Source organism: Maridesulfovibrio pacificus (SeqCode), assembly GCF_048612815.1.
Lineage (GTDB): Bacteria > Desulfobacterota > Desulfovibrionia > Desulfovibrionales > Desulfovibrionaceae > Maridesulfovibrio > Maridesulfovibrio pacificus.
The window spans coordinates 57,672-288,357 of record NZ_JBLZNE010000003.1 but is presented as its reverse complement, the minus strand read 5'-3'; the positions used below and the strand labels follow the sequence as shown (position 1 = coordinate 288,357).

Annotated in this window: 205 protein-coding genes (2 of these 205 only partly in view); 116 read left to right on the top strand and 89 right to left on the bottom strand. The window is 48.7% G+C overall.

The window, feature by feature from the left end; all coding sequences use genetic code 11:
- The 3 genes from ACNI23_RS20615 to ACNI23_RS20605 form a co-directional block, all read left to right on the top strand.
- Positions 1 to 541, top strand: partial view of an L-cysteine desulfidase family protein gene (locus ACNI23_RS20615; RefSeq protein ID WP_420250583.1) — the final stretch only. 779 nt of this gene lie to the left of the window's left edge; only the last 541 of its 1,320 coding nucleotides appear in the window; the start codon falls outside the window, past its left edge; it ends in the stop codon at positions 539 to 541.
- A 113-nt stretch (positions 542 to 654) separates the two neighbouring features.
- On the top strand, positions 655 to 1,725 hold the full coding sequence (locus ACNI23_RS20610; protein ID WP_420250582.1) for an OmpA family protein: 1,071 nt from the start codon (positions 655 to 657) through the stop codon (positions 1,723 to 1,725).
- Between the two features lie 69 nt (positions 1,726 to 1,794).
- Complete coding sequence (locus ACNI23_RS20605) at positions 1,795 to 2,214, top strand: hypothetical protein (protein WP_420250581.1); 420 nt, start codon at positions 1,795 to 1,797, stop codon at positions 2,212 to 2,214.
- Between the two features lie 227 nt (positions 2,215 to 2,441).
- Here the strand turns inward: ACNI23_RS20605 and ACNI23_RS20600 are convergent, their stop codons facing one another.
- The gene (locus ACNI23_RS20600) at positions 2,442 to 4,445 is read right to left on the bottom strand and encodes a methyl-accepting chemotaxis protein (RefSeq protein ID WP_420250580.1); all 2,004 of its coding nucleotides are present in this window, start codon (positions 4,443 to 4,445) and stop codon (positions 2,442 to 2,444) included.
- A gap of 10 nt (positions 4,446 to 4,455) precedes the next feature.
- Positions 4,456 to 4,935 (bottom strand): cytochrome c family protein, encoded by a 480-nt coding sequence (locus ACNI23_RS20595; RefSeq protein WP_420251094.1) that lies wholly within the window; start codon positions 4,933 to 4,935, stop codon positions 4,456 to 4,458.
- Positions 4,936 to 5,520: 585 nt separating this feature from the next.
- On the opposite strand from ACNI23_RS20595, the gene ACNI23_RS20590 reads away from it, so the two are divergent.
- The 8 genes from ACNI23_RS20590 to ACNI23_RS20555 all read left to right on the top strand — a co-directional run bounded on the left by ACNI23_RS20590 (position 5,521) and on the right by ACNI23_RS20555 (position 12,769).
- Positions 5,521 to 6,081 (top strand): 4Fe-4S dicluster domain-containing protein, encoded by a 561-nt coding sequence (locus tag ACNI23_RS20590; protein ID WP_015850487.1) that lies wholly within the window; start codon positions 5,521 to 5,523, stop codon positions 6,079 to 6,081.
- The gene (locus tag ACNI23_RS20585; protein WP_420251093.1) at positions 6,078 to 6,968 is read left to right on the top strand and encodes a CoB--CoM heterodisulfide reductase iron-sulfur subunit B family protein; all 891 of its coding nucleotides are present in this window, start codon (positions 6,078 to 6,080) and stop codon (positions 6,966 to 6,968) included. Before ACNI23_RS20590 ends, ACNI23_RS20585 begins: the two co-directional genes overlap by 4 nt.
- A gap of 28 nt (positions 6,969 to 6,996) precedes the next feature.
- Positions 6,997 to 8,955, top strand: coding sequence for a 4Fe-4S binding protein (locus tag ACNI23_RS20580; protein WP_420251092.1), 1,959 nt, complete (start codon positions 6,997 to 6,999; stop codon positions 8,953 to 8,955).
- Positions 8,943 to 9,407, top strand: a complete 465-nt coding sequence (locus ACNI23_RS20575; protein ID WP_015850484.1) for a hydrogenase iron-sulfur subunit — start codon at positions 8,943 to 8,945, stop codon at positions 9,405 to 9,407. The genes ACNI23_RS20580 and ACNI23_RS20575 overlap by 13 nt, the downstream gene beginning before the upstream one ends.
- A 30-nt stretch (positions 9,408 to 9,437) precedes the next feature.
- Positions 9,438 to 10,397, top strand: coding sequence for a 4Fe-4S dicluster domain-containing protein (locus tag ACNI23_RS20570; protein ID WP_420251091.1), 960 nt, complete (start codon positions 9,438 to 9,440; stop codon positions 10,395 to 10,397).
- A gap of 2 nt (positions 10,398 to 10,399) precedes the next feature.
- Positions 10,400 to 11,458: a 4Fe-4S dicluster domain-containing protein gene (locus ACNI23_RS20565; protein WP_420251090.1), complete on the top strand. Its 1,059-nt coding sequence runs from the start codon at positions 10,400 to 10,402 to the stop codon at positions 11,456 to 11,458.
- Positions 11,451 to 12,281, top strand: a complete 831-nt coding sequence (locus ACNI23_RS20560; RefSeq protein WP_420251089.1) for an FAD/NAD(P)-binding protein — start codon at positions 11,451 to 11,453, stop codon at positions 12,279 to 12,281. Before ACNI23_RS20565 ends, ACNI23_RS20560 begins: the two co-directional genes overlap by 8 nt.
- Positions 12,282 to 12,400: 119 nt before the next feature.
- Positions 12,401 to 12,769 carry a response regulator gene (locus tag ACNI23_RS20555; RefSeq protein ID WP_420251088.1) on the top strand — a complete coding sequence of 123 codons (369 nt, stop codon included), beginning with the start codon at positions 12,401 to 12,403 and terminating at the stop codon, positions 12,767 to 12,769.
- Here ACNI23_RS20555 and ACNI23_RS20550 read toward each other — a convergent pair.
- Positions 12,766 to 13,947, bottom strand: a complete 1,182-nt coding sequence (locus tag ACNI23_RS20550; RefSeq protein ID WP_420251087.1) for a BaiN/RdsA family NAD(P)/FAD-dependent oxidoreductase — start codon at positions 13,945 to 13,947, stop codon at positions 12,766 to 12,768. The genes ACNI23_RS20555 and ACNI23_RS20550 overlap by 4 nt on opposite strands.
- Before the next feature lie 288 nt (positions 13,948 to 14,235).
- Entirely contained in the window at positions 14,236 to 15,651 is a 1,416-nt protein-coding gene (locus ACNI23_RS20545; RefSeq protein ID WP_420251085.1) for a mannose-1-phosphate guanylyltransferase/mannose-6-phosphate isomerase, read from the bottom strand.
- Between the two features lie 325 nt (positions 15,652 to 15,976).
- Between ACNI23_RS20545 and ychF the strand changes: the two genes are divergently transcribed.
- A complete protein-coding gene (gene ychF, locus ACNI23_RS20540) occupies positions 15,977 to 17,077 on the top strand; it encodes a redox-regulated ATPase YchF (protein WP_420251084.1) in 1,101 nt (366 codons plus the stop codon).
- A gap of 99 nt (positions 17,078 to 17,176) precedes the next feature.
- On the opposite strand, the gene ACNI23_RS20535 is transcribed toward ychF, so the two are convergent.
- Positions 17,177 to 18,100 (bottom strand): DMT family transporter, encoded by a 924-nt coding sequence (locus tag ACNI23_RS20535; RefSeq protein WP_420251083.1) that lies wholly within the window; start codon positions 18,098 to 18,100, stop codon positions 17,177 to 17,179.
- Between the two features lie 156 nt (positions 18,101 to 18,256).
- Between ACNI23_RS20535 and ACNI23_RS20530 the strand changes: the two genes are divergently transcribed.
- Positions 18,257 to 19,384: a hypothetical protein gene (locus ACNI23_RS20530; RefSeq protein WP_420251081.1), complete on the top strand. Its 1,128-nt coding sequence runs from the start codon at positions 18,257 to 18,259 to the stop codon at positions 19,382 to 19,384.
- Positions 19,385 to 19,556: 172 nt separating this feature from the next.
- On the opposite strand, the gene ACNI23_RS20525 is transcribed toward ACNI23_RS20530, so the two are convergent.
- A complete protein-coding gene (locus ACNI23_RS20525) occupies positions 19,557 to 19,988 on the bottom strand; it encodes a PACE efflux transporter (RefSeq protein WP_420251080.1) in 432 nt (143 codons plus the stop codon).
- Between the two features lie 267 nt (positions 19,989 to 20,255).
- Between ACNI23_RS20525 and ACNI23_RS20520 the strand changes: the two genes are divergently transcribed.
- From ACNI23_RS20520 to ACNI23_RS20415, 22 genes are all read left to right on the top strand, one after another.
- On the top strand, positions 20,256 to 21,431 hold the full coding sequence (locus ACNI23_RS20520; RefSeq protein ID WP_420251079.1) for a CDP-glycerol glycerophosphotransferase family protein: 1,176 nt from the start codon (positions 20,256 to 20,258) through the stop codon (positions 21,429 to 21,431).
- Between the two features lie 19 nt (positions 21,432 to 21,450).
- Positions 21,451 to 22,137: a phosphocholine cytidylyltransferase family protein gene (locus tag ACNI23_RS20515; RefSeq protein WP_420251078.1), complete on the top strand. Its 687-nt coding sequence runs from the start codon at positions 21,451 to 21,453 to the stop codon at positions 22,135 to 22,137.
- A gap of 14 nt (positions 22,138 to 22,151) precedes the next feature.
- On the top strand, positions 22,152 to 22,838 hold the full coding sequence (gene pseF, locus ACNI23_RS20510; protein WP_420251077.1) for a pseudaminic acid cytidylyltransferase: 687 nt from the start codon (positions 22,152 to 22,154) through the stop codon (positions 22,836 to 22,838).
- Positions 22,828 to 23,829, top strand: a complete 1,002-nt coding sequence (locus tag ACNI23_RS20505) for a PseG/SpsG family protein (protein WP_420251076.1) — start codon at positions 22,828 to 22,830, stop codon at positions 23,827 to 23,829. The genes pseF and ACNI23_RS20505 overlap by 11 nt, the downstream gene beginning before the upstream one ends.
- Positions 23,830 to 23,848: 19 nt before the next feature.
- Complete coding sequence (locus ACNI23_RS20500) at positions 23,849 to 24,763, top strand: methyltransferase domain-containing protein (RefSeq protein WP_420251075.1); 915 nt, start codon at positions 23,849 to 23,851, stop codon at positions 24,761 to 24,763.
- A 6-nt stretch (positions 24,764 to 24,769) separates the two neighbouring features.
- A complete protein-coding gene (locus tag ACNI23_RS20495; RefSeq protein WP_420251074.1) occupies positions 24,770 to 25,519 on the top strand; it encodes an SDR family NAD(P)-dependent oxidoreductase in 750 nt (249 codons plus the stop codon).
- Positions 25,520 to 25,528: 9 nt separating this feature from the next.
- Entirely contained in the window at positions 25,529 to 26,359 is an 831-nt protein-coding gene (locus ACNI23_RS20490; protein WP_420251073.1) for a transketolase, read from the top strand.
- Complete coding sequence (locus tag ACNI23_RS20485; protein WP_420251072.1) at positions 26,359 to 27,288, top strand: transketolase family protein; 930 nt, start codon at positions 26,359 to 26,361, stop codon at positions 27,286 to 27,288. The genes ACNI23_RS20490 and ACNI23_RS20485 overlap by 1 nt, the downstream gene beginning before the upstream one ends.
- A 7-nt stretch (positions 27,289 to 27,295) precedes the next feature.
- The gene (locus ACNI23_RS20480) at positions 27,296 to 28,840 is read left to right on the top strand and encodes a TIGR04372 family glycosyltransferase (protein WP_420251071.1); all 1,545 of its coding nucleotides are present in this window, start codon (positions 27,296 to 27,298) and stop codon (positions 28,838 to 28,840) included.
- On the top strand, positions 28,840 to 30,045 hold the full coding sequence (locus ACNI23_RS20475) for a methyltransferase domain-containing protein (RefSeq protein ID WP_420251070.1): 1,206 nt from the start codon (positions 28,840 to 28,842) through the stop codon (positions 30,043 to 30,045). The genes ACNI23_RS20480 and ACNI23_RS20475 overlap by 1 nt, the downstream gene beginning before the upstream one ends.
- Positions 30,046 to 30,050: 5 nt before the next feature.
- On the top strand, positions 30,051 to 31,280 hold the full coding sequence (locus tag ACNI23_RS20470; RefSeq protein ID WP_420251069.1) for a phosphoribosylglycinamide synthetase: 1,230 nt from the start codon (positions 30,051 to 30,053) through the stop codon (positions 31,278 to 31,280).
- A 5-nt stretch (positions 31,281 to 31,285) separates the two neighbouring features.
- Positions 31,286 to 33,226 (top strand): glycoside hydrolase, encoded by a 1,941-nt coding sequence (locus tag ACNI23_RS20465; protein ID WP_420251068.1) that lies wholly within the window; start codon positions 31,286 to 31,288, stop codon positions 33,224 to 33,226.
- Position 33,227: 1 nt separating this feature from the next.
- Positions 33,228 to 34,244 carry a sialidase family protein gene (locus tag ACNI23_RS20460; RefSeq protein ID WP_420251067.1) on the top strand — a complete coding sequence of 339 codons (1,017 nt, stop codon included), beginning with the start codon at positions 33,228 to 33,230 and terminating at the stop codon, positions 34,242 to 34,244.
- Between the two features lie 94 nt (positions 34,245 to 34,338).
- Complete coding sequence (gene wecB, locus ACNI23_RS20455; protein WP_420251066.1) at positions 34,339 to 35,424, top strand: non-hydrolyzing UDP-N-acetylglucosamine 2-epimerase; 1,086 nt, start codon at positions 34,339 to 34,341, stop codon at positions 35,422 to 35,424.
- A 300-nt stretch (positions 35,425 to 35,724) separates the two neighbouring features.
- Positions 35,725 to 37,974, top strand: a complete 2,250-nt coding sequence (locus ACNI23_RS20450; RefSeq protein ID WP_420251065.1) for a glycosyltransferase — start codon at positions 35,725 to 35,727, stop codon at positions 37,972 to 37,974.
- A 22-nt stretch (positions 37,975 to 37,996) separates the two neighbouring features.
- Complete coding sequence (locus ACNI23_RS20445; protein WP_420251064.1) at positions 37,997 to 40,846, top strand: glycosyltransferase; 2,850 nt, start codon at positions 37,997 to 37,999, stop codon at positions 40,844 to 40,846.
- An 87-nt stretch (positions 40,847 to 40,933) separates the two neighbouring features.
- On the top strand, positions 40,934 to 43,327 hold the full coding sequence (locus ACNI23_RS20440) for a PEP/pyruvate-binding domain-containing protein (protein WP_420251063.1): 2,394 nt from the start codon (positions 40,934 to 40,936) through the stop codon (positions 43,325 to 43,327).
- Positions 43,328 to 43,330: 3 nt separating this feature from the next.
- On the top strand, positions 43,331 to 43,981 hold the full coding sequence (locus ACNI23_RS20435) for a gamma-glutamyl-gamma-aminobutyrate hydrolase family protein (protein ID WP_420251062.1): 651 nt from the start codon (positions 43,331 to 43,333) through the stop codon (positions 43,979 to 43,981).
- Entirely contained in the window at positions 43,981 to 44,748 is a 768-nt protein-coding gene (locus ACNI23_RS20430; RefSeq protein WP_420251061.1) for a phosphocholine cytidylyltransferase family protein, read from the top strand. The genes ACNI23_RS20435 and ACNI23_RS20430 overlap by 1 nt, the downstream gene beginning before the upstream one ends.
- Positions 44,749 to 44,757: 9 nt before the next feature.
- On the top strand, positions 44,758 to 45,510 hold the full coding sequence (locus tag ACNI23_RS20425) for a class I SAM-dependent methyltransferase (RefSeq protein ID WP_420251060.1): 753 nt from the start codon (positions 44,758 to 44,760) through the stop codon (positions 45,508 to 45,510).
- Between the two features lies 1 nt (position 45,511).
- Positions 45,512 to 46,033: an adenylyl-sulfate kinase gene (gene cysC, locus ACNI23_RS20420; RefSeq protein ID WP_420251059.1), complete on the top strand. Its 522-nt coding sequence runs from the start codon at positions 45,512 to 45,514 to the stop codon at positions 46,031 to 46,033.
- A gap of 14 nt (positions 46,034 to 46,047) precedes the next feature.
- Positions 46,048 to 47,382: a hypothetical protein gene (locus ACNI23_RS20415; RefSeq protein WP_420251058.1), complete on the top strand. Its 1,335-nt coding sequence runs from the start codon at positions 46,048 to 46,050 to the stop codon at positions 47,380 to 47,382.
- 34 nt (positions 47,383 to 47,416) lie between these two features.
- On the opposite strand, the gene ACNI23_RS20410 is transcribed toward ACNI23_RS20415, so the two are convergent.
- From ACNI23_RS20410 to ACNI23_RS20380, 7 genes are all read right to left on the bottom strand, one after another.
- Positions 47,417 to 48,730, bottom strand: a complete 1,314-nt coding sequence (locus ACNI23_RS20410) for a glycosyltransferase family protein (protein ID WP_420251057.1) — start codon at positions 48,728 to 48,730, stop codon at positions 47,417 to 47,419.
- Positions 48,731 to 48,868: 138 nt separating this feature from the next.
- Complete coding sequence (locus tag ACNI23_RS20405) at positions 48,869 to 49,831, bottom strand: methyltransferase domain-containing protein (RefSeq protein WP_420251056.1); 963 nt, start codon at positions 49,829 to 49,831, stop codon at positions 48,869 to 48,871.
- A gap of 289 nt (positions 49,832 to 50,120) precedes the next feature.
- Complete coding sequence (locus tag ACNI23_RS20400) at positions 50,121 to 50,903, bottom strand: TylF/MycF/NovP-related O-methyltransferase (protein WP_420251055.1); 783 nt, start codon at positions 50,901 to 50,903, stop codon at positions 50,121 to 50,123.
- A 90-nt stretch (positions 50,904 to 50,993) separates the two neighbouring features.
- On the bottom strand, positions 50,994 to 52,157 hold the full coding sequence (locus ACNI23_RS20395; protein WP_420251054.1) for a class I SAM-dependent methyltransferase: 1,164 nt from the start codon (positions 52,155 to 52,157) through the stop codon (positions 50,994 to 50,996).
- 24 nt (positions 52,158 to 52,181) lie between these two features.
- Positions 52,182 to 54,077 carry an asparagine synthase (glutamine-hydrolyzing) gene (gene asnB, locus ACNI23_RS20390; RefSeq protein ID WP_420251053.1) on the bottom strand — a complete coding sequence of 632 codons (1,896 nt, stop codon included), beginning with the start codon at positions 54,075 to 54,077 and terminating at the stop codon, positions 52,182 to 52,184.
- 9 nt (positions 54,078 to 54,086) lie between these two features.
- Positions 54,087 to 55,238 (bottom strand): glycosyltransferase, encoded by a 1,152-nt coding sequence (locus tag ACNI23_RS20385; protein ID WP_420251052.1) that lies wholly within the window; start codon positions 55,236 to 55,238, stop codon positions 54,087 to 54,089.
- Between the two features lie 49 nt (positions 55,239 to 55,287).
- Positions 55,288 to 56,448 carry a glycosyltransferase family 4 protein gene (locus tag ACNI23_RS20380; RefSeq protein WP_420251051.1) on the bottom strand — a complete coding sequence of 387 codons (1,161 nt, stop codon included), beginning with the start codon at positions 56,446 to 56,448 and terminating at the stop codon, positions 55,288 to 55,290.
- A gap of 398 nt (positions 56,449 to 56,846) precedes the next feature.
- On the opposite strand from ACNI23_RS20380, the gene ACNI23_RS20375 reads away from it, so the two are divergent.
- The 14 genes from ACNI23_RS20375 to ACNI23_RS20310 all read left to right on the top strand — a co-directional run bounded on the left by ACNI23_RS20375 (position 56,847) and on the right by ACNI23_RS20310 (position 69,295).
- Entirely contained in the window at positions 56,847 to 57,728 is an 882-nt protein-coding gene (locus ACNI23_RS20375) for an N-acetylneuraminate synthase family protein (RefSeq protein WP_420251050.1), read from the top strand.
- Entirely contained in the window at positions 57,729 to 59,258 is a 1,530-nt protein-coding gene (locus ACNI23_RS20370) for a PfkB family carbohydrate kinase (protein ID WP_420251049.1), read from the top strand.
- Position 59,259: 1 nt separating this feature from the next.
- Complete coding sequence (locus ACNI23_RS20365) at positions 59,260 to 60,210, top strand: GSU2086 family protein (RefSeq protein WP_420251048.1); 951 nt, start codon at positions 59,260 to 59,262, stop codon at positions 60,208 to 60,210.
- Between the two features lie 16 nt (positions 60,211 to 60,226).
- Positions 60,227 to 60,793 (top strand): SIS domain-containing protein, encoded by a 567-nt coding sequence (locus ACNI23_RS20360; RefSeq protein ID WP_420251047.1) that lies wholly within the window; start codon positions 60,227 to 60,229, stop codon positions 60,791 to 60,793.
- A gap of 8 nt (positions 60,794 to 60,801) precedes the next feature.
- Positions 60,802 to 61,872 (top strand): radical SAM protein, encoded by a 1,071-nt coding sequence (locus tag ACNI23_RS20355; protein WP_420251045.1) that lies wholly within the window; start codon positions 60,802 to 60,804, stop codon positions 61,870 to 61,872.
- A 110-nt stretch (positions 61,873 to 61,982) separates the two neighbouring features.
- A complete protein-coding gene (locus ACNI23_RS20350) occupies positions 61,983 to 62,609 on the top strand; it encodes an HAD family hydrolase (protein ID WP_420251044.1) in 627 nt (208 codons plus the stop codon).
- Positions 62,596 to 63,624 (top strand): phosphotransferase family protein, encoded by a 1,029-nt coding sequence (locus ACNI23_RS20345; protein WP_420251043.1) that lies wholly within the window; start codon positions 62,596 to 62,598, stop codon positions 63,622 to 63,624. The genes ACNI23_RS20350 and ACNI23_RS20345 overlap by 14 nt, the downstream gene beginning before the upstream one ends.
- A gap of 16 nt (positions 63,625 to 63,640) precedes the next feature.
- Complete coding sequence (locus ACNI23_RS20340) at positions 63,641 to 64,447, top strand: transketolase (protein ID WP_420251042.1); 807 nt, start codon at positions 63,641 to 63,643, stop codon at positions 64,445 to 64,447.
- Positions 64,440 to 65,360: a transketolase family protein gene (locus ACNI23_RS20335; RefSeq protein WP_420251041.1), complete on the top strand. Its 921-nt coding sequence runs from the start codon at positions 64,440 to 64,442 to the stop codon at positions 65,358 to 65,360. Before ACNI23_RS20340 ends, ACNI23_RS20335 begins: the two co-directional genes overlap by 8 nt.
- A 102-nt stretch (positions 65,361 to 65,462) precedes the next feature.
- Positions 65,463 to 66,080, top strand: coding sequence for a class I SAM-dependent methyltransferase (locus ACNI23_RS20330; RefSeq protein ID WP_420251040.1), 618 nt, complete (start codon positions 65,463 to 65,465; stop codon positions 66,078 to 66,080).
- 44 nt (positions 66,081 to 66,124) lie between these two features.
- Entirely contained in the window at positions 66,125 to 66,688 is a 564-nt protein-coding gene (locus tag ACNI23_RS20325) for a hypothetical protein (protein ID WP_420251039.1), read from the top strand.
- 11 nt (positions 66,689 to 66,699) lie between these two features.
- The gene (locus ACNI23_RS20320; RefSeq protein ID WP_420251038.1) at positions 66,700 to 67,359 is read left to right on the top strand and encodes a class I SAM-dependent methyltransferase; all 660 of its coding nucleotides are present in this window, start codon (positions 66,700 to 66,702) and stop codon (positions 67,357 to 67,359) included.
- Positions 67,360 to 67,371: 12 nt separating this feature from the next.
- Positions 67,372 to 68,439, top strand: coding sequence for a radical SAM protein (locus ACNI23_RS20315; protein WP_420251037.1), 1,068 nt, complete (start codon positions 67,372 to 67,374; stop codon positions 68,437 to 68,439).
- A 13-nt stretch (positions 68,440 to 68,452) separates the two neighbouring features.
- On the top strand, positions 68,453 to 69,295 hold the full coding sequence (locus ACNI23_RS20310) for an SDR family oxidoreductase (RefSeq protein ID WP_420251036.1): 843 nt from the start codon (positions 68,453 to 68,455) through the stop codon (positions 69,293 to 69,295).
- A gap of 74 nt (positions 69,296 to 69,369) precedes the next feature.
- On the opposite strand, the gene ACNI23_RS20305 is transcribed toward ACNI23_RS20310, so the two are convergent.
- The 3 genes from ACNI23_RS20305 to ACNI23_RS20295 form a co-directional block, all read right to left on the bottom strand.
- The gene (locus ACNI23_RS20305; RefSeq protein WP_420251035.1) at positions 69,370 to 69,525 is read right to left on the bottom strand and encodes a hypothetical protein; all 156 of its coding nucleotides are present in this window, start codon (positions 69,523 to 69,525) and stop codon (positions 69,370 to 69,372) included.
- On the bottom strand, positions 69,522 to 69,776 hold the full coding sequence (locus ACNI23_RS20300) for a hypothetical protein (RefSeq protein WP_420251034.1): 255 nt from the start codon (positions 69,774 to 69,776) through the stop codon (positions 69,522 to 69,524). The genes ACNI23_RS20305 and ACNI23_RS20300 overlap by 4 nt, the downstream gene beginning before the upstream one ends.
- A gap of 83 nt (positions 69,777 to 69,859) precedes the next feature.
- Positions 69,860 to 70,765, bottom strand: a complete 906-nt coding sequence (locus ACNI23_RS20295) for a LysR family transcriptional regulator (RefSeq protein WP_420251033.1) — start codon at positions 70,763 to 70,765, stop codon at positions 69,860 to 69,862.
- Between the two features lie 108 nt (positions 70,766 to 70,873).
- Between ACNI23_RS20295 and ACNI23_RS20290 the strand changes: the two genes are divergently transcribed.
- Both ACNI23_RS20290 and ACNI23_RS20285 read left to right on the top strand, forming a co-directional pair.
- Positions 70,874 to 71,866 carry an aldo/keto reductase gene (locus ACNI23_RS20290; protein ID WP_420251032.1) on the top strand — a complete coding sequence of 331 codons (993 nt, stop codon included), beginning with the start codon at positions 70,874 to 70,876 and terminating at the stop codon, positions 71,864 to 71,866.
- Between the two features lie 153 nt (positions 71,867 to 72,019).
- Positions 72,020 to 73,441 carry a two-component system sensor histidine kinase NtrB gene (locus ACNI23_RS20285; protein ID WP_420251031.1) on the top strand — a complete coding sequence of 474 codons (1,422 nt, stop codon included), beginning with the start codon at positions 72,020 to 72,022 and terminating at the stop codon, positions 73,439 to 73,441.
- A gap of 20 nt (positions 73,442 to 73,461) precedes the next feature.
- Here ACNI23_RS20285 and ACNI23_RS20280 read toward each other — a convergent pair whose 3' ends face one another.
- The 3 genes from ACNI23_RS20280 to ACNI23_RS20270 all read right to left on the bottom strand — a co-directional run bounded on the left by ACNI23_RS20280 (position 73,462) and on the right by ACNI23_RS20270 (position 78,328).
- Positions 73,462 to 73,824, bottom strand: coding sequence for a cupin domain-containing protein (locus tag ACNI23_RS20280; RefSeq protein WP_420251030.1), 363 nt, complete (start codon positions 73,822 to 73,824; stop codon positions 73,462 to 73,464).
- Between the two features lie 107 nt (positions 73,825 to 73,931).
- Entirely contained in the window at positions 73,932 to 77,171 is a 3,240-nt protein-coding gene (locus tag ACNI23_RS20275; protein WP_420251029.1) for an efflux RND transporter permease subunit, read from the bottom strand.
- Positions 77,171 to 78,328: an efflux RND transporter periplasmic adaptor subunit gene (locus tag ACNI23_RS20270; RefSeq protein ID WP_420251028.1), complete on the bottom strand. Its 1,158-nt coding sequence runs from the start codon at positions 78,326 to 78,328 to the stop codon at positions 77,171 to 77,173. Before ACNI23_RS20270 ends, ACNI23_RS20275 begins: the two co-directional genes overlap by 1 nt.
- A gap of 219 nt (positions 78,329 to 78,547) precedes the next feature.
- Between ACNI23_RS20270 and ACNI23_RS20265 the strand changes: the two genes are divergently transcribed.
- The 25 genes from ACNI23_RS20265 (at position 78,548) to ACNI23_RS20145 (ending at position 102,528) form a co-directional block, all read left to right on the top strand.
- Positions 78,548 to 80,494 carry a PAS domain-containing hybrid sensor histidine kinase/response regulator gene (locus tag ACNI23_RS20265; RefSeq protein ID WP_420251027.1) on the top strand — a complete coding sequence of 649 codons (1,947 nt, stop codon included), beginning with the start codon at positions 78,548 to 78,550 and terminating at the stop codon, positions 80,492 to 80,494.
- Positions 80,495 to 80,539: 45 nt separating this feature from the next.
- Complete coding sequence (locus tag ACNI23_RS20260; RefSeq protein ID WP_420251026.1) at positions 80,540 to 82,027, top strand: diguanylate cyclase; 1,488 nt, start codon at positions 80,540 to 80,542, stop codon at positions 82,025 to 82,027.
- 67 nt (positions 82,028 to 82,094) lie between these two features.
- Positions 82,095 to 82,268, top strand: coding sequence for a hypothetical protein (locus tag ACNI23_RS20255; protein ID WP_015850428.1), 174 nt, complete (start codon positions 82,095 to 82,097; stop codon positions 82,266 to 82,268).
- A gap of 71 nt (positions 82,269 to 82,339) precedes the next feature.
- Entirely contained in the window at positions 82,340 to 83,062 is a 723-nt protein-coding gene (gene fabG / locus ACNI23_RS20250) for a 3-oxoacyl-ACP reductase FabG (protein WP_420251025.1), read from the top strand.
- A gap of 139 nt (positions 83,063 to 83,201) precedes the next feature.
- Positions 83,202 to 84,416: a beta-ketoacyl-[acyl-carrier-protein] synthase family protein gene (locus ACNI23_RS20245; RefSeq protein WP_420251024.1), complete on the top strand. Its 1,215-nt coding sequence runs from the start codon at positions 83,202 to 83,204 to the stop codon at positions 84,414 to 84,416.
- Positions 84,416 to 85,912: a phytoene desaturase family protein gene (locus tag ACNI23_RS20240; RefSeq protein WP_420251023.1), complete on the top strand. Its 1,497-nt coding sequence runs from the start codon at positions 84,416 to 84,418 to the stop codon at positions 85,910 to 85,912. The genes ACNI23_RS20245 and ACNI23_RS20240 overlap by 1 nt, the downstream gene beginning before the upstream one ends.
- On the top strand, positions 85,894 to 87,120 hold the full coding sequence (locus ACNI23_RS20235) for a beta-ketoacyl-[acyl-carrier-protein] synthase family protein (RefSeq protein ID WP_420251022.1): 1,227 nt from the start codon (positions 85,894 to 85,896) through the stop codon (positions 87,118 to 87,120). The genes ACNI23_RS20240 and ACNI23_RS20235 overlap by 19 nt, the downstream gene beginning before the upstream one ends.
- Complete coding sequence (locus tag ACNI23_RS20230; RefSeq protein WP_420251021.1) at positions 87,120 to 87,374, top strand: acyl carrier protein; 255 nt, start codon at positions 87,120 to 87,122, stop codon at positions 87,372 to 87,374. Before ACNI23_RS20235 ends, ACNI23_RS20230 begins: the two co-directional genes overlap by 1 nt.
- A gap of 34 nt (positions 87,375 to 87,408) precedes the next feature.
- Positions 87,409 to 88,161, top strand: a complete 753-nt coding sequence (locus ACNI23_RS20225; protein WP_420251020.1) for a lysophospholipid acyltransferase family protein — start codon at positions 87,409 to 87,411, stop codon at positions 88,159 to 88,161.
- Positions 88,162 to 88,205: 44 nt separating this feature from the next.
- Complete coding sequence (locus tag ACNI23_RS20220; protein WP_420251019.1) at positions 88,206 to 88,604, top strand: hypothetical protein; 399 nt, start codon at positions 88,206 to 88,208, stop codon at positions 88,602 to 88,604.
- Positions 88,605 to 88,620: 16 nt separating this feature from the next.
- Positions 88,621 to 89,652 (top strand): radical SAM protein, encoded by a 1,032-nt coding sequence (locus tag ACNI23_RS20215; protein WP_420251018.1) that lies wholly within the window; start codon positions 88,621 to 88,623, stop codon positions 89,650 to 89,652.
- A 15-nt stretch (positions 89,653 to 89,667) separates the two neighbouring features.
- Positions 89,668 to 90,162 carry a hotdog family protein gene (locus ACNI23_RS20210; protein WP_420251017.1) on the top strand — a complete coding sequence of 165 codons (495 nt, stop codon included), beginning with the start codon at positions 89,668 to 89,670 and terminating at the stop codon, positions 90,160 to 90,162.
- Complete coding sequence (gene lolA2 / locus ACNI23_RS20205; RefSeq protein ID WP_420251016.1) at positions 90,150 to 90,782, top strand: flexirubin biosynthesis/transport protein LolA2; 633 nt, start codon at positions 90,150 to 90,152, stop codon at positions 90,780 to 90,782. The genes ACNI23_RS20210 and lolA2 overlap by 13 nt, the downstream gene beginning before the upstream one ends.
- Positions 90,783 to 90,784: 2 nt before the next feature.
- Positions 90,785 to 93,175 (top strand): MMPL family transporter, encoded by a 2,391-nt coding sequence (locus ACNI23_RS20200; RefSeq protein WP_420251015.1) that lies wholly within the window; start codon positions 90,785 to 90,787, stop codon positions 93,173 to 93,175.
- Positions 93,168 to 93,689 (top strand): hypothetical protein, encoded by a 522-nt coding sequence (locus ACNI23_RS20195; RefSeq protein ID WP_420251014.1) that lies wholly within the window; start codon positions 93,168 to 93,170, stop codon positions 93,687 to 93,689. The genes ACNI23_RS20200 and ACNI23_RS20195 overlap by 8 nt, the downstream gene beginning before the upstream one ends.
- A 4-nt stretch (positions 93,690 to 93,693) precedes the next feature.
- Positions 93,694 to 94,080 (top strand): 3-hydroxyacyl-ACP dehydratase FabZ family protein, encoded by a 387-nt coding sequence (locus ACNI23_RS20190; protein WP_420251013.1) that lies wholly within the window; start codon positions 93,694 to 93,696, stop codon positions 94,078 to 94,080.
- A complete protein-coding gene (locus ACNI23_RS20185; protein WP_420251012.1) occupies positions 94,080 to 94,559 on the top strand; it encodes an acyl-CoA thioesterase in 480 nt (159 codons plus the stop codon). Before ACNI23_RS20190 ends, ACNI23_RS20185 begins: the two co-directional genes overlap by 1 nt.
- Positions 94,560 to 94,566: 7 nt before the next feature.
- Positions 94,567 to 95,961, top strand: coding sequence for a lipid biosynthesis B12-binding/radical SAM protein (locus ACNI23_RS20180; RefSeq protein WP_420251011.1), 1,395 nt, complete (start codon positions 94,567 to 94,569; stop codon positions 95,959 to 95,961).
- On the top strand, positions 95,951 to 97,105 hold the full coding sequence (locus tag ACNI23_RS20175) for a DUF2062 domain-containing protein (RefSeq protein ID WP_420251010.1): 1,155 nt from the start codon (positions 95,951 to 95,953) through the stop codon (positions 97,103 to 97,105). Before ACNI23_RS20180 ends, ACNI23_RS20175 begins: the two co-directional genes overlap by 11 nt.
- Before the next feature lie 14 nt (positions 97,106 to 97,119).
- Positions 97,120 to 98,058, top strand: coding sequence for an LpxL/LpxP family acyltransferase (locus tag ACNI23_RS20170; protein WP_420251009.1), 939 nt, complete (start codon positions 97,120 to 97,122; stop codon positions 98,056 to 98,058).
- 22 nt (positions 98,059 to 98,080) lie between these two features.
- Positions 98,081 to 98,326: a phosphopantetheine-binding protein gene (locus ACNI23_RS20165; protein ID WP_420251008.1), complete on the top strand. Its 246-nt coding sequence runs from the start codon at positions 98,081 to 98,083 to the stop codon at positions 98,324 to 98,326.
- 3 nt (positions 98,327 to 98,329) lie between these two features.
- Positions 98,330 to 99,520, top strand: coding sequence for a beta-ketoacyl-[acyl-carrier-protein] synthase family protein (locus tag ACNI23_RS20160; protein ID WP_420251007.1), 1,191 nt, complete (start codon positions 98,330 to 98,332; stop codon positions 99,518 to 99,520).
- Positions 99,517 to 100,401 (top strand): beta-ketoacyl synthase chain length factor, encoded by an 885-nt coding sequence (locus ACNI23_RS20155; RefSeq protein WP_420251006.1) that lies wholly within the window; start codon positions 99,517 to 99,519, stop codon positions 100,399 to 100,401. Before ACNI23_RS20160 ends, ACNI23_RS20155 begins: the two co-directional genes overlap by 4 nt.
- Positions 100,402 to 100,403: 2 nt before the next feature.
- On the top strand, positions 100,404 to 101,564 hold the full coding sequence (locus tag ACNI23_RS20150; protein ID WP_420251005.1) for an AMP-binding enzyme: 1,161 nt from the start codon (positions 100,404 to 100,406) through the stop codon (positions 101,562 to 101,564).
- A 100-nt stretch (positions 101,565 to 101,664) separates the two neighbouring features.
- Entirely contained in the window at positions 101,665 to 102,528 is an 864-nt protein-coding gene (locus ACNI23_RS20145; protein WP_420251004.1) for a hypothetical protein, read from the top strand.
- 126 nt (positions 102,529 to 102,654) lie between these two features.
- Here the strand turns inward: ACNI23_RS20145 and nifA are convergent, their stop codons facing one another.
- From nifA to ACNI23_RS20100, 9 genes are all read right to left on the bottom strand, one after another.
- Positions 102,655 to 104,247 (bottom strand): nif-specific transcriptional activator NifA, encoded by a 1,593-nt coding sequence (nifA, locus tag ACNI23_RS20140; RefSeq protein ID WP_420251003.1) that lies wholly within the window; start codon positions 104,245 to 104,247, stop codon positions 102,655 to 102,657.
- 447 nt (positions 104,248 to 104,694) lie between these two features.
- A complete protein-coding gene (ade, locus tag ACNI23_RS20135) occupies positions 104,695 to 106,395 on the bottom strand; it encodes an adenine deaminase (RefSeq protein ID WP_420251002.1) in 1,701 nt (566 codons plus the stop codon).
- Between the two features lie 96 nt (positions 106,396 to 106,491).
- The gene (fliD, locus tag ACNI23_RS20130) at positions 106,492 to 108,225 is read right to left on the bottom strand and encodes a flagellar filament capping protein FliD (protein WP_420251001.1); all 1,734 of its coding nucleotides are present in this window, start codon (positions 108,223 to 108,225) and stop codon (positions 106,492 to 106,494) included.
- Between the two features lie 11 nt (positions 108,226 to 108,236).
- On the bottom strand, positions 108,237 to 109,727 hold the full coding sequence (flgL, locus tag ACNI23_RS20125) for a flagellar hook-associated protein FlgL (RefSeq protein ID WP_420251000.1): 1,491 nt from the start codon (positions 109,725 to 109,727) through the stop codon (positions 108,237 to 108,239).
- A 9-nt stretch (positions 109,728 to 109,736) separates the two neighbouring features.
- Positions 109,737 to 111,821, bottom strand: a complete 2,085-nt coding sequence (flgK, locus tag ACNI23_RS20120; RefSeq protein WP_420250999.1) for a flagellar hook-associated protein FlgK — start codon at positions 111,819 to 111,821, stop codon at positions 109,737 to 109,739.
- A gap of 225 nt (positions 111,822 to 112,046) precedes the next feature.
- Positions 112,047 to 113,636, bottom strand: coding sequence for a flagellar hook protein FlgE (locus ACNI23_RS20115; protein WP_420250998.1), 1,590 nt, complete (start codon positions 113,634 to 113,636; stop codon positions 112,047 to 112,049).
- A gap of 23 nt (positions 113,637 to 113,659) precedes the next feature.
- Positions 113,660 to 114,322 (bottom strand): flagellar hook assembly protein FlgD, encoded by a 663-nt coding sequence (locus ACNI23_RS20110; RefSeq protein ID WP_420250997.1) that lies wholly within the window; start codon positions 114,320 to 114,322, stop codon positions 113,660 to 113,662.
- A 193-nt stretch (positions 114,323 to 114,515) separates the two neighbouring features.
- Positions 114,516 to 114,830, bottom strand: coding sequence for an anti-sigma factor family protein (locus tag ACNI23_RS20105; protein ID WP_420250996.1), 315 nt, complete (start codon positions 114,828 to 114,830; stop codon positions 114,516 to 114,518).
- 94 nt (positions 114,831 to 114,924) lie between these two features.
- A complete protein-coding gene (locus ACNI23_RS20100; RefSeq protein ID WP_420250995.1) occupies positions 114,925 to 115,512 on the bottom strand; it encodes an RNA polymerase sigma factor in 588 nt (195 codons plus the stop codon).
- Positions 115,513 to 116,118: 606 nt separating this feature from the next.
- On the opposite strand from ACNI23_RS20100, the gene ACNI23_RS20095 reads away from it, so the two are divergent.
- The 10 genes from ACNI23_RS20095 (at position 116,119) to ACNI23_RS20050 (ending at position 126,691) form a co-directional block, all read left to right on the top strand.
- On the top strand, positions 116,119 to 117,168 hold the full coding sequence (locus tag ACNI23_RS20095; protein ID WP_420250994.1) for a UDP-glucose--hexose-1-phosphate uridylyltransferase: 1,050 nt from the start codon (positions 116,119 to 116,121) through the stop codon (positions 117,166 to 117,168).
- A 1-nt stretch (position 117,169) separates the two neighbouring features.
- Positions 117,170 to 118,498, top strand: coding sequence for a galactokinase (locus ACNI23_RS20090; protein ID WP_420250993.1), 1,329 nt, complete (start codon positions 117,170 to 117,172; stop codon positions 118,496 to 118,498).
- A 1-nt stretch (position 118,499) separates the two neighbouring features.
- Positions 118,500 to 119,522 (top strand): LacI family DNA-binding transcriptional regulator, encoded by a 1,023-nt coding sequence (locus ACNI23_RS20085; RefSeq protein WP_420250992.1) that lies wholly within the window; start codon positions 118,500 to 118,502, stop codon positions 119,520 to 119,522.
- Positions 119,522 to 120,541: an aldose epimerase family protein gene (locus tag ACNI23_RS20080; RefSeq protein ID WP_420250991.1), complete on the top strand. Its 1,020-nt coding sequence runs from the start codon at positions 119,522 to 119,524 to the stop codon at positions 120,539 to 120,541. Before ACNI23_RS20085 ends, ACNI23_RS20080 begins: the two co-directional genes overlap by 1 nt.
- 31 nt (positions 120,542 to 120,572) lie before the next feature.
- A complete protein-coding gene (locus ACNI23_RS20075; RefSeq protein ID WP_420250990.1) occupies positions 120,573 to 121,670 on the top strand; it encodes an ABC transporter ATP-binding protein in 1,098 nt (365 codons plus the stop codon).
- Positions 121,671 to 121,815: 145 nt separating this feature from the next.
- Positions 121,816 to 123,078 (top strand): ABC transporter substrate-binding protein, encoded by a 1,263-nt coding sequence (locus ACNI23_RS20070; RefSeq protein WP_420250989.1) that lies wholly within the window; start codon positions 121,816 to 121,818, stop codon positions 123,076 to 123,078.
- A 68-nt stretch (positions 123,079 to 123,146) separates the two neighbouring features.
- A complete protein-coding gene (locus ACNI23_RS20065; protein WP_420250988.1) occupies positions 123,147 to 124,265 on the top strand; it encodes a carbohydrate ABC transporter permease in 1,119 nt (372 codons plus the stop codon).
- A gap of 3 nt (positions 124,266 to 124,268) precedes the next feature.
- The gene (locus ACNI23_RS20060) at positions 124,269 to 125,108 is read left to right on the top strand and encodes a carbohydrate ABC transporter permease (protein WP_420250987.1); all 840 of its coding nucleotides are present in this window, start codon (positions 124,269 to 124,271) and stop codon (positions 125,106 to 125,108) included.
- A 3-nt stretch (positions 125,109 to 125,111) separates the two neighbouring features.
- Complete coding sequence (locus ACNI23_RS20055; protein WP_420250986.1) at positions 125,112 to 125,996, top strand: carbohydrate kinase family protein; 885 nt, start codon at positions 125,112 to 125,114, stop codon at positions 125,994 to 125,996.
- Positions 125,997 to 126,019: 23 nt separating this feature from the next.
- The gene (locus ACNI23_RS20050) at positions 126,020 to 126,691 is read left to right on the top strand and encodes a D-lyxose/D-mannose family sugar isomerase (protein ID WP_420250985.1); all 672 of its coding nucleotides are present in this window, start codon (positions 126,020 to 126,022) and stop codon (positions 126,689 to 126,691) included.
- A 66-nt stretch (positions 126,692 to 126,757) separates the two neighbouring features.
- On the opposite strand, the gene ACNI23_RS20045 is transcribed toward ACNI23_RS20050, so the two are convergent.
- From ACNI23_RS20045 to ACNI23_RS20030, 4 genes are all read right to left on the bottom strand, one after another.
- Positions 126,758 to 127,156 carry a response regulator gene (locus ACNI23_RS20045; protein ID WP_420250984.1) on the bottom strand — a complete coding sequence of 133 codons (399 nt, stop codon included), beginning with the start codon at positions 127,154 to 127,156 and terminating at the stop codon, positions 126,758 to 126,760.
- A gap of 90 nt (positions 127,157 to 127,246) precedes the next feature.
- A complete protein-coding gene (locus ACNI23_RS20040; protein ID WP_420250983.1) occupies positions 127,247 to 128,887 on the bottom strand; it encodes a GAF domain-containing protein in 1,641 nt (546 codons plus the stop codon).
- A gap of 1 nt (position 128,888) precedes the next feature.
- On the bottom strand, positions 128,889 to 130,115 hold the full coding sequence (locus ACNI23_RS20035; RefSeq protein WP_420250982.1) for an HDOD domain-containing protein: 1,227 nt from the start codon (positions 130,113 to 130,115) through the stop codon (positions 128,889 to 128,891).
- A gap of 163 nt (positions 130,116 to 130,278) precedes the next feature.
- Positions 130,279 to 130,941, bottom strand: coding sequence for an HAD family hydrolase (locus tag ACNI23_RS20030; protein ID WP_420250981.1), 663 nt, complete (start codon positions 130,939 to 130,941; stop codon positions 130,279 to 130,281).
- Between the two features lie 249 nt (positions 130,942 to 131,190).
- Between ACNI23_RS20030 and ACNI23_RS20025 the strand changes: the two genes are divergently transcribed.
- The 4 genes from ACNI23_RS20025 to ACNI23_RS20010 all read left to right on the top strand — a co-directional run bounded on the left by ACNI23_RS20025 (position 131,191) and on the right by ACNI23_RS20010 (position 133,775).
- Entirely contained in the window at positions 131,191 to 131,889 is a 699-nt protein-coding gene (locus ACNI23_RS20025) for a Crp/Fnr family transcriptional regulator (protein ID WP_420250980.1), read from the top strand.
- Positions 131,890 to 131,981: 92 nt separating this feature from the next.
- Positions 131,982 to 132,293 carry a DUF190 domain-containing protein gene (locus tag ACNI23_RS20020; protein WP_420250979.1) on the top strand — a complete coding sequence of 104 codons (312 nt, stop codon included), beginning with the start codon at positions 131,982 to 131,984 and terminating at the stop codon, positions 132,291 to 132,293.
- A 94-nt stretch (positions 132,294 to 132,387) separates the two neighbouring features.
- Positions 132,388 to 133,101 carry a DUF554 domain-containing protein gene (locus ACNI23_RS20015; RefSeq protein WP_420250978.1) on the top strand — a complete coding sequence of 238 codons (714 nt, stop codon included), beginning with the start codon at positions 132,388 to 132,390 and terminating at the stop codon, positions 133,099 to 133,101.
- Positions 133,102 to 133,130: 29 nt separating this feature from the next.
- Positions 133,131 to 133,775, top strand: coding sequence for a CatB-related O-acetyltransferase (locus ACNI23_RS20010; RefSeq protein ID WP_420250977.1), 645 nt, complete (start codon positions 133,131 to 133,133; stop codon positions 133,773 to 133,775).
- 99 nt (positions 133,776 to 133,874) lie between these two features.
- Here ACNI23_RS20010 and ACNI23_RS20005 read toward each other — a convergent pair whose 3' ends face one another.
- Together ACNI23_RS20005 and ACNI23_RS20000 are read right to left on the bottom strand one after the other, a co-directional pair.
- Complete coding sequence (locus ACNI23_RS20005; RefSeq protein ID WP_420250976.1) at positions 133,875 to 134,783, bottom strand: hypothetical protein; 909 nt, start codon at positions 134,781 to 134,783, stop codon at positions 133,875 to 133,877.
- A 98-nt stretch (positions 134,784 to 134,881) separates the two neighbouring features.
- A complete protein-coding gene (locus ACNI23_RS20000) occupies positions 134,882 to 136,096 on the bottom strand; it encodes a patatin-like phospholipase family protein (protein ID WP_420250975.1) in 1,215 nt (404 codons plus the stop codon).
- A 191-nt stretch (positions 136,097 to 136,287) separates the two neighbouring features.
- Here ACNI23_RS20000 and ACNI23_RS19995 point away from each other — a divergent pair, with 191 nt between their 5' ends.
- The 4 genes from ACNI23_RS19995 to larB all read left to right on the top strand — a co-directional run bounded on the left by ACNI23_RS19995 (position 136,288) and on the right by larB (position 140,468).
- On the top strand, positions 136,288 to 137,487 hold the full coding sequence (locus ACNI23_RS19995) for an aldo/keto reductase (RefSeq protein WP_420250974.1): 1,200 nt from the start codon (positions 136,288 to 136,290) through the stop codon (positions 137,485 to 137,487).
- A 70-nt stretch (positions 137,488 to 137,557) separates the two neighbouring features.
- Positions 137,558 to 138,826: a nickel pincer cofactor biosynthesis protein LarC gene (gene larC, locus ACNI23_RS19990; RefSeq protein ID WP_420250973.1), complete on the top strand. Its 1,269-nt coding sequence runs from the start codon at positions 137,558 to 137,560 to the stop codon at positions 138,824 to 138,826.
- Positions 138,826 to 139,623, top strand: a complete 798-nt coding sequence (gene larE / locus ACNI23_RS19985) for an ATP-dependent sacrificial sulfur transferase LarE (RefSeq protein ID WP_420250972.1) — start codon at positions 138,826 to 138,828, stop codon at positions 139,621 to 139,623. The genes larC and larE overlap by 1 nt, the downstream gene beginning before the upstream one ends.
- Positions 139,624 to 139,715: 92 nt before the next feature.
- Positions 139,716 to 140,468, top strand: a complete 753-nt coding sequence (larB, locus tag ACNI23_RS19980) for a nickel pincer cofactor biosynthesis protein LarB (RefSeq protein ID WP_420250971.1) — start codon at positions 139,716 to 139,718, stop codon at positions 140,466 to 140,468.
- Here larB and ACNI23_RS19975 read toward each other — a convergent pair.
- The 19 genes from ACNI23_RS19975 to ACNI23_RS20710 form a co-directional block, all read right to left on the bottom strand.
- Positions 140,455 to 140,883: a EutP/PduV family microcompartment system protein gene (locus ACNI23_RS19975; RefSeq protein WP_420250970.1), complete on the bottom strand. Its 429-nt coding sequence runs from the start codon at positions 140,881 to 140,883 to the stop codon at positions 140,455 to 140,457. The two genes, larB and ACNI23_RS19975, sit on opposite strands and share 14 nt — an antisense overlap.
- Before the next feature lie 14 nt (positions 140,884 to 140,897).
- Entirely contained in the window at positions 140,898 to 141,251 is a 354-nt protein-coding gene (locus ACNI23_RS19970; protein ID WP_420250969.1) for a BMC domain-containing protein, read from the bottom strand.
- Between the two features lie 89 nt (positions 141,252 to 141,340).
- The gene (locus tag ACNI23_RS19965; RefSeq protein WP_420250968.1) at positions 141,341 to 141,892 is read right to left on the bottom strand and encodes a BMC domain-containing protein; all 552 of its coding nucleotides are present in this window, start codon (positions 141,890 to 141,892) and stop codon (positions 141,341 to 141,343) included.
- A gap of 57 nt (positions 141,893 to 141,949) precedes the next feature.
- Entirely contained in the window at positions 141,950 to 143,275 is a 1,326-nt protein-coding gene (locus ACNI23_RS19960; protein ID WP_420250967.1) for a 4Fe-4S dicluster domain-containing protein, read from the bottom strand.
- Between the two features lie 78 nt (positions 143,276 to 143,353).
- Positions 143,354 to 144,463 carry a 1-propanol dehydrogenase PduQ gene (locus tag ACNI23_RS19955; RefSeq protein ID WP_420250966.1) on the bottom strand — a complete coding sequence of 370 codons (1,110 nt, stop codon included), beginning with the start codon at positions 144,461 to 144,463 and terminating at the stop codon, positions 143,354 to 143,356.
- 107 nt (positions 144,464 to 144,570) lie between these two features.
- Positions 144,571 to 144,858: a BMC domain-containing protein gene (locus tag ACNI23_RS19950; protein WP_320173289.1), complete on the bottom strand. Its 288-nt coding sequence runs from the start codon at positions 144,856 to 144,858 to the stop codon at positions 144,571 to 144,573.
- 28 nt (positions 144,859 to 144,886) lie between these two features.
- Positions 144,887 to 145,231, bottom strand: coding sequence for a hypothetical protein (locus ACNI23_RS19945; protein ID WP_015850364.1), 345 nt, complete (start codon positions 145,229 to 145,231; stop codon positions 144,887 to 144,889).
- Between the two features lie 2 nt (positions 145,232 to 145,233).
- Entirely contained in the window at positions 145,234 to 145,782 is a 549-nt protein-coding gene (locus tag ACNI23_RS19940) for a BMC domain-containing protein (protein ID WP_420250965.1), read from the bottom strand.
- 5 nt (positions 145,783 to 145,787) lie between these two features.
- On the bottom strand, positions 145,788 to 146,057 hold the full coding sequence (locus tag ACNI23_RS19935) for a EutN/CcmL family microcompartment protein (protein ID WP_420250964.1): 270 nt from the start codon (positions 146,055 to 146,057) through the stop codon (positions 145,788 to 145,790).
- Positions 146,058 to 146,067: 10 nt separating this feature from the next.
- On the bottom strand, positions 146,068 to 146,667 hold the full coding sequence (locus ACNI23_RS19930) for a hypothetical protein (protein ID WP_420250963.1): 600 nt from the start codon (positions 146,665 to 146,667) through the stop codon (positions 146,068 to 146,070).
- 116 nt (positions 146,668 to 146,783) lie between these two features.
- Positions 146,784 to 147,599 (bottom strand): ethanolamine utilization protein EutJ, encoded by an 816-nt coding sequence (gene eutJ, locus ACNI23_RS19925; RefSeq protein ID WP_420250962.1) that lies wholly within the window; start codon positions 147,597 to 147,599, stop codon positions 146,784 to 146,786.
- Between the two features lie 104 nt (positions 147,600 to 147,703).
- On the bottom strand, positions 147,704 to 148,369 hold the full coding sequence (locus ACNI23_RS19920) for a phosphate propanoyltransferase (protein ID WP_420250961.1): 666 nt from the start codon (positions 148,367 to 148,369) through the stop codon (positions 147,704 to 147,706).
- A 158-nt stretch (positions 148,370 to 148,527) separates the two neighbouring features.
- On the bottom strand, positions 148,528 to 148,812 hold the full coding sequence (gene eutM / locus ACNI23_RS19915; protein WP_015850358.1) for an ethanolamine utilization microcompartment protein EutM: 285 nt from the start codon (positions 148,810 to 148,812) through the stop codon (positions 148,528 to 148,530).
- A 104-nt stretch (positions 148,813 to 148,916) separates the two neighbouring features.
- Positions 148,917 to 150,362: an acetaldehyde dehydrogenase (acetylating) gene (locus tag ACNI23_RS19910; RefSeq protein ID WP_420250960.1), complete on the bottom strand. Its 1,446-nt coding sequence runs from the start codon at positions 150,360 to 150,362 to the stop codon at positions 148,917 to 148,919.
- Between the two features lie 4 nt (positions 150,363 to 150,366).
- Positions 150,367 to 151,032 carry a BMC domain-containing protein gene (locus tag ACNI23_RS19905; RefSeq protein ID WP_420250959.1) on the bottom strand — a complete coding sequence of 222 codons (666 nt, stop codon included), beginning with the start codon at positions 151,030 to 151,032 and terminating at the stop codon, positions 150,367 to 150,369.
- Between the two features lie 30 nt (positions 151,033 to 151,062).
- Positions 151,063 to 151,992 (bottom strand): choline TMA-lyase-activating enzyme, encoded by a 930-nt coding sequence (gene cutD, locus ACNI23_RS19900; RefSeq protein WP_420250958.1) that lies wholly within the window; start codon positions 151,990 to 151,992, stop codon positions 151,063 to 151,065.
- 67 nt (positions 151,993 to 152,059) lie between these two features.
- Positions 152,060 to 154,606, bottom strand: coding sequence for a choline trimethylamine-lyase (gene cutC, locus ACNI23_RS19895; protein ID WP_420250957.1), 2,547 nt, complete (start codon positions 154,604 to 154,606; stop codon positions 152,060 to 152,062).
- 30 nt (positions 154,607 to 154,636) lie between these two features.
- Positions 154,637 to 156,124, bottom strand: a complete 1,488-nt coding sequence (locus ACNI23_RS19890; protein WP_420250956.1) for an aldehyde dehydrogenase family protein — start codon at positions 156,122 to 156,124, stop codon at positions 154,637 to 154,639.
- Between the two features lie 62 nt (positions 156,125 to 156,186).
- Positions 156,187 to 156,801, bottom strand: coding sequence for a BMC-T shell protein (locus tag ACNI23_RS20710; protein ID WP_490722704.1), 615 nt, complete (start codon positions 156,799 to 156,801; stop codon positions 156,187 to 156,189).
- Between the two features lie 753 nt (positions 156,802 to 157,554).
- Between ACNI23_RS20710 and ACNI23_RS19875 the strand changes: the two genes are divergently transcribed.
- From ACNI23_RS19875 to ACNI23_RS19865, 3 genes are all read left to right on the top strand, one after another.
- The gene (locus tag ACNI23_RS19875) at positions 157,555 to 158,640 is read left to right on the top strand and encodes a hypothetical protein (RefSeq protein WP_420250955.1); all 1,086 of its coding nucleotides are present in this window, start codon (positions 157,555 to 157,557) and stop codon (positions 158,638 to 158,640) included.
- The gene (locus tag ACNI23_RS19870) at positions 158,640 to 158,903 is read left to right on the top strand and encodes a hypothetical protein (RefSeq protein ID WP_420250954.1); all 264 of its coding nucleotides are present in this window, start codon (positions 158,640 to 158,642) and stop codon (positions 158,901 to 158,903) included. The genes ACNI23_RS19875 and ACNI23_RS19870 overlap by 1 nt, the downstream gene beginning before the upstream one ends.
- A gap of 133 nt (positions 158,904 to 159,036) precedes the next feature.
- Positions 159,037 to 159,888, top strand: coding sequence for a choline utilization transcriptional activator (locus ACNI23_RS19865; RefSeq protein WP_420250953.1), 852 nt, complete (start codon positions 159,037 to 159,039; stop codon positions 159,886 to 159,888).
- A gap of 76 nt (positions 159,889 to 159,964) precedes the next feature.
- On the opposite strand, the gene ACNI23_RS19860 is transcribed toward ACNI23_RS19865, so the two are convergent.
- Complete coding sequence (locus tag ACNI23_RS19860) at positions 159,965 to 160,501, bottom strand: helix-turn-helix domain-containing protein (protein ID WP_420250952.1); 537 nt, start codon at positions 160,499 to 160,501, stop codon at positions 159,965 to 159,967.
- A gap of 116 nt (positions 160,502 to 160,617) precedes the next feature.
- On the opposite strand from ACNI23_RS19860, the gene ACNI23_RS19855 reads away from it, so the two are divergent.
- The gene (locus tag ACNI23_RS19855) at positions 160,618 to 161,103 is read left to right on the top strand and encodes a YbaK/EbsC family protein (protein ID WP_420250951.1); all 486 of its coding nucleotides are present in this window, start codon (positions 160,618 to 160,620) and stop codon (positions 161,101 to 161,103) included.
- A gap of 58 nt (positions 161,104 to 161,161) precedes the next feature.
- Here ACNI23_RS19855 and ACNI23_RS19850 read toward each other — a convergent pair whose 3' ends face one another.
- The 14 genes from ACNI23_RS19850 to ACNI23_RS19785 all read right to left on the bottom strand — a co-directional run bounded on the left by ACNI23_RS19850 (position 161,162) and on the right by ACNI23_RS19785 (position 180,114).
- A complete protein-coding gene (locus ACNI23_RS19850; protein ID WP_420250950.1) occupies positions 161,162 to 161,389 on the bottom strand; it encodes a hypothetical protein in 228 nt (75 codons plus the stop codon).
- A gap of 130 nt (positions 161,390 to 161,519) precedes the next feature.
- Complete coding sequence (locus tag ACNI23_RS19845) at positions 161,520 to 162,005, bottom strand: Fur family transcriptional regulator (protein WP_420250949.1); 486 nt, start codon at positions 162,003 to 162,005, stop codon at positions 161,520 to 161,522.
- 202 nt (positions 162,006 to 162,207) lie between these two features.
- On the bottom strand, positions 162,208 to 162,768 hold the full coding sequence (locus ACNI23_RS19840; protein ID WP_420250948.1) for a flavodoxin domain-containing protein: 561 nt from the start codon (positions 162,766 to 162,768) through the stop codon (positions 162,208 to 162,210).
- An 18-nt stretch (positions 162,769 to 162,786) separates the two neighbouring features.
- Positions 162,787 to 163,389: a class I SAM-dependent methyltransferase gene (locus tag ACNI23_RS19835; protein ID WP_420250947.1), complete on the bottom strand. Its 603-nt coding sequence runs from the start codon at positions 163,387 to 163,389 to the stop codon at positions 162,787 to 162,789.
- A 19-nt stretch (positions 163,390 to 163,408) separates the two neighbouring features.
- Positions 163,409 to 167,392: an acyl-CoA dehydratase activase gene (locus ACNI23_RS19830; RefSeq protein WP_420250946.1), complete on the bottom strand. Its 3,984-nt coding sequence runs from the start codon at positions 167,390 to 167,392 to the stop codon at positions 163,409 to 163,411.
- A 72-nt stretch (positions 167,393 to 167,464) separates the two neighbouring features.
- Entirely contained in the window at positions 167,465 to 167,956 is a 492-nt protein-coding gene (locus ACNI23_RS19825) for a MarR family winged helix-turn-helix transcriptional regulator (RefSeq protein WP_420250945.1), read from the bottom strand.
- 37 nt (positions 167,957 to 167,993) lie between these two features.
- On the bottom strand, positions 167,994 to 169,271 hold the full coding sequence (locus tag ACNI23_RS19820; RefSeq protein ID WP_420250944.1) for a hypothetical protein: 1,278 nt from the start codon (positions 169,269 to 169,271) through the stop codon (positions 167,994 to 167,996).
- Positions 169,272 to 169,294: 23 nt separating this feature from the next.
- Positions 169,295 to 170,116: an outer membrane lipoprotein-sorting protein gene (locus ACNI23_RS19815; protein ID WP_420250943.1), complete on the bottom strand. Its 822-nt coding sequence runs from the start codon at positions 170,114 to 170,116 to the stop codon at positions 169,295 to 169,297.
- Between the two features lie 116 nt (positions 170,117 to 170,232).
- Complete coding sequence (locus tag ACNI23_RS19810) at positions 170,233 to 172,917, bottom strand: efflux RND transporter permease subunit (protein ID WP_420250942.1); 2,685 nt, start codon at positions 172,915 to 172,917, stop codon at positions 170,233 to 170,235.
- Positions 172,918 to 173,153: 236 nt separating this feature from the next.
- Complete coding sequence (locus ACNI23_RS19805) at positions 173,154 to 174,419, bottom strand: MFS transporter (protein ID WP_420250941.1); 1,266 nt, start codon at positions 174,417 to 174,419, stop codon at positions 173,154 to 173,156.
- Between the two features lie 141 nt (positions 174,420 to 174,560).
- Positions 174,561 to 176,684: a TonB-dependent receptor gene (locus ACNI23_RS19800; RefSeq protein ID WP_420250940.1), complete on the bottom strand. Its 2,124-nt coding sequence runs from the start codon at positions 176,682 to 176,684 to the stop codon at positions 174,561 to 174,563.
- A 199-nt stretch (positions 176,685 to 176,883) separates the two neighbouring features.
- Positions 176,884 to 177,897 carry a helix-turn-helix transcriptional regulator gene (locus tag ACNI23_RS19795; protein ID WP_420250939.1) on the bottom strand — a complete coding sequence of 338 codons (1,014 nt, stop codon included), beginning with the start codon at positions 177,895 to 177,897 and terminating at the stop codon, positions 176,884 to 176,886.
- A 247-nt stretch (positions 177,898 to 178,144) separates the two neighbouring features.
- Positions 178,145 to 179,011: a hypothetical protein gene (locus tag ACNI23_RS19790; RefSeq protein ID WP_420250938.1), complete on the bottom strand. Its 867-nt coding sequence runs from the start codon at positions 179,009 to 179,011 to the stop codon at positions 178,145 to 178,147.
- The gene (locus ACNI23_RS19785; RefSeq protein ID WP_420250937.1) at positions 179,008 to 180,114 is read right to left on the bottom strand and encodes a LeuA family protein; all 1,107 of its coding nucleotides are present in this window, start codon (positions 180,112 to 180,114) and stop codon (positions 179,008 to 179,010) included. Before ACNI23_RS19785 ends, ACNI23_RS19790 begins: the two co-directional genes overlap by 4 nt.
- A gap of 325 nt (positions 180,115 to 180,439) precedes the next feature.
- On the opposite strand from ACNI23_RS19785, the gene nifH reads away from it, so the two are divergent.
- The 11 genes from nifH (at position 180,440) to ACNI23_RS19730 (ending at position 191,321) form a co-directional block, all read left to right on the top strand.
- The gene (gene nifH, locus ACNI23_RS19780) at positions 180,440 to 181,267 is read left to right on the top strand and encodes a nitrogenase iron protein (RefSeq protein ID WP_420250936.1); all 828 of its coding nucleotides are present in this window, start codon (positions 180,440 to 180,442) and stop codon (positions 181,265 to 181,267) included.
- A gap of 208 nt (positions 181,268 to 181,475) precedes the next feature.
- Complete coding sequence (locus ACNI23_RS19775) at positions 181,476 to 181,823, top strand: P-II family nitrogen regulator (protein WP_420251096.1); 348 nt, start codon at positions 181,476 to 181,478, stop codon at positions 181,821 to 181,823.
- Between the two features lies 1 nt (position 181,824).
- Positions 181,825 to 182,199, top strand: a complete 375-nt coding sequence (locus tag ACNI23_RS19770; RefSeq protein WP_420250935.1) for a P-II family nitrogen regulator — start codon at positions 181,825 to 181,827, stop codon at positions 182,197 to 182,199.
- 21 nt (positions 182,200 to 182,220) lie between these two features.
- The gene (nifD, locus tag ACNI23_RS19765; protein WP_420250934.1) at positions 182,221 to 183,855 is read left to right on the top strand and encodes a nitrogenase molybdenum-iron protein alpha chain; all 1,635 of its coding nucleotides are present in this window, start codon (positions 182,221 to 182,223) and stop codon (positions 183,853 to 183,855) included.
- 12 nt (positions 183,856 to 183,867) lie between these two features.
- Complete coding sequence (gene nifK, locus ACNI23_RS19760; protein WP_420250933.1) at positions 183,868 to 185,241, top strand: nitrogenase molybdenum-iron protein subunit beta; 1,374 nt, start codon at positions 183,868 to 183,870, stop codon at positions 185,239 to 185,241.
- A 57-nt stretch (positions 185,242 to 185,298) separates the two neighbouring features.
- Positions 185,299 to 186,429: a NifB/NifX family molybdenum-iron cluster-binding protein gene (locus ACNI23_RS19755; RefSeq protein ID WP_420250932.1), complete on the top strand. Its 1,131-nt coding sequence runs from the start codon at positions 185,299 to 185,301 to the stop codon at positions 186,427 to 186,429.
- 16 nt (positions 186,430 to 186,445) lie between these two features.
- The gene (locus tag ACNI23_RS19750) at positions 186,446 to 186,748 is read left to right on the top strand and encodes a (2Fe-2S) ferredoxin domain-containing protein (protein WP_420250931.1); all 303 of its coding nucleotides are present in this window, start codon (positions 186,446 to 186,448) and stop codon (positions 186,746 to 186,748) included.
- A 65-nt stretch (positions 186,749 to 186,813) separates the two neighbouring features.
- Positions 186,814 to 187,269: a GNAT family N-acetyltransferase gene (locus tag ACNI23_RS19745; protein ID WP_420250930.1), complete on the top strand. Its 456-nt coding sequence runs from the start codon at positions 186,814 to 186,816 to the stop codon at positions 187,267 to 187,269.
- A gap of 14 nt (positions 187,270 to 187,283) precedes the next feature.
- Positions 187,284 to 188,648: a nitrogenase iron-molybdenum cofactor biosynthesis protein NifE gene (gene nifE, locus ACNI23_RS19740; RefSeq protein ID WP_420250929.1), complete on the top strand. Its 1,365-nt coding sequence runs from the start codon at positions 187,284 to 187,286 to the stop codon at positions 188,646 to 188,648.
- Positions 188,649 to 188,650: 2 nt separating this feature from the next.
- A complete protein-coding gene (locus ACNI23_RS19735; RefSeq protein WP_420250928.1) occupies positions 188,651 to 190,009 on the top strand; it encodes a nitrogenase component 1 in 1,359 nt (452 codons plus the stop codon).
- 40 nt (positions 190,010 to 190,049) lie between these two features.
- Positions 190,050 to 191,321 (top strand): radical SAM protein, encoded by a 1,272-nt coding sequence (locus ACNI23_RS19730; protein ID WP_420250927.1) that lies wholly within the window; start codon positions 190,050 to 190,052, stop codon positions 191,319 to 191,321.
- A gap of 206 nt (positions 191,322 to 191,527) precedes the next feature.
- Here ACNI23_RS19730 and ACNI23_RS19725 read toward each other — a convergent pair whose 3' ends face one another.
- The 5 genes from ACNI23_RS19725 to tssJ all read right to left on the bottom strand — a co-directional run bounded on the left by ACNI23_RS19725 (position 191,528) and on the right by tssJ (position 198,599).
- Positions 191,528 to 192,247: a hypothetical protein gene (locus tag ACNI23_RS19725; protein ID WP_420250926.1), complete on the bottom strand. Its 720-nt coding sequence runs from the start codon at positions 192,245 to 192,247 to the stop codon at positions 191,528 to 191,530.
- A gap of 10 nt (positions 192,248 to 192,257) precedes the next feature.
- Complete coding sequence (locus tag ACNI23_RS19720; RefSeq protein ID WP_420250925.1) at positions 192,258 to 195,761, bottom strand: type VI secretion protein IcmF/TssM N-terminal domain-containing protein; 3,504 nt, start codon at positions 195,759 to 195,761, stop codon at positions 192,258 to 192,260.
- Between the two features lie 95 nt (positions 195,762 to 195,856).
- The gene (locus ACNI23_RS19715; RefSeq protein ID WP_420250924.1) at positions 195,857 to 196,582 is read right to left on the bottom strand and encodes a DotU family type IV/VI secretion system protein; all 726 of its coding nucleotides are present in this window, start codon (positions 196,580 to 196,582) and stop codon (positions 195,857 to 195,859) included.
- A gap of 61 nt (positions 196,583 to 196,643) precedes the next feature.
- The gene (gene tssK, locus ACNI23_RS19710; protein ID WP_420250923.1) at positions 196,644 to 198,023 is read right to left on the bottom strand and encodes a type VI secretion system baseplate subunit TssK; all 1,380 of its coding nucleotides are present in this window, start codon (positions 198,021 to 198,023) and stop codon (positions 196,644 to 196,646) included.
- A 3-nt stretch (positions 198,024 to 198,026) separates the two neighbouring features.
- Positions 198,027 to 198,599, bottom strand: coding sequence for a type VI secretion system lipoprotein TssJ (gene tssJ, locus ACNI23_RS19705; RefSeq protein WP_420250922.1), 573 nt, complete (start codon positions 198,597 to 198,599; stop codon positions 198,027 to 198,029).
- Positions 198,600 to 198,796: 197 nt separating this feature from the next.
- On the opposite strand from tssJ, the gene ACNI23_RS19700 reads away from it, so the two are divergent.
- Positions 198,797 to 200,251 carry a type VI secretion system contractile sheath domain-containing protein gene (locus tag ACNI23_RS19700; protein WP_420250921.1) on the top strand — a complete coding sequence of 485 codons (1,455 nt, stop codon included), beginning with the start codon at positions 198,797 to 198,799 and terminating at the stop codon, positions 200,249 to 200,251.
- A gap of 8 nt (positions 200,252 to 200,259) precedes the next feature.
- On the opposite strand, the gene ACNI23_RS19695 is transcribed toward ACNI23_RS19700, so the two are convergent.
- The 14 genes from ACNI23_RS19695 to tssA form a co-directional block, all read right to left on the bottom strand.
- A complete protein-coding gene (locus ACNI23_RS19695) occupies positions 200,260 to 201,033 on the bottom strand; it encodes a hypothetical protein (RefSeq protein ID WP_420250920.1) in 774 nt (257 codons plus the stop codon).
- A gap of 105 nt (positions 201,034 to 201,138) precedes the next feature.
- Positions 201,139 to 201,543, bottom strand: a complete 405-nt coding sequence (locus tag ACNI23_RS19690; RefSeq protein WP_420250919.1) for a DUF4150 domain-containing protein — start codon at positions 201,541 to 201,543, stop codon at positions 201,139 to 201,141.
- A gap of 17 nt (positions 201,544 to 201,560) precedes the next feature.
- Entirely contained in the window at positions 201,561 to 202,184 is a 624-nt protein-coding gene (locus tag ACNI23_RS19685) for a DUF3540 domain-containing protein (protein ID WP_420250918.1), read from the bottom strand.
- A gap of 110 nt (positions 202,185 to 202,294) precedes the next feature.
- On the bottom strand, positions 202,295 to 203,356 hold the full coding sequence (locus ACNI23_RS19680) for a pentapeptide repeat-containing protein (RefSeq protein ID WP_420250917.1): 1,062 nt from the start codon (positions 203,354 to 203,356) through the stop codon (positions 202,295 to 202,297).
- A complete protein-coding gene (locus ACNI23_RS19675) occupies positions 203,353 to 207,186 on the bottom strand; it encodes a DUF2169 family type VI secretion system accessory protein (RefSeq protein WP_420250916.1) in 3,834 nt (1,277 codons plus the stop codon). The genes ACNI23_RS19680 and ACNI23_RS19675 overlap by 4 nt, the downstream gene beginning before the upstream one ends.
- Before the next feature lie 12 nt (positions 207,187 to 207,198).
- Entirely contained in the window at positions 207,199 to 209,508 is a 2,310-nt protein-coding gene (locus tag ACNI23_RS19670) for a type VI secretion system Vgr family protein (protein ID WP_420250915.1), read from the bottom strand.
- Positions 209,509 to 209,529: 21 nt separating this feature from the next.
- The gene (gene tssH / locus ACNI23_RS19665) at positions 209,530 to 212,175 is read right to left on the bottom strand and encodes a type VI secretion system ATPase TssH (protein ID WP_420250914.1); all 2,646 of its coding nucleotides are present in this window, start codon (positions 212,173 to 212,175) and stop codon (positions 209,530 to 209,532) included.
- Positions 212,172 to 213,212 carry a type VI secretion system baseplate subunit TssG gene (gene tssG, locus ACNI23_RS19660; protein WP_420250913.1) on the bottom strand — a complete coding sequence of 347 codons (1,041 nt, stop codon included), beginning with the start codon at positions 213,210 to 213,212 and terminating at the stop codon, positions 212,172 to 212,174. Before tssG ends, tssH begins: the two co-directional genes overlap by 4 nt.
- Positions 213,176 to 214,906 (bottom strand): type VI secretion system baseplate subunit TssF, encoded by a 1,731-nt coding sequence (tssF, locus tag ACNI23_RS19655; RefSeq protein ID WP_420250912.1) that lies wholly within the window; start codon positions 214,904 to 214,906, stop codon positions 213,176 to 213,178. The genes tssG and tssF overlap by 37 nt, the downstream gene beginning before the upstream one ends.
- Before the next feature lie 113 nt (positions 214,907 to 215,019).
- A complete protein-coding gene (gene tssE, locus ACNI23_RS19650) occupies positions 215,020 to 215,439 on the bottom strand; it encodes a type VI secretion system baseplate subunit TssE (protein WP_012766014.1) in 420 nt (139 codons plus the stop codon).
- A 50-nt stretch (positions 215,440 to 215,489) separates the two neighbouring features.
- A complete protein-coding gene (locus ACNI23_RS19645; RefSeq protein ID WP_420250911.1) occupies positions 215,490 to 215,972 on the bottom strand; it encodes an Hcp family type VI secretion system effector in 483 nt (160 codons plus the stop codon).
- 96 nt (positions 215,973 to 216,068) lie between these two features.
- Positions 216,069 to 217,550, bottom strand: a complete 1,482-nt coding sequence (gene tssC / locus ACNI23_RS19640) for a type VI secretion system contractile sheath large subunit (RefSeq protein ID WP_420250910.1) — start codon at positions 217,548 to 217,550, stop codon at positions 216,069 to 216,071.
- A gap of 12 nt (positions 217,551 to 217,562) precedes the next feature.
- Entirely contained in the window at positions 217,563 to 218,045 is a 483-nt protein-coding gene (gene tssB / locus ACNI23_RS19635; RefSeq protein WP_420250909.1) for a type VI secretion system contractile sheath small subunit, read from the bottom strand.
- A 45-nt stretch (positions 218,046 to 218,090) separates the two neighbouring features.
- On the bottom strand, positions 218,091 to 219,635 hold the full coding sequence (gene tssA / locus ACNI23_RS19630) for a type VI secretion system protein TssA (RefSeq protein ID WP_420250908.1): 1,545 nt from the start codon (positions 219,633 to 219,635) through the stop codon (positions 218,091 to 218,093).
- 330 nt (positions 219,636 to 219,965) lie between these two features.
- Between tssA and ACNI23_RS19625 the strand changes: the two genes are divergently transcribed.
- Positions 219,966 to 221,717 carry a YeiH family protein gene (locus tag ACNI23_RS19625; RefSeq protein WP_420250907.1) on the top strand — a complete coding sequence of 584 codons (1,752 nt, stop codon included), beginning with the start codon at positions 219,966 to 219,968 and terminating at the stop codon, positions 221,715 to 221,717.
- A gap of 74 nt (positions 221,718 to 221,791) precedes the next feature.
- Entirely contained in the window at positions 221,792 to 222,049 is a 258-nt protein-coding gene (locus ACNI23_RS19620; RefSeq protein ID WP_420250906.1) for a hypothetical protein, read from the top strand.
- 16 nt (positions 222,050 to 222,065) lie between these two features.
- Here ACNI23_RS19620 and ACNI23_RS19615 read toward each other — a convergent pair whose 3' ends face one another.
- Positions 222,066 to 222,410 carry a hypothetical protein gene (locus ACNI23_RS19615; RefSeq protein ID WP_420250905.1) on the bottom strand — a complete coding sequence of 115 codons (345 nt, stop codon included), beginning with the start codon at positions 222,408 to 222,410 and terminating at the stop codon, positions 222,066 to 222,068.
- 140 nt (positions 222,411 to 222,550) lie between these two features.
- On the opposite strand from ACNI23_RS19615, the gene ACNI23_RS19610 reads away from it, so the two are divergent.
- Positions 222,551 to 224,986, top strand: a complete 2,436-nt coding sequence (locus tag ACNI23_RS19610) for a c-type heme family protein (RefSeq protein WP_420250904.1) — start codon at positions 222,551 to 222,553, stop codon at positions 224,984 to 224,986.
- Positions 224,986 to 226,389: a sigma-54-dependent transcriptional regulator gene (locus tag ACNI23_RS19605; RefSeq protein WP_420250903.1), complete on the top strand. Its 1,404-nt coding sequence runs from the start codon at positions 224,986 to 224,988 to the stop codon at positions 226,387 to 226,389. Before ACNI23_RS19610 ends, ACNI23_RS19605 begins: the two co-directional genes overlap by 1 nt.
- 29 nt (positions 226,390 to 226,418) lie before the next feature.
- Here ACNI23_RS19605 and ACNI23_RS19600 read toward each other — a convergent pair whose 3' ends face one another.
- The gene (locus tag ACNI23_RS19600) at positions 226,419 to 227,708 is read right to left on the bottom strand and encodes a glycosyltransferase family 4 protein (protein WP_420250902.1); all 1,290 of its coding nucleotides are present in this window, start codon (positions 227,706 to 227,708) and stop codon (positions 226,419 to 226,421) included.
- A 104-nt stretch (positions 227,709 to 227,812) separates the two neighbouring features.
- On the opposite strand from ACNI23_RS19600, the gene ACNI23_RS19595 reads away from it, so the two are divergent.
- The gene (locus ACNI23_RS19595; protein ID WP_420250901.1) at positions 227,813 to 228,619 is read left to right on the top strand and encodes a protein phosphatase 2C domain-containing protein; all 807 of its coding nucleotides are present in this window, start codon (positions 227,813 to 227,815) and stop codon (positions 228,617 to 228,619) included.
- A gap of 247 nt (positions 228,620 to 228,866) precedes the next feature.
- Positions 228,867 to 230,686, top strand: partial view of an EAL domain-containing protein gene (locus ACNI23_RS19590; RefSeq protein WP_420250900.1) — the 5' portion only. Its footprint extends 322 nt past the window's final position; the window shows 1,820 of its 2,142 coding nt (coding positions 1-1,820); its start codon is at positions 228,867 to 228,869; its stop codon lies off the right edge, out of view.

The following is a 230,686-nucleotide window of genomic DNA, read 5'->3' as shown; positions in this document are numbered from 1 at the left end:
CAAGCTTCCGGCAATGAGTTCAGGCGGATCCGGAAACCACGGCCTGACAGCAATCCTGCCCATTTATGCAGTGAGTGAATTCGTGGACTGCTCCGAAAAAACCATGCTGGAGGCCATCGCCCTCAGCCACCTTGTAACCGCGTACGTGAAAGCCCAGACAGGAAGGTTATCCGCTGTATGCGGATGCTCTGTCGCAGCCGGAGCCGGGGCCACAGCCGGGATCACCTATCTTATGGGTGGAACCCCGCCTCAAATGGCTGGAGCCATCACAAACCTTACCGAAGATCTTGCCGGAATCATCTGTGACGGGGCTAAATGCGGATGTGCATTAAAACTTGCAACTGCGGCAGGCACAGCTGTCCAAGCCGCCCTCTTTGCCATTCATGGAGTAAACGTACATTCAACGGACGGCATTATCGGCAGCTCCCCTGAACAGACCATGCAAAACATAGGCACCCTGAGCACACAGGGTATGATCGATACCGACAGGACCATTCTTAAAATCATGCTTGAAAAGCACTTCCTAGGCACAGAAAATTAAAAAGACCATAAAAATAACACAAAACTATTGATTAAGCCCTGCCAATACCTTAATTTTGGTAGAGTAATAAAACTAATTAAAACCGTTAACCAACATACCGGAGGACTTTCATAATGTTCAAAAGAAAAGTTTCATTAATCCTGACTGTTGCCTTAGCCGCTCTTCTGGCCTTCGGCTCCATGGCCTCAGCTGAATCCAGAATCGTTCTTAAACCCAAAGTTGATGCTTTCGCATACTTTGTTGATACTTCACCATCCATGTCCCAGACATATGATGCCACCGGCACTCCTAAAATTATCGCCGGAATCAACGCTCTGAAGAGACTCAACAATGTTGTTCCCGAACTGGGATACGACTCTGCTCTTTACGCGATGCCCGACTTTGCAACGTATTCCCCTAAGTCCATGTTCACCAGAGCAGCCATGGCTAAAGGAATCGCATCCGTTCCCAGCGACCTGCCTTTCTTCCAGTCCACCCCGATTGGAACAGGTTTTTCCGACCTTAACGGCGTTGTCAAAAACTGGGGCGGTAAATTCGCGGTGATTTTTGTTTCCGACGGTCTGACAAACTCCGGACGCAATCCTGTCCGTATCGTTTCCGATATGGCAAAGACATACGGTGACCGTTTCTGCCTGCACATCATCAGCGTAGCCGACACCGCACGCGGTAAGGCCAACCTGAAGCGTCTCGCAAGCCTCACTCCTTGCGGCGTTTATGTTGATGCCAGTGCACTCGCTGACAAAGCAGTTCTGGATAAATTCGCTCAGGATGTCTTCTACACTCAGGAAGAAGAACTGATCGTTGAAGTTGTTGAAGAAGTTGTAGTTCCGGTTGTTCCGGTTCAGGAAAAAATCGTTTTCCGTAATTTCAACTTTGGTTTCGACAAGTACCAGATCACTGATGAAATGGTTCCGGCACTGACTGAAGCTGCAACCATGCTTGAAGAATTCCCGAACCTTAAGGTTATGGTCGGCGGTCATACTGACTCCTCAGGTTCCGAAGCTTACAACCAGGGTCTCTCCGAGCGCAGAGCCAAGTCTGTGGCAGACTGGCTTGCAGCCAACGGCATTGCTCCTGAACGTCTGGAAGTTAAGGGATATGGCGAAATGAATCCTAAATACGACAATAAGACCAAAGAAGGACGCAAGCTTAACCGCCGCGTTGAAATCGACGTAGAAGACTAAAAGCCACATAAGCATTAAAAAGGGTGGAAAGATTTATCTTTCCGCCCTTTTCGCAATTTGGAGAACCCCATGAGACTTGCCAGTAAAATTTTAACATCTGTTTTTATCGTCATGCTGCTTTGCTCAGCTGCATATGGCTCCCACTCCGGAACCAAGGAAGAACTGGATACCTTTACAAATTTCGCCATAGGCTGGGTTGTCAAGCTGAACAAAAGCCACATCAAAGGCTTCAGTCGTATGGAAGTTCTACTCCAAAAAGACGGGACCTACCTCGCCAGATACCACGCGATTTCACCCGATACCATTACCTGCAAAGTAAAAAAGACCAGCAAAAAAAGTAAAGGAATGGTCGGACTGCTCAAGTACATGGAGACAATCTACGAAAGCACCGGCAAGACCCCGCAGGAAGCACGCGCAAGCAAATTCAAACCCGTAAAAAATATTCGCATAACAGAGATTTTCAGCAACTCAGGTAAGGGCTGGCGTTAAGTATTAAGCATCATTTTCACACTGAAAATAGCCTCATAACAAACGATACGAATGTCTTTATTCTGTAGTGCAGCGCAAGACTGTCAATGAGTTGCGAACTTGTATAGTCCAGCATATCCCTGAAAGTCATCCTTTCAGGGGGTTCATTTTCCTTATGTGCCCATCATAAAAGAAGTCCCCTCTCGCTACCTGCGGGAGGGGACTTTTAATTACTTTAACGGTTAATGCTACTTGAATCTTTCCACCAACTGACTCAGCTTCTGAGCCATTTCCGCTACTTCCTGAATGTTGGAGTTTGCATTCTGGATACCGTCGGACAGAGACTGTGAAAGGCCGTTGATCTCAGTAACGCTGTTGTTAATTTCATCACTGGTCGCAGTCTGCTGCTCTGCTGCGGTGGCAATAGCCCGGACCATGTCGGCAATGGTCTCACTCTCGTTGACGATCTGGCTGAGTACGCCTCCAGCTCCTTCCGCCATCTGCACGGTATTCTCAACCCTGCCGCGCACTCCGCTCATCTCGGAGACTACCTTGTCGGTAGACTGCTGAATGAGTGTGATTGCGCTCTCAACCTCATTGGTTGCGCCCATGGTTTTCTCTGCGAGCTTACGGACTTCGTCAGCTACAACAGCGAATCCACGTCCGGCTTCACCGGCTCGAGCCGCCTCAATGGCTGCGTTCAGAGCCAACAGGTTGGTCTGGTCGGCAATATCATTAATAACAGACATTACTTCGCCGATATTGATGGCCCGCTCCGAAAGGTCGGCGAGCATGTCGGAGAGTTTATCCGTGGTTTCTGTTACAATATGAATCTCGGACACTGTGTTGCTGACAACCTTTCCACCGTCGCGGGCAACTGAGTTGGCCCTGTCGGAGGCTTCAGCGGTTTCCCCGGTATTCTGTGCAACTTCAAGAACTGTAGCGTTCATTTCTTCCATTGCGGTTGCAACCTGTCCGGTCTGCATCGCAGTAGTATCGACACCTGCAGTCAGTTCATTCATCTGATGAGAAAGCTCAGTGGTGTAGGAAAGCAAAGCCTTGGAGACTTCGGTAACCTCATTGGCTACTTCAAGCAAAGATTCCTGCTGCTGCTCAATATGCTTACGACTGGCTTCCTCTTCGGTAAGGTCGACCATTACCGCGATTGCACCAACTGTCTCTTCTTCAGCATTAAGAAGCGGGCAGACCTGATAGCGCAACGGGAATTCAACACCGTCTTCACGGTTGAATCTCAGCAGGCCTTCAGGGCAATCACTGGAAGAGATAGCCTCTTGAGTCAGAGATTTTCCATCAACCCTGAAAAAATCACCGACATCCATTCCTATAAGGGCATCTTCAGGTTTGTTGAGGATGTCGCGCATCGGTCCGTTAACGAAATCAATTTTGCTGTCACCGTCAGTTACGATCATGGGCACGGTTATACCGTTAAGTACACCGCGGTTGTAAACCAGCTGGTCTTTAATCTGACGGGCCATTTCACCAAGATGATCTCCAAGCGAGCCAAGTTCGTCACTGCTGTTCACTGCAAACTGTGCGTCAAGATTACCCTTGGCAAAATCACTTGTAGCACCGGAGATAATCTGAATACGATTCACAATTGATCTACGCATGAAGAACAGAAGAGCGGCAAGCAGAGCGACAAAGCCTCCGAATGAAAGCGCGGCCCCTTTGAATTGGGACTCATGAAATGTTGCAAATTGAGGTGAAACATCCTGCACCATCACCAAGGTTCCGAGTACAGGCTGTTTCCTGCCGTGACAGTGATAGCAGGCCTTCTCATTCTCGATGGTTTCAACCTCAACAAAAACCTCTTTACCGCCTATTTCTGAAAGGAGGCCGCTCTTGAGGGTTTTCTTAAGGCTTTGCCCGACAAGATTATTAATATCCTTGTCGCGAATTACATCTTTAATGTCGGAACGTATGTCCCCTGTGCTAGTAGAATAGGTGACATTTCCCTTGAAGTTGGTCAGGTAAATGGCAACATCGGAATATTTCTTTGAAACGGTAGCAAACTTTTCAGTTGTACCCCTGTTATCACCCTTGGCCATGGGCTCGCGGATGGCCAGCTGCAGCATATCCGCAGTTTTGTATGCATTCCTTTCAATCTCTTCCATCATGGTAGTGCGCTGCCAGAAAGAGTTTGCCAGAAACAGAACAATAAAAGTCGTAGCAGTGAGCAATGAGGTCAGCACCATGACCTTGTTACCCAGGGAAGTCTTAATAAATTTCATAACGACCTCCCTAATGAGCTCCGCCGAAAATCAGCGGCTTGTAATTGAAGTTGTTAACCCGTTCTGCATTGTGGCAGACTTCACACTCCTCGATGGTCATCTTCCTCTTGATAAGATCAGGATCGCCGTCTTCAACATGAAGAGACCCAGGACCGTGACAAACCTCGCATCCTGCATCTGCAAGATGGGGAGTTTGCTCAAAAGAAACGAACCCGCCGGGTTTCCCATACCCGGTAGCATGACAGGTAAAGCAATCATTAAGCTCGTCAGCATCAAGATCTGAAGCCATGATCTTCACGCTTTTACTGGAATGAGCCTTTTTGGAAAATTTCTTATAGTTATTGTATTCTACCTCATGACACTCTTCGCATGCCTCAGACCCAACATAAGTTGCTGAATCCGTAATCCCATATTCGGCCAACGAACAGCTGAAAACTGTAATTACCGCCAGAATCACCCCAATCCTTACGGCAAAACCTCTTTCTACCATAATAACCCCGTTGTCTTGATAGTCTGCATCCTTCAAAACCCAACCTCAGACACCACTTCCGTAAATACTGAGACCTAATTACCCAAAAAAATATGGCAAATCATATATATGTACACTGATTTAACTATCTTGTTTTTATATGGAAGTGAAGTGGAATTTAACATTAAAGTAACTCTTTGTAGTAAAAATGAAACAATATATTAGGTAACTACCCACATTATAAACACTCTCAAGATACCGCTTCATCAAAACAGGATGGCATTACCAAAACGCAGCTCTTCATTTAAGTCTATTTTTTACTACAAGCAGTTTGTGCTGCATAAAAAGAGTATTCACTAACACTTTAGGGTGCTCTTCAAGCACAGGCGAAGATCGTTCAATTATTCACCATCTAAAATCCATAAGCAGCTCTGTGCAAAAGAAACCATCGTGAAACACGTTATTATCGCTTGCAGAATTCATAGTTCTTCTGGCAGAATACCTCCTCTTAAGAATCCATACTCTGTCAATAATCTTTAAGCCAATCTACGGAAACTAAAGGTCTGCTCCACCGGACTTTTTAAGCGGAAAGGCGGCTACTCATTTATGGGAATAGTAAATATTACTAAGACTTACGATGCCGATTTTGTGAAACAGGTAGAAAAGGAAAGCGGACAGAATGTCTCCCTTTGCTACCAGTGCGGTAACTGTACCGCCGGATGTCCGTACACATTCGCGTACGACATCCCAGTAAGCAGAATCATGCGTATGGTTCAGGCAGGGCAGAAAGAAACCGTGCTCAAGTGCAAGTCACTCTGGCTTTGCGCGACCTGTGAATCCTGCACCACAAGGTGCCCTAACAACATCGACGTGGCTCACATCATGGATGTGCTGCGCCACATGGCCCGCAGGGAAGGATATGCTCCGGTACCCACGGTCAAAAAATTCTGGGACAGCTTCCTCGATTCCGTTGAAAACAACGGACGAGTGTTCGAAATCGGCCTGCTCGCGGCTTATGTAGCCAAGACAGGACGCTTCTGGACTGACATTGATCTGGGACCGAAAGTGCTGCCCAAGGGCAAGATGCATTTCAAGCCCCACGAGATTCAGGGCAAGGATGAAATCAAGAAAATCTTCAAAAGATTCCAAGAGGAGTCCCACAAATGAGTGATTCCTTAACATATGCCTACTATCCCGGATGTTCCGGCGCAGGAACATCCATGGAATACGACATGTCCACCCGGGCTGTTTGTGAAAAGCTGGGAATCCGGCTCACCGACATCCCCGATTGGAGCTGCTGCGGTTCCACCCCGGCTCACACCGTGGACCATACCCTTTCCAGCGCACTCTCCGCCCGCAACTTGCAGCTGGTTGAGAAAATGGATCTGGATACCGCAATTACCCCCTGCCCCAGTTGCCTGACCAACCTCAAGACCGCAGAACATCGCATGCAAAAAGATGAAATGCGCGAAAAGGTCAACAAACTGCTGGACAATCCCTACAACGGCGGTGTCTCCACCAAATCCGTGCTCCAGATTCTCGTTGAAGACCTCGGTCTCGATGCACTTAAAAAGAGCACCATCAAACCGCTCAAGGGACTCAAAGTTGCAGCATACTACGGCTGCATCATGAACCGTCCCCCGGAAGTGATGAACTTCGATGACCCAGAGCACCCTATGGCCATGGACAATATCATGAAAGCTATGGGCGCCACTGTTCTGCCCTTTCCTTTAAAGGTAGAATGCTGCGGTGCCTCCTTCGGTATCCCCCGCAAGGATGTGGTCATGAACCTGTCCGGAAAGCTGCTTGATGTGGCAGACGATCTCGGTGTTGACGCACTGGTCACCGCCTGCCCCCTGTGCCAGATGAACCTTGACCTGCGCCAGTCTCAGGTCAACTCTGCAACAGGTGCCAAGCACAACCTGCCCATCTTCTACTACACCCAGCTCATGGGCCTCGCCCTCGGCATGAGTGAAAAAGAACTGGGAATGGACAAGCTCTGCGTGAGCCCCCGTAAAGCTATCAATGCCATCGGCAAAGAAGAAGAGAAATAGCGGAAACCCTGCTAAGGAGAAGACTTAAATGAAAATTGGAGTTTTTGTCTGCCATTGCGGGACTAACATCGAAGGTACCGTGGATACCGCTGCCGTTGCGGCAGCCGCACGGGAATTCCCCGGTGTTGTTTTCGCAACCGATACAATGTACGCCTGCTCCGAACCCGGACAGGACGAGATCATAGAAGCAATCAAGGAACACAAACTCGACGGAGTGGTAGTAGCATCCTGTACACCCAGAATGCACGAACCCACCTTCCGCAAAACCCTCGAAAGAGCCGGCCTTAACCGCTACCTCTTCGAGATGGCCAACATCAGGGAACACGTTTCCTGGATCGGTCGCGACCGCGAAGCCAACACCAACAAGTCAGTTGACCTTGTTCGTATGGCTGCGGCGAAACTGCTCAACAACAAACCTCTCCATGCCAAGTACTTTGACATGAACAAAAAGGTTATGATTGTGGGCGGCGGTGTTGCCGGTATTCAGGCAGCTCTTGACTGCGCTGACGGCGGCCTCGAAGTTATCCTTGTTGAAAAAACATCCTCCATCGGCGGTAAGATGGCAAAACTGGATAAGACTTTCCCCACAGTGGACTGCTCCAGTTGTATCCTCGGACCCCGCATGGTTGACGTTGCCCAGCATCCCAACATCACTCTCTACGCTTGCGCTGAGATTGAAGAAGTAAACGGTTATGTGGGTAACTTCTCCGTTAAAGTAAAAAGAAAAGCCACCTATGTTGACTGGGAGAAATGTACCGGTTGCGGTATATGCATGGAAAAATGCCCCAGCAAGAAGGCTGACAACCCCTTTGACGAAGAACTGGGTAAAACCACTGCGATCAACATCCCCTTTCCTCAGGCAATCCCCAAGAAAGCGGTTATTGATCCCAACTTCTGCATCAAAATCAAACGCGATAAATGCGGCGTCTGTGCCAAGGTCTGCCCCTCTGAAGCCATCGTTTACGATCAGGTCGATGAGTTTGTAGTCGAAGAAGTAGGCGCAGTTATTGCGGCTACCGGTTTCGATCTCGTAGACTGGACTGTATACGGCGAATACGGCGGAGGTCAGTACCCCGACGTAATCACCTCCCTGCAGTACGAGCGCATGCTCTCCGCTTCCGGCCCCACCGAGGGACACATCAAACGTCCTTCCGATGGCAAGGAACCCAAGAACGTGGTCTTCATCCAGTGTGTAGGCTCCCGTGATAAATCCATCGGGCGTCCCTACTGCTCCGGTTTCTGCTGCATGTACACCGCAAAGCAGGCCATCCTGACCAAAGACCACTGCCCGGATTCACAGTCCTACGTATTCTACATGGACATCCGCTCCCCGGGTAAGATGTTCGACGAATTCACCCGCAGAGCGCAGGAAGAATACGAAGCAAGGTACATCCGTGGCCGCGTGTCCATGGTCTACCCCAAAGGTGACAAGCTCGTTGTACGCGGTGCCGACACTCTCATGGGCGATCAGGTCGAAATTGACGCGGATCTCGTTGTCCTCGCTGTCGGTGCTGAATCCGCACACGGCGCATCCGACCTCGCTAAGAAGCTGCGCATCTCCTACGATGCATACGGTTTCTTCATGGAAGGCCACCCCAAACTCAAGCCTGTTGAAACCAACACTGCCGGTGTATTCCTCGCCGGTTCATGTCAGGGTCCCAAAGACATTCCTTCCTCTGTTGCACAGGGTAGTGCGGCAGCGGCAAAGGTTCTGGCCATGTTCGCCAAGGACCAGCTGGAAAGTGACCCCGCGGTTTCTGTAGTTGATATCAAACGCTGCATCGGTTGCGGCAAATGCATCAGCACCTGCCCCTTCGGAGCTATTAAAGAAATAGACTTCCGCGGACAGCCCAAAGCTGATGTGATTGAAACAATTTGTCAGGGCTGCGGTATCTGCACATCCACCTGTCCTCAGGGTGCAATCCAGCTCCAGCACTTCACTGACAATCAGATTCTTGCGGAGGTTAACGCAGTATGCCGGTTCTAGAAGGTAAAGAACTCAGAATCGTCGGTTTTCTCTGCAACTGGTGCTCCTACGGTGGAGCTGATACCGCCGGTGTAGGTAGATTCACCCAGCCGACTGACCTGAGAATCATCAAGGTCCCCTGTTCAGGCAGGATTGATCCTCTGTTTATTGTGAAGACACTCATGTCCGGAGCGGACGGAGTGCTCGTGTCCGGTTGTCACCCCAACGACTGCCACTACGCTGAAGGTAACTTCTATGCCCGCCGCAGGTTGGAAATGCTCAAAAGGTTCATCACCATGCTCGGAATCGAGCCTGAGCGTTTCGACTACACCTGGGTTTCTGCATCAGAAGGCCAGCGCTGGCAGGAAGTTGTGACCAAGTTCACCGAACAGATTCACAAACTCGGCCCGGCCCAAAAGATCGAGGGTCCCGAAGCCGAGGAGACACTCAAATTGATGGAAGCTTCCCTCTAGTCAGGGTTGTTCCACGCAAGGAGAAACAGAGTGAAAAATCTGGAAGATCTTAAAAAGCAAATTAAGGACGGACTGTCTGAGCTTGATGTGGTCATCGGGTGGACAGACAGCTTCGATCCTCTGCATGCCACTCCGCACTTCATGCGCAGTGAAGCAGATGTAGATAAATTAAAAGTGGACGCTCTCAGCGTTCACAACCTTGCCACCTACCTGCCCTCTCTGAAGGGTAAAAAGGTCGGTATCGTGGTTAAAGGCTGCGACAGCCGTTCTGTTGTTGAACTGCTGCAGGAAAACCTCATCAAGCGTGAAGACGTAACCATTTTCGGTTTCGGCTGCACCGGCGTTGTGGATCAGGTTAAAATCCGCCGCGCTGTTGGTGATGTAGGACAGGTTGAAGCCTGTGAAGTGAGCGAATCTGAAGTGAAACTCACCGTAGACGGCAAAGAGCACAAGCTGCCCTTGGCAGACATGCTCTCTGACAAATGCAAGACCTGCCGCTACCCCAACGCAGTTCTCTCTGACCAGTTTGTCGGTGAAGAGATCAAAGCTACCGCTTCCTTTGAAGACGGCTACAAAGATCTCGAAGAATTCGAAGCCAAGTCCACCGAAGAAAAATTCGCATTCTGGCTTGGTGAAATGGACCGCTGCATCCGCTGCTATGCCTGCCGTAACGCATGCCCCATGTGTGTCTGCCGCGACCATTGCGTAGCACAGTCCCGCGATCCGCACTGGCTGAGCCAGGAAGCCCACGTCCGCGACAAGTGGATGTTTCAGGTTATCCACGCTTACCACCTTACCGGTCGTTGCACCGAGTGCGGTGAGTGCCAGCGCGCCTGCCCGGTAGACATTCCCATCCTGCTCTTCAAGAAGAAGTTCAACAAGGAAATCAAGGAAGTCTTCGACTACGAAGCCGGTCTTGATCCTAAGGCAACTCCGCCGCTGCAGACCTTCAAAATTGAAGAACCGACCATCAAGGAGAAGGAGTGGTAGCCATGGCAAAATTCATCAAATCCGACAAAGTATCGGCATGGCTGGAAGAACTGGGCCAGAAGCACGAAGTACTTGCTCCCCGTAACGAGGGAGATGCTATTGTCTTCAAGCCCTACGACTCCAAGAAAGGTTTCAACATCGAGCGTGAAGCAACCGCCCCTCCGAAAAAGGCATGCTTCCCCCAGAGTGAAACCCTCGTGGAATTCAGCCACATCAAAGATCTTGAGAATCCCGATAAAGTGGCTCTTGATGTTAAGGAAACCATTCCTGATTCATCCTGGGTTGTTTTCGGCAGCCGTCCCTGTGACGCCCGCGGATTCACCATGTTCGACCGTGTTTATCTGAACGGCAAGCACGTGGACGTATATTACAAAGCCCGCAGGGAAAACACCTTCTTCATCACTCTCGCGTGTGAAAAAGGTGAAACCACCTGTTTCTGTAACTGGGTTGGTTCCGGCCCGTCCGATCCCACCGGATCCGACGTGCTTATGGTTCCCGTGGACGGCGGCTACTTCCTCGAAGCAGTCAGCGACCGCGGCGAAGCAATACTCTCCAGCTCCCTGCTGGAAGACGGCGGTTCCAAACAGGCCGATGCCGACAAGTTCCGCGCAGATGCCGACCAGTCCATGAGCGAAGCACAGGACCTTTCCAAAGCTCCCGCAAAGCTTCTCGAAGCTTTCGACGATATGGACTTCTGGGAAGCACAGTCCGCCAAATGCCTGAGCTGCGGTGCATGCACCTATCTCTGTCCCACCTGCTACTGCTTCAACATCACCGACGAATCCGACGGAGTCAAAGGTGAACGCATCAGAAGCTGGGACAACTGCATGTCCAACCAGTTCACCCTTGAGGCCAGCGGACACAACCCCCGCCCCACCAAGGCACATCGCCTTAAAAACAGAGTCGGCCACAAGTTCAGCTACTACCCAGACCTGCATGACGGAGTTATCTCCTGCTGCGGTTGCGGTCGCTGCATCAAGAGCTGCCCCGTTGGTGTGGACATCCGTGAAATCGTCCTGAACGCTATTGCATACGAAGCAAAGGAGAAGGCAAATGGCTAATAATCCTTATCTTCCTGCGATGGCCACCATTCAGGAGGTCATTCAGGAAACTCCCAATATTATGACCTTCCGGGTGACCTTTAACGATCCCGGTTACAAAGAAAAATTCACCTTTGAACCCGGTCAGGTAGGACAGCTGTCCGCCTTCGGTATCGGTGAATCCACTTTCGTAATCAACTCTTCCCCCACCCGCATGGACTACCTGCAATTCAGCGTCATGCGCACCGGGGAAGTAACCGATAAACTGCACTCCCTGAGCGCAGGCGACCAGATCGGCGTACGCGCACCTCTGGGCAACTACTTCCCTTACGAAGATATGAAAGGTAAAGATATCGTCTTCGTAGGTGGTGGTATCGGTATGGCCCCCCTGCGCACCCTGCTCTACTACATGCTGGATAACCGCAAGGACTACGGCAAGATCACCCTGCTCTACGGAGCAAGAACTCCCGTAGACATGGCTTACCAGTACGAGCTGCCCGAATGGCTGGAATGCGACGACCTCGACACCCATCTGACCATTGATGCGGAATACGAAGGCTGGGAGCACAACGTGGGTCTGATCCCCAACGTGCTTCTGGATATCGCACCGAAGCCGAAAAACGCAGTAGCTGTTACATGTGGTCCTCCGATCATGATCAAATTCACCGTGCAGGCACTCGCCAAGCTCGGTTTCAAGGATGATCAGATTGTAACCACCCTTGAAAAACGCATGAAATGCGGCGTTGGCATCTGTGGCCGTTGTAACATCGGCACCAGCTACGTATGTCAGGACGGTCCCGTCTACACATACGAACAGCTCAAAAAACTGCCCAACGAAATGTAATTATCCGGTCCGCACGGACTGTTAATTGCCTACAAAGAAACCCCGTTTTCCACTGGAAAACGGGGTTTTATTCTGACTTTACCTTTACAGCAAAGGTTCTTTCTTATTATTATGCAAACATGAAAATACTGCTTGTTGATGACGAAAAAATAAATGCTCTCTCCGCTTCACGGTTGCTTGAAAAAAAAGGCTACAAAGTAGTGGTAGCCTCCAACGGACAAGAAGCCCTTGACCGTCTGGACGAATCTGATTTCGACTGCATCCTTATGGATATTCAGATGCCCGAAATGGACGGCTATGAAGCCATAGAAAGAATCCGTGACGAATTTGTCTTCGGTGAAAAGTCAAAAACGCCCATCATAGCCATGACCGGGCATTGCTATTCCGATGCCTTCGAAGAATTCAGACGGGCCAAAATTGAGCACTACATCTGTAAGCCTTTTGATTTCACCAACCTGCTTGAGATTATCAAGAAAGCGACTAGTTAAACAAACTGTCCAGCCGCATAGCCCGAAGACCATGCCCATTGCAGGTTATAGCCGCCCAACCATCCAGTTACATCAAGCACTTCGCCGATGAAATAAAGCCCGGGGACTTTCTTGCTTTCCATTGTTTTGGATGAAATTTCAGCAGTATCAACGCCGCCAGCTGCGACCTCGGCCTTGGCAAAACCTTCAGTTCCCTGCGGCTTTACCACCCATGAATGAATGCGCTCTGCAAGGGCAAGCTGCCGTTTCTTGGTCAACTGGCTGACCGGAGTATCCTCGTCCTGTCCATCCAGCAACAGCCCGACCATCTTGCGGGTAAAATAGCGCGCCAGAAAATTATGCAGGGCAACATTCTCTCCCTTATGTGATTCAAATAATTCCGAAATATTATGAGCAGGCAGCAGATTGATGGTCAAGGCTGAACCGCGCCGCCAGTAGTTGGAAATCTGAAGCACCGCCGGACCGGAAATCCCCTTGTGCGTAAAAAGCATATCACCCGTAAAAGTGCGTTTCTCGCAGGTAATTTCCACAGGCAAAGCATTGCCGCTCAGCTCCTTGCAGAACTTCCCGTCCTGTCCACTGATGGTAAACGGAACCAAAGAAGGACGCGCTGGAATAGTCTTGAGCCCATATTGTTCGGCAAGCTTATAGCCGAAAGCTGAAGCGCCAACTTGAGGCCACGCCGGGGAACCCAGCGCCACAACCAGTGACTCAGCCTCAAATACCTGAGAACCGCTGCAAACCTTAAACGGTCCTTCACCGCTAACCTCTTCAATCTGACGATCCAGCAGAGTTTCCACACCAGCACGGTGGCATTTGGAAACCAACAATCCTGCGATCTGTCCAGCACCCTCAAGGGTAAAAAGCTGCCCGTCTTCGCGCTCTTCGTATTCAATCCCGGCCTCGGCAACAAAGGAAATAAAATCCCACTGGTTGTGCCGCGCCAAAGCGGATTTCACGAAATGGGGGTTCGCAGAAATATAGTTATCCGCCGCAACATCCATATTGGTGAAGTTACACTTGCCGCCCCCGGCTACACGGATCTTACGCCCAGCCTTACCGGAATGGTCCAGCACCAGAACCTTACGCCCGCGCGCAGCAGCATGCATGGCACAATAAAGCCCGGAAGCGCCCGCGCCGAGAATAATTACATCATATTTTGAAGAGGTATTGCTCATGAGGGAGGTTGTAGGCTGGTTTGGGGGTTGGGTAAAGGGGAAAAATTGCGGGATCTAGAATAAACAATCATTATGATTGTCGCATACAGAACGTTGTCCGAATCACCCTGGCTAAGAACAATGTTTCAAGGCTTTCATAGAAGAACTTCGCCAAGAAGAACAAGAAGCAAAAGCCAAGTAAGCTGAATCTGACGAAGCCGACAAAGGCACCAAAGAATAAAAAAAATAGGCGAAAAGCACCAGCTCTTCGCCTATTTACTTTTAAATAAAATTCAATCCCAAAAACACCTACACAGACCGCCCATAAACATCCTCAAACCTCTGAATATCATCCTCACCCAGATAACTACCGGTCTGGACCTCTATAAGCTCAAGATTAATTTTACCGGGATTTTCCAAGCGGTGCATGGTTCCCACTGGAATATAGGTGGACTGGTCTTCCTGTAATAAAACTTCTTTCTCACCGACTGTTACTTTCGCAGTACCCTTAACCACGACCCAATGCTCGGCGCGGTGATGGTGCATTTGCAGGGAAAGCACCCCTCCCGGTTTAACGACAATTCTTTTGACCTGAAACCTGTCCCCGCTGTCCACGGTTTCGTATGATCCCCATGGACGATAGACTTTGCGGTGATTCTCAGCTTCCGTACGGCCTTGTTTCTTAAGCTCAGCAACCAGTCCGGAAACCTCCTGTCCGTGATCCCGTCCGGCTACCAATACTGCGTCCGTTGTTTCAACCACAATCACATTATCCACACCGACCACACCGAGCAATCTGCCGGACGAATGCAGAAAACTATTGCCCACATTCTTTGCCAGCACATCACCTGTGATAACATTGCCAACGGCATCAGACTCGCGTTCGCTCATTAAGGAATCCCACGAACCGATATCAGACCAACCGCCGTCAAATGGAACAACGCTCAGGTTATCCACCTTTTCAATCACCGCATAATCTATTGATTTGGCAGGGCTGGACTTAAAGCTTTCCTCATCAAGACGCACGAAGTCCAGATCAGCGCGCGCTTTTGCAATGGCACTTTGACAAGCGGAATACATTTCAGGCTCAAGCTGTTCCAACTTTTCAAGAAAAACATCCGCTCTAAACATAAAGATTCCGGCATTCCAAAGATATTCATCGGATTTAATATAAGATTTAGCAGTCTTAAGATTCGGTTTTTCTACAAATGCCTGCACTGCTTGCGGGACCATGGTTTCAAATTCCCCAGCAGTGCGGATATACCCGTACCCTGTTTCCGGCCTGTCCGGGACAATGCCGAAAAGGACAATACCACCTGATTGGGCAGATTTTACCCCGGCAGCAATAACAGAATTAAATTTATCAAGATCATAAATAACGTGATCGGAAGGCATAACCAGCATTAGAGCATCCGGATATTTATTACGGACATGAAGAGCAGCTACAGCAATAGCCGGAGCCGAATTACGACCCTGCGGCTCCAGAAAGATAGCCTCCGGCTCAATTCCCGCTGTCCGCAACTCCTCAGCAACCATAAAACGGTAACTCTCATTGCAAACAACGATCGGAGCTTGAGCACGATCCAGATTGCAACCCCGTTCAACAGTATTACGCAGCAGGGAATGCTCCCCTACCAAGTTCAGAAGCTGCTTGGGATGATTTCTGCGCGAAAGAGGCCAGAGTCTGGTTCCACTGCCCCCGGAAAGGATAACTGGTACGATCATGCTTTTTCCTACTTACGCTAATATACTAGAATAAAGAAATATTTGCTTTCACAATGACTATAGAAATACACGCTTCAACAAAAGTGTGCAAACGCATAGCTTCATGGACAGAGTTCCAAGGCAAACTCAACACTTGCCCATACCCGCAAAGACGGGTATTGAGGGGCCGCAACACGTGATATTATCTTTATAGATAAAGAAAACGATTTTTCACCTTTCACGGCACAATATCCCGGATAAATTCATTTTTTCATGCAACCAGCGTTGCATGTGGGGGATATTTGCGGCGTGGAGAGGAATTTATATTTTTTTAGGAGAATTTATTATGGCTCTCAGTATCGGCATCGTGGGACTGCCCAACGTTGGTAAATCCACACTTTTCAACGCCCTGACCAAGGCACAGAACGCGGAAAGCGCGAACTACGCTTTCTGTACCATCGAACCCAACAAAGCTGTTGTGCCCGTCCCGGACGAACGCATCGACAAACTTGCCGAGCTGGTAAAACCCCAGCGCATACAGCAGTCCACTGTTGACTTCATCGACATCGCAGGTCTGGTTGAAGGAGCAAGCAAAGGTGAAGGTCTCGGTAACAAATTTCTCGGTAACATCCGCGAAACTCAGGCGATCCTCCACGTTGTGCGCTGCTTTGACAACGACGACGTCATCCACGTTGCCAACTCCGTTGATCCCCTGCGCGACATCGACGTAATCGAAACCGAGCTGATCCTCGCAGACGTTCAGGCTCTGGATACCCGCATCGAGGGCATGAAGAAAAAAATCAAGGGTGATAAGACCCTCGGTCCTAAAATTGCCGAAGCTGAAAAGCTGCTTGAGCACCTCAACGAAGGTAACCCCGTAAACACTTACGGAGACCTCGAGACAGACATTATGACCGAGATGCTCCGCGACCTGCGCCTGATCACCGCCAAGAACGTGATCTACTGCGCCAACGTAGATGAAGAAGGTCTCACTGAAGACAACGACTACGTTAAGAAAGTCAAAGCTCTTGCTGAAGAGCGCGGTGCTGAATTCGTAAAAATTTCCGCCAAGATGGAAGAAGAACTGGTTGGACTTGATGAAGAAGAATATAACGAATTCCTCGAATCCTACGGTGTAACCGAGTCCGGTCTGGCTAAGATCATCCGCACCGGTTTCCATACTCTGGGCATGATCAGCTACTTCACTGCCGGAGTTAAGGAAGTTCGCGCATGGACCATCCATGACGGCGACAAGGCCCCCCGCGCAGCCGCAGCCATCCACACCGACTTCGAACGCGGCTTTATCCGCGCGGAAGTTATCGGTTACGAAGACTACGTTAAGAACGGCTCCGAAGCAGCCTGCCGCGCAGCTGGCGTGCTCCGTTCAGAAGGTAAGGAATACATCGTTAAAGACGGCGATGTTATTCACTTCCTGTTTAATGTTTAGCTTGCCCCCGGCGGCTTAAACCTTATATTAGGCTTCGCCGCTTCGCGAGTTAAGACTTGCACACAATGAACCCCGCAATATTGATATTGCGGGGTTTTCTTATCTTTTCTTTAGAACAATCACACCGATCACTATCAGGAAACATCCTGCCCATTGCTCAAGCGTCATATATTCGCCGAGCACCGGGATGGCTACCAATGCGGTCAACATAGGTTCGGTGGTCAGCAAAATATTGACAACTGATGGAGATAAGTGGGTCAGGCTAGCGTTTATCAGGCTCCATCCGGTCATGGATGGGCCGATTGCCAGAGTTAAAATACAGGCCCAGCCCTTCCAGTCCACTCCGGGCATGAAGATATCAGCAGGAGTTGGAGCCGTACCGGGAATTATTCCCTGAACCGTAAGATTAAGAATCAGCATATACACCGCTGCGATTCCAAAAACATGCATAAGCACGCTTAAGGGATGTAGATTCCGCTCAGCGCATTCCCGGCCGAACAGGGCGTATGCGGAATAAAACACGCCGGAGAAAAGACCTGCGAGCATCCCCAGAGGCGTCAGCGTAAAATCAGAAAAGCCGTGCAGCCCGCAAACCATAGCGCAACCTAAAAGACAAAATACTATGGATGGAACAATCCTCAGAGTAGGTTTATCTCCACCAAGCCACCACTGCGCCAACACAGTCAACGGAACGGAAATGTATACAAGTACAGTTGAAACCCCGGCTCCGTTAAAATAAACCGACCAGCCCCATATTCCGTTCAAACCCGTCAGGACAGCTCCATAAAAAGCCAGCAGTCCTATATTCTCCCGCTCGAATCTCAAAATATGTGGCTTAAAAAGCTTCAATCCAGTCATCATAATAGTGCTGACAAACAGGTTACGCCAAAAGGTAACCACCAATATCGGCTGTCCGTAATCCACAACCATAATTTTAATAAAAATACCCACAAGTGAAATTAATGCCGACCCGGCAAGAACCTGTGCTATTCCAAGACTTGTGGTTGATTTCAGATTAATCATTTTTCAATCCTTCAAAATTATTCGCAGCACACAATGCATACGGTGCGGCACAATATTTCAACGGCAAAAAGATGCAAAGAGAAATTTGACGTAATCGGGGGCTGACGGATAGATACAATTATTGGAAACAATATAAATACAGCGAGGATCAAATATATGACTAAGGCCCTGCCGCGACTTATAACCGCACTGCTGCTTTTCCTGCTTGGCGGATTCATCCTGTTCATGCTCAACCAGATTGCAGGATTGGCCCAGCTTTGCGCTGTATATTTCCCAGCGTCACATGATTACGTGCTATTCGGCTTGACTGGTCTGTTCCTCACCGTCTGCTTAAGCCCTCTGGTGATCTACATATTCCGCCCCGGACCGCTGGTTATGCCCGCCGACCCCACCCCGGCGGAACAGCGGGAATTCATCCGCAAACTACGTAAAAGACTGAAGTCCAATAAATACATCCGCGAAGCTGCGCTGCCTCTGTCCACCACCGAAGACCTCGATATCGCCCTTGAGCATCTGGACCGTATATCTACGGGAAAAATGAAAACCGTGGCCTCGAGGATTTTCCTTTCCACGGCCATCTCCCAGAACGGGCAGCTCGATTCATTCATCGTACTCGGCACTCTGACCAAGCTTGTCTGGGATGTATCCAAAATTTACAACCAGCGCCCTTCTATGCGGGATATGGTTGCGGTCTACGCCAATGTTGCGGGCACGGCTTTTTTTGCCAGCGCAGTGGAAGAACTTGATATCCAAGCACAGATCGAAGCAATCATGTCCCCGGTACTGGCGGGGTCTGCATTGGGTATGATTCCCGGTGCCAGCGGGCTGACCTCAATCGTCACCGCATCCATTCTGGACGGCTCCACCAATGCTTTCCTTGCCCTGCGCGTGGGCATCATTACCCGTGGACATTTTAATTTTCATGCGGAGAAAAATTCTCCGGGCTACCGCCGTGCCGTCCTGCGCGAAGCAGCGGGCATGCTTCTTTCAATAGCTATGGGCTCCACTAAAACCATCACCACCGCTTATATTAAAACCTTCACCGGAGCAGCCGGAGAAAAGGCCGCAAGCGCCGCCAAAAAGGTTGTCGATTCGACTGACAAGGCATTTCAGGCCACCAGCAAGGCTGCAAAGTATTCGGCGCAACAGGTAGGCAAAGTAGCCCGCTTCGCCACATTCAAAAGTGACAAGCAGAAAGAACCTGAGCCAGAACCGGAAACGGTGAAAGAGAAGGCCGGGAAAAAATTAGGTAGGGTTAAGGGCTTATTCAAACGAAAGAAGTAATGCCTCCAGCGGCCTAAACCCTTTAATTGACTTCACCGCTTAGCGGATTGATTTTCCAAAACAAAAACAACCGCAATATCTTTCGGGATATTGCGGTTGTTTTTTGAAAAAAATTTAACGAGCTAAGCGCGAAGCAAACTAAAAGTTTTCCCTTCCCCAGCCGCCGGAGGCACTACACGTTCTCGGCAGCCACCGGCATGGGAAATACAATGTCGTACACCCAGTTGTAGACAAAGGCGTAGATGAGAAAGAAAAGCGCGAACCCGATATCAGCGATCAGGGCATGCCAGAGAGTCAAGTCCAGCCACCATGCTACGAAAGGCACGGTGAGAGTCAGAAGGGAAAGTTCAAACAATACGGCATGCAACACACGCATCCATGTGGGGCGCACATTGACCGGACGGTTCAGGGCCACCAGCGCTTTATCAAAAAGCAGATTATAGAGATAGTTACAAACCATGGCAGTCATGGAAATAGCAAGACTCATGATACCAATCCGGCTCATGTCCTTATCCAGTATCCACGAAGCCAGCGGGGTACAGGTGCAAAGTCCGATAATTTCGAATAACAGGGTGTGCCTGATTCTGTCAGCAGTTGTTCTCATGAGAGAGAGGATATAGCTGAGCCGCTACTGATTCAAGATGATTATCCAAAAATATTTCCTTAAAAATCAGAATGATAATTAGATATAACAATAGTTACTTGCCTGAACGATAGATAAACACCCTGTTTCCCGGGGATCGATTTCCAGATATGTTCAAGCTTTGCATTGTTTTTGGCACCTAAATTGAATAAACTGTTCACAGGTGTCAGAAAACACACATTTTTTCCTCTTGAACTTAAACCGGATCAAAATGGACAGCGCGAAATCATGCAACAAGACGAACTGCAAAAGCTGCGGGAATTATCAGCATCGGTCCCCAAACAGAAAAATCTGGCCCTGTTCTTCGGGCGCGCAGGCGGATACTTTATTGATAACGTTAAATATTTCTTCATCCATTGCGTGCAGCACAGACCGGAACTGGAATGTTTTTTCCTGTCCTTTGACAAAAAAGAAGCGGACCTGCTGAAACGGCAGGGTCTGCCTGCTCTGTGGATCAATGACACCGAAACCCTCGCCCTGATGACCAAGGCTTCGCTGGTGATCAGTGATGATTTCAGCTGGAAAACACAGGAACAACTCTGGGCCATACTCTGTGAAGCAACATCCATACAGCTCTGGCACGGCATCCCGCTCAAGGCTATCGGTTTCCCGGAAATCCAGTCTTCAGTGAACATGAACCCGGAAAAGGCCGAACACCTTTCCTTTGCCTATTCCGGCTACAATGCGGTGCTCTCCACTTCACCATACTTCACTGAGACCGCTTTCGGACGCGCTTTCAAGGCCGGAGATTTTCTGGAATTCGGTTACCCGCGCAATGATGTTCTTCTGCGCCGTCCCGGTAAGTTCGATATGATCAATGCTGACCGCGAGCTTTATGCTGAGATGGTCAAGTTCCGCAAACAGGGCGGCAAGGTGGTCTTCTTCATGCCCACTTTCCGCGACCTCGGAGGCGGACCGTTTGAGGACGGAGCCATTGATCTAGGTAAGCTTTCGCAGTTCTGCCAGCAGAACAACATCCTTTTTGTATGCAAATTTCATCCGTACCTGAGCATCGGACAGGTGCAGATGCCGCCGAATATTGTGCTCATGAATCCCAAGAGCGACGCTTATCCGCTGCTCTCTCTTTGTGATGCACTGCTGACCGACTACTCTTCAATTTATTTCGACTTCCTGCTTCTGGACCGCCCCATGATCTTCTACCCTTACGATTTTGAAGATTATGTAACCAAGAACCGGGAACTCCTTTACGATTATGACGAGATGACCCCGGGCAGAAAAGTCAAAAACAAAGATGATCTCTATACCGCTTTCGAAGAGATCGTGATAAATAATATTGATGACTTTGCGGAAAAGCGGAAAAAACTGAAAGAACTTTCCTTCACCCACTGCGATGGGAAGGCCGCGCAGAGGCTGGGTGAACACATAATCGCCAACTATCTTTAACCCGCAAAGGGGGCAGATCATGAAAGCAATCATACTTGCAGCAGGAATCGGAAGCAGGCTGAGCAGACCTTTCCCAAAATCACTTTCTGTGCTTCCTTACGGGGAGACAATCCTCGGCCGCCAGATCCGGATCATGCGTGAACTGGGTGTGAAAGAAATTATCGTGGTTGTAGGTTTCAAAATGACCCTGATCATGGAACAGTTTCCGGAAGTTTTTTACAAGTACAACCCTGACTACTACATCACCAACACTTCCAAAAGCCTGCTCAAGGCGGTGGAAGAGCTTGATGATGATATACTCTGGACCAACGGCGATGTTGTATTTGAAAAGCCGGTTTTGCAAAAATTCCTCGATGAAGCAAAAGATGAAAGCCGCATCGCAGTTGACCGCAAATCCTGCGGCGAAGAAGAGATCAAATATTTACTCAACGACAAGGGATACATCACCGAAATATCCAAACAGGTGGTCAATGCCGAAGGTGAAGCTGTAGGCATCAACCTTGTGAAGCAAAAGGATCTGGCCCTTTATAAAGAAGCCCTGCGCCGCTGTGAGGATCAGGATTATTTTGAAAAAGGCCTCGAATTCATTATTGAGGAAGGCGTCAACCTCAAGCCCGTGGATGTATCAGACCACGCATGCGTCGAAGTGGACTTTGAAGAAGACTGGAAATTTGCGGAAAAGACCTTCCTCAGAGCAGACCAGTAAAGATTGGAAGATATATGCAGGTAGCAATTATCCCGGCTAGAGGCGGAAGCAAACGCATTCCAAAGAAATCCATCCGCCCTTTTCTGGGAAAACCACTTATAGCCTATACCATTGAAGCCGCCCGAAAGAGCGGCTTCTTTGATCATATTCTGGTCAGCACGGATAGCGAGGAATTCGCAGAAGTAGCCCGCGAATACGGAGCCGAAGTACCCTTCATGCGTCCGGCTGAACTGGCTGACGACTTCACCCCTACACAACCGGTCATTGATCATGCTGTAGACTGGGTCAAAGAGAACTGGGGAAAACCGGAACGGTACTGCCAATTCTTCGCCAATCCTTTTGTGACAGCGGAAAGCATTCGTGGTGGCTACGAGATGCTGCGTGAACACCGGGCCAATTGCGTACTCGGAGTTGCCGAATTCCCTTACCCCATCCTGCGTTCATTTAAAAAGAATGATCAGGGGGGTGTTGAATACGCCTTTCCTGAATATGCCCCCTGCCGCTCGCAGGATCTGCCTGTATTCTTCCATGACGCAGCCCAGTTCTATTGGATAGAACTGACTGACCTTCCGCAAGAGCGTAAGGAAGGACTCAGCCTGCCCTACTTCCTGCCCCGCTACATGGTAGTGGATATCGATACCGAAGAAGACTGGCACATTGCCGAACGGCTCTACCAGGCCTTCATGTGTGATGAAAAATAGCAGACCAATTCTCTTTCTCTGCGAAGCCGGACCGCAAACCGGATTCGGGCACGCAGGACGCTGCATGGCAATTGCGGCAGCTCTGCGCGAAAAGTTCGGACGCGATTCTGTTTTCGGATTACGGGGTGCCCTAGAAGCAGAAAACAGAATCAAGGCAGCCGGATTCAAAACCATTCCTGTCAACGACTTTGACCTCTGGGAATTCAGCAATGAAGGTGCCGTAGTCCTCGACCTGCGCATTAACCTTGCCCAGTCATTTTTCAATCGCGCAAAGACAACAGGCAAATTACTGGCATCAATCGATGATCCAACCCCCAACCGTTTGCATACTGACCTAGCTTTCTACCCGCCTGTTCCCCAATTCAATGAACTGAAATGGGAAGGATTTAATGGAAGCATCCATCGCGGCTGGGAATTCATCCCCCTGCGCAAGGAATTCCGGCTTCCCTATAAGCCACAGCCGATCCACTCTATCCCAAAAATCTTAATTACCATGGGCGGCAGCGATCCCCACGGACTGACCCTGAAAATATTGCAGGCCCTGAAATCCGTAGACGGAGAGTGGCAGGCCGAAGTTGTAATCGGCCCCATGTTCAATAATCTGGACAAAATCGACCAGATAACGGTAGAGCACGGAAAGAAAGTAAAATTGTTGCATGATATAAAGGACATGTCCTTACCCATGCAGCAAGCTGATGCTGCAATCGCATCTTTCGGCATGACAGCTTATGAGCTGGCGGCCTGCGGAGTCCCGCAGATGCTGCTTTGTTTAAGCGAAGACCATGCCCGCTCGGCATCGGCATTGCATGCCTCAGGAGCAGCGGTTTCACTGGGAAAATATGACCGCATATCTGACCGGAAACTGGCACTTGAACTGCAAAATTTCATTTCCGATCAGAATTCACTTGAGTCCATGGCTGCAAAAGCTGCCGGACTAGGGATCGGAAACGGTGCCATGAACATCGCATCCCGGATTATGAAAGCCATTTAAAAAAACTTGGAGCAAAGTTTTGAGTGACCGAAAATGCTGGATGGACCATAGCGGAATAGTACTGAACTCCGTTGACGGTTTCGATGTAATTCATTGCGAAAGTTGCGGCTTCAAGCACATCATCCCCATTCCTGATGAAGAAGAACTGGAACGCATCTACAAACATGAGTACCACGTCAAAGAAAAACCGCTCATGCTCCAACACCAGCTGGAAGATCAGGAATGGCATGATGCCACCAATGCGGCCCGTTTGAAAACCATTGAAAAACTGCTTGGACGTAAAGGGGCCATTCTGGACATCGGTTCCGGCAACGGTTTTTTCCTTAAGCAGGCTGTGGAACTCGGCTGGCAGGCCAAAGGCGTGGAACCTGCCGATAAGGCAGTGGATTACTGCAATTCCATAGGTCTTGATGTTCTCCACGGTGTTTTTGATCAGGAAAGTGCAGATTCCATCGGTAAATTTGATGCAGTCCACCTCTGGGAAGTTCTGGAACATCTGCCTGATCCGGCAGGTATGCTGAACCTCTGCAGACAGGTACTTAATCCTGGCGGCCTGATTATCGTTGGAGTTCCTAACGATTACAACAAGCTGCAGAAAATAGTGACCGAGAATATGGGCGAAGAACCATGGTGGGTGGCCCCTCCTCATCACATAAATTTCTTCAACCGCAGTTCTCTTGAAAATTTATTGCGACGGTTTAATTTTGAACCGCTGCATCATGAAATTTCTTTTCCACTGGAACTTTTCCTGCTCATGGGCAAGAACTACAGACGCAATCCTGATCTTGGCCGGGAATGCCATGCCATGCGTAAGGAGCTGGAACTCAACCTGACCCGCACGGGGAACCGGGATGTCTTGGATAAGTTCTACAAAAGTTTGGATGAAGCTGGATTTGGGCGCCATACTGTGGTTATGGCCGGTAAAAAGGACTAAATTTACATGCAAAGACTGAAAGATAAAATTGCGCTGGTAACCGGCGGAGGCCGCGGAATCGGCAAGGCTATCAGCCACAAGCTTGCAGCCGAAGGCGCGCAGGTAATCCTCACTTGGGTCAGTGACCGCGAAAGTGCAGAGCAGACCGCAACAGAAATTTCCAAAGAAGGCGGCAAAGCGCGCACCCTGCAACTTGAAGTCAGCGATGCCGATTCCGTAGACGCCGTTGTTGCCGACATCACTGCCAATGAAGGCATGCTTGATGTTCTGGTCAATAACGCCGGAATCAATGATCCGCAGGATTTCGACAAGATAACCACGGAAGAATGGGACCGCATCATGTCCGTTAATCTGAAAGGCCCCTTCCTTTGCACCCAGCGCTGCCTTGATTTGCTCAAAAAAAGCAAAGGCGCCAGCGTAATTAACATCGGTTCAGTCAGCGGTCAGTACGGCGGCCCGCGCACTGCCCATTACGCAGCCAGCAAAGCCGGACTCATTTCCATGACTCAGGTAGCCGCACGCTTTGGTGCCCAGTGGAACATCCGCTGTAATACCGTTGCCGCAGGGCTTGTGGTCTCGGATATGGCCGATGCAGGTCTGCAAAATCCGGCAGTGCAAAAGGCTGCCGAGAATGTGCTGTTAAAACGGTTTGCCGCCGCTTCTGAAGTAGCTGACAGCGTGGCTTACCTTGCTTCCGATGAAAGTTCCTACATCACCGCCCAGACCATCAACGTCAACGGCGGACTGTACTTCTAAGGAGAACAAATGACCCAATATCAGGAACTAGAAAATTTCGCCGCCGAGCTGCGCAAATCCATCATTACTATGAACTGCTATGCCGGATCAGGGCATCCGGGAGGTTCTCTTTCGTGCGTGGAAGTTGTCAGCTGGCTTTTTGCCAGAGAAATGAATTTCAGCCCTGAAAATATGACTGATCCCTGCCGGGACCGCTTCATTCTCTCCAAGGGCCATTCCTGTCTGACTCTTTACGCTGCACTGGCTGAAAAGGGTTTCTTCTCCAAGGAAGAATTCAAGAAACTGCGTCACGCCGATGGCATGCTGCAAGGACACCCGGACCGAATCAAAACACCGGGGGTTGAATTCAATTCCGGTTCTCTGGGGCAGGGATTTTCTTTTGCACTGGGCTGCGCTCTGGGAGCGAAACGGGCCAAACGTGAGAATCGCACCTATGTGCTGCTCGGAGACGGGGAACTTAACGAAGGCCAGATTTGGGAAGGCTGCATGTTCGCAGCCCATCATAAGCTGGACAACATCGTTGCCGTTGTGGACTACAATAAATTTCAGAGCGATGACCTCAACGAAAACATCACCGCCCTTGAACCGCTGAACGATAAATTCAAGGCGTTCGGATGGCAGGTAATTGAGGTTGACGGTCACGATTTCCGCGAGATTGAAAACGCCTTCTACCGCGCACGGACAACTGTCGGCAAACCGACCATGATTATCGCCCATACGGTCAAGGGCAAAGGAATTTCATACATGGAAAACGTTCCCAAATGGCACGGCAGCCTTTGCCCCACCGGAGAGGAACGTGAATGCGCCCTACGCGAATGCGGATGCGAGGAGCTGGAATAATGCAGAATATGCGAGACGAATTCGGCAAAGCCCTTGTGGAGCTTGCCACCATCCGTGATGATTTCGTGGTCCTTGATGCCGACGTTGCCGGAGGAACCGGAACCTACCATTTCCGCAAGGCCTATCCGGACCGTTTCATTCAATGCGGTATTGCGGAGCAGAACATGTTTTCCATGGCTGCTGGTCTGGCTGAATCCGGCATCATTCCCATTGTGACCTGCTATGCGGTCTTCGCTTCCATGCGCGCGCTGGAGCAGGCACGTAACTCAATCGCCTACCCTGACTTCAACGTAAAAATAGCCGCCAGCCATCTCGGCCTTGATGTCGGCCCGGACGGTGCTACCCATCAGGCACTTGAAGATATTTCCATCTACCGCGCTATCCCCAACATGACCGTGGTCTCCCCTGCCGATCCTGTTGAGCTTCGGGCAATACTGCCTCATCTGCTGGACAGCCACGGCCCGCTATACCTGCGCACCGGACGCAGCCCCCTGCCCGATGTATTTGATGCGAACACAAAATTTAAACCGGGCAAAGCCCAAGTGCTGGTGGAAGGCGAAGACTGCACCATCATGGCTGTAGGCGTTATGGTTCACCGGGCAATACAGGCAGCACAAAAGCTTTCCGAAGAAGGTATCTTCTGCCGCGTACTGAACATGAGCTGGCTCAAACCCATGGACGAAGAGGCAGTCACCAAAGCCGCTCATGAAACCGGAGCCATTGTAACCTGCGAGGACCACAACAAGTACGGCGGCCTTGGCGGAGCAGTTATGGAAATCGTCTGCGAAAACCATCCGGTACCGGTGGAACGGGTAGCAATTGATGATGTGTTCGGCAGTTCCGGTGAACCGGAAGATCTTGCCCGTGAATATGGGCTCATGCCCGAGGACATCGCGAACGCGGTACGCCGGGTCCTGAAACGGAAATAGGAACATAATGGCTGACCGAAAACGTCTGCTCATAATCGGCACTGCCCAGCAGTGCCATATCAGGGACTTCCTTAACAGCATGGACCGCAGCAAAACGGAGGTTCAGCTACTGCTTCCCGAGCGGGACAGGGATGCTTTTAATGGCGAAAAGACCTCTTTTTTCTCTGGAGCATTCCACGCCTTTTTCCCGCCGCTACTAAAAGCAATCCTCACCTTCAGACCGCATGAAGCCGTCATTGTCTGCGGTATGACATACGACCATGACAACGTGGTCCGCGCGGTTTCGTTTTACGCAAATTTCTACAATCTGCGCATTCAAACCTGCATCAGAAATGAACTATTCACGGCTGATCCGGCTTTAAAAAACGGACCGATCAAAGAAGTTAGTAAATGGGCTGGTCTCGGCGCACTTGCCCTGCTGATTAAAGCTGTCTCCATTTTCAAGCCTGTGCGGGTAGGCGAAATCTATTCTTCACGGCTAGGCCATTTGGCCCTTGATTGCGAACTCTACCTTTCTGAAAAAGAGCTGGGCCGCCATGACGGTTACCTTGACCTTTTCTCCTTCAAGGATGGGCAAGTTGCTAACCAGACACTTGGTAAGCTTTTCTCCCGCAAAATGCATATCAACAATAACTTCCGGTACCTGCTGGAAGCGGTAAATTTCTTCAACCTCACTGATAAACACAGCCTTAAACTGAACACACGGAAGATCTCTCTTGGCCGGGATTACGAATGCCTGATCCAGCAAACCGATACACATGTAAGTTTCACTTCAGCGGAAAAGGCACGAGGCAGACGGGAAATTGCCGCCCTCGGGCTTGATCCCGATCGTCCGCACGTCTGCCTGCTGGGCAGGGACTCCGCCTTCCTGCAAAAGACCATGCCCGAAAGTGACGGGGATATGCAGGAACCCCGCAACATGGACATTTCCACCTTGAAAGCAGGGGCAGAAGAACTGCTGCGGCTCGGCTTCAACGTAATCAGGATCGGCTCCATTGTGCAGGAGCCACTTAAAATAGAGCATCCCAATTTTGCGGATTATGCATGCAGCGGTAAGCAAAATGATTTCATGGACGTTTACCTGCCTGCGACCTGCTTTTTTTTCGTAGGAGCACAAAGCGGTCCCATGCATGTGGCAAACACCTTCCGTATACCATGCCTGCGTATCAATGTGGTCCGGCTGGAAGTAATTGAATACTGCTCGCCGGAAGACCTTGCCCTGTTCAAGCTAATCCGCTCAGAATCATCAGGACGATTTTTGAGCATTCCTGAAATAATCGACGCCGGAATCAGCAAATGGCCCATTGAAAACTTTGCAGATTCAGATTTTACGGTTATTGACAATACAGAAGACGAACTGCTGGAAGCTATTAAGGAAATGTACCTGCGGATGAAAGGTGAATGGGCTGCAACTGACGAGGACAAGAGGTTGCAAAGCCAATACCGATCATACCTTAAGGTTTCTGACTATAACCCATGGTATAAGACACCTATTAGTGCATATTTCTTAAAAAAACACGCGGACGAACTCTTTAAATCGAAGGACAGCTAATGGATACTCCGATTATTCTGGTACAGGCAGCATCAAGGGCCTGGAGCGGCGCACCAGACTGGTGCATGAACGATGTAGACGGACGCCCCGTAGTGGCCCTGACTGTTGAAAGCGCACTCAAAGAATTTCCCGCAGCGGATATTCGAATCATCGCACCTGAGTTTGACCGCGACGGCAGGCTGGATGAAATACCGGCCATGTTCCCGGAACATAAAATTTCTGTTTATTACGGGCAGGACGACAGCCCGCTGGAACGCATGATCGCAGCCCTTGAAGATGTTGAAGACCAAACAGCATTTATTAGGGTAGATGGTATTCACTTCGGCTGGCTGACCGGACACGCCCGGACCATGCTCGAACAGGCTGAAAAAGAAGGACTGGACTGCGTCAAAACCGAAGACGATTTCCCCATTCAACTCACCTCAGATATCTACAGACTGGGGGCACTAAAAAAAGCACACTCCATTCTTAAGGAACGACCCAACGGTGCACCGTATCGTGTCCATCCCAAATTCTTCATGTTCAATGAAGCTGAGGAATTCAGGTGTGCCCGCGTAGCCGGACCTGCCGTGAGCGAACAGTGGCTCAAAGAGTGCCGCGAAACCGCTGAACAGGTATATATAGCCGGGAACATGAATGTAGGTCAGTACAAACCTATCAGCTCCGGCGACCAGCTCAGCTTTCATTATGAACTGGCCCTTGAACACATCAGTCCCGAAGCGCAGGTTCTTGATTGTGCCTGCGGTCCCGGATACGGGGCAAGGATGCTGGCAACCAAGGCTGAAAAAGTTATTGCCGCCGACCTCGACATCGAAACAGTGCGTCTGGCTTCATCCGGAAAATATTTCGATAACATCACCTTCCAGACCGGAGATGTGACCTCGCTCAGCTTTGAAGACGGTTCCTTTGACGCAGTAACCAGCTTTGAAACAGTGGAGCACGTCAACCCCGCGCCTTTCTTCAAGGAAATGGAACGGGTGCTCAAACCGGGCGGCTTGCTGATCCTGAGTACTCCTCAGAACAGCCTCGGACATATTCCGGTGAATTCCCAGCATCTGCATGAATTTTCACTGCAGGAAATCAGCGGGCTTTGTTCCGAACATTTTGAAATCATGCAGACCACAGGCATAAAACAGGGACGCATTGTCTTCCCTGATGATCCTAAAGGGCAGAATACCTTCATGGTCTGCCGTAAACCGGCTTAGCAAAAATGCAAAAGACACTAATCGTGATCGGGGCTGGATTGGAATCCATTCCAGTACTGCAAAGAGCAAATGAAATGGGGCTGCATGTGGTGGCAGTTGATGCCAACCCGCAGGCTCCCGGATTCGCTCACGCCCATGAAGCGGTCATAGGTTGTGTCTACACCCCGGAAAGAACGGTTTCCGCCCTGACCGAATGGTCACGACAGGGCGGTAAACCGCAGGGGGTCATCTGTGCTGCGGTGGACGCACCGGGAACAGTAGCGGCAGTGGCGGATCATTTCGGGCTGACTGCGGTCAGCGCTGAAACAGCACGTCTGGCTACAGATAAAAAAGCCATGAAGGACCGCTTCTCGGAAATGGGCATCCCCATCCCGTGGTATCAGGAAATTTTCAGCGCCGATGAACTGGCGCAGCTTCTGGATGAACGGCGGGAAACACTGGTCATCAAGCCTGTAGACAGCCGGGGCGCACGCGGGGTGCTGCGTCTTGTTTACAGATCTCCTAATATGCCTGATCCTGCATGGGCCTTTGCATGCGCAAAAAATGAGTCTCCCTCAGGTCGGGTCATGGTGGAAAAGCACCTCGACGGCCCGCAGATCAGCACTGAGGGATTTGTGGTCAACGGGCAGACTTTCTGTCCCGGCTTCTCGGACCGCAACTATGAATTTCTGGACCGTTTCGCACCCAACATCATTGAAAACGGCGGTGACCTGCCCTCTTTTCTGGATCAGGATAAGCAGCGGGCGGTAAAAGAACTTTCCGGCAAGGCCGCTATTGCCCTCGGCATTGAAAATTCCATGTTCAAAGGTGACATGGTGGTGCATAATGGCAAGCCTTATGTAATTGAAATGGCTGCCCGTCTTTCCGGTGGCTACTTCTGCTCCCATGAAATTCCATGGAATACCGGGGTGGATTTCACTGGTACAGCCATTAGGCTGGCCCTTGGCGAAATCCCCGATCCCGAAGCTATGACCCCGTCCTTTCAAAAAGGTGTAGCGCAGCGTTACCTTTTCCCCAAGCCGGGTAAGGTAACAGCCATTGAAGGAGTGGAGAAAGCGCAGGCCATAGATGGAATAAGCATGGTTGAAATACGTACAGCTGTCGGCGAAACCATTGCACCTGCAACCAGCCATCCGGCCCGTGCCGGAGTAATCATGGCAAGAGCCGAAACCCGTGAGGCTGCTATAAAACAGGTAGAAGCGGCAGTCGCTGCCATTAAAATCATCACTACGTAGTTGATATGAAAATTTTTGCCATATTCCACCTCAACCTCATGTTCTCTTCCATTCCCGAAGAGAGCCGCCCGGAGGTCATCAAACGCTGCTATTGGCCGCTCTTGAAGCTGGCCGAAAAAGGCTATCCGCTGGGTATCGAGGCTTCGGGAATCACTCTTGAAATCATCCGTAATCTGGATCCACTGTGGATCAAAAATTTCAAAGCCCTGCTCCGTTCCGGCAAGGCCGAATTCATCGGCAGCGGCTACGGGCAGATCATCGGTCCTCTTGTTCCTCCAACATTGAACAGGGCCAACCTTGCACTGGGCTGGAAAACCGTTGAACAAATTCTGGAAACTATCCCCCGAATCGCGTTGATCAATGAACAGGCGTGGTCGGCAGGAATGGCAGACCATTATCTCGATGCCGGATACAAAGCGATATTCATGGATTACGACAACCCAGCCCGTTACGCAGACTGGGATGAGCATATCCAGCATTTCCCTCAGCGGGCCAAGGGAACCAACGGCGAATCCATCCCGGTAATCTGGAGCCGCTCTATGGTCTTCCAGAAATTACAGAGATTCGCTCACCGTGAATTGGAACTGGATGAATACCTCAGTTACGTGGAAGGTCTGGGAACCGGAGAGGGCTGGTTGCCCATCTATGGCAATGACGCGGAAATTTTCGATTTCCGCCCCCGCCGCTACAAAAATGAAGCCGTGCAGGAAGCGGAAAGCGAATGGAAACTGATTGAACAGGTATTTGAAACCCTGCGAGCACGCGGTCATGAATTCCAGCTTCCCAGCGCAGTGTTACACGGACTGGAACACAAATACGGCGGTAAGGAACTTGAGCTGAGCTGTGCCAGCCAACCCATTCCGGTCAAAAAACAAAGCAAATACAATATCACCCGCTGGGCCCTCAGCGGACGCGACGACTTCCAGCTAAACTCCCTTTGCCGTGCTGTCTGCCATAAGCTTGAAAAGGATTTCCCTCTCTGCGCTGAAAATGAAGAGAAGTGGCGGAAACTCTGTTTCTGCTGGTCCAGCGACCTGCGCACCCACATTACCGGAAAACGCTACAATGAATCCCTGACAAAACTGGAACAGCTGGCCTTTGAAACCAAGGCAGCAGTCCGCGAACCATATTTTCAAGTTTCCGGAACTCCGGCCCGCAATCATGGACGCATGCTCAACTTAAAAAGTGAGTTCGCAACCGTGACCCTGAATACCGCCAAAGGTCTGGCTGTACAGGAAGCATCATTTCGCTCTCACGAAAACACTCCCGCATTCGGGACGCTCGGACATGGCTACTTTGAAGAGATCGACCTTGGTGCGGATTTCTTTTCCGGTCATATCATTATGGAAGGTCCGGGAATTCCCAAAGATACTGATCTGATAAGGGTTACTCCGCTCATTGACAATAATGATGATTTCATCACCGCATCCTGCTCCATTGACCTTTATCAAGGCATGATCGACAAAGCTTTACGCATCCACAAGAATAAGGAACAGATAGATATCCTCTATCGCTTTGCGCTGGCTTGCAGACCTCCGGGATTCGCCCGTATCGGACATGTGACCCTGCTCACCGCAGACATGGACCCGAACAGACTTTTCTATTGCAGCAGCAACGGAGGGCGTGAAGAACACTTCCCCTTGAACGGTCAGACCTTTGACCACAGTGACAACATTTCATTTGCGGTATCAGCTTCGCAAGGACTGGGCATGACCGATTCAAAAGTCGTACTGGGCGGAGCTGAACGTGCCTTGGAAATCAGCCCCCTGTACCCGGAGCATGGTTTTATCGGCATGATCAAATGCAGGCAGGCCGCACCGTCTCCTTTTGTGCGAGTCTTTTTTTCCATGCAGGAAATGGATGAGACAAGTACACGGGGATGCGGACCGGACCCCAAATTTAATTTCAGCACCGGATTCAGCATAAAACCCCGGCCCGGAGAATAGGATGGTAAAAAGACGGCCCAAACTTTCAGTCTCAATTATCGACACCAAGAGAATCACCCCGGAGGAATGGGACGGTTATCAATCCTTCCCGACCATTACCGATGTTAACGGAGAACTGTTTGCAGGCTTCCGCAGAGCGGTAAACATCAGCGAAGACCTGCGCCAGAGAATGGATCACGGTATGGCCGGTGACATTTACACCACCCGGTCCAAAGATGGCGGCCAGACCTTTGATCGACCGCAACTAATTATCAGCCACGCGGAAAACCAGACAAACGAGCATGATGCCCTCGTTACTCATCTGGGTAATGACAAGGTGCTGCTCATTACACGCACCCATACTTCAGAACTGCGCCGCAACTATTTTTCCCTAAGTACGGATGGTGGTAGAACTTTTCCAAAGCGTCAGCCGCTGGACCTTCCCGGTGGTGAATGGGCCTCTTTCGGCCATTTCATCCCAACTCAGGATGATGAACACACATTTATCGGAACATTTTATAACGGACCGGGCTGCGGCACCTTCCGCTTAAGTCCCGAGACAGGGGAAGTATCCGAGCAGTCTTATATCTACAAATATTTTCCGGAATATCGGTTAAATGAGACATCCATTGCCCGTCTGCCTTCAGGCCGAATATTGGCCCTGATGCGTCAGGCCCCCTGTTCAGACGGACTATTCAAAGCCCATTCCGTTGATGACGGCAAGACATGGTCGCCCCCGGAGCCTATCGGTATTTACGGAGAAGCACCTTCCATCAAGCTATTACCGGATGGACGGGTACTGGCAATCTACCGGGGCATGATCCGCAAAAGCAAAAGATGCCGTGTAGCCCTGACCATGTCTGAAGACGAAGGCGAAACATGGAGCCACCCACAAACATTAGCATGGTACAAAGGCGGCAGATTCCACGGCGGTTACGGTGATCTGTCCGTTAACGAAAAAGGACAGGTCGTTGCCGTCTACTATATTTCGCGCAAGCATGAAGGGCCTGTTGTGGAACGGATGGTGCTGGAGGTATGATCTTTTGCTACTATCTCTTTAACTGTCGACAAAATGTTGTAGATACGGCTAATAAATTTCTTTTATAAACCTAACCATATAAAAAGGACTCAACATGAAAATATGTTCTTTAGTTGGGGCAAGACCACAGTTTATTAAGGAAGCTCTCATAAGTGCTGAAGTCACAAAGAATCAGGAATGGGAGCATATTGTTATCCATTCCGGGCAGCATTATGACTTTAAAATGTCCGATATCTTTTTCAATGAACTGAATATACCCAGTCCGGCTTACAACCTCGGAGTTGGCTCAGGATCACATGCAGAGATGACTGCAGCAGCTCTTACAGGAATAGAACAAGTCCTTATAAAAGAGAACCCTGCGGGATTAATTGTATATGGAGACACAAATACAACTCTTGCTGGAGCTCTTGCCGCCGCTAAATTAGATATACCTGTTGTTCATATTGAAGCAGGAATTAGGCAGCAACCTAAATCAATGCCGGAAGAAATTAATCGCGTACTGACTGACAAACTCTCCACAATACTGTGTTGTTGCTCAGACTTGTCTTTATCAAACCTGAAAAAGGAAAATATTGACGCAAACGCCTGCGTCACAGGCGACATTATGTATGATTTATTTATGCATATGTATCCAAAATTTACTCCGGAAAAACAATGTGCCGAGCACGGAATTCAGCCTCAAAAATTCATTGTGGCAACTATTCATCGCGATTTTAATACCGACGACGCAACTTCTCTAAAAGAGATACTCGAAGGTTTAAACGAACTTCGAAACAAAACAAATCTTGAAATCGTATTTCCCATCCATCCAAGAACTACAAAGAGAATACAAGAATTCGGACTAACACACCTTATCGACGACCTAAGAATACTCCCCCCTCTTGGGTACATAGAATTGATGTCTCTAGTTTGCGCTTCTTCATTTGTTATAACTGACAGCGGGGGCCTGCAAAAGGAAGCATATTATGCAAACCGACGTGCGGTCGTTATTATGCCCGACACAGGATGGCGTGAACTGGTAGAGTGCGGATGGAACCTTTTATCTCCTCCTAAACGCAATGAGATCGTATTGTATGGAGAAAAGGCCCTTAAAGACTGCCCTAAGCCCAATTCTTTATATGGGAATGGAGACGCAGCAAAACAGATTGTAAAAGCCATCAAAGATGGCCTTCCTGTGTAGACAAGTGAAACCGTCATCAACGATAGGCGGATTCATTTTTTCCAGTAATCATACGTGAACGTGCACTCTGGTATTGGCATACTATGTGCAAACACTACCCCCTAGGGCAAGTCTTTGACATAATGCTTTTTTTTGTGGCATTTTCTTTTATACATTAAAAAGCTTCAAAATACAGACATTATGTCTTAGGCGATTATTTTACAAAAACAAATTATGTATATACAGCAACTTAAAATTCATACTTTAACTGTTAGTATATATTCAAAGTAATCTTTTAGTCTTCAATACAGGGTATATCTTATGATTTACTGGGTCTCTCCTGAACAAATCAAAATGTGCACACATGTTGTTTTCAAGATTTACGAGCATACAAACTCAATCATCGATGGAGATTGGGACAAAGAAAAAAGCCCTTTTGAAGATGCTACTATGTTTTATTCTTCCTTCAAGCGCCGTTTAGCAGGAGATGAATGGAAAGACATTGAATATTATCATCACAATGCAAATTTAATATCACAGGGAGAGATAAGATGGGGCTGTTCTACTGCTGATGAATTTCTAAACAGGTGCAAAGGACTCGACAAAATTTACACCAATATTAAAGAGTTTGGTTTTTGCCAAACAGACATAAACGACTTTATATCTGTTGCTGTAGACAGGGATGGACAATTACTACTTTGCAATGGACGGCATCGTCTTACTTTTGCAAAGCTATTAAAGCTTGAAGCAATTCCTATTAAAATTATTGTTAGACACACAAAATGGGTTGAATTTTGTGAGCAAGTAAAAGGATACACTAATGTCCCTGGAAGGGGTGGAAAAATCTATGCTCCAATAGATCACCCTGAATTCACTCACTGGCCAATCCGCCACACAGGACGCTCATCTATCATCATCGACCACATGCTACCATCAGGCAAAACGGTATTAGATATCGGCACACATTGGGGGTATTTCCCTACTATTCTGGAAAGACTGGGTAAAAAGTGTGTAGGTGTCGAAAATCTTGGAGAACAGCTGTTCTTTCTTCACAAATTAAAAAAGGCAAATGATGCCGAGTTTGAAATTGTTTCCGATGACATATTTAACTACATCGGAGAAGGAAAAAAATTCGACACTGTCCTTGCTCTAGCTATTTTCCACCATTTTTTAAAAACAAAAGAACTTCATTCAAAGCTGGTAAACTTACTACGCTCACTAGAAATGAAAGAGATGTTCTTACTGACTCATTCTGAGAATGAACCCCAAATGAGACATGCATATGTTGACTATGCCCCGGAAGGTTTTGCTGAATTTATAACAAAACACTCCTGCCTTGACGCATATCATGAAATTGCAGATTTCAATGGACGTAAACTGTTCCATATCTTTCAATCCAAAAACGCAGACCTGTATCCACAACCTATAAATGATTTCAGAATCATATTTGTTGCTTTTGTAAATGCCACATATCCGCAAATCTTCAAAAAAGTAGACGGGCAAATACGTGGACTGAAAGCAAATCATCCCAATAGTCATTGTATTGTTTTAGGTACTGGTGACGATTCTGTCGACACATCTACTTATGATTTCGACTTCATCGATCTACGCAATTTCGAGAATGGATATGCTCAACGCGGTGTCATTGCCGCACAAATGCTAAAACGTCTCTCGCCTGATGTCATTTACATGCGTTATCCCCCAGCTGATGCTGGAATTGAATTCATCACTCGCAACTTCAAGAACATTTTATTTGAACACCAAACAATAGAGCTTGACGAATTAATTAAGACAAACCCCAATGCTTTCATAAATGAACTAGCATTTGGTACTACATGCATACAACGCGGCTTAGGAGGCGTCGGCGTCACGAGCGAAATCGTTAACTACGAACGCAGAAGAGCTTCGAAGTCCAAAAGCTATAGAGTTATGGGGAATGGGATTGATGAAAAAGCTCTCCCTTTGTCCAAACAACCAGAAAAAACAGGAAAAATACATGCGTTATGTGTTGCTCATTATAACCATTGGCATGGGTTGGACAGGCTCATTAAGGGGTGTGGAAACTCTCCTGAAATTGCGGAAAAATTCAGATTCCACGTTATAGGGGACGGTCCGGCCTTACATGAATACAAAACCCTTGTCGCCAAGCTAAATGTTGGAGACACATTCGTATTCCATGGAAGAAAAGATAAATCAGAAATAGATCCATATGCTGATTTATCCTGTTTTGCCGTGGGTTCATTAGCTTTTTTCCGCAATAACCTTAAACAGATAGCAGCTCTTAAGCATCGTGAATATGCATTACGAGGGCTCCCTATCATGTTTGCAGACGAAGACGTTGATTTTAATCGTAGCATGGAATTTTGCCACATCATAAGTCACGATGAGTCGCCTGTAGATATGCTCTCACTTCTCGATTTTGCTCAGAAATGCAGAAAAAACCCACTGCTCCGTCTACATATAAGAGAATACGCATTGAAAGAACTAAATTGGACTAAAAAGATGAAAACAGTTGTCGAAGTTGCTCGTAGGGCACTAGAACGAGACATATTCAACAAAAACCATCAATAAGCTCTAAAACCAAGTACTTATAATGCTAAACAAGACAACTCTCGGGGATGCAGTTTCAAAATACGCAGCCACCGGCAAGCGCCCTAAGAATCTCTACAAGGCTGTATTGGATTTCCTCAAAAACGAAGGGGAATCTGAAATACTGGCCTCGTGGGTGATGCAGTCCCAACTTGCTGAAGGTGAAATCATGCCTCCTGAGCAAGGGGCTCCTTTAGTTTCATTTGTTGTCCCCTGTTTCAACCATGCAGAATATCTACGAGAATGCATACTTAGCCTGCTGAAGCAGGATTTCAACTCTTTTGAAATTATCATAATCAATGACGGCAGCACCGATAATACAGACGAGGTTGCCACCCAGCTTGAAAATGATTTTCCGAAACATCGCATCCGGCATATCAATCAGGAAAACAGCGGACTGGTCAGATCAAGAAACAGAGGCTGTACTGTTGCCAAAGGCAAATACATACTGCCCATTGACGCGGATGACCTTATAGCACCCTCATTTCTTAGCAAAACGGTAAAGGTACTCGAATCACATCCTGAATTGGACTACGTAAGCAGTAAGGCCCTTTTTTTTGGGCATTCAAATTTAATCTGGCCAAAAAACGATCTTGTCCCGACCAATTTCTTTGCCACCAACCAGCAGACCTGCACTACTCTTTTCCGCAAATCAATGTGGAAAGAACTTGGCGGGTATGACGAAAGCATGACCCGTGGCTATGAGGATTGGGAATTATGGATTCGGGCCACTAAAAACGGTCACATCGGGATACAGATAGATGAACCGCTCTTTTTCTACCGTCGCAAAGCGGATTCCATGATCACTAATTCAAGGCAGAAAGACGCTGAGATCAAGGAACAAATAGTTCGGCTACATCCGGATATCTACGATGCTTCGCGACTTAAGAATTTTGAAAATGAAATGCACTGGTCTAACTGGATTCCACCTCAACTGGTCCGCGCAAACTTCGCTATCTCCACACCCAACAGAGCTGAACAGAACGCAAACAGAGAAATAGAAAAACAGCTCGAAAACCTGAAAAAGCACATTCTGGGTTTGATGGCCCAGATTGACCCCAGACAAAAATCTCACTTTCTGAAGCCCGATGCAGGAAGCGGAGTGCAGGACAAATTTGCATCACTCTATAAACAGATTTCTACAAGAGCGACAAAACTCAATGCCGCAGGACAAGCAGCGCAAGCTATCGATGTTGCGGCTATATTACTATCCCTTTACCCGCTGGAGAAGCATGCGGTCCTGCTCTTCATGGATGCGCTCATCAAAAATGAGGATTTCTCAATCTGCTACAGTGTTGGATCACTATACCTATCAATCTGGAATCTGGAATGCCATATCCTAGAACGCATGTCCCACAGTCTATGTGGTCAAGCAGATCTACCGGAAAACAAAGATAAAGCTCTCGGCTTTCTTGAAGGCGCTACCCTGCTGGCCCCTGACTACCACCTAGCCTGGATGAAAAAATTTGAATTCCAAATCACAGGAAAACTGTATCGAACGGCAGAACGAACCAGAAAACAAGCAGCTGAACTCGGCATTAAACTACCAGCTGTTCCGCTGCCGGACTCAACAAGAGCTGCGATTAATGTAAAACATATCTGGTATGTAACAAATGCCTTCGGCTACATTGGTGGAGGAGTTAACGGAGTTTCACAGGCTAAATTCATGACACTGGGCAGTCTTCTTGCTAACGACGACCTATGCAAAGTAACAATGATCACCCCGCTGACAATCGCCCTTCCTGCAGGAATTGCCGAATTTTCCCGCCAATATCATGTCCCGCGAGAAAGGGAAGATGCTTCATGGCCGGACTTTATTGCTGCGGTCAGAACAGAACCACAAAGCCATCTAGGTATAACCGATCAAAATGAATTTAACGGAAAATGGCTCCCTTGCCGCCTACCGGAAGGAAGACCGGACTTAATCGTCATCGAGGGCGTCAGAACCGAGCCTCACGAATTCCTGACCGGATTAGGCCTGAACGTAGACTGCCCGCGGTTATATATGCACCACAACTCTCCCTACCACTATTCCGGCGATATTACAGATGAAGGCTCCTTGTCGGTAATGCTGAAAGCATTGGAGCAATACACATACAATGTTAGCGTTTCTAAAACCGTAACAGATGAATGGAAAGCCTTACCCGAACAACGTGATAAGAAATGGTTCAGCATCGTCAACTGCATCAGGGAAGATGAGGCTGCCGAAGTCCGCTCCCGTTCTATTCGAGAGATACGACAGGAGCTTGGTGTACCGGAACAGGACTTCATGATTCTCTGCCTTGCCAGCGTACAGCGCCGTAAGGGGCAAGATATTCTCCTAAATCAACTGAACGATATTCTTGAAGAACTTCCCAACGCACGGGTAATATTCGTCGGCCCGGTACTGCCTGACCGCGGAGGAGTAGACATCGTGGAGATGAGCAAAAACCAGCCATATTCAGATCGGGTCCACTTTGTAGGAGCCAAGGAAAATGCCCTTGATTACATTTATGCCTGCGATCTCTTGGTATTGCCCTCACGAGAAGAAGCCCTGCCGCTTTCAATCATGGAAGCGATGGCCCTAGGAAGAACCTGTGTAGCTTCTGACGTCTACGGCATACCTGAAATGATTATTCACGGAGAAACAGGGCTAATGTTTTCGTTGGACAAACAAGAAGATCTGGCAAAACACATTATCCGATTAGGTAAAAAGAGTAAGGAACGTGAAGAAATGGCCGCAAAAGCGGAAATTCGTTACCGGGAAAACTTTTCACGGGAACGGCATGCTGAAAGATGGCGGGAAGTACTTATAAATATATTTGACACAGGCACGCCCAATCTTAACGATCATTCCAACGAATTAAAAAACTGATTTATTTTTTACTCATCATCTGTTGAGTAAAATATGCAAAACCTCAATGGCCTTTTTTTTGCATCCAAATGGCAGGAGGACAAAATAATGAACCTTGAATTCGGAACAAAAGCTGAGACGTTAGAGATTCTCAAGAAAGCTGGCTTTAATATTCCTGAATTATACTATTTCAGCATTGAAGAGTGGCAGGAGTGCAAAGAAACAGTTCTTAAACTTGTCCACCATAAATTTTCCAATCATAAAAATATAATTGTGCGAAGCAGTTCGCAAGACGAAGACGGTGGAGAAGCGTCTCTCGCCGGAGCTTATGAATCTATTCTAAATATAAATCCCAATTCCAGAGAAGAAGTGAAGAAAGCCATTGAAGATGTAACAGCTTCCTTTGACGGAAATTACAATGATCAAGTGCTCCTCCAGCCGATGATCAACAACATCACTGTCAGCGGCGTAATCATGACTAGATGCCTTGAAGACGGCTCACCTTATTATGTAATTAATTATGATGACGAATCAGGAAAAACAGATTCAATCACTGGCGGGACAGGCGTAAGCAAAACTATTTTCATATACAATGGTGTCAGCAGCCATGATTTTGATTCTTCACGAGTTCGCAAGATGATGGGACTTGTCCATGACTTGGAGATAGCTTTCCCAGGAAAACCATTAGACATAGAATTTGGACTCGATAGAAATGGAATCATACACCTGTTTCAGGTAAGGCAAATATGCACAAGCAACAGTTGGAGGGCTAATGCAGAGAAACTTGTTTCAGATAAAATTTCTTTCGTAGAAAGCTTTGTAAACAATTACATGAAACGTAGAAATGGTATTTGGGGCAAAAAGAACATTTTGGGTGTCATGCCTGACTGGAACCCCGCTGAGATCATTGGGGTAACACCGCGTCCTCTTGCTGCTTCGGTATATAGAGAGATTATTACCCGCAGAGTGTGGAGCAAATCGCGAGAGTTAATGGGTTACCGCAGGATGCCTCCTGAAGAACTTATGGTTCTTATTGCTGGCAGACCATACATTGACGTGCGTAACAGTTTCAACTCGTTCTTACCTGACGGCATAGACTCTGCGACAGGAGAAAAACTTATCAATGCGTGGATTGGGCACCTTGATAAGAATCCTCATTTACATGACAAAGTTGAATTTGAAATTGCATTTACCATATATACACCTGACTTTACTGAATCATTTAACAAAAGTTACCCGAACCTACTGACAGCTGAAGAGTTTACTACATATCGTGATTTACTAATCGGTTTGACCAATAAAAATATTTCCGTAGGCGATTCTTTAGACAAAGCCTATGAAGATATACTTGAACTTAAACGCAGACAAAAACTCTACGCGCCATTCAACAAAAACATGCAGAGCTTTGATGTCCTATCTACGGTCAAAACGCTCCTTGATGATTGCTGTGAATACGGCACACTACCCTTTTCTATGATTGCTCGACACGGATTTATAGCGGAAACGCTTCTGCGTGCAATAGTAAATAAAAATGGGCTCTCCCAGGGGAGAGTGGCTGAATTCAAAAGATCCATTGCAACAATTTCAGGACAAATGAGTCAAGACTACAGAAAAGTCTGTTGCAGCGAGAAAGAAGAAAAAGAATTTCTTGCAGAATATGGGCACTTACGCCCGGGGACATACGATATTCTGTCTCCCCGCTACGCTGACCGTAAGAATTTATTCACAGATTCAACAGCACAAATAAAGACCCAGACACATAATTTTAAGTTTGAGCTAACCCCTGAAGAAGAAAAAACAATCAATAAGCTGTTTGCAAATTCAGGAATAACAAGTCAAGATGCCAAGGGATTCCTAGAGTATGCAGCCAAGGCAATCTCCGGCAGAGAATATGCCAAATTCGTTTTCACCAAAAACCTGTCAGATGCTCTTGAAGGACTGGCTTTATGGGGAAGTTTAATCGGACTCAGCAGAGAAGAAGTTTCACTTCTTAAGCTACCTGACATTCTGGATTGCCTATACTCCCCCTTAGGACACAAGACAAAAGAGCACTTTTCATACTTGTATGAAAAGGGCAAAAAAGAATGTGATCTTTCGCGATCTTTCAAACTAAGTTATTTAATCCGCTCTGCAAGAGATGTATACATTGTTCCGCAGCATAGGTGTACCCCCAACTTTATTACTGACAAAAATATTGATGCTCGTATTGTCAAAGTAGATACACATTGCACGGAAAACATTAAACTTGAAGGAGCAATTGCTTGCATTGAAAGTGCTGACCCTGGCTACGACTGGATATTTACAAGAAATATTGCCGGCCTAATTACTAAGTATGGTGGAACCAACTCCCATATGGCAATCCGCTGTGCTGAATATGGTCTCCCAGCAGCTATAGGCTGTGGAGAAATGTTGTATAACAAAATATTGTCAACCAAAAGATGCATCCTAGATGCATGCCAAAAAACAATTACTCCTGACACTTCTGAGACAGGATTTCATTAACAGATGAACTCTAACCTAAGAATTGGAATTTCAATGCGAAACTCAGATGCTAGTGAGTACTATGAACCCAGAGATGGCATCGCAGCCTCATGGGGTGATTTCCTATCATCAGCACTTCCGGAAGCAGCATGGGTTGCGTTGCCCAATATCGGAAACAGTATAACAAAGACTCTTAAAGACTTTGCAATAAATGCACTGATTCTCTCCGGAGGAGAAAATTATGGCGAAAACCCAAAACGAGACAAAACTGAAATAGCTGCACTAGACTTTTGTATTAGCAAACAAATTCCTGTGATAGGTATATGCAGGGGGTTGCAAGTAATTCAAACCTATTTTGGTGGTCGAATTTTAAACTGTGACTCCAACAAGCATGTTGCAACCAGACACAATGTAAATATAGCTGAAAACATTTTTTTACCTACAGATGTTCACGAAGTGAATTCTTTCCATTCAAACGGAATCCATAAAGATTACTTGGCCGCGCAATTGACTCCTCTTGCACTAGATGATGAAGATCTAGTTGAAGCTGCATACTCTTTTGAACATAAATTAGCAGGGATTATGTGGCACCCAGAAAGGGAAAAGATCTTTAAGGACTTAGATTGTCGTATTTTCGATTTTTTTTTCGAAAACTGTCAATGCGGAGTTAGATAATGAAAGGGATAATTCTTGCTGCAGGGCGTGGTTCACGCATGAACCATATGACAAATGACCGTCCCAAATGCCTGCTAAATCTATCAGGCAAACCTCTTCTTGAATGGCAGTTGACTTCATTACGAGATGGAGGTGTAGATGATATTTTAGTAGTTAGCGGATATATGGCTGACAAGCTTGCAGGGGATTTCAAAACACTCTACAATCCTCGTTGGAATAAAAGCAATATGATTGAGACCCTTAGGCAAGCATCTTCATGGCTGGAAAATGAGCCTTGTATTGTTTCATACTCTGACATTGTTTACCACTCTGATCATGTTAAAAGCATATCCAAAAGTCCTGCTGTAATTGCTATTACTTTTGATACGTTATGGAAAGATCTTTGGGAACTAAGATTTACTAATCCATTAAGTGATGCGGAAACATTTATTCAGAAAGACGGATTTCTCAAGGAAATAGGTAATACCACAACAAACATATCCCTGATTCAGGGACAATATATGGGTTTAGTAAAATTTACTCCTGAAGGATGGCATATAGTCTCAGAACTACTTGAATCGCTTACACAAGACCAAATAGACAAACTTGATATGACAGCACTTTTCAATATAATGTTGAAAAAAGATATTGCGATAGAAACTATTCCCGTTAACGGCAGATGGTGTGAAGCTGATTCCATGAGTGATATTGACATTTATGAATCAACAATTTCTCAATCTGAAAAGACTAATACTCTCTGGCCTCATGACTGGAGAATTAAAGCTTAAGAGGGATCTATGAAAACTGAGTGGGACTACACAAAACTGGCAGATGCATACTTAAAACGCCCTGAATATTCTCCTGAGCTTTTAGATAAATTATTCGGAATTGCAGGAATAACTAAAGAAAGCAAAATCTGTGATATTGGAGCAGGCGTTGCGCATTTGACAATCCCCATGGCTCAAAAAGATTTCTTGGTTGATGCTGTTGAACCAAATGACGCGATGAGAGCCAACGGAATAAAAAGAACCGCCGACTTCTCTAACGTTTCATGGTTTGAAGGAACAGGAGAAAATACAGGTCGCCCTTCAAATGAGTATGATTTTGTAACCTTTGGATCCTCTTTCAACGTCTGTGATAGAACTCTCGCAATGAAAGAAGTTGCGCGCCTATTAAAAAGCAAAAAATGGTTTACCTGCATGTGGAACCACCGCCAGTTGGATGATCCAATCCAAAAAGAGATCGAAAACATTATCAAGAAAAACATCAATGATTACGGGTATGGTACCCGCCGCGAAAGCCAGACTGAAATAATAATGAACTCCGGTCTTTTCGAGAACATTAAAGAAGAGACAGGAACAATCATTCACACACAAAAAGTTGTTGATATTGTTGAAGCATGGCGTTCTCACGGAACTCTCCACAGGCAGGCAGAGGATAAATTTAATAGCATCATTAGAGATATCGAGAACTATTTAGATTCCTTAAACACCGAAAGCGTCCAAGTTCCATATCTGACCCGCGCTTGGATTGCCCAAAAAAAGGACTAAGATGCAAGGAAAAGTAATCTGGCTTACAGGACTTTCTGCATCCGGCAAAACGACCATTGCCAATGAAATACAAACGCAGCTTAAAAAACTCGGCTTGGTTTCGGTCGTACTAGACGGAGACCAAGTTCGTGAAGCTGTGGGGGACTATAACTGTGGGCATGACCCCGAAAGCAGAATACGCAATGCATATAGAATAAGTAGATTTGCCAATATGATCTCCAGGCAAGGAGTTATCGTCATTGTGGCAACGATGTCTCTTTTCCATGAGATACACAACTGGAATAGAAAGAACTTTATTGATTACTTCGAGATATTCGTCAAAGCAGATCTACATGTTCTAAAAAAACGTGACCCTAAAGGCTTATATAAACACTTAGAGTCTGGTGAAGCTCAAAATTTACCAGGTATGGATTTGATGCCTGAGTTTCCTAAAAAACCTGATCTAGAAATAATCAACAACCAGAAACTAGAGTCTATAGCGCCATTGGCAACTAAAACTATTTACAAAATATTTCAACAATAATTCAAAATCAAATCATGAATAAAAGAAAAATACTCAAGGATATAAATGAACTAAAAGAATTCTGTAAACAATCTTCTAAGCCAGTTGTCGGCCTGTTTCATCAGACATATCGACTCGAAGACATCTTCAGTTCTATAGCTTCTCGAATTGATAAGAAGAAACTTACCCCAATTTTCTTGGTTACCTGCGATGTCGCATCTAAAACAGAGTTCCTTCAAACGGAAGAGTTTGCAGATATACCTGCATATATATCCAACACAATCGACTTTTCGAGCATACACGACATAGCTGTTGCAATTGTCAGCGATAAAGTAGAAGCCAAGTTTTCTCATAAAAGCAAAGTAATTTCTATACCACACGTTTTTCTCCCCTTCCTGCACGATATTTCTCCTTATACTGCTCTCAATAGACTCCGGGCACTTATTGACCAACTCCCTCACTGTGACGCGTTTTTCTTAGGACAAGCCGAACTGGACAACATCTCTCCAGAAGCTCTTTCAGAAATAATAAGCAGCAGATACCCTGCAGCAGGATATAGACGAAACGGCAAGCTCACCATAATAAAAGGCGGATACTTAAAAGCGGACCTAGCTCGTGAGACAATTCAAAATTTTAACCTTACTAGAGACGCTGTCCTCATCTCGCCAGCAAGCTTCCTATATCAATATAGATATAGAGGTAAGGTCGTTAGCGAAAACGAAAAACTATCAAGATGGATAGACATGCTAACTATCGCTTTACGCTCACTGCCAAATGTTCCCATCATTTTTAGAACCTACCCGGGTGAAGCTGACAATGGGAAAATACTTGAGTTTATTAAGGCGTTTTCTAACGAAAAGAACGTTTATTTCGATACGAAAAACTCAACTTTAAATTCTTTTGCCAGGGCGCGAGTATACGTAACAGATATTTCATACGGTCGACTCTCATTTTCCCTAGCAACAGATCTTCCACATATTGCATATAAAAGCCCAAACAAAAGTTCTGTACTTGGATTTGTAGCTAACGACAAAGAACAATATGCTAAAACACTGCAACAATGCTATCACCACAGTGCCCTCTTGCAGAAAAAGACAATTCAATTACGTTCTTCAGTCCTCTATAATTGTGGCTCAAGCTATCAATATTTATTGGATTCGATTGAAGCTTTTGTAAATGATGAAAAAAGAGACTACTGGCTGGCTATTGATAAAAACTATGTGCAGGGAGACTGGAAGGACCCTGCTGTATGGAAAAAATGGTGGGAAGAAGGGCAAAAGATACCTAATAATATTTATCCAATACACCTTAGGAAATATTTAGCGGATAATTTTTCTCAAAATTTACCAGTCCCTCTGCCACTTGACTAACAAAACGGACGTATATTCCCTTTTGTTTTGATACCTAAAAATTTATTTTCCCATTAATTCTTGGATGAACATAAGCTTTATACCACTTCTCGTACTTAACAAAGCCATTATACTTGTTGAACAAATCTATTTTTTCTTGAGGTAGGCCAGAGGGGTCAAAATCTTTAGCAAAAAAAGACATCCAAAGTGTGCTCATTTTCGAATCTATACTTTCCGGATTTTCCAAATAGTCTAAAATTTTCTGACAAACTTTCTGGGGATGCATTTCCTGTACAAGTTCATATGATTTTTTACTAAGTTTTTGTCTTTTAGGATAATCTAAAATAATTTTAGCAAGCTCCTCTGCAACTGTTTCTGGAGTTACGTGTATAACATTATCAATTTGATCGACCCCGACCTTAAGACCTGTCGTTTCAAGCCATACCCTGTAATTTTCATCAGTTGCCTCAAGCCCGGCACCTGACATTGTATCTTTGAAATAGCTTTGGCATGTTTTCAAAAAAACTTTAGTTGTTTTTTCTACGACAACACAAGAAGCTGCCATTGCTTCCCAAGTCGATCGCCCTCCGATGGCAAGTGAATTGCAAAATATATCCGCCTGAGCATACTCCCTTGCCATTTCACTGTAAGGAACCCATTGGACAATTCGAGTTGAAAATTTTAGGCCAGCATTATTTAATATTTGAAATGCATTAAGCCAAAGATAAGTCCCTTTTGATTCAACATTAGAGGGGGCATGCAATAAAACAGGATTCTTTTTTTGCTCTTTCTTATACTTAAAAGGAGTTGAATCAAAAATATACGCTGCGGGCAGATATGAAGGCCTTAATCCCATGTCTGGACTGCCGATGACCATGTCTGCAACTTTTTCACAAGTCCGTAGATAGCGAATCTTGTGTACAAAAGTTGCTATATCACTTGGTAGGTGCTTTTTAACAAAATGATATCCCGTAAGCTTAGCTGCTTGCTCAGATACAAATGGGTCCTTAACTTCAGATCCACAAAATCGGATAATAATTTTTTTACCTAATTTTTTCAAAAAAAGTAAATCTGAAGCATCTGGTTTAAACGACCTCCAAAAAAATATGCAGACATCTGCTTCCAGTGCTTTTCCCCATGCTAAATTTAAATAATATTCCTCATACCTTTGCCGCAATTCTTTTGTTTTATTTTTGTTGTTTTTTAATTTCTGCTCCACGAGTTGAGGGATATTTAAATCAACATTTGTAGACTGTACCGTGTTGGTACTTGTTATAGCGGTAAAAACTTCATGACCTAGTTCTCTAAAACCAAGAGCATAATCATCCATTAAACTTGCTACATTAGCTAAACCCATAAAAATTTTCATATTTTACTCGCAATCGACTTTTTATTATTACGGCCACGAATAACTTAAAGATATGAGCCAAGTCGAGTTTGCTCAAACACATTCACATCAAAATGACTAAACTATTGATGACACTAACTTGGTGAGTTAACAGCGCCGTCACTTCTTTTGAGCAACTACAGTCATTATAAACCCATACCCTAAACTTTCAATCACGGTATCAAAATAGGGTGCGATCCACCTATCTACAGCAGCTAGAGAGGCAATCGCCTTTGAAGGACGCCCTTTAAGCTGTCCACAAAATTCATGTCTTCTGCCAGGCTCTCGGTGCTGAGCGACAATAGACTCCATACTCTCTCCCAACAAAAACTTAGCCCCAAAAACCAACATTCCCCTTTGACTCCCATCAAAAATGTCACCTTTAAACGACCAACTAATAGGCTTCATGTTATGCTGTTTTAACAATATCCCCAAACTCTTTTTAGTGAAGAAATTTAAATGACGAGGAACATCATCCTGCCTCATAAATCGACCAGGAACACTATTTAAATTGGTTACCAAAGAAATAAAAATACCACCTGGACGAATTAATGTTGCTATATCATCCATCAACTGCTGAAGGTTGTGAACATGCTCAAGAACTGCCCAAGATGTTACAACATCAAACTCTTCACCTGAATAAACATCAAGTAAGTTAGAACCTGTCTTAATACGCTCATCAGGCAATAAATTTGCCCCGCCCATCGGCTCATATCCATAAGCATCCCAACCTCTTTTATTTAAAAATCTGACAAACTCTCCGCCAGCACAGCCCACATCTAAAAGTCGTCCCGCACTTACATATTTATCGAACAATTTTAACTTCTTATAAGACCGCCTATTACCTTTGTCTTCTGCATTTTCTTTACTGTTAAGTCGATAAAAATCATCCGTATAAAAGCATTTAACTCCTTCTCTTGTAGGCCTAATGCGCAAATATCCAGCACGGCAACTTTTACACCTGACGACAGGAAACTGGTAATCACTAACCAAATGAGTATGATCCGGTCTTTTAAATAACAAATCAAAATTTGCACATCCACACACAGGGCAATCTATTTCTTCAACTTCAAACTTATTCATATTGACAACCACTTTATAACTCAGTGTTAAGTTGATTTTCTATTTATGCTACGCAATAATGATCAAGTACTATTTAGCCCAAAAACATAAAAAGCGTTTTGGTATAAAAAACCATAATGCTTTGCCCTAACATTTAAAGAGAACAATCTAGAAAACTTATATTATTAAGATTTATTGCAAAGAGGTAATCTGATCAACAATAGCGATAAAAATTATATAATCCATACCTTGAGTGTTACGAGCCTACATATCATTCTAACATTGCTTCTATGCATACATATTACATAAATTACTTCTTAATCAAAATACACCCACCAGATGCCGGATAAATAAGCCTTTCTGGTTTGTCTTGCATAAATTTGTTTACGGCCTCTGTACAACCTGGACATGTACCGAATCCATAGTCATCACAGATTATAATCGCTCCAGTCTCCATACGTGGGTAGAAGAAATTATAACTTTCCAAAGTTGGGTCGTGCAAATCAACATCTATATGCACAAAGCTAAAAGTCTTGTCTTTAACCTCAGAAAAGCGCTCAGGGATCCAACCCTTGTAAGTTTTATAATTGCCCGCAAAAGGCGTCAAGTTATCATTAAGTTCATCTTCCGTTGCCTTTAAGGCATGTTTCTTCCAATGAGTCCCGTCAAGCTCTCCCGGCTCGGACAGTCCTTCGAAAGAATCAAAAATATGATGCATCCGACCGCTTTTTGCTTCAACATTTTCTTGGCAAATCAAATAAGAAGACATCCCAATATAGGCCCCACATTCAACGGTGTCGCCTTGGACATCACGCGTCTGCTTCAGGAACTGATACAAATTCCAGCGCCTATCTGAATTCATACCTTGATCTTCGTTAAAAATTTCCAAATATTGCCGAAAGCTATTATCCTGCCACCAATCCAACTGAGGCCATTTGAAATTATAATCAGGGCAAAAGATCCTCCCACAAGCAAGCAACCACCGAAATCTATCAATCAGTTTTTCAGGAGGGTACGGCAAGTAATGCTTATGAACAGAATCGGGAAGTTCATTAAAAGCATTTCTAATTACTTCATAAATTGACTTATCCATTCCATCTCCAAGGATATTAATCCTACTATTTATACAACGAATTCAACGAACGACGTCAACTTGATCACTATGAATGCACATCTGACCTTGCTATCTATCAAAATAATAACTCAAGCTTTGTTCACTAATTTCGAAAGGTTTGTTGTAGAGAGTTGAAAAATAAACTTTGCCATCAACATATTTGTAGCGACCGTCACCCAACTCTGTAATAGAATCAAAGTTTGAATGACCGTAAGCGAGGGGACTGCCATCAACACAAAAGATCAGCGATTCATTATCAAACGCATTAAGCTCTCCGTCAACTCCATCCTTAAGCAAAACACTCCACATGTAACCAGATTCATGGTGAGCAGAATTATTTACCTGATGCACAATCCTATCTCGCAAAACACCATCCCAATAATTGCTCGCTAAACTAGGACGGAACACGTATTCAGTATTTCCTTCCCCTGTTCTAATCCGCATAAGATTAAGGCCATGCCCCTTATACAAATCAACACACTCTGACTCTTTCACAAATTCCATTGGCCATCCACCCAGCCAATCTTTAAGATCTGTCATGTAACTCATTCCACGCCTGATCTGCGGGTATTTTTTGACCCATTCTGCAAACTCCTTCAGCTTACAAAAAAAATCCCCCACAGAACTGGCCTGCCAACATTTACTGCTGCGCCACAACTGCTGCAGTTCCATTGTTTTCCTTCCCAAGAAACCAACTTGATTATAACGCTTCTTAATATCGAGCCATTTTTCAGGTGTAGGCCACCCTGCAAGAGATCCATCCAAATATCTTGTGTAGCTATAAAGAGCTATAGCCAGAACACCATTATCGCTTAATGGAATTTTAGCATTTCCCAATGCATCCCAGACCGCTCCTGTATGGTGTAATACTCCCCATGAGTAAACGATATCAAACTTGCCGAGATTCTCCATAAAACCCTTATCAAGAACTGACCCCTGCATAATAGTCCAATTTGAAGGCTTACCTATCATTTCATGGAGTTTCTTTGTTGTTCTGACAGAGTTTATGTCATAATCGAAACTTACAACCTGCTCTGCTCCTGCCTCAATCGCCGCAAGAGAATGAATTCCACTTCCACAACCGATATCTAAAAAAGTAAATTTACGCAGATCCGACACATGAAGCAGGCTAAGTAATTCACGCGAAGCAGTATCGACCCGTTCTTTTGAAAAAGAGCTGTCCACAAAATTTTCCCAGTTCTTCCCAAATCCAAAACGTAACTCGCCACTCATTTAATACCGCTCCATAGTTTCTTATTAAAAATATTCTTCAGCCCACAACTCAAGCATCAATAATGCCCATAATCCATACTGATGATTTGCCTTTCCTTGCAAATGTTCATTAACTAATACTTCGACAGTTTTCGCTTCCAACCACCCTCTGTTTTTGCATGAATCGGAAAGCAAGGTATCCTTCAGAAGATCACAAAGCCCACCTTTAAACCAGTCTCCTATAGGAACACCAAAACCCATTTTTCTCCGATAAACAATCTCCAGGGGAAGATATTTGGCTGCGACTTTTTTCAATAACCATTTTGCTTCAAAACCCTTACCGAAACTCCCGCCATTTGCTGTTGATGTCTTACGGACTCTCATCTCTGCAGGCAAAGAAAGAGCAAAATCAGCTACCTCATTATCAAGAAAAGGAGCTCGAACTTCCAAAGAATGGGCCATGGAGGCGATATCAACTTTAGTCATTAATGTAGATGCTAGATAGTAATCAATCTCAAAGAGCTGAATTTTATCAAGAAGATTAGCAGAACTGCTCTGCATAAAATGTTCAAGCATTAAGCTCAGAGTCAGTGATGGAATGGCAGCCTCTTTTAACCATTTACTGGCAAGATCTATTTTTCTCTGACCACAAAATCTCGCCCAATGAAAATGATACTTGGCAGTCCCGGCATCTATTAGACAGTCCCTAATCGAGTCATCATCACAATAAGAACTAAGTTCTTCCTTAAGTTCTTTTATAAGATCGGCCACATGTTGATTTTCATTCGTCTCGTTAAGAAAAAGAAAGGGATTTAAATACCTTTCATACCCTCCGAATAAATCATCGCCGCCATCTCCGGAAAGAGCCACTGTAACATGTTTTGCAGTCATTTCTGAAAGAAGCCAGGTAGGGACTGCTGACGAATCAGCATACGGTTCACCATAGTGGCGCACTAAAGATGGCAATAGATCAAGAATTCGTGAAGAAGCCTCCTCGTCGTGATGAATAGTACCGCAAAAAGTAGAAACCTCGCGAGCATAAGGACGCTCATCGTAAGTACGATCTCCAAACCCCATTGAAAAACTGCGCATATCACTATGATTCCGACAAGCGATCGCTGACACCAGCGAGCTGTCTACTCCCCCAGATAAGAATAAACCCAACGGGACGTCACTTTCAAGATGAGTACTAACAGCTCGATTCAATAAAAGATCCAACTCCTCAACGGCTTCACCCTCACTGCCTAAAAAACTATTTCTGAATGAAGGAGTCCAATATCTCCACTTTCTGACCCCAGAACGTCCAAACAATAAACATTCCCCTGGCCCAAGTTTATTAACCCCTTTGAAAGCACACATAGGAGCCGGAACAGACTGCACAGTGAGGTAGTGATATATTGCATTAGGATTTGGCTTTCTAACCAACGCCTCATCCTCAAGCAGCGCATTCAACTCTGAAGCAAATGCAAATCTACGATTTTTAGTATAGTAAAAAAAAGGTTTTTGACCAAATCGGTCACGAGCTACAAATAAAGTCTCAGCTTTCTTATCCCACACGGCAAAGGCAAACATCCCTGAAAGCTTGGAGACACATTCATTCCCGTAGATGGAATACAATTGCAGAAGAACTTCAGTGTCTGAGTCTGTTTTAAAGGTACACCCCCGAAATACCAAAAGCCTGCGCAAATCTTTGAAATTATATATCTCACCATTAAAAACAAGGACATATCGGCCATCTTCACTTTGCATCGGTTGGTTAGCCCCAGAAGAAAGGTCAATAACCGCTAGCCTTGAATGCCCCAATAATGCAGGCTCTTGAATCCACATATCATGAAAATCAGGGCCTCGGTGATGTAAAGCTGTGACCATTCTTTCCACTGACGCACGGTTGTCCCTAACACTTGAATTAGAATAATCAACTACCCCGCAAACACCGCACATAATACACCTTTATAAGAATAAACTTTCCCATTTTAACATAATATCATCACGATTAAATCGCCTGCAAACATCTTTGGCTGCCTTGCCCATACTCAACCGCAATACCTCGTCATCAAGCAACGTCTTGATTGACGAAAATAAAAAGTCTTCATCATCAGGAGAGACAAGAATTCCATCCACACCATTTCTAATGATCTCTGATGGACCAGCTAAACAGTTATAGCTAACAACAGGACACCCACAAGCCATGCTCTCTAAAAGAACATTAGGAAACCCTTCGAATTTAGACGTAAGCACAAAAAGATCAGCCAGACGCAGTATGTTCGCGAAGGATTTCAAAGCACCAAACATATGCAACCGATCACTTAGACCAGCAGATTTAACTCTTTCATGTAGCTCCTGCCTTAAACTTCCCCCTCCAATGATCAAGCCACGAAGTTCTGGATATTCAGGAGCCAGCAGACTAAAAACATCAATAAACCTATCAAACTGCTTTTCGGGTTCTAATCGGCCTGCTGTAACAATAAATCGAGAAAAACCGAACTCAAAAACCTTATCCCCACAACAATCGCCAATTTCAGCTAAACAAAATTCATCTGACACGGAATTAGGAATAACACCAAGTTTTGCTTTAGGAACAACTTTATCCCCCCACAAATCGCGAGCCAAATTCGTTTGTACGATGACCTTATGGGCTTGTTTGTATAATTCCAACCTCAACGACTCTTCCTTTTGTGGAAAAGGATTCATTGGCGGATAAGTTCTTTCAGAAACAACAACACTGTAGGGCAATCCTCGAACCGCTAGGATAGTACGCAAATTCATTCGGGCGAGAAAACTAATCAGCGGCAAGGGTCGGACTTTTGTTGAATTCAAACAATATTCAAAAGCCTTTCGTAAACATGCAATATTATAATTCTCTTCGAACCATTCTGTTTCAGACACGGTTGTGGAATGAAACTGATCCAACCCCAACCACTCAATACGAGAATCTAATTTATATGCCTGAACATCTTTACGGAAAGTAATAAGAAAAACCCTAACTCCTTGGGCAGCCCACCAATTAGCCATATTACTAATACAACGCTCAGCTCCGCCACCACAAAGTACTGGAATAACCAAAACAATCGATTCTAAGCTAGAATTAACAGGAACAGACATCAAAGCAACCTCAGAAGAGAATAAAGAGGGGAGACCTTTTTATAAAGAATCACTCTAAGAATTCCTGGCACGCATTTATGAAAGGCGAGTCCTCCTGCACGAAATGACTATTCTCTTCCAGAACAGCTTCAAGCAAATTAGTCCACATCCCCATAACTAAATCAGGGTTACATTTTTTCCTAATCTTCTTTGCCCCAGCCCCCATTTTCCTTGCTTCCTCAGGGTGACCGAGCATGTATTCTATCCCATCCAAAAGTGCTTTTGAATCCTCAAGCGGAGCCAAAAGACCATTATAACCAGACTCAATAAGGTAGCCAGGCCCAGAAGGACAATCAAAACTAACAACCGGAAGCCCTAGAGCCATTGACTCAACAAGAGCATTTGGGAAACCTTCAAATCTTGAGGGGAAAACAAAAAGAGATGACTTTTGAATTATTGCATGCGGATTCTTTATAAAACCAGGCATAAAAACTCTGTCGGCAATTCCCAATCTCTCAGCCTGCTCCTCCAAATCCTTCCTATTTTCTCCCTCACCTAAGATAACTAGAGAGTAATCGGGATATTTAGTAAACACCTTTGGCAGCAGATCTAAAAGTATATCAAAACCTTTTTGAGGATGAAGCCTTCCCATGCAGCACATGAACTTTTCAGGTAGCCAATCGGGAATACATTTTTCATCAGTACACAATGGTAAAACGGGGTTGTGAATGACATGCACCTTTCGCGCTGGAAGAAAATGTTCAGCCCACTCCTGTTTAACATTATGTGTCAAAACAGAAACAGCGTCGGCACAGGGATAACACATACGCATAAGCATTTTTTTAAACCGGCCATATCCTTGGGTCCGGGGATCTATTCTTTCAGCAATTACAACCTTAACCCCCATCCTTCGCGTAGACAAAATCACAGGTATATTAGTTCGGTCCATGAAACTAACAACCATCTCATGTCCTTCATTCTTAATAGCATTCCGCAACGATCTGATATGCCACGGAAAACCAAATTTGGAGAGGAAAGAGTCGGTAGGTTTAAGCCAAACACGTTTAACGCGAGAGTCTAGACTATAAGCATCCAAATCAGGATCAATTGAGGTTATGATCGTAACTGAAACCCCCTGCGCAACCCAGTGGTTTGCCATTGTGCTCATAACCCGCTCAGCTCCGCCCCCCATCAAAGAACGGATGATCATTGTTATTCCTTTTAAACGCATAGTGTCCCCTTACCAATTACAACTAAATTTTAAAGCCACAGGCTCTTTGCTTCCGCCTAGGCGCAATATGGTCATTCTTGAAATTTACCTTAAAAACTGTCTCTTAAACCCACACATTAACTATGCAAATACTATACCAAAAAAACATTAACGGGAACATTAGTTATACACTTAAATTGACTATAAAGAATATTTCCTGATAAAAAATCAATAAATATTTTAGGTTAAATAGGCAAACGGTCAAAAAAACGCTATAAACTCTTCCTATTCCGCCTAAATACAGTAACGAGCAAATTACCAAGGCACTCAATAAATACATACCATAAAAGATTTGAGTTACGAACCAAGAGAACACCGCTGTAAAATAACACTTTAAGAACAAAAAAAGAGCTTTAATAATGCCCTGCAACCCAAATTATTTCAACCCCCTCGTCATAGCCGAAGTCTCCAGCAATCACAGTTGCGAGATTAAACGTTGCTACGATTTCATTGATACAGCTGCACGAATCTGCTGTGGAGCTGTAAAATTACAATTATTCAAAATTAATGAACTTTTCGCGCCGGAAATTCTTGCCCAGAGCACCGAACATCGTGACCGGGAGCGCTGGGAACTACCTGAAAATTTTGTACCACTCATAGCAGATCGCTGCCGGGAGCAGGGGATTCTTTTTTCCTGCACTCCATTTTATCTTGATGCTGTCAATATTCTGACGCCGCATGTGGACTTCTTTAAAATAGCCTCTTATGAACTGCTCTGGACCGATCTGCTTGTAAAATGTGCGTCCAGCGGCAAGCCGGTAGTTCTTTCCACCGGAATGGCTGATATGAATGAGATAGGTGCAGCGGTACAAACATTACGCGAGGCAGGATGTATTGACCTGACCCTGCTGCACTGTGTATCCGGCTATCCCGCCCCTGTGGAACAGGCCAATCTTGCGGCCATGCAGACCATGAAAGATAAATTCAATTGCAAAATCGGTTGGTCTGACCATACAGTGAGCGAAGCCGTCATCCAGCGGGCAATCCATAAATATGATGCACAGATGATTGAGCTGCATCTTGATCTTGATGAAACCGGTGAAGAATACAAATTCGGACATTGCTGGCTACCGGGGCAGGTGGAAGAAATGATCAGAAGCATTCAAGATGGCTTTGCTGCCGACGGTGACGGGATTAAGAAACCAGTTGAAGCTGAATTGCCTGACCGTGAATGGCGGGCTGATCCGGAGGACGGACTTCGCCCTTTGAAATCAATAAGAAAAACATGGAAAGCTGATTAAATGGCCAGTGCGGACAGTAAAATCAAAAATATTTCTGAACTTGCGGAAATCGCGAAGGAACTGCGCGAGAACGGCAAACGGATCGTACTCTGCCACGGAGTCTTCGACCTGCTGCACATCGGGCACATCCGCTATTTCAATCAGGCCAAAGAACACGGGGATGTATTAATAGTTACCCTGACCCCGGACCATTATGTAGACAAAGGGCCGGATCGTCCGGCATTTACCGAAATCCTGCGCGCAGAAGCATTGGCCTCACTTGGGGAAACCGATTACGTAGCTATCAATGAATGGCCCACTGCCGAAGAGACTTTGCGTGCTATCCGCCCGCACGTTTACGCCAAGGGAGATGAATTCAAGGACATCGATAACGATCCGCTTGGCAAGATCGGTAAGGAAGCTGACGTGGTCCGTGAGATCGGGGCAGAACTGATCTTCACCTCAGACATCGTCTACAGCTCATCCAACCTGATCAACCGCTACCTTAACCGCAACAGCGAAGAGTTGGACGAATACCTGAAAATGTTCCGTAAGCGCTACCAACTGGACGAAGTACTGGAGCATCTGGAACGCATGCAGGACCTCAAGGTACTCATCATCGGCGACACCATCCTTGATGAATACCAAATCGCCTCTACGCTGGGTAAATCTTCCAAGGACCCTATCCTCGCCCTTAAATACCAATCCCACGAGCTCTATGCCGGGGGGGCGCTGGCTGTAGCCAATCATGTTGCCAACTTTGCAGGGGAAGTAACCCTGTTAACCATGCTCGGTGAAAAGGAACGCTACGAGGATTTCATCCGCGAAAAGCTGGACTCCAAAGTCAGTCCCCATTTTTTCACCCGACCCAAAGGTCCGACCACCCTTAAACGCAGGTTCATTGACAGCTATTCCCTGAACAAAGTCATGGAAATATACGTCATGGACGACAGTCCGCTGCCGGAACAGGTGGAACAGGAAATCTGCTCTGAGTTGGACAAGATCATTTCCGAATACGATCTCGTGCTGGCTGCGGACTTTGGACACGGCCTGATCAGTCCCGCTGTGGTGGACATGCTTGTAAAAAAATCCCCCTACCTAGCCGTAAACACACAGGCCAATGCCGGTAACCGCGGGTTCAATACCATAGGCAAATATTCGCAGATGGACTTTTTCTCACTTGCAGAACATGAACTGCGTTTAGAAACTCGCGACCAGATCAACGAACTGCGCCCCTTGCTCATTGAAACCGGAGACCGCTTGAAGACTAAAATATGTCTGGTTACTCAGGGTAGCAGAGGCTGTTCGCTTTACAACCCAGCCAGTGAATTTGTACGCATCCCCTCCTTCCAGTCCAATGTTGTCGACCGTGTTGGAGCCGGTGACGCTTTGTTTTCCATTGCAGCCATGTCCGCCTGTATGGGGTTACATGAAGAACTGGTAGGTTTCCTCGGAAATATTGCCGGATCACTGGCAGTACAGATCATGGGGAATGACCGGGCCATCGACAAGCAATCCATGCGTAAATACATAACCGCGACAATGAAATAAAATGAGCAGCAAATACCGCCAATTCGACCGCAGCAGGTTGACCGTGCGTCCTCTTGAAGAACGCAAAAGCCTGATCGATACAGGGATTATTAAAACGATTCAGCCGTGCACCGAAGTTCACCCATCCCTTGAGACTATAGCCAAAGAATTAACCATAGCGCGGGATAAAAACAGTGCCCGCGTGCTTATGATCGGGGCGCACGTGATCCGTTCCGGTGTCCAGCATTATCTTTTCGAACTCATGGAAAAAGGGCTGATCAGCTGCATTGCGGTCAATGGAGCATGCGCCATCCATGATTTTGAATTCGCTCTTCTCGGGCAGACCACAGAATGCGTTGCAACCTATATCTCCAACGGTCAATTCGGCCTCTGGCAGGAGACCGGACTGCTCAACGAAATAATTTCCAAAGGAAATGCACAGGGACTTGGATTCGGTGAAGCCGTTGGCAAATATATTTATGAGAACAAACTCCCTCACGCTGAGATCAGCCTTTTCGCCAAGGCTTACGAATTGGGCATCCCTGTAACTGTGCATGCCGGAATCGGCTACGACATCATCCACGAGCATCCAAATTGCGATGGAGCCGCCATCGGAGAGGCCAGCTACCGCGATTTTCTGATTTTTGCCGCGCAGCTTGAACAACTTGAAAACGGGGTAGTCATGAATTTCGGCAGTGCCATTATGGCACCTGAAATTTACCTCAAGGCTCTGGCAATGGTTCGCAATGCCGCGGCAAGACCTATCCGTAACTTCACAACATTAGTATGTGATTTGCATGACCTACCCGAACAGGTTGGCAGCGAAGCTCCCAAAAGCGATGCCCAGTACTATTTCAGACCTTGGAAAACCATGCTGGTACGTACTGTAGCTGACGGGGGTAAGAGTTATTATGTCCGGGGATTTCATGACCAGACCATCCCCCAGCTCTATACTGCTGCCGTAAAACTTTAAGCACCGGAAAGAAGCTTTGTGGAATAAACACACGGAAAAATTACAGAACTGCCTTAGTTCCATAGAAGTAAGCGGAATCGATTGCTGTAAAGAAGGTTGCGATGAAGCTTTCTCCGTCTGGAAGGAGATGACCGAAAGACTGCGCCAGCAAGGTAAGATCATCTATCTTATCGGCAACGGGGCCAGCGCATCTATGGCCAGCCATTTTTCCGCTGACCTTGCAAAAAATGCCCATGTGCACACGCAGGTTTTTACCGATCTGGCACTTATTACCGCCCTTGCAAACGATATTTCATATGATCAGGTCTTTGTGGAACCGCTGAAGCGCAGGCTGACCCCTGATGATATGCTGGTGGCAATCAGCAGCTCCGGCAACTCGCCCAATGTGCTCAATGCCTGTAACTTTGCAGCTGAAACCGGAGCCTCGGTAGTTACCCTCAGTGCCATGTCTGCGGAGAACAGCCTACGCTCCATGGGCGATATAAATTTTTGGCTGCCTGCCGAGACCTACGGCATGGCAGAAACCGGGCATTCCTGCATACTCCATTATTGGATGGATTCAGTTTCCATTCCTGCCCCGTAAGGTTTTTCATGAGTGATAATTTACGCATAGATTCCCATAAGCTGCACCTGCACCCAAGCCGTGTTGCCAAATGGCTGGCTGGCGAGAACATCGGCCCGATTTTTATGGAGGTCAGTCCCAGCGGGGCCTGTAATCACCGCTGCCGCTTTTGCGGATACGATTTCATGAATTACGTACCCAAGTATCTGGACCTTGAAATATACCGCCAACGCATCCCCGGCATCGCTGCAACCGGAGTCAAAAGCATCATGTTCTCCGGCGAAGGCGAACCGTTCATGAACCGTAATTTCACTGAAATATGTACCGCCACCCTTGCTGCCGGGATTGATGTAGGCATCACTACCAACGGCGCGCTCATGGCTCCCGAAAAGCTGCGTCCCATGCTGGACCGGATTTCATGGATCAAAGTCAGCTGCAATGGAATGAGTCCCGGCTCATACGACTCTGTTCATCGCGGGCCAGAAGGCGATTTTGAAAAGGTCATGCAAAATCTGGGAGCTGCCGTTGCCATGCGCAGAGAGCTTGGTTCAAACTGCACCCTCGGATTGCAAAGCCTGCTCCTGCCGGAAAATGCGGGAGAGATGAAAGCACTGGCCCTGCACTGCCGCGAGATGGGTCTGGATTACATGGTGGTCAAACCTTATTCCCAGCATCCGCAGGGGATTACCAAGGAGTTTGACGGCCTCACCTACGAGGAGTTTAAAGAATTAGGGCGGGAGTTGCGTGAAATTTCCACAGATTCTTTCAATGTAATTTTCCGAGAAAAAACCATGGACCGTTTGCAGGATCAGGAACGTGGATATGAACGTTGCCACGCCCTGCCCTTCTGGTCATACATGGACGTGGACATGAATATCTGGGGTTGTGGAGTTTACATCGGCGATGACCGTTTTCATTATGGGAATCTCACCGAGCAGAGTTTTGAAGAGCTTTGGGCCGGAGAAAAACGTATGCAATCCCTCAAGTGGTGTAATTCTCAGCTCGATACGTCATCCTGCCGCGTTAATTGCCGTATGGACAAGATCAACCCTTATCTCTGGGAACTTAAAAATCCCGGTGCTCATGTAAATTTTATTTAAGTTGATGCGCTTCGCGCTTTTTTGAATGAAAAGATTTCGCCTCCCGGCGGGCGCTTTCAGCGGGACCAAAGGAGCTAAGCCCCTTTGGAATCCCTAGTTGGAGAGGACTTATGCTAATTGGAATCGACCTTGATAATACCATTATCCGCTATGACAATTCCTTGCATGGAATTGCCGTGGAACGTGGTTTGATTCCAAAGGATACTCCCGGAATTAAAAGAATTATTCGTAACGAAGTCCGCTCTTCGCATAGCGATATTGAATGGCAGAAATTACAGATCGCCATTTACGGGACTCACATGGATCGGGCGGAACTGATGCCCGGAGTCTGGAACTTTCTGGAAGGACTGAAGGAACGCGGAATCAAATTCCAGATTATCAGCCATAAGACACGCTATCCAAATTACGGCGAGCGCAAAGTTGATCTGCGCGCGGCGGCAATGGAATTCCTGCGTCAGCATAATTTTTTTTCCGAGTCCGGTTTAGGACTGACTGCGGATAATGTTTTCTTCCTGCCTACGCGAACGGAAAAAATCGCGACCATTCGTGAATTACAATGCTCCCTCTTCATTGACGATCTCAAAGAACTCTATCTCGAACCTGATTTCCCACAGCAGACCGCTAAGATACTTTTCTCTTTAGAACAAAACCTCGATATTCCCGGCGTGATCGTACTGCCGGATTTTGCCCAGATCAGCGATTTCGTATTTAAGGGGATAGAGAATGGAAAATTCTGATCCCAAAAAACTTGTCCAACGTCTGACTGATGAGACTCCGCTTAAAGCGGAACACATCCGCGCCGGACGTAACAGCAGGGTTTACCGCGTTGATTGTAAGTCCGGCAGGTACCTGCTGGCTAAATTCTACCTCCAGCCTACGGCAGATGGGCGCAGCAGACTTGAACAGGAATGGACCGCCCTGAAATTCATGACCGGATCAGGAATGACCAACATTCCCCGCCCACTGAAATTTGATGAATCCGTTCAAGGGGCAATTTATTCTTTCATCCACGGAAATCATGTTAAAGAGAATACGGTTCAAGACATTAAGGAAGTCGTCTCATTTCTAGCCAAGCTTAAAGAAATATCCAGACTTCCAGCGATAGAATTACCTCGCGCAGCCGAAGCTTGTTTTTCACCTGCAGAGCTGGTGTTCAATATCAAATCTCGACTTGAAAAATTACAAGACCTTCCTGCAGAAGACGAAATCTACCAAAGCATGCATTCGTTTCTTGAAAACAAATTCCTGCCAGCACTTGAAAAATGCATCGGCAATGCAAAGCAACATTTCCCCGCGGAACTGTGGACCGCCCAGCTACCCCAAAGAAATAGGGCACTCAGCCCGTCCGACTTTGGTTTTCACAATGCGTTACGCACTGAAAAAGGACTCGCCTTTGTAGATTTTGAATATTTCGGCTGGGATGATCCGGTTAAAGCGACCTCGGATTTCCTGCTTCATCCGGCTATGGATTTAAGTGCGCAACAGATGGTAGCTTTTTTCGCGGGCATGAAAAATATTTTTAAAAGCGATGAGAGATTCGTTCTGCGCTTCAAAGCCTATCTACCTCTCTTTCGCCTGAAGTGGTCTATGATTCTGCTTAATGAGTTCATGAACCAGCACCTTGAACGGCGGGAGTTTGCCAGTGGTGATGTTGGCAAACGCAAAACCCTGCGCGCACAACAACTTGATAAGGCCGAAAATTTCCTTAATAAAGATCAACAGATACTAACCGTACTGAATTTACGGAATTAATACAGCGGAGATAATTTTGGACCAGCGTTCTAAACAACTCAGAAAAAAAATTGTGGATGTGCTCCACCATGCCGGACGCGGTCACATCGGCCCATCCATGTCCTTGGTGGAAATGTTGCGCGTGCTTTATGATTCGGTTTTAGAATATGACCCCGCAAACCCGCAATCGGCGCAACGGGACCGTTTTATTCTCAGCAAAGGGCACGGCTGCCTTGCCCTCTATGTTCTGCTGGCGGAAAAAGGTTTCATCAGTGAGGAAGAACTGTTCAGCTTCTGCTCCTTTGACGGACTGGTGGGAGGACATCCCACTGCCAAAACACCGGGAGTGGAATTCGCTACCGGAAGTCTTGGGCACGGATTATCGCTTGCAGTGGGAGTTGCTGCCGCACTTAAAATCGACAAATCAAGAAGCCGCGTATTCACAGTGCTCGGTGACGGGGAATGCGGCGAAGGCTCTGTCTGGGAAGCAGCCATGAGCGCAGCCCGCCAGAAGCTCAGCAACCTTACCGCCATTGTGGATTACAACAAGCTGCAATCCTACGGTCCCACTGAAGATATTTCCGGACTGGAACCTTTTGCCGATAAATGGAAAGCTTTCGGCTTTGCAGTGCGTGAAGTTGACGGACATGATGTTGAAGCTCTGGAACAGACTTTTGCGGCCCTGCCCTTTGCCGCAGACAAACCTACGGCCATCATCTGCCATACGGTCAAAGGCAAGGGTATCCCTTTTGCCGAGGGCAATCCTAACTGGCATCACAAAACCAAAATGTCTGACGAAGACCATGCCCGGATGATCAAAAGCATCGAGGATTACCATGCGTAAAGCTTGTCTGGAACAGGTATATCAACTAGCAAAAAAAGATGAACGGGTTGTCTTCGTAGGTTCCGACCTTGGAGCGGGCACTCTTTCCCATTTTCAAGATGAGATGCCGGAACGTTTTTTCATGGAAGGTATTGCCGAAGCGCATGCCGTAGGTATGGCTTGCGGTATGGCGCACGAGGGCAAGATTGTCTACGTGAACACCATCCAGAGTTTCCTGACTCGGCGCTGCTACGAGCAATTGCTGCTTGATGCCTGCCTGCACAATTTAAATGTGCGCTTCATCGGCAATGGCGGCGGACTAGTCTATGCCCCGCTCGGCCCCACCCACTGGGCCACTGAGGATATTTCCATCCTGCGGGTTATGCCCAACCTGACAATCCTTTCCCCGGCGGATGCTGAAGAAATGGACCGTCTCATGCCGCACACCTTGGACCACCAAGGCCCCATCTTCATCCGGCTGGCCAAGGGTTACGACCCCATAGTCACCGAAGAGGATTCTTTTGAAATCGGTAAAGCCTGTCCCTACCGAGAAGGAAAAGACGTACTGCTCATCGGTTGCGGTGTAATGCTGGGTATTATGAAACAGGCTGGCGAATTGCTGGAGAAGTCTGGAATCGAAGCCTCAATCCTGCACCTGCCAACCATCAAACCGCTGGACACCGAGGCAATCATTTCACGGGCGCGGGGAACACGGGCGGTAATCACAGTGGAAGAAAATACCACGCTCGGCGGTCTCGGCAGCGCAATAGCCGAAATTCTCGCTGAAGCCTGCCTGCCCAATCCGCTACGCATGAAACGAATCGGATTGCCGGACTCATTCAGCGAAAACTACGGCTCGCAACTCCACCACTTCGCGCACAACGGACTAACTGCTGAGAATATCGTTGTTGAAGCAAAAAAACTGCTCAAATAGCATATGACTATTTGGCATGTAGCGCGGCGAAGCCATAATAAAAGGTTTTGGGATTCTTAAACCCTTTTGCAAAAGGGTTTAAGCCGCCGGAGGCAAAATTAAATGATCAGACTATCACCGCATATGGCATACAACCTGAAGAAGGACCCTAAGCGACTGGCATTCGTGCTGGCCCGCTACTCCTTTGCCGCCCAGATGACAGCAGACTGCGGGAGCATTCTTGAACTGGGCTGTAGCGAGGGAGTTGGTGCTTCCATGCTGCACGGTGGAACGAAACCATATCTCGGTATGGACCTCGACACCCCGGCTATTGAAGCGGCTCAGAACAATTTTGCAACCGACAAGGTTCGCTTTAAAAATGAAAATTTCCTGCACATGGATGAAGACAAATTTGAAGCAGTGGTCAGCCTCGATGTTGTAGAACATATTTCCAAGGGCGCAGATGAAGATGCATTTTTTAAAACGATATATGACAACATTACCGCAAATGGAGTCTGCGTCATCGGCACCCCGAACATTACCAGCACCCCATACGCATCCCCGGAAAGTATGCGCGGTCATGTTAATATGTTCGATGCCATGCGTTTAAAATCAGCCTTGGAAAACTACTTTAAAAACGTGTTCATTTTTTCCATGAACGATGAAGTGGTTCACACCGGATTTCATTCCATGGCTCATTATCTGTTCGCTGTGGGCTGCAACAAAATTACCTATAAATAATCATGACAAATTCTACAAAAAATCCAGAAAAAGTTTGGGCCGATATGATCAATGAATTCGGAGATGATCATGGTCCGCTGACTCCGAAACTGGCCCAAGCTTTTACCCATGATCCCTATGGATTGATGGAGCAATGCTCATGGTTCAAGTTCGCAGGAAAAATGATCGGTAAAAAAGAAAGGGTGCTGGTTTATGACCATCTGGAAGGACTGGGAGGATGGACTGTGGCCTGTGAAACAGGTCCGGTAGTGGCTGTTCTCGGCTCCTCCGATCCGCTAGATGAGATACGAGCCTCGTGGGCTGATGAGAAAATCATCTTTGAAAAGCACGATGAAATACTGCGTTCTGCTGATGACGAATTCGATGGTATCGTCCGCTTTAATGCTGGAGGAGAAATGACCGAGACGCATTGGGAAACTTTTATCGCAGACAGTGCGAATATACTTCGAGACGGAGGCGTGCTGGTAGCCGGAACAAAAGGTGACGATAAGTTCACTTTTACAAAAGAAGTTGCCGAAAAATATTTCAACCACGTCTTTGCTTTCGGCAAAGGCCAGCAACATCCACTGATCACCCCGGCAAACGCAACCATAATTCTGGCCTGCTAAGAGGTTATTTCATGGGAAAATTGCTCAATCTGGTTACCCCGCTGCATACCTCCAGCAAACGCGAATACCTGCCGCGCATGAACGATAACAAAGTAGATTGCATGCTTAAGGCCAAGGAATATGAATTCGATTACTGGGATGGTGACCGTCGCTATGGTTATGGCGGATACCGTTATCTGGAAGGCTACTGGATCCCGGTGGCAAAAGGACTGATCGAGACCTACGGCCTTGAAAAGGGAGCACGTATTCTGGATGTGGGCTGCGGAAAGGCTTTCCTGCTTTATGAACTGCACAAGCTGGGTATGGAAGTGCATGGATTTGATATTTCCCGCCACGGTCTCGAAGGAGCAAAAGAGGAAATCATAGAAAACCTGTTTATCCAGCGAGCCGAAGAACCTTTCCCATACAAAGACAATGAATTCGATCTGGTCATTTCCATCAATTCCCTGCACAACCTGCCCATCTTCAACCTCAAGAAAGCACTGGGCGAGATGGAGCGTGTCGGGCGAAATAAATATCTTTGTGTGGAAAGCTTCCGCAATGAACAGGAATTGTTTAACCTCCAATGCTGGGCCCTGACCTGTGAATCTTTTTTCAGCAAAGAAGAATGGGAATGGATATTCAAAGAATTTAACTACTCCGGCGACTACGAATTAATCTACTTCGAATAAATGGGAGAAACCATGCAACTCTATACCAACCTGAAAATTTTTCACTATCAAGACAAGCTTGACTCCCTGCCTCGCGAATCTGAAACCATCGAAGCACCCATTCATATTCGGATAAAGCCCACCAATGCGTGTAATCACAATTGTTCCTACTGTGCTTATCTTAACAAGGACCTGCAATTGGGGCAGGACATGTCCGTTGCTGACCGCATCCCTGCTCAAAAAATGGAAGAGATTGTGGAAGATTGCATTGAAATGGGTGTTAAAGCAGTAACTTTCAGCGGCGGAGGGGAACCTCTCTGCTACCCGCAACTGGCAACAACCGCCCGCACTCTGGCCGAGGGCGGGGTCAGCATCGCTACCTTGACCAACGGAGCTCTACTGCATGGAGAAGTGGCTGAAGTCTTTTCATCTCTGGGCACATGGATCAGAATTTCCATGGACGGCTGGGACGGCCCCAGTTATGGCCGCTTCCGCTCCGTAGGGAATGATGAATTTTCAAAAATCATGGCCAACATTGAAAATTTCAAAAAGCTGAACGGAAAATGCTTTTTGGGAGTGAGCTACGTAATCAACCGCGACAATGCAGACCACGTTTTTGAAATGGGCCAAAGACTTAAAGATGCAGGAGTGGACAGTATCAAATTTTCCGGCTGCGTTGTAAGTAACGACGGGCACGAGAACAACCGTTATCACGCTCCGGTATTCGGTCGAATCAAAGAACAGACCCAGCGGGCTAAAGCGGAACTGCAAACCGATGGATTCGAGGTCTTTGATGCCTATCATGAACTGGATGAAAAGTTCGATAAATCCTACCAATGGTGCCCATATCAACAAATTCTTCCGGTAATAGGCGCAGACCAGCAGGTCTATTCCTGTCAGGACAAAGCCTACAATCTTGATTGTGGATCACTAGGTTCTATCAAGGATGTGCGCTTTAAAGATTTCTGGTTCAATAATCGCGATAAGTTCTTCAAAATCAACCCGACAAAAGATTGCAACCACCATTGTGTTTCCAATGGTAAGAACATGTTGATCCTCGACTACCTGAACGCCAATCCTGACCATCTCCCTTTTGTTTAAAAGTGTATAAGTCATGAAAATTCTGGTAATCGGTGACGGTGTGCTGGGCACAGCAATCGCGCAGCAGGCAGGAAAATGCGGTCACGAAATATTTCAGACCTCACGCAAGAATCAGCAACTTATCCCGTTTGACTTTAAAGATGAACAAAAGTTCACTAATCTTCTAGAAGCTGATTGGGCTGTAATTGCTGCCGGAATTTCAGGCTACAAAGAGTGTGAGGAGAATCCAGAATCTCGCTTGGTTAACGTGGATCGCACAATCAAGCTTTGCCTCTTTCTGCTTAATCGCGGGACTAAGATTCTATTTCCTTCCAGCACAGCGGTCTTTGACGGGCAGACGGCATTTCCAGAACCTGACACTCCCACCTGTCCCAATACAGAATATGGCAGGCAGAAAATGGAGGTCGAAAAATTCCTACGCCAATACCCGAACCAGACTGCCATCGTACGCCTGACCAAACTATTAGGACGCGATACACCGCTCATTGCTGACTGGCTAGAAAATCTCGCTGCCGGACAAGAAATCACACCGTTCAAGGACCTGACCATTGCGCCAGTACTCTTTGAAGATGCGGCCCTTGCCTGCTGTAAGATCATGGAAAAGGGCGGCAATGGATTTTTCCATTGTTCCGGGCCTCAGGAAATCAGCTATCTTGAAGTCGGACGAATGCTCTGTGAAAAATCCGGCTTCAATTCCGAACTCTTCAAAGCTGCTACCTGCAAAGGGATCATTGACTACTGCCCGCCGCATTGCGGTCTTGATTCCAGCGCGACCGAGGAAATGATCCAGTTCAAATTTCCCACTCCAAAGCAGGTTATTGAAAGGCTGATACAAGCCCGTAATAAGCGTCATTAGTCATGGTAATAAAAAAAAGACCTGCTCTTATCCAAAAGCAGGTCTTAATGTTAACAAATACCTAAGGCCAAAAGCTACTTTCGGCCCTTCTTTCCTCCACTGCCGCCGGCGCGGACAAGTACAGGACTGCCGTGGCGATGACGGTGGCGGTGTTTACGCTTAACCATCAGAGGCAGAAATAAAAGAGTGCCTATCGCACCGAACAGGGCAAGTCTGGCTAATGTGCTCATACTGATTCCTCCGAAGTTCCTTCGACTTCTTTAGAAACTAAGGCATTTCCTTTTTCCCGGGCCTGCTCAACCAATGATTTCACATCACCCTTGATGCCTTCATACTGCTTGACGGTCCAATCCTTAGCCTTCAATCCCGCTTTGACAGTGCAGACTGCTGCCGGGCGAACTTTCTCAGACTTCAAAGCATATCCGGCCAAAATTCCGGCCGTGGCACCGGCTGCGAAAATTGCTATTCTTCCAAGAGCCATAATGACCTCCTATATTTTCACTGTTAGAGTTTAATTTATACCTCTCATAACTACAGTGCAAAGCCTGAAGGCAAATATCACTCTCAATTTTTCTCCTGCTTCCGTTCAGCCCAATTCTGCCGGACTTCGGCTATAAAATTATCCACCGCCGGAAACCCGTTTGTGCTTCTATGAATCAAATACATCTCAATTAACGGAAAATCTCCGCTCAACCTTTTAAACACAACTCCTTGCGGTTTTATACGGTCCATGCTTTCCGGCACAATGCCGATTCCTATATTGGCAGCAACAAGAGCGACGGTGGCACTCTTGCGTGTAGCCTCCTGAACCACATCGGGAACAAATCCGGCTTCGGAAAACACTCGCATCCATTCGTCATACAATCTGGGCTGCCCTTCACGAGGAAAGAATATAAACTGTTCTCCAGCCAGCTCCGAGACATCAACCGCCGCCCTCTCGGCAAAGGGATGGTTCTCAGGCACAACCAAGGCATATGACTCACGGTGGAACAACTCGCAATCAAGGTCTGAAACATCATGACGAAACAAACGGACAATTCCGGCATCAATATCACCGCTGCGCACGGCCTTGAGCTGATCATTGGTATACATTTCCCGCAAATCCAGTCGCACGGAAGGATACTGCATTTTATAATCACGAATAATATCAGCGAGTGGGGTCTCAAGAGCAGGCCCTATATAACCCAGAATAAATTGACCGCCCTGACCGGTGGCAGCATCAAGCAGATTTGACTTGGCCCTATCAATGGCCCGCAATATTCCGGGAGCATCTCGGAGTAATGAAACTCCCGCAGCTGTTAAAGCAACTGAACGTTTATTGCGTTGAAACAATTTGACTCCGAGTTCCTCCTCAAACTTTTTGATCTGCTGACTCAAAGGCGGCTGTGAAATATACAGCCGCTTGGCAGCCCGCCCGAAATGCAATTCTTCTGCCACCGCCAGAAAATATTTAAGCTGTCGTGTTTCCATTAGTAATATCTAACAGATATTACTCTGACTCAAAAGATATATTCGACATATTTATTACGAGGTCATAATTCTTACTCATCCATCAACACCAAATAACCGGAGATAATTATGTCTGTAGAAATGACCATGAAAACACTCGGCAACAGCGATATCGAAATTTCACCAATCGGCCTCGGCTGCATGGGACTGAGCGAATTTTACGGCCAGCCTGCATCTGAAAAGCAGGGCTGTGAACTGATCAACCACGCCCTTGATCAGGGAGTTAATTTCTTTGATACCGCAGATATGTACGGCGGAGGCCACAATGAAAAACTGCTCGCAAAAGCCCTGCAGGGACGCCGGGAAGAAGCAGTGATTGCAACTAAGTTCGGCATTGTGCGTGAGAACGGCGAGTACGCCCGGACCATCAGCGGCAAGCCGGAATATGTACGCAAAGCCTGCCACGAAAGTCTGCTCCGTCTGAAGACTGACTGCATAGACCTTTACTATATCCATAGAGTGGACAAAGACACTCCCATAGAAGAGACAATCGGAGAAATGTCCAGACTAGTGGAAGAAGGCAAGATCAAGGCCATCGGCATTTCGGAAGCTTCTGCAGAAACCCTGCGCCGAGCACATGCGGTCCACCCGCTTTCCGCACTGCAATCAGAATATTCCATGCTCACGCGCGATCCGGAAACGGAAATACTGGCCCTGACCCGCGAACTGGGCATCAGTTTTGTTCCTTACAGCCCAATCTGCCGGGGGCTACTCAGCAACTGGAAACCGTCCGAAGACAAAACAGATTTCAGGAACATGCTGCCCCGATTTCAAGGAGATGCATATGACAGTAACAAAGTCATCGCCGATGCCCTTGCCCTGATAGCGGAAGAAAAAGGATGCACGCTGGCACAGCTCTCACTGGCGTGGGTCTGCGCACAGGCAGAAAACATTATTCCAATTCCCGGAACTACAAAAATTCAAAATCTTGATTCCAACATCGGAGCAACACAGGTCAACCTGAGCAACGACGACCTTGCTGCCATTGAATCAATCCTCAAGAGCAACAAGGTCCAAGGAAACCGTTATACTGATGAAGGTATGAAAGGCGTGAACGCATAGAACAACAATCCCCTTCCTGCCATCTCGCAGGGAGGGGACTATAATGTAGAATTGCAAGCCTGTTCAATTCTGTACTCACCCGTCAGGGTGTGGTATAGTAGAGTTCCAGTATTGATTTCTGGACTTATCTATACTCATTCTGGACAGAATATAATGGCAAAGCACAAAAATAAACTTTCACAAATTGCCCTGTTAATCGCGGCGGTATACAGCATATTCGGTTTTTTTTGGATTTTATTTTCGGATAAACTGCTGACCCTTCTCGTTACCGAGACAGAGCTGATCAACACGATACAGACTTTCAAAGGCTGGCTCTATGTCCTGATCAGTGCCGCAATAATATATTTACTGATAGCAAGATATGACCACTCAGTTCAGAAAAATCATAATAAATATCAGAAATTAATAAACAATATAGTCGACCCATACTTCCTTGTAAATTCTAAGGGTGAAATCATAGATGCAAATAATGAAGCCATACTTTCCCTCGGGTACAGCCGGAATGAACTCTTGGGAATGTCCCTTGATCAGATAGACCCTAATCTTAATCTTGAGCAATGGATTAAAAGAATAGACCAAATTGATCTGGACCAACATCTTAAGCTTGAAACCAAGCACAAACGCAAAGACGGTACTATTTTTCCAGTAGAAGTGGTCGGCTGCATATTTGAAGAAGACGGTCAGAAATTCTGTTTATCCGTTGTAAGGGATATTTCCCATAGAATTAAGACACTGGAACTAATGGTCCAGAACGAAAAAATGAGTTCGCTAGGAGGTATGGCAGCGGGAATTGCCCACGAAATAAATAACCCACTCTCGGCAATACTTGGAGCATGCCAAAATATTACAAACCGTTGTTTCACAGATACCCCGAAGAACCTGCATACCGCCCAGGAATGTAATCTCGATTTGGAAGCAATGAGGGAATACATCCGTAAAAGAGATATCCTGCGTATGATTAGTTCAATTTCTGATGCCGGGGAAAGAGCCTCCAGAATAATCTCAAGCATGCTTAATTTCAGCCGTGGGGGTTCCCAGTCGATAAACACCTGCCACATCCAGAACATTCTTGATGAAAGCCTTGAGCTGATTTCCTCCGACTTCAGTTTCAGCAGCAACAACCAGTTTAAAAGGACAAAAATTGTAAGAGATTACCCCACAAATCCGGTTCAATTATGCTGCAATCGTAGCGAGATTCAACAGGTACTCATGAATCTGGTGAAAAACGCAAGTGAAGCCATGGCAGAAAAAAAATATACACAGGGAGAATACCCTGAATTAAACCTGAGAATAAAAGAAAGTGCTGACAAGATCATTCTGGAAGTGGAAGACAACGGACCGGGCATTCCCAAGAAAATACTAAAAAAAATATTCGAACCATTTTACACTACAAAAGACGTAGGTATGGGAACCGGACTGGGACTCTCTATCTCATATTTCATAATCACAGAACAACACCGAGGAGAAATGAAAGTCAGCAGTACACCCGAGTACGGCACTAAGTTTACTATCACACTCCCGAAATCCAGCTGTAATTACAACGATATTAAATACCCCGAAGAGGCCCGTTTCTAGAACCTCTTCGGGTCGTCACATTACTGCTTAATCAAAGTCAGCAGCATCTTAAACCGCTCCCGGGCCTCGAGGCCGTGGGGGATATTGGCAGGCATGACGATGGATTCGCCAGCCGCCACATTAAACACTTCATCGCCGATGGTTACTTCGGCAACTCCGTCCAGCACCTGCACCATGGCGTCACCCGGTGCACTGTGAGTGCTGATTCCTTCCCCGGCATCAAAAGCAAACAAAGTCAGGGAAATCTGCTTGACCTGTGAAAGGGTTCTGCTGACCACCTGCCCTTCCTGATAAACAACCAGATCGGTCAGGTTCAGTACCTTATTATGGTCAATATTCTTTATAGTTACGTCCTTAAGATTCTTGAGTTCCAAGTCAGCCATATCAACCTCCATGTAAAGGTCGGGTTTGGGATTCAGGTTGAATTTCTCAACCGCTACGGCTTATATTTCACACAAAGAGAGTAGGATTTATATGATGTAAGTCAATCCTACTTATTTTCTTTCTCAAAAACATAATACCCCACCGGGATGACCAACAGCGTAAACAGGGTTGAAGCAAACAGTCCGAAAATCAACGCCCAAGCCAGACCGGAAAAGATCGGGTCAAGAGTGATGGGCCATGCTCCAAGGGCAGTGGTAGCCGCAGTCAGGGCGATGGGCCTGAGACGAACCGAACCGGACTTGATGATAGCATCCTTCAATTCCATACCCTGTGCAACGGACTGACGGATAAAATCGATAAGCACCAGAGAATTACGGATAACGATTCCGCCCAACGCGATCATGCCTATCATTCCTGTTGCTGTGAAGAAAACCGGATCTGCAAAAGCCTCACCCACTGCTCCTTGCACGGTTCCGGCACTGATTAAATTAAGCAGCCAGAATCCGGGCATGATACCCAGCAAAGTCAATGGAATAGCGCACATGATCAGCAAAGGCATGGTAAATGATCCTGTTTCCACAATAAGCAGGATGTAGATACCCAGCAGGGCCGCACCGAATGCAAGGCCGAGGTCGCGGAAAACATCCAAGGTTATCTGCCATTCACCTTCTCCGGCCCAATCAGACCAGATGAACGGAGGCAGCGGGTCCTTGGCAAGCTTGCCCTGCATATCGAGGATGGCTTCCCCCGGCGCGCGTCCGGCCATTTCCGCAAATATGTAAACTACGCGCTTAAGATTCTTGTGGTAAACAGGTTGTTCGCGGCTGATTTCAACCAGACTTCCAAGCTCTGCCAGAGGCACACTCTTACCGTCTGAAGTGCGCACCTTGAGCTGTTCAAGGGAGGAAACGTCCGCCCGCCGCAGCAGCGGCAGAATAAGCCGCACAGGAAGCGGGTTTCGTTCGCCATGTTCATGAATATTAGCCGGAACCATGCCGGACAAGGCCATCTGCAAGGTGCTGACAACATCACGGGCACTAACGCCATGAAGGGCCGCCTTTTCCTTATCAAGTACAAAATCAATCATGGCCTGATCAGCTTCGGTGGAAGTGTCGATATCCACCACTCCAGGCTCCTGCTTCATGGTCGCGGCAATCTGCTGCGCCCCTTCGACAAGAGCAGAATAAGGTCGGTCCTCGGCACCGTAGACCTCCGTAGTGATAGTGGAGATTACCGGAGGTCCGGGCGGAGATTCCACGATCTTGATATTGGCATTGTTGTGCGCAGCAACCTGCTCCAACTCATTGCGCAAACGGAGCACAATGGCATGGCTTTGCTCTTCACGCTGTGACTTATCAGCAAGATTGACCCGTATGTCGGCCATATGTCCGCCTTCGCGCCAATAGTAATGACGGACCAGCCCGTTAAAATCCATGGGCGAAGGTTCTCCGGCATAGGTAACGAAATTGGTCACTTCAGGCACGGTTTTAAGAACCTGTTCCATTTCGCGGACCACACGGTCAGTCTGCTCAAGAGGTGTGCCTTCATCCATGTCGATGACAATCTGGAATTCATTCTTGTTGTCAAAAGGCAGCATCTTAAGCGGCACCTGCCTCATTCCGGCCAAAGCCATGGAAAAAACCAACCCGATTACGATCACACCCACCAGCAACCAGCGGCGGGCACGGGAGTCCAGAAAAGGTGTAATTATCCGGGTATACATAGCCTCGATGCGTCCCGGACCGGAAACAGTTGCAACCGTTTTGGGCTGCAAATCCTTGAGCAGGCGGAAAGCCAGCCAAGGCACAATAGTCAGGGCGCAGAACGTTGAAAAGGTCACGGTCAACGGCACATTGGCAGCCATGGGAGCCATGTACGGCCCCATCATCCCGGTAATAAAAAATAAAGGAACAAATGAAACAATAATCGCCAGCGTAGACATAATCACCGGAGGCAGAACCTCGGAGACCGCAGCAAGGGTAGCCTCGGACGGCTTTTTCTTTTTCATGAGAATATGCCGCTGGATATTATCCACATTGGTGATCGGGTCATCTACCACCAATCCAAGTGAAAGGATAAGCGCGAAAAGAGTTACCCGGTTGATGGTGTAACCGAGCAGATAGTTGACGAAGAGAGCCAGTGAAAAACTGATCGGTACCGCCAGAGCCACAACCGCAGCCTCGCGCCAGCCAAGGGTAAGAGCCAGCAGAATAACCACGGTAACCACCGCAAATCCCAGTGATCCAAGCAACTCATCAACCTTGGCATCGGCAGTCTTGCCATAATCGCGGGTCACCTGTACTTCGATCCCGGCAGGAAGGATGGCTTGCTTAAGCTGCTCCATGCGTTCAAGCACGGCCTCGGCAACCTTAACCGCGTTGGTCCCTTTTTTCTTGGAAAAGGCGATGGTAACCGCCGGACGGGAACCTTGCTCCGGGTCTTGTCCGGTCCGGGTCAGGTACATGCGGGAAAAACCGATTCGCGAATAAGAGTCTGCCTCCTGAGGACCGTCAAACACCTCAGCCACATCACGCAGGTATACCGGACGGGAGTTAAAGACTCCGATCACAAGATTACGCACATCAGCAGCATCTTCCAAAAAAGAATTGGCGGAAATTATGATCTCGCGGTTTCCGGAAAGCACAGATCCGGCAACAGCGGACTGGTCCGCCCCTTGAAGTGCCCCGGCTATTTCCAGCGGAGAGACATTGAATCCGGCCATGCGTTCAGGCAGTAATTCCACCCGCACTTCACGAGAACGACCGGAGACCAGAGAAACGCGTGAAAGATCCTCAACCTCTGCCAGACGGGAAGCGAACTCTTCAGCCACCCTTCGTAATTCAAAATCGGAAATATCTTCACGCCCTTCAGCCGGATAGAGGGTCAGGGCTACGATAGGGACATCGTCAATTTCAACAGGCTTGATGACCCAACCGGAAGCAATTCCCGGTGCTATATCCGTATTCTTGGCAATGGCATTGTGCAGCTTGATCAAGGATTCCTCACGGTCCTCGCCCACATAAAAGCGGACCGTGACCATGGAAGAATCCCGACGGGAAATGGAATACACATACTCTACCCCGTCAATCTGCCAGAGAATACGTTCCAGCGGAGTGGTGATCAGTTTTTCAACCTCTTCCACCCCCGCGCCGGGAACCTGCACCATAATATCCGCCATCGGTACCACGATCTGCGGTTCTTCCTCACGGGGGGTAAGCTGGACAGCAGCAATACCGAGCAACAAAGCACCGATAACCAGCACCACTGTCAGCTTGGAATGCAGGAAGAACCGGACTGCTGAAGCGATCAGCCCTTGAGCCTGTTCTGGATTCAATGGGGCAGACATTATTGCTTACCTCCAGTGGCGGAAAGCTCAAAGCCCACTGTTTCATTACCGCTCAGACCGGAAAGTATCTCCAGCTTATCTCCGTATCGCGCACCGCTGCGGACATAGACCGGCTCCCAGTTTTCACCGATTTTAACCAGCACAGTCTCAAGCTGGCCTACACGGGACACTGCTCTTGCCGGGAGGAATACAGTCTTCTTTTTACCGACAGGTATAAGCAACCGTCCGAACATACCGGGATAAAGTCCGGGCAAAGGCTCCAATCCGACTTTGACCAGAAAGGTACGGGTCAAAGGATCAGCAGAAGGAACTACTTCCTCAACTATCGCCTCACCTTTCTCACCAAGAGCCTGAATATCAACATCCAGTTTCTGGCCGATGCGCACCTGTCCGATGACGCCCTCACGCACAAGAGCTTCCAGACGTAATGTTCCTCCGGTCTGAATCATCATGAGAGTCTTGCCGGGAAAAGCAAGATCACCGGGTTCGACCATACGCTTGGCAACTTCGCCATCAGCCGGAGCGGTAATAGTTGTATAATCAAGATTAATGCGGGCTGCCTCCACTCCTTTTCTGGCCTGTCGAACCCTTGCGGAGGCAGCGTCCAGACCATCTTCAGCCTGTGCCAGCACAGCTCTGGCTTTAAGATAAGCAGCTTCAACGCGCTCAAGTTCATCCTGTGTGGCAACCTTATCCGCAAAAAGTTTCTTCATCCGCTTCCATGTAGCAGTAGCTGTGCCGGATTCAGCCTTAGCCGCATTAATGGCTTCGCGGGCCTGACGTTCGGCGGCCTCTGCGGATTTGAGTCCTTGCTGGGAACTCTCAAGCCGTGTCTTAAACTCGCGGGAATCCATCACAATGAGTTTATCGCCTTTGCGGACCTTCTGACCGGAGCGAACCATGACATTAAGAACTTTTCCGGTAACCTGTGCTTCAATGGAAGCTTCAGTTTCAGGACGGACGGTTCCGACGGCTTCATAAACAACAGGAACATCGACTAGTTCTGCTACGGCAATACCTGCCGGAACTTCTACCCTGCGAATTGAGACCACACGCCCCTCTTCAATCATTCCAGACTTAAACGAACCAGTCATCCAGAGCACCAGAAACATTATCGCAGCACCAAGCATGGCCACCAGAATACATTTTTTTGTCATATATCACTCCAGAAAGGCTAAAAACTAAATATGTGAAAGATATTATTACAGGTTTTATACAATCCTTAAACAACTGTTTCAATTACAATCATTATTAAAAAAAACTGAGCGCGAAACCTTTATAAAAAGACACGCAACTAATTCACAATAGATTAATTTTCTTGTACTGTTTCTTAGTTTTCATATCTAAAAATCAAATAATATATTTTCGGAGAATAGATGAAAACCAAGGAAAGACAAAAGGACATAGATCATTACAGATTGATTTTTGAATTTTCACCGCTGGCAATGATCCGCTTTGGTAAAACCGGAACCATTATCGACTGTAATCAAAAATTCATAGACCTGATGGGATCAAGCAGAGAAAAGCTTATCGGATTCAATACGATAGCGAAGACCACTCCTAAAATGAGTGCCGCTGTAAAACAGGCTGTTGAAGGAAACACGTCTGAATACGAAGATATCTATACTTCCGTTACCGGCAACAAGACCACCTATATCCGCGCCGTATTCAACCCGATTGAAAAAGGGAAAAATCCTACCGAAGTGATTGCCACCATCGAAGACATCTCCGAACGCAAAGCAGTAGAAGAGGAGTTGGCGAGGACTGAAGCGCGCTTTAAGATCATGGCCGAAAACACCAAAGATCTGATCTATTACTTTTCAGTACCTGATAAAAGTTTCAAATACGTCAGTCCGGCCTGTCTGGATGTCACCGGATATCCTCCGGGAACTTTTTATGCCGACTCACAATTCTTCTTTAACATGGTCCACCCGGACTGGCTGGAATTCATGCACCAGCAATGGATGGATATGGCTCACGGAAAAATGTCTCCGCTTGTGGAATACCAAATCATAGACCGTTATGGTAAAACAAAATGGCTGCAGCAAAGCAATGTTCCCTTTTACGATGAAGTAGGAAATCCCATAAGGGTTGAAGGAATTGTCCGCGATGTTACTGAACTGAAAAATGCCCTTGAACGTGTTGAACAGGAAAAAGCAAAAGCTGAGGCTGCCAGCCGGACCAAATCTGAATTTCTGGCCAATATGAGCCATGAAATACGTACCCCGCTGAACGGGATAATGGGCATGCTGCAACTTATGGAATCGGAGACAAAGACGCCCAAGCAAGGAGAATATCTTAATGCGGCAATGCAGGCCTCCAAACGGCTGAATAATGTATTATCTGACATACTTGATCTGGCCCGGGTTGAAGCAGGGAAACTGAATCTTAACAATAAGGAATTCAACCCGGCAAATGAATTGAAACATGTCTTCGAACTTTTCGAAGTCACATCAAGACATTCAGGGGTCAACCTTAAACTCGAATTACCCCCGGAACTTCCCAAAACTGTCACCGGAGATCCGGCCCGTTTACAGCAAGTCCTGACGAACATAGTCGGTAATGCCTTAAAATTCACCCATGAGGGCCACGTATTAATCACAGCGCAACTTTTAACCCACAGCACTCCCGGGAATTGCCATATTCTGTTTACTGTTGAAGACACCGGAGTCGGAATTGCCGAGGATAAAATGAACCTGCTTTTTCAATCCTTCACCCAAGCCAGCGAAGGATTTACCCGTCAATATCAGGGAGCAGGGCTGGGGTTATCCATATGCAAGCGGCTTACAGAACTCATGGGCGGAACAATTGCCGTGGAGAGTACTGCTGGTGAAGGAACCACATTTTACATATCCATTCCTTTTAATATCCCTGACTGCCAATCTCTCAGCCAAAAACATTCAAAAGCCAAACCGGAAACAAAGAACTCATTTGGTGAATACCGAATTCTCATAGCTGAAGATGAGAAAATAAACAGGCTCTACACTAAACAGTATCTTGAACAACAAGGGTTCACAGTAGAGACAGTAACCAACGGGCAGGAGGTTCTTGACAAATTATTCTACGAGGACTTCAGCATGGTGCTTATGGATGTACAAATGCCCATAATGAACGGTATGGAAGCAACAAAGGCCATTAGAAAAGGCGAAGCCGGAGCACACAACAAGCGTATTCCGATAGTTGCAATTACCGCATACGCCATGCATGGAGACCGGGAACAATTCATCGAACAAGGTATGAATGATTACATTGCCAAGCCGATGATTAAAGAAGAATTATATAAGGTAATTATGAGAACATTACAGTTAAACTCCCCCTCTTGAGCCACAGGTTGACGAAACAGACTTATACGTGAAATACATTCTCTTATGGGTATAAATACGGGGAATTTCAAAAATCTTGGCAGCTCTTACGAAGAGGGGTCCAATGCTGCCGTGCTCTCTGCCATTGCCAGAAGTGCAGAAGAACTCACATCCGGTAAAGGCTGGCCGGATGGAGTCAACGATCTTCTGGCTGCGCTCGGGCAGGCCACAGGAGTTAGCCGGGTCTGGATTTTCCAAACCATAAAAGTCACCGACACTTATATTACCCAGAACTATACTTTTGAATGGGCTGCCGCCCCTCGCTATAAACAACTGGGCATGCCCATGTTCAGTATGTTTACAAACAAGATCAATCGCCCGGAATACCGCGAAACCGTCCAGAGCAGATTACGCGGAGAATGGCAGAAAATGGTCGTTGACCAACTTGAACCGGGCTGGTTCAAGGACACTCTTGAAGTCCAGAAAATCAAATCCATGCTGACCATCCCGGTCATGGTCGAGGATCAGTGGTGGGGGACTTTAGGCTTTGACGATTGTGAACGTGCCTATGACTGGTCCGATGTAGAAATAGCTCTGCTCAAGACTGCGGGATATCTTATCTCGAATGCAGTACTCCGGGACCGCCTAAGTGCAAAACGGCGACAGTTCAGTATTCTCAAACAACTAACTGACAGCAGTGCCTGGGAATTTGATTTCAAAACCGGACAGATATGGTGCTCACCGGAACTTCTGCATTCTGTCCCGGTACCGACTGACAATATCCGTTTCTCACTGCATAAAGCCCTGCATTTAATTCATCCTGAAGATCGCCGCCCACTTATTTCTGCAGCGCGGAGATATCTCAAAGGAGACAGCAAAAAAATATTCCGCTTTGATATGCGCCTGTTCACCGATTGCGGAGACCTGCGCTGGGTGGAACTTATCGGTAATATCCGCAGCAGTAAAAACGGGAAGCCGGAACAGCTGGCCGGTATATTAATCGATATCCGCAAGCGAAAACGCGAGGAAGAACGGTTACGGGAGGAAGCAGTTACTGATCCGCTAACCGGAGTAGCCAACCGCCGCTTGTTTGAACACCGTCTTCAGGAATTCATTGATCACTCCAGTAATGAAGGCATTACTTTCTCTGTACTCTTCTTTGACATTGACCATTTTAAAGATCTCAATGACCAATTCGGACATCAAGCCGGAGATAAGGGATTGAAGCATCTCACTAAAATATGCGAATCCCAGTTGCGCCGTAATGATCTGCTGGCCCGTCTGGGCGGGGATGAATTCGCCCTGCTTCTACCGGAAACAGACCAGAATACAGCATCCGCAATCGGCGATAGACTTCTGCATGCAGTTGAATCCACGCCCTTTGAATATGACGGCAAAAAACACCGCATGACTATCAGTATAGGGCTAGCCAGCAACGCCGGTCGCCTGACCACCCCGACACGTTTGATCGAATGCGCTGATTCAGCTCTCTACGAAGCCAAACAAAAAGGACGTAACAAACTGGAAACCCTGACTGGCTGTCTGCTGCGTTGAGCGGAATTGACTTTTTAGAAAAGACTGGATTAGTTATTCACAACAAAAAATAAAAGCTGGAGGAAATATGATCACCAGAATTGCCGCTGCACTGATCATTGCAGCACTTATGATTTCTTCCCTTGGCTGTGCGAAAATCGGCAAAGCCACAGGTCAGGCCGTCAAAGAAGTTAAAGAAATGCCCGGTGAATTCAAAAAGGGCTACAAAGATGGCAGAACTTCTGAAGAAGACGCAATTTAATTTTAACCGATAATTCCGCAGACAGGGGCCTTGAGCCCCTTTTTGCATTAAACGATTTCCCCGGACAAAACATGTCGCAAATTGCTTTAATTACCGGAGCCAGCAAAGGAATCGGCGCAGCTATCGCCCTGCAACTGGCTGAAGACGGATACGATATCTGGCTCAACTACCGCAGTGATGATGAGGGTGCTGAAAAGACCGCTGCTGCCATCCGCGAGGCAGGCCGGAAATGCACCCTGCTTAAATTTGATGTCACAGATGAAGATGCTGTTGAAAACGCACTTTCTCCGCTCTTACAGGAAGAAGTTCCCTACATTGTGGTCAACAATGCAGGATTCGCACGCGATTCAATCATGATGATGATGTCTTCCGATGACTGGAACAAAGTACTGCAAGTGCACCTGACCGGATTTTTCAATGTAACCAAGCCAGTTGTTTCCCGTATGCTGCGTAAGCGGACCGGACGCATCATCAACATAGCATCCACCTCCGGCGAAACAGGCGTTGCCGGACAGACCAACTACTCCGCAGCCAAGGCCGGACTCATCGGGGCTACCCGCTCACTGGCCGTGGAAGTTGCCAAACGCAATATTCTGGTCAATGCGGTTACTCCCGGATTTATCGAGACCGACATGGTTGCCGAACTGCCCGTGGACCAGATTAAAGGGCAGATCCCGCTGAAAAGACTGGGAACACCGCAGGAAGTTGCCGGAGTTGTATCCTTCCTTTGTTCGGACAAGGCATCTTACATAACCGGGCAGACCATTGCAGTTAACGGCGGCATTCATACCTAGTATTACGACGCCGGGATTCATCAACATGGATTGGATGAATAAAATAATATATTTATTATTACCCTAAAAAATAAGTATTGATTTGTCCGTTGTGGACTCAATTTGAGAACACCAGACCTAGTATCCGGGAGCTTTTCTTTTGTACAAAGTGGCAATCACAGGAATAGGAGCCATATCCGTTCTGGGCGTAGACCTTGAAACCATTGCCGATGCCCTCAAACAAGGGCGTTCCGGTATTGAGGTGGATGAGGAGCGAATCAGGCTTGGCTTTGAAAGTCCGCTGACAGGGGTAATCAAAGACTTTGAGCCCAAAAAATGGCTGGGACGCAAGCAACGCAAAACCATGCCCGATTTTGCTGTACAGGCTTACGCTGCCGCCAAACAAGCCCTTGAGCTATCCGGCCTCACTGAAGAAAATCTGCACAACGATGAAAGCGGCCTAATTTTCGGTTGTGACTCCAGCTGTATTGCCGCCCTTGATCAGGTTGAACTGCTCAAAGAGCGGGGTGAGACCTCACTAATCGGCAGCGGCGCGGTCTTCCGTTCCATGACCTCCTGTGTGACCATGAACCTTAATACCCTTTTCAAAACCCGCGGAGCTGCATGGACCATCAGTTCAGCCTGTTCCAGCGGAGGACATGCCGTAGGTCAGGCTTTCAACCTTATAGCCACAGGCCAGCAGGAACGGATCATCTGCGGAGGCGCGCAGGAACTGAACTGGCAATCCATGTGTAGCTTTGACGGACTTGGAGCATTCTCCAATCGCACCGACGATCCTTCTCAGTCCAGCCGTCCATTTGATAAAAACCGTGACGGCCTTGTGCCCAGCGGGGGCGCAGCAGCCATAGTGCTTGAACGCTATGACCTGGCAAAAGAACGCGGAGCAGAAATTCTCGGCGTAGTCAGCGGATACGGTTTTTCGTCAGATGGAGAGCATATTTCAGTTCCCGGCAGGGACGGCCTTGCAAGGGCCGGAGCCAAAGCCCTCAAACTAGCGGGACTGACTCCGGCAGATATAGATTACATCTGCGCCCATGCCACCTCCACTCCGGCTGGAGACGGAGCTGAAGCCGCCAACATCCGCACACTTTTCGGGGATAATTCACCACGCATATCCTCAACCAAATCCATGACCGGACATGAACTCTGGATGTCCGGTGCAAGTCAGGTTGTCTATACAACTCTCATGAACCGCTACGGATTCACTGCGCCGAACATTAATTTCACCGAAGGCGATGACGAAACTTCCGGCCTGAACATTCTCACCGAAACCGACAACCGCCCCCCGCAAAAAGCCCTGCTCAATTCCGCAGGCTTCGGCGGCACCAACTCCTGCCTTGTGCTTGAATTCTAATGACTGCTTACAACCACATAGTCGTCGGTGCAGGCATTTCGGGTATGACTTCGGCCCTGCTGCTGACTAAACAGGGACACAAGGTCGCACTGGTGGAATCCTTTCCCCTGCCCGGCCCGACAGTACGCGGCTTCAGCAGGAAAGGAGTTCATTTCGAAACCGGAATTCACCTCATCGGAGGAATGGGTGACGGCGATCCGCTCGATACATATTTTAAACATCTCGGCATCAGCGATGATCTGGTTAAAATTCCTTTCAATGAGGACGGCTGCGACTGCTTCCGCTTTGAAAAAAAGAAGACCCAGATCTGCCTGCCCTATGGCTATGAACAGGTCCGCCAGACTTTAGAACAGGCTTTCCCTTCTGAAAAAACTGCCATTGATACATATCTGAAACGGATCAGGACTATTTTCGACTCATCCGCATTCCTGAATTTCGATCTTGATTTCAGTCTGGACTCCCTTGCCCATGACGAAGCAGAATCCCTGCTTGAATACCTCGATTCCATCACTGACAATCAGGATCTCAAAGACCTGCTCTGCTGCCACTCCCTGCTATACGGCACCCCGCCGGAGCAGGCTATGCTCTCCACTCACGCACTTGTAGCCGGATCATATTTTCGGTCATCGCACACCATAGAGGGCGGCGGCAAAGCTCTTGTGGACGCGTACCAGAAACAACTCAAAGAGCATGGTGTAGATATTTTCTGCGGAGAGAAGGCTGTACGCATTAACCACGACGCAGACAAAAATTTCACAGGAGTGCTGCTGGATGACGGGAACGAATTGCGTGGCGAAATATGCATCTGGTCCGCTCATCCAGCGTCCATGCTTAACTGCGTTGAAGACGGTATATTCCGCCCGGTATTCAAACGCAGAATCAACGAATTGCAGGAGACCGTGTCCGCGCTGATTCTTTTCGGGATAGCCGAAACTCCGGTGGAAGAATTACAAGGCCGCAACATCTACCTCTGGCCGGAATCTGATTACAGCGAAGTCCTTTCCGGCAGGACCGGGATGTCAGAAAACGCTATTTTCCTTTCCGCCGGACAAACCCTCGGGCGGGACGGCAAGCAGAGTGTAACCGCCATCATGCCTTGCAATTTTGATAAATTCAGCAGGTGGCAGGACTCAAGTCTACGCAACAGACCGCAGGGCTACCTTGCTTTCAAAACCGAACTTATGGCTGAATTTGCGCAGCAGGTATTTGCACGCTGCCCAGAATTAAACGGAAAGGTCGAATTTATTGATGCGGCAACACCGCTGAGCCTACGCGATTACTGCCACTCACCATACGGCAGCATGTACGGTGCGGCTCATACTATTTCGCAATACAATCCCCTGCCAGCCACCAAAATCAAAGGGCTGCTGCTGGCCGGACAATCCATTATCGCCCCCGGAGTCATGGGTGCGGTGGTTTCCGCCTATTTGACCTGCGGATTCATATACGGACACGAAAAGATTCACGAGGAGCTGAAATGCATTTACAGCGCGTAGTTATCACCGGAATGGGCGCGATTTCCCCACTGGGCAGCGGAGTGGAAGCTCTTTGGAACGGACTTATTGAAGGTCGCTCCGGGATCAGCCATATGGAAGAACTTGAGCACGTAAAAGGATTGCGTCCGCGCATTGCCGGACGGGTCCCAGAAGTGAACGCCAAGGCTATTCCCCGCAAAGCACGCAGGACCATGTCAAATCTGTCCATTTTCGCCGCGCTGGCTGCACTTGAAGCCATTGAACAGGCGGGACTGGACACAGACACTTTGACCGGAGGCCGGACCGGACTGTCCGTAGGTTCCACCACCGGGAGTTCGCAGGCCCTTGAGCAGTTTTTCAAACTCTATCTGCCTGAAAATTCACTTGAGGCAATCCGCAGTACTGAATTTTTCAAGATTATGAACCATAGTGCCGCCGCCAACCTTGCGCAGTTTCTTGGAATCAGCGGACGGGTTATTGCGGCTTCGGCTGCCTGTTCCACTGGATGTCAGAACATAGGACTGGCTGCGGAAGCCATTGCTTCCGGCAAACAGGATGCGATGCTCTGCGGCGGAACAGATGAATTGCACCCCCTGACCGTGGGCACCTTCGATATTATCGAAGCTGCCTCCACTTCCGGTGCAGACGATCCTGCAAGCGCGTCACGTCCCTTTGATTCCGACCGGGACGGCATTGTCTGTTCCGAAGGAGCTGGCATACTCCTGCTGGAAAGTTATGAACATGCCAAAGAGCGCGGGGCTGAAATTCTGGCGGAAATCACAGGTTTTTCCTCTCTTTGCGACAGCAGCAACATGGCTTCCCCCAGTGCGGATGCCATCTGCCTCTGCATGAAAGACGCTTTGAAAGATGCCGGAATCGCCGAATCTGAGATTGACTATGTGAACGCCCATGCCACCGGAACCTTACAGGGAGACGCTTCCGAAGCACAGGCTGTTGCAAACCTTTTCGGCGCTACTCCCCCGGTCAGCAGTTTAAAAGGACATCTGGGACATACCATGGCCGCCAGTGGAGCGATTGAAACCATCGCAACAGTACGCATGATGCAGGAAGGCACTATAATTCCAACAGCAAATCTTACTAATCCTGCCGAGGAATGTTCTGCAATAAACAACGCCTTGCATTTGCAGGAAAGACCAATTACATATGCGCTGAAAAATAATTTCGCCCTTGGCGGTATAAATACATCGCTGGTTTTGAGGAGATCATAATGACAGATGAAGAAATCGTAAAAAGAATCAACTCCGCACTTGCCGAAGAATTCGAGCTGGAGATTGATGAAATGGTCCCTGAAGCAGTCTTCAAGGACGACCTTGACCTCGACAGCCTTGATGCTGTGGATATGGTCATCGTTCTGGAGCAGGAATTCGGGATCAAAATCAAGAAAGACGAAGCCTTCAAGGCTATCCGGACTCTCGGTGACCTGCACAAGTTCATCCTGAGCAAAAAAGACGAAGCCGCTTAATACAAGCGGCTTTTTCCACTTACCCTATTGTCCAATGCCCAGACTCCTTAAACTCATCTGGATTAACACCGGAATATACCTAAGCATAATCCTCTGGACCCTGACCGGGGTCATCCTCTCGCCGCTCTGCTACCTGTTCTTTACCCGCATCCTGAAATGGGAAAAACCGGAAACCCTGCGCAGAATGATCTGGTACTACGGCTGGATCAGTTCAAAGCTGATGTCCTTGTTCGTGGATATCAAGTGGCCGGAACAACGAAAACTCCCCGAGCCATGCATCATCATTGCCAACCACGAATCTTTCTTTGACCCCTATCTGGTCTCCTTGCAGCCACAACGCAACATTTGCATGGCAGTGCGCAACTGGCCCTTTAAAATACCATTTTACGGATTTTATATGAAACTTGCGGGCTACATTAATGTGGAAAAAGATGATCTGGATACAATCATTGAACATGCGGAAAAAGCCGTGGAGCAAAAAAGTTCTCTCATGTTTTTCCCTGAAGGAACCCGCAGCAAATACGGCAACCTGAACCGCTTCCATTCCGGTCCTTTTCATATTGCAATGCAGACAGGGCTGCCCATTGTACCTCTGTGCATTACCGGGACTTATAATATGCTCCCCCGTGGACACATGTTAATATGTCCTGCAAAAGTTCGTACTAGAATACTTCCACCCATCTACCCGGAACAATTCAAGAACATGCAGAATCCGCATATTGAATTGCGCCGAGTGGTTAAAACAACTATGGTTGATTACATTAAGGGAATGAATCAGGAAGCGTAACAGCATTTTTCACAAATTTAACTTTCAAAACGAGGAAACTACAGATGAAGAATCTCCGTATCGTTGCTTTTGTACTTGTTGCCTGCGCACTTTTTCTCGGCGGATGCAGAACCGCTCCTATCCAGAACATTGAACTGGCTCCGATCGCGTACACCAGCGAGAAGCACCACTCAATGGACGAAGTAAAAAAAGCCATTATCAGAGGTGGCTACGACCGTGGCTGGCAGATGAGTGATGTTGCTCCCGGGCATCTGGTTGCAACCCTGAACCTCCGCTCCCATCAGGCTGTTGTAGACATTACCTACACCCCTGAGAACTACAGTATTAATTACAAAGACAGTACCAACCTGAAACATAAAGGCAACATGATCCACAGCAACTACAATGCCTGGATTAAAAACCTTGCCAGCTCCATTAACCTCGAACTTAGTCGTCTGAACTAAACGGAATATCGGAAACATGAATTCAAACCGCTGCTGGGGAAGCCCATTTACCACGGCTGAAATTGAACATACCCTCCAAAACAAGCAATTGCTTACAGCAGAGCTTGAACTGAGCAGGGTTTGTGACCTGCGCTGTATCTACTGTTATGCCTCATCCGGAGAAAAGCTCAATAATGAGCTGGATTTCGAAGAGATTACCGATGCGGTGGATCAGTGCCGGAACCTCGGCGCGCGTAAGATAATTATCCTTGGCGGGGGAGAGCCTATGCTCTACCCCCGCATTATGGATGTAGTCCGTTATATTCATGAACTCGGTCTGGAAATTGAACTTTTCAGCAACGGAACCCGTATCACCCCAGAAATAGCGTCTGAGCTATATTCCATGGGAGTGCAACCGGTGATAAAATTCAACAGCCTTGATCCGGATGTTCAGGACCGGCTGGCCGGAAAGAAAGACGCTCACAAAGCCATCCGCCAAGGCCTCAACAATCTCCTTGAAGCCGGATACAGCAAAGGGGATATCCCCATCGGTGCCCAGACCATCATCTGCCGCCAGAACTATGCTGAAATTCCGGAAATGTGGCGCTGGTTGCGAACCCGTAAAATCATCCCTTATTTTGAAACCATTACCGATCAGGGCAGAGCCAAGGATCACATGGAATTGGCTCTCAATCCTGAGCAGATCGGGGAATTATTCGACGAGCTTTCACGTATTGACCGAGAAGAATTCGGCATAGAATGGGAACCGAAACCGCCCGTAGCAGCATTTTCCTGCAAACGACATTTTTATTCCTGCACCATTACCACCACCGGAGAAGTTATTCCCTGTCCGGGAGTGGATATTTCCGCTGGTAACCTGCGCTTTGACTCACTTGAAAATATAATTTCGCAGAGCGACGTGTTCTATAATCTGCGCAACATTCGCCAGACTATCACCGGACCATGCAAGACATGTAATTTAAGCGCAGAATGTTACGGATGCCGGGGCATGGCCCATCACCTGAACGGTGACTATCTCTCATCAGATCCACTCTGCTGGCGCAATTAATTTCGGAGTTTTTTAATGAATCTTCCCATGCAGGCTGAAAAACTGCTGCCCCATCGCGGGCAGATGCTGCTCTTAGACAGTGTGCTTACTGTCGAAGAGGGAGCTGGAACCACACTGGCAGACCTTTCCACAAAGTGCATTGCCAAAGGAAAGGACGGTAATGTTTTAGCACCGTTTTATATCGAACTGTTGGCCCAAACTTACGCCGCAGTGTGCGGTTACCGTCTTAAATCACTTGGTCAGCCCGTACCGGAAGGCTATCTTGTCGGAGTACAAAAATTCCAGATCAATCCGCAAAAAACTGCAGATTTTACCAGTAATGAATTACTGATCAGCGTACAGACTGTAGGTGATTTTGACGGGTTCGCAGTAGTAGAAGGGTCAATCAGCCGCGAAGGCAAAACCTTAGCCGAGGGCAAAATTAAGCTCTTTGTGCCGCAGGATGAGTCTATGGCGGAACTGTTTACACAGTCAAAATCCGGTGAGAGTGCGTCCTCATGGCAATTGTAAAAAAAACAATTCTGCTCACTTTTCTACTGCTGATCATTTCAGCAAGCAATGCAGTTGCAGATAGGCAGCCTGATTTCCTTAAGGTGCTGCAAACCCGTTCGCAATCCATAAAATCCATCAGCAGCGATTTTACCCAGCAAAGCCATATCACTCTTTTCGCAGATGTCATGGAAGCCAAGGGGAAGTTCTGTTTTGCACGCCCGGACAATCTGCGCTGGGAATACACCGCGCCATTTGTATCCGGCTTCCTGCTTAAAGGCCAAAAAGGATTGAAATGGGACGGTGCAAGCAAAGAATCCTCTCAATTCGACACCGAAACCTCACCGGAAATGGCGATCATTTCGGAACAAATTCTGGCTTGGACAACCATGAATATTTCATGGCTGCAATCCCTTTATTCCATCAAAATAACCAGCTATTCTCCGGCAGTGATGGAATTAACTCCGAAATCGAGCAAAACAAAGCAATTTCTAAATCTGATCCGCATCTTTTTTGCTCCCGATGAAACTCACCTTAAGTCTATTGAACTGCATGAACCGAGTGGGGATTACACAAAAATAATTTTTAGCAACGTGCTATTGAATCAGAAACTGGATCAGAACATCTTCCTGAAAGAGTAAAAATGTTCTTCAAAAAGTTGAATACTTCCGCAGCAGAAAACAGAAAACATCAAACAAAAAGCGCGCTTTTTCTTATTCTTTTCGTCCTATTCTGCGCCATCCCGCTGCTCTCAGTTTCTTTTTCTGAAGACATTTCAGCAATGCTCCCCAGTGGAGAAAACGGAAATATCAAGCGCGACTTTGCGTTGCTCCAAAAAGCTCCCCTAGCCGGGAAAATACTTATTTCCATCTCCAGTAATTCCTTAAACGAAGAGAAAATCGGTGCTGTTGCCCAAAGCGTGGCAGTCAGGATGAATACTCCGCTGCTTGAGGATTCTAATGCTCTGGAAACAACTCCGCAGCAGATAATGGGCTACCTGCTTAAGCAAGCACCAAATCTGACCACACAAAATGATCTGGATAAACTGCAAAAGCTTACCTACAAAACAGCAATAGACAAGAGCTTAAGTGACGCAAAAAAACTGCTTATCTCTCCGGCAGGTATCGGTATGCGTAGTATCATCGCAGCTGATCCGCTCAATTTACGCACTATCTATCTCCCAAAAATTGCTTCCATGCAGAACCTTCCGCGTACCAAAAGGATCGGCAATAGATATTTTGTAGCCGGAGAAAATGGGCTGCTGCTGATTGCCAAAACCAATGTTTCCATGACTGATTCTAAAAACGGCCTCCTGCTGTTGGACCGTTTTAAGGAAATTAAAAAATCAGCATTAGCGGAAAACAACCTCAAAGAAGCTGACATTTATATCGAAATGCTGAGCGGCCATTGCTACACAACCGCCAATGCCTCGGTCATAAAAAAGGATATCCTGACTGTTTCAATTATCTCCCTTGGCGCGTTGATCCTGCTGTTTTTCTTCGGATTCCGCAGCAAAGGAGCCCTTAGCGTCTTTCTCGCTCCGGGAATCGCTATCATGGCCGGACTGGGCTTTTGCGCATTTATCTATAATGAAATGTCCGCAATAGTCATCGGATTCGGTGCTGTACTCATGGGTATTTCCATAGACTTTGCCGTGCACACCTATTTCTCCCTGGCTGAAAATCATGATGATAAAGCCGCAGCCATGCGCAAAATATGCAAGCCAGTTCTTTTCGGTGCCGCGACTTCCTGCGCATCCTTTGCAGCCCTCTATGTATCGGGCATTCCGGGCATCAAACAGCTTTCCATATTCTCCGTTGCGGGAATAATTGCGGCCTGTGCTTACGCCGTGCTCTTTGTCCCCCGATTCTGCAATTCATTTCCTGAAGCTGAAAAGAACAAGCCTCTTTTCCAAATTAACGGGAACAAAAAGCTCATACTTTGGAGCACAGGACTCATCTTTGTGATTTCAATTGCAGGCGCATTGAGCAACAATTTTGACACGGAACTAAAGAATCTGGGCTACATTTCAAAAGAACTTTCCCATACGGAAAAACATTTTCAGGACAATTGGAGCCAAATGCACGCCCAATCCATGCTTTTTGCTACAGGAAAAGACATGGAAACAACCCTGCAAATAAATGAAAAAGCATGGTCCGACATCAAGAAAAATCTGGGCAACGTTAAAGCGGTCAGCATTGCCGAGACCCTGCCTTCGCCTGAAACTATTGCCGAGAATAGAAATCGCTGGACTTCATTTTGGGATGGCAGAAAAGAAAATGCAGAGCAAAATGTTCTGGAAAGCAGCAAAAAACTGGGATTTGCATCAGGCGCATTCACCCCGGCAATTAAACGGCTCACGGCTCCGGCACCTGTCCTTAACGCTGAGGTTTACAGGACCGGACCGCTTAGCTTCATCTATGATTTACTTGTACCGCCGAGCGATGACGGACATGAAAAACTGATTATGACCCTGCTCCCGGACAACACGCAGGTGAATGAATACTACTCAGCGCAAAAAGAAAAAGAACTGCGCGTACGCCTTGTTTCTCAATCCCGCTTCAAAGCAAACCTTGAACAGGAAATGAAGCTAGACATTATCAAATTCATCAGCTGCTCAGGCATTATGGTGGCGCTGCTCATTTTCGGTTTGTTCCGTAATCTCCGTCGGGCTCTTCTGGCCCTTTTCCCGGCAATTTTCGGGGTGACTGTAACCTTTGGACTGCTGGGTGTTTTGCAGATTCCGCTTAATATTTTCCACATCGTAGCCTTACCGCTTGTCATCGGACTTGGAGCCGATTACGGAATCTTCATGGTATTTCAGGAAATCAAAACACCTTCTGCGTGGACCATCAAAGCTGTAAAAATTTCGGGCCTGACCACCTTGGCGGGCTTCGGGGTTCTTGTTTTTGCCAAGCATCCCTCGCTCAATTCATTAGGAGCAACAGTTTCCATCGGGATCACGGCGGCCCTCTGCTGCGCGATTTTTATACTTCCGCAACTGTTGCGCCTGAACGAGGACAAACATGCGTAAATTCAAATTTCTGCTGCCTATGCTGGTATTCATGATACTGGGCGGATGTTCCTCGCGCAGCGCAGTTACTCCTGTCCCCCCTGCAATTTCATCTTCCTATCTGCTGCAACATTCAGGTGTGCTTACAATCGCGAATAAACGGATGCCCTTGCGCGGCATGCTGCAACTCAATCCTGCCCAGCGAAACGCACGGGTGGTACTGCTAAACGACATGGGCATGAAGCTGCTGGTGGCAGAAATCACTGCTGGTGATGCCGGAGGATTTGAATCAAAAGAGCTATTTAGCTCCCCTTTCCTGCGGATGATTCCGCATTTTTATGATGAATCCATGCATTGTATTTATGAAATGTTCCTCGCCCCGCAGCACTCAGCTTTCAAAAGGGCAAATATCATTACTAAAGGCAAAAAAATAATCGGCAAACGTGAATTTGCAGTCCATACCATCATCAATGATCCGCAGGGCAGATATACTCTTGAACTTTTTCTTAATTCCGGATCAATAAAGGATTTTTAAACATATGGAACTGAACGAACATATTGCAAACAGCTGCAGCGATCTTGAAAAAACAGACTCAGGCTACAAACGTTCATATATTTTCAAGGAATCTTTTCCGGGATTTGATGGACATTTTCCCGGCAACCCAATCCTGCCCGGAGTAATCCAGACCCTGCTTGGGCAGAACTCTTCAATGGAAGCCCTTGAGCGCGAATTCCCTGCGGAAAAATTAATCATGCAATCAATTACCCGCTGTAAATTCCTGCGCCCCGTGAAACCAATGGAAAAGCTGGTTCTCACATTTTCCCTCAAGGCCAAAGGACTGAACCACATCGCCATATGTTCACTGACGGTAGATGGTGAGACCGCAGCAACCTACCAGCTAATATTCGGACCGGAGGCAGTGTAATGGCACGCAAATCATATTTTCCGAAAATCGAAGGCGCGCCTGAACCATTGCGCCATATTGTGAAACGCAAAGTCCGTTTTGAAGAAGTGGACCCCATGAATATTGTCTGGCACGGGCGCTACCCCAGTTATTTTGAAGACGGGCGCACTGCACTCGGTGATTTGTACGGTGTTGGGTATATGGATTTTTACCGTTACAAAGTAGCCGCGCCGATCAAAAAAATGCAGGTGGATTACATCAAACCGCTCCGTTTCGGAGAAACATTCAGCATTGAAACCCTACTGCATTGGACTGAGGCCGCCCGCATGAATTACGAATTCATCATCCGCGATGCTGCCGGGGAAAAAGCCACCACCGGCTGCACTGTCCAGCTCTTCGTCCAAGATGATGAATTGATGATGTTCCAACCGGACTTCTTTGCCGAGCTCTGCGAGAAATGGAAGAATGGCACTCTTAATCCCATAGACAGGACTTTCTAGACGTACCATGCCCATTGTTTTTCTCATTTCAAGCAATACCAATGTAGAACCGTACCCGGTTTATCCCATCGGTATGTCGGTCATTGCCGGAGCCTTGCATGATGCCGGACATGAGGTCATCCAATATGACATGCTTGCGGCAGGGAACTCCCTTGATCACCTACGAAGTTCGCTTGCTAAGTCCGGACCGGATTACGCGGGGATATCAATCCGCAATGTGGATAACGTGGACTCCTTCACCTCCCACACCAACAAATTCATCCACAAAGCAAAGCTCATTGTGGATGTACTGAAAAAGGCCGGAATTCCGGTCATTGCCGGGGGCGCAGGTTTCTCACTGCTGCCGGAGGAAATCCTTGATTTCACCGGGGCTGATTATGGCATTGTTGGTGAAGGTGAACGCAAGATGGTCGAGCTGATTGCACAGCTGGAGCAGGGTAAAGAGGTAAAACAGATTTACGGCAAGGGGAAAGGGATTCCCGGCCACGAAATACAGATTCCTCGCTGGGAGCCGCAACTGCTACGCTATTACCTCAAGGAAAGCGGGGTTATTAATGTGCAGACCAAGCGCGGTTGCGAACACCACTGCGCCTACTGCACCTACCCTCACCTTGAAGGGCACAGAATGCGGGTCCGTCCGGTAAACGAGATTGCAGACGAGCTTGAAATGCTCTGCAATTGCGGTGCGGACAATATTTTCTTTACCGACTCCGTACTCAATGACCGCGCAGGTCATTACCTGCAAATGGCCGAAGAAATTATACGCCGGGAATTAAAAATCAGCTGGTGCGGTTTTTTCCAGCCCGGTCCCATTGAACATGATGAACTGGCCCTGCTCAAACGCTCCGGCCTGCAAGCCATGGAAGTAGGTACCGATGCCGCCAGCGATACCACTCTTAAAGGGTTGCGGAAAAGCTTCAATTTCGATGAGGTCATGGAATTTAATGATAAATGTGTGCAGCAACGTATTCCATGTGCTCATTTTGTAATATTCGGCGGACCAGACGAAACAATGGATACGGTTCGTGAAGGAATTGAGAACCTTAACTCTTTGCGTAACTGCGTGGTTTTCCCCTTTTCAGGCATACGGCTGCATGAAGGAACCCCGCTCTTTACAAGAGCCGTTAAAGAGGGTTTAATCCGCCCCAACCAATCGCTGCTTGAACCTTTTTATTACTTCTCCCCCCGGCTCGATAAAGATGAGATGAATGCGGCCCTGACCAAAGGATTCAAGAAACGCAGGGATCGACTATTCCCGCCTGACCAAGGCCAGCAACGCATTAACATTATGAAAAAATTTGGATTCCGGGGAATTCTCTGGGACCAGTTGATAAAATTTGATGACCAGCCCGGAAATAAAACATCTACTAAGTCAGCCGCAGATTCCGCTTATGCAGGTTAAGCCGCTAATAGTTATTCCCGTATACAACCACGGTGCAACCTTACGCGAAGTGGCCAGACGAGCTCTGAACTACGGTGAAGTGCTGATTATTGATGACGGCAGCACTGACGGCGGTTCTGATAAAGTCCGTGACCTTGATCTTACCGTGGTCAGCCACAGTGAGAACCTCGGCAAGGGTCAGGCCATACTTACTGCTGCGGATAAAGCTCGTGAGTTGGGCAAGACCCACATAATCACCATTGATGCCGATGGGCAGCATTTCCCTGAAGATCTCCCGATTTTTCTGGAAGCAATCGAGCAAAGCCCGGAAGCCATTTTCGTTGGCAGCAGGAATTTCGAAGGACAGAATGTGCCCGGAGCCTCCAAGTTCGGGCGCAGCTTTTCCAACTTCTGGCTGCGGGTCCAAACCGGGATCAAACTCAGTGATGTGCAGAGCGGATTCAGGGCCTACCCGCTGGAAATTTTCTCCGTGGTAAACACTTCTGAAACCCGCTACGCCTTTGAGGTAGAGATTCTGGTAAAATCAGCATGGGCCGGATACGAGCTGAAAGACCTGCCCATTGAAGTGCACTACCCTTCACCGGACGAACGGGTTTCGCACTTTGATGCCATCAAGGACAATGTTCGTATTTCACTCTTGAATACAAAGCTGACCATGCGTTCCTTTATGCCTGTGCCTCACCGCCAGTATGACAAGGATAAAGATGGTAAGATTACCCCCATCCACCCCCTGCGTTCGCTGCGCATCCTGCTCTCAAAGGATGAGACACCGCTCAATCTGGCTATTGCCGGAGCAATGGGAATGCTGCTCGGCACCTTGCCGCTTATCGCAATGCATTCCATTGCCATCCTTTTTCTTTGCAGTTTTTTCAGGCTGAGCAAGATCACCGGACTTGCCGTAAGCCAGCTATGCATTCCGCCGCTGGTTCCGGCCTTGTGTATCGAAGTCGGTCACTATATGCGCTACAACCAGTTTCTGACCGAAATCTCCTTACAGACACTGGGCTACGAAGCGCTGGATCGCTTCTATGAATGGGTATTGGGTTCGCTGGTTTTGGGACCGTCATTCGCAGCAATTATCGGCATTACGATCTACATTATGGCGTTTACCATTAAACGGTTTTTAGATATGAAACCGCAGTAATCCGGGCAGCCCTTATGAATCGCGATAAAAAATGGTCCAGCAGAAGTCTGGCCCCCGCATTTTTCCATCATATTTTCTACGGGCTGATTCGGGTATTGGGCAGACCGGGAGCATATTTCCTCCTGTTTTTCGTAGTCGGTTTTTACACCCTGCTGCCCGGAGTGCGCAGAAGACCTGCTGAATATATCCGCCGCAGGTTCAACCCGCAAAACAGGTTGAGCGAAGCACGCCATACATTCCTGCTTTACTGGAATTTCGGAAAAATGCTGGTCGACCGGGCTGTGCTGCGCATTCTGGGTGATTTTAAAGGCAGCGGCTCCGACGAGGACAAAAAACAGCTGCAGGAACTTTACGCCGAGCATAAACGGCTGATCCTGCTCACCGGTCATGTGGGCTGCTGGCAGATGGGCTTTTCATACCTCGGCTTTCTGGACGCGCCAAAGGCTGTGGTCATGCTTATGGAACGAGGGAATGTGGACAAGCACTCCTTTAAATGGAAAGTCTCCGGCGGAAACGGCCAAGGCAGTGAAAGTAAAGTCGAGGAAATCACAGTCATCAACCCCGCTGCCCCCATGGGCGGCACTCTGGAAATGCTCTCTGCCCTGCGTGAGAATTCCGTACTCTGTATCAACGGAGACCGAACCATGGGCGAAAGCAGACACAATGTACAGGTTGATTTTCTGGACGGAAAAATTGAACTGCCGATAACCCCGTTCAAAATTGCCGCGACAACTGATACGCCTATAGCTATGGTTTTTTCCAGCCGCAGCAAAGCCGGGGAAGGAATCTTTCGGGTAGCAAAAGTTATTCACGTACCCGCGGACACAGGCAAAAGGGAAGTGCGCGGAGCTGAAGCATTTATTCCCTATGCCCAGAAATTTTCCACTGAACTGGAAAGATATTGTCAGGAAAATCCATACCAGTTCTACAATTTTTATGATCTGTGGAACTGACAAAAATTGAAAAGAGGCAAAATTGCATACTAAACTAAAAGAGCTGCTTATTGAAGAACTGAACCTTGTCGACGTAACCGTGGACGAGATTGAAGATGACGCACCCCTGTTCGGCGAAGGTCTGGGACTTGATTCACTGGACGCTGTTGAAATCGTGGTTCTGGTTCAGAAAAATTTCAATGTGGAAATCAAGAACATGGAAGAAGGCAAGACAGCCTTCCAGTCCGTGAACAGTCTTGTTGATTTCATCAAGGAAAGACAGGCTTAATTCATGGACTGTCCCGTCAGCATCTGTGCCTGCGGCTGCATCTGTGCCGCCGGAAAGGACACCCGTACATGTTTTGGAACCATGCTGAACGGAAATGTCCAGCCGACTTTTGAGCCCGATTTTTCCTACGACCAGCCCATGCACTCGCCTGTGTTTGCGGTACCGCAGGAATGGCTTAAAAAACAGGACCGGACTCCCGCGCTGACCGAAACCATGCGCCTGCTTTTTCCTGCTGTGGATGAAGCTCTGGACCAAGCCGTTCTGAACAAAGAAAAACTGTCCGGCCTGAAAGTAGGGTCATGCATCGGTTCATCCACCGGAGCTTCGCTCAACTTCAAGTCATTCTACCAGCAATGGCGCGAAGGCTGCGAACCGGACCTTGACGTTATCGAAAGCTATATCCATTGCAATCCTGCTGCGGCTCTGGCTGAGAGCTACGGTTTGAACGGTCCGGTCCAGACAGTGACCAACGCCTGCTCTTCCGGCACCGATGCCATCGGCATTGCTGCTTCATGGATCAGACAGGGGCTGTGTGATCTGGTTATTGCCGGGGGTGCAGACGCGCTGAGCGGAATTTCCTATACCGGATTCTCCCGGCTGATGATCACCAGTACTGAAAAATGCCGTCCCTTTGACAAGGACAGGCAGGGTTTGAACCTCGGTGAAGGCGCGGCAGTTCTTATTCTTGCAAGCGAAGAGGCAAAACAGGAGCTGGGGCTCGATTCCATTGCCGAAGTAATGGGTTACGGCACCTGCTGTGATGCTCACCATCTGACTGCACCGCATCCAGAAGGGACCGGACTGAAACAGGCGATTAACTATGCTCTTGAACGCAGCGGAATCAATGCCCGCGAAATCGGCTTCATCAATGTTCACGGTACAGGGACCGAAAACAATGACCGCGTTGAAGGTCAGGTCATCAGCGAAATTTTCCCCGGCATACCATTTACCGGAACCAAAGGTTTTACCGGACACACCTTGGGTGCAGCCGGAGCCATTGAAGCGGTGATGTCGGTCATGTCCCTGCAAAACGGATTGCTCATGCCCACCAGTGGATTCAGTGAAGCCGCTGTAGAGTCGCCTGCAATCCCTGTTACCAAGAGCATGGAAATCTCAGCCGAATACGCCCTCAGCGATTCACTGGCCTTCGGCGGCAACAACTCCGCCCTCGTTTTCAAAAAGGGGGCAGCATGATCCGCCTTGCCTTACATGGAATCGGAACAGCACTGCCAGAAGGTGCCGGTACAGTAGATACTTCCGATCTCAATTCATATTTTGCACCGCGCCGTTTGCGCAGAGTGGACCACTTTACCCGCATGACAATGCTCGCCGGATGCCGTGCCTTACACGATGCAGCCGGAACGGTACAGGAAGACCTGAAAACCGCGATCCCCCTGCCCGATGACATGGGAATAGTTATCAGCACCGGATACGGCCCTTCGCAAACTGTTTTTGAATTTCTGGACTCCATCATTGATCACGGAGCGGGCTGCGCTTCACCGCTGGCTTTCTCCCATTCAGTGCACAATATCCCTGCGGCAACAATATCTCTTTTCCTGAATAATCCCAAGCCCTACACCACCATCTGCCAGTTACACGGACCATTGCTTGCCGCATTGCAGACTGCCGGATGCTGGCTGAATGAAGGCAGAGTAAAAAAAATACTTCTTGGTGTGGTGGATGAAAAAACCGCCCTTCTGGAAACCAACACTCGCCGTTTACTTGAAAGAAAGGGAGTTGCGAAGGATCTGATTCCGCTTAGTGAAGGGGCCTGTTTTTTTCTACTCGGTCCTGCTGACGAAGCAAACGATGCACAATACGGCGCAATGGAATTTAAAACCCTTTCCGCTCAAGAATTGCAGCAGGCAGAACTGCCAGAGCATAACTTTTGCGCTGCCAGATCACTGCGCAGACTGACTGAACTGGGCATAACTGCAACTGCCACGCAGCAGACGGATATGGTCTGCGCTGCCGGCCCTGCTCTAGTTGCCGCTGCTAAACAGCCAAGTGACAGCTGCTGTATCGAACAGGCCGGGAAAAATTTCGGGCTGATTTCCATAAAAGCGATGGGCTGATCATGTCTACCAAGCTGAAGCTGACTGCCCATGATATCAGGGAGATCATTTCCTCAGCCCTTCTTGCGGAAATGGATTACAACCAGAAGCTGACCCATTGTCAGGAAAACTCCCTTGCCGATAATTTCATCCCCGACTCAAAGAATATTCAGGAACCGAAAAAAATTATTGAACGGATCGGAACCCAGTTCGCCATTGATTCTAACAAACTGACAAAACACAGTATTGCTCAAATGGCTGAGCTGATTTTTAAGCAGACTAACGGCAAACCGCAGCAACTGACTTTTTTCACATCCGGCAGCACCGGAACTCCTGTTCCTGCCGTTTCCAGCTATTCTGATCTTGAGCAGGAAATCCATTCACTTGCTGCGATCTTTAACGAACGCAAACGGGTGGTCAGCTTTGTTCCCCGTCACCATATATACGGATTTCTTTTCTCTATCCTGCTGCCCAAAGCTCTGGAAGTTCCAATTGAGTACAGGGCCGCACTGCCCGGAGCCGAGCAGATTAAAACAATGCTCCCCGGCGACCTGATCATCGCTTTCCCCCTGCTCTGGAAAAAGCTTGAAAAACTGAATTGCCGATTCCCGGAAAACGTCTACGGAGTAACTTCTACCGGACCTTGCCCCGCCGAAACCATCAACAGCCTGCAAGCACAGGGACTGGACCGCATGACTGAAGTCTACGGATCATCCGAGACCGGAGGGGTAGGCTTCCGCCATGACCCATCCGGCATGTATACTTTGCTGGAACACTGGATACAGACCGGGGATTCCACAATCGAGAGGACCTCGGCAGACGGAAACAAACAGCAGCATACTCTGCAGGATAATCTGGAATGGCAGGGCAATAAATTTAAGCCCCTGAAACGATCTGACAAAGCCGTCCAAGTCGGGGGGATTAATGTTTACCCCGCACGGGTGGAGGCTATTTTCAAGAGCAATCCGCACGTCCGCGAGTGCGTAGTAAGGCTGATGCGCCCGGAAGAAGGGGAAAGGTTGAAAGCCTTTATCGTCCCCGCAGATGATGTTGAGTACGCAACACTTGAAAGAGAATTACGGGAACTTGCAGCAAACGAACTCACTCGCCATGAAAAACCCGGAAAATACGATTTCGGATCATCTCTACCGCTTTCGGAAATGGGGAAACTCAGCGACTGGTAAATAACTCAGCTAAGCAATTACCCACATTTCTCATCGCTCCTTCTAGTAATCTCTTAGAAAAAAGATTACGTTTTTATTAAACATAATCTGGAGCGCAAAGATGAATACGATCAATAAAACCATACTTCTGTTTTTCCTGCTCACTCTTTTCACTGCATCCTTTGCCCACGCCGAAGACGTAGCAAAAGGCGTCAACTGTCCTCCCGGCTGGAGTGATAATCAGGTTGCCCGTGGCGACAACCGGGTCAAGCAGTGCATCTCACCTTCACTTGATTCCAGTATCGAACTTTACGTTACTCCCGGCGGGAAAATCCCCATAGACAAGCTTCTGGATAATTGGATCACTGCCTTGAAACAGCAGGGTTTCCCTCTGGATAGACTGGTTTCCACCAAAAATGGACATGTCTCCGGCGCACCTGCCATTTTTCGTGAATATGAAGGAAAAGCCGATGACACCACCTATGAATCACTGCTGGCTGCCAGCCGTCATAACGGTGTAAATTACATCTTTCAGGGCCGCTATTCCGATACGGACCGCGAAGCCGAACAGCTTGTCAGACACTCTTTGAACACATGGAATTTTTCTGAAGACAGCACCAAAGAAGATACTCCTTACGACTCCCCGAAAAATGCCGGAACCAGCGGCAGTTTCAAAAATATAGGAGGCTGCTGGGCATGGGGACTGTGGAAAGCTCCTTCAGGCGCATCGGTTGTTATCCTCCCGGACGGTCGCGCCATATTTGACGGGCAGACCTTGAAACACTGGCGGCCAACATCGGAAGAAGCCACAATCATCATGGAAATCCCCGGTAAATGGGGTGGCGGAAGTGCCATGTGGACCCATCCCGAAGGACGCCATGATGTAATCATTCAAGAAGAATTCCCTGAAGCAAGGCAGATCCTCATCCGCGATTCATGGGAATACAGCTACAAGGGCAAGGCATTTAAAGCCTGCCACCACTAAAAAGTACCAGACGGCATAGAACGCGCAAGATGCAAGGCGCAAGAAAAAGGCTTTTCACCCGATGTGAAAAGCCTTTATGCGTGGTCTTGATCCCAGTGATCAAGACACTAGCCAGTCAGGAAATTTTTAACTGTTTTTCATACGCCGCAAGCGGGCCCGTCCTTCAGCAATCATGGATTCAAGACCGTAGCGTTTAACCCGGTATCCCATCTGCCGAGCAGAAAGGCCCAACGTTTCAGCAGCCTTGTACTGAATCCAACCGCTGCGTTCCAAAGCGGCGACAACTTCATTGCGCTCCACTTCCTTGAGCGAAGTACAATGGGGCAATTCATCATTAGGTGCCGGAGCACTTGAACCGGAAGAACTACTCGAAGTTCCGCGCTGCCCCGGTGCAAGATATGATTTCAGAAATTCGAGGGTGATGTATTCGGAATCGGACATGATCACCAGCCGCTCCAGCAAGTTCTGCATCTCACGCACATTACCCGGCCAATCGTAGAGCATAAGCGAATCAAGAGCCGCAGGAGTGAAAAACATCTTGCGCCCGTAGTCTTCGGCCATTTTCTGAATAAAATAGTTGAGCAGCCCGGTAATATCCTCTTTGCGATCCCGTAAAGGAGGAACGGTGATGGGGAAGATATTCAACCGGTAATAGAGATCAAGACGAAACTCACTCCTCTCCACCAGCACCCCGAGGTCGCGGTTGGTGGCTGCTAAGATGCGTACATCAATATTGCGGGTCTTGTTTGAACCGATCCGCTCCAGCTCTTTTTCCTGTAATACCCGCAAAAGCTTGGCCTGCAGGCTCATGGGAAATTCCCCGATCTCATCAAGAAAAATTGTCCCGCCGTCAGCTTCTTCAAAACGCCCCGGGCGGGTGGAGGCCGCCCCGGTGAAAGACCCTTTCTCATGGCCGAAAAGCTCGGACTCAAGCAGATTTTCCGGGATTGAAGCACAGTTAACCTTAATAAAAGGATGGCTGCTGCGGTCGGAAAGCTCATGGATAATCTTGGCCATGAGAGTTTTCCCGACACCGGACTCGCCCAGTAACAGGACTGTGGCCTTGGTCGGGGCAACCTTTTCCAATTGCCGCTGGACCTCGACCATAGCCGAACTCTGACCGACTATATAAAGCCCCTTGGACTTTTTTGAGATCTGATATTTCAAAGAGGTGTTTTCGCGCTTGAGGGCAGCTTCGCGCTCAAGGATTTTCTCATTAAGACTGATGAACTGGCCGATGAGGGTGGCTACAATTTTCAAAAAATCAATATCTTCTTCCGCAGCCACATGGTCACCGAAAATGCGGTCCACATTCAGCACACCGATGGGGTCGCTATGCAGGATGATCGGTACCCCGATAAACCCTACTTTAGCACGTTCAATCTTTCTGGCCCCGGTTTTATCAAGAAAAAGAGGTTCCTTGCTAATGTCGGGAACGTAATAAGGCTCCCCGGTCTGGAAGATGCGACCGGTGACCCCCTCATCGAGACGGTAAACACCGCGCTGCTTTTCTTCTATGGATAAACCGTAGGACGCATTAATTGAAAGCTGCTTGGTTTCCGGGTCGTAGAGGGTCACTGTCGCCCGCTTCATGCTCAGATTCTCCGAAAGAATACTGAGCACACCGTCTAGGGCGGACTCCAAATCAAGCGCCTGCTCAATGGCCTGACAGATTGCCAGCAACGCGGAAAGCTTAAGTCCGTGCAATGAAGGATACATATTTGCATCTAAGCAAACTAAGTGCCATTACATCAAAAAGTACAATATGCTACTATTTCAGCCTGTTATGAGAAGTACAATTTTGAATCCATTTACATTTATGTAAATTACCTAATGACAATGAACATTAATGGAAAAGTTGCCACCCATTCTTCAGCCATGGTATAATTCAATAGAGGAAACCGGTTCCTGTAAAAGAGGAGGGCTTATGCATGGCTGGGCAGGATGGATTTTACGGGTAGATCTGAATAGTGGGAGAATCAATAGAATCCCCCTTGATCCCGACATAGCGCGCAAATTCATCGGCGGGCGGGGATTAAATTAACTGACCTTATCCAATTTGGATCTGATTATAATCAGCAAACAGACAGACACCCCGGCCCGCAAGGAATAAGATGGCCTGCCCATATGGGAACTGGAGGATTATCCTAGTGGAGGAAAGCGCTGCTAACCAGTCCACAGTCCGGTAAAATCAAATGTATCCACATCCACTAATCCCCGGTCGGTAAGTTTCAGGCTGGGGATTACCGGCAGGGCCAAAAAAGATATGAGCATGAAGGGATTGTAGGAGCAGCCCAGCTTTTGTGTGGCCCGATTAAGTTCGCGTACTTCGTCAGCTACTTCGACAAGTCCTTTGTCACTCATTAATCCGGCAATAGGTAAAGGCAAGGTAGCCAGAATACTGCCTTCACGGACAACAGCAAACCCGCCGCCCATACGTACCACTTGCTGCGCGGCCAGCACCATATCCACATCATTCATCCCGGCAACGATCAGGTTATGGGAATCATGGGCCACTGTTCCGGCGATGGCACCTTGAGCAAGGCCCAATCCGCGCACAAAACCGGTAGCGCGGTTACCTGTAGCCCGATGCCTTTCGATGACAGTAAGCTTACTGATATCACGTGCGGGATCGGCTATGGGTACACCGTCTTCAAGCAGCGGTTCCATTACCAGATTTTCAGTCAGCAATTGACCGTGGGAAATTCCGATAACCCGTATTTTCCCGCTACCCTCCTCCGGTGCAAACATGGATTCATTAATTTCAGCACCAACGTTCATGGAGCTGCGCACAGGCAATCCATTGCCGGATTCAAAATCATGTTCATCCAAAGGCAGTCCATTCAAGAATACCTCATGAATAAAGAAATCCTTAAGATCATCCACCAGAAAACAATTGGCCTTGAACCCCGGTCCGATAGCCCCGTAACCATTCAACCCGAAGTAACGGGCCGGATTGATGGAGACCATCTGCACTGCCCTGAGCGGGTCGATACCCAGAGCAACAGCCCGCCGCAGGCCGTAATCAAGATGCCCGTTCTCGCGCAGGTCCAGCACATTTCGATCATCAGTAACTATCGAGATATTCTGGGAATTAAAATTATTTACCACACCGAGCAGGTCTTCCATATTCCGTTCAAGCGAACCTTCGCGCATCATCAAATGCATGCCCGCACGCAGTTTCTCCAGTGCTTCAGAAGTATTTGAACATTCGTGGTCGCTACGCGGTCCGGCAAGAATATAGCCGTTCAAATCCATGCCTGAAAGAAGCGGCGCATGACCGTCAATCACCTTACCCGCGGCTGCTTTCAATTTGGAAAGAACCACTTCATCTCCAGCAAGAACTCCGGGAAAATTCATCATTTCAGCCAACCCCAGAATTCTATCCGGGTAGAGGCGCAGAAAATGCTCCACATCAACAGAATTGAGACGTGCACCGGAATCCTCCAATGACGTAGCAGGAACGCAGGAAGGAAACATAAAAAAGATCGACACCGGCAGGTCGCGGGAAGTCTTGAGCATATACTCCACTCCCGTACGGCCCAAGACATTGGCTATTTCATGAGGATCGCAAACAACGGCAGCTGTGCCATGCTCGGCAACGGCGCGAGCAAAAACGGGCGGGGTCAGCAAAGTGGATTCAATGTGAATATGGCCTTCCACCAGTCCCGGAAGCAGGAACCGCCCTTTAGCATCATATTCGCGGTTGCCTTCATAGGGTCCGAACCCCAAAAACAATCCTTCAGCAATGCCGACATCCGCCTGATGAATTTCCCCGCTAAGCACATTAACCACCCGACAGTTACGGATAACCAGATCAACGTGTCCCGACCCGCGGGCCAAATCAATCATTCGGGCCAACTGCATAAATCCTCCGGTGTTGAAATCAATCAGAATATTCAGTTCTCGTTGATTTTAACACCTTTCAGCCGAGTATGACAGCTTTGCTATGTTTAAATCATGTTACTTTGTCCCGCTGCCAAGCTTGGCAATCTGGCCCTGTAGCATCTGCATTTTACCGCTGTACTGCCCAAGCACAGTATCAAGACGGGCATATTTAGCCTTCAGGGTTTTCTCCAGATTTTCCAGACGTGTCTTCTCATAATCCAATTTTTTATCGATGTTTTTGATAATGTCGTCATAATTCTTGTTAATAATATTCAGGATACCGGTCTTAGAGTTGGTCATATCTTTGAGCGTCTCAACCATCTCAATAACTTTCCCGGTTTTAATTCCAGCAGTACCAGTATATGTCCCATCATTCTGGTTATCCACTCGAATAGCCATTCCCATACCGGACATATCATCAGCTGTAATTTCCCAACCGGATATTCTTGCAGGCTTACCATTGATAGTCGCGGAGGTAATCTTACCACCTGAAATAGTATAAGAAATTTCGTGTGTCCCGGGTTTAGTCACCCCTTTAATTAATGATTTTACCGAAAAATTGGGCGAACTGGATCCTGTTTCATAGTCAGCTGAGAATAATTTTGCCACCCCTTCAGGATCATCTTTCATAGCTTTTTGAAACTTTTCCTCATCAATTTTCAATAAACCGAAATCAGGCGAGCCCTGATCTGTTTCCGTTTCAATTCCAAGAGTTCGCAGGGTATTATATTTATCTCCTGTCCCCATTGACGAATCATAATTATTAAATCCACTCCCCTTGGTCGCGGTAAGATCCTTAAATCTTTGCGCTGCAAGCTGGACACCATAGTTACCAGTCAAGACCGAAGCTTCATTGGTCTCGGAATCAACCTTAGAATTATCGCGCAGAGCTTTACGGACAATATTCACCTGTTCCACAAAATTACGAATATTCTCGATTACCTTCTCAGTGTCAGTATTTACGTTGACAATAACGACCTTAGGAGAAGTGATACTTTTGAGAGTAAGAGTTAACCCCTGGGCGGCATCAGTAATTGTATTGCTATCACGCTCAATCCATTTGTCTGTTCCTGACGGAAATCCATCAATTTTAATTTTTGAATTCTGACCCTGCTGAAGATGCTGCATCCCTACAGGGTGGAGCGGTAGAAGGGTTGTGCTATTGTTAAAAGTAATTCTATTAGCATCCCCCATTTTTAAGCTGCTGAATTTAAGACGGTAATCATTACCTGTCTTTACAGCCTCCACATTCACCCTGCCCTTAAGTTCTTCAGTTGCATTTAGCATACTGACCAGACCGCGAACAGTTGTTCCCGCCGGAACATCAATATTTACGGTTTTGCCTCCACAACTTATGCTGACTTTGCTCGCTGTAGGAGAAATGACCGTTTTCTCAGAAGGAAATCCAACTGAGGATGTCCAAATATCATTGCAGGCCAACTGGTTAATTTCAACTGCATAAGGAGAAACCGGAGCAGTACTGTCGGCAGTAACACTTATATAATCAGGAGCAGTAACAGTCGTAGTCCGGCCCATGAACTTGCCGATGGAATCCATCTCCTTCAACGCAGTGCTCAAGGTAACCATTTGTGAGTTTAGTTCTTTAAGACTTTCCTGCTTCTTTACCCACTGGGCTCGCCATTTCTCCAGTCTCCGTTGGTGAAAACCTTGCTGTTTAATGGAGGTCTCAACAATCTTGCCAAAATCAGTACCATTACCCAGCTTTTCAAATTTTGTCTTACCGGACCAGTAACTGGAGGTCTTCCCGGCGGAGGAGACCTGTGCTCCTACTCTTCCTATATCTGACATGGCTCTTTTCCTTACATATAGTTGAGGATGGACATTTGATTGATCATCCGCGAACTGCGGGCCACGGCTTCATAAATAAGCTCACTCTGCTTCAACTCATTAAGCAGTTCACCAAGATCGGCATCCTCCAGCCTACTCAGCAGGGCCGTATTGTTATCCTTACGGATATCGGCCAGTTTTTCCGCGCTGGCCGCCCTGTTCATGCGCGCCCCGATTTCAGCGGCTTTCATTTCCACATGCTCATGAACCTTCTTCAGCTCAGCCACACATTCGCCGATGCCTTCTTTATCGTTGGTCTCCACATAGCCGATCAGCTTACCCAGAGTTTCAAAGAGGTTGCTGTTATTGTCGTCAGGAGAAGGAGTAGGATTGGATGTTCCGGGCCTGGTATAAATTCCGCCGAAGATTTCTTTGCCCACATTGTTGACCCGTATGGAACGGCTCTGGGAAATATCGAGGCGAAGGTCAGCTGTATTTGGACGGATGACAAACTGGTCCCCTTTGCTGAAAGTCGCGCCTGCACCGGAGGACAAGGTGAGGCTGCCGCCGGGAACTTCAAGGCGAGTATCAGCGGAGACATTGGAATGGACCCAGGTAGCTCCATTATCAAGGCTGTAGGAATAGGTAATCGGAGGGGTGTTTACATCACCATTCTTATCAATCTGAACCAGCACATCTGAATGGAATTTGCCGTCAGCCTTGGTATTGACCTGAGTCTCCCCATACGTAGCGACATTAAGGTCATCGTTATCATCACCTTTATACTCAAGAGCAGGACGAACGATGAGCCTTGTTCCACCCTCGTCCGTATGTTCTGTCACTGCGGTCCCGTTCTTCAACTCCACAGTGGCAGGCCCCAGATCAAGCTCAGTGTCTCCGGGATTCAAGGTTCCGGTTTTCCAAGTCTTCCCACCATCGGAACTGTATTTATAGGTGATTGCATCGGTACCCACGGTTCCACCGGAAGTGAAACGGACATCCACCGAACTTTCCGAGCCTCCCTTCACTGCAACAACAGAATCAGCAGAAAGATTTGGGTCGGTTGTTGTCGCATGCAATGTTTCCTCATAAGCGTTGATATCCAGCTTATGTCCGGCGAAAATTGACTTACCACCAAATTCTGTATTGGACTTATTAAGCAGGTTACCCAGAATCCCGCGTAGTTCCTGACCTATGGAGCGGCGCTGTTCAGCGGTCAGAGTTCCGGTTGCAGCCTGTTCTGCCAGAGTCTTGATACGGCCGATATCGGTACTGGTCTGCTGCAATACACCGTCAGCCAGACTCAGCCAGCTGGAAGCGGTCTTGATATTCTTTATGTACTGATCGGTCTCTAAACCGAAGGAACGGCAATTAATGATCCCGCCCATGGCTGCCGGATCATCAGACGGAACCAGTACCCGCTTCTGTGCAGAGTTGCGCATATTGGCCTCAGCCATGCGGCTCATGGATGAGTTCAGGTTGTAAAGCGACATGTTGAAAATCTGATTGGTGGTAATTCTCATATCAGCCCCCTACTTAAGCGAAAGCAATGTATCGAACATCTCGTTGGCAGTTTTGATCAACTGGGCCGCGGTCCGATAGGAACGCTGATAACTCGCGATAATATCCATCTCTTCATCAATGCTGACTCCGCCCACGGACTCCTGCTTATCCACCAGTCCTTTAAGAACTGTCTGGGAGATAGACATGTTTGCCTTGGCATCAGCAGCATCAGATCCGACAGTTGCCACAAGTGAGGAATAGTAATCGTTAAAACTGGACTCGGTGGAAGTGCCACCGGAATTGAAATTGATGTTCTTCTTTCCGGCAAGGGCTGCTACGGCCCGTGCTGTGGCATTATCACCCTTGTTGACTTCCCCGGCTCCATTCACATGCGCGGCAGCGATTTTTGAAGGGTCAGCCTCAATGGATGAATTAACTTTAATAGAAGCAGCATCATGACCTTCAAAGAAGGTATTAATCCCCAGTCCGGCAAGTACACCGCTGCTATCATTGGAAAACTGAAAGCGATTATCGCCCAGTCCCTTGATGGAAAGTTTGCCGTCGGTGATCACGGCCTGCGCCTTTCCGGAAAAACTGGCATTTATGGCGTCACGCACGTTCTCAAGGGAATGAACTGAAGGATCGAAATTCTTTTTACCCGGAGGTATGGAAGAGAAATCAACTGCTGAAACCGAAACTTTATCCCCGGTACCGGCACTATAGAAAGCCATACTGAAACTACCCGCAGTAAGCTTATCCGCATACGGTAGGTTGCTATTTGCAAGCGGCACGGTACTGTCGCGCACCTCATATGTTCCGATGGTATTGGCATGGTTGACCAGCCCTGCTCCCTGTGAATGGGCGCGGTTCACTTCCCAGGCAATGGATTTTGCAAAAGCATTCAGCTTATCGATATACGAACCGATCTTTTCGTCTCTGGCCCGCAGAAGTCCGGCAATGGAGCCGCCTTTTAAGCGACGCTCACCGTCATTTCCGGCAAGCGGGCTGACGGATTCAGATGTGGAAGTGTTCTTATACCAGCGGACTTCTGTCTTAGGAGTAAGGGTAAAACGGTCTCCATCCTTAAGCTGGGTGGTAGCTGCGCTGGCACTGCTGCCCTCTTTACCGAACCAGAATTTGACCCCGCCTACAGTTACAGCATCATTCTGCCCTCCGGCAGTGAACAATTTCTCGCTGCCATCCGGGTTACTGATCCATGTCTTGCCGCCGTCACGCGATACCTTGAACTGTGCTGCCGGGGCCGCACCGGAAGCATTACCGTCACTGACCACCTGAATGGTAAGTTCTTCACCGGACTGACCGCTGAAATGGACTTCATCTTTGAACGGAGAACCGGGAACAAGCGAATTACTCACTCTGCCCTGTTCAAATTTAAATTCAAAAGCCTTATCGCCTTCAACCAGCTTCTGCCCTTCACCCAGTGAAACGATAACCTGCCCGGAAGGTTCTTCCTGCACACTGATATCCACCAGTGAAGACAATCCGCGAAGTACAATATCCCGGCGGTCCAGCAAGGTGTTATCATTTGGATTGGCAATAATCTGCTTATTCAGCTCAGCCAGTTCCTTGATGGCATCATTAGCCTTGCCAACTTCCTGTTTCAGGTGGGTGGTGATCAAATCCTGCTGACGGCGCAGATCACCCACAACAGAACTCAACTGAGCGGAGAACTTCTGAGCCGCGCCCACGAGGGCAACCCTGTTCGCTCCCAGTTTCGGGTTATCGGCAAGACCTTGCCACGCAGCCCACATATCAGACATGGATGTGCCGATTCCTGCGTCTTTGCTCTCCACAAAAAACTTCTCAACCATGGAAAGGTTTCCGGCTTCAGCATTCCAGCGCGAGAATTCAGGGCTTTTGTCCAGCACGCCCCGCTCAAGGAACTGCGAAAGGTTGCGCCTGATGCTATCTACTGTAGCCCCGGTACCGTAGGACCAGCGACCGTCCCTGATCGACATGCTTTCATCCTGAACAACAGTCCTGCGGCGGTATCCGGGGGTCTTCAAATTAGCTACGTTGTTGCCGTGAACAGATAAGCCTATCTGGGCGTTCTGCATGGCACCGCGGCCTATGGAAAATATATTGCCAAGCATGGTGTGCTCCCATGTGTGCCTCCGGCGGCCCTTCGGGGACTTAAACCCTTTTGCAAAAGGGTTTAAGAATCCCAAAACCTTTCATTATGCTTCGCGTCTTTATTAACGAACAGTTGTCCATACAAAGTGGCGAAGTTTTATTGAAAAGTTTTAAAGGGATAGGGTCTGGGGAAGGGAAACTTTTGGAAAAAGTATCCCTTCCCCAGCTTCCGGGGCATTCAAAAACTATCTCTTCAACTGAATCAATTCGCCTAAAAGCTGGTCAGCTGTGGTGATGGCTTTACTGTTGGCCTGAAAGCCGCGCTGGGTGGTGATCAGTTTGACCATTTCATCACCAACATCCACGTTGGATTGCTCCAGCTTGTTGGAGGCGATGGAACCAAGCGGTCCTGTTCCGGCCCGTCCTGTCAGAGCCGGACCGGAATCCCGGGTACTGGAGAAAAGGTTTCCTCCTTCCCGGCGCAAACCGTACTGATTGTTGAAGTTGGCGAGGGTGAGCACATAGAGATCGAGCACCTGCCCATTGGAATACCTACCGGTGACAACGCCATCGCGGTCGACCTCCACAGCCTGCAGGAAACCTGCTCCGTAACCGTTCTGGTTCTGGGAGTTGCGGGCGTTTCCGGTATCATAGGAAGTTGAATAAGAGGCACTACGCTTGGGAGTAGTGAAATTGGGAATCCGTGACAGATTGGAACCTACGACTGAAGCATCGGTTGTTCCCGGTGTAGTCCATGTTGCCGGATTACTGCCATTACTCAAACCGAAATCAAGAGTAATTGGATTGGCATCCGGATCGTTGGCAAGGTTTGCGTTGGCTTTACCAAGAAAGTTTGCAGTAAAAATAGGCTTGCCGGAATCGTCCATAGGAGAAGGCACCCAGTTACTGAGGTCTTTCATGCTGCCAGTCGCAGAACCATCAAGGGAAAAAGAACTCATACCGATCATTTCACCGCGGGGGTTGAAAGTCATGGTTCCGGTCATAAGCAGCCCGGCAGCGGAAGAAGTCTTCATACTTGTACCGTTTATGGTCCTGCCGTCTTCACCCGGAGGGACAGTAACGATAAATTCGTAGACCCTGTTACCGGCAGCATCAGTTGTAACCTGATCATTTTTCACCGGATCAAAATAGATGGTCAGGTCGTGAGAGGTGCCGCTTTCATCAAAGGTCTTGATAGTATTCTGAAAAGCATAGCGGTCTGCCGGGATGGGCGGATTTTTAGTGCCGTCCCAGGTCTGGTGAAGAGAAAAAAAAGGCTGACCTGTTACATCACATTTATCCTCAGCCTTGGAACTGAGGTTAACGTTCATGGAAATTTCGGAAGTACGCACCGGGGGAGACTGAAATCTATCCAATACAATATCTGTGGGAGTACCGATGATGTCCGGTTTCCCGCTTTCGGAATTGGGATTTACTTTCCAGCCCTGCACAACATAGCCGTGAGGATCAGTGAGCACCCCTTGCTTATTGAAAATGAAATTTCCGGCCCGGGTATAATATGTTCCATCTGTGTCCGGGTGACGGACGCTGAAAAAGCCCTTACCGCCGATAGCTACGTTTGTGGCTTCGGACGAAGGCTCAAAAGGTCCCTGCTGGAAGTCACCGTAAATAGAAGCGATGCCGACACCATGACCTACCTGGCCGATACCGCCTCCGGTATTGATTGCGCTGTAAAATGTATCTTCAAATGAAGTGCGCGCGCCCTTGAATCCGATGGTGTTGCCGTTGGCAAGGTTGTTACCGATAATGCTCATAGCCTGACTGTGAGCACGGATGCCGCTGATGCCGTTGTACATTGATCCTTTTAAGCCCATGAGAATCTCCTTGCGGTAAAAAGTTAAGCAACAACTCTTGTCACGTTGGACAAAAGCACCTTGCGGCCATCTTCCAGCTCCAGAATGTGTTGACCTCCAGCCATATTCACGGCCTTGATCTTTCCGGAGACTTCAGTAGTTGCGAGAACCTTCTTGCCTTTGGGGGTTTCTGCACGGACGGCAATATTGTACTGCCCGTCTTCTGCGACGTTGCCGTCTTTGTCTTTACCGTCCCATTTAAAATCAACATCCCCGGCAGTCATGCCGCCCAAATCGACAGAACGGATCAATCCACCGTCTTTGTCATAAATGTCCACATAGACAGACTTGCATGCTGCAGGGAAAGAGATATTGACTGAAGAGATTTCAGAACCGTCTTTGGACACACCAAAGCCTTTAGCCATAACGCTTTTGCCGATATAGCCGGTAGCATTAAGGCCTACCATTGCGTTGACTGTTTCAGTGAGGCCATCCATTGCCTTGGAGATATTGGTGAGTCTTTCAACAGTGGAAAACTGGGCCAGCTGAGCCAGCTGTTCCTTGTTATCCATGGGATTGACGGGATCCTGATTCTTGAGCTGGGTAACAAAAAGCTTCAGGAATGCGTCTTTATTAAGATCCTTGCTTGGAGTCTTAGGGGTGGCGTTCTTGTTTACACTATTTAAATACGCGGTGGTGTCGATCATGATTTCCTCCTGTTCTGCACAACAGCTTGGGTCCGGCGAGAAATACGCTGGACAAGTTGATGCGCCTCAAGGAGGCAATCAGCCTATGAACCGGGATTCGGCATGATCAAGGCAGGGAAGAAACAGTTGATGAAGGGGTAACTGTTTCCAGCTGTGCAGACGTGAGAGGAAGTGGGTTGGGGAGGTCTTTCTATCACGCCATGACCTTGAACTCCCGGTCATTATCGTTATCAGAATCTTTTTCTTGAATAAGCTCCTTGGCTTTTTCAGTGCAGTGACCGCCGAAAGGGGCGATAACCGCTCCATTGAGGTTGCGCTTCATCTCAATGACAGCCTTTCTGCAAGACTGGCATTCAGCAAAGTGGGCCTCAAGACTGCTGACCTGTTCATCTGTAGCAGTACCATCGAGATACATGCATATCTCATCGATATCCGGGCAGGCAGGAGTAGGGCCGAAAGGAAGGTCCTTCTCCGTGCGGCTGCAACTTTTACGTCCGGTTCCGTCCATGGAACACCTCGTTATTTTTTGTCTGCCGGTCCATCCATGCAACGGCAGGGGTGCTGTGTCCGTTAAATCCATTAATTAGATTTAATTTACGACACTAACGGGTCAGCGCATAAGATTCCTCACTGACTCCGTGGTAGGAACGCAGCTTAATCAGGGCCTTATGTTTGGCACTCCTGACCGACTGCTCCTTGATTCCGATAAAATCGGAAATTTCCGAAATATCAAGCCCATCCTCAAAATAAAGTTTCACTATCAGCTTCTGGCGAGGCGAAAGCAGCTGCTCCGGGATATCCAGTCCTTCCTGGACCGGATCTACAGGAGCTTCAAGCTCGTTGATGAAATCATCTAAAGGAGCTAAACAATACACTCCCTTGCGCAAAAAATCCATAGTAACACTTCTGGAAATAACCATTAACCAAGTTGTAATTTTGGCTTTTTGCGGATCATATCGCCTTAACAGACTTCTATCATTCTGTACAAGGCGCAGGAAAACGTTCTGGCAAATGTCATCAACGTGATGCTGAGAGTAAAACTTAAGTTTGCTCTTTAATGTATTATTAATGGTGAAATAGATTATCCCAGAATACCTCTCTACAAAAGCATTCCAAGAACAACTATCTCCTTCGCTACACTTTCTGATAATATTTACTATTGCCTTTTGTTCTAAGCTCAAAACAATCACCCGATGTCTTTGTTTAATGCTTCTTAATATTTTCCCTTCATCATAACAGGCTGATTGCCTCCATGGGCATTCTTACAACTGTATACGCAGGAAAAAACCGAAACATCCCCACTCTCTTTATAAAAACTTAACTATAATTACTCCTTCTAAACTTAACTCCGTTAAATCAAGATCTTAACGAAAGATACTTTTTCCATTTTTCCGAGGGATAAAGACTCATGTCCCGTACTAATTAAGTCCGACGCGAGGCTGATTTTCAATGTAAGCTCATGCCGTAAATACGCGAAACGTATTTGAACTTGCATGGAATTAACAATGTCCACGCTGGCGCTAGGAATAGGCAGAAACGAATCCTGCCGGGCTGGCTGTAAGAAACTTTATATAACTTTAGAAATCATCTCAATAGGCAATATTTTCCGCATATTAGGATTTCAAATAATATAGAGTCAATTGTCAGTACAAATCTTATAACTCAAATATGTTTAACCCAAATATGTCGAGAAAAAGACTTTTAAGCGACAGCTTATTGACAAGATAAGTTGCTTGAGGCAATATTTCCGAAAACGTTTGCGGTTACGTTTGCAGAATCGGGAGCAAGGAACAAAAATGAGTAATAATTTTCAGGATTACCCACACAAAAGATTCAATCCCCTGACCGGGGAATGGGTACTTGTTTCACCACACCGCACTAAACGCCCTTGGCAGGGCAAACAGGAAAAAGCATCCCGCAACACCCTTCCTGCCTACGATGACAAATGCTACCTCTGCCCCGGAAACACCCGCAATCAGGGCGCGAACAACCCTGATTACAAAGATATTTTTATTTTCGACAACGATTTCCCCGCCCTGCTTCCCGACTCCGTGGACGGATTTTGTGATGACGACAATCTTTTTAAAGTAGAACCGGAAAGCGGTATCTGTCGGGTCGTCTGCTTCTCGCCTCGCCATGACCTGACCATTTCGCGCATGCAGCCGAAGAATGTGCGTAAAGTGGTGGATGCATGGTGCACTCAGTATGCAGAGCTTGGAGAACGTGATGAAATCGGCTACGTGCAGATTTTTGAAAACCGGGGCGACATCATGGGCTGCTCCAACCCGCATCCGCATGGACAAATCTGGGCCACCAGCTCCGTTCCTGTCATCCCTGCAGCGGAAGATAAGCGGCAGCAGGAATATCTGGACGGGAAAGGACAATGTCTGCTCTGCCGCTACGTGGAACGGGAGCTTGAAAACAAGGAACGGATCATTTTCAAAAATAATTCCTTTGTCGCCCTTGTCCCCTTCTGGGCTGTCTGGCCCTTTGAAACCATGTTGCTGCCCAAAACTCATATGGGCGCAATCACAGAAATGACCCCATCCCAGCGCGATGACCTTGCAGATGCGCTGGTACGCATGGGCATCCGCTACGATAATCTTTTCGAAACATCTTTCCCGTATTCCATGGGCATCCACCAACGCCCCACCTTGAATGACAAAGGCGAACACTGGCATTGGCACATCCATTATTACCCCCCGCTGCTGCGCTCAGCCACAGTGAAGAAATTCATGGTCGGATTTGAAATGCTGGGCATGCCTCAACGAGACATAACTGCCGAGCAAAGTGCCCAGCGGCTGCGTGACCTTCCCGAAACTCATTATCTGGACCGGGAGGGTTAGCATGCATTCCATTGAGGATTACCGTGTACATCTGGAACAGGGCGGGTTTGACGAACAGTTCAGCCTGATCCATTCCTCTGCCGAAGTTCAGAAATCGCGGGAGCGCATGCGTAATCTTCTACACTGCATGCTTGAAAATTTTGCTCCTGATGAAATCTGCTTTGCCAGTGCACCGGGACGCACCGAGATGGGCGGCAACCACACCGATCATAACCACGGGCATGTGCTGGCCGCTGCCGTGAACCTCGACTGTCTGGCCGCTTTCTCCAAATCGCAAAACAATGTGGTCACTATTCGCTCCGAGGGCTACAACCCTATCAAAATCGATATTTCCGACACGAAGCCGCGTGAAGATGAATATGAAACAAGCTCTGCCATTGTGCGCGGCGTTGCTGACGGATTCTGCAAGCTTGGACTGAATATCGGCGGATTTAATGCCTGCGTACACAGCACAATCTCTGCCGGGGCAGGCCTCAGTTCCTCAGCAGCTTTTGAAGTTCTGGTAGGCCGTATTTTCAGTTATCTTTTCAATGATAGCAAAATCGGACCACTGGAAATAGCCAGTGTTGCCAAGCAGGCCGAAAATATCCATTTCAACAAACCCTGCGGTTTCATGGACCAGATGGCATCCTCTTATGAAGGAATTCTGTCCATAGATTTTAATGATCCGGCGAATCCTGGTGTCACCCGTGTTGAACCGGAATTTAAAACTGCCGGCTGTGCTGATGGATTTTACGGAACAGGATACCGCCTCTGCGTAATTGATACCGGAGGCAGCCACGCCGACCTGACCCCGGATTATGCGGCTATCCCGGCTGAAATGTTTGAAGCTGCCAAATGCTGCGGACAGGATCAGGCCAAGGGGCTGACCCTGAACAGGATTCTTGATCACATTGACGATATCCGCGAAAAATCAGGTGACCGTGCTGTACTTCGGCTGTTTCACTTTATCGACGAAGACGAACGGGCTATAAATCAAGCCAAAGCACTTCATGATGGGAATATGGCTGAATTCATGCGCCTTGTTGCCGAGTCCGGCCATTCCTCCAGAGAGCTGCTGCAAAACTGCTACAGCCCTGCCACCCCCAAAAGACAACCAATTCCACTGGCTCTTACATTGACGGAACAGATTCTCGGTTCACACGGTGTTGGACGGGTACATGGCGGTGGATTTGCCGGAACTATCCAAGTTTATGTTCATAAATCTGATTTCAAAAAATACCGACATTCAATGGAAAAGGTTTTCGGAGAAGATTCAGTCATTGAACTGTCCATCCGCCAGCCGGGCCACGAATTTCTGACTATCCCTAAAAACAGGACGGAACCATAATATGGGACACATGACCCTCAAAGACCTCGCCCGCAAGCTCGGCATCTCCGCATCCACAGTTTCCCGCGCCCTGCACGACCACCCGGACATCAGCGACAAGACCAAGGAAGTGGTCATGGTGGCGGCTGAAAAGTACGGTTACCAACCTAATCCTATAGCTCAAAGCTTGAAAAAGCAGAGCAGCAAGGTCATCGGGGTTATCGTTCCCGAAATCAGGCACAATTTTTTCGCCACAGTAATCAGCGGCATCGAAGAAGTAGCGTACAATGCCGGGTATATCATCATGGTCTGCCAGTCCAACGAGACTCTGCAACGCGAGATCATGACTACCAAAGCGCTGGCAGCCAACCGCGTAGCCGGGGTGCTCATGGCTATTTCCCTTGAGACCACCAATTACGATCACATGCGCGCCCTGATGCGCCAAAATATCCCGTTGGTTCAATATGACCGCGTGGTGGACGAGCTGGATACCGGAAAGGTGGTCATTGACGATTTCAGAGCTTCATACAAAATGACATCCCATCTCATCGACCGAGGCTACAAACGCATCGGGTTCCTTGCCGGACGTGAAGGAATTTCCATGAACAGGCTGCGCTTCAACGGTTACCTGCAAGCTCTCAAGAATCACGGAGCGCCTTTCTATCCGGAACTGAACATCAATATCGGGGGCTGCCGGGGCAGCAACGGACGCGCAGGGGCTGAAGAATACCTGAAAATGGACAATCCACCGGATGCAGTACTCTGCATCAACGACCCTGTAGCTGTGGGTGCATTCTGCCGTTTCCGTGAAGCTGGCTGGCGCATTCCCGAAGATGTGGCCTTAGCCGGATTTTCAGGGTCACCGGAATCCGCACTTATTGATCCGGCCTTGACTTCCGTAGGCCAACCCGCCTTTGAAATGGGCAAAACAGCGGCCACCCTGCTGCTCAAACAGCTTAAAGACAAAGATAATTTCAGGCCGGAAACCATCACCCTTGAAACAGAACTGCTCATCCGAGGTTCAAGCTACAAGGAGGATGTGTAATGCCTATAAGCAGTAAGCCATGGGGCCGAACTCCATACAGAGAAGATGTCCTGCTCTTCACTCTGGAAAACAGTGCCGGATGCAAAGCTCATATTTCCACCTACGGGGCCATCTTGAAAGGGCTGGAGATTGCGGCAGGTGAAAAGAATATCGACGTAATACTCGGCTTTAATTCCCTTGAAGAATACATGAACGACGGAAATTACATGGGCGCAACTGTAGGACGGGTAGCCGGAAGGATTTCAAATGCTGCATTTGAGCTGGACGGGCAAAGATATCAGCTGGACCGCAACGAGGGCAGCAACCACCTTCACGGCGGCAAATACGGTTTCAACCGCCGAAACTGGGAAGTTCTGGAACTGAAAGATGGAGCAGACTCTCCTTCACTGACTCTTGAACTTCATTGCAAAAACGGCATGGGCGGATATCCCGGTAATCTGCGAATTGAAACCACTTTTACTTTAAGCGGCAGCACCCTTTCCATCGTCCACCGTGCGGAATCCGACTCCCCCACCCCGTTGAATATGACCGCACACCCTTACTTCAACCTGAACGGTGACGGACAGACAATTAACAGCCACGAACTGAAAATCTTCGCCACGCAAAGCTTATCAACTGACAACCATCTTACCCCCGATGGCGGACTCATAGATATTTCCGGCACTTCTGATGATTTCAGCGAGTTCAAAGCACTGGGAGAAAATGAACAGGACCGCTTTTATGTTCTGAACACCCAAAGCGAAGACACCATTCCAGCGGCAATTGCCCGAGCACCTGAATCCGGTCTTGAAATGGAAATCTGCACCAACCAGCGCGGAGTGCAGCTCTATACTGCAGACGGCATGACTGCCGGAACCAAGGGTAGTAACGGTTTCCAATACGGCCCGCGCTCAGGATTCTGCATTGAGCCCATGGGCTACCCGGATGCGGTCAATCAACCGGAATTTCCCTCCGTGATCTTGAATCCCGGAGAAAGATATAATCATTCAACCGAGTACAGGTTCCGTAGAATTTCCTAGGGAATTTAAAACGAACAAGGCGAGATGAAGCATGGCAAACGTAGAGCTTAAAAACGTCATCAAACGTTATGGATCAGTCGAGGTCATTCACGGTGTGGACCTTTCCGTAAAGGACAACGAATTCATCGTGCTGGTCGGCCCTTCGGGATGCGGCAAGTCCACCCTCCTGCGCATGGTGGCAGGTCTTGAGGACATCAGTGGCGGGGACATCCACATCGGAGAACGGGTGGTGACCAATGTATCCCCCAAGGACCGCAACGTAGCCATGGTTTTCCAGAACTACGCCCTGTATCCGCACATGACCGTTGCCGAAAACATGGGATTTTCGCTGAAGATGCACAAAAAAACCAAGGACGAGATTGAGCAGCGCGTGAATGACGTAGCCAAGATTCTCGAACTTGAACCTTACCTGCATCGCAAACCTTCGGAACTTTCCGGCGGACAGCGCCAGCGCGTTGCTATGGGCCGGGCCATGGTCCGCAACCCCGATGTCTTTCTCTTTGATGAACCGCTCTCCAACCTTGACGCCCAGCTTCGCACCCAGATGCGCATGGAATTGCGTAAAATGCACATGCGGCTCAAGACAACCACCATCTACGTCACCCATGACCAGATTGAGGCCATGACCCTTGCCGACCGCATTGTCATCCTCAAGGACGGCTATATCCAGCAGGTGGGTACTCCGGTGGAAGTATTCGAAAGGCCCAACAACGTATTCGTGGCCCAGTTCATCGGTAACCCGCCCATGAATATCCTTGAAGGGGCCATCAAGGTCTTTGACGGCAAAAGGTACGTCGTCAAAGGCAACACTAAATTTCCAGTACAGGATCATCAGGGACCGAACCTAAAAGACGGCGACCCGGTTCTGGCCGGACTGCGCCCGGACTCCATCAAAATGGGAGATAACATCGAGCGGCTCCAAAAGGACTGGTGGTGCAGCGGCGAGGTAGTTGTATCCGAGATCCTCGGTGCCCATTCACTACTCGAAATCGTCATCGACGGCGAAAATGAACTTATCGCCGAAGTGGAAGGAAGGGTTATTGCCCATCCCGGTGAGATTGTACCTATCGGATTTGAATTCGACCGCATGGTCCTTTTCGACCCGAAAACCAAAGAAGCGTTATACTAGCGACTCATCCATGTTGAATGCGCTTTAATGGAGGTTCAGCGCAACAGTAAGTTTAGTGAGAAATACTTACCGAAAGAATCCCTTAAAGCGACAAACTATAAAGGCTTAAGGATAACGTAGATTGTTTTAACATTTAGGAGGAAACATGAAACAGTCCCTGATTAAACTTTGCTTGGTATTCGCAGCGGTCGTGCTGCTGGCAGTTCCGCAGGTCTCTCAGGCCAAAGAACTCAAAGGCGACCTTGAAATTTTCTCTTGGTGGGCAGGTGATGAAGGTCCGGCCCTGCAGGCTCTGATCGGTCTCTACAAAGGCCAGTATCCCAATGTTAACGTCATCGACGCTACCGTTACCGGCGGTTCCGGTGTTAACGCAAGAGCCGTACTGAAAACCCGCATGCTCGGTGGCGAACCGCCGGACAGCTTTCAGGTTCACGCAGGTCAGGAACTCATCGGTACATGGGTTAAGTCCGACCGTATGGAAGACCTGACCTTCCTGTTCAATGAAGAAGGCTGGATGGATGTTTTCCCCAAGGGTCTGGTTAAGCTGATCGGTACTGACAAAGGTATCTGGTCCGTTCCGGTAAACGTGCACCGCTCCAACGTGATGTGGTACATTCCTGCCAACCTGAAAAAATGGGGAGTGGAAGCACCCAAGAACTGGAATGATTTCCTAAAAATCGCTCCCAAACTCCAGAAAGAAGGTATCGTTCCTCTTGCCATGGGCCAGAACTGGACCGCAACCCACCTCTGGGAATCCGTTGTTATCGCATCCATCGGTGCTGATAAATGGAATGACCTCTGGTCCGGTAAGATGAAGTTCAACAGTCCTGAAATGATCAAGGCTTGGGAACTCTTCGGTAAGATCCTGCCCTACACCAACAAAGACGCTGCGTCCCTTTCCTGGCAGCAGGCAACCGATATGGTTATCGATGGTCGCGCAGCATTCAACATCATGGGTGACTGGGCCGCTGGTTACATGTCCACCACTAAGAAAATGGTCCCCGGTAAAGACTTCGGCTGGCTGGCTTCCCCTGACACCGAAGGTGTATTCCTTTTCCTCGCCGACTCTTTCGGCCTGCCCAAGGGCGCACCCAACCGCGACAACGCAATCGCATGGCTGAAACTGCTCGGTTCCAAGAAAGGCAGTGATACTTTCAACCCCCTCAAGGGTTCCATCTCCGCCCGTACCGATACCGACCTGAGCAAATACAATGAGTACCTGCAGTCCGCAGCAAAAGACTTTGCTAAAGACGCAGTTGCCGCTTCCCTGATCCACGGCGCAGCAGCAAACGAAACCTTCGTAGGCAGCTTCGCACAGGTTATGGAAATGTTCCTGAAGACCAAGAATGCCAAGGCAACCGCCATGGCCTGCCAGCAACTGGCCGACAAAGCCAAGATTGGCCAATAGTCTATCTGGATAAGTAATTAATACCGCGCCGGGATTTCCCGGCGCGGTCCCAAAAGGGGTTTCGGCATATGAGGGAAGCATCACTGGACAGATTGAAGGCGTTTTTAACCCTTCTGCCATCAATTATCCTTGTCGCCGTTTTTGTATACGGTTTTATCGGCAACACCATCTGGATTTCCATGACCGACTGGGGCGGAACAGGCGCACTGGCCCTTGATCCGCAAAAAAATTTCATCGGTCTGGATAATTACGTAGACCTGTTCAACGGGTTCCTTTCCGGCGGTTTCAGACAGGACCTTGTTAACGCAGTGTACTACTCTGTCATGCTGCTCGCCGGAGCCATCGGACTTGGGATGTTCATCGCCATCCTGCTGGACCAGAAACCCAAGGGCGAGGATATCCTGCGCACAATTTTCCTTTACCCCATGTCCCTCTCTTTCATCGTATCCGGTACGATCTGGCGCTGGCTGCTGGCTCCTCAGGGGGGAGTCAACGTGCTGCCCACCTATTTCGGTTTCGATGCCCTTGATTTCCAATGGACCTCATCCACAAAAGCCATTCTTGAATTCAACTGGCAGAACATAATTCAAATCCTGCTCTACGTCGCAGCATTCATCCTGATTCTGATCGGGCTGTTCCTGCTCAAAGGCAATCCGCAAAAAGCAGTCAAACGCTGGCTCGGTCCCGGCGTGATAATCGGGGCCTTTGCATGGCTGGGCGGTTCCCTGTTTCCCCAAGCCCTGTTCATGGAAGAAATGCATGGCTTCAACCTCGCCACACTGGGTATTATCATTGCCACAGTCTGGCAGTACGCAGGCTACACCATGGCCCTCTACCTTGCCGGATTCAACGGAATTTCACAGGACCTACGTGATGCGGCCATGCTCGACGGGGCCAGCAGCACCGACTACTACCGTCATGTTGCCATTCCCATGCTCAAGCCGATCACCATCAGTGCGGTAATCATCCTCTCACACATTTCGCTGAAGATGTTCGACATCATTTTCGCCATGACCGGACCGGACAATGCCCAGACCGGACATCCGGCCCTGAATATGTATATGACCACCTTCCGGGCCAACGACTTTGCCCGGGGCGCAGCCATCGCCATCGTGCTTTTCCTCGTGGCAGGAACATTCATCGTTCCCTATGTGATCAGCCAGTACAAGCAAAGGAGAAGGGGATAAACCATGAGTACTACTACCCGGAAATCAGGAATCACCCCCGGCTCCATTCTGCTCTACGGCTCACTTTTCGTGCTGGCCATTTTTTTCCTTATGCCGGCATATATGGCGATTGTTACCGCACTTAAAGACCCGGCAAACATCAGCCTGCCCACCGCGTGGGAGCTGCCGGAAAAATTTAATTGGCGAAGTTTCCCTGAAGCCTTCGGGCTGCTGAAATCCAACATTGCAAGCTCCCTGATCCTGACCGTCTGCGCCACAGCGCTTTCCACTGTGCTCGGTTCGCTGAACGGATATGTTTTTTCCAAATGGAAATTCAAAGGCAGCGAGCTGATCTTCACCCTGTTCCTGTTCGGCATGTTCATTCCCTATCAGGTTATCCTGATCCCGCTCTTCCAGACCCTGCGGGCCATGAACCTATACGGCGGACTGCCGGGACTGATCCTTGCCCACGTGGTCTACGGGTTGCCGATCACATCGCTGATCTTCCGTAACTTCTACGCCCAGATTCCCACCGCGCTGGTGGAATCCGCAAGACTGGACGGAGCCGGATTCTTTTCCATCTACACCAAGATTGTCTTCCCGCTGTCCATCCCCGGTTTCGTGGTTACCAGCCTCTGGCAGGTTACTCAGATCTGGAACGAATTCCTCTGGGGTATCTGTCTCACCCGCCACGAGGACAACCCCATCACCGTGGGACTGGCCCAACTCGCAGGCGGACAGGCCGTAAGCTGGAACCTGCCCATGGCCGGATCAATCATGGCGGCTTTTCCGGTACTCATGATTTACATTTTCCTCGGCAGATACTTCATCCGTGGATTACTTGCCGGATCAGTTAAGGAATAAAAAGTGAAACAACTATTCATCGCCGGACTTGGCGAAATACTATTTGACGTGCTGGCAGATTCAGAAGAAATCGGCGGCGCTCCGGTCAACTTTGCATACCATGCGGGACGGCTGGGTGCAGACGGTGCAGCCATCTCCACTCTCGGTGATGATGATCGCGGACGGCGTGCCACCTATGAGCTCATGAACCGAGAACTCTACCTTTCGGGGGTAAGCATTGACCCTGACCACGAGACCGGATACGTGGAAGCCAGTCTGGATGATCAGGGCGTGGCAACCTACTATTTCCCGGATGACATCGCTTGGGACCACCTGAAACTTAATGACACCGCTATGGACTTTGCAGCACAGGTTGATGCGGTCTGCTTCGGTACACTTGCCCAGCGCAGTGCGGAATCACGGAAAGCCATTCAGACCTTCCTGGATGCTGCCCCGCAGGCATTGAAAGTCTATGACATGAACCTGCGCCAGAATTTTTACAGCAAGGAAATCATCGCCGAATCGCTTGAACGGGCCGATGTGCTTAAGCTGAACGATGATGAAATTAGAGTCATTGCGCCCATGTTCGGACTTGAAGGCAGCGAGCGCGATATGCTCAAAACCCTGCATGATAATTTTGGCCTTAAATGCTCGGTGCTGACCCGCGGCAACAAGGGCAGCCTGATCATCTGTGATGAGGGTGAAATTGATCATCCCGGCATTGAAGTGACAAAAATTTCAGACACCATAGGCGCAGGAGATTCCTTTACCGCTGCGGTGACTATCGGATTGCTGCTGGGACATTCTCTGAAAGAAATCAGTGATCATGCCAACAAGCTGGCCGCCCATGTCTGTTCCTGCAAAGGAGCCATGCCTGCAATCCCCGCAGAATTTAAGTTAATAAAATAATATTTTTAATACAGGATAAGATCATGAAAAGAAGTGAAATCAACGCACTGATCATCAAGGCCAAAGAATTTTACGCCGGACACCGCTTCAACCTGCCAAAATGGGCATTCTGGGGACCGGAAGACTGGAAAGGTAAGGGCGACAGCGAGGTTGTACGCAATATGCTCGGCTGGGACCTGACCGACTACGGTAAGGGTGATTTCGACAAGCTGGGCCTGATCCTGTTCACCATCCGCAACGGCAACCTCCAGACCGGAGACCCCAAACCCTATGCGGAAAAGATCATGATCCTGCGCGAAGGACAGCTCTGCCCCATGCATTTCCACTGGTCCAAACGGGAAGACATCATCAACCGTGCGGGCGGAAATCTGGTTATCAAACTTTACGGTTCCAATGAGGATGAATCCATGTCCGATCAGCCTCTGGAAGTAAGTGTGGACGGCTTTGTGCGCACGGTAGAACCGGGAGGTGTGATAGTACTTGAACCGGGAGAATCCATCTGCCTTGAGCCGGGCATGTATCATTGCTTCTACTGCGAAGAAGGAACTGGGGATGTCATGGTCGGCGAGGTCAGCGCAGTCAATGACGACAACATCGATAACCGCTTCCACGAGCCCCTGCCCCGTTTTCCCGAAGTGGACGAGGACGAGGAACCGATTCACCTGCTGGTCACTGACTATGCAAAGTATGTCTAAGAATCAAAAAACCAAAATCCCGGTTTGGAGCACTCCTAACCGGGATTTTTTATGTCTTTTTAAAAATTAATCAAGAATACCCAATTCCTTCAGCTTATCTGTCAGAGCCTCAGCAGTCAGAGGCTTGACAATATAATCCGTGGCTTCGCTCTTACTGAAAGCTTCGAATACTGTTTTCACGTCCGAAAGAGCGGTCACCATTATGATTACGGACTCTTCAGCAGGTGCAACCTTGGACTCACGTTCTATCTCCCTTATCTCCCGAGCTGCATCCAGACCGTTTTTTTCCGGCATCATAATGTCCATGAAAATAAACTGGTACGGTTCATTCTTCTCCAGAGCGGTCTTGAACACATCCAAAGCCTCCGCCCCATTAACAGCAACATCAACTTCTCCAATCTTCTCAAGAAAAAGCTGTAAGAAACTTCGTGATACATAGTCATCTTCAACAACCAAAAACTTCATCGCACCACCTCATGCAATTGGATTAAGAGGAACACGCCAATATGAATAACACAGCAGCATCTCTTTTCAACATGCTGGAATTAATATGTATCAATCATCCATCCCCGGAAGATTAATCATAATTGAAGTTCCTTTCTCAGTTGAACTTTCATAGGAAATACTTCCGCCCATGGTTTCAGCAATCAGCTTTGCAGAATAAGTTCCCAGCCCTGTTCCATCGGACTTGTCGGCAGTAACATATTTTTCAAAGAAAGTGTCCCGGATACTTCCAGGAACCGCGCCCATATTATGAATCCGTATGACAACATTTCCGTCAATAACCCGAATGTCGAAAATGATATCCTCGTTTTCAGGGGAAGCTTCCACAGCATTTTTCAAAATATTGGACAGGAGTGAATAGGTCAGAAATTCATCACAACGAATATTAAATGAAAAATCCCCCTCAACATCCTTACCCTCGAACTGTTCCCTTATGACCAGCATCTTATACCTTACCAACTCGGATAAATCCTTAACCACAGAGCGGGCAATGGAATATATATCTGCTTCTGCAGGACTGTATGCATAGGAACCTGTCTCCATCTTGTAGAGATCAAGAGAAAGATTAATCATACTCAACAGTTTATATCCGGACGCCTTTATGTACTCCAACACTTCCCGCTGATCTTCTGTAAGATTGGCTTCAGCATCACTCAACAATAAATCAGGAAGCCCGATAATCCCGTTCAAAGGGACTTTAAGGTCATGGCGCACAATGCGGTCAACATGCTCCTTCAAATCGGCAAGTTTTTTCTGTTCACTAATATCAATAAAATTTTCAACCATATGCAACTTGCCATCAATCATGACCTTGCTTACGCTTTTCTGGATGGGAATATGTGTGCCGTCCTTTCTTTCAATAACATGCTCTTCGTTGCTTTCTTCCAGACCGCGATCAACAATAGGGCACCTCCCTTTGCATGCGGTACAGATCACACTAAAACATTCCGCTCCGATTACCTCTTCCCACTCCCTGCCCATCATCTCAAGAGCCTTGGGGTTTACATCGACAATCCTATAGTTTTCCGCTTCAACCACCATTACCCCGGCCTGCATGGCATTCAATGTAATATCTAAACGATCATAGGCATCGACTAGATCCTGAGTACGCTGCTGAACCATACGTTCAAGTTCCAAACTATGGTTTCGCATAATCTCGTGGTTTTCGTAATTCTCAAGGGCATTAACTGCGGAAAGCATGAAGACTGAGAATAGTTTCAAGGTGGTATCTAAAATTTCTTCCTTGCTCTGCTGCATTATCCCTACAAACATTCCCCGCACCCTGAACGGAGTAAGGAGAGCATGAAGCAGAATGTGATTCTCCCCGGCAGAATCAAGGAAAAAGACCGGACCGTCAGACTGCAAAGCATAAGCAAAAGACTGATCCGCAATAAGTAGATCTATTTCTTTTTCCAGTTTTGCTGAGGCACTGTCGGGGCAGGAACGGACCCGCACAAAATCCTGTGTATTATTATCCACAAGATAAACCGCACAAGACTCGAACGAAATCATCCTCTGAGCGCGATCACAGATATCCTGCAGCAATGTATCCAACGATGACTGCTGCGGGGAAAGGGCTGTTATGGTCCCAAGTTCTCTAGCGAGGTCCAAGGCTTCCATTGCAGCAGCCTTCTCCAATTGAAGAGCTTTAATCTGCTGCTGTTGAAATTTTATCAATTTTTTTTCGTCCATCCTAACCTCCGAATATGGCAAGAATGTCCGCAATCTGCCGTTTAGCCTTTGATATGGTAGTTAAAACCGCGCCGTCAGGAATCCCGAGAGTTTCCCATGCCCCGGGGTATGGGGCGCTTACCTGACCGAAATTATTAGTTCCGTATTGCATCGCCACTGCCATAACATCCGCGACAGAACAGATTGCAGACTCAATGCTAAGCTCACGGGATCGGCCCCCGTGATGCCCGACCACCCCGGCAGTAATTGACGGCGGTATATTCCAGAGTTCAAAGAGTTTTCCGGCAAGTTCACAATGGTCAAACCCGAAGATGATGGACTCTGCTTTGCAATAACTGATGTTGCGAGACATACTCAGCTGGAAAGCCAGATCTATCTTTTCCGGATATTGCTGCAGCATAATCAGCTGCCCGATGTCATGAAGCATCCCGACGACAAAACATTTATCTTGCGAAATTCCGGGAACCTGCAGAGCAAGAATGCGGCAAAACACAGCACATGCTAATGAATGTTTCCAAAAATCAGCCATGGAAAAACCGACATTATGCTCTCCCTTGAAAGCCTCCATAACCGAAACACTTAAAGCAAGCTGGCATACCCCATCAGTTCCCACCAGTGATACAGCCCGGCTCAAGGATTCAACCGGAAGGTCAAAGCCATACAATGGACTGTTGACAAGACTGATTAATTTGGCACTCAGCCCCGAATCCTTGGAAATAATATCCGCAAGGTTTTCAGAGCCGGCCCCGGGATCGTTAAGAGCTTCCATGATCTTGTAATAAATGTCCGGGAAGGCCGCCAAACGGATGCCACTCTTTAAAAAGACACCCGCACTTTTAAAAAGAGGGACATCAGGGATATCAAGATCGCCGCCGATGGGCATCAAAATTTCAGGCAGGGCATTTTCCTTTTCCAGCACCCCAACAAAATGCTTAATGCAGGCTTCTTTCAAAACCTGCATGGGTGCCACAGACATATTCGCATATGCGAACACTCCCTCTACGTATTCCTCTGCAAGAGCCAGCAGACGGGAATCCGGCTCGTCATTATCTTCTCCCGGCTTGCTTCCAATAAAAACCTCTGCTTCGCTAACGCCCCATATATTGAAAATTCGCAGATGCTGCTCTTCAAGCACAGTATCAGCAGCCAGCAGGAAACGGCCATTAGCCCCTTTGACGTCCTCCAGCAGACGCATTCCGACTTTCAAATCACCTACAAAAACTTTCATAGTCTACCCTTCGTGATTGCAAAATTCCTGAAAAAACACTCTGGCTTTGATTGAAGAATAACAGATGGCGGGCAATTTAAATACAATTTTACTTTGCATAGGAATAAAAAAAAGGAGGCACAGCATAAGCCGCACCTCCCTTGAGAATAATTTGCTAATAAATTTAGAGCAGAGACACTAAGTCGGCGGGAGTATCCAGCACAATATTCGCTCCGGCTTTTACAAGCTCACTTTCACCACGGAAGCCCCAACCGGCTCCGATAGCAATCATGCCGGCATTAACTCCGGTTTTAACATCAACATCAGTATCACCAATGAATAAGGTCTGTTGCGGTGAAACACCCATTTTTCCCGCAAGCTCAAGAGCTGCATCAGGTTCGGGTTTAAGAGGAACATCCTTGCGCCCGCCGTAAACAGCAAAAAAGTCTATTTCCGGCAGGAACTTGGCTACGGATTCAACAGCGTGCTCATGAGGCTTATTGGAAAGGATCGCGATTTTTTTCCCGGCGGCAATAAAAGCAGCAAGCACCTCGGGGATTCCGGCATAAGGACGGACGTGATTATTAAGCTCCTCTTCAAATTTCTTAAGCAGGACCGGCACAAACTTATCGTAATCTTCCTGATTCTGTTTATCTTCAGGTAGCACTCTCCATGCCAGTTTTTTTGCACCGTCACCTACGAACTTCCGATATGCATCTACCGGATGGGTCGGGAATCCCGCTGACTCCAAAGCGGAGTTCCCAGCTGCAGCGATATCGCTCAATGTATCAAGCAGGGTTCCATCCAAATCAAAAATCACAGCTGAAAAATCAAGTGAACTTTCCATCTTTACAACTCAATAATAATTATAAGGTTTAAAACATATTTCCGGCAATACATTGCTCTTAAGCATGAAAAACATGCCACATAATCAAAGAAAACATAACGGGCAAGGACTAACGCCACTGCAAGCTCACAGTCAACATTTTCCATGGATGCAATCCGTGCGAAATAGATTGACGTTTCTGCCCGTTTGAAGTTGGCTTATTTAACAGCAATTAAACCGAATCAACCACACAAATTTATTATCTTGAATATGCCCGCAACCGAATACAACACAGCGCAAATCATTGATGCCCTGCAGGCTGACCCCAACCTTAACAAAGCGGAAATGCCTGCTTTAAAAGAATTATCGCGCATGGTCAGCCAGCGTAAATTCAGGAAAGGAGAATTCATATTCAAAGCCGGAGACGAATCAAATAATTTCTGTCTCGTGGAAAGCGGGAAAGTTATCCTTTCCAAAGAATCGCCATCCGGGAAATCCTTCACCTACCTTGTCGCCACCCGGGGAATGACCTTGAACGGGATCACCTGCTTCAAACCCGCTCCAAGGATTTTCAGCGCCCGTGTTGTGGAAGATTCATCGATCATCACAATACCCTGCCATGAATTCAGATATTGGGTTGAAAACAATCCCCCCGTTGCCATAGGTATATTGGGAACTATGGGTGAACTGCTGGACGGAGCATACACGCGCATCATTGATCTAATTGACGAAAGCGTTGAGACGCGCATTCTCAATGTACTCAGCATGTTATCCACCCGCATAGGTTCAGAACTCCCTCTCACCAACGAAGATCTTGCAGGCATGGTCGGAACTTCGCGTGAAAGCGCGGCCCGGGTAATATCCAGACTACAGGATAACAGAATTGTTTCCAAAGGACGCGGCAGCATCACCGTTCTGGACAAAGAACAACTGGACGAAACAGTTTCCAGCCCCTTTTTCATTATTTAAAAACACCTTCCTCAGTGACCTGCGTCATTGTTCGCATCGAACTTCCGTAATATTTCCTGATCAAACAACATAACTTGAAACAGGAAGACATAATGCACGGTTATTTAATCACTTTCTTTACTCAGAAAAACCGAGAACAGGACGGTATGCCGCTGGCAGACTGGATTGTGGAAGAAGCCCGAAAAATCGGAGTACGCGGTGCAACGCTATTCAGCGGGCAAGAGGGTTTCGGTCATGACGGACGTTTCCATTCAGACAACTATTTTGATTTTGAGGACAAGCCGCAACTCGTAACCATGGCCCTGACTCAAGATGAGTGCGACTGCCTGCTTTCCTGCCTGCAAGCCAACCAGCTTCGTATCTTTTACACCAAATCAAGAGTTGAATTCGGATTTACCTCTTAATCCCCGAATTCTTCACCTCCCCGACAATTCACCCACCCTGACGGCTATAGCCTCTTCATCAGCGGCAGGTAGCTGACCAACAAAGGAATCTCACATGATAGGACCATTTATAAACGGTGCTGCACTGCTTGCGGGCAGTATTGTCGGTGCCATGATCGGCCCGAAACTTAATGCCAATATCCGTACCCGCATGCCCATGATCTTCGGCTGTGCATCCATGGGCCTCGGCGTAGCCATGATAATAAAAGTTAAACTTTTAGCTCCGGTTATGCTGGCTCTGGTAGTCGGATCCTTGCTTGGTGAAATTATAAAGCTGGAAAATATTATCCAGAACTGCGCAGCAAAAGCCCGTATTGTAATCGAAAAATTGACCCGCCCCAGCGGAGATATGAATCAGGAAGAATTTCTGGATAAATTTGTGGCTCTGCTGGTTCTCTTCTGTATGAGTGGCACCGGAATTTACGGTTCCATGACCGAAGGCATGACCGGAGATGCCACCCTGTTGATAGTTAAATCTATCCTCGATTTTTTCACCGCTCCCATCTTCGCCTCCACAATGGGCTTTACAGTGGGCATTTTGGTCTTTCCACAATTTCTCGTTCAAGGCTTGCTATTTCTGGGAGCTTCCCTGATTCTGCCCCTGACCACCCCAGACATGCTGGCAGACTTTTCTTCCTGCGGTGGGCTGATCATGCTCGCCACGGGATTTCGCATCTGCGGGATCAAACAATTTCCGGTAGCGAATATGATTCCGGCACTTGTTCTGGTCATGCCCCTTTCATATTTATGGGCAACTTATTTTGGATAGTAATTTTCACGACTAAAACGAGGTACCTTATGTCATCAGACATAAAATATCCTGATCCCGACACCAAACATCCGGTAGCAGGTTTTCCGCAAGTGACGTTCATCAAGAACTTCAATGAAAATCCCAACGTAATAATCGGTGACTACACATACTATGATGATCCATCGAGACCGGATAATTTCTTTGAAAACATCCTATATCATTTCGATTTTATAGGTGATAAACTGATCATTGGCCGTTATTGCGCCATTGCCAGAAATGTTTCTTTCATAATGAACGGGGCAAGCCATGCCACGGGTGGTTTCTCCACCTACCCATTTTTCATTTTCGGATCGGGATGGAAGGATGCTACACCTCCGGCAGAACATACCTCCTACAAAGGCGATACTGTAATCGGCAGTGACGTCTGGATCGGATATGACGCCACGATCATGCCGGGAGTTAACATAGGACACGGCAGCATCATCGGAGCAAAATCCGTGGTAACAAAAGACGTTCCTCCATACAGCATTGTTGCCGGAAATCCGGCAAGAGTAGTTAGAATGAGATTTGATGAAAATACAATTGCAGCATTGCTGGATGCACAATGGTGGGAATGGGAACCTGAAAAAGTGACCCGAAATCTGCCTGCCATTATCGGCTCTGATATGGAACATTTACAAAAAGCAACCTAGTGAAACGGTTCGAATTAAGGCTGCACTTACCTGACGCATAAAAAATCCCCGCAACACTCAGAAGCGTTGCGGGGATTCAAATTTCTACAAGGGCCGGATTTATCCCGGATAATCAAATTCATCCCTAAGAACATCTAAGGCGATTTCTTCCTTGGTCTTGTACTTATCCTTATCAATAAGGGTCGGCTGCCCTGTGGGCGGCACATCGTGGTACATATATTTATAGATGTCGAAGTTGAGACAAGTCTTGTTGCGCAGGTGCATTTCCCGAAACCACTGACACCCCACATCCAGAATCTGCTTGCCGACATTGATAAAAGCGCCAAAGGGAGTAGCTTTGCCAATGGGCATCGTCATCTTGCGGGCAATCTTCATGTTTACGAGGCAACACCATTCATTGACCCTGCACTCCGGCAGAGGCCAAGGTTGCTTGAAGAAGATATCGTGCATACGCGGCAGATGATAAGCGCGGACCTGTTTTCCCTCCGGCGGCTGGGCACTGCGGTAAAGGTCGACCAGTTCACGAAAATCCGGGCGGTAATCCATATAGGTATCAGGTGAACATTTACCGGAAAATGCCGCGGGACAATACCAGCACTGCCCGATGTGTCCGGCAGCAACATGATCTCCGATACCATCGACCATGGCCCCGATTATATCTTTCCTGAAGATGGCATCGTTGTGAATGATAAGCACATAATCCTTATCACTCTTTTCCCAGCCGTACTGGTAACGAACGGAATGGCGATACTCTTCGTCATCTATGCGATCCCATTCAATAGGAAAGCAATAATTCCAATACTTGGGCATGTAGTATTCGATCTTATGGGATAGAGCATCCAGAACATACTGATGGCAGCCCGCATCAATCCCCTTGGTCTTGGTATTTTCCTCAATAAAGTAAATCTTATCGATATGCTGACCGCTGGCCCGTTCAAGGGAAAGCAGAGCAAGACAAGTCTGCAAAGGCTTACCGCACACACTTATAATAACATCAACCTTACTCACTGATTCTGCTCCGCAAACACGATATTAAGCCGAAAATGGTTTCTATCTCTACCGATTAGATTTTGTTTATATAATTAAATTTTAACGATTAATCCACATCATTTAATAATGATTTCGGCAGGAACGGCATCCGGTCCCTTACGGGCTGTGGCGGAAGGCGGTGACGTATGCCATGGATTCGGTGCCTTGGCCATATTGTGACCGAGAACAAAGAGCTTGCTCATGTAGACCGGACTGAAAAGCTCGTCCGACTTTTCCTTGTAATCAGGAGGGATGAAAGTCAGCTTGAAATCCACTCCGTCACGCTCAGCAGTATAGTACATGCGGTAAAGGTCACCGATTCCCTGATTGCGAATCAATCCGGCAAGGGAACGGGCCGCAATGCCACCTATATATGGCTCAACCTGAACCCCTTCAGTAATCAAAGCATCGTTGCGGATAATGTACAGGGTAATCTTCCGTTTCTCGCCTATCTTTTCCAGCTCCTCGGCAAGGTGAATACTGGGAGGATAACAAAACACCTGATTGCTGACCCCGCCGTCCACGTGCATTTCATCGTAAATATCATCCCCGGCTTTGACCTTGAAATAAACCGGAGGAAAAGCCACGGGAACTGAAGCCGAGGCAAGAATAACATCGCGGATGAGCTGATCCGCTTCCGGTGTTCCGTACTGAGCCAACGCGCCGATATCCCAATAGACCGGCCGCATAGCATCAAGGTTCGTGGTACCGATCAAAAGCCTGCGGCCCTTGCGATGCTCCATGGCAATTTTGGCTATGAAATCATGATTGATGAATTTCTTAAGAGCCTGTTTTAAAGGCTCAGTACTATACACCGAGTCCCCGGAAATTGCAGAGACATAAGATCGTTCCAGCACAAGGTCTCTAGTTTCAAAGGTTGTATAGAACATTTCGATGAAAGGATCGTAGTCCGGTCCCATGAAAGCAAAGGGAGCAATCAACGCCCCGGTACTGACCCCGGTCACCAGACCGAAATTGGGACGATCACCGCGTTCGGTCCAGCCGCAAAGAAATCCGGCCCCGAAAGCTCCGTCAGCTCCGCCACCGGAAAGAGACAAAAAGCTGATTTCCTCCGGCAGCATATTCATCCGGCTCAATGCGGCCCATTGTTCCATGACCTTATTCATATGCTTTGGAGTTGTATCTCCAAAAAAACGAACCTGATCATAACCGGGCAAACAGGCTAGATCCTGCATCTCCGCCGGGATAGGGTTGCGCTTGAGTCCGCAACCGGCCAGCAAAGCCATCAAAAAAGAAAAGACAATAAGCCTGCAATAAAAGTTACTTTTCATATTTAAAATTCCATATTTATTTGATCAACCACTCATATATAAAGCTTAAACAAAAACAGCATCATCTTCAGACAAATATCTGATCACAACATGGAATGAATGTGTATACTTACTCTGTTTAACTCTGCTGTCGGCAGACAGAACATAATTACGATTTAAAAAACCTGCAAATTAATAAAGGGAGAGAGAACATGCTTTACCGTAAAGTACCTAAGACAGGAGAAAAATTGTCCATCTTGGGCTTTGGTGCCATGCGCCTGCCCATGATCGATGACAATAATATTGATGAAGAACGCGCAATCGCCCAGATTCGTAATTGCATCGACAACGGAGTAAACTATGTGGATACCGCATGGCCCTACCACGGCGGTCAGAGTGAAGGTCTTGTGGGCAAGGCCCTCAAGGACGGATACCGCGAGAAAGTTGCCATTGCCGACAAGCTCCCCCAATACATTGTTGAATCTCGCGAACATATGGACGAGATTCTTAACGAGCAGCTGAGACGGCTTGATGTTGGCAGTATCGACTATTACCTGATCCATGCAGTTGAAGGCAATTCATGGGACCGCTCAGTGGAACTGGGCATCAAAGACTTTCTGGACAAAGCCCTTGAATCCGGAAAAATACGCTATGCAGGCTTTTCATTCCACGGTGTTCCCGAAGATTTCAAACGCATTGTGGATGATTATCCGTGGACCTTCTGCCAGATTCAGTACAACTTTCTGGACACTGAAAATCAGGCCGGAACCGCAGGACTTAAATACGCAGCATCCAAGGACCTCGCTGTCATGATAATGGAACCCCTGCGCGGCGGGAACCTCAGCGCTCCTACTCCCCCGGACGGAGTACAGGAGATTTTTGATGAAGCTGAAACCAAACGTGCTCCGGTTGAATGGGCCCTGCGCTGGGTCTGGAACCATCCCGAAGTGACTGTGGTCCTGTCCGGCATGAACGAAGAGGGACACATCAAGCAGAACCTCGCCATTGCCTCCGAAGCTAAAGCTAATTCCCTGACTGAAGGGGAACTAGCTATTGTGGACAAGGTCGCTGCAAGGTACAAGGAACTCATGCAGGTCCCCTGCACCGGCTGCGCATACTGTATGCCCTGTCCCGCCGGAGTCAGGATTCCGGGTTGCTTTGAACTCTTCAACAGTGCCCACATGTTCAAAGAAAAAGCTGAGTACTTTAAATTCCAGTACGCCGTATTCTTCAGCAAAGAAATGGCGGGTGAATCAGCATATGCATCCCAGTGCGTGGAATGCGGGCAATGCGAAGAGCACTGTCCCCAGCACATTGCTATTCCCGAACAGCTTAAGCGAGTCGTGGATTACTTTGAGCAGGGAGACATGCAGGCCAAAGTAGACATGGTAGCCAACAAACAGGAAAACTAAATACATTTATGCGGATTCCGGTTGTCCGGAATCCGCATAATACAAGGCCCCCAGCCGGACCGGAATAAGAATGAACATACTCTATTACGATTGTTTTTCAGGCATCAGCGGAGACATGAACCTCGCCGCCATGATTGATCTCGGCGTTTCTCCTGATTTCCTAAAAACCGAACTTGCCAAACTCAGTCTGGAAGATGAGTTCAGCCTCAAAATTTCACAGGATTCGCGCAAGGGCATTTTCGGTACCCGTGTAGATGTTGAGCTGGCTCACCAGCATGAACATCATCATGATCATGGACACCACCATCACGGACATGGACATCATCATGACCACACCCACGATCACCACCATCACCACGAACACCGAAACCTGAAAGACATCGAAGAGCTTATTAATTCCAGCAATCTCAGCGATAAAGTCAAAGCGACCAGCCTTGCAATTTTCAAACGGGTAGCAGAAGCCGAGGCCAAGATTCACGGCAGCACCGTCTACGAGGTTCATTTCCACGAGGTGGGTGCCACTGATTCCATCGTAGATATTGTCGGCGCGGCAATCTGTTTCCATGAACTGAAAATTGACCAAGTCTGGTGTTCTTCCATTGAACTGGGTGGTGGATTCGTCAACTGCGCCCACGGTAAAATGCCCGTACCCGCCCCGGCTACATCTGAAATCCTTGCCGGATTACCCACAACTCAAGGTGCTGTTCAGCAGGAAACCACAACTCCCACTGGAGCGGCGATCCTCGCTGAACTGGTTGATTATTTTTCAGATTCGCCGCGCATGGCTGTTCAGAAAACAGCATACGGCATCGGGCATCGGGACAATGAAATTCCCAACGTGCTCCGCGTGCAGCTAGCCAAGACCGAGCAGCCGTCCAAAAGCGAGCCAGCCACATCCCTGCCCACGGTCCCGGCGCGGCTGCTGCAATGCAACATCGACGACATGACCGGAGAAATGCTCGGCGCGGCCCTAGATCAGCTCATGGAAGACGGAGCAATGGATGTACATTTCACCTCCATAGTCATGAAAAAAAACCGTCCGGCAACCACCCTTTCGCTGCTCTGTTCCGCAGAAGATGAGGACAAGTTCAAACGTCTCATCTTCAAGCACACAAGCACGCTGGGCATCAAAAGTATTGTCCTTGAAAAAACAGTGCTCGACATTTCCTTCGACAAGCTCGAAACCCCGCTCGGAACAGTAACCATGAAGAAGGCCATTTTAGATGGTGAGGTGATTCGCTCCAAGCCGGAACTTGAAGATTGTCGCGCTTTAGCCAAGAAGCACGGCATCCCTCTAAGTGAGGTTTACTTACTGATCGGAAAAGTAAGAGAGATTTGATGGACAGACTTGCCTTGAAATATGAAAAACTGCTTGAAGCTCTCGCTGAAACTGGCGGAGCGGTTATCGCTTTTTCCGGTGGAGTGGACAGTACTTTACTGCTCTATGCTGCAAAAGAAGCTCTTGGAGATAAAGCCATAGCCGCTTCCATCGCCACTCCCTACGTTCCGCAATGGGAGCAAGGCGAGGCAAAGGAATTCGCGAAACAGTTGGGTGTAAAGCATGTTGTCTTAACCATGGACTTTCCTGAAGAACTGCGCATGAATCCCCCGGAGCACTGCTACACCTGCAAGAAGATTCTGTTCAGCAAGCTGCTGGAAATAGCGCAGGAGAATGGCATAGAGCACGTCCTTGAAGGAACCAATATCGATGATCTCAGTGACTACCGTCCCGGCATAAAGGCCCTGCGAGAACTTGAAATCCGCAGCCCTTTTGTGGAAACGGAGCTGACCAAGCAGGAGATCCGCGATCTTTCCCGTAGATTCAAACTGCCCACATGGGACAAACCTTCTTTCGCCTGCCTGCTCTCACGCATGCCTATTGATGTGGAAGTAACAGACCAAGCATTGCAACAGGTGGAACAGGCCGAAGTCTTTCTCATGAAAATAGGTTTCCCTGCCGTGCGGGTACGCCATCACGGTGAAGTTGCCCGTATCGAAATCCCGGCGGATAAATTGATGGATTTCATGAACGCCAATGAAATCCACAGCATCAATAACAAACTAAAAGAATTCGGCTACCGCCATGTAGCGCTCGATCTGGGCGGCTACAAAATGGGCAGCTTAAATAAGAAATAGAATTTTACCCTGCTAAGGATTCCAAAGGGGCTTAGCTCCTTTGGCCGCCGGAGGCGAAATCTTTCAACAAAAGCGCGAAGCGCATCATAACTATGACCAACGATAATCTTAAAAATATATTGAATGCTGTAAAAGAAGGCAGCATGGACGTGGATCAGGGCATGGATAAGCTGCGCGACCTGCCTTATCAGGACATTGGACACACCAAGATCGACCATCACCGCAGCTTGCGCAACGGCTTTCCTGAAGTAATCTACGGAGCGGGCAAAACTCCGCAACAGGTCGGCGATATTTTTGAACATATGTGCGGACGTAACAACGTGCTGGCAACACGAGTTGCCCCGGAAACGGCCGAACATGTAACTACTCGCTTCCCGCAAGTGGAATACAATGAGACAGCCAACACTCTGACCTGCAAAAGCAAAGAAATTGTGTACAACAGCGGCACAGTAGGAATTATCACCGCCGGAACATCCGATCTTGATGTTGCAGAAGAAGCACTGGTAACCTGCGACATGCTCGGCAGCCGTGCGACCATAATCTCCGACATCGGGGTAGCCGGAATTCATCGCATGCTTGATCGCATTGATGAAATCCGTAAATTCTCGGTGCTAATTGTAATTGCGGGAATGGAAGGCGCTCTTTCCAGCGTAATCGGCGGACTTGTCGAACAGCCCATTATCGCAGTGCCGACCTCAGTAGGCTACGGAGCCAATTTCTCAGGCTTGTCCGCCCTGCTGGGCATGCTGACTTCCTGCGCCAGCGGGGTGACCGTAGTTAATATTGATAACGGATTCGGTGCGGCCTGCGCAGCCTGTAAGATTAATAAGGCTATTGATCGGTAAGAATAGATAGAATTTGCTCAATCCCCTCACCAGTAACAGAACTGGTGCGAATGATTTGCTTTGCTCCGGCCTGCTTTAAGAAACGTTCGGCCAGCTCGGGATCGGCATTGGGGGCGTCAACTTTGGACACAAGGCCGATGACCTTGCGGTTGAACATGGAAGTAAAAAGAGGCGGGAAAAGACTGGTCCGGCGGGTGGCATCCTGAACAATTGCCAAGACTTTGCAGTCAGCGGAAGAAGTGATCAGAGCATGGTAGAACCAGCTGTTTTCGAGGAATTCACCGGGGGTATTGATGAACGGACCGAAGTGTTCAACGGCCATGGCCCGGCGCGGGGAATAGGATTCGCCTGACAGGGCTTTGATAAGCGAGCTTTTGCCGGAGCGGGTCTCGCCCACGAACATGGTCTTCTTCATAGCCTACCGCCCGCTTAAGAGCGGGTGAGTTCTACAGAAGAGTAATGCAGGGTGCCCTCAAAATAATCGAGTACGGCGCGAAGCGAAGCTTCCACGCTGGCAACATCTCCCAGAAGCAGCAGCGAACCGCCGAAACGGTCCAGAAAACCGATCTCAACGGAAGCGGCCTTGGTAGCGACATCCGATGCGATGATCACGCCCTCGCTGGGAGTGATGGTCATGATGCCGATAGCCCCGGCAGCGTTATCATCCAGACCTAACTTGAGATAAATATCGCGGTGCGGGCTGGCAATAAGATGGGCAAGGGTAACCTGCTTACCGGGAACGTATTCCTGAATAATGCGCTGTTTGTTTTCATTGTCCATCATAATCAAACTCCTTTTAAAAAAACCGGCACGTGCTGAAGTGGAAAGGCACGTGCCGGCAGGATGACATGTGCTCCAGTGTTAATACAACACTAGATCAACTGTGCTTTAATCTCTTCGCTGGGGGAAGGAATAACTACGTGGCTATGAACCGGACCGGAGTCGGCAACGCCTTCGATTCCGGCTTCAACAGAAGCTTTAACGGAACCGACATCACCGGTCATAGTTACGAAAGCTTTACCTGCGAGACCGGCAGCCATACGGATTTCGATAAGGCTGACATCTGCGGACTTTGCAGCTGCATCTGCTGCAAGAATACAGGAAGCGATGGTGTAGGTTTCAATTACGCCCAGAGCATTGATACGAGGCACGATGGAAGTACCGCTCAATGCGGGGATAACATCCGCGTGAATGCTGGGGATTGTGAAGTGGTCGACAACCATGTCGGCGCCGATTTCACAACCGACTTCAACGGAGCTTTTAACAGCACCGGTGTCACCACAAACAACAACAATATATCTGCCCGGACAGGTCGGGCGGGCCATGACCAGCTCGACAGATGCTGCTTTAAGCATTTCATCTGCGGTGTGTATGCCGAGGGCAACGCTGTTCAGTTCTACACAACCGATAGTACGTAAATCCATTTTATATCTCCTTTTGGAAGGGGATGCGCAAAGCGCTTTCACAGGGTACCCTGCTAATTATTTCTTGATAACCACTACGCCGTTTTCAACGCTCTCGACTGTTCCGTCGATGCTGGCGTGAACCCTTGCACCCATTGCGCCTTCGGGAATTTCACCGATCAGGTCGCCACAGCTTACCTTATCTCCTGCGGAAACAACACACTGCGCAGGAGCACCGATGTGCTGACCAAGGCGGATGTTGACCACGGAGGGAGTGTACTCACCAGCGTATTCAGGGTGACCGTCATACTTGGAAAGGTTCAGGCGCTGAATCAGACGCTTGGTCGGGATTGCCCTGCTTGCGCGGAACGGGTTGGTTTTAAGCTCATTCCCCTTGGATTCCCAAGTCACGCGTTCCTTCATGAGGATCTGCTTGATCTGGGCGTTTACCTCACGAGGAGAAATCATCATGGGGCAGGAGAATTTTTCACAGATGCCGCATTCGGAGCAAAGCAGTGCTTCTTTAGCGGCTTCGGTATTCAGCTCATTGTTGGCGATTACACGCATCAGTTTGTGGGGATGCAGGGAATGACCGAGCAGGTTACGCGGGCAGAGGTCGGTGCAGCGGGAACACTGACAGCAGACAGTGTTGGTGATGCGGCGGATCTTTTCGGGATCCATAACCTTGCCTGCAACCACGTTGTGATTCGGAGGCAGAACCAGAAGTCCGCTGGTGGTCTTGGTTACCGGCTGATTGGTGTCGGGGAGAACCCGGCCCATCATGGGACCGCCGTCTACAACTTTGTAGTCGGAAATGGTCGGTCCGCCCGCGAATTCGAGCACGTCGGAAACAAGGGTTCCCACGGGAACTTTAACAACCATGGGGTTCTTGATTTCCCCGGCAACGGTCAGGTAGCGGTGAGTTACAGGCTTACCGTCCATTGCCAGTGCAACGTTAAACAGGGACTCGGTGTTACTTACAACAGCACCCACCTGAAGGGGGATACCGCGTTCAGGGACAGTACGACCCAGAACTTCGTAAACCAGCACCTGCTCATCACCGGCAGGATAAAAATCTTTAAGTACGAAACATTCGAGGCGACCGGAACCGTCACGGGCAACAGCTTCCTGAACAGCTTTAACTGCCTTGGCGTGTTTACCCTTAAGACAGATAATACCTTTCTTGGCACCGGTGCAGTCCATAATCGCTTCAAGGCCGCGGATCATGGTATCTACTTCAGCTTCCATGAGGTAGGGGTCGCTCATAAGCAGCGGTTCACAGGAAGCACCGTTCACCAGAACGGTATCTACGTTTGCCTCGGCCTTAACGTGAGTCGGGAGGCCAGCACCACCGGCACCGACAACACCTGTTTCACGAATAATATCAACTATATTTGCAGCCATTTGATAATTCCTTCCGATTTACCTCCGGCAGGTCAGCCCCTAACGGCTGACCTGCCGGATTTGTTCAAAATAGCTATCTTACCAAGCCTTCAGCAGAAGCTCTTTCACATCATCGCGTGAAGGGTTTCTGGGGTTGCTAGCAGTGCAGATATCATCAAGCACATTGCGGGCAATGGTATTCAGGCTGGTTTTAAAAACACTTTCATCAATCTTCAATGCGCCGACATTGTTGGGAATGCCCATGGATTCGTTAAGTTCCATGACCGCATCGATAAGGGAACGGGTTCCTTCTTCGACAGTTTCTGCGGGCAGTTCCAGCATGGTAGCAATTTCGTGGTAGCGGATACCCACATCAAAGCTGTTAAACTTAATTGCATGGGGCAGAACTACTGCGTTTGCCAGTCCGTGAGGCACATGAAAAATACCGCCAAGAGAGTGGGCGATGGAATGGGTGATGCCCAGTCCGCTGTTGTTGAAAGCCATACCTGCCATGCAGGAGCCGAGAAGCATGTTCTCGCGTGCTTCCATATCATCACCGTTTATGTAGGCCCGCTTGAGATACTTGAATACGTAACTGATGGCGTATCTTGCATAGATAGAAGTAAAAGCGTTGGCCTCACGGGAAGTGTATGCCTCAATGGCGTGGGTCAGCACGTCCATGCCTGTTGCAGCAGTTACATGCGGCGGCAGGGAACGGGTGAAACGGGCATCAAGGATAGCCATATCCGGGATAAGCATTTCATCGTTAAGAGGAATCTTGACCTCATTAACCTTGTCGGTGACCACAGCATAGCTGGTAACTTCAGCCCCGGTACCACTGGTGGTGGGAATAGCGACCAGTGTCGGTTTGACCTTTCCTTCAAGAGCCTTCCCAGCGAAAAAGGAGATAGCCTTGGCCGCATCAATGGGGGAACCACCGCCGAGAGCGATGATCAGGTCGGCTTGGTTTTTAAGGAAAATCTGTGCTCCCTTGGTTACTGTCTCAAGGGAAGGATCGGGTTCAACCTCATCGAAGATGATGAAGGGAATCCCTTTACGGTCAAGATGGGTACGGACGCGGTCAACAAAACCGGTCTTTACCATGAATGAATCGGTAACAATAAAAGCCCGCGTTGCCGGGATAGTCTCCAGGTTGTCCAGAGCATCTTCGCCATAGCAGATCTTTGTTTTGCCGTAGAACTGTGTCACCCTTTTCTCCAATAAATCAAAATGTCAGGGTTAAAATCTATTCAGCTTGAAATTTATATAGGGGCGCAGGTGTGAGGGGTGAGGGGTGCCTGCGCCCCTTAATGTCCTTACTTTACAGCGCATTTGGGAAGAATAACTTCCACTTCGCTGTGAGGACGGGGTATCACGTGTACACTGCGCAGTTCACCTACGCGTTCAGCAGCTGCTGCACCAGCATCAACTGCAGCTTTAACAGCACCAACGTCGCCGCGAACCAATACGGTTACGAGACCGCCGCCGACCTGTTCACGGCCAACGAGAGTTACGTTTGCTGCTTTAACCATAGCATCGGCTGCTTCAACAGCACCAACGAGGCCTCTGGTTTCTACCATTCCGAGAGCGTTGAGAGATGACATAATTTTCTCCTCCTAAAATACTAAACTTTTAAATATTTCCTTTAACGGCATCAGCAAGCTTGAAGCTCATTTCCTTGAGCTGTGCAAGATCGGTGATTCCGTATTCTTCCTTCAGCAGCACCGCAATGCCCATAACCAGTTCTTCACAACCGTTACAAACTTCTTTGGTGCAGTCAGGGTTACCGCATCCGGCGCTACCGGATTCGGCAACAGCAGCTGCGGCGTCTTCCACACGGACAATTTTGATCTTTCTCTTGCGGAGCTCATCTTTGGCACCGGGAGTTAAGAGAATGTTGTTGTCTACGTAGAATGTGTCACTGTCCGGGCAAATAAATGAATCAAGGTTGCCCGCTTCGATAAGTTTCTTTTTCATCTTTACCTCGTTCCCCTTACTAAGGCCTTTACGACCGAGGCGTCGGGTCCGGGGATGACGACCGCCTCAACAAGATTGCTGCCCAAAGCGGCGGATGCAGCATCTGCGGCTTCCTGAACCGCAGCCACATCGCCGCTCATAACGAAATATGATTTACCGTTAATGCCCTGCCCCGCGACAAAACGGGCCAGCTCGATGCCGGAACGCTTGACCGCCACATCCGCTGCCATCACGCCGGTGGAAACATTGCGGCATTCGATGACTCCGATAGACTGAACATCAGCAATGGCGACGGGGCTTTTCAGCACTGCAGCCACTTCCGGTGAAAGGCTGGAAAGAACAAAGCTGGCCTTGATCTTACCATCGTCAGCATCCGCAGCATCAACACTGGCAGAGACAGCAGAGCGTTCACCGGAAACAAAAATCAGGTATCTGCCGGAGCAAATAGTAGAAGCACGGACAAGTTCCACGTCCGCAGCTTTCATCATTGCATCTGCTATGCGCACTCCGGCAGCGATGCTGAAAACTTCAACTATACCCAGCGTATCCATGACAATTAGACCTGAGCCTGCACTTCATCGATGATAGCCACGATGGATGCATCAACCGGAGCTTCATGGTTACGCAGAGCCATGCGAGCAGAACTTCCGGTAGTTACCAGAACCTGCTCACCGATGCCCGCTCCAACGCAGTCAACTGCGACGAAAACTTCATCACTGCCCTTATCTTCGATATCGAGCCGCTGAACAACCATCAGCTTCTCCCCGCTCAATTCATCCTTTTTGCGGGTGGCCCAAACATTGCCGACAACTTTACAGATGATCATAAAACAATCCTTAGAGGGTCTTGCTGATGTTGATGTTCAGTTCCTTGGCTGCTTCTTCGGCAAGGGGGGTGACCATTGCCGCAGGCAGTACCACTAATTCTTTAGCACCCTGCGCCGCCGCACCACTGACCACCTTTTCGGTGATCAGTGATTCCCTGACTTTCAGGGACTCGGGCGCCTTGGGTTGAAATCTTTTCATGCCGAAGCCCTGAAGGGTCTTCTCATGCTGCTGGTAAAGAGCATACAGAGGACCGGGAGCGGTCTGGCTGTATTCTTCATAACCGAAGGAAAGCACTTCCACGGTATGGCCGAGCAGCATCTGACGAAGAACCTCAGTCATAATCTTGCCGTGAGCCTTGCCCACTGCCAGATCAGACATTTCGCAAACGCAAAGGGAAGGCACAATGTATCGGCTGAATTCCGCACAGGGAGCTTCTTCGCCGAAGAAGTAGTATTCGTATTCATCACCGAAGCTGTTGCGTACTTTCTCAGTCACAAGGCAGTCACGCTCAGCCAGAACCAGAGCACAGGCCTTCTTGGATTCAGGCTTGAGCTGTTTCAGCACTTCTGTTGCGATGGATTGAACTAATTCATTGATGTCGATGCTCATTTTATATGCCTCCGGCGGCCCTTCGGGGACCAATGAAACTTTTTGGAAAAAGTTTCTCTGGACTCTTCAAAAACTTTTAATAAGGCTTCGCCTCTTCGTTAGTTACGACCTGCTAATTAGCAGTTCAGGGCGATGCCCAGCGGGGTTACGAGGAACGGGTTGGCCGGTTTGTAGACCGGTATACCCACTTCTTTCTCCACCACTTTTTCCATATCCTTGAGACAGCAGGTACCGCCGACAAGGTATATGGCTGAAATATCGCGATCCTTAATGTGAGCTTTAACGATGGTGCCCATTTTCTGGATCACCGGACGAACGACAGGCAGGATCTCATCCTGACGTTCCTTGACCTTCTTCAGGTCTTCAGCTTCTTCAAAGCTGACCTTAAAACTGCCGGACAGAACCAGAGTCACATGGGTTCCTCCGGTTGGTTCGTCAGCTACGTAAACCACTTCACCATCTTCAAGCACGGAGAGTCCGGTGGTACCGCCGCCGATGTCGACGATGACGCCGTTCTCAAGTCCGAGCACCGCGTTGGCTGCGGTCGGCTCGTCCAGAATGGCAGTCACTTCCAGTCCGGCACCTTCAACCACGTACTGATGGGTAGTGCAATCTTTCTTACCTGTTCCTGGAGGAACCGCGATGGCAGCGCGCTCCAGCTTGCGGCCCAATCTTTCTTCAAGTTCGCCCACCAGCTTGCGGGTGATACGGGTAGCGCCCATGTAATCAACAACCAGACCGTCCTTGATGACCCGGGCGAATTCCATGGCACAGGCCACAGGTTCCTTCTTGCTGTTCAGGACCACCACCACGATGTACGCAGTACCGAGGTCCACACCCACCAGAAGTTCCTCGTCAGGGCTGACAGGAACGGTGTTCTCAATGCAGCTCTCAAGGTCGCTGATCTGCTGGTCAATTGCTGAAAAATCCATGTGCTGATTCTCTTGTGGCGAAGCCTTAACAAAAGGTTTTGGGATTCTTAAACCCTTTTGCAAAAGGGTTTAAGGCCCCCGGCAGGGCCGCCGGAGGCATATCTTTATCTTACAATCTTACCGGTCACAGACTTGTTCCAGCCTGCGCTGTTGCCTTCATCGGGGTCGATGTGCATAGCCAGCTTGAACTGGGGGTTAACGCGGCAGACCACGTCTTCGAGAATAACCGGACGATCACTTTCGAGACGTACGCTTACGCGGTCGTTATCTTTCACGCCGAACTTGTCTCCGTCTTCAGGAGACATGTGAATATGACGTGCTGCAACGATAACGCCTTCTTCGAGACCGACAATTCCGGTCTGGGAAGCGAGGATGATACCGGGTGTTCCGGCAACATCACCGGACTGGCGAACCGGAGCTTTGATACCGAGGGTACGCGCTTCGGTGTTGGAAATTTCTACCTGTGAAGCGGAACGTGCAGGTCCGAGTACAGCAACGTTGTCCATGACACCTTTGGGTCCGATAAGACGTACGCGCTCTTCACAGAGGAACTGACCGGGCTGTGAAAGTTCACGAACCGGGGTCAGAGGTTTACCGAAAAGCTCAAGGGCGTCCTGCTCGCTGAGGTGAACGTGGCGGGCGGAAAGTTCTACGGGAATGGGTTCGCATACTCCGGTAGAGACGGAAACACGCGGAGCTTCGGTCTTCAACTGCTCGATTACGCCTTTGATGACCCCTTCCATGATATTATTAATGGCTTGTTCGTTCATGCTCATTTCTATGTGAAAAATATTTAGCGTTCTGATCAGGTATCGCGCTAAGCGCGGTACGGCCCTTTTTATTACGGCCGGGGAAGGTGATTCTATGCGGGCAGAACCTCCCTCCCCGGCCCTGATGCCACAGATAAATCTGTAGCATTCAAGCTTAATTAACCTTCAGCTTTAGGAAGGATGATTTCAACTTCGCCGTGGGGGCGGGGGATAACGTGTACGCTGATGAGTTCACCAACGTTCTGTGCAGCAGCTGCGCCAGCGTCGGTTGCTGCTTTAACAGCACCAACATCGCCACGAACCATAACGGTTACGAGACCGCCGCCAACCTGAGTCTTACCGACCAGAGTTACGTTTGCTGCTTTTACCATTGCGTCAGCTGCTTCTACTGCGCCAACGAGACCTTTGGTTTCAATCATACCCAGTGCGTTCAATGAGGACATTTTAGTTCTCCTTTAAATTGATTTATCGGCCCCTTAAGGAGCCACCCTCTATTCCCTTATGCGGGAATCGCTTTTTATTTAGAGCGGGAAGTTTTTACTTCCGGCTATACCATCTGCTTAAGCTGCTCGACGATCATGGCTGTGATTGCCTGAACATCGATGGAATCGGTACCGGATGCCTGAGCCGCAGGAGCGGATTCGCAGCAGGTGTTGCCGAGATCGTAAGCAAGTCTTCTCACGTTCATGAGGTTGAGCGGAGTTACGTTATCGGAAGTGGAGCTTCCGCCTACAGTACCGCAACCAAGGGTAAAGGAGGGGAAGAGAGAGGTAGAGAGGCCTACAGCACCGTGAGTGGACGGGGTGTTAACCAGCATTCTGGAAACAGGCTTCTTCATACCGAATTCACGGATAACTTCTTCATTCTTGGAGTGGATGGACAGGGAGTGACCGATACCGCCGTTTTCCAGCAGTGCGTGACACATCTCGCAAGCACCTTTCCAATCTTCAACAACGTAGAAACCGAGCAGCGCGGTAAGTTTTTCCTTGGAGAAAGGATACTTTGCGCCAACACCTTTTTCGTCAGAAACGAGCAGGCGGGTTCCGGCAGGCACGGAGATTCCGGCCAGCTTTGCAATGTAGCAGGCGTCGCGGCCTACGATTGCGGGGTTCATGGAACCGTTGCCGCGTTCCATAACTGCTTTAACCTTGGTCAGGTCTTCGCCGTACAGGAAGTAACCGCCCTGAGCGATAACTTCAGCTTTAACCTGCTCAGCAATGCAGGACTCAGTGATGATGGACTGCTCAGATGCGCAGACAGTGCCGTTATCAAAAGTCTTACTTGCAAAAATCTTGGTAACCGCATCTTTGATGTCTGCGGATCTTTCAATGTAGGAAGGTACGTTACCAGCACCTACACCGAGAGCGGGGGTACCGGAGCTGTACGCTGCCTTGACCATGCCCGGACCACCGGTCGCGAGAATGAGGTCGGCAACTTTCATGAGCTCGCCACTACCCTGAATGGTAGGAATGCTCATTACGCTGACCAGATCTTCACATACGCCGCAGTCGTGGAGTACGGAACGAATCATTTCAACGGTTTTACCGATGCATTTCTTTGCGCTGGGGTGCGGGGTGAAAACAATCGCGTTCCCGGACTTCAGGGAGATCATGGACTTGTAGATAGTCGTAGACGTGGGGTTGGTGGAGGGAATGATCCCTGCGATAACACCCATGGGTACGGCGATCTCAACAACCTTCTTTTCCTTGTCGTCGCAAAGCACACCGATAGTTTTCATATCCTTGATTGCTTCGAAAAGGTTTTTACTTGCAAGAATGTTCTTGGTTTTCTTGTCTTGAACCTTACCGAAACCGGTCTCTTCAACAGCAAGCGCTGCAAGGGATTCAGCCTGTGCGTAAGCTGCTTCGGAAATAGCCTTTACAATCGCGTCAACCTTTTCCTGACCCATTTCCGCCAGCTCTGCCTGAGCTTTCTTAGCGGCACGAACCAGTGAACGGGCTTCTTGAATGGACAATAAATCCTTGTCTACCATTGGATTACTCCTCTATCTGCCTGGTAACATTTATAATCGCGTCAATAAGGGTTTTCTTGGTGGCTTTCTTGACCTCTTCATTGGTCAGAGAAATACCTTCCAAGCTTCTGGCAATCTGCCGAACCTTACTGATTTTCATTTTCCTGAGTTCCGCGGGCTTGTACTGAGAGGCTGCTTCCTTTGCCTTGGAGACTTTGGGAGCAACTTCTTCAGTCTTCGGTGCGGACTCCTGCACTGCCGGAGCTTCAGCTTCCTCTTTCAGAACCTCGGGTTCCGCTTTCGGAACTTCCTCAGCTTCGACTTTTTCTTCCACGGGAGCAGGCTGGACCTGCTCGTCCGCAGAAGCGGGAGATTGTGCTACTTCCCGTGAAATTTCTTTTGCTGCCGCAACCGGAGCGCTGGTTGCGATAATCTTGCTGATTTCGTCATAGGGACGGGCGATCACATGATGTGAGACCAGCTCTGAGCCTTCGATGCGGCTGATAGCGGCAGTGCCTGCTTCAACAGAAGCCTGTACAGCAGAGACTTCACCGGTGACGCTGATGGTCACCAGCCCGCCGCCGGAAATATTTTTTTCCAGCAGGGTCACCGCAGCGGCTTTGAGCATGGCGTCAGCGCCTTCAATGGCAGCCAGCAGCCCTTTTGTTTCAATGAATCCAAGTGCATCCATAAACCTGTTCTCCCTTGTCATTGATTTGGACTAGTGTCTGACCACTGAGACCGGAAAATTGTATTTGCTGATAGCCTGCTCAATGCGTTCAAGATCGGCATTGCTCAGTTTAGGGTCACCTTCCACCGGGTATTCCCAACCGAGCTGAGTGTATTTATTTACACCCATCTTGTGATAGGGAAGCAGGTCCACACCTTTGAAATTTTTGAGATCCTTATAAGGCTTAAGCAGCTCAACCAGCTGAAGGATTTCTTCTTCGCCGTCGTTAACACCCTTGAGCATGGGCATCCTGATCTTAACGTTGTATCTGTTATCAAGAAGCCAGATCAGGTTCTGGAGGATCATCTCATTACGCACACCGGTAATTTCACGGTGGCGTTCGGAATTCATGTGTTTGACGTCAAAGAGAAAGAGATCCACGAAAGGTGCAACCTTCTCAATTACTTCAGGACGGGCATAGCCGCAGGTTTCAATGGCGGTATTGATACCGCGCTGCTTACAGGTCTGGAGAAGGCTTGCCGCAGCAACAGGCTGGGACAGGACTTCACCGCCGCCGAGAGTTACGCCGCCGCCGGAAGTTTCATAAAACGGGCGGTCTTCTTCGATGATCTCGACCAGTTCGGAAATGGTCTTTGTTTCGCCGACGATTGCCAATGCTGATTGCAAACAGGCGTGCTCACATTTGCGGCAGCCGATACACTCGGCATCACGGTCGATGAAATGTTTTCCTGCGGGGGCAATCTTATGCACGCCCGCGGGACAGACGGAGACACAGGCTCCGCAATTTATACACTGATCCTTTTTGAAAAGGACCTGATATTTTTTATACTGTCCCTCGGGATTCGAGCACCATTCACAGCGCAGGGGGCAACCCTGAAAGAATACGAGAGTTCTCACTCCCGGACCGTCGTGCATATTGTATTTCTGTACGTTGAATATCTGTGCTTTTCTTTCAATCACGGTACTTTTCTCTTGCTGCGTTGTTACTTCGAATCCCGAGGGACTTTAATTCAATCAGTAATGGATCTTAGATCTCATTCATCATGGTACGGCTGATGATCTCATCCTGTACGTCTTTGCAGAGCTCTACGAAGAATGCAGAGTAACCTGCTACGCGTACAACGAGGTCACGATACTTCTCGGGGTGCTTCTGAGCATCGAGAAGAGTTGCGTTATCAAGGTAGTTGAACTGCATTTCACCGTTACCCAGAGCACTTGCTGTACGCAGCAGGGTAATGATGGAGTTTTCACCTTCGGGGGTGTCGAGCAGTCCGGACATGATCTTGAAGTTGTGAACCATGCCGATGTTCATCAGATCGTTAGCCATCTTGGAAACGGACTTGATAACCGCAGTGGGTCCTTTGTAGTCCGCACCCTGAGTCGGGCTGATACCGTCGGAAAGAGGCATCCATGCGTCACGACCGTTAGCGGAAGCGCCGAGGAGCTGACCGAACGGGGTGTTGTTGGAGATGGACAAGGTACCGTGGCTGAGTACGGAGTACAGGGTCTTGTACTTGCGGTGCTCAGTTTCGGTGAAGTGAACGAGATCTGCGCAGATCATGTCTACGTAGTCATCGTCGTTGCCGTACTTGGGTGCTGCGAGGCAGTCAGCCTTGATCTGGTCGTAACCCTTGAATTCAGCAAGGAGAGCTTCGTTCATCTGAGCGAGGGTGTACTTCTTGTCATCGTAAACCAGCTTTTTAATGGCGGCCATGGAGTCGGCGTAAGTGGCGAGACCGGACCAGACAACGCCGGGACCGAAGTTGTACATGGCGCCGCCGGAGGCTACGTCAAGACCGGACTCCATGGTGCCTTCGTACATAAGGGACATGAGGGGTTTAGGAGCATGATCCCTATGAACGCGCTGGGAAATAACGGTTGCAACGCTGGTCCATTTGGTAATGTACTTGATCATTTCCTTAACGGCAGCTTCGAATTTCTCGTAGGTGTCGTAATTTTCCAGAGGACCAAAGTCCGGGCAAACCTGTTTGCCGTACCAGAGGGGCACACCGTGGTTCATGACCAGCTCGATGCAGATAGGCCACTGAGTGTAAGCAGTAGAAGTCCACTGGTAGAGACGACCTGATTTCTGGGGTTCAACACAACCCATCAGGCAGTAGTCGCGGGCATCTTCCATGGAAACACCTTTAGCGAGCATCATCTTGATGTGAGCATCGTCAAAGTGAACTGCGGGGAAGCCCATACCGGAGCGGATAACTTCAACAATCTTCTTCAGGTACGCATGAGGAGACTTGTTGTGAACACGGGTAGCAAGAGAAGGCTGATAAATCTTAACGTGACGTACTGCGTCCATGAGCAGGTAGGTCAGATCGTTGGTTGCATCGTAACCTTCACGGGTAACACCACCGACGCACATGTTTACGAAAGGCTGGTAACCGGCGAAGAACTTGGAGGCATCTTCACTGGTGATCCACATCATTTCGGACATTTTGATGAGCATGCAACCGGCGAGGTCGAAAGCTTCATACTCGGTCATGCGGCCTGCTTCGAGGTCAGCCTTGAAGAAGGGGTACATGTACTGGTCAACACGGCCGATGGACATACCGGTCTGGTTTTCTTCAACAACCAGCAGGGACTCAACAGTCCATACTGCCTGAACGGCTTCCCAGAAGGTTTCGGGCTTGTGTGCAGGTACGCGAGCGTTAACTTCAGAAATCTTGAGCAGTTCAGCCTTACGCTTGGGATCGCTTTCCTGAGCGGCTTTCTGTGCTGCGTATTCGGACAAACGCTTGGCGTAGATCATTACACCTTCAGCAGTGTCGATTACAGACTTGTAGAAGTAAATTTTATCGATATCGTCGGGGTTCTCGTAATCGAGTTCCTCGAGGTGTGCTTCAGCTTCGGCTTTGATGTCGAGCATACCTTTTTTCATCAGGATGACATCGTAACCGGGGTTGGAGTCACCACCACCGTTTACAGCGTGGTAGGAGCAATCGGAAACATAGGATTCACCGGAGAGTTCCCAGAGACCAGCTTCGCGATACTGAGCTTCGCAGTATTCATCGATGGACTTGTCTGCCCAGAAGGGGAAGAGCTCTTCCTTCATGTATTTCTTGTCTTCTTCAGAAATGTAGAAGGGGTCCTGAGGACGGGAGCCGATGCTTTCGAGCTCGTCTTTCATCCAGCGCCATGCGATTTCAGGAGAGAAGGAACCGCGACGAGGTGCACCGGTGGGGTTACCTACGATCAGTTCGTGGTCCTGAATTACCAGCGGAGCCTGCTCGCAGCTGGCACGGAAGCTTTTACCGCGCAGGATTGCCGGAGGAAGACCGGGGTTAGCCTTAGCCATTTCAGTCATCACGCGAGCGGACTCAACGCTGACAGAAGGAACCTGCTTGAGGAAGTTCTCTTTCAGTTTAACGTGACGTTCGGTAGGACCGTTGGGAATACCCTTGGTCTCAGTGCAGGAGACTGCGGCTGCAGGCTGTTCTGCTTTCTCTTTGAATACCTCGGCGGAAACGCCTTCGAAAATTTTCTTCAGCGAGGCCCGTTCGGTATCGGTAAGGTTTTTGGTAGCTTCAGCAAGCTTGTTGGAAAAACTTTGAAGATCCACTGTATTTCCTCCGTTTAATGGATTTGATTCTTAGCGATCCGCAGGATCATCTATGGCTTCAATGGCCTTTTGCAGAATCTGTTGAATGACCTGCACCATATTGGAATCGTTATCTTTAACTTTATATTGATCACCTGTCTGACCAGACTGTCCCAGCACCTCTTCAGCACGCCTTACTCCGCAACCGACCTTCCTGATGTAGATAAGGTTCATGGGAGAAACGTTGTCGGAAGTGATTCCGAATCCGGCAGAAGAACTGCCCAGAGTCATTGAGGGAAACAAATTGGTAGTCGCACCCATGCCGCCGAAAGCTGCCGGAGTGTTGACCAGAAGTCGGCCAACTGGCTTCTTCAGAGCGAACTGGAGAATCACATCCTCATCTGCGGAGTGAATAACCAGAGTGTGGGCGTTCCTTTCATGGAGCAGCAACTCGATGCACTTTTCACAGGCGTGCATCCAATCGTCCTCCACATAAAGGGCCAGTACAGGGGAAAGAAATTCTCTGTAGTAGGGGTCGGTGTCGGAAACAAATTTACGTTCCGCCACGAGAACGGTGGTATTTTCGGGAATGCTGAACCCGGCTCTCCGGGCAAGCACTTGTGCGGACTGTCCAGCCATACCTTTCCTGCGCTGTCCGTCGGGCGCGATGAACAGTTCGGCCAAAGCTTCGGCTTCACTCGCGGACATGAAGTATGCTCCGCAGGAATTAAGGGACTGGCGCACATTTTCGGCAACACAGGAATCGACAACGATGGATTGCTCCGCTGAGGGAGCAATCCCGTTATCAAAAGTCTTGCTGGCAATGATATCTTTAACAGCCTGCCCAATGTCGGCAGTACGTTCGATAAATGCCGGACCGTTGCCGGTTCCCCCGTAAATGACCGGTTTGCCTGTTTTCTGGGCATACTGAATCATCCCGGGAACTCCGGTGACCATGACCAGCGAGATGTTCCTGTGACTCATAAGTTCACAAGTTCCGCTCTTGGTGACTGTTTCCAGATAGGAAAGACAGCCTTCAGGAAGACCGCAGGATTCTCCGGCCTTGATCATAATATCCAGAACCCGGCCGATACTTTTAACAGCACCGGGATGGGGGGAAAAAATAACACCGTTTCCAGATTTGATTGCAATCAGGGTATTGTAAACCGTGGTTGAAACCGGACCAGTAACTGGACAGAGAGCAGCGATAACTCCGACGGGAACACCAATGTCGGTAATCTTTTTATGGGCATCCTCTTTGATAACGCCCACACAGCGCATACCGCGCAATTCCTTACGGACCTGATTACAGACGAAGCGGTTCTTGACCAGCTTGTCCTGCCATTTGCCGCCGTCAGTCTCTTCATGAGACATGATCGCCAGCTCTTCGGCATGCTCCTCAACCGCATTCGCAATATGCTCGACGATTTCATCAAGCTTTTCCTGCGAAAAGGTTGCCAGCTTTTTCTGTGCCTCGTGAGCATTCTCAGCCAGAATTCTGGCCTGCTGGATGGAGAGCAAATCGTTATCAACAATCATCGCTTACCCCTTTACCTGTGACTGAAACGTTTCTTAATACCCTGCATTAACCGATGCTTCGCTTAGGGAAGCAGGTTGTCAATTGCGTAGATCTTGGTGATCTGTTCCAGATCGCGATGGGGTGTGGGGATAACCAGAGAAGCGTAAACTTCAGCTTCCATATTTTCCACAGCTTTCACGCCAGCTTCAACAGCTGCCTGACATGCTGCAACATCACCCTGAACCAGTACAGAAATGTATCCGGAAGCAACGTTCTCGTAGCCGATGAGTTCAACATCTGCTGCTTTCATCATAGCGTCTGCCGCTTCAAGGATGTAAACAATGCCGAATGTTTCAATCAGACCCATTGCCCGCGGACGGGGGCCGGAGTAATCGGTGTCCGTGGTCTCCACACCATGAACTGACACGATATCGCCGACGCCGCGAATGGGGCGGGGCATAACGTTCTGAGCAGTGAGCTTGCCGATTTCCGCTGCAGTTGCGGCACCCGCTTCCACGGAAGCCTTTACTGCGGCAACATCACCCCTGACCATTACGGCCACAAGGGTAGACCCGATGTTTTCATAACCAACGAGTTTGACATCTGCTGTTTTGAGCATCTGGTCCGCGCCGCCGATGGACGGAACCATTCCGAGAGTTTCGATAAGCCCGAGGGCCTCTTCGCCTTGGTATCTCATGTGATCTCCATTGAGCTGGTATTAAAGTTCATAACCATGACTTATGACTTTTGACGGATGCTTATCTTAAGAATCCACCTTTTCCACATCCTGATCACAGACTAGCCCCTGACCTAAGGGGGAAGGTCAACAGAGATTTCACAAATTTAGCAACTTTTCTTGTAATAGGCTGGAATATATGAATTTAAACAGGTGACATTTTCGTCACGACAAAAATTACATGATTCTGAAAATCAACGACTTTATTTTCGCAATACCATAATCTGATTTTAATTCTCACCAATAGACAAACAGACTGAACCTGAATTCAGCCTTGCAGCCAAAACACGACAAAAAGTGTCTACTTACACAACAAAAGAATCTATTGTTTGGCTGAACGGCAGATACAATTTGTCACAAGGATGTAACACTCAAAACTTGCATTCCCCAGGTAACGAATTATATTGGTAGATAATATGGGATAATTATTTTCTTTTTTTCCAATTAAAAGAATAACTCCCTGAATTAACAAACTTTCATTCCCCTTTACCAATCTCTTTATCTGCACTATCAGGCTCATTTTAAGTCTAATCAAAAAAACCTCGTTGACCTTCCCCTTAAGGGAAAGGATATAAATTTAAGAACTAGGACCTTCCCGCAAGGGGAAGGATGTTTTTCCCTGCTATGTGGAAGCGAATTCATAGACCAGTGACGAAAATGCAGGGATCGAGGGTGTGAATTTCAGATTAACTTTTAATGATTAAGGAGACGACCATGGGGGAAGCATCTGTTGCAATCAACCCGGCAGCCGTCGCGGCAAAGCACAAGCTGGCTACCAGCTTTAAAAGAAAAGGCATCGTTATCGCCCTTCTTTCCGGCCTGCTGTACGGTTTTTACACTGCATTCATGACTCTGGGTATGTCCAAAGGTATTTGGGTAGACTGGTATGGCGAAAATTCCGGACTGTCCGCATTTACCGTAATGTATCTTTTAAGCGCAATCGGCGCAGCAACCACTGACACATGCAGTGCTCTCTGGGCTATGAGCTTTGCCGGTATCCGCGGTCGCTTCGCTGACTTTGTCCGCTGCATCAAAACCAAACCCGGCATGGTAATGGTAGCTGCAGCAATCATCGGTGGTCCTCTCGCAAGTACCGCTTACGTTGTAGGCCTGCAGCTTGCAGGTTCTCTGGTTGTTCCCATCGCAGCACTCTGCCCCGCAGTAGGGGCAATTCTCGGCCGCTTCCTCTTTAAACAGGAACTCAACGCTCGCATGCTGTTCGGTATTGCCATCTGCTTTGGCGCCAGCTTCATGATCGGCTCCACCAGCCTCGACGGCGCAGGCGGCCCCAACATGATGCTCGGCCTCTTCTTCGGCTTCCTCGCTGCTGTATGCTGGGGTATCGAAGGTTGTGTATGCGGTTATGGTACTTCCATGATCGACCCCGAAATCGGCATCACTATCCGTCAGGTTACCGCTGGTTTCTCCAACCTCTTCATTCTTGTTCCCCTGTTCGGTTTCATCGCACACGTCGATGCATTCGGCATGGTTGCACAGTCCTTCACCGACAGCGAAGCCATGATCTGGTTCGTACTGGCCGGTCTCTCCGCATACCTTACCTTCATGTACTGGTACAAAGGTAACGCAATGTGCGGTGCTGCTCTCGGTATGTCCTGCAACGGAACCTTCTCCTTCTGGGGTCCCTTCTGCTGCTGGATCGTTCTCGGCGTTGCTATGGGCATGGAAGGCTGGGATATGCCTCCCGTTGCATGGGCAGCTGCAGTAATCATGGTTATCGGTATCTTCATTATCTCCATGAACCCCATGGATCTGTTCAAGAGCAACGAGGAGAAAGCATAATGTATCCCCTTAACTACGCTATCCTGAAACACTTCACCAAAGTTGAAGAAGCCTGCGCAGACTGCGTTATGGAAGCCCTCTCTAGCGAGTACAGCACCTTCAAGGCTTTCAAAAAAGACGCAATCATCAACGCCCTGATGACTGCGGAAGCAAACGGACTCCTCGAAGAGTCCCGCTTCGACCTCGACTCCAATCAGGAGCTGCGCGTATACTACCGCGCCCACGAGGAAGGAGCCGCAACAATCAATCAATACATTAAGTAATACCTCACTGAAGCAAGGGGAGCGGTCTCGAAAGAGGCGCTCCCCGCTTTCATATGGTGAGGTCTAGACGTAAAGGTTGAGGGGTTGAAAAAAAATTCGAAATACCGGACCATAAGAACTGGAGGAGATACCAGTGAAATACAAGGAACGCTATTTCATAGGGGACATGAGCAAGATCTGTAACATCTCCAAAAAAGCTCTTCGTTATTACGATCAGATCAACCTTATCCCCTCTCAGCGACACGATTACAACAACTACAGGTATTACACCCGGGAGTCCCTGTTATCAGTCCCGGTTATCAAGTATTACAAACAGATGGGTTTCACTCTTGAAGAGATGAAGGAATTTATCGAGGGTAGTGCACAACACGTATTTAAATCCATCCAGCACTCGTTCCGCGCCAAGATCAGGGAACTTGAGGACGAGCAGGAAAAAATCCGCCGCAGGCATGTGTCAGTAAAAGACTGGTACGAACTGGTTCGCGAAGCGGAAATGGTCATAGACAACAACATCAACGAAGTTTCGATCAAGTACATTGAGAGCAGCTCCCTGCTCTTTCAAGACCAGAAATTTGAAAACGACCTGCAATGGTCAATTATCAACCTTGAATTCACTCAGCATGTGGAAGATGTGAATAACGAGATAACCGGTCCGGTCATAATAAACTTCTCATCACGCAAGGACCGCATCGAAGAAGTGGATCAAGAGATTAAAATGCTGCAGAAGACAGTTATCCCCTGCAGCGAAGAAAACACTTATGAGTTCGGCGGAGACATGATGCTCTCCTGCTACCATCTCGGTGCCCACGAGGACATCCACAAAACTTACATGAAGATGGAACGCTGGGCCGCCAACACCGGTTACATACTGGGGAAAGATTCCTTTGAACGATATGTCACCGACTACTGGACCACCAGTAACAGCAAAAAATTCGTAACCGAAGTTCTGATAAGATGCTCGCGGCATGGAGATCAGGACAATTAACCCAGCAACCCGACTTGCCTCTAATTTCAGCCCGCTTCCTGCTCGAAGCGGGCTTTTTTAGCGTTTAATTACACAGCTATGTATAGCAGATAATATTCTGGAAGACGGCTTCTCCTGATACGGCTTTATATTCGTGTGGTATGTCAGCATAAAAACGCAAACTTTGCCCCTGAGTCAGTTTTTCCGTCCTGTTTTCATACACTAATTCAAGATCCCCCTGCATAACGATAACATGCTCTACAACCCCGGACTGATGAGCGCTGGAAATCTGGTGATGATGATTAGTCAAAGTCACATTGAAGACCTCCATGTGGGTGGCCGGATTATAAGGGAAGACAATATCCACTCGCATGTCAGGATCATTGGGAAACAATGATCCATTGAATGTACCCGGGCTTTGCTTTTCAAAAAAGGAAGAAAATGAAACCCCCAAACCGCCAGCTATTTTCCATAGGGTTGAAATTGTCGGAACCGATTCCTTCCTCTCTATCTGGCCCAGCATGGCCTTGGACACTCCAGTCATTCCAGCAACAGCATCCAGACTTAACTTCTCCTGATTACGAAATGTTTTTAACCTGCGGGCAATGGACGCCCTGCAATCGTGCTCTTTCATATTTCTCCTTGTACGCTATAGCACACAATGTTATATCCCACCTTGTGCGTGATAACGCACAGTAGCAAGAGAGACTACAATCAGCAATTGCCCCCAGCAACAGACAGGAGCCAATAATGACATTAAATTTAAGCAACAGCGCAAGCCGTGTGCAGGCTTACCTTTCTAAATTCGGAAAAGATTTTGAAGTACGGGAATTTTCAAGCTCTACAAGAACAGCAGTAGATGCAGCAGACAGCATTGGCTGCAAAGTGGGACAGATAGCAAAGTCGCTCATATTTCAAGACAAAAAAACAGAGAAATTGGTACTGGTCATCGCTTCAGGCAGCAACAGGGTAGACACCAAAAAAATCAGCAAAACAATTGGCTTCAAATTAAAACAAGCAAAAGCAGATCTGGTTAAGGAAAAAACCGGTTTCGCTATCGGTGGCATTCCCCCTGTAGCACACACCGAACAGCTGCAAACAATTCTTGATGAAGACCTGAAGCAGTATGATGAAATCTGGGCCGCTGCAGGAACGCCGCACTCAGTCTTTCAACTGACCCCGACTTCCCTTGAAGAATTAACCAAAGGCAATTGGCTTGATATTCGCCAAGACTAAAAAATCTCCCGAAACATCTGTTCCGGGGGATTTAGCATAAATTCTATTCTCGACAAAATTACACTTCGGCTTCAAGCTCTGCTTCTGCCTTGGCATCGCGGACGATTTCTTTAAATTCGGAAGTGCTCTTCTGGTAAGATGCTACTGCCCAGTCTTTGGTTTTAATTCCAGCCTTAATGGTGGACTTTGCGGCATTCCTTACGGTCTCGGATTTGTAAGCCGCGTAACAAACGAGTCCGCCCAACACTGTTCCCGCTGCAATGATTGCTGCTTTTTTAAGATACATAATATACTCCTTTTACACGTTAGGGGCTGCCCCCAACGCACTGGGATTTGATTTTAATCTGGCTTCCCTGTTTGATAAAGGAATTATACTTTGTAGCCGGTTTGTAAAATCAAGACCTTGAATACCAATCTCAGGATTCTAAATCCTGCTCCTGATCACGAAGCTTCTGGCATTCCGGGCAAAGCCCGAAAAGAAGCATACGATGATGAGTCAGAACATATCCATTCTCTCTGGCGAGCACCTCCTGCCTTTGCTCAATTCCATTATCAACCACTTCCACCTTTTTCTGGCATCTTGTGCAGACAAGATGGTCATGATGTTCGTGGCCATAGGCATGCTCATAAAGTGCCACCCCGCACCCGAAATCGAGACTTTCTGCAAGCCCGGAGTCAACAAGCAGTTTCAGGGCCCTGTATACGGTCGCCTGCCCTACCTCGGGAGCTCTTTTCTGCACCAACACCAAAAGATCCTCGGCCGAAAAATGACCTTCGGTTTCCAAAAAGGTCTCAACAATTACCTTGCGCTGGGGAGTCATGCTCAACCCTTTGTTCGCCAGATAATCGACAAATATTTTTGCTGCTTCACTTGTCATATCGAAAATGAAATCCATTTTCATATTCTTGTCAAGAAATATTCGGCTGAGCCTTTCGGGATGCAGGGATCATTTGCGGAGACAGGTCATATGCTGCCCTAATAGGTATCTCACAAAACACACTTATTAATAAGCTGTAGAGAGCAAGAGCATGCCAGTTCCGGGTGTATCTCACTTAGCGATATACACTTAGACATCGCGGGGAAACTGACATGATCTTTTTAAATTAATCAACAATGCATTCCTGCAAGGAACTCAACAGTCCGGCTGTTTTCTCCCGGACTTGTTTCAAATCATCGGCATTTGGCCGCCCTTCAATATTACCAAGCCGCCCGCTGGTATTGAAATGCTGCATTTTTCCGGGAACAAAGGCCCCCACAACCGACCATTCGTCGGCCACATTTATACCCATATGATCAAAAAGCTGCCCCATATACTTTATTGCCGGAATTGCCTCAGCCTCTCCGGTATGCGGTCCGGCATAAGTGCAGTACACGCAGGCAAACTTTCCGGGAATACGTGGAGAACCGGGCAGGATAAGATCATTGTCACGGGCGTAGCCAAGCTGACGTTCAATCCAATCCTTCACAGATTTCCCCGGCAGCCATGTGTAAACCCCGGAACCGACAAAGGTAAGGTCATATTTCAGCAAATCGAAAATGACACCTTCCTTTTTAAGATTCACGGTACTCACATTATGTCCGGCCTGCTCGGCGACTTTTGCAATCTCAAGGGCCACTTTTTCAGTCTGGCCGTTAAGTGAACCGTAAAGGTTGAGAATTTCCATATTCTGACTCCTTCTGGATTATTTTTTGGTATAACAAATCAGATAATTAAAACCGAGATCCACATATTGAGACTCAGTAAAACCAAGAGGTTCGGCAACGGTTTTAAGCTCTTCGCCTGAAATCCGCATATGCAGCGGCGGCCCGAAATCTGTCTTTTCCTTCTTGCATTCCAGAATAGCCACCTGCCCCGAGTCTTTCAGCACCCTGCTGATCTCCTTGAAAATTGCAGGACCGCACTCATCCAGATTCATGCAATGCAGAGAGGTGCTCATCAGGCAGGTGTCCACGCTCTTATCTTCAAAGGGTAACGGGCCGGTCATATCGCCAAGATGGGTACTGATGTTCTTCAGCCCGTTTTCAACAGCCTGAATACTGACCTGTTCAAGCATGGTTGCGTTGCAGTCAAAGGCATAAACCTTCCCGGACTCCCCTACATCACTGGCCGCATGGACTGAATAATCCCCTGGTCCGCAGCCCAGATCCAGGAAAGTGTCCCCGTCCTGAAGCTTCAAAGTCTTGAACACCAGACTTGAATCATGCATGCCGTAACTGGTCGGCCCGCGCCTGCGATGTCCATGTCCGCCGTGGCAATGCATTCCGCTTTTGTGCTCTTTATTCATTCTTCATTCTCCGCAGGAATTAAAGGTTGTACAGAAAGGAATCCACCTTGAGCCTGTTGTTTTCATTACGGTTGCCGTCAAAGGTAAGGAAAAGAGTCGGGGCATAGGGTTTATCATTCAGGCGATCCTTAAGAATCCCGAGACTTATCCCGGTATTTTCATACATGGATGTCACTGAGATCACGCCCTTAACTCCAAGTATCTTATCCATGATCTTGGCGCCCCGATAACGGCCGAAGCCGCCTGAATAAAACCCAAGCCCCCGGTCAGCAGTTTTTTTCAGCGTTCCGAAACTGTTTTCATAGTGGCTGAACTCACCGAGACGCTCTGAAATTCTCTCCATATATTCTTTGAACAAGGCAATGTTGCTGCGTAGAGAGGAATAGCTGCCGACCTTGTTGAAATTGTAATAGTCGTACCAGAGATTCCAGATGTATTCGCTCAAGGGCGCATAGATCACCCGCCTGCCATGCTCTTCCATCCTGCCAAAAGTGTCGTCATTAAGCAGGCTTTTGAAGAGGACCAACGGTTCACCGATAGCCATGATCGCCCCGTCATGGTCTTGCCGGGCAAGTGTTTCGCGTACAATACGGGCTGTGGACTCCAGTTTTTCGATGTTCAACTGCCCGCGCGATATCAGGCGGAGCACAAGTTCAAGTGTCTCATCCCTTAACAACGGAGGTGTATGCAGCACGAGATCTCCGGCAAGCAGGCAGAGGAAAAGCATGCTGGCATCTTTATCATCCAAAAGCCGCAACTCTTCCATATACGGAGAGATCAGCTGAACATCTGCCAGCCCTTCCTGATCCAGAATACAACGCATGAAACGGCTGTATTGCCCATCCACTTCAGCACCCTCATTCTGGGGAATCAGCACAGCAGGAACGACCGCATCCTCATATGTATTTAATGCCGCCAGGACATCCCCCAGCAGGGCAGTCAGGGAAAAGTACTCATTACCGGAAGAATACCTGCGGCCCATATCCACAGACTCTATAGTGGTGGCGGGGATAACCCGGGCATCAACACCTTTGGCCTTGAGCATGGCACAACCTATGGAGGAATAAGGATAAATATCCGGCAATAACAACGGACGGGAACCGAGCCGTGAATAATCGGTCAGGATATTAACCGGATCAGCTGAACCGATGCTCACATATTCCTCAACAGACAAAGCTTCACGCTCAGGAATATTACTCAGGCTGTTCACAAAGGCTTCCACCCGTGTCTGCACACCCACGCTGGAAGAATGCTCGTCCACCTCAATGGTCAGGGATGGCTTATCTTTCAGAAGCTCCCCGTAATAGTGGGAGAAAACAGTATCCGGTCCGCAGCCGTGATGGGTCAGAAAAATGGGATAAAGATTGGGATGCTTGGCAACAAGTTTTGCCGCAGCCAACATGTGCTGCCCAAAGGGCCAGAACATGTTCGGATGCTCCATGAAAATATCCGATTCCGGTAGATCATAGAGAGGAATCGTCCGGTAGCCCATTTCAGCAAGTTTGTCCGGGATGCCCATATTCAAAACCGGATCGGCAACACCGTAAATCTTGGAGATAAGGACAAAAGACTTGGCATTAGGATCAAGAGAACTCAGGGTTTCCCTTCCACGCTCCTTCATCCGTTTCTGTAAATCCTCATGTGCGACCATGGCATCTTTTAAGGCTGCTCCGGTTTCCTCAGGGGACTTGCCCAATTGCCGCCCGAGGGCCATAAACTGGGACTGCATGAACTCCGGTCCCTGATTAAAAGCAAGCGTCGGGGCCAGCAGCTTGATGTTTTTTTCTTCAAGCTTCATGGCTTCGCTGACAATCTTGAAGGCCAATTGCATGTAAGGGCAGCCGTAGGTCTGCCGGGATTTGGAGCTGGGATGGAAAGCGGTAAAGAGGTCGGGAAAGAACAGATAATCCACGCCCTGCTCAACCAGTTGAGCAGTATGTCCGTTAACCAGTTTGACCGGATAGCAAGTCTCATCAAGCGCGTATTCCTGCGCCTTGCTGATGGTTTCCCCGGTAGTCGGTTCGGAAAGCACCACATTCATATCCAGCGACTTAAAAAAGGTATGGAACATGGTAAACATACCGAAGGTAAATAAGGCCCGGGGCATGCCTACACTTTGTTTCAGCGGATCGGGAACAGAATCATAATCGCGGAAAATGAAATCCTGCACCTGCCTGTTGAAACTGCCGGGAGCAAATTGCGTGACAGGCTCTACCTTTGCGCAATCCGGCTTTTCATCCTCCAGATAAAAACCTTTGAAGAATGTGTCTCCCTTCATCTCTTCACGGGCGAGAATTGCCGCGCCAACGGCCCCGGTAACACTGAAGAAAGGCGGGACAAGCACATCCATACCGTGGACTGCCCGGAAAGCATTGATAATGGCCTGATTATAGGCAACCCCGCCCTGTAGAAGAATCTTTTTACCGACCTTTTTGCGGCCCACCACACGGTTGGTGTAATTCTTGATGATTGAATAGCAAAGTCCTGCGGCAATATCGGGAATGGAATCACCCTGAGCAAGATGAGCGGCAATACTGGTCTCCATAAAAACGGTACAACGTTCACCGAGATTTATGGGAGCCTCGCTCTGGAAAGCAGTATCGGCATAATCTTCAAGAGCAATGCCGATCTTCTTGGCCTGTTCTTCAATAAATGATCCTGTCCCGGCAGCGCAGACCTTATTCATCTGAAAATCTGAAACTGCGCCATCCTTGATGGAAATAAATTTTGAATCCTGCCCGCCAATCTCAAAGACGGTATCTACATCAGGAGAGAACCAAACCGCAGCACGTGCCTGTGCAGTAATCTCATCCTTAACCACGTCCGCACCAATGATCCGTCCGATCAGATTGCGCCCGGAACCGGTGGTTGCAGCCCCCAGCACTTTAACCTTTCCGGCAAAATTCCGTCCCAGATCCTCAAGTCCCGTTTTGACCGCCTTGGCCGGATTTCCGGCAGTACGCAGGTAGCGGTAGCCCAATACCCGGTTGGTTGAATCAACCAGAACCACGTTAGTACTGGTGGAACCGATATCCACACCGACCCAGCACTCCACAGGTTCTGTCTCTCTGGAAATATCCCGGCAGATATGCTTACCGGAAGTGTCAGCAATTCCGTAACCGGCCAGTGCCGGCAGGGAAGTCTTCTCCCCGGCATAAAGCAATGGACCGCAATTGCCCTGCAATGAATCAATCAACAGCTTGAAATTAATGGGGCGACTTTCTTTAAGCCCGATAACGGCCGCGCCCAAAGCTCCCGAGACTTTACCTAATTGATGGATAACGAGCTTATCATCATTCAATTTCAAAACCTTACGCAAAGCAGACACAATCGCTTTGTTTTGTGAGACTCCCCCGGAAAAAAAGAACGGAGGCTTTTTGGGCAGACCGCGCATGACAGCATTACGGTAATTCCTTGCTGTGGCGTACGCCAACCCGCGCAGGATATCAGGAATAGAAACGCCTTCCTGCTGATGGTGAGTGATATCAGTCTTTGCAAACACACTGCATCGGCCTGCTATTCTGGGGGTAGAAGTTGCTCCACTCTCAATGCGAGAATAATCCTCAATATCAACATCTATTCGTGAAGCCTGTTCTTCAAGAAATGACCCCGTACCGGCAGAGCAATCAGGGTTAAGTGAAAACTCAATACCGGACCGTTTTTCAGCACCGAACCCGGTAATATATCCGGCCCGCTGCCCGCCTATTTCAATGATTGATTCGCAGGAAGGGGCCAGCAATTTTGCTCCTTCCACCAGTGCGGCCAGATCATTTACACTTTTAATGGACCCTTCCCCGGAAAGAATCTTTCCGCCGGAACCGGTTATGGCTCCGCAAAGCCCTTCGGTATCCAAATCAGGTTTTAATTCGTCCAGAATGCCTGCCAGAACAGGAACCGCCTGCCCCTTATGGAGCATATATCTGCTGCAAATAATATTACGCTGTTCATCTAGAACCGCCACTTTCACCGAGGAATAACCGATATCAATACCTATGCTATGCATATAATCCTCCGACTTAGTTAAGAAGCTAAACCATTGTGTCAAATTTTTTTTCCAGAACCGTCCAAAGGGTAACTACCCCTTTGGACGGCCGGATGTAAGAATCTCTTCCATACGTTCATCGACTACAGTTTCAATCACCGCAAGAATGGCTGTAGTTGCAGCCAATTGCGGATCAGAAAACTCATCCAGCCTGTCCATCAGATTATGCATATGCCGCTCGTGAAAATCCTGATGCTTCCTGAAAGCAGCCCAGCCGGTTTCAGTCAGGAAAGCCAACAATTCCTTGTTGTTGTCAGGAGCACGTTCTTTGCGGACAAAACCCCGCTTCTCTAATTTGCCGACCATCTGGGATATGGCGCTTTTGGTCACTCCCAGTACATGGGCAACAGACTTTAGATTGGAGCCTTCATTCAGGCCGATGGCCTGCAAGCAATGGATTTCTCCGGGACTGAGTTCCACCCCGTCACCTATGGGAATGGGCTGTCCCTCAATACGCAAGTGCTTGTTAATAATACGCATTAATCTTCCGGTCATATGCTTGATGGTCTCTTCTTTACTACTCATTACAATTTGATAAAGACGCTTAACCATTGCTGTCAAGCTAAAAACTATAACGGATTGAACTATAAACGTTTGAGTTGTTGGTAAACTGACCGAAAAAAGTCTGCTCATGTGCACCTATAAAGATGTTTGCCCCGCAGCCCACGGTCATGCGGTCCGAAACCTTATACTGCACTCCGGGACGCAGATAGGCATCTTCATCACTTGGCGAATAATACCCGTCAAAACTCAAGGTCAGGTTCTGGTTCATCAGCTGCTGGGTAAACTGCATGGTAATCACATGCCGGAATTCGTCCTTGGGATACTTGGGATTATGCACCGTCAGGTATTTCCCGTAATCCAGCATCTGCTCGATATAGTACTGAACCTCACAATTGCTGTCGGTCCAAAGCTCCTGCGCATAACCGACCAGATAACGAATCTCGGAATGATCCACCTGTGCATTGGTTCCGCCGCGACTTTCAGTAGAGTCATACCAGGCAACTTCCATATTACCGATACCCGGACCGACCTGTCCGCGGACACTAGCACCATATACATTCAGCCCCGGAAAGGTGGCTTCATCATCTGAATTCATACCGGCGGGCTTTTTCCAATATCCCCAGTAACCATACAGGGCCAACTCGTAGTTATTGATATTCTTATAAATACGGGCTGAGACCTCATCATTCTCAAACCATTCGTCAGGTACATCGGTATCGAGAATATTATCCCGCCCTACCAGACGGTCCTCCAGCCCGCTGAAGTAAGAGATATACTCTCCATCAATATAACGGTCCGACTCGAATTTAGGCGTGTAGACCAGATCGATGTTAGCCAGTTCAGTAAAAAAACTGACTTTTGCCGAATTACTGGGAGCCTTCAGATATTCCGCATCCCGGCCCATAAAGAACGAACGCCAGTCCTTAGGGAAAAGATCGTTCAGGAAGACCAGTCCGCCCGTCCCCCAAGTCAGCACCTGCCGACCGAATTTCATATCCATGAAATCCGTAGGCCGCGAGAACATCCATAATTCACGGGTTTCATAAACTATGCGGTTGGTCACGCCGTCGACACGCAGATCACCCTTGTATTTAAAGTCGGCCCAGTCAGTATAGGTGAACAACTCCCCCTGCAAACGCAGCTCGGCCATGGAAATCTGCTTTTCCTCCGGGTCCTGCTGGGTCCGCGCGCCTGCACGGGCTTCCACGAACCCGTTGAATTCCAGCGGTGCAAACTGTTCACTAAAAGACTCAAACCAACTCTCACCGTTTTCCTCTGCCGAGGCCGGTCCGGCCATTGCCACCAGCAATACTGCCAGCAGCAACAGCCAACCCACTACGCACACACTCCTGATCAAGCTCATCGCATCAAATCCCTCGGCGGACGACGCAGATACCTTTCACCAAAGATGGATTCTTTAACCGGAAGATCATAATCCACACCGGAAAATGTCATCACAGTTTCACTGCCTGTTTCAAGATTCTTAACTTTTGAAACGGTCACCGTGGGATAAGTCTGCCCACTTTTGTCAGATGCGATTTCCTCAACCTTAAGCACTTCCATAGTCCGGTAAGGCTTATCCGAACTCTTGAAATATTCCATACGCATAGGCAGATAGGTCTTCATATCCACGTAGGCCACATAATGTGAGAACTCCACGTTACCGGGATTCTTGGGAGTATTTTTGAGCACGTAGAAACCGTTCTCGCTGCCCAGCAGTTCATGAACATCTTCATGCAGACTGCGTCCTGAGATATCCTCATACAGAAAATCCGAACCTGCGAAGCTGGTCCGCTTATCCCCGGCGGCGATCCTTTTGACCATGTCCAGACTGGGCATATACAACCAGCGCGAATCGTCCTTGCCCGGCTCAACGGTCTTGTGCACTAGAAAAACCATCTTGCGTACGTCTGCCGGAGATTTAAAATAGGACATATACAGCTGCCGCGCATCGCCCTCGCCAACGTCTTTACGCAGGATGTTCAGATCGCGCTCTCTGGTGCGCCCCTGACTGTCGATGATTTCAAGATGCACTTTACCTTTGCAGGTTTCGCCCTGATACAACGCCATATGGTTTGATTTATTAACGATAGTTTCAACGTCCGGGGTTCCTGCCCAAGCAAACGCACTCATTAATGAAACCAGTGCCATTGTCATTATGAGAGAGAATATTGATTTCATGTAAAGCCTCTTTGATTTGCCTCCGGCGGCTTAAGACCTTTTGTTCAAAAAGGTCTTAAAAATCCCAAAAACGTATTTGGGCTTCGCCGCCTTGAGAGGACAGTTCGTTATCTTTGTTACTGGTTTACTTTCACGGTTACGGTTGCATCGCTGGAGGACCGAGCAGGAATCTGCAATTTGGCTCCGGCAAAGAACCATTTAGAAGCCACGGTTATAATCGCGGGCATGGCTACCAAAGTAAGGATGCCCGAAGTCAGCATGATGGATGAAAGCAGCAGACTGGTTGTGCGATAAGGAATAAGCGCGGAAATGAGCATGGGCAGAAAGCCGATGGCAATAACCAGCACGTTTCGGCTGATGGCCCTTGCCGGAGCGCCGTACATGCGGGGCAGGGTTTCCTTCCATGATCCGGTTTTGGAGTAAATCTTCCGGCTGCGCTCTACAAAGTGGATGGCAAAGTCCACGGACATTCCCAGTGTGAGCACACCGAGAACAGCCACAGGCATGTCATAATCCTTCCCGATAATACCGATGAATCCGTAAATGAAAGCAATGGTGATAGTCAGCGGAACCATGCACAAGACTCCCCATTTCAAGGAACGGAACAGGAATACAGCCATGAGCAGGACAATGGCGAAACTTCCGAGGAAAGAGCGAAGCATGCCTTCCACCATCTGGCTCTGCCAAGCCACGTTGATATAGGTCAGACCTGCCCAGTTGTGGGAGATATCGCAAGGCGGGGGATTGCTCTGGAAGTAGTCGGCAACAAAAGTCTCCACTGCTTCCATGACCATATTATCGCCACTGGAAAGCATGAACACCACGCAGGCTCCATTGTAATCCGGGGTAACATAATGCCAGAGGTCATGGGGACGGTGGCTCTGCTGGAACTGCATGTAGCATTCACCCACAGTCTGCATTTTTTCCGGCACCCGGTAACTTGTTTCCTTACCATCAGTCAGTTCCTGATGAATCTTGCTGACCAGATCAGCCGGGGCAATACTCTTACCCACCAGTCCGGCTTTGAGAATCGCATCCTGTAATCCGGCAAGGTAGCTCAGCATTTCCGGCTGCTTAAATGGTTTCTGGAGCTCTTTTTCAAGACTGAAGAAGCTGCCGAACTCTTCGTATAGATAAAAGTCATCACCCTTAGCCTTCGCAGCCATACCTGCGGCAAGCTTTGTTGCCTGATCAAGGAATGAACTATCTTCTGCACGGCCTGACATGTCCATCAGCACGGCCATAAAGCTCACGGCTTTTTGCTCTGCGTTCGGGAATTCGGAAGAAAGCCCCCTGCTGAAGGACACGAATTTTTCAGTAGTCTTACGTTTATCAGAATTTGAAAAATGAACTTCAAGATCTTCACTTTCCAAAATCAAATACGCGGGATAGGTTCCGGAAAAATGCTTATTCAGAGCCGTATCGGCCAAGCGAATGGGATGACTGGGCGCGAACCATTTCACCGGGTTATCATTGATCTGAATCTTGCTGATGCCCCATGCGGAAACAGCCAGCAGGATCAGAAACAGCCCCAGCAGAGGCTTGGCGTAGCGGTAGGAGATTCCCCCGGTTTTTTCCAGAATACGGGACAGCAATGTGGTCTTGCCGCTATTATGTTTGGCGAACCCGAAGTTGCTGAAGATCCGGGCTGGAAGGACCATAATATAAGCGGGCACAAACATAATGGTCAGCAACCAGGCTACCATAATGCCCAGCCCCACAAACACACCGAAAATCTGGACCGGGGGAATTGGAGTGAGTGCAAGAGAAAGAAATCCGGCAGCCGAAGTTAGCGAAGTATAGAGCATAGGCATGAACAGGATGTTCAAGACTTCGACAATAGTCTCTTTCCTACCCTTCTCCGGCGTATAGAGATCGAAAAATTCCGATAAAATGTGGATCGAATCCACCACCGCAATGGACATTAAAAAGACCGGAATCATGGAACTCATGATATGTACTTCGAATCCGCAACCGATCATGGTGCCCATAGTCATGACTACAGAGAGAGTAGCGATAATCATGGGCAGAAAGGTCAGAGAAAGTTTGCGGAAGAAGAAATAGAGAAGCAGGAAGATAGTGCCCATAGCCAGCGGCGAGGCAAGGCTCATTTCAGTGAACATCTCAATGCCGATGGCATCCTGCGCCACAGGCAGTCCTGTGATATGAAACTCATCATCACCGCCCAGCTCTTTTATCTTTTCTTGCAATGCAGTGTAGACACGGTAACTCTGGTATTTGTCAGTCAGAGGCAGGAGGATGCACATGGCTTTTCCATCCTCAGAAGCCAGCTGTCCGGTCAGCATAGGGTTGGAAAAGATCTTTTCGCGCACTGCATCAGCCTGAGCCTGGGTGGACGGCGGATGCGGCATGAGCCAGTCAAATGAAATGGTTCCCGGACCTTCCTGAGTTATATGTTCCACCATGGACGGAGCAATCATGTCCACTTCAATAACGCCGTCCATTTTTGCTGGATCATCAGGATTTTCCCAACGCAAAGTGCGGGAAAATTCTGCCAGTTCATAGATTCGGCTCAGCGTATCGGGATTGAAGACACCGTGCGGATTCTTTTCATTAATGACTCCGAGAACCACTATTTCAGAAAGAGAAAATTTCTTTTTAGCTTCATTATGAAATACCCGTGAAGGTTCATCCGCTGAAAGCATATGCTCCGGGTCAGTATCAATGACCACCTTCGGAAAGAAGGAACCGCAGAAAACCGCCAAGACCAGAAGCAGGACAATAGTCATCCAGCTTCGTCTGGTGGCGAATGAAATCAGCATTTGTTTTAATTTATTCATTTATTGTTCCTCTGTTTTATACAATTTAGTTAAGTTGCTTAACTATTGTTTTAGATTGCACCCACACAAAACATCCTCTGCCATAGCAATAGCCCGGTCCTGCGACCGAAACTACTCCTGGAACAACGAAAACCACCCCATTTTACACAGTCAGAATAAAGGCTGCACCAGAGAACCCGTGCAGCCTTTACCGCCAAGGGCTACAAGCCCGTGACTAGTCATTCACAATCAATCCACTAACCGGAAGATTCGACCATGCGGGCCGCACCGGGACTGCTGTCATGACGACCGCTAATTTCAGCCACCATAAAGCCGGCAAAGCAAAGCAGCCCCAGAAGAATGTAAAGCCCTTCCATGCCCAGCAAATCACCGATGTGCCCAAATATCGGAGATGCAGCCATGGGTACGATGATGAAAAGGCTGCTCAGCACCGCAAATCCGGTTCCGGCATTGCTTCCGGCGCTGACCTTCATCATCAGGGTAAAACTCCAGACCATAACCGCTCCAATGAGAATATTATCAACGCTCAGCAACAAAGCCGCCTGCCAGTACGGAATAGGGCCGGACCGGGCCATAAAAACAGTACACGCAGCCAACAGAATCACCGTAGAGCAAAATCCCCGCAAGAAAGCCCGCCCGCCGACACGGTTCAGAAACCAACCGCTAAGGAAGGTTCCGGCCAATCCGGCAGGATAGGCATAATGCATGAGGATGGTCCCCACGGAACGGGAATCAAACCCCATATCGACCAGCAAGGGGGTGCGCATCTGCACAGATGTAAAAGCAAATGCTGTTGGAGCGATCAGTACGGGGAGTACCCTGAGCACTTCTGGCCTCTTTAGAAAGGCCCACACCCCTTCCCTGCAGCATTCCCCATCCGCCACGCCGTGTATGAGGGGATCAATCTCCCGGTGAAATAAAACCGGAAGGCTGAAGGAGAAAACGACAGCGGAAAGAAAAAGGCAAAGAGTTTGCCAGCCGAAATTTGAATTCATGAACAGCATTACACCGCCACCGAGCATCAGCCCTGCAAAACGGGCCGCAGACTGGATAGAATTGCCCCAAGGACGTTCACTTTCTTCCAGAATGTCAGTAGCATAACCGTCCACGGCAATATCATTGGTAGCCATGACGCAACTCAGCAACATGAGCAGAAGATACATCATTGAGAAATTCTGATCAGGAGAGAAATATGAAAGACCAACCAACAGTGCAGCGCCGATCCATTGCATAGGGAAAATCCACGATTTGCGCCTGCCCAGAGCAGGTATATATTTGTTATCCACCCATGACGCGCACAGGAACTTCAAAGCCCAAGGCAAATGCAGCGCAAACACAGCCCCTACTGCCTTCAGGTTCACCCCCTGTTCACGTAAAATTACCGGAAGGCAGCCGAACACATAACCTAACGGAATTGCCTGACATAAATACATGCAGGCCAACAGGAAAAGCTTGAACTGAATTGAAGGCTTTTTCATCGCTTCGTTATTTGAAACACTCATCTCATTTATCCTATCCGCTCCTTGCTCCTTTTCATTAGCAAGCAATCGAAAACGATTTCCACTCTCAAAAAGAAGTTTTTTGCTCAAAAACTACACCCGCACCGAAATGCGGGTGCATAAATTATCAACCAAACTAAGGATCTAGAATCTGTAATCTATAGAGATTCCGAAAGTTCTGGGCTCGCCGTCTTCAGCCAATCCGGCAGAAACGTTTTCCATAAGTACGTACTCTCGATCCAACAAGTTTTTGGACCAGAGGTAGACATCAAGGTGTTCGCCTTCCACGCCAAGCTTAAGATTGACCAGTTCATAAGGATCTTCCTTGACCGTGTTGGCATCGTCAAAATAGCGGGAGCCGATTCCCACCAGCTCAGCACGACCGAAGAATCCCCAATCACCGATGATATTGCGGCGGTAATCAGTGGCAATAGTGTAAGTGTAATCCGGTACGCCGAAAACACGGTTGCCTTTGTAATCTTCCCCATCTGTTGGCGAATACTTGTCGAATTCGGCTTCCATCCATGTAAATGTTCCGCTCAAATTTAAACCTTCCATAAGCACAAAACGCGAATCAATCTCCACGCCCATACGGTGGGAGCGTCCGGCATTGGCAGTGTACGACTGCATGGAATCGGTCATGAATAAAGGCAGCTGCTCATCATCAATGGCAGTGTAAAAACCGCTGATATTAAAGCTTAAGCGGTCATCAAAGAAGACGGACTTAAAGCCCACTTCATAGAGCCAGCTGTCTTCTTCGCCATAAGCCTGATGATCTTCAGGAGCCGAGGCATCGTTGAAGCCCCCGGCACGGTGGGCCCGGGCCACTGTGCCGTACAAAGTCCGGTCTTCACTGAGACGCCATGCCAATGCGAACTTCGGCAGGAGTTTTGAAAAATTATTGGAAACAGCGCGGTCCACAAGGCTAGTTTCCATCCCTCCAGAAGGAGTCTGCCCTTTGTAGCTGTCAGCCGAGGCGTATTCATATTCGTAGCGCAACCCCACAGTCAGATCGAAATCATCCCAGAATGTGTACGTTCCCTGCCCGAAAACAGCTCCGCCGGCATTATCCTTGTCAGTCTTGAATTTCAGGTTTGAGCCCGAGGCATTGGAATCCGCACCGTAAAGGTTGGTGATCTCGGTATTTGAATTTAAGAGAAAGAAATGCCCGCCTGTCAGCCACTCAAGCGGCCCGCTGTCTTCAGGGGAAGTGAAACGGAATTCCTGCGAAAAATCGCTGTCTTCCTGATTATAGTTCTTACGCAGCATATCCGCAGGAGTAAAATCTGCGTCCATCTTTTCTTTGCTATCAAAATACCTGTATCCGGTAACAGAATGAAGCTTTCCGTAATTTGTGTTGTATTCTGAGTTAAGGGCCACACCCCAGCAATCATTCTTCTGGCTGCCTGCGTAGTCATGTGAATAATGGTAAGGATCATCCACCCCGTACCTGCCGGACTGAACAAAGGAATTCCGCTCGGTCCGGCGCATGGAGTAAGCCCCGTCATCATGGTTCTGGATATCGAAGGAAAGAGTCATATCCAGATCATCAGTCGGCAGATACCGCAATTTTAAACGGCCGGACTTACCATCCTGATGGCGGCCGTCATCGCCGTCCGTGGGGGTATCGTTCTCCATATAACCGTCTTTGAAAGCGCCAAGACCATAAACACCGAGAAACAACTTGTCCTCAATAACCGGACCGGACCAGCTGGCCCGGAACTCCTTGCTGTTGTAGTTCCCGAATTCTGCGCCAAGTGAACTTTCAACTTCATTTCCGGGCTGCTTGGTGTAAACGTTTATGACCCCGCCCATAGTGTTTCGCCCGTAAAGAGTTCCCTGCGGTCCCTTGAGGACTTCGACCTGTTCCACATCAAATAGCGGGAAATTAAACATGTATGATTTGGAAAAATTAACCCCATCCACAAAATATCCGGTGGCAGGCTCGGCGTTGGGCAGACTCTTAATCCCGCGTAGAAACATGAATCCATGCCTGCGGCTACCAAAGTCACTGAACTCAAGGTTAGGCACATGAAGCGCCAGATCACCGGTATCCTTGATATCCATATCCTTGAGCTCAATATCATCAAGAGCGACGAGACTTGCAGGAACATCCTGCGCTTTCTGGCTCCTTTTCTGGGCTTTTACTGTTACCACCTCCAGAAACAGGCCGGGCGAGGTTGAATTTTCAGCAAAACTGGTTGAAGCACCTCCCAGCAGCACAACAACCCCTGTAATAAAAAAACTTACCATTTTCTGTTTAAACATACCTTCTCCGTATATTGCTGAATATTTCAATTTCATGCGTAAATGAAAAAGAATTTCAATTTCAATAATAGAAAGGAATGTTTTTAAACTACCCGAAGACAGATATATTTTAGCTCATTTTAATCGACCTCCAAAACAAAAGGTTTGCACCGTATAGCACAGTACAACCCCAAAATTTGAAAGGTATCGTTCGCAATAATCAGGAAGATAAAGCCGAGGTCTTTTTCTCGCGAACGGAAGTAAGAAACTTCTTCGGAAGTACTCCATACCGTTTCTTGAAAGCTGCGCTGAAGTGGCTCAGATTGGTGTAGCCCAAAGCCCATGCAACCTCACTGACATTCATCTCGCCGTCTTCAAAGAGCATCCGGGCCTTACGCATTTTATACTCTTTCAAGTAACCGAAGACAGTCCTTCCATACAGCTCTTGAAAGCCTGCCTGTATCTTGCTCACACTTAAGGAGTACTTACCGGAAAGTTCAGCCAGAGTGGGTGAAGAATCAAAGTTTTCCGTCAATTCCTTACGAATGTCCCGGATAAGCTCAATTTCACTGGGAGTAAGCCCCTGCCTGACCGCAGACCCTTCATATTTCATTACCTGCAGCCCGATTAACTCAAGAGCCTTACCCACAAGATAAACCCTGCTGTAATTACCGCCGACCAAAGCATGGAACAACTCATTTGCCGCAGTCTGTACAACCGGGTCCAGCACATGGTGCAGAAAAAAACTCTTCCTGATCCTGCAACTTAAAACCTGCTTAAGATCTTCGTGAATCGCATCCATATCGGCACTCAACAATTCGTGGAGCAGTTCCGGGCTGATATGCAGATGAATGATTCTGGTCGATCCCAAGGGCGCAAACTCAACAACTCCGGCCATTTCCTGAAAAAAGCCCAAACCTCCGCTACCGGCAACATTATTTATCTTTAAAGGTCCAAGCGACGTTTCATGCATGTTATTTACAACAGCACCTTCTAGGAAGAATCCGAAATCAATGAAGTTGTTCTTTTTCTGATAGCTGAAAGAATATTCCTGCGAAAGCTTGGCCTCGAAAGCACTTACCCGTAATCCCGGCCTCAGTTCGAACTCCCTCCACATGGGAGCATCTTCCGATTCACAATCATTAACAGCTCCAAAATCACGCACTGCGCTGTTACCAGAAGCCTCTCCAATTCCCCAGCACTCTCTATTAATTCCGGAAAAAGCCTTATTCATCATTAACTCCCGACAATTTTGAGCTATTTGATTTTGATTTTCAACTTCTCGACCGGACCAAAATAAGGTTAAGCTGCTTAACTGTCAAGACAAGACTTTTTAATTCATTTGCTTGATGGAATCAGGACATCCACATCCACCAGAGCAGACAAGCCGCTCCGGGCATACTGTCCAAAATTGCAGTCCTGTTGATTGCTAAGAACTCACGCTGCGCCGCAGCCATCGGCCTTTGAAAAATATTTGATCATCAAACTGAACAGATCAATCCTCTGGACAGATTATCCAACTGCGGCAGGAAAGGCGCAGAGGTTACTTCGTATTCCGCGAAATCCATATAAGACGGATCTGAATCCGGTGTAAGGCTGATCTCAATTCCCTGCTCATCGAAAATCATTCGCATAGGCACTATCTCCCGCTCACTTTCCGAACACAAAGAGTCCCGCATTTCAGGCACAAAAACAAATTCAGCACCGGAGTAATGACGGGCTGTAAGCATACTTAAGGTTGTACTCACAGCTGCAACCCGCCCTTCGTCATCAAAGACCAGAGAATTTGAATCACCGTTAATGCCCACGGCGTCAGAATCATAGGCAGTGATCTTGCCGATGCTTGTTTGCAGCGTGGTCGGTTCCGCAGGTTCAAGGGAGCGGATTTGCCCTTCCGGGCTGAAGCTTATACCGATACGGGTCCGAACCGGACCTACAGGAGTTTGCACAGTCGGCTCTTCTCCCGGCCAGAATGTTATGGAGCGCAAGGTTCCGGTCTCATAAAAACATAGGCTGATCACCTTTACACAAAGCGGACCGACCGGAGTATCAAGGGTCAGCGGATCAGCAAGATTTCCTTCATCTTCCTGCGTCCAATAGCCGGAGAGCTTACCATTGAGCGGAAAAACCCGTTTTATTTTTCCAGACTTGTAAAAGGTGACCATCTCCGCCTCAATGATGCCCACAGGAGTAAATAGTGGGGTACGATCTTCTAAAGGCAGTGATTTCACCTTGCCGTTGGAATACATTGATACAGGCTGCAAAGTCTTGCGGCGGAGGTCGTCAGTGGAGTGCTGGGCTAACAGTTCACCGGCTTCAGTTGAATAGATGCGGCAAATGGTGTTCATGAGTAAACCTCCTCATCATTGAGCTTGATAAATTCACTGCGGGTCAGGGGCCGTTCAAGCCGCAGGGAGAGCTGGCGCACGGCCTCGGTAAGAGTGGAAAGAGAATCTGTTCCGCAATCGATGCCGTATTCATCAAGAGCATTACGGACAGCAGCCCGTCCGCTTTTACCACCCACTGCCAACTTACGGGCCGTGCCCACAGAATCGGGATCGTACGGTTCGAAAAGCTCCGGTGATTTGCTGAGTGCGTGGGTGTGCAGACCGGATTCACAGGCAAAAATATCAGTGCCGACAACAGCCTTGGTACGCGGAATGGCAACCTTGGCTGCAACCCCGACAATCATACAGGCTTCTTTTAACACCGAGGTCAAATAGCGGGTATTGCCTTCGCGCAGTGCTAAACGAGCCACCAATTCCTCGGTTGCTGCGATACCGGAGCGTTCTCCGATACCTAAGACGGAACAGTCCGCGTAATCAGCTCCGGCTTCAAGGGCGGTAAATGAGTTGGCTGTAGCCATGCCGAAATCATCATGGCAATGCACGGCAATATCAATATGCAGCTTCTCCCTGAATTTTCTGACCAGCTTTTCCATGGCAAGAGGAGTCAGTTGCCCAAGGGAATCCGCCAGACGAACCCTTGATGCTCCGCAAATCTCTGCATGCAGAGCCATGGAAAGGGCAAAATCGCCATCCGCACGTGAAATATCCTCAAGACCCACGGAAACATATTCAAATCCGCAATCCTTGGCAGTCCGCACAGCAGCAGCCAGCTTACGCAGGATAGCCTGACGATCAGAGTCCAGACGTTTTTCAATATGCAGATCCGAAACCGGAACTCCGATATTGATGCGCGTTAATCCCAACTCCGCTGCAATCTTAATGTCTTTCTCCCGACAGGGCGACCAGACACTGAGAGCTGTATCTCCTCCTAAGGTACGGGCATATCCTGCGAAAAGAGCAAGATCATCTTGTCCGACCCAGCCCAGCTCTATCTCATCAACTCCCATGGAAATGAGGGAAGATGCGATACGCTTACGGGTTTCCAGATTGAAATAAGCCCCGAACAACTGTGCGCCTTCACGCAGGGTGGTATCGATCAACATAATAGTGCTCCAAATGAATTAAAATTTACAGAATCCATCAAGCATTATTGATGCCAAAACATTACACCGTCCTATCTACCTTAATTTATATAACATCACCCTACCTTTCACACCCTACACACAACCTGCAAAAATGTAGTTTCCTACAATTTTGTGCAGAACTTTCGTTGCAATCTACATTTTTCGTATGTCTTTACATTTCTTCATCCTTCAAACTTTAGCACATTATTACAACACCTTAAGACGCAAAAACATCTTTGGCACACCACTTGCCTTACGAGAGACAGCAACAACGAAAATCAATCCAAACCACATGGAGGAGAAAATGAGAAAAGTAGCAATCTACGGAAAAGGCGGCATCGGAAAATCCACCACCACCCAGAACACCGTAGCCGGACTGGCAACTATGGGCCGCAAGGTCATGGTTGTTGGATGTGACCCTAAAGCGGACTCCACCCGTCTGCTGCTCGGCGGACTGGCTCAGAAATCAGTACTCGATACCCTTCGTGAAGAAGGTGAAGACGTTGAACTTGAGGATATCCGCAAACCCGGATTCGGTGAATCATGGTGTGTTGAATCCGGTGGCCCTGAACCGGGTGTCGGTTGTGCAGGACGCGGTATCATCACTTCCATCAACATGCTGGAAAATCTCGGTGCATACGAAGAATCCGAAGGCCTTGATTACGCTTTCTACGATGTACTCGGTGACGTTGTCTGCGGTGGATTCGCAATGCCCATCCGCGACGGTAAAGCAGAAGAGATCTACATCGTATGTTCCGGTGAAATGATGGCCATGTATGCAGCCAACAACATTTGCAAAGGTATTATGAAATACGCCGAGTCCGGCGGAGTTCGTCTCGGCGGCCTGATCTGCAACTCCCGTAACGTTGATAACGAAAAAGAGATGATCGAAGAACTGGCTAAAAAGCTCGGCACCCAGATGATCTACTTCGTACCCCGTGACAACGACGTACAGCGTGCGGAAATCAACCGTAAAACCGTTATCGAATGGGACGACAGCGTACCGCAGGCATCAGCTTACATGGGTCTCGCCGATGCAATCGACAAAAACGAAATGTTCGTCGTGCCGACCCCTCTTGAAATCGAAGAACTGGAACAGCTGCTCCTCGATTACGGCCTGATGGAAGCTTAGAAAACTCCCCGAACCTCCCGGTCCTGCAAAAACATCTGATCCCGCACAATTGAGGGTCAACAGAGGCGAAGCCCAAATAAAAGTTTTTGAAGAGTCCAGAGAAACTTTTTTCAAAAGGTTTCTTTGGCCCCGGAGGGCCGCCGGAGACATATCAATCCATTCTTAAAAGCGCGCAGCGCAACAAATAGCAGAGCAGATAAGGAGAAAAATCATGATCATGGTGAGAGCAATTGTAAGACCGGAAAAAGCGGATGACGTACTGGCCGCACTCATGGACAACGGCTACCCCGCTGTAACCAAATATTCCGTAGCAGGCCGCGGTAAACAGCGCGGCATCAAAATCGGCGAAGTAACCTACGACGAAATCCCCAAAACCATGCTCATGAGCGTAGTCAAAGCTGGCGACAAAGACTTCGTAATCAACACCATCATGGATGCGGCCCGCTCAGGAACAAAAGGCGCTTTCGGTGACGGCAAGATCTTTGTGACCGATGTCGAGGATGTCTACACCATCAGCTCAGGCGTAAACGAAGCAGCTCCCGTTGAGGAGGCATAGCATGAAGGAAATCATCGCAGTCGTGCGGATGGACATGATGAACCGCACTAAAAAAGCCCTTACCGAAGCAGGACTTGATGCCTTCTTCGCCCACGAGGCTCAGGGACGTGGAAAAGGCTTCGTCAACCCGGCTGTCCTTGAAGGAGTTGAATCCGGTTACGAAGAAGCTGCCGCAGTTCTCGGAGAAAAAGGCAAACTTTATCCCAAACGAGTTCTTACCGCAGTTGTTCCCGAAGAATCAGTGGAATCGATAATTGAGACCATCATAGAAGTGAACAAAACCGGCAAACCCGGTGACGGCAAGATATTCGTCTGCCCCGTAGGCGACGCAGTCAGGGTCAGAACCGGAGAAACAGGCGCGAAGTCCATCGCCTAACCACTCAAGGAGATATGAATCATGAGTAAGACTAAAGTGGTGCAGTGGGACCCGGCGGACATCAAGGAAGAACTTCTGAAGAAGTATCCGCCCAAAGTAGCCCGCAAGCGCGCCAAACAGATTATGATCAACGAAGCGACTGAAAGCGAAGCACCGCCCGAAATCGTCGCCAACGTAAGGACCATTCCCGGTATCATCACCATGCGCGGCTGCACATACGCAGGCTGCAAGGGCGTTATCATGGGCCCGACCCGCGACATAGTGAACATCACCCACGGCCCCATCGGCTGCGGATTCTATTCATGGCTGACCCGCCGTAACCAGACCTCTCCCGGTCCGGACGGTGAAAACTACATGACCTACTGCTTTTCCACGGACATGCAGGATCAGGACATCATCTTCGGTGGTGAAAAGAAGCTCGAAGCTGCCATTCAGGAAGCTTACGACCTCTTCCATCCCAAGGGGATCTGTATCTTCTCCACCTGTCCGGTAGGTCTGATCGGTGACGATGTACACGCCGTAGCCAAAAAGATGAAAGCCAAACTCGGCGACTGCAACGTCTTCGGCTTCTCCTGTGAAGGTTACAAGGGCGTATCACAGTCCGCCGGTCACCACATCGCCAACAACCAGGTTTTTACCCACCTTGTCGGTGAGAACAAGGAACCTCGCACCGAGGAATACAAGATCAACCTGCTCGGCGAATACAACATCGGCGGCGACGGCTTTGAAATTGACCGCATCCTCAAGAAATGCGGCATCACCAATATCGCGACTTTCTCCGGCAACTCAACCTATGACCAGTTTGCCTCGGCCCAGCACGCGGACCTCAGCTGTGTCATGTGCCACCGTTCTATCAACTACGTGGCCGACATGCTGGAAACAAAATACGGCATCCCGTGGATCAAGGTGAACTTCATCGGCGCGGAAGCAACCGCAAAATCCCTGCGCAAGATCGGTGAATACTTCGGTGACAAGAAGCTCATCGACAAGATCGAAGCAGTGATCGCCGAAGAAATGCCCGAAGTTGAAGCCACTGCCAAAGACGTGCGTTCACGTACTGAAGGCAAGACCGCGATGCTCTTCGTGGGTGGATCACGTGCACACCACTATCAGGAACTGTTCAATGAAATGGGCATGAAGACCCTTTCCGCCGGTTACGAATTCGGTCATCGCGATGACTACGAAGGCCGCCACGTAATCCCGGACATCAAGGTCGATGCTGACTCCCGTAACATTGAAGAAATCGAAGTTGAAGCTGATCCGGAACTCTACAGCCCGCGCAAGACCGAGGCGGAAATCAAAGCACTCGAAGACGCAGGATACGAATTCAAGCATTACGAAGGGCTCAACCCGGACATGGATAAAGGCACCATCATTATCGATGACCTGAACCAGTACGAAGCTGAAAAACTGGTGGAACTCCTCAAGCCTGATCTTTTCTGCGCAGGCATCAAGGAAAAGTTTTCCATCCAGAAACTGGGCGTACCTTTGAAACAGCTGCATAGCTACGATTCCGGCGGACCCTACGCAGGATTCAAGGGCGCAATCAACTTCTACAAGGAGATTGACCGCCTCGTAGGCAGCAAGGTCTGGAGCTACATGAAAGCCCCCTGGCAGGAGAATCCTGAACTGACAGCCACTTTTGTGTGGGAATAAGGAGATTTAGAAATGTTACTCAGACACACCCCCACAGAAATAAGTGATCGCAAGACACTGGTCATTAACCCGGCCAAGACTTGTCAGCCCATCGGCGCCATGTACGCCGCACTGGGTGTGAAAGGCTGCCTGCCCCACTCCCACGGTTCACAGGGCTGCTGCGCCTATCACAGGTCCATGCTGACCAGACACTATAAAGAACCCGTTTCCGCAGCGACCAGTTCCTTTACTGAAGGTGCTTCAGTCTTCGGCGGACAGGCCAACCTCATTCAGGCCATCAACAATATCTTCACGGTCTACGAACCGGAAGTAATCGCGGTGCATACCACATGCCTTTCCGAAACCATCGGTGACGACCTGAACCAGATCATCACCAAGGCCACCAAAGAAGGCAAAATCCCCGAAGGCAAAACTGTTTTCGGCGCACCGACCCCCAGTTACGTGGGATCGCACGTCACCGGCTTCTCCAACATGGTCAAAGCCATGGCTCAGCTGGCCGAGCCTACTTCCAAGAAAAACGGCAAGGTCAACATTCTCCCCGGCTGGGTGGAACCCTGCGACATGGAAGAGATCAAGCGTCTCTGCTCCATGATCGGGGTGGACATCACCATGTTCCCGGATACTTCCGGCGTACTCAACGGTCCCCTTAGCGGCGAATACAAAATGTTCCCCGATGGCGGCGTGACCATAAAAGAACTGAAGGAAGCCGGACAGGCTACCGGAACAATCGCACTCGGCGAATGGTGCTCCGCAGACGGCGCCCGCTGGCTCGACTCCAAGCACAAGGTTCCCTGTACCGTGCTGGATATGCCCTTCGGCCTGAAAGCCACCGACCGTTTCATCGACGTGCTGCGCACTGTAGCCGGAGCTTCCATCCCCGAATCCGTATCTTACGAACGCGGACAGCTGGTGGATATGATTTCGGACATGCACCAGTACCTCTACTGCAAAAAGGTCGCCATTTACGGTGATCCCGACCAGCTCATTTCCATGGTGGAATTCCTCCGTTCCATCGATATGTGCCCGGTCTACGTAGTTACCGGTACTCCCGGCAAGAAGTTCGAAAAGCGGATCAAGGAACTTACCGCGGACATGCCTTACGAATGCAAGGTCAAAGCTAAAGGCGACATGTTCCTCATGCATCAGTGGATCAAAAACGAACCTGTGGATCTGCTCATGGGTAACTCCTACGGCAAGTACATTGCCCGCGACGAAGACATCCCGTTCCTGCGCTGGGGCTTCCCCATCACTGACCGTCAGGGACACCAGTACTTCCCCACCGTGGGCTACAAAGGAGGTCTGAGACTGCTTGAAAAGATCCTCGGACTGCTCATGGATCGCATTGACCGCGATACTCCCGAAGAAACCTTCGAGCTTGTCCTTTAATCACAAATACTTCCCCTGCGGCAAACCACAGCCGCAGGGGATACACGGAGCAACACCATGACTACTTCCACTTCACATCCTTGTTTCGGCCCCTCGGCCCGTGCATCAGTCGGCCGCATTCACCTTCCGGTTGCTCCCAAGACTTTTGCCCGTACCAAATTTACTCCCGAAACCAAAATGCCCGCAGCAATGATGCCTGAAGATGCTGTTGCCATGCTCGATGAGCTGATCAGCTCCGGCAAAAAGATCAAGGTCGTAGGTATTACCGGTCCCGGCGACCCGCTGGCAGATTTTGAAACCACCTATAGGACCCTGAAAATGGTCAGGGATAAATACCCGCGCATGAACCTCTGCCTGACCACTCTGGGCATCGACGGCGAAAAGTACGCGAAAAAACTGGCCGAATTAAATATTTCCCACATCACTGTTTTGGTAGATGCGGCGGACTCAGCTACCGCCGAAAAGATCTATGCCTGGATTCGCCCGTCCACCAAAAACATCCCCCTGCCTGAAGCCTGCATAATGCTCATGAAAGAACAGGGAGCAAGTATCAAGGCTTTCAAAAATGCAGGCCTGACCGTGAAGGTCAACACAACTCTATACTCTGAGAATATTGACCAGATCGAAAGCATCGCCATCGCAGTTAAGACACTTGATGCAGATATCATGGGTTTGATTCCTTTCATCCCTGAAAGGAAAAGCGAATTTTCCGCAGTAAGCGACGAGCAGATAAAAACTGCACGAGAGCTGGCTGCAAAACATATTGAAATTATGGAGCCGTGGCTCAGATGCGGTTCAGACATGGAGCTGGAACGACCGACATCAAGTTCTCTGCCTAAACCTAGCGTTAGCCGCCCCAATGTTGCGGTGGCAAGTTCCGGCGGAATGGATATCGACCTGCATCTGGGCCACGCCCATAAAATCATGATCTACGGCCCGCGTGAAGACGGTTTGGCCTGCCTCCTTGAAACAAGAGAGGCCCCGGAACCGGGCGGAGGAGCAACCCGCTGGGAAAACCTGGCCGAGATCCTGAATGACTGTTTCGTCCTGCTCTGCGCCGCAGCAGGGGAAACCCCGAAAAAAATTCTTGCCGCCAACGGAATCAGAACCGTGATCTCGGAAGATAACGTCGAAGGCACAGTGGATGTGCTCTACGGCGGCGGCAAAAAAGGCAAATGCAAAAAATAAACACGAGGAGAAGAATATGGCTACCCCAGAAAGAATGATCATCTGTTGTCAGAGTTTCCGCGCTGCGGGCGCACCCAAAGGTATCTGTCACAAACAGACCGACGGTTTCCTGCAATACATCGAAGAAGAAATCATCGACCGCGGCATAGACGCACTGGTGGTAGCCACCAGCTGTCTTAAGCAGTGCGATAACGGCCCCATCCTCGTGGTTCAACCTGAGAACTGGTGGTTCAAGGGCGTGGATTCTGAAGAAGCCATCGATGAAATCCTTGATGGCCTTGAAGACGGCGACCCCTGCGCAACATACCTGCTGGATTAATTAACTTTATCATTAACATTTCAAAGTTCACGCTTCTGGATTTTGGAAAACCATAGAGGGAGCATATGCCGACCACAGTTCATATACGCAACGCCAACTCTGCTGATCTGGACCCAATGACCGATCTGCTGAAGTCACTTTTCTCCGTCGAGAAGGACTTTTCAGCGGATGGGAACAGACAGATGAAGGGGTTGAGAATGCTGCTGGGCAATCCCCGGGCACGCATTCTGGTTGCAGAAGAACATGGGGGAGTGGTCGGCATGTGCACCGGTCAGATTGTAATCTCAACCGCTGAAGGCGGCCCGTCCATCCTTGTTGAAGACGTGGTTGTCCGCAGCGACCGGCAAGGGGAGGGAATCGGCACCATGCTCATGGAAGCCATTCTCGAATTCGCAGAAGAAAATAGAGCAACAAGACTGCAACTGCTTGCAGACTGCGACAATACCCCGGCCCTGAAATTTTACGAGAAAATAGGCTGGAGCAACACAAGCCTGATCTGCCTTCGCAAGACGAACGCATAGCAACGGAGCACATCATGAATGAATATACAATATTAGAAGAACGTAAAGACCAGATTCACCGCACGGGCGAGGGAGCACTGGACATGGCCTGCAACCGGGAGTCACTTGCCGGAGCAGTGAGCCAGAGAGCCTGTGTTTTCTGCGGTTCAAGGGTCGTTCTCTATCCCATAGCCGATGCCCTGCACCTTGTGCACGGGCCTATCGGCTGTGCGGTTTACACATGGGACATCCGCGGCGCACTTTCCAGCGGACCGGAACTGCACCGCCTCTCCTTTTCCACAGACTTGCAGGAAACAGACGTCATCTTCGGCGGTGAAAAAAAACTTGAAGCCGCCCTTGATGAACTCATCGACCGCCACAGCCCTAAGGCGGCCTTCGTCTATTCCACCTGCATTGTAGGCATCATCGGTGATGATCTTGAAGCGGTCTGTAGAAAAATGAGTGAGAAGAAAGGCATTCCCGTACTTCCGGTGCAGTCGGAAGGATTCAAGGGCAGCAAACGTGAAGGCTATCTCGCGGCCTGCAAAGCCATGTTCAAACTGGTGGGAACCGAGGATACTTCGGACATTTCACCGCTTTCCGTGAATATTCTCGGCGACTTTAACCTTGCCGGGGAAATCTGGATCATCCGCGAATATTTCAAAAAGATGGGGGTGGAGGTCGTCGCCAACATTACCGGTGACGGACGTGTGAAGGATATCGGGCGCAGCCACGGTGCGGCCCTTAACCTTGTACAGTGTTCGGGTGCGACATTGGATTTGGCAAAAATGATGAAAGAGGAATACGGCACGCCCTTTATGCGCGTCTCCTACCTCGGCATCGAAGACATGGCCGATTCCCTCTATCAGGTTGCTGATTTCTTCAAGGATGTCGACCCGGACATTGTCAAACGCACGGAAGATCTGGTGCGCGAAGAACTCTCAAAACTCATGCCTGAGCTGGCCCGCATGCGCAAAGACCTCGAAGGCAAAAAAGTCGCCATGTACGTGGGCGGTTCTTTCAAGGCATTCTCCCTGCTCAAGGCCTTCCGCCATCTGGGCATGAAAGTAGTCATGGTCGGTTCCCAGACCGGAACCAAGGAAGATTATGCTGAACTGGAACGCATCTCCGATCCCGGCACCATCCTCGTTGATGACGCCAACCCGCTCGAACTTTCAGCGTTCATTAAAGAAAAGGACGTTGATATCTTCGTAGGCGGCGTAAAAGAACGGCCCATCGCCTTCAAGATGGGAGTCGGATTTTGCGATCATAACCACGAACGCAAGGAAGCTCTTGAAGGTTTCGAAGGCATGCTCAACTTCGCCCGCGAAATCCATTCATCAGCCATGAGTCCGGTCTGGAACTTTGTACCCCGTAGAGCCAAGAAGGCAGGAGAATAGCCATGACTACCAAAAGTAAAAATTACACATCCACAACTAATGCCTGCAAACTCTGCACACCTCTCGGCGCATCTCTCGCATTCAGAGGTGTGGAAGGCTCCATTCCTTTCCTGCACGGCTCACAGGGCTGCGCTACTTACATGCGCCGCTATATCATCAGCCATTTTCGTGAACCCGTGGATATCGCTTCATCGGCTCTGGGAGAAAAGAACGCCATTTACGGCGGCGGCCCGAACCTGAAGAAGGGCATCCTTAATGTCATGAAAAAGTACGAGCCGAAAATTGTCGGCGTGGCAACCACCTGCCTGACTGAAACCATCGGCGATGATGTCCCCATGTACTTAAAGGAATTCTTCGACGAGTTCGGCGACCTGAATCTGCCCGATATCGTGCAGGTTTCCACTCCCAGCTACAACGGCACCCACGTGGACGGATGGCACGGGGCAGTGCGCTCCATGGTCGAGCAGCTTTGCACCGAGAAGGCAGAAAATGACGGGCACATCAACATCCTGCCCAACATGGTTTCCTGCGAAGATGTACGTCACCTCTTTGATATTTGCGAAGATTTCGGTCTGAAAGCGACCATCCTGCCTGATATTTCCGAAACCCTCGATGGCCCTGCACTGGAAGATTACATGAAAATCCCGGTTGGCGGGACTCCGGTTGAGGACATCAAGAAAATGTCCGGCGCGAAGGCAACCATCGAACTCGGTCGCTGTGTGCCCGCCAAGAGCGGCGGAAGCAGCCTTGCGGAACGCTTCGGAGTGGCAAACCACCGCATCGGTCTGCCCATGGGACTGCGCGAATCGGATATTTTCTTCGAAACCCTTGAAGCCATTTCAGGCAAAGAAATGCCCGCCCGTTACGAGCGCGAGCGCGGCAGACTGATTGATGCCTACGTTGACGGACACAAGTACGTGTTCGGCAAAAGGGCAGTTGTTTACGGCGAGGAAGACCTCGTAACCGGACTGTGTGCGTTTCTGGCTGAAATTGGTGTGGACGTTATCCTTGCCGGTTCCGGTGCCAAGAAAAAAGGCATGGCCGAAGCAGTCACCGCTGTAACCGAAGGAGTGGGCAGAACCATCCCTGAAATCCACGAAGGTGTTGATTTCCACGACATTTCCGAGAGGGCCGAAGATCTGAAGCCCGATATGCTTATCGGGCATTCCAAGGGCTACCGCTATGCCAAAGCATGGGACATCCCCCTGATCAGGGTCGGTTTTCCGGTCCATGACCGCTTCGGCGGACAGCGCATCCCGACCCTCGGCTACCGCGGAACGCAGCACCTCTTCGACCGCGTTGTCAACGCAATGCTGGAGAAGAAGCAGGCGGATAACTCCGTTGGTTACGGCTACATGTAAGAATTTATCAATATAAATATATCATACTGGGAGAATTACCATGCAGAAAGATACAACTAAACACCCGTGCTTTAACAAAGAAACCGCAGGCTCCTGTGGACGTGTACATCTCCCGGTAGCCCCCAAATGCAACATCCAGTGCAACTACTGCAACCGAAAATATGACTGCGTCAACGAATCGCGTCCCGGCGTAACCAGCAGTGTACTCAAACCTTTTCAGGCCGCAGAATACATGGATGCAGTGCTGGAGAAAGAGCCGCGCATCACCGTTGCCGGTATTGCCGGACCGGGCGACCCATTTGCCAACCCGGAAGAGACTCTGGAAACTATGCGTTTGCTCAATAAAAAACATCCGCACCTGATTTTCTGCCTGTCCTCCAACGGCATGGGAATCCTGCCTTATCTGGATGACCTGAAAGAACTGGGCGTATCCCACGTAACCATCACCATCAGCGCAATTGATCCAAAAATCGGGGCCAAGATCTATTCATGGGTCAAGGACGACAAGGTGGTATATCACGGCGAAAAAGGTGCGAAAGTGCTGCTGGATCGCCAGCTTGCAGCGATCAAGGGCCTGAAAGAACGGGGCATTACCGTAAAGGTTAATTCCATCGTCATCCCCGGTATCAATGAGCATCATATTACCGAAGTTTCCAAAGTCTGTGCCGAGCTTGGCGCGGACATCCAAAACATGATCCCCCTTAAGCCGACAGCAGATACACCTTTTGCGGACATAACTGAACCGGGTCATGAGACCATCGGTCCCCTGCGCAAAGAAGCAGGCAAAGTAATCGAACAGATGACCCACTGCCGCCGCTGCCGTGCTGATGCAGTCGGGCTTTTGGGTGACGATAAATCTGTCGCCCTCTGCGGAACCATGAAATCCTGTTCTGAACTGAAACCCATTGATGTAAAAGGTCCGCGCCCCTACGTGGCAGTGGCATCCCGCGAAGGAATGCTGGTCAATCAGCATCTTGGTGAGGCCAAGAAATTCCACATCTGGGCCGAAGATGGAAATGGCGGCTTTAAGCTGGTTGAAAAACGGCCGGCGCCCAAAGCCGGATGCGGCCCTCAGCGCTGGACAGACCTTGCTGCTACCCTCAGTGACTGCCGCGCAGTGCTGGCAGCAGCCATCGGTGAAACCCCGCAGGTAATGCTGGCTGAAGACGGAGTGGAACCGTACGTAATCGGCGGGTTCATCGAAGATGCGCTGACTACGGTCTACAGCGGCGGAAATATGGATATTCATAAGGGACGGCGTGGCAGCATCGCAGATGCCTGTTGTACCGGAACCGGCACCAAATGCGGTTAAATTGTGTCCATAAGCAGCGATCTGCTGCGCTGCTGCGAAAGGTTCAAATCCTCACGTATTAGTATACGCTTCGGCCTTGAACCTTTCTTGCAACTTGCATCTCACTACTTCTGAACACAATTTACTTATATTTATAGGAATGCTCCGTTTCTATAAATCACACTGCGAAGCCCCTGCCAAGTTGCTCTGGCCGGGGCTTCACTATTTTATTCTTTTGCTTGTTGCTGCGCCTTTTCGGTGACAACAATATCGAGGCCCTGCGGTGTTCGGATCAATTGCGGGGATGGGCCTTTTTCAGCTTCGGGATTGCGGAAATTAAAGACCAGTCGCAAACGGTCCGTATGTCTGCCCAGCACTACCTGCCCCACAAAGCCGGATATGAAATCAGTTACCCGCGGAACGGAATAACGCCACTTGCCGCGCAAATCCACCACCAGCTTGGAGGGTTTGTCCAGCCAGAAATACGTTACCCTGCCGACCTCAAGTGAAGTCTGCAAACGCGCCAAAAACTCAGTTTCTGTATGGGTGAATTCAAGATTATCCAGCATACCGACTTTGGAAGCAGGAGCGCCCTGCGTACGGTTAGCGGCAAGATCTTCTTGGATTTCCCGTTTAACCGGATCGGAACCATCCTGATTTGCGGTCTGATTACCTTCAATAAACTGTTCCACATCCCGTTCAACCTTGCGAACTTCGTGGACGACTTCCCTGCGCACGGAAGTTGCTTCTTCGGTGGCAACCTGCATCAGAGTCTCTGAGCCGTTTACAGCAGAAGATCCGTTAAAAAGCATCTGTGCAGGCTTATTGAAATCACTGATAAAAGTATCAAAATCTCCCCACACGGTAAGGACAAACAAACCGTAAACTGCACCCAGCCAAATCAGGAAGAGCAGGATGTAAAATCTTCTGTAAAAGACAGTCAGCACATCCGCCTCCTTAATTTTCCCAGCAATCGGTTATGAAATTCGGCAGGTTCAAGGGCTTGATCTGTAAGACCTCGATTACCGGAACAGCACCGCTGAAATTGTAGCCAACCTTTACATTGCTTACGCCCAGACCTTGCAAGCCCTTGGCCTGATCCGGGAAATCCTTGGGACTGAAATTGACCTCGCCATTACGGAACTCGGACAAGAACTTGGCAAAACCAAGCTTGCCCTCATAGGTCTTGACCAGATCAATACCCGGAAAACGGATGGTCAGGGTGGTTGTACCGCACTGATCAGGCTTCCATGTGAAAGTCGTCTTTTCGGAATAGTTATAGTTTACCAACTCCTGTCTGCCACTGCCGCATTCAAGGGATAGGGTTGTGGCGTACGGCTCCTGCGTGGCATTGGAATTCACGGAAGTAGGAATGGTCGACAAGCCGACCTTGTATTCAGGCTGAATTTCCTGCGCTCCCTGCTCTCCGTCATTGAGGAAAACAAAAAAATCTTCACGGAACGGAAAAGGAATGCCCAGCCATTGGCGACTCTGCCAACCCTTTACGCCCTTGCTAAGGAAAGGTGCGGCGCTGCCGGAAGTGAACTTATCGACGATCCCGCTCTTGCCGAACAGAGTGGTACGCAGCTTATCCGACGGAACATGAGCGGTTTCAGCAAGAACTTTGCCTTCCCATAGCTGTTGCAATTCGCAGGAAGCTTCCATGGTGATCACGTAGACCATAAATTCCAACGGTCCGGCCACAAGATTCCAGAACATATGGGTGCCCTGCCCGCCACTGCGCATGCGTGTACGCAGTGCGGCCATGGCTCTGGTAGCTCCATCCACAGGATTCTTTTTCACCGCACCGGCAGACATACTGTCCGCCCCACTGCCGCCAGAACTCTGTCCGGTGGCGGGGTAAAGAGCAGCCGCGCTCTTGAAAGCTGTTTCCTGACTGGTGGTAAATCCGGCCAGATCATGCAACACCTGCATATATTCATCGATCTGCTTGGCTCCCTCAATACGGGCCTCAATATTTTTAGCCATCTTGCCGCCCAGATCCGCCATGATTTTACGCAGGGATTCCTCAGCCTTCTGGGAAGATTCTTCTACACCCTTGGCTTTCATGGCCTTGTACTGGGTCAACACAATGTTGAAATCAAAAAGATCAGCAATCCAATCCGGGGCAGTTCCCAATCCCTTAATTACCGAAAATTCCTCTTTCATCCTGCCTAGCAGCTCGAAGTAAGGGTTGTCGGCATTAGCCATAGTATGAGCCATGCTGCTGTAATCATCTTTAGTCAGCAACTGACGCTCACCTTCGGTAAAATGCTCGGAAAAAGAATACCATGAGCGGTAGAATTGCTCTGCATACCAATTCCAGAAATCCTTTTCTCGTTGTGCGAAATCCGTATTATCCGGCATTGCCCTGCGCAATTCTCCGAGGAAATCAGTGAGCATTTTATGTCCGGTGGTCGTATAGGCAGGGGGAACCTGAACCTCATTTTCAAAATGCAGGCGCGGCCCGCCCCAAAAATCGCGCAGGGTCACCGACTGTACTTCAGGATTGGAATCAACCCAATCCACCAGCCATTTAAAATCCGATCCCTTAAGACTGAACACCTTACCAAGACGAGCCTGCAAAAGCAGTCTTTGCTCTTTTAATCCTTCATCATTTTCAATCCAATCAAGATATGAACTGTAAGTTTGCCCATAATACTTCATCAGGTCCGACTCGAACCCCGGAACAGCCATAGACATGGCCTGACCGGAAGGGAGTTCGTACGGAGCCAAGGGCTTTGCTTTTCCACCTTCAATCCGGTTATCGAGCAGATCAATGCGCCAGCCAAGCAACTTGACGAAATCACTGACTTCCTGCTCCGAAGAACCGGCATGCAACCCTTCAATTGTCCGGGACAACTCGGCATCCACAGGTTTCAGCAATGCTGATTCAAACTTTTCAACATAAAGCTGCCGGACCTTCTGCTCTGCTTCAAGGCTGACATCAAGCCCCATGCGCGGAACCCACCAATTGGAATTCAAATCGTGCAAATGCACTATTTTCTGGCGGAAACCTTCCATCTCTACAACACATTCATCAATCTTTTCTGAAAACTCCGGTGGTTTCGGAAAGGCGGTAAAAAGATCATCAAGAGCACGGCGGTTGCCCAAAAAGGACATGCTGAACAGACCGCAGACGAAGAACAGCAGGGACAACCAGACCAGCATTCCCATGTTGCGGGTAAGCAGCTTCCATTTGAGGAATTCAAGTATGGGGGTAAACAAGTTGCGGTCACGGGTCAGGACCTTGGAAAAAAAATCGTGCAAAAACAAACCCTGACGGGTGCCCGGGAGCTTTGTTTCCACATTCTGCAAAGAGGGAAGACTATCTAGAAAAGCGGAACTCTGCTCACCGCTCTGTTCGCCGCTGGAAAAATAAATTCCTCGGAACAACGGTTGTTCCTGATAGGGATTCTCCTCGAACACACCTTCTGCAAAAGCCCGGATACGCGGGCGTAAACGGTCCAGTTCCTCGGCAAAAAGCAGGAAAGCGGGATCAAAGCTGTTCTCCCGATCAAGCAGGATCATACGCAAAGCACGCAGACGCTCAATAACCCCGGTAACAGCTGCATCCACAAATTCTTCGGGGTCAGGAATCATGGATTCATTGACCATACCCATTGCTTGCGAACGGGCCTCATCAGGAAGAACTTCTGTCAGTCCTTTGAGCCCGAAAACAAGATCCATCTTGGTCAGCAGCACGTAGACCGGAAAACGCACACCCAACACACGCATAAGTTCATTGATCCGCCGCCGCAAACTGCGTCCGTATTCGTTCAGACTGTCTTCATCCCCTGATTGCAGACGATCCGCAGGCAGGGTGATGATCAACCCGTTGAGAGGTTCACGTTTGCGGTATTTAACCAGCAGGGTCAAAAACTTTTCCCACTCTTCCTTATCCCGTGATTCATCAATGGGAATGGCATAGCGTCCGGCAGTATCAAGGATAACCGCCTCTTCAAAGAACCACCAATCACAATTGCGGGTAGCAGAAACTCCGGGGGTTGGGCCAACGTCTGAAAGAATGGAAGTCAGCCTGCTGCTGGCGACCGCAGTGCTCTTGCCGGAATCGGATTCACCGAAAACCATAAACCACGGCAGGGCGTACAAGGGGTTGCCATGCCTGCGCAGTTCCGAATTCTGGAGCAGTTGCACAGCCTCAGTCCAGCGTGTCTGCAATTCCTGCAAGCGGGAACGCTCATGCAACGGGGCGGCGGCAATGGCCGAATCATCCTGATCCACAATGCGCTTTACAAATTTCTTCTCCCGCCTGCGCAGCATCCATTTACGGATAAAAAAGAAAGCAGCAACCAGCCCGATCACTCCGCCAAAAAGACAGGCCCCGGCCCACCACGGCCAGCCCATGTAAGTAACAAGGGCATAGGAGGCTACTGCCGCCAGCACAAAAAGCAGCACAATAAAGATGATCTTGAGCAGATTGAGTAAAAATTTCTTCATGCTTCGGCCTTTTCACCCCTTAGGAATCTAGTGCCATATCCTCAAAATTATTTCATATTTATAGAGATCGAAATACTATATTAATGAACCCAACACTAACCGAACCAGAGCTTCAGGCTCTGCTCAAGCAAAACCTTGTAAGCAAAGAACATCCCGCCGACCACAAACACGGGCAGGATGAAAAAGATCAGGGAAACAGGATCAAAAATGCGCCCGTAACAGCATTTTCGCGGTGCAGCCTCACCTGTTCCGTAGGATTGCGGGAAAACCGGCCCACTGCCCTTCTCACTTCCGGGTATGCGGGCCACGCACTCCCGGCGCAGCTCTTCCAAACGTTCTTCTCCGGATTCACTGAAATACTTTCCGGTGAAACCTAAGGAAAGGCAAAGGGCGTAAACTTCAAGAACTTCTGATAATCCATTGTCATTGACCGGTTGACCATCCTTTTCCATATCAGCGAAAAGGCTTTGATCCACAGGGCCGTTGTTGCGGTTGAAAAGTTTATCCAATCGCTCAAAGAATTCCTCGCCCGCATTGGCTGTTCCGTAAAACTCACGCTGCAAAGGATGTTTAAGCCAATCACGCATCCCGGCCCATTTTGAAACCAGCACAGCTTCATCGGCCCAGGCAAAAACCGCAAAACGTGCATCATTGTAAAGATCTTCCGGTACCCCCACCATATCGCTGCGGTCATCCATGCGGGTTATCAGCGTCCTCAGATCATCACGCACCTGCTCATACTCAGCGCCAGCCATTTCCGCAGATTCGGTCAATAGCCTGATGTAGGTGAAGAGTTCGAGGAAGCAATCAGAAAGATGCATGGAATAATCCCTCAAAATAATTTTTAATTTTAAGATAAAAACAACCAGTAGTATTCACCATCTACCCCCTCATGGCGGCTATGTAGACCGCAAGGTCACTGGGCGCACTGTCCCAGTAAAGAGAAAGGCTTCCTGAGCGGACCACATCTTCCCAATGCGGGGATTCGGTATCAATGCGGAAACACAGGGTGCCTTTGGACCTAGGCAGACCGGGAGGTAGATTTTCCATATGAATCATGCCGATCCCCTGCACGGCACGGGCCAGCAGGTTGCTCATGCCGTGGGTTGCAGAAAGTTTGGCGATATTCATGAGTTCCGGCAAAGCCTGTTCCGGATTCTCGGTCTTTATCAGCATCCAGAAGCTGTTTCCGGCAGCAAAAGCACGTTCCGGCAATTCCACGGTAAAGTAAGGATCACTGAACACAAACTGGCTCATGAATTCCGGTCCGGCAGTCAGACTGTCCAGGATATTAGTGATTATCTCACGGGCTTTTTCAAAGCAGAGACCAATATTTTCATGATCGTAATCAGGCAGGACCTTCTGTCCGTCCGGACCTTCCCCAAGGGCGGACATTTCCCGTGAGAATGAAGACAACTCCCCGATAATCTGACGCAGCAGCCCATAAGCGTGCCACGGATGTATATGCGGAGCCGCAGCAAAATGATCCAGCTGCGGGGCGTAACGATTCAAGGTACGCAAAACCAGCAGAAAAACAGTGGAAGTAAAATCAAGATCACCGGAACCGAGTCCGGCTGGATTCTTATACTGCTCCAGCCTGCGGCAACGCGAGGCAACCTGATCACTTATGTCGCTGAAAACATGCCGCAGCCATCTTGAAGCACTCAGGGTAATGCAGGGAGGAACAAAGCTTTCATCCAGACACACTTCCTGAACATCGCGCTCCAAACGGGCCAAGGGGATAATGTTGTAGGCCCCAAGATCATCCAGTTCATCTTCCCAGAACAAGCGCAAAACATAACGCATGGGCTTGATCTGGGCCGCAGGACCGCTGCCCAGCAGGTCCGGCTGTTCAACTGGGTCCGGGGAAACCGCGAACATGGTATTTACCGAAGCGGCCGTATCTTCAACCTGCGCAACATTACCACCCTCAGGATTCCACTTACGCAGCCCCAGATAGACAGTAAAAGGCTTTCCGCCCTCTTCCCATGCTCCCTCAAAGGAACGTGGTTCAATATGGGCATTTCCCGGAAAAGTAACCAGATTACCGTCATCAAAGAAGACTTCAATTTCAGTAACTTCAAAGTGTTTGCGTTCAAGGGCACCCTCACGGACTTTTAAACCGGAGACACCCCAGAAATATGGCAATCCATACTGGCGCATAGCCCGAAAACGATGCAGCTGATGCAGGTCTGAAAGCTGGAAGTGCTGGGGTTGCAGGAACAATCCCTGATGCCAGAACAAAGGTTTATCCGCATGCATAGCCTACTCCCCCACCTTTTGAATTTCATGGGGGCCGAGAATGATCATGGCGTCCAGCTTGGCAGGGGCGTACCAGGTATCTCCCCACCAAAGCATACCCGTCTCACTCACATCCATGGGAATCTGCCAAGTGCGCGAAGCCTTGCCCTGCAAATCATAATATCCGGCAACCACACCCACGAACTTAGTGCCCTCGGCACGATCCATCGTGATGGTAGAATTGCTTCCCGGCTGAACAAATTCGCGTTTGACCTGCGTAACGCTCTGGTCAAAGCTGGTGCAATTGAGCATCTTTTCCACACCGGTGGAAGTTCCTGCCAATTCATTGAATTTACTTAGATTTGAAAGCTGATAAAAACAGAGCAGCAAGGTATGCGGAGCCCCGTCATAGGCATTGAGATTCTTATCCACACCCAGCTTAAAGGAAATGGCGTTGATCTGATAAGTCCACTTCATCTGATCCGGGCTTGAAGCCGGAGTGGTCACAGTTGTGGGATTAACCGGCTTTTGCTTGCCACCGCAACTGCAAACAGCCACTAGCAGGATTAACAGGAGTATCAATAGTCTACCGCGCACAATCCGCCCTCCGATTGCATAGTTGGAGCCACCAAAAGAGAATTCAGTACTTAACAGCAATTTACACGTAAAATAACTTTATGTCGATGGCAGATGCAATTTAAGCATAAAAGCGAAACACCTTGTTGCCCCCGAAGCGCAATCTGCGTTAACATGACTTCGATTCCTATTTGCAAAACAACCGCAGTGAGGTCTTCATGCATATCGAGCTTCCGTCTTTCAAATTATTGATGCTGGCCCCCTTTTCCCCGACACTGGAAACAAACAATCCCCCGCGCATAAAGGCTGAGCCCTCTTCCATAGACCAAGCTCTGGCTGAGATTAACCCCAGCCTTGATATCTCTCTGGACCGCAATCATTTCCCCGCTGCATCCATCAATATTTCCATCAGCAGGATGGCGGATTTCAGACCCAAGAATATCAGCCGAACCCCGGAATTCAAAAATATCATCAGCCAGATGGCGGAAGATGTCCCCGCTCCAAAACCAACAACACCTACTCCCAAAAGTTCCGCCGTTCTTGATGACATTCTTTCCATGATCAACAGCGGGCAAACCGAGCAATCCACTGCCACGCCCGGCCAGCACGAACGCCCAAAAAGCGAACTGTTGCAGGCAATCTTCACTGATCCGGTTTTCAGAAAAATGGAGGCCGCATGGCGCGGTCTGGAATTGCTGTCCCGGCAGGTTCCTTCCGGCAGCAAAATCAGTGTTGAATTCATGCTCGTCCCCATTTCTGAAAACAACCTGATTCCAATTCTGGATAAACTGGAACAAGAACTTGCTGATTCCCCGCCGGAGTTGATTCTGATCGATCACAGCCTGAACAATTCGCCACGGTCCATGGAGATTCTGGAACGGGTCATGGATTTTGCGGAATCAATGCTCGCCCCGGCAATGGTGGCTTTCGGGCCGAGGTTCCTTGAATTGGAGAACTGGGCTGAGGCAGACAAACTGCCCTTCATTCCAACCCTGCTGGAAGGTGCGGAGTACGGACGTTGGAAGACTCTGCGCCAGCAGCCTGCCGCCGGATGGATTATCGGTTGTGCCGGGGCCATCATGGGCAGGACCATGCACTCCCCCGAAGCTGGATTTGAACAGACCTCCCTCTCCGAACGGGGGCCGCTCTGGACAAATTCCATCTGGGGCGCAGCAGCCCTCTGCGCCCGCAGCCTCTCAGAGTATGGCAGGGCCACCCTTTTTGCAGACCATTCCAGCACTCGACTGGACGGCTTACCTCTTGCCGAAGGGACAAGACCGGCACCTATCAATCCATCCTTAGGAACAGAACGGATCAAGGATTTTCGACAGGCAGGAATAAACGCCCTTGCCTTTAACGGCGATCAGGCTTTTCTTCTCGGTTCGACAACCATAGACGGTGGTCCGGCAAATCTGCGGTTCTACCTTTCAGGATTGATTCATTTTCTGATTTTATTATCAACGGCAAAGCGCAAAGAATTCAGCGACATTGAATCGCAATTAATCGAAGCAATTACACTGTTCCTCCAGCAGCAGGGATATCCGCAACCGCAGGATTTGAGCATAAAAAAAGAAGAACCGTCCGGTAAGACGATTCCCCTTGAGATTTCCATTACTCCGGGCTCGGAAATCCTGCCCGGGAATGTACCTATTAGCTTCGGATTTAATTGGTAAAAATCACTTCACTTGAGTTCTAAAGAATAGAACTCGGCATCATCGCCGTCAGGGAATTCACCGAAGATCAGTGCGTCCGGTGTTCCGGCGACTTTTACGAAATATGATTCATCTTCGCCCAGTTCGTTTTTCACGGCCCAGCCGATGAAATCCTTGCCGCCCATTTCCATTTTCAAGCCCTTCATGGGATAATTGAGCACGCATTTTTCCGGCAATTGTCCGGCAGGCCCCACGCCGTGTGCACCTATATCACCATCACTTACCCCGAGCAGAGCCCCGCTCCATTTATGACCCGGAGCAGGCCCGACCTCGATCCAAAGTCCCAGACTCGGCAATGGATAAAGGTCAAAACGGTATTCCGCATCAACTTTCTTGATCGGCATATTGGCTTTGGCTGCCAGCTTCGCGCCGAGCTTGGCTTCATCCACAACTTCCGCGCCGCGCAGCATGGTCGGCAAAGTTGCGGAATCAAGCTCGCCGTCATCACAGATGCACAGGATCGGGAAGCCGTGACCGCGCCTAGCCTGCACTGCCGCTGCCAATAGTCCCAGTCCGAAACGGATGTCCGGGTTCTCATAGCTGGCCTTGCCGCCCTTGATCAGCCAGACGCCAACTTCCGGTTTCTCCATCTCGCCGATAGGTCCGGCCCATTCCATCTTTTCCAAATTTTCGGACCAAAAATGACCGTTCACGCCAAGGCCGTAACGGGTAACGGTCTGGAAAAGGCCCTTCCCCTTGGCTTCGTCTTTTTCCAAAATTGAAATGAATATGCTTTTTGCCATGTATTGCCTCCGGCGGATCTCCGAGGGCCAAAGAAACTTTTTGAAAAAAGTTTCTCTGGACTCTTCAAAAACTTTTAATAGGGCTTCGCCGCTTCGTAGTAAAAATTATCCCAGAGTTAAGACCGTGACCTGACTGGGAACCGCGCAGATTCCTGGTGCGTTGGGCAGTACCGCAAGGCAGTTCTGACCGGTCACGCTGGTCAGCCGCTGCACGGGTATGCCGTCAGCTAAAATAGTGATGCAGCCGACTATGTACTCCGTCTGGCCGGATTCCAGATGCGAGACAACGCCCATTTCAACACCGGGCTCATCTCCTTCACTGACCAGCCCGAGCGAAACCTGATTAAGGGTCGGCATGCAATCGCAAAGCACGTTGTATGCTGCCGGGGCCGATGTCGCTGACTCGGCAATATTCGGATAAGGAACCGGCACCGGAACCGGACCTGCCGGGGTCAGACAGACATCCGGAAACCCCATGTCCATCCCTGCTCCCATGGTAAGCGCAAACATATGATACTCCTTGATTTTTAGCCCATATGAATCAATTCACCGTCTATTTTCACGTGTTCCTCTGAAACGATCATGGCATTTTTACTCTGTATGGTCAGGGTTTCGTCCACCAACTGCCTGCGAGACTCGGCCTGACAATCTTCATGTTCCTTGGTGAAACGGAAATAATTGACCACACGGCGGGTAAATTCCCGGCTGACCTCATCCACATTTCCGGCAACTTTCTTAACCCGCTCCACATTACTGCTGAACAAACGCGAAGTGAGCGAAACCTTGCCCGCTGAAATTTCAACCTCATTGGAATGCAAGGCCGCCTTATCGCTTATGCAGTTCAATTCATCGTCCGCGACAATGGACAGACTTCCGTTTTTACTCCGCAGAGTAACATCGCCATCTACTTCTATTGATGTCGCCGTATCAGCAGCACGAGCAAGCACGGACAAAATCCAGACCCCGCCCTTTGTGTCCACAGAGACGAGCACACTATCGCCTGCTTCGGGGCTGACCAGACAACTGACAGCCTTCTGCGCTTCAAGTTCTCCAAGGGAAGTCTCAACCACAACACCGTCATCAGCCAGAATCACCCGCCCATACTCAAGCTGGGGTGTGACCGATTCATGCTTTTTAATCAGATTATTCATATATCCTCCCGTATTTGAAGAACCGTATTTCTTTTATTCTATACCACTTCGCCAAACAAAGATGCGAAGCAAATTAAATGGTTTTGAAGGGGATGGGGTCCGGGGAAGGCTTAACCATGAACCCAGTTTTCGGCTTCCTCCATATCTTTGTCCGTACCTTGCAACATAATAAGAGTCGCTCCATCCCAGCGAGTATCCTTCTCGATTATGCGATGCAGCTTAGCCCGATACATGGAAGCCCTGCTGAAATCCGCATGGGTCAGGTCGGCATGCGAAAAATCTGAATGCTGTAAACTGGCCCTGTTAAATTTTGTAGCCTGACAGATGGCCTTGTTGAAAATTGCGTGAACCATTGTCGCGCCGGAAAAATCAGCAATGGTCGCGTCTGCTCCGCCGAGATAAGCTTTTGTTAAATCTGCTCGCGTGAAATCAGCTTCGCGCAGAACTGCTCCGTTGAGCATGCAACTGCGCAGGACTGCGCCGGAAAGATTCGCTCCGGTTAAATCCGCACCCGTGAAATTCGACATGGTCATGTCCGCGCCGGAAAGGTTGGCCCCGCGCAGGTTAGCACTATCCAATAACACCTGTGAAAAGAGCTGACCGGAAATATCCTGATTCTCCAAATCCGCCTCACGCATCATCATCTTGAAATATGTTCCGCCCTTGAACTTTGTGCCCTTGAAAGAAGAACCGTTGCAGACAACCCTATCAAAATTGGCCCCGGAAAAGTCGGCCCCGTCGAGATTGGAATGCGAAAGCACGGTCTTGACGATCTTCATGGAACGCATGTTCGCGCCCTTAAAACTGGAATGCTGAGCCATGGACCATGTAAGCTCCGCCCCGGTCAGATCAGCACCGCTGAAATCGGTTTTCTGGAGCGTTGCCATATGGATTTTAGCTTCCTTGAAAGATGCCCCGGCAAAACTCATCCCCTGCAGATTTATCTTGGTCAGGTCAGTTCCATCAAAACGGGCTTCGTTGAATTCGCAATTCTTGAATCCTGTCTTGAGGATGTTAGCCCCGGAAAGGTCAGCCCCGTGAAATTTAACATTGCGGAAACGCCCTCCGGTCAGATCGACACCGGAAAGGTCGGCCCCGGAAAGATCCACATCCTTCAGGGTTTGATTATCGGCTATAGCCGCAAGTATCTGTTCACGATTCAGTGTACTCATGAGTCGTCATCCAGCAGTTCGAGTTTGCCGTGCAGTTGGCTGCGCTTAAGATTAGCAGCCTCGAAACGGGTATTGCCGACCACGGATTTGTAAAAATCCACGGCAAAAAGATTGGAGCCGCGCAAATCGGTATCCACCAACCGTGCCTTGCGCATGCCGCCCATATGGACGTTTGCAGCACGCATGGAAGCGGCTTCGAGGTTGCTTTTGGTGAAACGTGCACCTTTAGCAGAGATTCCGTTCAAGTTAGCCCGAACCAGTTGCGAATTATCAATCAGGCCATTCTCAAAGTCCGCGCCCCGGAAATCCGATCCGGTAAAATCCGATTCACGCAGGGCTGCGCCGCGCAGGGTGGCATTGCGGAAATCCGAATCCTTGAAATTGGAATTGCGCCCGGTACGCAGTTTATCCAGATTGGCATCAGTGAAATCGGTTTTGTGGGCATCCACATTGTTGAACAGGGATTCGTTAACCGAGGCTTCGCTGAAATCAACTCCGGTGAGGGACGATGACTTGAAGATTGATTTCTTAATAGTCGACTGACTGAAATCGGCTTGGTCTGCCTTGCCGCTGATCATGCACATGTTGATCCGTACACCCTTTAGCTCGGCTTCGCTGAAGTCCGTTTTTTCAAGAATAGCCATATCAAAACTGGCATCGCGGAGCACTGCTTTGCTGAAATCTGCCCCCTTGAAAACTGCCTGCTTTGCAATAGCACCGGTTAGTTCGCCCTCTTTGAATAAGGCTTTGTTGAATATTCCACGCCCGAGGTCCGCACTTTTCAGCGAGGCTTTGCTGAAATCGGCCCCAATCCCCAGAGCCTGCACAAACTTGGCATTGTCGAGTATTGCGCCTTTGAAATTCGTCTTTTGGAGCTGACATTTACTCAAATCGGCACCGGACAAATCAAGACCGGAAAGATCCACACCGGAAAGGACCGCCCCGACCAACGACTTACCCTGCGCGTGGTAACGCTGGACTTCCTCACGAGTCAGAGCACGCAGGGAATCGGCACTCAAGCCATGCTCGGCAAGCTTTGCGGCTGCATCATCGGGTAAGGTTTTGGATTTCAGTTTTTTCAAACCCTCAGCCATTTCGATCTTCTTGGCCTCAAATTTCTTGAGCAGCTTTGCATTCTCGGCATCAAGCTTTGCGCCAGTCTTTTCCATCCTTGCAGCCTCAGCTTCCATTTTCTGGGCATCTTCCGGGGTCAGCAAGTTACGCCGCTTCAATTCAGCTGCTTTGGCCCTGACCTTAGCTGCGGCATCCTTGCCGACTTGCGTAGCTGTCGACTTCGGTCTTGTGGGTTCAAGTACTACTTTTGAGGGATCTGCTCCCAATTTGGAGTATTTCTCGGCCTTCTCGCGCATCAGGTTGAGCATCTCCTTCTGCTTGGCTTTGACAGGCTCAAACTTAGCCTCAATACTCTTTTTGACCTCGGCGTGGATACCTTTTGCCAAGCCCTTAACGTCCGGGAATGGAGGCATGAAACCTTTCAGAAATTCGCCATCCGGCAGCTCACCTTTTTCGGGCATAGCCATAGGCATGGCATGTTCCGCAGCATGCTCTTCAGGCAGATGATCCAGCACCCATTGGCGGATATCGCTGCCTTTCTTGCTGGATTCAAAAACAGTACGCCCATGCTCAAGCTCCAACGGCTGAGCTGGTTTTAATGCCGACTGCCAATCGGCCCATTCTTTCCTGTGTTCGCTGTCCGTGCTCCATTTTTCAGGACGGACAACCAGCACTGCCAATGCGTTCTTCAATTCCTTAGCCGCATCCTTACCCGGTTTCACCTTGGGTGATTCAAGGGTCAGGATGGAACAGAAATCACCTACTTCCTGCTCCATGAACAAGGCCTGCAACTCATCAGCCACACAAACAACCGGGGCCGCAGCAGCCGCAGGCATAGTCGGCAGATCGATAAGTGTTGAGCTGGGCAGAAAGAGCGGTTCTTCATTCGAACCGGGAACTAAAGCCTCCTCAGCCTCTGCAAATCGCCCCGGATTGCTCTTGATATGATTGAGCACCGGACCGTCAAAACGGGGCATCACAAGTCCTGCCGGGATAGTAAATTCATCTTCGCCGTCCAGACCCCAATCCGCCGGGAATTCGCTCAGAACTTCACTGTTAACACCAAGCCACATGCGCTTGATGGTCTTGCGCTCAATACCGAGCTCGGTTAGCTTTTTCATGGTATCACGGTCATTTTCCAATGCCCTGCGCCATTTTGCCACCAGCGGAAAACCACAGTCATGCCATGGATTAACCTTTTTATGGAAAGGGAAATCATCCGGGATAGGCTCATCAGGATCAATCCCGTTTTTCTTAAGATGTTCCGGTTTGATCCCTTTAAGCTTGGTCGAAGCGTCTTTAACCGCAGCCTTGCGTGATGCTTCAAGTTTTTTCTTGGTGGCGGAAAACTTCGCTCCGGTCGTTGTCAGCTTCTTCTCAAGCCCTGCCAACTTACCCCGAAACTTATCGAAAACCCCGAGATTAATTTCCACCAGATGACCATTTTCAGCATGAGCCTTACGAGCCATGGCTTCCAGAGTGTCCAGCGTCTTATAGTGTCCGGCAATCATCTTCTGCGCCCCGGCCACAACCTCCTCCGGGGCCTGCATGGGCATGGAAGGACGGTTGCCAAGTGCCTTCTGGCGGATTTCATCCGCAAATTTGGGAATATTCTTGATCTTGAGCAGGGATTTTTTGGCCTTCTGCATGGCTGCTTCAGCCTTGGACATATCAACGTCCACCCCTCGGTCAAGAAGCTTGATCTGCAAATCCCGGTAATATTCGATGGGTTTAGATTCCTCGTCCTGCGCTTCATGGCGGATCAAAACCCGCAGCACATCCGCGCCCTCATCGTCTACGACCTCAGTGGTGCCACGATAGATGAGGAGCCCGCGCATAATGGAAGGGAAAAACCAAACTGTTTCCAGTCTGGAAGAGACCTCGCGGAACTCCTCATCTGCTTGTATCTGGTGGGATGGCAGTGGCCCCACCGGAAATTGATGCGGCTTGAAATTTTTATTAATTGTTACGAAGCAACGCATGCGTAAACTGGGCAATGCGCTTTCAATAAGCGGAAAATCAGGGTGCATATTCTTGATCTGCACCGTTTCTCCGCCCTTGAAGTAACCGTCCATGAACTGATCTTCGCAGGCAGCATTGAAAAACTCGTAATTCATGTCATCAGGAAAAAAGGGCCAACGCTCATTCTTCCATTTTTCATCATAAGTGCCGTTCTTCTGAGCCCGTTGCGGCCACATAAGATCAAGTGGACCCAACCCCGCCGGATCCGGCTTCTGGGAAGGGGAACCGATCTGCTGCTGCGGCAATTCGACATTAGGCAGGGGTACGGCCTCGGAACCGTCATGCATGGGAACCTTATCCATACCTTTGCCAAGCGGATTCTTAGCGTAATCCGATCCTCCGAATGCATTTGCCCAGACCACGGGCATTTCCACGAACGGTTCCGGTTCGGTGATCAGACCGTTTTTCCAATAACGGTCTCCGAAGATATTCAGCGTTTTTTCCTTTTCACCCACCCGAACCTGCGCCTGCGAAGCCGGACGGGACTGCCCGCGCGGGGCAAAGCATGAACCGCTTACCAAGAACTCGCCACGCGGCTTGGGTACTCCCTGATCGATAAGCGGTTTTGGCCCAAGCTGTGCCGGCACGTTCTTCCATAGTTCCTGTTCATCAAGCAGATTATCAGGATCATTAAGGTCAAACAAAACCATGACCCCGACACTGAGATAGAACTTATCGCCGATACCCAAAGGGCGCGGATAAAAGGAATGCTGCTTTTCCTTAAATATCTTCATGTGGCTCCGGGGCTAGATGTTATTGATCAGTCCTGCAATATTATTCATCTCGCCTGAAATCTGGCTTGTCTCCGCTGTTACATTAGAACTGGTCCCGATCAGCTTTGTTGATTCACCGATACTCTTAGCCATCACGCCGACTATTTTATTATCTTCACCGGCCAAGGCTGTTACTTCTCCGCAAAGATGAGTCAGGTTACCGGCCACGGTATCCATCTCGCCCCAAACCTCATCAACCTGTCCGGCAAGCTTGCTGGATTCTCCTGCCAGTTGTGCGGTTGCTCCTTTCAAATCATCGAAATCCATAGCTAAATTAGTATGAGCTTCACGAATAGTGCTCAAGTCGCCATTGATTTCAGCACAGGTAGCGTTAAGCTTGGTCATATCTATGTTCATCCGATGATGGTCTGCGATTAACTCTTCACGCTCTGTTTCAGCCTTGAGGGCGGTCCCAAGTACCAAACCATTTTTTGTAGCAGTAATCTCATTGAGCAAAGCGAGTTTTATCCCGGTCTCCATACCGACAACTATGTCTTCCTTAAGAGCCCCGAAGAACTTGGTATCGTTACCTATATTCACAAGCTGCGAGAATCCTAGAACAACCTTGCTCTCGTTACCGAGGATATAGCTGGCAATATTCTTACCGTTAATTTTGATATTACCCTCGGTGGAAAGAGCCAGGCTTTCTTCTTTCTTTTTCGCTTCAATCTCTTCGTCAGCTATCTGCTTTACCTTTTCCTCTGTCATTGAACTGGAGCTGCCTGCAGGTTCCGCAGCTGCTGAACCAAGCCGCACATAAGTGTTATCTTTAGGAGTTTTGAGGTGCATCCCCTCACTTCCCTGCTTATCCTGAATATGGAACAGGTTCTGGCCTCCGGTAACGATAATGCACTTGGTCTGGTTGGCATCCTTGACCAGACTGGGGTTTTCCGGGTTAGGAGCCGCAGACTGAATAATGGGCCGGTCCGGATCTCCTTCTACACATGTTATCAACACCTCTGTGCCTTTATGCAGCGGAAAATGCATGCCGTGGTTGGAACCGCCGTAAGGCTGAGCCATGCGCAACCAAGTGGTAGCCTTGCCGCCGCTGCGCCCGGATTCGTCAAAAGGCATGATCACCTTGTAACGGCCCTCTCCATCCAGCTCGGCATATTGCCCGCTGCCCGAGGCATCGACTTTGGCATTGATGGTGCCTGCAAACTTCGGCTTCACAGCCTTGCGCTCGGCGCGAAACTGTGTGTTCGCGGGTATGCAGGTGAAGGAATTGCGATAGTAAAGACGATCAGCATCTTCAGCCAGATTCAATCCCAGACCGGAAACAAGGTAAGCTTCCTGACTGCCCTCGTGCACAACTTCCGTGGTCAGGTAACGCTGGTTGAAATCCTGACGGTAATGATCCTTCAACTCAAAAATATATCCGGTACGGATGTAAGGAACAGTGGAGACACCGTGGAAGACCTTTTCACGGCAAAGAAACTCCTGCGCCCTGATCTGGGCCAGCGTGTTTCCTTCATCCGGAGTTTTGAAATGCTCACCGTAAATGTAGATTTCGCCCATGCCCTGCTGGGAGACGAGGGCCTCAGCCTTCATTTCAAGGCTGGGCTTACGGTAGTTGTAATCCTTGAGCAGTACCTTTTTAGGCAGGGGCTGCTGCTTGAGCATGAAATTCTTGACGATCTCCTCACGGTGGGCGTGATCAAGATTGCTCGGCGGGGAATAGGTCAGGCTGGTGCCTTCCTTCATGGGCGAATGAGAAATGTGGGTATCGGTGATGACCATTTTCTCGCCCTGATCGGTCTGCTCAAAATAATAATACATGCCGTCCCGCTCCATCCAGCGGGAGACAAAGTTGAAATGGGATTCATCGTACTGGCAGACATACTCCCATGAAGGATAGGAACCTTGAAGTTTGAAATCAAAATTCAGGCCTTCCTTGAGTCCCGCCTTCTTGAGTACATCACCCAAGAATCCCTGAGCATTTTCATTCAGGAAAATCTGATTGCAATGAGTCAGGGTCGCCCACCAGAGCTTTGGGACAAGTTCTGCACGGTAGAAGCAGTACTTCCCCGCCTGATGAAGCTGCTCAAAAGAACTGAGCATGCCCTTAAACGGGATATCCCCATCATCACGCTTGATGGTGAATTCCGCAGGACTCTGGAGAATAGAACCGATATCGAGGTCATTCTTTTCCGATATCAGCATGATGCTGAAACGGTAAATGGTCGACAAGCCTTCAGTACCCTTAAACCGGACCACACTGAAGGTGTTCTTATCCACCCCCTTGGACTCAAACACAAATTTGGGCTTGGAATTATCTGCCATAAAACTACCCTCTCATACTCATTATTCAGCGGAAAATTCCATGTTAAAGGAACCGTCTTCATCCACGCCCAGATGTACTGCCGCAGGCATGCCGCCTTCGGTCATATGTATAAGAATTTCCTTGGACATCTTCGGCAGCACATTACCGTTCAGGATATATTCGATGTTTCTTGCTCCGGTTTCCACTTCGGTACAACGGGCCGCGATCTGATCCACCACGGAATCATCATAGCTCAGCTTCATCTTGTTGTTGGCGAGAAGCATTTTTTCCAGCTTACCCAGCTTGAGCTTAGTGATCAGTTTCATGGCTTCAGGATTAAGGCTGAAGTAAGGCACCACGTTCATACGTGCCAGCAGAGCGGGTTTAAAGTGCTGGGAAAGAATAGGCCGGACAGCCGAAAGTACGGCGTCCATTGGCATTTCATCACCCGGATCAAGACTGGCAGTCATTTCCTGAATGACATCCGTGCCGAGGTTGGAGGTCAGGATAAGAATAGTATTCCTGAAATTGATATCCTTGCCCTCACCATCGGTGAGCACTCCCTTGTCAAAAACCTGATAGAAGGTGTTCATTACATCCAGATGAGCCTTTTCCACCTCATCCAGCAGGACTACGGAATAAGGCTGGCGGCGTACGGCCTCGGTAAGCATTCCGCCCTCGCCGTAACCGACATACCCCGGAGGCGAGCCGATCAGCCTTGATACGGTATGCTTCTCCTGAAATTCACTCATGTTCACGGTGACCACGGAACGTTCATCACCGAAAAGTAAATCCGCCAAGGAAAGTCCGGTCTCGGTCTTACCCACACCGGAGGGACCGACCAGCAGGAACACCCCGATGGGCTGATCCGGGTTCTTGATTCCGGCCTTGGAAGCACGGATGACCTCGGCAATGGAAGCAAGCCCCTGATCCTGTCCCTTAATGCGAACTTTGAGTTTATCATCAAGGTCCGCGACGGTTGCGGCCTCGTCACGGGCCATCTTGCCCACAGGAATTCCGGTCCAGTCGGAGACAACACGGCCCACCAGATCGGGGGTTACTTCAATCTGGACCATGGGATCATCACCCTGAAGTTCTGCTAACGCGGCATCGGCCTTATCCAGATCATCTTTAAGCTTGCTAAGACCGTCTGCATCTACCGGATCAGCATTACGTGCTTCCTGAATCTGCGCCCGTACATCCAGAACAGCATGGGCGGCATCCTTTTCCTTGAGCCATTTTTCACTGATCTCCGCGGCCTCAGCATTCTTTGCTTCAATCTGCGCCAGCATCTCCTTGTAATGGTCCTCGTCCACTTCAACCGCGTTACTGCGGTCCCGATCCACGGCTTTCTTTTCGCGTTCAAGGGCCTGCACTACGCGTTGGCAATCCTCCAGCCGCCCGGGTTTTGCCGAGAGATTAACCTTCACCCGCGCACAAGTTGTATCCAGCAGGTCAATGGCCTTATCCGGCAGAAAGCGTCCGGTAATATAACGATCGGAATAAACTGCGGCAGCCACGTTGGCATCATCACGAATAATTACATTGTGTGCCTTCTCATAACTTTCACGCAATCCGCGCAGGATGATGGTCGAAGTATCAACGGACGGTTCATCCAGCTTGACCAGTTGAAAGCGGCGGGCAAGAGCCGGATCTTTCTCAAAATATTTCTTGTACTCGGTCCAAGTGGTAGCGGCGCAGGTCTTCAGCTCCCCGCGGGCCAGCGCAGGCTTGAGCAGGTTGGCAGCATCCGCGCCTCCGGCGGAACCTCCGGCACCAACAAGAGTGTGCGCTTCATCAATGAACAGGATGATCGGAGTTTCACTGGACTTAATCTCATCTATTACGCCCTTTAAACGGTTCTCGAACTCACCCTTCATTCCGGCCCCGGCTTCCAGCAACCCCATGTCCAGACCGAGCAGAGTTACGTCACTTAAAATCTCAGGCACATCCCCTTCAGTGATGCGTAGAGCCAGACCTTCGATAACCGCAGTCTTACCCACCCCCGGTTCACCAACAAGGATAGGGTTGTTTTTACGGCGACGGGCAAGGATATCCACCATCTGACGCATTTCCGGGTCACGTCCGAAAACCGGATCAATGCCGCCCTCACGGGCCTTGGCAGTGAAATCAATGCAGAACCGCTCAATAAATCCACCTTCACCCTTGGATGGTGCGGTAGATTCACCGGGGGCGGCGGCGGGCATTTTGTATTCCACTGATCCCTTGGTTACGGTCCAGAATTCCTTGAGCAGGATCTCGCGATTGATGGCTGAAAACAACTCCGCGTAATTGCCGGAAGCATAAAAATTCGGTTTGCCCAGGAAGGCCAAGAGCACAGAGCCGGAACGAATGCGGGTTTCGCCAAGCTCCACTGATGAAATAAGCCATGCGTCTTCAAACAGTTCCAACAACATAGGCGAAAATACGGGCTTGCCGGAATTTCCGGTCTTGAAATCCTGCAAAACATCCGTAAGGGCAGCGGTAATACGCGGTGTTTCCACGCCGTATTGACGGAAAATAAGCGGCAGATCGCTGTTCACTTCCTCAACACATTTGATGAAAAAATGCTCCACCGAAACTTCATAATTGCTGAGCGAAACACTCAAACCTGCTGCGTTGTGCAATGCATTGGTGCAGAAGGTGTCCAGCTTTGAAAGAAGACTTCTTATGTCTACATTGATCATGCTTCATACCTCTCATGGATGTGTCCGCCTTTATTGGGAAAAGACGCTTTTGCATATTCCAGATGATCCCCGGCAAAAACCCAGGTATCGCAGCCAAGACCAGACCACTGATCTCCGCCTAGGACAGCCGTGTTGGCCTCCCCGGGTTTCATTTCAAGAACCAGATCATACTTGAACGGCTCCACCAGATAGCCGCGCACCAGATTATCCAATTTATCCCCGCTCTCGGCACCGGGCAGCAGTCTGTGGTAACTTGCTGAATCAAGCCTCTGCAAATGTACCGCGAACTTGCTGTTACGGTCCTCCAGTTCTTCTCCGACCCATGATCGCTCACCGAGCGTGTTGGAGCTTTGTCCGAGGAAAAAACGCTGATCTTCGGGAATCTTGACCTTACGCAGCACGCATTGCTCAACATGGATTTTTGAATGCTGCAAAGAATCCTTGAGCAGGGTTTCAAGGCCCAGAGCACTGCGCGGATATTGGGTCAGCAGCCCGATATGACGATAGCGGCGACACTCGGGAGGGACATGGGAAAATGCCTTATAGTGTCCGTAGCCAAGCAGGCTGTCCAAACGCTCCAGCCATGAATGATCCTGCTCATCCACGGCCTTAATCATCAATCTTGAACGACTCCAAGCCCGAAAAAATTGTATATAGGCATTGTTGTTAATAATCTTAAGGAAATCGCGGGTAACAGACTTGTCTTCCGAAGCTTCGGCCAACAACTCCTCTGTATAAAAAACAGGGAGCGGTGAAGAAGCACCGTAAAGTCCCAGAAAAGTAGCTTCGAGATGATAAAGGTCGCCGTCTTCACCCTCTTCCTGCTCAATGTCGGTCAGATCGGTAGCCGGAAATCCGAGGGAAAGCTGTGGACGCACCCGCAGGTGATCACGGTAAAATTCTTCAAGCTCCTTACCCGTACAATGATGCGAATGCAGCCGCAGCAGACGGATGGCCTGAAAAAAGGAATAACCTGTCGGTGTATTGAACAGTTTTCCGGTTACAGAAGAGGACGGTTTCCGATCATCGCAGTCCACTTGTAGACCTCCTTGTTTAAGGTGTCCTCAACAGTCAGCCGGGTGAAGCAATTGACCGAGGCATAGCCGGAAAAAAAACGGTTCATCACCGAACTGAACAGATAGAGATCGCCGCTGTTGGCAAATCCGTCACAGCTGAGCGACATCCTGATCTCCCGGCCGCGCATAACCAATCCGCGCACCAGTCGGTCTCCCTCACTTACCTCCATGCCGGAAATAGCCTCAACTCGTTTGGTATTGGCAACCACAGAGCTGCGATCGCGGGTATCAGTGAAAATATAAAGTTTGACCATGGCCCGCAGGCTTTCCATATCCGCAACAGAAAGATAATTAAGATAAAGATGCGACAGCAGCCGCCAGAGCAGGTTCCGCCCCAGCGGGGGCTGTACCGGGGAAGTGGGCTGGCGGATATTTTCAAATGAAGCCAGCTCCGGTGAAGTTCCGGTTGGCTTGTTGATATCCCCGTACCGCAACTTTTCCGGCAGGGTTCCGTTGGTACAGGTCAAGGCCATGGACAATGTTTCGGTAGCAGGTTCTTCACCCTGTGCCGGATAAGCCACAGAAACAAAAATGTCGGTTTTATCCCGTACCGGAGAACGGCGGTGGTGCACTGTATAGACAGGCATTTCCCCGGCTTGCGGATTGAACATATGGAAAGGTTTGTACGGCTTTTCCTCTACAGTGCCCTGAACATACCCAACCACGTTATCCACAGAGTAGACCTGATAATCTCCACCGGAATCTCCAGAAGGACGGACCTGATATTCCGGTCGTTTATGGTCCAGAATCACCGGCTCGGCATCACGCTTGAACAAATTGATTGCCGGGGTGGCAAACAGGCAAAGGTCATCTTTAGTAAAGCGGTCAAAGTTCTGCGGGACCTTTTCCAGCTCCAGAACTATCTTGAATTTTCCGCTGCTTCCCCGGTTACGCCAGTTATCCAGCCCGGTAATTTCGAAAAAAAGAAACTTTTCCGGCAGGATGAAATATTCCTGCAGAATCCTGTACCCCGGAAAGGATTGCGAAGGATAAGGCAGCAGCGCTTCGTCATCCTCAAAACCGACAGCTTTAAAATTGCTCTTGCCAAGTACGCACAAGCTTCCATCCTCACCGCTGATCTGAATCTCACGGATATAATTAAACAAAAACTTATAGCGCATTGAGGCTGAGGCGGCGTCCCCGGTCAGGTGGAAACGCAGACTGGAATTATCCCATTCTTCCAGTGGAAGACCGTTCAGCTCCAGATTGAGAACCAAGGAACCGGAGGTCCCTGCGCTTTTAACCAGCTCCACATCAGTAATGGAAAGAGGATGCAGGTCCACATCATAGGTAGTGGAAAATATGCATGACATTCCGCTGACCGGAATTGAGCCGATCTGCGCTCCGGCCGGAACCCGGATGCTTTCCATCAGGCTCGGTTTGGGAGTAAATTTTACAATGGTGGTTGAAGGGATGGGCCGTAAATAATGCGGAAAAACCAACTGAACCAGACCGTGTACTATCTCAGGGAATTCATCGTCCAGCTTCTGATTGATCATGCCGGACAAAAAAGCCGAACCTTCCAGAAGCCGTTCCACATCAGGATCAGCACCCGATCCGGTCAGCATGGGAGCCAGCGCAGGGTGAGTCTTGGAAAATTCCACCGCCAGTTCGCGCAAATGGCTCAGTTCCCTCTGATAATACTTTTCGATCATACTATGTATGCCTCCGGCGGCCCTCCGGGGACTTGAACCCTTTTTGTAAAAAGGGTTTAAGAATCCCAAAAACTTTTATTAAAGCTTCGCCGTTTAATTTGATCAGGTACGCGTTAATTATCTTTTACTGAAATCTGGCCATCCGGATCGAGTACCGTCTCGAACACCACGGGCATGTCCTGACCTTCAAGGGCCAGCTTGGCTTGCAGTTTAAAATGCAGGGCCAGCGGGTTATCCTCCATGGGAACGAATTCGATGTGTACGTTTGCCAGCCGGGGTTCATACTTGAGGACAACCTCGGTCATGGATTCTTCGATGGAACGTACAGCATCAAGCCCCGTGGCCCCGATCATGGAAGTAAAGTCCGGTACCCCGAAATCCGGTGCAATCTGGGCATTGCCCTGACGGGTGTTCAGGATCATGCGCAGATAATCGAGCACAGACTTGACCACCTGACTCGGATCGGCAGAATCACGCCAATCCGGGTCCTCTTCCATAAAACGGATACGTTCAAGAAGTCGCTGAGTGGTCAAAATTATCTCCGTTATTCAGGACAGGGGGTTCCCCTGTCCTGAATATCAATCTAACTGGACTTCCAGTCGTCAGTGTATTCGATATTACCGTCAGCGTAGGTCCAAGTAATCTTGGAATAAGTAAAGCTGACATCTTCCATGTCATGATAACCCTTGTTATCGGGCAGGAAGGTCACAGGCTTGTAGCTGTGCAGGTTGACGATAATCGCCTCTTCCATCTTGATGGTGTAATATTTCTTTTCGATTCCGGTGGGATCGATATGATAGTGATCAATTTCAACGGTAAGCTGCTCACCCTTACAACAGGCCTGAGCGAGTTTCGGAGAACCGTTGTCCACGTGCTTGGTCACAGTGAACGGCTGATGGATACGCTGCCCGGTGGGCAGTCCGGTATGGGTGTCCTTGGGGATTTCCACATTGTGATCCAATGCATAGATGAGCATGGTATCTTTTTTATCGCCGGTCTGGGTGCAATCACCCTTGATCTGTCCCTGAGTCTTTCCTGTTACTTTCATATACGAAGTAAGTGCCATAACCCTTCTCCTCAAAATACATGATTAAAGGTTGACCAATTCAGCGGCCGCCGGACTCCATTAAAATAAATACGACGGCCGGACTCTTTCGACTAACTATTCCTTCTCCAGCTTGCCCACCAAGGAAAGGGTGAAGGATGCACCCATGTACTTGAAGTGCGGACGAGCCTTCAGGGAAACCTGATACCAGCCGGGATCGCCTTCCACATCGCTGACCTCGATCTTGGCCATGCGCAAGGGACGGCGGCTGCGCACACTTGGTGCCGGATTATCCATCTCGGTGACATACTGGGAAATCCACGTATTAAGTTCGCGCTCAAGATCGCCACGTTCCTTCCATGTGCCGATATTTTCACGCTGGATAACTTTGATGTAATGGGCCAGACGGTCCATGATCATCATGTAAGGCAACTGGGTAGAGAGCTTGTAGTTAAGCTCCGCTTCCTTGCCTTCCTTGCTGGTGCCGAAGAACTTCGGTTTCTGGCAGGAGTTGGCTGAGAAGAAAGCCGCATTATCGCTGCCCTTACGCATGGTCAGCCCGATAAAACCTTCCTCGGCAAGTTCAAATTCCCTGCGCTCTGAGAGAAGCACCTGTGTGGGAATCTTAGTCTGAACCGCGCCCATGGCCTCATACTGGTAGAGAGGCAGGTCTTCCACAGCCCCGCCGCCCTGCGGGCCGATGATATTTGCGCACCAACGGTACTTGGCAAATGAATCTGTCAACTTAGAGGCGAATGCGAAGGCAGTGTTGCCCCAGCAGAAATCATCATCGCCGTCTGTAACGGTTTCCTGATAATTAAAGCTCTTGGCCGGGAGAGTTTCCGGTCCGTAAGGAAGACGAAGCAGGAATTTGGGAAGGGTCAGCCCCACATTGCGGGCATCATCCGATTCGCGGAATGAATTCCACTTGGCATACTGCGGCATCTCAAAAATAGATTTGAGATCCTTGAGATTGGGCAGTTCACTCCACTTTTCAATGCCGAAGAAATCCGGTCCGGCAGCAGCGATAAAAGGCGCATGGGACATGGCTGAAACTGACGCAGTGTATTGCAGCAGCTTCATATCCTGCGGTCCGGGCCCGAAGTCGTAGTTACCGATAATTGCTCCGAAGGGCTGTCCACCGAACTGGCCGTATTCAGCGGTATAAGCCTGCTTATAAAGGCCGGATTTTGTGATTTCCGGGGCATCGTCGAAATCGTCCAGCAAGTCTTCCTTGGAAACGTTCATCATCTGGATACGCACGTTTTCCCGAAAATCAGTGCGGTCTATCAGAAACTTGAGAGACCGCCATGAGGATTCCATTTTCTGGAAGTCCTTATTGTGAATGATGCTGTCCATCTGCGCAGAGAGCTTTTCATCAATCTGGGCCAGCATGTCGTCAACGAGATTGCCGGAAACCTTGGCTCCCGCGCGTTCAGGTTTGACCATTTCTTCAAGAAAAGCCTGCAAGCCCGCCTTGGTTACGGAATAAGCTTCGTCTTCGGGCTTGAGCTTGGTAGCCTCCACGATGTCATCAAGAAGCGAAACTTCGGCTGTTGACTGCTCAGCCTGCTGTTGTTCAAGTTTTTCTTCTGCCATGGATAATCTCCCTTACTCTATTCCAAGTTCTTTAAGCAGCTTTTCGCGTGCGCCATCATCCTTGACCAGTTCCTGAACCTTTTTCCTGAATTCAGGCACATTGGAAAGCGGACTTTTCAACGCTTTCAAGGCTTCACGGAGTTCCATGAGCTTTTGCAATTCAGGAACCTGAGTGATGATCCGGTCCGGATCGAAATCCTTGAGGCTTTCGAACTTGAGTTTGACCGCCATCTGTGCATCTGGTTCACCGCTGAGCTTATCCTCAACACCCATGTTCAATTCAAGATCCTGCGCCTTGAGCACTTCGTTGAAATTGTCCTTGTCGATGTTCACCGGATCACGGTCCTCGACCATGCGGTCATCATCTTTCTGGGTGAAATCGCCGACCACTAATAATTTGAGAGGAAGCTCGACCTCTTCCTTAGCGTCTCCGGTTTCAGGCTTGTAGACAATATTGACCCTCTCTTTGGGAGCTACGGAACCTTCTTTAGCCATATTCAAGACCTCCGCTGAAAAGTTTCTGGGAACAGTCCAACCCGTTTAATTAACACCGTTTAACTTCAACGCTTCAACAGGGCTGAGCATGCTGATACGCTGTAAAATCTCAATACTCTTTGCTGCTGAATCCGGCCCGCCCTCAGCGACCACCGCTTCATAGGCTGCCCGCAATCCGGTTAAAGCCAGTTCCGGTTCCCACTCAGCAAGACCGGAATTTTCAATTTGTTCCAGCAATTCAATTGCGTGCACATGGGCCACCCCCGCCTGACCTTCCGCAGTAAGAAGTCCGGTCAAACCGGAACGCAGCCTAAAAGCAGCGCGCAGGGAGGGAGATGTATTGATCCTATCACAAATAAGGGAAACTGCCTCGAATAATTTTTTATCCGCAGCAAAATGATTGGCTTTAATCATTATTTCAGACACTTCATCACTTTCAGCACTGGAATCGACAGTCCCTGTTTTACCAAGCGACTGCAACCATGAACGGGTCTTGGGATCGGCAAAGGGAGTGCCGTCGGCAAAACTTAAAGAAGCCATAGCAGGCAAACGCTGCACATAAAATTGTGTCTCCAGTTCAAGAGCGGACAGCGCTGCGGCATAATTTTCGCCCAGTCCTTTAAGGGATTCAGCTGACATGCGGCTAAGGTCCAGCCAGAAAAGATATTCACCGATACGGGATTCGGACTCACGCAAAGCCCCGGCAAAATCCGCTGATTTAAGCTGGCTGGCGATGGAATCTTTGACCGGACCATCCGGTGCAGGGATCATGGTCCGTCCATTTTCCGCCGGAGGAAGAGCGGAAATGGACGTCCACGCAATCAAGCGCCGCAACCGGTAGCCCTCGGCTGCGGCCAGATCATTTGCAAGGAAATAGTCAGAAACGGGAGCGAGGACGGAAAGCCCGCTTTTGAGAACGGCAGAGCATTCTTCAGGAGAATTTATACTGCCCACACCAACAACAACCGGATCAGCCGAAGCAGCAGGGGCTGGAGGAGTTGAAGCTGTTGAAGATTCATCTGCAACAGGAGCAGGCTGCTCCGGTTCAGGAGGAGCGGTAACCGGAAGATGCTGAACATAGCTGGACAGGTCGTGAAGAATAGGCGCGTCCTCGGATTTATCAGCCAAGACAGCATCAAGATCTTTAATCCGCTTATCCAGCAGATCGACAACATCTTTGGGCAGCTCGCCTCCATCATATTCTTTCAGAAATTTCTCAGCATTCTCGTCCCACCAGCTGAGGGCTCCGAACCTTCCGCGCATACGTTTTTTGGCCGGATAAAGGGTATCCCAGAAGTTGGAAACCAGATCGAGCAGCAGTTGCGCCCCGGCTGAAAGGCCTTCCACCCCTTTAAGATGCAAAAGGGCTACAGCCAGATATGAAGCTACTTTCAGATCCTTGGACTTACTACTCAAAATGACAGAGCCGAGCTTGACCACCCGCTTCCAGTCCACCGCCCCTCCGGCAGTGGCACTGGCAAGCTTGTCGATTTCCTGCTGCAAAAGATCATACTCCGGCTCGTAGCGGGCATCCGCGCCGGACGGCTTTGCTTCACTTACAGGTTTCCTGCCCAGATCGAGTAGTTCCATGCTTCCTCCGCTTACGAATACGTGCTGGAAAATCAGATAGATATCCTGACAGCAACAGGCACAAACAGACTAGAGTCCAAATAAACAGTACCATACTTGGCCGCTTCGGCAAACAAAGATCAGTCCCGGCAAAGAAAATAACTGCAAACCTTGCTTTGCAGCCCACAAAGACAACTGCAAGCTTAAGTAATCACCTGTCTAAATAATATTCGTTTATTTTCAGCTATTTAACTAAAATGAAATTCTGGCCCGCCTTTTGCCTAAAGCATGCCCACGGACACACGCAGGTCTAGGCCTGTTTTGCAAAATACTTTTGGAGGAATGTTAGAAATGGCAGAAAATGCAGCTAAACAAAATAGCGAAGTAGTGGTCGATAAGGCTCAAAGCTCTTGGTCCGACCTCTGGAAAAAAGAAGATTACTGGGCCATCTGGCTGGGATTCCTGATCCTGACCGTCGGCGCAATAATCTTTTTCAACAACAAGCCTGCTGGCATGGAAGAAATGTTCGCCAAGCAGAACGCGATCATGACCGAGGAAGCCGCTCGTGCTCCCTTTAAGACCGTAGCCTGGTATGAGGCACAGACCGCAAAAGAAAAAATCAAAGCTAAAGATGCACCCATTGGTAAAGCTATCAAAGGGTTCATGAATAAGCCCCAGAAATGGACCACCAATCCGCTGGACGCTTTTATCCAGACTCAGGAACAGGCTGATGCTAAAAACGCTGCAGCCATGCCAAAGTACTTAAAAGCTAAAGCAGCCGCAGACTCTGCGAAAACAGCAGCTCTCGCAGCGCAGTTGAAAGCTGAGCAAGCCGGATTTAAAGATGCAAGCCTGAATACCGCAACTTCTGCCTCCATTGAATCATGGTTGAAACTGCGCGCTAAAGAAAGCTCTGCCAAAAAGAAAATCAAGAACAAGCCTTTTAACCTGATCCCGTCTCTCTTGGCACTCATGGTCGGTTTCGGATTGTTCTTCTCAATAGGTATGCGTTTCATCGACGGTGACGCCAAGCCCTTCCTCAAAGGTTTCGGTCTGGTATTCGCTGTCGCCATCGCTTCCTACCTGATGGCCAGTCAAGCAACCATGAAGCAATACGGTATCGGTTACGCTGCATGGGCTATTGCCATCGGTCTGGTTATCTCAAACACCATCGGAACACCTAATTGGGCCAAGAAAGCCTTACAGGTTGAATTTTTCATCAAGACCGGTCTGGTTCTGCTTGGTGCGGAAGTTCTGTTCAACAAAGTTGTCGCTATCGGCATCCCCGGTATCTTCGTAGCATGGGTAGTTACCCCTGTTGTTCTGATCACTACCTTCATCTTCGGTCAGAAAGTTATCAAGGTACCTTCCAAAACTCTGAACATGGTTATCTCCGCTGACATGTCCGTTTGCGGTACTTCCGCAGCAATTGCAGCGGCTGCGGCATGTAAGGCCAAAAAAGAGGAACTTACCCTCGCAATAGGTCTTTCCCTTGTCTTTACTTCCATCATGATGATCGTCATGCCCGCTATCATTAAGGGAACCGGAATGCCCTTTATTCTCGGCGGAGCATGGATGGGTGGTACCATCGACGCCACCGGTGCTGTTGCAGCAGCCGGGGCCTTCCTTTCCGAAAAGGCTCTCTACGTGGCAGCGACCATCAAAATGATCCAGAACGTGCTTATCGGTGTGACTGCATTCGGTATTGCAATCTACTGGGCAACCAAGGTCGAAGCTGTTGAAGGACAGAAAGTACACGCTATGGAAATCTGGCACCGTTTTCCCAAATTCGTGCTCGGCTTCCTGACTGCATCCGTGATCTTCTCCATCGTCTACACCTCACTCGGTTCCGATGCCGGATTCACCATGATCGACCAGGGTGTACTGCGCGGCTTCTCCCGCATCTTCCGCGGCTGGTTCTTCTGCCTCTCCTTTGCAGCAATCGGACTGGCAACCAACTTCCGTGAACTCAAGCACTACTTCAAAGGCGGCAAGCCGCTCATCCTTTACGTATGCGGCCAGTCCCTCAACCTGTGCCTGACCCTGCTCATGGCTTACATCATGTTCTATGTGGTCTTCCCGGACATTACTTCCAAAATCTAGACAACTGAAATCACCCCACCAAAGGAGGGAGGCGCAAGTCGCCTCCCTCCGCCCCTTAAAAAAATGAGGTAATTATGATTGAAAAGAAACCACTCAGCCATAGAATTATTTCTTTCTTCGCCACCTGTTCCGTAATCTGGGCCATGGTCTTTGTGGCCGGTCCCATGCTTATAGACACAACCCCGGCCTTCCGCACACTGGCAGACTTCGTAACCGAGTCTGATATTGAAACAGGTGAATTTTATTACACAGACGTGGAAATTGTGGGACATGCAGACCATAACGCACGCAGCTCCATGGAATACCTGCCTCACGGTCCCGGACCGGAATAGAGTCCGGTTCTATGACTTAAGGTTTGAACATGCCATCGATCATCTTACCTGCACTGATCAGGTAATACCCGGTACGGGGAACAGCTCCGAGGAAATAACCGAGCTGTTCAAGCTCGCTGGCACCGAATCCCAGAATGGAGAAATAGACTTTAAAGCAGAGTATAAGGAGCAAAAAACACAAAATGGTCACAGGCAATGATCCGCCCAGGCGAGACAGAAATGTCTTTGCAGGAATTTTCTTTTGAAAAAAAAGAACCAGAGAAGCAGCACATTCAAGAAATCCGTTCCAGCCCCGGACAAACATATCCGCACTGATGACACCAGCCAGAACCGCTGCAAAAAAAAGGAATAAACTGTTCATGGCTCCCCCTGCCCTTAATCAGTCCGCCGAAAAGACCACCCCATTTAATAAGATAATAACCATCGCAGGCAATAACGGTCAAGAATTACGGTCTTGACAACGGATATCCCGGTTGTACTGTTCTGAACAGGCGGCAAAATATGAAACTCCCCAGACCATACTCCATTCAAAGCAAATTTCTGCTGAGCCTCATCCTGACCTCTCTGGTCATCGGTGGCGTGCTTTTTGCGGGCTTTTCCACCCACATGAGCCAAGTACTCGAAAACGTTGTTCGCGAAAAAGCGCGCATGGTTTTCGGACAGGTGGATTCTGTTCAGAATTACGTACGCGGCATACTCCGCCCGCAGATGTACGAAGAACTGCCGGATAAATTCATTATTCAGGCCATGTCTTCATCATTTGTAACCCGCAATATCATGGCCCGTGATGAAAATGAGCCCTCAACCTTCACCTACCGCCGTGTGGCTGAAAAATCCCGCAACCCCTCCTATGAAGCAAAAGGGATTGAGCTGGAGCTGATTAAATATTTCCGGGAAAACCCGCAGCAGCAACTCTGGGAAGGCTATAAAAATCTCAAAGGCGAAAAGCATTTTGTCATGGCCCGCCCTGCGATATTCAAGAAGAGCTGCCTGCGCTGTCACGGCAAAATCGAAGATGCCCCGGTGGAACTGATTGAGCTTTACGGCAACCGTGGCTTCAATCACATACAGGACAGTGTCGGCGGCATCGATTTCGTAGGACTTCCAGTCAGCGCATCCGTGGCCCATATCCAAGAGACCATCATGAGCTACATAGGCGTATTCCTGCTGGCAGTGCTGCTCTATCTTGGCGCCACCAACATGCTTTTCAAACGCATCGTTGCCAACAACATCCGCATCCTGACCACCAACTTCCGCCGCAATTTCAGCGATGAAAAAGGAGTGGCCCTGTTTCGTGAAGTGGAACAGGAAGATGAAGTCGGCGAAATGATCGGTGATATTGAAAAGCTCAGCGATTACATGTTCGATGCCCGTCAAAGACTTCAGGATTATGCCTCCAACCTTGAGCATATGGTCGAGGAACGGACCGGGGAACTTGAGCAGGAAGCCACTGCACGCCAGTCCGATGTGGAGCTTTTCGTGCAGCTTCTGGCCGGATCAAGCAGCAGCCAGTCACGCGGAGAATTATGGAAAGTGGCACTGCCTCTGATCCACAAAAGATTTAATCTTGAACGGACCGCATATGTCTGCACTTTTTCCAGCAAGAATTTCTACTCCATACCCGAAACACCGGAACGCCCGGAACTACCGGATAACTGGGTGGAACTGCTGACAGACTCGGTTTCACTCATCCTTGATGACCGGGCCTATATTCCCGTGGAATCGTCTTCAGGGAGTGCCGAAGGCCTGCTCTGCCTGTTCCGCAAGGAAGGATCATCCTTCCGAGAAAAAGACCGTGGTGTGTTACGCGCAATCGGCCGCCAGCTCGGGATTGCAGCCGACAGCATTTCCGCTCTGAACAGCATTGTGCGCCATAACACCAACCTGCAATCAATCTTTGAGGGCATCAGCGATCCGCTTCTGCTTGCAGACGGAACCGGATCTCCAATTGTTGCCAATGAATCCGCGCGCAAGCTTGGGGAAGAACTGTCCGAAGGTTGTATCACCGACGGAGGGGTTGTAAGCTTACTCTGCCACGGCTGGGGAGATTCAGCGAATTGCGGTATTTCCAAATCACTGCTTATGAACGAACCCCTTTCGCGAGAAGTATCACTCCCTGAAGGCCGTTCTTTTGCAATCAATATCTACCCCATTCACCATACGGAAAATCCCCATGAACGCAGGGTTGTTGTCTACGTCCATGAAACAACCAGCCAGAAGAAAATGCTGGCCCAGATGACTCAGGCGGAGAAAATGGCCACAGTAGGTAAGCTTTCCGCAGGACTGGCCCATGAGATCAACAATCCATTGGGAGTAATTCTCTGCTATGCCGAACTCTTGAAAAAAGGGGCCAGCGGACAGAACGCGGAAGATATTGAAGTTATCCTCAAGCATACCAGACAGGCCCAGACCGTTCTCAAAGATCTGTTGAACTTTGCGCGACCAAAGGTTTCTTCGACAACCGGAACTGAATTTTCCGGGATCGTCCGCGAAGTCGCTGATGTTTTCCGCATTCAGGCAGACAAACAGGGCGCAAGAATTGACCTTGATCTTGATGAATCTGTTCCCAAACTCAATGTTGAACCGCAGGCACTGGAGCATATTGTTGCCAACCTGCTTCTGAACGGCCTTGACGCAGTGCCGGGAAATGAAGGCAGATTAAAAGTATCCCTCGCTATGGAGGGGGCTGAACAGATCGTGTTCAAGATTATGGATAACGGTCCCGGTATCGCACAAGAAGATTTACAATATGTTTTCGACCCGTTCTACACCACTAAAGAAGTAAACAAAGGTTCCGGGCTGGGGCTGGCTGTGGTATTTGGATTTATGAGCGACATCGGCGGTTCCATTGAAGTTGAAAACGGTGATGAAGACAAAGGAGAATTGTCCGGCGCCGTGTTCACCCTGAAATTTCCCCTCACCGCTAAGGATAAGTAATGGTTGAAACAAACCAGCATAAAATACTGATAGTTGATGATCAGGAAGACTTTGCCCGGGGGATTAAAAGGCTGATTGAAGTGGCCTTCCCCGAAAATGAAGTACTCGCAGCTTTTAACGGCGAGCAGGCTCTTGCTGTGCTCAATTCCCAGCAGATCAGCCTGATGGTCAGCGACCTGCAAATGCCTGGAATGAGTGGTCTTGAGCTTTTGAAAACAGCACTTGCGCAAAATGACGTTCTTTCCGCGGTTATGCTCACCGCACATGGAACGGTAGAGACCGCAGTAGATGCCCTCAAGGCCGGAGCCTACGATTTCGTGACCAAGCCCATTGAGCAGGAGAACCTGTTCCGGGTCATCAGCAAAGGTCTGGAACGTAGCCGTTTGCTTGAGGAAAACCGACTGCTGCGGGCACAGATTGAACAGCACAAAGACCGTTTGCTGGGCCAAAGCCCGCTGATGCAGCAGCTGAAGCAATCCATTGGAGCTGTGGCACGCACTGACTATAATGTCCTGATCATGGGCGAATCCGGTACGGGTAAGGAACTGGTAGCCGGAATGGTCCGCGACCTGAGTTCCCGCGCGGATAAACCTTATGTAACGGTCAACTGCACAGCTATCCCCGAAAACCTGCTGGAAAGTGAACTTTTCGGCCACGTTAAAGGATCTTTCAGTGGAGCTGATCATGACCGCGAAGGACTGTTCCTGCGTGCTGACGGCGGAACTATCCTACTCGATGAAATAGGTGATATTCCACTGGAAACCCAAGCCAAACTGTTACGTGTTCTGCAGGAAGGTGAAATCCGACCTGTTGGTTCAGACAACTCGAAGAACATAGACGTAAGGGTTCTTGCCTCCACAAATCAGGACCTGCCGCAACGGGTATCTGAAAAGACTTTTCGCGAAGACCTTTACCACCGTCTGAATGTTCTTCCCTTAAATCTGCCGCCGCTGAAACAGCGGACCGGGGATATTCCTTTGCTGGCCCGGTATTTTGCCCAAAAAGCCTGTATTGAATTGGGATTGCCGGAAAAAGAACTGGACCCGGCAGTTATCGGACACTTGAGCGCACAGAACTGGACCGGCAATGTCCGCGAACTGCAAAACACCATGCGCAAGCTGGCAGTATTCAGCACCGGGGAATCCATAACTATGCTGGCTGTCGACTTGGCCGAAGGCAAAATGTCAGCGGATGCCGGAAGCGACTCCATGTCTTCCCTGCCTTACAAAGAAGCCAAGCAGCAACTGGTGGACAGCTTCAGCCGGAGCTACATCAGCGATCTTTTATCCCACACCGGCGGCAATGTTTCAGAAGCGGCCCGCAATTCCGGCCTGTCACGGGTGGCAGTGCAGAAGATGCTTGCCAGATTCGACCTGAAATCTTCCCTCTTTAAAAAACATTAAGCCGTGGGTCCCCTGATTCTGTAGAATAATTATCGCGCAAGAGCCTGATCATAAACTGCCGCAATCCGCTCAAAGATATTAGCCCATGTGTACGGGGCTGTGAGATTTGTAATTGCGGTGAAGTCAGGCTCTTCGTTTTCCTGCACTTCGCTGATGCTGGCTGCTAGAGCTTCCTGAAGCAGCTTATCCAGCAAGGGTTCATCTTCAGGGCGGGGGGAATCAATTGTCTGTAATGGTGGAAGGTGAACCATACGGACCATCTGCCGTGATTGACCGGAGAACAAGTCCTTAACTCCGGGTAAATCCGTGGTCACTATACGACAGCCGCAGGCCAATGCCTCAAGCAGAACCAGCGGAAGTCCTTCGAAAAATGAGGGCAGGACAAAAATATGGGCGCAGCGCATCAGGTTTCCAAGCTCCTGATGCGAAAGAACGCCATGCACTGTAACGCGGTCACCCAGTTGAGCGGCAAGTTCCAAGCATTGCTGCTTTTCCGGGCCGCTACCCCCGCCCACCAGATGCAGATGGAACGGCAGGTCATCGAGTTCAGCCAGACAACGAAGCAGCCAAGGAACACCTTTGGCCCGATTGAGCTTGCCTGCATAAAGGATTTGCACTGTATCCTGATCCGATTCATCAGAACACGTATAAAAGCACTGCTGATTGAATCCGCCGCTGATGGTTGCCACTCGCTCCTCAGGCAGATTTAACAGCCCCAGAATTTCCTGCTTCTGCTGTTCAAACAGGGCAATAATTCGATCAATGCCAGCCAGATCAGGCAACAGGGAGCGTCCCAGATCAGGGCATAAGATGTGCTGGCGCAAACATGTGCCGTGGCAGGTTGTGACCAGAGGGATGTCCGGCGCAACCCGCCTGGCTGCGGCTGTTGCCATCCACAAATGATTCGAATGGATCAGGTCCGGCGAAAACGATTTAACCGCCTTGGCTACAACCTTTCCGAATATCTTTTGATATGCAGCGACTTCCTCCGGCCCCAGTTCAGCGCAGACCTTGCTGGGGTAAGGCATGACATCGCTCATACCGACCACCTTAAAATCCAGATCCCGGTCTTCAAAACGCACAAACAGGCAATGCTCCGGCTCGATCACTCCGGCAAGCGGCGTATCTTCGAGCTTAAAACCCTTGGGCACTCCTGCCACAAGAAATGGTTTATACCCGCGATTCAAGCTCTGCAGGATCATTTCCTGCACATATTTGCCGCTGCCTGTGGCATCGGGGATCTGGCTTAAAAGATGAAGGATTCTCATAACCAAGGCATAGGCATGTTTCACGATCCGGTCAATATCCCTTCTCATCATTGACTACTACCCTACATTCATATCGAGCACCTCGATAGATACGATCTCAAGCAATAGAACATAGCTATTTGATATGATTTTTGAATTCCTGCTATGGGACAAATATGCATGTAGAGTCACTCATAGAGCACGGCACCGGAGTCATTAACGAAGATTTCCTCGTCATGGAGGACAATCTTTTCGGTGTATTTGACGGTGCCACCAGCCTGACTTCCGAGACATACGAAAACGGCCACACGGGCGGTTTTCTGGCTTCCAACCTTGCCGGAGAAGAATTCCGCAAAAACCACGGTACCATGCAGGAACTTGCGGAAAGGGCCAACCGGGTAATTAGGCAGGAAATGGTTCAGCGTGAGGTAAATCTAGCTAGCAAAAGAAATCTTTGGAGTACCAGCGCAGCGGTTGTCCGCGTTAAAGGTGATGTGCTGGAATGGGCTCAGATAGGTGATTGCCGGATAGTATGCATATACAAAAGCGGCGATTTTGAATTCCTCTGCCAGTGCGCAGATCAGGATATGGAAACATTGAGTATGTGGAAGGAAGTAGGCCCGTCTACAGAAGCCCCCATCGGAGTGGCTCTGCATGATCAGATCGCAAAAGTCCGCTGCCGCATGAATCTTGATTACGGCGTTTTCAACGGCGAACCTGAAGCAATAAATTTTCTCAAAACCGGAAACCATGACCTGACTAATGTAAGCAACATTCTTCTGTTTACAGACGGCCTGCTTATGCCCAATGAAAAACCTTGGGAAGAACGCGCATACAGCGAACAGGTTGACCTCTTCCGTCAGTCCGGTCTCAAGGGCCTGCGGGACCAGATCCGCAACATCGAGGCCACCGATCTCAACTGCTGCACCTACCCTCGCTTCAAAACCCACGATGATATCGCAGCTGTCGCCATTAACCTGTAGTAACCTGCTAATAGGCCCCTGTCCCCTGAAGCCGCAAAAGACATATCATTCTAGTCTCTTAACTTCTCTTCACTCCGCATTTTTCCTACAACCGATTCAATTCTTCGCATATCTACTAGCTAGTATTGATTCTCCCAATCCATCCTTGACACAAGCATGAATCAAACCACATAGTTTCTAAAAAGTTTAGTTCATACAGCTGAGAAATCAGGACAAAAGACACTATTAGCACATGTAATTTATAATCATGAAATCAAATAAGAAAAATATCAGCCCACTTTATTCTGAAGAAGGATTCGCATTTAAGGACTTTATTGAGAATACTGACGACCTCTTTACGCAAGTGGGTACTGATGGCCGTTTTTTGTACGTTAGTCCTTCAGCTAGAAAATACTACGGTCTCTCTCCTGAGGAATGTGTCGGAATTTCAGCATTTGATTTTGTGCACGATGAAGACAAAGAAGAGACAGCTCAAGATTTTAATAAATGGCAGGAAGATTCCAGCACCAATTTTTCATATATTAATAGACAAATGCACAAAAACGGTAGTTTTCACTATATGCTGTGGACAATAACTGCCGTCAAAGACCCTGAAGACAACATTCAATGGTTCAACAGCATTGGAAGGGACATTACTTCTCAGAAGAAAACAGAAAAAGAGCTTCGAAAAGCTAAAGATCAGCTAAAAGAGACTGTAGATCAACAAACAGAACAACTCAAACTTGCTACTGCAGTATTCAGACATTCCTCAGAGGGAGTGACAATAACAGACAGTAATAATAATATTATATACCTCAACGATGCTTTCACTCACATCACAGGTTATTCTGAAGAGGAAGCTATTGGTCAGAACCCCAGCATACTTAAATCGAACCGCCATAAACCTTCATTTTATAAAGGAGTATGGAAATCAATTAAAGCCAACGGGATGTGGGAAGGTGAAATTTGGAACCGCAGAAAAAACGGAGAAGTTTTTCCTGAATGGATTTCAATAAAAGCGATCACTGACGTCAATGGAGAAGTTGTTAATTATATTGCGGTATTTAGGGATATATCTGAAGCAAAAGCCAGCCAAAGAAAAATTCAACATCAGGCTTATCATGATGCTCTTACCGGCCTTCCTAACCGAACACTACTCGTAGACCGCATACGCAAAGCAATAGCATCGTCAAAAGACAACAATAGTTGCATAGCACTACTCTTTATAGACCTGGATAATTTTAAAAACATTAATGATTCTCTTGGCTATGTAATCGGTGACTCCGTTTTACAACAAGCTGCAACCAGAATCAGAGAATTTATCAATGAAAAAGATACCGTTTCCCGTATCGGAGGAGACGAATTTGTCATCATGCTCAAGGACCTGCAGGACAAGCATGATGCAGCAGTCATGGCAGACAAATTAATTAGTTTATTTGCACAATCTTTTAATGTTAATTCGCATCAATTCACCATTACACCTTCCATTGGCATTGCCTTATATCCCGATGACGGTGAGACCCCTTATTCTTTGGTAAGAAATGCCGACACAGCTATGAATAAAGCCAAACAAGAGGGCCGAAACAGATACCATCTTTTTACTCCAGGCCTTACAAAGTCTGCACTACGCAGAATCTCCATGGAGAACAAGCTGAGGCAGACAGCAAGCAACAACGGCTTTACTGTATACTATCAACCAAAGGTAAACTTGAATGACAAAACAATTGTCGGCATGGAAGCTCTTGTTCGATGGATACAACCTGACGGAACTATTATTTCTCCAGCAGAGTTCATTCCACTGGCTGAAGAAACAGGCTTGATCGTACCTATCGGCGAACAGGTACTTGAAGCAGCCTGTTTAGACACTGTAGAACTGAACCAAAGATTCGGTACCAATTTAAAGGTTTCTGTAAATTTATCCTTACGCCAGTTTAAACAAGAACAACTGATGAAAAACATTATGGACATTATTGCCATGACGGCAATATGCCCCAGTTGTCTTGAGCTTGAAATAACCGAGTCAACTGTCATGGATGATATTGAACAAACCAAGAAAATTCTGGAAAAGCTGGATAAACTTGGCATTAC

Coding starts and splice junctions, on each gene's coding strand:
- ACNI23_RS20610 (WP_420250582.1), top strand. CDS start 655: ATGTTCAAAAGAAAAGTTTCATTAATCCTGACTGTTGCCTTAGCCGCT.
- ACNI23_RS20605 (WP_420250581.1), top strand. CDS start 1,795: ATGAGACTTGCCAGTAAAATTTTAACATCTGTTTTTATCGTCATGCTG.
- ACNI23_RS20600 (WP_420250580.1), bottom strand. CDS start 4,445: ATGAAATTTATTAAGACTTCCCTGGGTAACAAGGTCATGGTGCTGACC.
- ACNI23_RS20595 (WP_420251094.1), bottom strand. CDS start 4,935: ATGGTAGAAAGAGGTTTTGCCGTAAGGATTGGGGTGATTCTGGCGGTA.
- ACNI23_RS20590 (WP_015850487.1), top strand. CDS start 5,521: ATGGGAATAGTAAATATTACTAAGACTTACGATGCCGATTTTGTGAAA.
- ACNI23_RS20585 (WP_420251093.1), top strand. CDS start 6,078: ATGAGTGATTCCTTAACATATGCCTACTATCCCGGATGTTCCGGCGCA.
- ACNI23_RS20580 (WP_420251092.1), top strand. CDS start 6,997: ATGAAAATTGGAGTTTTTGTCTGCCATTGCGGGACTAACATCGAAGGT.
- ACNI23_RS20575 (WP_015850484.1), top strand. CDS start 8,943: ATGCCGGTTCTAGAAGGTAAAGAACTCAGAATCGTCGGTTTTCTCTGC.
- ACNI23_RS20565 (WP_420251090.1), top strand. CDS start 10,400: ATGGCAAAATTCATCAAATCCGACAAAGTATCGGCATGGCTGGAAGAA.
- ACNI23_RS20560 (WP_420251089.1), top strand. CDS start 11,451: ATGGCTAATAATCCTTATCTTCCTGCGATGGCCACCATTCAGGAGGTC.
- ACNI23_RS20555 (WP_420251088.1), top strand. CDS start 12,401: ATGAAAATACTGCTTGTTGATGACGAAAAAATAAATGCTCTCTCCGCT.
- ACNI23_RS20550 (WP_420251087.1), bottom strand. CDS start 13,947: ATGAGCAATACCTCTTCAAAATATGATGTAATTATTCTCGGCGCGGGC.
- ACNI23_RS20545 (WP_420251085.1), bottom strand. CDS start 15,651: ATGATCGTACCAGTTATCCTTTCCGGGGGCAGTGGAACCAGACTCTGG.
- ychF (WP_420251084.1), top strand. CDS start 15,977: ATGGCTCTCAGTATCGGCATCGTGGGACTGCCCAACGTTGGTAAATCC.
- ACNI23_RS20535 (WP_420251083.1), bottom strand. CDS start 18,100: ATGATTAATCTGAAATCAACCACAAGTCTTGGAATAGCACAGGTTCTT.
- ACNI23_RS20530 (WP_420251081.1), top strand. CDS start 18,257: ATGACTAAGGCCCTGCCGCGACTTATAACCGCACTGCTGCTTTTCCTG.
- ACNI23_RS20525 (WP_420251080.1), bottom strand. CDS start 19,988: ATGAGAACAACTGCTGACAGAATCAGGCACACCCTGTTATTCGAAATT.
- ACNI23_RS20520 (WP_420251079.1), top strand. CDS start 20,256: ATGCAACAAGACGAACTGCAAAAGCTGCGGGAATTATCAGCATCGGTC.
- ACNI23_RS20515 (WP_420251078.1), top strand. CDS start 21,451: ATGAAAGCAATCATACTTGCAGCAGGAATCGGAAGCAGGCTGAGCAGA.
- pseF (WP_420251077.1), top strand. CDS start 22,152: ATGCAGGTAGCAATTATCCCGGCTAGAGGCGGAAGCAAACGCATTCCA.
- ACNI23_RS20505 (WP_420251076.1), top strand. CDS start 22,828: ATGAAAAATAGCAGACCAATTCTCTTTCTCTGCGAAGCCGGACCGCAA.
- ACNI23_RS20495 (WP_420251074.1), top strand. CDS start 24,770: ATGCAAAGACTGAAAGATAAAATTGCGCTGGTAACCGGCGGAGGCCGC.
- ACNI23_RS20490 (WP_420251073.1), top strand. CDS start 25,529: ATGACCCAATATCAGGAACTAGAAAATTTCGCCGCCGAGCTGCGCAAA.
- ACNI23_RS20485 (WP_420251072.1), top strand. CDS start 26,359: ATGCAGAATATGCGAGACGAATTCGGCAAAGCCCTTGTGGAGCTTGCC.
- ACNI23_RS20480 (WP_420251071.1), top strand. CDS start 27,296: ATGGCTGACCGAAAACGTCTGCTCATAATCGGCACTGCCCAGCAGTGC.
- ACNI23_RS20475 (WP_420251070.1), top strand. CDS start 28,840: ATGGATACTCCGATTATTCTGGTACAGGCAGCATCAAGGGCCTGGAGC.
- ACNI23_RS20470 (WP_420251069.1), top strand. CDS start 30,051: ATGCAAAAGACACTAATCGTGATCGGGGCTGGATTGGAATCCATTCCA.
- ACNI23_RS20465 (WP_420251068.1), top strand. CDS start 31,286: ATGAAAATTTTTGCCATATTCCACCTCAACCTCATGTTCTCTTCCATT.
- ACNI23_RS20460 (WP_420251067.1), top strand. CDS start 33,228: ATGGTAAAAAGACGGCCCAAACTTTCAGTCTCAATTATCGACACCAAG.
- wecB (WP_420251066.1), top strand. CDS start 34,339: ATGAAAATATGTTCTTTAGTTGGGGCAAGACCACAGTTTATTAAGGAA.
- ACNI23_RS20450 (WP_420251065.1), top strand. CDS start 35,725: ATGATTTACTGGGTCTCTCCTGAACAAATCAAAATGTGCACACATGTT.
- ACNI23_RS20445 (WP_420251064.1), top strand. CDS start 37,997: ATGCTAAACAAGACAACTCTCGGGGATGCAGTTTCAAAATACGCAGCC.
- ACNI23_RS20440 (WP_420251063.1), top strand. CDS start 40,934: ATGAACCTTGAATTCGGAACAAAAGCTGAGACGTTAGAGATTCTCAAG.
- ACNI23_RS20435 (WP_420251062.1), top strand. CDS start 43,331: ATGAACTCTAACCTAAGAATTGGAATTTCAATGCGAAACTCAGATGCT.
- ACNI23_RS20430 (WP_420251061.1), top strand. CDS start 43,981: ATGAAAGGGATAATTCTTGCTGCAGGGCGTGGTTCACGCATGAACCAT.
- ACNI23_RS20425 (WP_420251060.1), top strand. CDS start 44,758: ATGAAAACTGAGTGGGACTACACAAAACTGGCAGATGCATACTTAAAA.
- cysC (WP_420251059.1), top strand. CDS start 45,512: ATGCAAGGAAAAGTAATCTGGCTTACAGGACTTTCTGCATCCGGCAAA.
- ACNI23_RS20415 (WP_420251058.1), top strand. CDS start 46,048: ATGAATAAAAGAAAAATACTCAAGGATATAAATGAACTAAAAGAATTC.
- ACNI23_RS20410 (WP_420251057.1), bottom strand. CDS start 48,730: ATGAAAATTTTTATGGGTTTAGCTAATGTAGCAAGTTTAATGGATGAT.
- ACNI23_RS20405 (WP_420251056.1), bottom strand. CDS start 49,831: ATGAATAAGTTTGAAGTTGAAGAAATAGATTGCCCTGTGTGTGGATGT.
- ACNI23_RS20400 (WP_420251055.1), bottom strand. CDS start 50,903: ATGGATAAGTCAATTTATGAAGTAATTAGAAATGCTTTTAATGAACTT.
- ACNI23_RS20395 (WP_420251054.1), bottom strand. CDS start 52,157: ATGAGTGGCGAGTTACGTTTTGGATTTGGGAAGAACTGGGAAAATTTT.
- asnB (WP_420251053.1), bottom strand. CDS start 54,077: ATGTGCGGTGTTTGCGGGGTAGTTGATTATTCTAATTCAAGTGTTAGG.
- ACNI23_RS20385 (WP_420251052.1), bottom strand. CDS start 55,238: ATGTCTGTTCCTGTTAATTCTAGCTTAGAATCGATTGTTTTGGTTATT.
- ACNI23_RS20380 (WP_420251051.1), bottom strand. CDS start 56,448: ATGCGTTTAAAAGGAATAACAATGATCATCCGTTCTTTGATGGGGGGC.
- ACNI23_RS20375 (WP_420251050.1), top strand. CDS start 56,847: ATGCCCTGCAACCCAAATTATTTCAACCCCCTCGTCATAGCCGAAGTC.
- ACNI23_RS20370 (WP_420251049.1), top strand. CDS start 57,729: ATGGCCAGTGCGGACAGTAAAATCAAAAATATTTCTGAACTTGCGGAA.
- ACNI23_RS20365 (WP_420251048.1), top strand. CDS start 59,260: ATGAGCAGCAAATACCGCCAATTCGACCGCAGCAGGTTGACCGTGCGT.
- ACNI23_RS20355 (WP_420251045.1), top strand. CDS start 60,802: ATGAGTGATAATTTACGCATAGATTCCCATAAGCTGCACCTGCACCCA.
- ACNI23_RS20350 (WP_420251044.1), top strand. CDS start 61,983: ATGCTAATTGGAATCGACCTTGATAATACCATTATCCGCTATGACAAT.
- ACNI23_RS20345 (WP_420251043.1), top strand. CDS start 62,596: ATGGAAAATTCTGATCCCAAAAAACTTGTCCAACGTCTGACTGATGAG.
- ACNI23_RS20335 (WP_420251041.1), top strand. CDS start 64,440: ATGCGTAAAGCTTGTCTGGAACAGGTATATCAACTAGCAAAAAAAGAT.
- ACNI23_RS20330 (WP_420251040.1), top strand. CDS start 65,463: ATGATCAGACTATCACCGCATATGGCATACAACCTGAAGAAGGACCCT.
- ACNI23_RS20325 (WP_420251039.1), top strand. CDS start 66,125: ATGATCAATGAATTCGGAGATGATCATGGTCCGCTGACTCCGAAACTG.
- ACNI23_RS20320 (WP_420251038.1), top strand. CDS start 66,700: ATGGGAAAATTGCTCAATCTGGTTACCCCGCTGCATACCTCCAGCAAA.
- ACNI23_RS20315 (WP_420251037.1), top strand. CDS start 67,372: ATGCAACTCTATACCAACCTGAAAATTTTTCACTATCAAGACAAGCTT.
- ACNI23_RS20310 (WP_420251036.1), top strand. CDS start 68,453: ATGAAAATTCTGGTAATCGGTGACGGTGTGCTGGGCACAGCAATCGCG.
- ACNI23_RS20305 (WP_420251035.1), bottom strand. CDS start 69,525: ATGAGCACATTAGCCAGACTTGCCCTGTTCGGTGCGATAGGCACTCTT.
- ACNI23_RS20300 (WP_420251034.1), bottom strand. CDS start 69,776: ATGGCTCTTGGAAGAATAGCAATTTTCGCAGCCGGTGCCACGGCCGGA.
- ACNI23_RS20295 (WP_420251033.1), bottom strand. CDS start 70,765: ATGGAAACACGACAGCTTAAATATTTTCTGGCGGTGGCAGAAGAATTG.
- ACNI23_RS20290 (WP_420251032.1), top strand. CDS start 70,874: ATGTCTGTAGAAATGACCATGAAAACACTCGGCAACAGCGATATCGAA.
- ACNI23_RS20285 (WP_420251031.1), top strand. CDS start 72,020: ATGGCAAAGCACAAAAATAAACTTTCACAAATTGCCCTGTTAATCGCG.
- ACNI23_RS20280 (WP_420251030.1), bottom strand. CDS start 73,824: ATGGCTGACTTGGAACTCAAGAATCTTAAGGACGTAACTATAAAGAAT.
- ACNI23_RS20275 (WP_420251029.1), bottom strand. CDS start 77,171: ATGTCTGCCCCATTGAATCCAGAACAGGCTCAAGGGCTGATCGCTTCA.
- ACNI23_RS20270 (WP_420251028.1), bottom strand. CDS start 78,328: ATGACAAAAAAATGTATTCTGGTGGCCATGCTTGGTGCTGCGATAATG.
- ACNI23_RS20265 (WP_420251027.1), top strand. CDS start 78,548: ATGAAAACCAAGGAAAGACAAAAGGACATAGATCATTACAGATTGATT.
- ACNI23_RS20260 (WP_420251026.1), top strand. CDS start 80,540: ATGGGTATAAATACGGGGAATTTCAAAAATCTTGGCAGCTCTTACGAA.
- ACNI23_RS20255 (WP_015850428.1), top strand. CDS start 82,095: ATGATCACCAGAATTGCCGCTGCACTGATCATTGCAGCACTTATGATT.
- fabG (WP_420251025.1), top strand. CDS start 82,340: ATGTCGCAAATTGCTTTAATTACCGGAGCCAGCAAAGGAATCGGCGCA.
- ACNI23_RS20240 (WP_420251023.1), top strand. CDS start 84,416: ATGACTGCTTACAACCACATAGTCGTCGGTGCAGGCATTTCGGGTATG.
- ACNI23_RS20235 (WP_420251022.1), top strand. CDS start 85,894: ATGCATTTACAGCGCGTAGTTATCACCGGAATGGGCGCGATTTCCCCA.
- ACNI23_RS20230 (WP_420251021.1), top strand. CDS start 87,120: ATGACAGATGAAGAAATCGTAAAAAGAATCAACTCCGCACTTGCCGAA.
- ACNI23_RS20225 (WP_420251020.1), top strand. CDS start 87,409: ATGCCCAGACTCCTTAAACTCATCTGGATTAACACCGGAATATACCTA.
- ACNI23_RS20220 (WP_420251019.1), top strand. CDS start 88,206: ATGAAGAATCTCCGTATCGTTGCTTTTGTACTTGTTGCCTGCGCACTT.
- ACNI23_RS20215 (WP_420251018.1), top strand. CDS start 88,621: ATGAATTCAAACCGCTGCTGGGGAAGCCCATTTACCACGGCTGAAATT.
- ACNI23_RS20210 (WP_420251017.1), top strand. CDS start 89,668: ATGAATCTTCCCATGCAGGCTGAAAAACTGCTGCCCCATCGCGGGCAG.
- lolA2 (WP_420251016.1), top strand. CDS start 90,150: ATGGCAATTGTAAAAAAAACAATTCTGCTCACTTTTCTACTGCTGATC.
- ACNI23_RS20200 (WP_420251015.1), top strand. CDS start 90,785: ATGTTCTTCAAAAAGTTGAATACTTCCGCAGCAGAAAACAGAAAACAT.
- ACNI23_RS20195 (WP_420251014.1), top strand. CDS start 93,168: ATGCGTAAATTCAAATTTCTGCTGCCTATGCTGGTATTCATGATACTG.
- ACNI23_RS20190 (WP_420251013.1), top strand. CDS start 93,694: ATGGAACTGAACGAACATATTGCAAACAGCTGCAGCGATCTTGAAAAA.
- ACNI23_RS20185 (WP_420251012.1), top strand. CDS start 94,080: ATGGCACGCAAATCATATTTTCCGAAAATCGAAGGCGCGCCTGAACCA.
- ACNI23_RS20180 (WP_420251011.1), top strand. CDS start 94,567: ATGCCCATTGTTTTTCTCATTTCAAGCAATACCAATGTAGAACCGTAC.
- ACNI23_RS20175 (WP_420251010.1), top strand. CDS start 95,951: ATGCAGGTTAAGCCGCTAATAGTTATTCCCGTATACAACCACGGTGCA.
- ACNI23_RS20170 (WP_420251009.1), top strand. CDS start 97,120: ATGAATCGCGATAAAAAATGGTCCAGCAGAAGTCTGGCCCCCGCATTT.
- ACNI23_RS20160 (WP_420251007.1), top strand. CDS start 98,330: ATGGACTGTCCCGTCAGCATCTGTGCCTGCGGCTGCATCTGTGCCGCC.
- ACNI23_RS20155 (WP_420251006.1), top strand. CDS start 99,517: ATGATCCGCCTTGCCTTACATGGAATCGGAACAGCACTGCCAGAAGGT.
- ACNI23_RS20150 (WP_420251005.1), top strand. CDS start 100,404: ATGTCTACCAAGCTGAAGCTGACTGCCCATGATATCAGGGAGATCATT.
- ACNI23_RS20145 (WP_420251004.1), top strand. CDS start 101,665: ATGAATACGATCAATAAAACCATACTTCTGTTTTTCCTGCTCACTCTT.
- nifA (WP_420251003.1), bottom strand. CDS start 104,247: ATGTATCCTTCATTGCACGGACTTAAGCTTTCCGCGTTGCTGGCAATC.
- ade (WP_420251002.1), bottom strand. CDS start 106,395: ATGCAGTTGGCCCGAATGATTGATTTGGCCCGCGGGTCGGGACACGTT.
- fliD (WP_420251001.1), bottom strand. CDS start 108,225: ATGTCAGATATAGGAAGAGTAGGAGCACAGGTCTCCTCCGCCGGGAAG.
- flgL (WP_420251000.1), bottom strand. CDS start 109,727: ATGAGAATTACCACCAATCAGATTTTCAACATGTCGCTTTACAACCTG.
- flgK (WP_420250999.1), bottom strand. CDS start 111,821: ATGCTTGGCAATATATTTTCCATAGGCCGCGGTGCCATGCAGAACGCC.
- ACNI23_RS20115 (WP_420250998.1), bottom strand. CDS start 113,636: ATGGGCTTAAAAGGATCAATGTACAACGGCATCAGCGGCATCCGTGCT.
- ACNI23_RS20110 (WP_420250997.1), bottom strand. CDS start 114,322: ATGATCGACACCACCGCGTATTTAAATAGTGTAAACAAGAACGCCACC.
- ACNI23_RS20105 (WP_420250996.1), bottom strand. CDS start 114,830: ATGGACGGAACCGGACGTAAAAGTTGCAGCCGCACGGAGAAGGACCTT.
- ACNI23_RS20095 (WP_420250994.1), top strand. CDS start 116,119: ATGAGTAATAATTTTCAGGATTACCCACACAAAAGATTCAATCCCCTG.
- ACNI23_RS20090 (WP_420250993.1), top strand. CDS start 117,170: ATGCATTCCATTGAGGATTACCGTGTACATCTGGAACAGGGCGGGTTT.
- ACNI23_RS20085 (WP_420250992.1), top strand. CDS start 118,500: ATGGGACACATGACCCTCAAAGACCTCGCCCGCAAGCTCGGCATCTCC.
- ACNI23_RS20080 (WP_420250991.1), top strand. CDS start 119,522: ATGCCTATAAGCAGTAAGCCATGGGGCCGAACTCCATACAGAGAAGAT.
- ACNI23_RS20075 (WP_420250990.1), top strand. CDS start 120,573: ATGGCAAACGTAGAGCTTAAAAACGTCATCAAACGTTATGGATCAGTC.
- ACNI23_RS20070 (WP_420250989.1), top strand. CDS start 121,816: ATGAAACAGTCCCTGATTAAACTTTGCTTGGTATTCGCAGCGGTCGTG.
- ACNI23_RS20065 (WP_420250988.1), top strand. CDS start 123,147: ATGAGGGAAGCATCACTGGACAGATTGAAGGCGTTTTTAACCCTTCTG.
- ACNI23_RS20060 (WP_420250987.1), top strand. CDS start 124,269: ATGAGTACTACTACCCGGAAATCAGGAATCACCCCCGGCTCCATTCTG.
- ACNI23_RS20050 (WP_420250985.1), top strand. CDS start 126,020: ATGAAAAGAAGTGAAATCAACGCACTGATCATCAAGGCCAAAGAATTT.
- ACNI23_RS20045 (WP_420250984.1), bottom strand. CDS start 127,156: ATGAAGTTTTTGGTTGTTGAAGATGACTATGTATCACGAAGTTTCTTA.
- ACNI23_RS20040 (WP_420250983.1), bottom strand. CDS start 128,887: ATGGACGAAAAAAAATTGATAAAATTTCAACAGCAGCAGATTAAAGCT.
- ACNI23_RS20035 (WP_420250982.1), bottom strand. CDS start 130,115: ATGAAAGTTTTTGTAGGTGATTTGAAAGTCGGAATGCGTCTGCTGGAG.
- ACNI23_RS20030 (WP_420250981.1), bottom strand. CDS start 130,941: ATGGAAAGTTCACTTGATTTTTCAGCTGTGATTTTTGATTTGGATGGA.
- ACNI23_RS20025 (WP_420250980.1), top strand. CDS start 131,191: ATGCCCGCAACCGAATACAACACAGCGCAAATCATTGATGCCCTGCAG.
- ACNI23_RS20020 (WP_420250979.1), top strand. CDS start 131,982: ATGCACGGTTATTTAATCACTTTCTTTACTCAGAAAAACCGAGAACAG.
- ACNI23_RS20015 (WP_420250978.1), top strand. CDS start 132,388: ATGATAGGACCATTTATAAACGGTGCTGCACTGCTTGCGGGCAGTATT.
- ACNI23_RS20010 (WP_420250977.1), top strand. CDS start 133,131: ATGTCATCAGACATAAAATATCCTGATCCCGACACCAAACATCCGGTA.
- ACNI23_RS20000 (WP_420250975.1), bottom strand. CDS start 136,096: ATGAAAAGTAACTTTTATTGCAGGCTTATTGTCTTTTCTTTTTTGATG.
- ACNI23_RS19995 (WP_420250974.1), top strand. CDS start 136,288: ATGCTTTACCGTAAAGTACCTAAGACAGGAGAAAAATTGTCCATCTTG.
- larC (WP_420250973.1), top strand. CDS start 137,558: ATGAACATACTCTATTACGATTGTTTTTCAGGCATCAGCGGAGACATG.
- larE (WP_420250972.1), top strand. CDS start 138,826: ATGGACAGACTTGCCTTGAAATATGAAAAACTGCTTGAAGCTCTCGCT.
- larB (WP_420250971.1), top strand. CDS start 139,716: ATGACCAACGATAATCTTAAAAATATATTGAATGCTGTAAAAGAAGGC.
- ACNI23_RS19975 (WP_420250970.1), bottom strand. CDS start 140,883: ATGAAGAAGACCATGTTCGTGGGCGAGACCCGCTCCGGCAAAAGCTCG.
- ACNI23_RS19970 (WP_420250969.1), bottom strand. CDS start 141,251: ATGATGGACAATGAAAACAAACAGCGCATTATTCAGGAATACGTTCCC.
- ACNI23_RS19965 (WP_420250968.1), bottom strand. CDS start 141,892: ATGGATTTACGTACTATCGGTTGTGTAGAACTGAACAGCGTTGCCCTC.
- ACNI23_RS19960 (WP_420250967.1), bottom strand. CDS start 143,275: ATGGCTGCAAATATAGTTGATATTATTCGTGAAACAGGTGTTGTCGGT.
- ACNI23_RS19950 (WP_320173289.1), bottom strand. CDS start 144,858: ATGTCATCTCTCAACGCTCTCGGAATGGTAGAAACCAGAGGCCTCGTT.
- ACNI23_RS19945 (WP_015850364.1), bottom strand. CDS start 145,231: ATGAAAAAGAAACTTATCGAAGCGGGCAACCTTGATTCATTTATTTGC.
- ACNI23_RS19940 (WP_420250965.1), bottom strand. CDS start 145,782: ATGGATACGCTGGGTATAGTTGAAGTTTTCAGCATCGCTGCCGGAGTG.
- ACNI23_RS19935 (WP_420250964.1), bottom strand. CDS start 146,057: ATGATCATCTGTAAAGTTGTCGGCAATGTTTGGGCCACCCGCAAAAAG.
- ACNI23_RS19930 (WP_420250963.1), bottom strand. CDS start 146,667: ATGAGCATCGACATCAATGAATTAGTTCAATCCATCGCAACAGAAGTG.
- eutJ (WP_420250962.1), bottom strand. CDS start 147,599: ATGGATTTTTCAGCAATTGACCAGCAGATCAGCGACCTTGAGAGCTGC.
- ACNI23_RS19920 (WP_420250961.1), bottom strand. CDS start 148,369: ATGAACGAACAAGCCATTAATAATATCATGGAAGGGGTCATCAAAGGC.
- eutM (WP_015850358.1), bottom strand. CDS start 148,812: ATGTCCTCATTGAACGCACTGGGTATGATTGAAACCAAAGGTCTCGTT.
- ACNI23_RS19910 (WP_420250960.1), bottom strand. CDS start 150,362: ATGGTAGACAAGGATTTATTGTCCATTCAAGAAGCCCGTTCACTGGTT.
- ACNI23_RS19905 (WP_420250959.1), bottom strand. CDS start 151,032: ATGGATGCACTTGGATTCATTGAAACAAAAGGGCTGCTGGCTGCCATT.
- ACNI23_RS19890 (WP_420250956.1), bottom strand. CDS start 156,124: ATGATTGTTGATAACGATTTGCTCTCCATCCAGCAGGCCAGAATTCTG.
- ACNI23_RS20710 (WP_490722704.1), bottom strand. CDS start 156,801: ATGAGATACCAAGGCGAAGAGGCCCTCGGGCTTATCGAAACTCTCGGA.
- ACNI23_RS19875 (WP_420250955.1), top strand. CDS start 157,555: ATGGGGGAAGCATCTGTTGCAATCAACCCGGCAGCCGTCGCGGCAAAG.
- ACNI23_RS19870 (WP_420250954.1), top strand. CDS start 158,640: ATGTATCCCCTTAACTACGCTATCCTGAAACACTTCACCAAAGTTGAA.
- ACNI23_RS19860 (WP_420250952.1), bottom strand. CDS start 160,501: ATGAAAGAGCACGATTGCAGGGCGTCCATTGCCCGCAGGTTAAAAACA.
- ACNI23_RS19855 (WP_420250951.1), top strand. CDS start 160,618: ATGACATTAAATTTAAGCAACAGCGCAAGCCGTGTGCAGGCTTACCTT.
- ACNI23_RS19850 (WP_420250950.1), bottom strand. CDS start 161,389: ATGTATCTTAAAAAAGCAGCAATCATTGCAGCGGGAACAGTGTTGGGC.
- ACNI23_RS19845 (WP_420250949.1), bottom strand. CDS start 162,005: ATGAAAATGGATTTCATTTTCGATATGACAAGTGAAGCAGCAAAAATA.
- ACNI23_RS19840 (WP_420250948.1), bottom strand. CDS start 162,768: ATGGAAATTCTCAACCTTTACGGTTCACTTAACGGCCAGACTGAAAAA.
- ACNI23_RS19835 (WP_420250947.1), bottom strand. CDS start 163,389: ATGAATAAAGAGCACAAAAGCGGAATGCATTGCCACGGCGGACATGGA.
- ACNI23_RS19830 (WP_420250946.1), bottom strand. CDS start 167,392: ATGCATAGCATAGGTATTGATATCGGTTATTCCTCGGTGAAAGTGGCG.
- ACNI23_RS19825 (WP_420250945.1), bottom strand. CDS start 167,956: ATGAGTAGTAAAGAAGAGACCATCAAGCATATGACCGGAAGATTAATG.
- ACNI23_RS19815 (WP_420250943.1), bottom strand. CDS start 170,116: ATGAAATCAATATTCTCTCTCATAATGACAATGGCACTGGTTTCATTA.
- ACNI23_RS19810 (WP_420250942.1), bottom strand. CDS start 172,917: ATGAATAAATTAAAACAAATGCTGATTTCATTCGCCACCAGACGAAGC.
- ACNI23_RS19805 (WP_420250941.1), bottom strand. CDS start 174,419: ATGAGTGTTTCAAATAACGAAGCGATGAAAAAGCCTTCAATTCAGTTC.
- ACNI23_RS19800 (WP_420250940.1), bottom strand. CDS start 176,684: ATGTTTAAACAGAAAATGGTAAGTTTTTTTATTACAGGGGTTGTTGTG.
- ACNI23_RS19795 (WP_420250939.1), bottom strand. CDS start 177,897: ATGAATAAGGCTTTTTCCGGAATTAATAGAGAGTGCTGGGGAATTGGA.
- ACNI23_RS19790 (WP_420250938.1), bottom strand. CDS start 179,011: ATGAACACCATTTGCCGCATCTATTCAACTGAAGCCGGTGAACTGTTA.
- ACNI23_RS19785 (WP_420250937.1), bottom strand. CDS start 180,114: ATGTTGATCGATACCACCCTGCGTGAAGGCGCACAGTTGTTCGGGGCT.
- nifH (WP_420250936.1), top strand. CDS start 180,440: ATGAGAAAAGTAGCAATCTACGGAAAAGGCGGCATCGGAAAATCCACC.
- ACNI23_RS19770 (WP_420250935.1), top strand. CDS start 181,825: ATGAAGGAAATCATCGCAGTCGTGCGGATGGACATGATGAACCGCACT.
- nifD (WP_420250934.1), top strand. CDS start 182,221: ATGAGTAAGACTAAAGTGGTGCAGTGGGACCCGGCGGACATCAAGGAA.
- nifK (WP_420250933.1), top strand. CDS start 183,868: ATGTTACTCAGACACACCCCCACAGAAATAAGTGATCGCAAGACACTG.
- ACNI23_RS19755 (WP_420250932.1), top strand. CDS start 185,299: ATGACTACTTCCACTTCACATCCTTGTTTCGGCCCCTCGGCCCGTGCA.
- ACNI23_RS19750 (WP_420250931.1), top strand. CDS start 186,446: ATGGCTACCCCAGAAAGAATGATCATCTGTTGTCAGAGTTTCCGCGCT.
- ACNI23_RS19745 (WP_420250930.1), top strand. CDS start 186,814: ATGCCGACCACAGTTCATATACGCAACGCCAACTCTGCTGATCTGGAC.
- nifE (WP_420250929.1), top strand. CDS start 187,284: ATGAATGAATATACAATATTAGAAGAACGTAAAGACCAGATTCACCGC.
- ACNI23_RS19735 (WP_420250928.1), top strand. CDS start 188,651: ATGACTACCAAAAGTAAAAATTACACATCCACAACTAATGCCTGCAAA.
- ACNI23_RS19730 (WP_420250927.1), top strand. CDS start 190,050: ATGCAGAAAGATACAACTAAACACCCGTGCTTTAACAAAGAAACCGCA.
- ACNI23_RS19720 (WP_420250925.1), bottom strand. CDS start 195,761: ATGAAGAAATTTTTACTCAATCTGCTCAAGATCATCTTTATTGTGCTG.
- ACNI23_RS19715 (WP_420250924.1), bottom strand. CDS start 196,582: ATGCATCTTTCTGATTGCTTCCTCGAACTCTTCACCTACATCAGGCTA.
- tssK (WP_420250923.1), bottom strand. CDS start 198,023: ATGCATGCGGATAAACCTTTGTTCTGGCATCAGGGATTGTTCCTGCAA.
- ACNI23_RS19700 (WP_420250921.1), top strand. CDS start 198,797: ATGCATATCGAGCTTCCGTCTTTCAAATTATTGATGCTGGCCCCCTTT.
- ACNI23_RS19695 (WP_420250920.1), bottom strand. CDS start 201,033: ATGGCAAAAAGCATATTCATTTCAATTTTGGAAAAAGACGAAGCCAAG.
- ACNI23_RS19690 (WP_420250919.1), bottom strand. CDS start 201,543: ATGTTTGCGCTTACCATGGGAGCAGGGATGGACATGGGGTTTCCGGAT.
- ACNI23_RS19685 (WP_420250918.1), bottom strand. CDS start 202,184: ATGAATAATCTGATTAAAAAGCATGAATCGGTCACACCCCAGCTTGAG.
- ACNI23_RS19680 (WP_420250917.1), bottom strand. CDS start 203,356: ATGAGTACACTGAATCGTGAACAGATACTTGCGGCTATAGCCGATAAT.
- ACNI23_RS19675 (WP_420250916.1), bottom strand. CDS start 207,186: ATGAAGATATTTAAGGAAAAGCAGCATTCCTTTTATCCGCGCCCTTTG.
- ACNI23_RS19670 (WP_420250915.1), bottom strand. CDS start 209,508: ATGGCAGATAATTCCAAGCCCAAATTTGTGTTTGAGTCCAAGGGGGTG.
- tssH (WP_420250914.1), bottom strand. CDS start 212,175: ATGATCAATGTAGACATAAGAAGTCTTCTTTCAAAGCTGGACACCTTC.
- tssF (WP_420250912.1), bottom strand. CDS start 214,906: ATGATCGAAAAGTATTATCAGAGGGAACTGAGCCATTTGCGCGAACTG.
- ACNI23_RS19645 (WP_420250911.1), bottom strand. CDS start 215,972: ATGGCACTTACTTCGTATATGAAAGTAACAGGAAAGACTCAGGGACAG.
- tssC (WP_420250910.1), bottom strand. CDS start 217,550: ATGGCAGAAGAAAAACTTGAACAACAGCAGGCTGAGCAGTCAACAGCC.
- tssB (WP_420250909.1), bottom strand. CDS start 218,045: ATGGCTAAAGAAGGTTCCGTAGCTCCCAAAGAGAGGGTCAATATTGTC.
- tssA (WP_420250908.1), bottom strand. CDS start 219,635: ATGGAACTACTCGATCTGGGCAGGAAACCTGTAAGTGAAGCAAAGCCG.
- ACNI23_RS19625 (WP_420250907.1), top strand. CDS start 219,966: ATGGCAGAAAATGCAGCTAAACAAAATAGCGAAGTAGTGGTCGATAAG.
- ACNI23_RS19620 (WP_420250906.1), top strand. CDS start 221,792: ATGATTGAAAAGAAACCACTCAGCCATAGAATTATTTCTTTCTTCGCC.
- ACNI23_RS19615 (WP_420250905.1), bottom strand. CDS start 222,410: ATGAACAGTTTATTCCTTTTTTTTGCAGCGGTTCTGGCTGGTGTCATC.
- ACNI23_RS19610 (WP_420250904.1), top strand. CDS start 222,551: ATGAAACTCCCCAGACCATACTCCATTCAAAGCAAATTTCTGCTGAGC.
- ACNI23_RS19605 (WP_420250903.1), top strand. CDS start 224,986: ATGGTTGAAACAAACCAGCATAAAATACTGATAGTTGATGATCAGGAA.
- ACNI23_RS19600 (WP_420250902.1), bottom strand. CDS start 227,708: ATGATGAGAAGGGATATTGACCGGATCGTGAAACATGCCTATGCCTTG.
- ACNI23_RS19595 (WP_420250901.1), top strand. CDS start 227,813: ATGCATGTAGAGTCACTCATAGAGCACGGCACCGGAGTCATTAACGAA.